Source organism: Bradyrhizobium sp. CCBAU 53415, from assembly GCF_028128735.1.
GTDB lineage: Bacteria > Pseudomonadota > Alphaproteobacteria > Rhizobiales > Xanthobacteraceae > Bradyrhizobium.
In genome coordinates this window covers 55792-281604 of the sequence record NZ_LBJF01000024.1, presented here as the reverse complement: position 1 = coordinate 281604, position 225813 = coordinate 55792, and the positions used below count along the sequence as shown (strand labels likewise).

Genomic DNA, 225813 nt, shown 5'->3' with positions numbered 1-225813 from the left:
TTGGTCTGGCCGACGGCGGCGCCGATGATATAGGCGCGCTGCGCCGAGCGGACCACTGCATTGGCGATCTTGGGATCGGCGACCAGCACGTCCTTGATGTCGCGCGGCAGGTCGATCACGATCGACTTGCCGATGCCGAGCGAGAGGAAGCGCGCGTTGATCTGGCCATCCGCCGCGGCCGGCGCCAAGGGGCGGTAATCGGCAGCGACCACCGGGGTCGTCATCACCGGGTTGAGCGCCAGCGCGAAGGCGGCCGAAAATGACAGGGCGCGGACCAGTGAAGTTCTCATCGTCGCCGAATCTGCCTTGCACTTCATGTCGACTGTCTTCATCGTGCCTTAGCCGTCTGACTTGGAATGCCGTAGCGAATGATCGAAACACCGTCTCGCTTCTGAGCGGAGTCATCGAGCGTGATCTCGCTCATCTTGACGTCGGCGATACTGCGCAGCGCCAGCGACAGCGTGCCGCTCTGCCGCGCCGCGGAGAGCGTCGCGGTCTGCGCGGGATTGAGCTCGAGGGTGACCGTCTTGCCGATCACCGCGTTCTGGCCGTCCTTCTCCTTGGGCGCCTGGTCGATGGCCAGGACGCGGATATTGGCCAGGATGATCTCGGACGTGATGAGGTCGGGGGCGCCGCTGCTCTGGTCCGGGTTCTTCAACCGGCGGGTGAGAAGGACGTCGACGCGATCGTTGGGCAGGATGAAGCCGCCTGCGCCGGTCTCCGGCGAGATCTCGGTCGAGATCGCCCGCATGCCGGTGGGCAGGATTGCCGCCATGAAGCCGGAGCCTTCGGCCTTGACCAGCTTCTGGTCGCGGATCGGCTCACCCTGAATGAACGGTGCGCGCGCGATCGAACCGGCCACCTGGGTCGCCCCCTCGGGTCGCTCGTTGCGGCGAATGAAGGCGGTGCTGGCGGTCGCGGCCGGCCAGGTCTGCCATTGCACGTCTTCCGGCTTCACGGTCTGGCCGAGACCGATGTCGTTCTTGGCCACGAGGACGTCGACGGTCGGCAGTTGCGCGACCGGAAGCGGAGGCGGCGCAGAGTTGTCGGTGCCGCTCGCCAGGTACGCGGCGACGCCGCCGGCGCAGATGGCGACCGTCAGGACGACAATGCGTGCCCTATTCATACGCTTCACTTTCCAACAATACGCCGCGACGCTGCCGCCGCCGTCATCGGCAGTTGACCAGCTATTCGTCAAAGCATGGTTAATGAGGCGTATCTAAATCGCCTTAACGCCGGGTTTACCCGGCGCGTTCAGCGCAGTGCGAGGTGAGCGAGGTCGATCGCCTTCACCCACTCGGTCTCCGGATAGACCATCAACGCGCTCAGCGCGAGCGCGATGCCGTAGGGAATGCCGCTCTCCTTGGCGTGCAGCCGTGCGAGCCAGGCTTGGCCCGCCAGCCCGTAAGGCAGCGGCCATTGCCGGAACTGGATCAGGAGCAGCGTCAGCGCACCGCCGAACAGCGAGGCGTAGAGCAGGAAGTTCATCAGTTGCGCGAAGCCGAACCAGAGCGCGACGGACGCTGCGACCTTGGCGTCGCCGCCGCCCACCCAGCCCATCGCAAAGCAGGTGAAGGCCACGGCCAGGAGAAGCGCGCCGGCGCCGACGTGACTCAGAATCTCGTAAGGTGCCATGCCACCGGCGAGGGCGAGCACGAAGAAGCCTGCCACCAGCGCCATCGACACGCGGTTCGAGATCGTCATCGTGAAGAGATCGCTCGCGGCGGCGAACGCCATCAGGGCCGGGAAGAGCAGAAGGCGCGCAAGGTCGAGGATCATGGGCTGCGTCTTGAGGCCTGGGTTTGCCGCGGGAGCCGGCGTCGCCGGACGCTAGCGCGTAGTGTTAAACGAACCGACAACGTCGGCAGGGGCGTGAGGCCGTGGCCGACGAATGCGCCTTCACCAGAAGCTGGCAATGCGCGCGGCGAGTGCGACCGTCGCAAGCAGCAGCGCAAGGCAGATCCAATAGGCCGGCGAGGCGGCCTGCGCCGCCCCCGCCTCGTTCGCCGCGACCGCGGCATCGGTTCTGAATTTGTGCAACGCCACTGGAACTCGCCGTCTTCAGAAAAACAAAGGCCCCGGAAGCCCGGGGCTTTTGCCGTCGTTCGTCGGTCGGCTACTTCAGCGACGTGCTGATCGAGGTGAACTTTTCGTTCAGCGTAGTGCCGAGACCGTTGACGATGGTGATGATGGCCAGCGCGATGCCGGCAGCGATCAGACCGTATTCGATGGCGGTGGCGCCGGACTCATCCTTCGCGAAACGCGCGATCAAGTTCTTCATGAACAAAACTCCCTATGGGTGAGTTCGCCTCGTTCGGCGCTGTCTTGACGCAACGACCATGAGATCCGAGCCCTTTCGGCGGAGTTAATTCGATCGGGTAAACTCAACTCCGGCGCGGTGCCTTTGCCCAGGGTGAATTTCGCCTTAAGGCGGCCGCTGCGATACGTTCCGGTTCCGGATGCATCGGCAGCGCGGCGCTTGCTTCACCCTCCCTTAAATTTCGCGGAGTAGGCGTAGGCGGGACTGGAATTCGCAAGAGAGGCGACGATGTCGAGCCTGCCCATGCAAGTCGCCCTGATGCTTGGAGAGACCATCGTGAAGGTGATCCCCGTCACCTTCGTGCTCGCGGCCGTCTTCACCGTGCTGGAGCATTTCTGGGCCTGCAATCCCGGCGCGCCGTGGTGGCGCAAGCGGGAGATCATCACCGACATCTGCTACTGGTTCTTCGTTCCGGTATTCGCCCGCACCATGCGGATCGGACTTTTGATCGTCGGCGCCGGCGTCGTCTTCAACATCCACGACGCCGACGGACTCATCGCCTTCTATGACAACGGCCATGGTCCGCTGTCGCAGCTGCCTCTGTCGGTGCAGGCCCTGCTATTCCTGGTGCTGTCCGATTTCATGCTGTACTGGCTGCACCGGCTTTTCCACGACGGCGGCTTCTGGAAGTACCACGCCGTCCATCATTCGTCGGAGGAAATCGGGTGGATCTCCGCGGCCCGATTCCATCCCGTCAATCTCTTGCTCGGGACGATCAGCGTCGACGTCGTGCTGCTGATGGCCGGCATCTCCCCGAACGTCATGATCTGGGTCGGCCCGTTCACCACCTTCCATTCGGCCTTCGTGCACGCCAACCTGAACTGGACCTTCGGACCGTTCAAATACGTGCTGGCGACACCGGTATTCCACCGCTGGCACCATACCTCGCTCGAAGAGGGCGGCGACACCAATTTCGCCGGGACGTTTCCGGTCTGGGACGTGCTGTTCGGCACTTTCCGCATGCCGGAAGGGACGCTGCCGCAGGATTACGGCAAGGATGAAGCGACCATGCCGAAGGGGATCGGGGGCCAGCTCGCCTATCCGTTCCGTCGTTAGTCTAGAAGGGACGGCGGGGGCCCGCAGGTCCCAGTCCGTTCAAACAATAGTTGGCGAGTTTGCGGAACGTTCACGAATTGAAGGCAGGTTAGCGGGGTCGGGCACCGGCTCCGCTGTTGTCGCTTCTGCCGGTTAGTGACGTCCCGGGGGTAAGAGTATGCGTAGAGAATTGCTGCGCCGTCGTGCGCGCGTCTGTCTTCTGGTTGCCGCGGCGGTGCTGGCATGGCCGGCCGCCGGTCTAGCCGAGCCCACCGCCGATACCATCGCCGTCAATGTCGACCAGGCCAAGCTGGTACGACTGCCCGGCAAGGTGGCAACCATCGTGGTCGGCAATCCCCTGATCGCCGATGTTACGCTCCAGCCGGGCGGTATGATCGTCGTGACCGGGAAGGGCTATGGTGCCACCAACTTCATCGCGCTCGATCGGGGCGGCGAGATTCTGGTCGATCGCCAGATCCAGGTTGAAGGTCCGAGCGATCGGCTCGTCACCGTCTATCGCGGGATCGAGCGCGAGTCCTACAGCTGCGTACCGCTTTGCCAGCGTCGCGTGACGCTCGGCGACAGCGACACCTACTTCAACAACACGATGAGCCAGGCCGGTTCGCTGAGCAGCAGTGCCAGCGGCAACGCCGGCGGGGGCGCCAAGTCGAACTAAAGCGCGATGACGCTTCATCCTCATCGCATCGCGCTTGAGAACGAAAGGCCGTGCGTCGTGCACGGCCTTCTTCTTTCCTCTGACTGGTTCGAGCCGATCGGGCCAAGAGCCCGGCGGGCTCAGCCCGCCGCGCGGAGATTGTCCGCCGCCGACTTGCCGGAGCGGCGGTCGGCCACGATCTCGTAGGAGATCTTCTGGCCTTCGCGCAGCGAGCCGAGGCCAGCGCGCTCCACGGCGCTGATGTGAACGAACACGTCCTGGCCGCCGTCGTCGGGCTGAATGAAGCCGAAGCCTTTGGTCGCGTTAAACCACTTCACGGTTCCCATGCTCATGGGGATAGTCCCTTCTCAGATAGTACAATGTCAGAGCCCGCAGGCGCGGGCAGGTTAGATCGAATTTCTGGAAGGGTCGTCAGCGTGTCTGAACCGGCTGTACCGGTGGATGCCAATGTCGTCCGGCCGAAAATCGATTAATTCATTTTATCGGAAACAGGGGTCCGAAACAATCCGGACGTGCACGATTTTTTGATCCGCCGTGACCTCAACGGCGGATCAATATCAGTCGGAATTTTTGTCTCGCGCGTGCGCGCCGCAGCCGGACTAGCGGCGACGGAACTGGCCGCCGCGCTGTCCGGGACGCGGAGGTCCGCCCACCCCGCTGGGACGTTCGTCCTTGTGGCGGAAAATCAGTCGGCCCTTCTCGAGGTCATAGGGCGACATCTCCACCGTCACGCGGTCGCCCGCGAGCGTCTTGATGCGGTTCTTCTTCATCTTGCCGGCGGTATAGGCGACGATCTCGTGTCCGGCGTCGAGCTGCACGCGGTAGCGGGCGTCGGGGAGGATTTCGGTGACCAGTCCTTCGAACTGGATCAGCTCTTCCTTAGCCATGTGGGTGTCTCCAGTCGTGGACTGCTAGTTCGAATGAGGATTGCGGTTCGGTCGGCCGTTGGGGCGACTCTCGCGACGCAAAAAGGCAACGCCTTGTATTCCATCAGGCTTGCCGGCGCCATGCGCGGGACGCTGTTCCGACCGATCGGCTGGTGAGGAGTTCATCTTACCACCGGAACCACGGCGGCGGCGAGACCCCTTGGAGGCCTTGTGGCCTTCACCGGGCCGGCCATCAACAGGTCTGCCCTCGGCGTGACGTCCTTCGTGGCGCCCTTCGCCGGGCCGTCCGTCACCAGGCCTGCCGGCGCTGTGGTGGCGCCCGTCGGCGTGCCTGTCGTCGCGACGTCCGTCACCACCATGCCGTGCGCCCTGCGGACGCTGGCCCGGGCGGCCGCCCGGCCTGCCCTGCCGCTGCTGTTGCGGGGGAGAACCCGCATCGCGGCGACCTGCGTCGGTGCGAAGATCCTCGCGCGGCAGTGCCACCTTGATCAGCCGTTCGATGTCGCGGAGATAGCTGAGCTCCTCGCCGCCTGCGACCAGCGAGATCGCGGTGCCGTCGGCGCCGGCGCGCGCGGTGCGGCCGATGCGGTGGACGTAGGTTTCCGGCACGTTCGGCAGGTCGAAATTGATGACGTGGCTGATGCCGTCGACGTCGATGCCGCGGGCGGCGATGTCGGTGGCGACCAGGGTGCGGATCTCGCCCGAGCGGAACTGGGCGAGCGTGCGCTCGCGATGGTTCTGAGACTTGTTGCCGTGGATGGCGCTGGCAGGGATGCCGGCCTTCTCGAGCGACTTCACCACCTTGTCGGCGCCGTGCTTGGTGCGGGTGAAGACCAGTGCGCGGTTGACCGGCTCGTCTTTCAGAAGCTTGGTCAGGAAGGCGGGCTTGGCGGAGAAATCGACCTGGACGATGCGCTGGTTGATCCGCTCGGCGGTCGAGGAGACCGGGGTCACCGCGACGCGGGCGGGGTCACGCAGCATGGCGTCGGCGAGCTCGGCGATGTCCTTCGGCATGGTGGCCGAGAAGAACAGCGTCTGCCGCTTGATCGGGAGTTTCGCGACGATTTTGCGGATGTCGTTGATGAAGCCCATGTCGAGCATGCGGTCGGCCTCGTCGAGCACGAGGAATTCGACGCTGCCAAGCTTCAGCCCGTTGCTCTGCACGAGGTCGAGCAGGCGGCCGGGTGTTGCGACCAGCACCTCGACGCCCTGCATCAGGGCGCGGACCTGGCGACCCATCGGCACGCCGCCGATCGCGAGCGTGGAGGACAGGCGGACATGGCGGCCATAGGCGTTGAAGCTGTCGAGGATCTGGCCCGACAGTTCGCGGGTCGGAGAGAGCACCAGCACGCGGCAGGTCTTGGGCTGCGGCTTGATGCGGTTCTCGAGCAGGCGGTGCAGGATCGGCAGCGCGAAGGACGCGGTCTTGCCGGTTCCGGTCTGGGCGATGCCGACGACGTCGCGGCCGGTCAGCGCCAGCGGGATGGTCTGAGCCTGGATCGGGGTTGGGGTGACGTAATTCTCTTCACGAAGAGCGCGCGCGATGGGTTCGGCGAGGCCGAAGTCCTGAAACGAAGTCAAAAGGGTTCTTTCCATGTCAAAAGCGGGCGCCAGGCGCATTCGGCGCGGCGCGCGCAAAAGGGTGTCGAGAGGACACCTGCGTGTTTGGGGTGTCGGATGGCTTGGGAGATATATGGGGCAAGCCAGAGGCCCGTACGGGCTTAAGAACACGCGGCTTGCTACGACCTCTTGATTCGCAAGAGGTTTCGCAGGTTCATATGGAACATCGAGGGGGCACTTTCAAGGCAATCTCGCCCGAAACAGCGATTGCGGTGCAGAAATAGTGATGCCGGAAATTTAGCCAGAACTGACGATTTGCTCACAAAATAGACTGCCTGCCACTTTCGCATACATTTCAGTTGCCTAGAATTCAGGCGGACCGATCGCGGCGGAGCTTTGATTTAAGCCGATTATCTTAGTGAAATCAAGTGGTTGATGAGTGTCTAGTCCATGGCATGGTTCTTGCGATTCCGTTAATCGCAGGCGGCCGTGGGGCCGTTTCGCAGCGTTTTCACGTCTGCGTCAGGGAGATGAGACACTCATGTTTAGCAAATCCACTCACGATATAGCGGCGTCATTTAGCCGCCGCGGCGTGCTCGCCGCGACCGCCGGACTGGTGCTTGGTCTGGCTTCATTGACTGGCGCGAAGGCCGCGGACGACACCATCAAGGTCGGCGTGCTCCACTCCCTGTCCGGCACCATGGCGATCAGCGAAACCACGCTGAAGGACACCATCCTCTTCCTGATCGACGAGCAGAACAAGAAGGGCGGCCTGCTGGGCAAGAAGCTGGAAGCCGTCGTGGTCGACCCCGCTTCGAACTGGCCGCTGTTCGCCGAAAAGGCGCGCGAGCTGATCACCAAGGACAAGGTCTCGGTCGTGTTCGGCTGCTGGACCTCGGTGTCGCGCAAGTCGGTGCTCCCGGTCTTCAAGGAGCTGAACAACATCCTATTCTACCCCGTGCAGTACGAGGGCGAGGAGAGCGAGCGCAACGTGTTCTACACCGGTGCGGCGCCGAACCAGCAGGCGATCCCCGCCGTCGACTATCTGATGAAGGAAGAGAAGGTGAAGCGCTGGGTGCTCGCGGGCACCGACTACGTCTATCCGCGCACCACCAACAAGATCCTGGAGGCCTATCTGAAGTCCAAGGGTGTCGCCCAGGAAGACATCATGATCAACTACACGCCGTTCGGTCACTCCGACTGGCAGACGATCGTGGCCGACATCAAGAAGTTCGGCTCGGCCGGCAAGAAGACCGCGGTGGTCTCGACCATCAATGGCGACGCCAACGTTCCCTTCTACAAGGAGCTCGGCAACCAGGGCATCAAGGCCAAGGACATCCCCGTGGTCGCGTTCTCGGTGGGTGAGGAAGAACTCGCCGGCATCGACACCAAGCCGCTGGTCGGCCATCTCGCCGCCTGGAACTACTTCGAGTCGATCAAGACCAAGGACGGGTCGAACGAGAAGTTCATCAAGGACTGGCAGGCCTACACCAAGAACCCGAAGCGCGTGACCAACGATCCGATGGAAGCGCACGTGATCGGCTTCAACATGTGGGTGAAGGCGGTCGAGAAGGTGAAGTCTACCGATCCGGACAAGGTGATCGACGCGCTTCCCGGCATCGAGGCGCCGAACCTGACCGGCGGCGTGTCGAAGATGCTGCCGAACCACCACATCACCAAGCCCGTGTTCATCGGCGAGATCAAGGCGAACGGCCAGTTCGACGTGGTCTGGAAGACGCCGGGCCTCGTCGCGGGCGATGCCTGGTCGAAGGAGCTGGAAGGCTCCAAGGACCTGATCGGCGACTGGGTCGGCAAGAAGTGCGGCAACTTCAACACCAAGACCAACAAGTGCCTCGGTTCTGGCTCCTGATCCGGATCTGACGCTCCATTGCACGATCGGAGAGGGCGGCGATCCCGCCGCCTTCTCCACCCATTCTGCCGGGGTCATTCACAGTGCCAGCCCATTTGTCCGCGCGCCTCTGCTCGCTTGTGCTCTCCTTGTTCCTGATCGCGTTCGCGCTGCCGGCCTTCGCCGGTCCGTTCGAGGACGCGGTCGCCAAATTCGCCAATGATGATTTCTCCGACACGGAAGAGGCGATCGGCGTAGTCGCCGGGAGCGGCAACAAGCTGGCATTTCCCATCATCAGCGCGCTCCAGGACGGCCGGTTGATGGCCGATCCGGACAGCAAGAAGGTTTACGTCACCGGCGCCGACGGCAAGTCGATCGACGCCGCGACCGGTGAGGCCGTCGCCAGCGTTCCCGACAGCGCGAGCGCGGTCCGCCTCAACAACCGCCTGCGCCGCAGCGTCGATGCCGCGCTCGGCAGCCTGACGCTGCAGTCGCCGGATGTCGAAACGCGTCTCCAGGCCGCGCAGTCCGTCTTCAAGTCGCACGAGGAGACCGCGCTCGAGGCGGTCGATGCCGCGCTTGCCAAGGAAACCAACAGATCCGTCAAGACCGCGCTCGGTGAGGCCCGGGCCGCGATCCTGCTGTTCAAATCCGACGCCACCGAAGTCGAAAAGCTCGAGGCGGTCGCTACGCTCAAGGCGCGCGGCGATCAGGAGGTGCTGGCGCTGCTCACCGGCATGGGCGACCAGCCGGCGTCGGTGACCAAGGCCGCCGCGAGCGCGATCGGCTCGATCCAGAATTCGCTCGCGGTCTGGTCCATGGTGCAGAATGCCTGGTACGGCCTCTCGCTCGGCTCGGTGTTGCTGCTCGCCGCGATCGGGCTCGCCATCACTTTCGGCGTGATGGGCGTCATCAACATGGCGCATGGCGAGATGGTGATGATCGGGGCCTACACCACCTTCGTGGTGCAGGAGGTGATCCGCACCCGCTATCCCGGCCTGTTCGACTATTCTCTGCTGATCGCCGTGCCGCTCGCCTTCGTCGTCGCCGGCGCGATCGGCGTCTTGATCGAGCGCAGCATCATCCGCTTCCTCTACGGCCGTCCGCTGGAGACGCTGCTGGCGACCTGGGGCCTTTCCTTGGTGCTGCAGCAGGCGGTGCGCACCATGTTCGGCCCGACCAACCGCGAGGTCGGCAATCCCTCCTGGATGAGCGGTGCCTTCGAGCTCGGTCAGATCACCATCACCTATAACCGGCTCTGGATCCTCTGCTTCACGCTCGCTGTGTTCGCGATCCTGCTTGCGATGCTGCGCTACACCGCGCTCGGGCTCGAGATGCGCGCGGTGACGCAGAACCGCCGCATGGCGGCCTCGATGGGCATCGCTACCTCGCGCGTCGATGCGCTGACCTTCGGGCTCGGCTCGGGCATTGCCGGCATCGCCGGCGTGGCGTTGTCGCAGATCGACAATGTCAGCCCCAATCTCGGCCAGAGCTATATCATCGACAGTTTCATGGTCGTGGTGTTCGGCGGCGTCGGCAATCTCTGGGGCACGCTGGTCGGCGCCTTCACGCTGGGCATCGCCAACAAGTTCCTGGAGCCGGTCGCCGGCGCCGTGCTCGGCAAGATCGCGATCCTGGTCCTCATCATCCTGTTCATTCAAAAGCGCCCGCGCGGCCTGTTCGCGCTCAAGGGCCGTGCGGTGGAGGCATGACCCCTCACATGCTGACGCGATCGCTGGACCGCGGCGCGACGGTCTTCCTTGCCGTCGTCGCCGCCTGTGGCATCCTCATCCCGCTCTCCAACCTGCTGCTGCCCGCGGACTCGTTCCTGCAAGTGCCGACCTACCTCGTCGCGCTCTGGGGCAAATATGTCTGCTATGCCATCCTGGCGCTCTCCATCGACCTGATCTGGGGCTATTGCGGCATCCTCTCGCTCGGCCACGGCGCGTTCTTCGCGCTCGGCGGCTATGCCATGGGCATGTACCTGATGCGGCAGATCGGCACCCGCGGCGTCTACGGCAATCCGATCCTGCCCGACTTCATGGTGTTCCTGAATTATTCGAAGCTGCCCTGGTACTGGTACGGTTTCGACATGTTCTGGTTTGCCGCGCTGATGGTGCTGGTCGTGCCCGGCCTGCTCGCCTTCTGCTTCGGCTGGCTCGCGTTCCGCTCCCGCGTCACCGGCGTCTATCTGTCGATCATCACGCAGGCGATGACCTATGCGCTGCTGCTGGCCTTCTTCCGCAACGATTTCGGCTTCGGCGGCAACAACGGCCTGACCGACTTCAAGGACATCCTCGGCTTCAACGTCCAGGCGGAGGGCACCCGCGCGGCGCTGTTCGCGCTGAGCTGCCTGGCGTTGATCGGAGGTTTCCTGATCTGCCGGTCCATCGTCTCCTCCAAGCTCGGCAAGGTGCTGATCGCGGTGCGTGACGCGGAATCGCGTACCCGCTTCCTCGGCTACCGCGTCGAATCCTACAAGCTGTTCGTGTTCACGGTGTCGGCCTGCATGGCCGGCGTTGCCGGCGCGCTTTACGTGCCGCAGGTCGGCATCATCAACCCATCCGAATTCGCGCCGGGCAATTCGATCGAGGCGGTGATCTGGGTCGCGGTCGGCGGCCGCGGCACCCTGGTCGGCGCTGCACTCGGCGCCGTCGTCGTCAACTACGCCAAGACGTTCTTCACCTCCGGCGTGCTGGCGCCTTACTGGCTGTTCATGCTGGGCGCGCTGTTCATCCTGGTGACGCTGCTGCTGCCCAAGGGCATCGTCGGCACCTTCAACGCCTGGTGGGACCAGTCGAAGGAAAAGCGCAACGCCGCGACCATGGCGAGCGCCGCGGCCGAGGACGGCGTCGCCGAACCCAAGATGGCGGAGTAGGCGCACATGAACGTCATGGACAGCCGCGCTACCTCCGCAATGCTCTATCTCGACGGCGTGCACGTCTCGTTCGACGGCTTCCACGCCATCAACAATCTGTCGCTGACGCTCGAGCCCGGCGAGATGCGCGCCATCATCGGCCCGAACGGGGCCGGCAAGACCACGATGATGGACATCATCACCGGCAAGACCAAGCCCGACGAGGGCACGGTTCTGTTCGACGGCGTCACCGATTTGACACGGCTGGACGAGACCCGCATCGCCGAGCTCGGCATCGGCCGGAAATTCCAGAAGCCGACCGTGTTCGAGAGCCAGAGCGTGCAGGACAACCTGCTGCTCGCGCTCAATGTCGATCACAGCGTCAAGGGCACGCTGTTCTGGCGCGGCAGCAAGGCCGAGTCCGAGCGCATCGACAAGGTGCTGGAGACGATCCGCCTCACCGACGCCCGCAACCGCCTCGCCGGCAGCCTCAGCCACGGCCAGAAGCAGTGGCTCGAAATCGGCATGCTGCTGGCGCAGGACCCGAAGCTGCTCCTCGTCGATGAGCCCGTCGCCGGGATGACCGACGTCGAGACGCATCTCACCGCCGAGCTGCTCAAGGAGATCAACAAGACCCATACCGTGATGGTCGTCGAGCACGACATGACGTTCGTGCGCGAACTCGGCGTCAAGGTGACCTGCCTGCACGAGGGCACCGTGCTCGCGGAAGGAACCATCGACCAGGTCTCGTCCAACGAGCGGGTCATCGAGGTGTATTTGGGTAGATAGCTGAGGAGCGCGAATGGCGAGTGGGGAGTAGCGAATAGGGAAGGATGGTTCAGCCATCTCCATTCGCCACTCGCAATTCGCTACTCGCCGAGAGGCACCGAAAATGTTGGAAGTGAAAGATATCAATCTCTTCTATGGCGCCGCGCAGGCGCTGCGCGGCGTCTCAATCTCGGCCGAGCCGGGCAAGGTGACCTGCGTGCTCGGCCGCAACGGCGTCGGCAAGACCTCGCTGCTGCGCGCGATGGTCGGGCAATATCCGATCGCCTCGGGCGCGATCGTGCTCGACGGCAGCGACATCACGGGCCTCAAGCCCTACGAGCGCGCCCGCAAGGGCATCGGTATCGTGCCGCAGGGCCGCGAGATCTTTCCGCTCTTGACGGTCGAGGAGAATCTCAAAACCGGTTTCGGTCCGCTCAAGCGCGAGGACAAGCACATTCCGGACGACGTATTCTCCCTGTTTCCGGTGCTGCAATCCATGCTCGGCCGGCGCGGCGGCGATTTGTCCGGCGGCCAGCAACAGCAGCTCGCGATCGGCCGCGCGCTGGTGATGCGGCCGAAGCTGCTGCTGCTCGATGAGCCGACCGAGGGGATTCAGCCGTCGATCATCAAGGACATTGGTCGCGCGATCTCTTATCTGCGCAACCTCGGCAACATCGCCATCGTGCTGGTCGAACAATATCTCGACTTTGCCTGCGAACTCGGCGACAGTTTCGCGGTGATGGATCGTGGCGCGGTGAAATTCACCTGCGATCGCGCCAACCTGGACCCCGGCGAAATCAGCCGCCAGATGGCGCTGTAGGCATTCTACCGCGACCGGCTGGGGAGGCGGATGCGCAGCGACGTTTCAGCGACATCGACAGTTTTCGAGGCGAACCGCGCCCGCGGCGCGGTGCGCTTCGACGTCCATGTGCGCGATGGCGTGACACGGCGCGGGACCTTGCATGAATCCGGCTCGCTGCGCGTGCGCTTTCCCTCGCCCGAAGGCGAAGGGCTCTCCGGCGTGTTCGTCAACACGGCCGGTGGGGTCGCTGGCGGCGATCGCTTCGACATTGAGATCACGGCCGCTGCTGCTGCGCGGTTGACACTGACGACTGCGGCCGCAGAGAAGGTTTATCGCGCGCCGGGGCAGGCGGCCGAGCTCAATATTGCCCTGAAGGTCGACGCAGGCGCACATCTCGCCTGGCTGCCGCAGGAGACGATCCTGTTCGACCGGGCCCGGGTCCATCGCCGCTTCGACATCGCGCTCGACGAGAATGCCTCGCTCCTGCTGTGCGAGATCGTGGTGTTCGGCCGCACCGCCATGGGCGAGCGGATGGAGCAGGGCGAGTTCATCGATCGCTGGCGGCTCTCCCGCGGCGGCAAGCTGGTGTTCGCCGAAACCATCAGGCTGGATGGCAATATCGGCGCAAAGCTCACCCGATCCGCCGTTGCCAAAGGCGGTGCCGCAATTGGCACAGCGCTGATCGTCCCCGGCGACGAGGCTCTGGTCGAGAGAATCCGCGAAGCCTCGGACACTTTCGCCGGCGAGGTCGGGATATCCGCCTGGAACGGCTTTGCAATGGCGCGGTTCTGTGCCCAAGATGCGGCGCGTTTGCGCGCCGACATGATGGCAGTGCTGGCGCGCAGCGGCGCCGCGCTGCCACGGCTATGGTTGAATTGATGCGTTGAACGGAAGAGATGTCGCATGAATCTGTCTCCCCGCGAAAAGGACAAGCTTCTGATCTCGATGGCGGCCATTGTCGCCCGCCGCCGGCTGGACCGCGGCGTCAAGCTCAACCATCCCGAGGCGATCGCGATCATCTCCGATTTCATCCTCGAAGGCGCGCGCGACGGCCGCACCGTCGCCGAGCTGATGCAATCCGGCGCGCAGGTGCTGACCCGGGAACAGGTGATGCCGGGCATTCCCGAGATGATCCACGACATCCAGGTCGAGGCGACCTTTCCTGACGGTACCAAGCTCGTCACCGTGCACGAGCCGATCAGGTAAACACGCGCGTCATTCCGGGGCCCGCAGGGCGAACCCGGAATCCAGAGGTTTTGGTTTCGAGATTCCGGGTTCTCGCTGCGCGAGCCCCGGAATGACGAGGAGGATAGAATGATCCCCGGCGAACTCTTCATCCAGGACGGCGAGATCGAGCTCAATGCCGGACGCAAGACGGTGACACTGACGGTCGCCAACACCGGCGACCGGCCGATCCAGGTCGGCTCGCACTACCATTTCTTCGAGACCAACCCGGCCCTGAAATTCGATCGCAAGAAGTCCCGCGGCATGCGCCTCGATATCGCCGCCGGCACCGCCGTCCGCTTCGAGCCGGGCCAGACCCGCGATGTGCAACTCGTCGCCATGGCGGGCAAGAAGACCATCTACGGCTTCCGCGGCGACGTCATGGGGAAGCTGTGACGTAAGTCGAGATGAGTGCCGTGATCGACAGTGAGGTGAGCGCAGCTGTCTCGCTCCCTCCCCCCTTGCGGGGGAGGGTCGGGGAGGGGGGTATGCCACACGACGAGGTCTCTCAGTTTCAAAGAACTCGCGCTCGGCAATTGCGGCGCGTGATGACGCGCGCAGAAGCGCTGCTCTGGCGTCATCTCAAAGCGCATCGGTTGGCTCGCCTCGGGTTTCGCCGGCAAGCTCCTATGGGCAGCTACATCGCCGATTTTGTAGCTCATTCCTGCAAGCTCGTTATCGAGGTTGATGGTGAAAGTCACGATTTCGCGGAGCGCATCCGTCACGACGAGATTCGTGACGAGTGGTTCGCTTCCCGCGGCTATCGGGTGTTGCGCTTCACCAATGACGACGTGATGAGGAACCTGGATGGTGTGGTCCTTGCCATCCTTCAGGCAGCGGAGCCAGGAGCACCCCCTTCCCTGACCCTCCCCCGCAAGGGGGGAGGGAACGGAGAGAGCGATGCCTCTGACGACTCGGAGGAGGCATAACCATGCTGTCACCAATCCGCCTCGTCTCAGAAGCTGCCGAGCTGGCCGCACACCGCCACAACGGCTTGGCGCGGAAAGGGCGCAGCAGCGATCCTTACATCAATCACCTCGCCGAGGTCGCGAACCTGCTTGCGACCGCGACTGACGGCGCCGATGCCGAACTGGTCGCAGCCGGCTGGTTGCATGACACTATCGAGGACACCGACACCACGCGCGAGGAGCTAGCGCAGAGATTTTCGGAGCGTGTCGCCTCGCTCGTTGTCGAATGCACCGACGATATGAGTTTGCCGAAGGCCGAGCGGCGACGGCTTCAGGTGCTCGAAGCGCCGAAGAAATCCCCCGGCGCCAAGCTGATCAAGATCGCAGACAAGATCAGCAATACAGGCGCGCGCATTCAAACCGATCCGAGTGCCGAGGAGCGCGAGGATCTCGCCGATTACGTTGAATGGGCCACTCAGGTCGTTGCGGGCTGCCGCGGCGGCAATGCGTGGCTCGACGAGAAATTCGACGACGCCGTCAAGGCGGCGAGAGCCGTGCTGTGACCGACCAAACATTCAAACGCAAACGGGGCTTGTGATGTCCGTCAAGATGAAGCGTTCCGTCTATGCCGACATGTTCGGCCCGACCACCGGCGACAAGGTGCGGCTAGCCGACACCGACCTCATCATCGAGGTCGAGAAGGATTTCACCACCTATGGCGAGGAGGTGAAGTTCGGCGGCGGCAAGGTGATTCGCGACGGCATGGGGCAGTCGCAGGTCACCAACAGGCAGGGTGCGGCCGACACCGTCATCACCAACGCGCTGATCGTCGATCACTGGGGCATCGTCAAGGCCGACGTCGCCATCAAGGACGGCATGATCTCCGCGATCGGCAAGGCCGGCAATCCCGACATCCAGCCTGGCGTCACCATCATCATCGGCCCGGGCACCGACGTGATCGCGGGCGAAGGAAAGATCCTCACCGCCGGCGGCTTCGACAGCCACATCCATTTCATCTGCCCGCAGCAGATCGAGCACGCGCTGATGTCCGGCGTGACCTCGATGCTCGGCGGCGGCACCGGCCCCTCGCACGGCACCTTCGCCACCACCTGCACGCCGGGGCCGTGGCACATCGGGCGGATGATCCAGTCGTTCGACGCCTTCCCGGTCAACCTCGGCATCTCCGGCAAGGGCAATGCCTCGCGGCCCGCGGCGCTGGTCGAGATGATCAAGGCCGGCGCCTGCGCGCTGAAGCTGCACGAGGACTGGGGCACCACGCCGGCGGCTATCGACAACTGCCTGTCGGTCGCCGACGCGCACGACATCCAGGTGATGATCCACACCGACACGCTGAACGAATCCGGCTTCGTGGAGGACACGATCAAGGCGTTCAAGGGCCGCACCATCCATGCTTTCCACACCGAAGGTGCCGGCGGCGGCCACGCCCCCGATATCATCAAGGTCGCCGGCCTGAAGAACGTGCTGCCGTCCTCGACCAACCCGACGCGGCCCTTCACCCGCAACACCATCGACGAGCATCTGGACATGCTGATGGTGTGCCACCACCTCGATCCCTCGATCGCCGAAGACCTGGCCTTTGCGGAGAGCCGCATCCGCAAGGAGACCATCGCGGCCGAAGACATCCTGCACGACCTCGGCGCGCTCTCGATGATGTCCTCGGACTCGCAGGCCATGGGCCGCCTCGGCGAGGTGATCATCCGGACCTGGCAGACCGCCGACAAGATGAAGAAGCAGCGCGGATCGCTGCCGCAGGACAAGGGCAAGGACAACGACAATTTCCGCGTCAAGCGCTACATCGCCAAATACACCATCAATCCGGCGATTGCGCATGGCGTGTCGAAGCTGATCGGATCGGTCGAAAGGGGCAAGCTCGCCGATCTCGTGCTGTGGTCGCCGGCCTTCTTCGGCGTCAAGCCGGACTGCATCGTCAAGGGCGGCACCATCGTCGCTGCGCCCATGGGCGATCCCAACGCCTCGATCCCGACGCCGCAGCCGGTGCACTACCAGCCGATGTTCGGCGCGTTCGGCAAGGCGCGCACGGCGTCATCCGTGGTGTTCACCTCGAAAGCCGCGATCACGGGCGGGCTGGCGCGCAAGCTCGGCATCGAGAAGAAGCTCTATGCGGTCCAGAACACCCGCGGCAGGATCTCGAAGAAGAGCATGATCCACAACGACGCCACGCCCGATATCGAGGTCGATCCCGAGACCTACGAGGTCCGCGCCGACGGCGAACTGCTCACCTGCGCGCCCGCCGAGGTGCTGCCGATGGCGCAGCGATATTTCATGTACTGAAATAGCGCCTCAACACAGGCCCCGGAACGCATCCCCCGGGGTCGTTTTCCGGTTTTGCGTTCGGTCCGGCCTGGTCTAATGTCCCGCCCGGTATTGAACCCTCAGAAGAAAAGCCGGGAGGATTTCTCGTGATCTACGTCGTTGCCACCTTGACCATCAAGCCCGAGACGCGCGCCGAATTCATTGCAGCCGCCACCGCCTGCATCAAGGAGACCCGGAAAGAGCCCGGCAATATCGCCTATGATCTGCACGAAAGCGTCACGGACCCTGCCAAGATGGTGTTCGTCGAGCAGTGGGAGAACGCCGAAGCGCTGGTGCCGCATCGGGGCATGGAGCACATGAAGACGTTCGGCCGCGTCGCGGTGAAGTGCTTCACGGCGCCGCCGAAGATCGAGGTGATCACGCCCGAGAAGGTCGAGACTCGGTAACAGGGTAAAAGCAAATGATCCGGGCGACGCAGGTCAGGGGACAGCACCGCTTCACGGAAGCGCCAGCGGATACGGTCGTGCTCGATTTCGACGATCGGCACCGCCGCCGCATGGCCATGACTGGGACGCGCGGCCTCGAATTTCTGCTCGACCTGGAGAATGCCGTCGCGCTGCGCGGCGGTGATGCGCTGGTGCTGGAGGACGGCCGGCTGGTCGAAGTGGTGGCGGCGCCCGAGCCGCTGCTCGAGATCCGCGGCCGTGATCCGCACCACCTCATCCGCGTCGGCTGGCATCTCGGCAACCGTCATCTACCGACGCAGATCATGGCCAAAGCCTTGCGTATCCGCCGCGACCACGTCATCGAGGCCATGGTGAAGGGTCTCGGCGCCCGCGTGATCGAGATCGAGGCGCCGTTCGATCCCGAGGGTGGGGCCTACGCCGATGCCGGCCACGCGCATCACGACCACGGCCATTATCACAATGATCACCACCCTCATGATCATGCCGCGCATGATCATGGCCACGGTCACCATCATCACCACGATGAGCATTGCGATCATCCCGACCATCATCACGGCCACAAGCATGCTCATGACCACAAATGAGCCGGTCGGCACCGGAGGCCTCGCCGAGGGCGAGGCGGCGGCGCTGTACCGGCTGATGACCTGGCTATCACCGACGTTCCCGGTCGGCGGTTTCTCCTATTCCAGTGGTCTCGAATGGGCGGTCGAGGCGGGCGACATCACCGACACGGCGACGCTGGCGGATTGGCTCGATGCGATGCTCGGCGACGGCTCCGGCTTTTGTGACGCAACGTTTCTGGTCCATGCCTACCGCGCCACGGAAGCGGTCGAGACCGTCGCTTTGAACGAGATCGCCGAGCTCGCCGCCGCCTTCGTACCGTCGCGCGAACGGCAGCTGGAGACGACCTCGCAGGGCCGCGCCTTCATCGACATTGCCCGCGCCGCGTGGAATGCCGACGGGCTGGATGCCACGGTCGCGGAATGCAGCAAGCCGCTGGTCTATCCGGTCGCGGTCGGTGTTGTCGCCGCGATGCATGCCGTGCCGCTGGCGCCGACGCTGCACGCCTTCCTGCATGCGCTGGTCTCGAACTGGATTTCTGCGGCCAGCCGGCTGATTCCGCTCGGCCAGACTGATAGCCAGCGTGTGCTGGTGAGGCTGGAAGCCGCCGTCGCCGCGACCGCCAATCGCGCGCTGAACGCGACATTGGACGATCTCGGCAGCGCCACGTTTCGGGCCGATCTCGCCAGCCTGCGGCACGAGACGCAATATACGCGGCTGTTTCGGTCGTGATCCGTGCGGCCTTCCACCAATCGAGAGAGAGCGTACGACATGTCGAAATCTCACGGCCCCCTGCGTGTCGGCGTCGGCGGTCCGGTCGGATCGGGCAAGACCGCGCTGATGGACCTGCTCTGCAAGACCATGCGCGAGCGCTATGACATTGCGGCGATCACCAACGACATCTACACCAAATGGGATGCGGAGTTCCTCGTACGTTCAGGATCGCTGACGCCGGATCGCATCGCCGGCGTCGAGACCGGCGGCTGCCCGCACACCGCGATCCGCGAGGATGCCTCGATGAATCTCGCCGCGGTCGCGGACATGCGCGCCAAGTTTCCCGAACTTGATCTCGTGCTGATAGAATCCGGTGGCGACAATCTCGCTGCCACTTTTTCCCCGGAGCTGGCCGACCTCACCATCTACGTCATCGACGTCGCCGCCGGCGACAAGATCCCGTCCAAGGGTGGCCCCGGCATCACCCGGTCCGACCTCCTGGTCATCAACAAGACCGACCTCGCGCCCCATGTCGGCGCCTCCCTGGAGAAGATGGAGACGGACGCCAGGCGCATGCGCGGGGAACGTCCCTTCGTCATGACCAACCTGAAGAAGAGCGAGGGGCTCGACCGAATCGTCGGCTTCATCGAGGCCAAGGGCGGCCTGAAACGGCCGGGCTGACAGGACGCGACCACTTGGCGCAGGCGTTTTTCGCCGTTAACGCCTGGGCAGCGCCGCAACTGCGGAACAAATTTCGGACACGGCGATTAACTACCTCTGGCGCCGGGGCAAATTCATCCCGGCCAGACCATCGGCCGGGCGGAATTAAGCTTTTCAGGCGACCCAAGTTGCGTACTGATGCCTCCTCCTCCATTATCTCCGCCGCTAGGGTCTACCCTGTTTCGGCAGATGGCCGTTCGAGCGGCGCTCATATGCTCCCTGTTTATTGCCGACCTCCTGCGTTCGCCTGAGTAGTCGCGTGGTCAGGCTGGGTTTCATCATCGGCTTCATCGCTCTGCTGGGGGCCTTGCTCTCCGGGCTTGCGGCCTATCGCGTCCACGACCAGGAGCTGGCTCTGGACCGGATCGCGCTGGCGCGTGCGATCGACGTTCATGCGAGTCTGGTGCAGGACCGCCTCACCGAGCGGGAGCTACTCGCGCGTGTCGCCTCGGGCCTGTTCCGCGCGCCATCCGTGATCAAGCCGAACATGCTGGAGCCGCTGCGCTCGGCGATCTACGCCTTCAAGACCGACTTCGTGGTGGCCGGCTGGATCGCCCGGCTGAAGCCGAACGAGCTTGCGGCGGCGCAGGGCGCCATCGCCGGCGCCGGCTTCCCAAATCCGCAGATTCGCTCCTATGACGACAAGCCGATCAATCCGGCCGACGTCACTCAGCCCATCGACGTGCTGATGGACCTCGAGCCACGCAGCAAAGAGACCAAGACGCTGCCCGGCCGCAGCTACGATCAGGATCCGGTGCGCAGCGCCATGCTGACGCGAGCGCGCGCCGAGAAGAGGTCGGTTGCCTCGGACCCGGTGCCGTTGATCAGCGGGAACGGCGCGATCGGCATCATCGTTGCTGCTCCGGTCATTCCCGAGGGAGCAACGGAGCCGGCCGGGTTCGTCACATTTTCCTACGAGCTCGCTTCGCTGATGCTGACCAATGACGACATGTCGTTGTTCGCGGTCGCGCTCAGGGATCCGCGCAAGGAGGGCGGCGAGCTGATCGCCAACGACCAGGGCGTGGTCTCGACGCGCAGTATTGCAGCGGACGGGCCGGCGCCGTCGGCGACGCGCACGGTGAGCTTCGGTGGCCGCGATTGGCAGCTCAGCTATTACGCGAAAACCAACTCGGCGCGTCGGGCCGAGCAGACCGCGATCATCGTGGCGGCGATCGGTCTTGCGATCACGGCGATGGTGTGCGGCCTGTTCGGCTATGTCGCCTACAACAATCTGCGACTCAGCCGGGAGATTCAGGTCAGAATCGGGTTCGAGCGCCGGCTGACCGCCGTCATCGACGAGCTCAACCATCGCGTCAAGAACATCCTGGCGGTGATCCAGTCGATCGTGACGCGCACCTTGCGCCACGGCTCGGACATCGACATCGCGCGCGAGCTCCTGATCGGGCGCATCCACGCCATGTCCAACGTGGTCTCGCTGCTCAGCGAGAGTCAGTGGCAAGGGGTCAAGCTGAAGGGCCTGTTCGAGGCGCGCGCCATCCCGCATGCCGACCGCATCGCCGTTACCGGTCCTGATATCGCGGTCAGCGCGCGCGCGGCGCAGAGCCTGTCGCTCCTGTTCTTCGAGCTTGCCTCGCATTCCGACGAGGGCCTGTCGCTGGTTGGAAAGCATCCGCACATTACCGCCAACTGGACGGTGACGGGCGAGGATGGCAGCGAGGTCTTCCATTTCCGCTGGGAGGAGTTCAACACCAGCGAGGCGACGCGCCGGCCCGATTCCGATTTCGGCCTGATCCTGCTCGACCGTGTCGCGCCCGAGGCGCTGGGGGGCACCGCCAAGCGCTTCTTCACCGACGTCTCCTACGTCTATGAATTGACCGCACCGATGGAGACGGTGGTCGACATGACCGAGCGCGACCGCACCGACAAGATCTCGGCGCCGGTCAGGCCCGTGCGCAGCTAACCCTTCGGCCGCAACACGAGATCGACGAGGTTGCGCGCGTAAGCCGGCGTGGCCGGCGCGATGCCGAAGACGTAGCGGTAGAACAGGCCGCCATAGATCGCATCGTAGAGATCCTCAGGAAGCCCCTCGGCCAGGATGCTGCCATCCTTCTGGCCTGCGGCGATCATCTCGACCAGCGCGTCGCGGCGGAATTGCAGATAGCGCGCGTAGAACAGCTCCGCCGAACCGGTCTTCGAGATGCATTCGGAGATGACGGCGAGCTGCACCCTGCCGAACTCGCCCTGGAGCGCCTCGGCATAGGCCGCCGCATGGCGGCGTGCGCGCGCCGCGGCGTTGCCGGAGCTCGCCGGCGGCAGCGGCAGCATCTGCGCGGCGCGGTGAAGAAAGGCGTCGATCAAAAGCGCCTCGCGGGACGGCCACCATTTGTAGATCGTCATCTTGGAGACGCTGGAGTGGCGGGCGACTGCGTCGATGGTGGTGGCGGCGAGGCCGGTGGAGGCCATCAGCGCATAGGCGCTCTCGAGAATGGCGTTGCTGGTCTCGATTGACCTCGGCCGTCCGCGTCGGGGCGCGCCGTCAGCCTCGTCATCCCCGCCTTTCCCCGTCGTCACGCCCGGTCTCCTCACGCAGAGTCCCGGCATAGCGCAGCCACAGTCTTCGGCCTAGCAGAATCGCACGATTTTGTGACTAGGCCTGCTGCCGCAGGGCGGCAGGCAGGTCCTGCCGCTTCGACCAGGCGACGTAGTAGGCGACCGCGGCCATCGCGGCGAAGCCAATGATGCTCACCATGATCTGCATCGCCACCAGATTGGGGCCGGTGATCAGGATGAGATGGCCGGCAAAGGACAGGAACACGCCGACGCAGAACACGGCGAGCCATTCCTCGCCGCATCGGATGACCGCCTGAAGCGGCTTCAATCGCAGGCCGGGATGATCGGCGGGAATGAGATGGGTCGCGAGCAAGGCGAGCGCGAGGAAGTGGACCACGCGATAGGGCGCGAGGCTCTCCTTGTCGGTCGGCGCGATGCTGTCGAGCAGAAGGTTCGGCAGATGGACGGACAGCGCCGGCGAATGGCGCGACAGGGTGACCGCCATCGCGAAGACGAGATAGCTCCCTGCGAGTATCCGCAGCCAGGGGAGGTCGCGCAGCGCCTGCCCGGGCGCGCCTGTGACGGCGAACCAGCCGCCCAGCACCATCAGCATCTGCCAGCAGAGCGGATTGAAGGTCCACTCCTGGTCCGGAGAGACCCGAAAGTTCCACTCGAACCAGCGTGCGGCAAGATACAGCGCGACCGATGCCGCAAGCGTCACGTTCGGCCGTCGCAACAGACCCCACAGCGCGAACGGAAAGAAGGCCATCAGCGGAATCATCAGCTGCAGAAGGTCGAGGTTCAGCGGCTCCTCCTGGAGCACGAGGCCGCGGATCAGGATGCGCAGCGGGTGCTCGAGAATCCCCGAGATGTTGTATTCGTGGATGATCTCCGGCGCCATCGATTGCGAGGCGACATAGGCGATGGCGTCGATATAGATCACGAACAGAACGACATAGGCGGCGTAGAGCCGCCATACACGGCGAAAGATTCGCGTCGCGGCGACGACGTAGCCGCGCTCCAGTGCCATCCTGCCGTGGATGATGGCGACGCCATAGCCGACCACGAAGACGAACAGGTCCGCCGCGCCGCTGAAGCCGAAGTTGCGCAGCGTCAGCAGGTTGACGACGTTGTTCGGTATGTGGTCGACGAAAACCGACCAATTGGCAATGCCGAGCGTCAAATACAGCCTGGCGTCGTGATGGAATGCGGCGAGGTTCGCCTTGACGGACGGTTTCATTGAGTAAAATAGCTTTGGGAATCAGGATGATGCTTTTACCGGCAACCGCCTGCATGTCCGAGTAGCGTTTGCGTGAGGTAACGCCCGGAGGCTCAAAATTGCGGAAAACCGGCCAATAATGCCCACGCGTGGGCTCGCCCGTCTTTTGACGAAATTTTCTTAACGCGGTCCCGTCCTTACTCGGCCGGTTCGGCCGAGACCTCTTCGGACACACCGGTGCGGCTCGCCAGGATGCCGAGGGCGACGCCGCCGATCGCCAGGATCGGCAACAGCCGTTTGATCCCGATGGCGCGAACGATCTGGAGTCCGGTGGCGAGAAGCATCGGATCTGCAAGCATGCTCTGCGCGGCCGACTTCGTGGCGCGCTCGGCCGCGATCCGGGCGCGCCTCTGCACCTCGCGCTTGTAGCCCCAATAGGAGCCTGCCGCGGCCAGGGTCAGCAGGAAGAAGATGCCTGCGCCGGCAAGGCAGGCCTGCACCGGACCATATTTTTCCAGGACCGAGATGAAGGCGGCGGCACAAAGGAAGCATGTCGTCACCAGCAGCGCGAAGGCCGCGCCTGCGGCAAGGGAGGTCAGCCGAACAGTCGCGCCGGTGGATGCGCTGATCCCGTCTATGATGCGCTGAAGCATGACCTTACTCCTCAATCCCCACCGGCCGAATCGGCGCGGGCCAGCAGCGGCGGCGCGCCGCCGCCGTTTCGATGCGCGTTGGCGACCTTACCGACGCCAGGCGGCGCCGATCAGGAAGCCGATGCCGAGCGCCAGTCCGACGGTCGCGAGCGGCCGCTGCGTGATCGCCTCTTCCAGCGTCTCCTCGATCGAACCGTAGGCGTCCTGTGCTGCCTCCATCATGGCGCTGCCGCGCTCCGACATGTCGTCCATCGCGGTATCCACGTTCTCGCGCGCCTGGCGATAGCCGCGGCGAGCCTGCCTGCTGGTGGAATTGGCAAAGGTGTTGAGCGCGTCGGTGATCTGGTCGGTGAGGGCGGCGATATCGCTTTTCACGGCTGCTACATCCTTCTCGAGGCGTTCTCTGGTGGCTTTGTCGGTCCAGTCTCTCATCCCGGCTTCGGCATTGGTCGTGGACATCGGGAGCTCCGAACTGTTGACGGCTGAGATGGGCGGAGAACGTTTCGTCGCCGGGTAAGTTCCGTTTACGGAAACGGGTCAGTCCTGCGGAAGCTGCGGCGCATCCGGCGGCAACAGATGCTCCTTGAGGATCAGCGCGACGATCAGGAGCGGCGACGACAGGAAGGCGCCCATCGGCCCCCAGAGCCAGGTCCAGAATGCGAGCGCGAGCAGCACCGCGAGTGCGTTCAGTGCCAGCCGCCGCCCGATGATGGTCGGCGTGACGAAATGTCCCTCCAGGAAGGTGATGCCGCCGAAGGCGAGCGCCGCCATCAGTCCGCCGCCGATGGTCGGGAAGGTGACCAGCCCCACCACGATCAGCACGGCGAACATCGCGATCGGCCCGATGATCGGGATGAAGTTGAGGGTCGCCGCAAGCGCGCCGAGCCCGGCCGGATTGGGCATGCCGGTGACAGCACAGACGATGCCGGTGGCGATGCCGACGCCGACATTGATGACCGTGACGGTCAGGAGGTAGTTGCCGAGATGGACCTCGATCTCGTTGAGGATCCGAAGCGTGCGTAGCCGGGCGTCGCGGTCGCTGAAAGTCATGATCAGCGCCCGGCGCAGGTCGCGCCAGCTCGCAATGAACAGAATCAGGGTCACGAAGAACAACAGGAATTCGGTGAAGGTCGGCGATAGGAATTCCAGCGTCGGCTGTACCCAATCGAATTTCGGCATCTGGAAATTCGGCAGTCCTTCCGAGCCGCCGACCATGGTTTGCAGCTCGCGCCACAGTGCCAGTGGCCGGTCGAACACGTGCAGCTTGTCCCTCAATTGCGCGCCGAGCTCCGGCAGGCGCGTACTCCATTCCATTGCGGGGGAGGCGATCAGCGCCACGACGAAGGCGACGACCGTGGTCACGGCGACCACGATCAGGACGGCACCGAGCCCGCGCGGAACCTTGCTCCGTTCGAGGAAGCTCGCCGCCGGAGACAGCATGGTGCCGGTGACGAATGCCATCACCACCGGCAGGAAGAACGCCTTGCCGACATAGAGCACGGCGACGATCGCAATCAGCAAGAGGCCGGCCAGCGCGAACGCGACGAATTCGGTGCGACGGATCACCGGCGGCAGCTCGGCATGGCTGTCGGGAAGCGGTTGGCCTTCGCTGTTGCCGGAAATCAGACGTTCGCTGGGAAGGACGCGCACAATATCTCTCCCGCACGGAAACCGCGATCCGCGCGCCCATTGACGACCTGCCAACGCGCGAACCCGCGTGCCGGTTCCGTCGCGGCTTCGTGAATAGCTGCTCGCTTGACTGTGACGTCGCCGCCGCATGCTGCGCCGGAACTTCGATCCAGCCGGCGGAGTTTGTTCGGCAGCGCATCACCCTGATGCACGTATCCAACGGGGCAGCACATGACAAAGTTCTCTGCAGTCCGTCGCAGCTTCTCGCCGCGCATCGTCACCGCATTCGCGTTCGCAACCGCTCTGTTCGCATTGCCCTTGGGCAGCGCGAGCGCGCAAACCTTCGGCTATGCGCCGATGCAGCTGCAGCCGTATCCACAGGATCAGGGCTACTCGCAGGGCTATGTGAACGAGGCGCCGCAGGCGGCCGACGACGAGGACGCCCAGCTCCCCGACCGGCTGCGCAAGCAGATCGTCAGTTTCGACAGGAGCGAGCCGGCCGGCACGATCGTGATCGATACCAACAACACCTATCTCTACTACGTGCTCGGCAACGGCCGCGCGATCCGCTACGGCGTCGGCGTCGGTCGCGAAGGCTTTACCTGGTCGGGAGTGCAGAACGTCAGCCGCAAGGCGGAATGGCCGGACTGGCATCCGCCGGCCGCGATGATCGCGCGCCAGCCCTACCTGCCGCGCTTCGTCGCCGGCGGTCCCGGCAACCCGCTCGGTGCGCGTGCGATGTATCTCGGCTCGAGCGAATACCGCATCCATGGCACCAACGATCCCTCCACCATCGGCAAATTCGTCTCGTCCGGCTGCATCCGCATGACCAACGAGGACGTCATCGACCTGTTCAATCGGGTCAATGTCGGCGCCAAGGTCGTGGTGCTTCCAAAGAACGCGCCGCTGATGGCCAAAGGCGTAGATCCAGCGCGAAAGCGCCCGGCCGCGAGCACGCCGCCGTCAGGCCGGCAGGCGTTGAACGTCACGACGTCGGCCGTGAACTGAGAGTGAGCGAGGTCATATGAACAGACGCCTGGTTGGCAAAGTGGTTTGCGGTGCGGCGATCTTGGCCTCGGCCGGTCTGGTGTCGGCACCGTCGGCGCATGCGGAGGATTTCTTCTCGGCATTGTTCGGTAGCTTTCAAATGCGGCCGCCACCGGAGATTCGGATGCCGTTCCCGCATGACGACATGCCGCGCTACGACGCGCCACGGCAGCGGGCCTCCTCTGGCGGCGGCATGGCCTATTGCGTGCGCGGCTGTGACGGCCGCTACTTCCCGGCGCAAGGCACCGATGCCGAGAGCAAGGCGCAATCCTGCAAGAGCTTCTGTCCGGCGTCGGAGACCTCGCTGGTCTATGGCGGCAACATCGATGATGCCACGACGGACAAGGGAAAATCCTATTCCGATCTGCCCAACGCGTACCGCTATCGCAACGAGATCGTCGCGGGCTGCACCTGCAACGGCAAGGATCCGGTCGGGCTCGCATCAGTCAAGATCGAGGACGATCCCACCCTCCGCAAAGGCGACATCGTCGCCGGCGCTGAGGGCCTCGTGGTCGCCAGCCGCAATGCCAACGACCGCCGCGGCGTCGCGATGAATTTTTCGCCGCTGCCGCAGTCGGTGCGCGCCAAATTCCGCCAGGTCCCGGTGGTGGCGAAGGAGTAGGGGCGCTGTAACGAAGCAGATCGTCGCCGACAAGCAGTCGTCTCCAGACAGGCTCGCCGCGAGCGCACGCAGATCCGGACCAGCGATGGCAGTCGCAACCCCGTCGGAAGAATGAAATCACAGGTGGCTCGGCCGATCGTAGGATGACGGATTCGCGAGGGGTTGCAGCAGGTTGCCGAAATGGAACCGGCCAGAGCGCAGCGCGTTGAGAACAGCGTTTGCAATTAGCCTGAAGGGGGTTCTGCAATGCTGGTGGGCGTATTGGTTACCTTTCTCGTCGTCATTCTCGTGCTTTATCTCATCAACATGCTGCCGATGGACGGCCGCGCCAAGCAGATCGCGCGCGTGATTGCCATCATTATCGGCATCGTGTCGCTGCTGAAATATCTCGCGGTGTTCTAGCGAAGATACGGGCTACACCTCAAAAGCCCCGGCGTGAGCCGGGGCTTCGTTCGTGCAGCGCTAAAGCATGATCCGGAAAAGTGCGAAGCGGTTTTCCGGAAAGATCATGCATAAACAGCAACCTAAAGCGCGATGATGATTCATCCAAATCTCATCGCGCTTTAGTGCAGCGACTTCAGCCAGTCGTCGACATCCTGACGAATCTGGTCCTTGGCCTTGCCGTAGCGCTCCTGGAGCCGGCCCTCGAGCTGCTCGCGGCGGCCCTCGATCAATTGAAGGTCATCGTCGGTGAGCTTGCTCCACTTCTCCTTGGCCGAGCCCTTGAACTGCTTCCAGTTTCCTTCGATCCGATTCCAGTCCATGACCATCTCCCGTTGGTTTATGGCTGGACAACGTCAAGCGCGCGCAGCCGTTCCGCCTCGCGACGTTTCATCCGCGCTACGGGTGCACAACGAAAAGCCCCGGCGCTGGCCGGGGCTTTTGACATTCAACAGATCAGCTCGGCCAAGTGCTTTGTCGGCCAGGTGCCTTCGGCCAAGCGCCTTTTCAGCCGAGCGCCTTGGCCTCGCGGCGGCGCGCGGTGAGGATGTATTCGGTGTAGCCGTTCGGCTGCGCGCGGCCCTTGAAGATCAGGTCGCAGGCCGCCTTGAAGGCGACGCCGTCGAAGGCGGGCGCCATCGGCTTGTAGATGGGATCGCCCGCGTTCTGCTGGTCGACGACGACGGCCATGCGCTGCAGCGATTCCGTCACCTGCGCCTCGGTGATCACGCCCTGGTGCAGCCAGTTGGCGAGATGCTGGCTGGAAATGCGCAAGGTGGCGCGGTCTTCCATCAGGCCGACATCGTGGATGTCGGGCACCTTGGAGCAGCCGACGCCCTGGTCGATCCAGCGCACGACATAGCCAAGAATGCCCTGGCAATTGTTGTCGATCTCCTGCTTGACGTCGTCAGGCGCCCAGTTCGACTTCGACACCGGAATGGTGAGGATGTCCGAGAGCTTTGCGCGCGGTCCGCCCTTGGTGAGTTCCTCCTGTCGCGCGACGACGTTGATCTGGTGATAGTGCAGCGCGTGCAGCGTCGCGGCGGTCGGCGAGGGGACCCAGGCGGTGGTGGCGCCGGCCTGCGGATGGCCGAGCTTCTGCGCCAGCATGTCCGCCATCTTGTCCGGCGCGGCCCACATGCCCTTGCCGATCTGGGCATGGCCGGGCAGGCCACAGGTCAGGCCCATGTCGACGTTCCAGTCCTCATAGGCCTTGATCCAGGCCTGCGCCTTCATCTCGTTCTTGCGGATCATCGGGCCCGCTTCCATCGAGGTGTGGATCTCGTCGCCGGTGCGGTCGAGGAAGCCGGTGTTGATGAACATGATGCGCTTGGAGGCACGCTGGATGCAGGCCTTGAGGTTGACGGTGGTACGCCGCTCCTCGTCCATGATGCCGACCTTGAGCGTGTTTTCCGGCAAGCCCAGCATCTTCTCGACGCGGTCGAAGAGCTCACAGGTCAGCGACACCTCGTCGGGGCCATGCATCTTCGGCTTGACGATATAGGCAGATCCGGTGCGGCTGTTCTTGACCTTGGAGTTGCCCTTGAGGTCGTGAATGGCGAGCAGTCCGGAGACGGCGGCATCGAGCAGGCCTTCCGGAATCTCCTCGCCCTTCTCGTCCAGCACCGCGTCGGTGAACATGTGGTGACCGCAATTGCGCATCAGGAGCAGGCTGCGGCCGTGGAGCTTGAGCTCGCCCTTGCCATCGGGCGTCTTGTAGCTGCGGTCGGCGTTGAGCGAGCGCGTCAGCGTCTTGCCGCCCTTCTCGAAATCGGCCGACAGCGTGCCGTTCATCAGGCCGAGCGTGTTGCGGTAGACCAGCACCTTGTCCTCGGCATCGACAGCGGCCACCGAGTCCTCCATGTCGAGAATGGTGGAGACCGCGGCTTCCATGATCATGTCGGCGACGCCGGCCGGATCGTCCTGGCCGATGGCGCTGCTGCGGTCGATCTTGACTTCGACATGCAGGCCGTTGTTGACGAGCAGCACCGCGCTCGGTGCGGCCGCATCGCCCTGGAAGCCGGCGAATTGTGCCGCGTTCTTCAGCGCGGTGGCGTTGCCGCTCTTCAGCTTCACCGCGAGCTGGCCCGCAACCACGCTGTAGGCAGTGACGTCGGTGTGGCTCCCGGTCGCGAGCGGCGCGGCGGTATCGAGGAACGCCTTCGCCTTGGCGATCACCTTGTCGCCGCGCGCCTTGTTGTAGCCCTTGCCGGTCTCCGAGGGATCGTGGGGGATCGCGTCGGTGCCGTAGAAGGCGTCGTAGAGCGAACCCCAGCGCGCATTCGCCGCGTTCAGCGCGTAGCGCGCATTGGTGAGGGGCACGACGAGCTGCGGACCGCAGATCTTGCCGATTTCCTCGTCCACATTGGCGGTCTCGACCTTCTGCGTCGCCGGCTCCGGGACGAGGTAGCCGATCTCCTTCAGGAAGGCGGTATAGGCGTCGAGGTCGAACGCCTTGCCTTTGTTGGCGCGGTGCCAGTCGTCGATCCTGGCCTGCAGCGCGTCGCGGAAAGCGAGCAGCGACCGGTTCTTCGGCCCCAGCTCCTTGATGATGGCGGCAAGCCCGGCCCAGAACGCATCCGGCGCGATTCCCGTTTTCGGGGCCGCTTCCTTGGCGATGAAGTCAAACAGAACAGGGGCGATCTTCAATCCGTGGGCGTCGACGCGTTTCATGATGGGCTTTCTTGTTGGAAATGGCTGTTTTTGGCTGCTTTTGACCCGACAGCAGCAAAATGCACCCACAGGGGGCGGCTTTCGGAGGCCTATTAGCCCCAAAATCGGGGCGGTGAGAAGACCCCCAGGGGTTTGTCAAAATGTCAAGGTGAGGTGGGGGAGGCAAACGCCGCTGTCATTCCCCGCGAAAGCGGGGAATCCAGTACGCCGCGGCTTCTCCGTACCCAACGCCGTCTCTGGAATACTGGGTCGCCCGGTCGAGCCGGGCGACGACAGCGGAGGATTAGGACGGACTCAAATATTCGCCGCTAGATCCACCACCTCGTCGAACAGCACGCCTGATGTCTTCAGCATCCTCTCGATCTCGTCCGCCGCTTCGGCCACTGTGCGCTTCGACGTGTCGATCACGAGCTCGGCGGCTTCCGGCTTCTCGTAGTCATTGGCGATGCCGGTGAACGAAGCCAGAGCGCCGGCGCGCGCCTTCCTGTAGTGGCCCTTGGGATCGCGCTCTTCGCACACGCCGGCCGGCGTCGCGACGTGGATCTCGCGGAACGCGCTGTCGGCGATGCGGCGCGCGGCGGCGCGGTCCTCGCGCGCGGGCGAGACGGCGGCGACGATCGCGATATGGCCGTTGCGGGCGAGATGGGTCGCGACCTCGGCGAGGCGGCGGATGTTCTCGCTGCGGTCCGCAGCGGAGAAGCCGAGATCGCTGTTGAGCCCGGCGCGCAGCGTGTCGCCGTCGAGCAGGATCGGCGAGCCGCCATTGGCGAAGAGCCGTCGCTCCAGCGCTCTTGCCAGCGTCGACTTGCCGGAGGCCGGTAGGCCGGTGAGCCAGACCACGGCACCGTTGTGGCGGTAGCGCGCCGAGCGCTCGTCAGGGCGCAGGGCCGATTCCACCGGCACGATATCGACGGGCACGGCGCGCTGGCCGGCATCGACCGACAGCACCAGGCCGCCGCCGGCGATGCGTCCGGATACTTCGATGACGAGACGGCCGGTGCGCGGGTTCTCGGTGTAGGGATCGGTGGCGATCGGGTTCGACAGCGAAATGTCGATCTCGCCGACATGGTTGCGGCCGATCACCTTGTTCTCGGTGCTCGAGAGCTCACCGGGATCGACCGCCTTCTCGATCGCGACGACGGTGGCGCGGCTTTCCTTCGGCCCGCAGCGCACCAGGAGCTGGTCGCCCTTGGCGAGCGGCTTGTCGTGCAGCCAGAAGATCCGCGCGCGCAGCCGCCGCGTCTCGCGCGGCGCGCTGCCAGCATGTGCGATGATGTCGCCGCGTTCGACGAACAATTCTCGGTCGAGCGTGATGCCGACCGAGCGGCCGGCGCCCTGGCGGATGGTGACCGGCGTCATCGGCCAGCTTTCGACCGTCTTGATCCTGGCGATCTTGCCGGCCGGCATGATCACGATCTCGTCGCCGGCAATGAGGCTGCCGGACTCGATGCGGCCCGCCACGATGCGGCGGTCATCGAACTTGTAGATCGCCTGCACCGGCAGCCGCAGCGCCAGCGCTTCCAGCGGCCGCGCCGGCTCGAGCCGGTCCAGCGCCTCGACCACCGTCGGTCCCTTGTACCAGCCGATCCGGTCGGTACGCTCAGCGACGCCGTCGCCGTCGCGGGCGGAAATCGGGATCACGGCCGTGGGCTTCACGCCGAGGCCGCTCAGATGCGCGGAAATCTCGTCGCTGATCGCGTTGAAGCGCTCGGCGGAAAAATCGACGCGGTCCATCTTGTTGACGACGACGGCGACCTGCTTCACGCCGAGAAGATGCAGGAGATAGCCGTGCCGCCGTGTCTGGTCGCGCACGCCTTCGAGCGCGTCGATGATCAGCACCGCGCCGTCGGCTTGCGAAGCACCGGTGATCATGTTGCGCAGGAATTCGGCGTGACCGGGTGCATCGATCAGCACGATGTCGCGCGAGTTGGTGCGGAAGCGGATCTGCGTGGTGTCGATGGTGATGCCCTGATCGCGCTCGGTCTGCAGCGCGTCGAGCAGGAACGACCATTCGAACGGCATGCCACGTCGGGCGCTGACAGCCTTCAGCATGTCGAGCTTGCCCTCTGGCAGGCTGCCGGTCTCGTGCAGGAGGCGGCCGACCAGCGTCGACTTGCCGTGGTCGACATGCCCGACGATGACGATGCGCACTTGCGGACGCGTGGTGCCGTTCGGCGTGGCGGGTGAAGCCGTGGTGACGATCATGTTCATGCGACGCTCGCGTCCTTGATCAGAGATAGCCGGCGACGCGCAGGCGCTCGAAAGCGTCCTCGGTCTCATGGTCGAGCGCACGTCCGGCGCGCTCCGGCACCTTGGTCTGCTCGAGCTCGATCAGGATCTCGTCGATGGTCGACGCCGTCGAATTCACGGGATTGGTGATGTCCTGATCGCCCAGCGAGCGATAGCGCTTACCGTTCTTGGCGAGATACAAAGGGATGATCGGAATGTTCTCGCGCTTGGTGTAGGCCCAGATGTCGGCCTCGGTCCAATGCAGGATCGGATGGATGCGCAAATGCGCGCCTTGCGGCGGCGAGGCGTTGAAATGGTCCCAGAATTCCGGCGGCTGGTCGCGCACGTCCCAATTGCCCTCCAATCCGCGCGGCGAGAACACGCGCTCCTTGGCGCGGGTCGCTTCCTCGTCGCGGCGGATGCCGGCGATCAGGCCGTCGAAGCCGTATTTGGCGAGCGCCATCTTGAGGCCTTCGGTCTTGCGCGCGGCGGAACGGGCGGCCGGCGGCAGCGTCGGATCGACGGCATCGATCGGCGGGCAAGGCTCGACGCGCAGATCGAGCTCCCACTCCTTCCCGTAATGATCGCGGAAGCGATACATCTCCGGAAACTTCTTGCCGGTATCGACGTGAAGGGCGGGAAACGGCATCTTGCCGAAGAAGGCCTTCCGCGCCAGCCAGATCATGACGTTGGAATCCTTGCCGAGCGACCACAGCAGGGCGATCTTCTTCAGCCGGGCGAAAGCCTCGCGGAAGATGTAGATGCTCTGCGCCTCGAGCTGGTCGAGATGGTCCATGCTCGGGGCAAATTCGGCGGAAAACTCTTGCTGGCCCAAGCGCTCGATGAGGGCCGGGCTGCTCACTCCGACAGCAGCGGAATCGTCCTTGAGAAGATGCATCTCTGGCACTTTGCGTTTGGAGGCGAAAATTCTATAGTTGCAGCGCGGAATAGAAGAAAAAAATTTCTCTTTGCGCGCTCGAAACGAGACATATATAGAAAATAATTCCAGTCAACCCCGTTTGTGGGGAAGCGAGTATCATATGCGGTTCTTGCCGGTGTTTCTCGATCTGAAGGCCGGCCCGGTGGTCCTCATCGGTGCAGGGGAGCTTTTGCGCGCCAAGATGCGCGTGCTCGCCGCTGCCGGAGCGCGCATCCGCGTGCATGCGATCGACGGCAATCCGGATTTTGGCCCCAACTCCGAAGAAGCGGCGCGTGTTGAAATCGCGAGCAGCGATCCGCTCACCGCTGATCTCTCAGGTGTCATCGCCATTGTCTGTGCGGGTGCTGGCGACGTTGGCGTTGCGATGTCCATGCGGGCGAAGGCGCTCGGCCTGCCCGTCAACGTCATGGATGATCTCGAACATTCCAGCTTCATCTTTCCGGCGATCGTCGACCGCGGCGACGTCGTGGTCGCGGTCGGCACCGGCGGTACCTCGCCTGTGGTGGCGCGGCGCGTGCGAGAGAAGATCGAGGCGCTGCTGCCGGCCCGCATCGGCGAGCTTGCCGAGTTCATCGGCGGATTCCGCAAATCGATCAATGAGCGCATCGCCGAGTTTCCGTTGCGCCGCCGCTTCTGGGAGCGCGTCATCGACGGTCCGATCGGCGCGGCCGTGCTCGCTGGCCGCAAGGCGGACGCAGACGCGGCGCTCAAGGACATTTCAGATCCCACCGACTTCGCGCGCGCGGGCAAGCCGGAAGGCTCAGTCGCGCTGGTCGGCGCCGGCCCCGGCGATCCCGATCTTCTCACCATCAAGGCGTTGCGCGCCTTGCAGGATGCGGACATCGTCTTCCATGACGAACTGGTCTCGCCCGAGATTCTCGACCGCATCCGCCGCGACACCACGCGCGTGCCGGTCGGCCGCCGCGTCGGCAGGCCCGGCATCGGCCAGGACGCCATCAACAAGCGCATGATCGAAGCCGCGCAAGCCGGCCAGCGTGTGGTGCGGCTGAAGGGCGGCGATCCCTTCGTGTTCGGCCGCGGCGGCGAAGAGGTCGAGGCGCTGCGCGCCGCCGGTGTCGCCTACTCGATCATTCCCGGCATCACCGCAGGGCTCGGCGGTGCCGCCGATTTCGAGGTGCCGCTCACCTACCGCCATGAAGCGACCCGCATCACCTTCCTCACCGCGCACAAGGCGCGCGATGCGGAAGCCGTGGATTGGTCGACGCTGACCGACGCGAAGATGACCATCGTGATCTACATGGGCATGACGGCGGCGCCGGCCGTGCGCGCCGGCCTGTTCGCGGCCGGCCGCTCGCCGGAAACGCCGGTCGGCGTGTTTGCCCGTGTCACGCGGCCCGATGCGCAAGGCGCGATCGGCACGCTGCGCGAGCTGCCCGAACTGGTGCGGCGGACCCAAGGCGGTCCCGCCATCCTCATCATCGGCGACGTGGTCCGGCATGCCGGCTCGTTTGGCCGTCAAACCTCCAAGAAAACCAAGAAAACCCCCAAGCAAATCATCTCTGACCTCCTGGATGCTGCCGAATGACCTCCCCTCTGCAACAGAAAATCAAGATCGCCGGCCCCTCCGTCGTCACCGCCAACCGCACCTGGGACGGCATTGTCGTCTACCGCACCGCCGACAAGGGCTGGTCGGCGGAACTGGCTGATGCCGCGATCGTGCGCAACTCCGACGAGGCCAAGGCGCTGCTTGCCGAGGCCGTTGCCGATGACGTCGGCGCCATCGGTCCCTATATCGCGCCGGTGCAGGTCGGCGAGGACGGCAGGATCGAACCCGGCAATCTGCGCGAACAGATCCGCCGCACCGGTGTGACCATCGGGCAGCCGGCCCAGGTTTAAGGCGTTCTCCTATGTATGCTTACGACGAAATCGACCGCACGCTCGTCAACGAGCGCGTTTCGGAATTCCGCGACCAGGTGCAGCGCCGCCTCTCCGGCGAGCTCACCGAGGACGAATTCAAGATGCTGCGTCTGCAGAACGGCGTCTATCTGCAACTGCATGCCTACATGTTTCGCGTCGCGATCCCCTACGGAACGCTGGCGACGAACCAGTTGCGGGCACTCGCTCATGTCGCGCGCAAATACGACCGCGGCTACGGCCATTTCACCACGCGGCAGAACATCCAGTTCAACTGGATCAAGCTGTCGGACCTGCCGGACGCGCTGGCCGATCTCGCCGAGGTCGGCATCCACGCGATGCAGACCTCCGGCAACAACATGCGCAACGTCACCTCGGACCAGTGGGCCGGCGTCGCGCCGGGCGAGATCGAGGACCCCCGCATCTGGTCGGAGCTGATCCGCCAGCACACCACGCTGCATCCGGAATTCTCGTTCCTGCCGCGCAAGTTCAAGATCGCGATCACCGCCTCGGACCATGATCGCGCCGCGATCAAGGTCCACGACATCGGTCTGCGCCTCGTCAAGAACGAGAAGGGCGAGACCGGCTTCGAGGTGCTGGTTGGCGGCGGTCTCGGCCGCACGCCGTTCATCGCCAAGACCATCAAGCATTTCGTGCACGGCCGCGACATCCTCAGCTACATCGAGGCCATCCTGCGCGTCTACAACCAGTATGGCCGCCGCGACAACATCTACAAGGCGCGGATCAAGATCCTGGTGCACGAGCTCGGCATCGAGAAGTTCTCGCGCGAGGTCGAGGAGGAGTGGCAGCATATCCGCAACTCCTCGCTCCAGATTGACGACGAGGTCATCGAGGACATTCGCGCGCGCTTCACTTATCCCGTCTACGAGAAACTGCCGTACATGCCGGACGAGCTGCGTCAAGCCGCGGCCGATCCCGATTTCGAGGCGTGGCGCAAGAATTCGGTGGCCCCGCACAAGGTCCAGGGCTATTCCATCGTCACGATCTCGCTGAAGCCGACCGGCGGGCCTCCAGGCGATGCCACCGCGGAGCAGATGGACGCGCTCGCCGATCTCGCCGACAGATATTCCTTCGGCGAAATCCGCGTCGGCCATGAGCAGAACCTGGCGCTGCCGCACGTCGCCAAGCGCGACCTGCCGGCGCTGTGGAAGGCGCTCGACAAGCTCGGGCTGGCGACGCCCAACGTCAATCTGATCACCGACATCATCGCCTGCCCCGGGCTCGATTATTGCTCGCTGGCGAATGCGCGCTCGATCCCGATCGCGCAGGAATTGACGCGGCGCTTCGCCAATCACGAGCTCGCCAATCTCATTGGCCGGCTCCACATCAACATCTCCGGCTGCATCAATGCCTGTGGCCATCACCATGTCGGCCATATCGGCATCCTCGGCGTCGAGAAGAACGGCGAGGAGGTCTATCAGATCACCATCGGCGGCCGTGCCGACGAGAATGCCGCGCTCGGCACCCTGATCGGGCCGGGCGTCAAGTTCGACGAGGTCGCCGACGTCGTCGAGGACATCGTGGAAGCCTATCTGGCGCTGCGCGAGCGGCCCGAAGAGCTGTTCATGGACACGGTGAAGCGCCTCGGCGTCGAACCCTTCAAGGAGCGCGTCTATGCCACTCGTTAAGGGCGGAAAGATCACGGGCGACAGCTTCGTCAAGCTCGCCGTCGACACGCCGCAGCCCGAGGGCGGCGACATCCTGGTGCCGGCCGAGCGTTTCCTTGGCGACGCCGAGGGCTTGCTCGAGGGCGCCGGCAAGGTCGGCGTCATCTGGCCGAACAATCGCGACATTGCCGAGCTCGTACCGTATCTCGACAGGATCGCCGCCGTCGCGCTGGTGTTCCCGACGTTCCGGGACGGACGCGCCTATAGCCAGGCGCGGCTGCTGCGAGAACGTTACAATTACCGTGGCGAGTTGCGCGCGACCGGCCAGGTGCTGCGGGACCAGTTCGTGTTCATGCTGCGCGCCGGCTTCGATGCCTTCGAGGTCAAGAAGCAGGCGGACGCAGAAGCCTTCATGCAGACCGCGAAGCGCTATTCGGTGTTCTACCAGCCGACCGGCGACGGCCGGATCACGGCGCTGCACCGGCGCATGCAGCTGCGCCACTCGGAGGGTGTCGGCACGTGAACGCGATCACGCCTCAGGTCTCGTCCGCCTCCGCGTTGCCCCCCGCGTTGCCCCCGGCCGAGGAACTCGATCGCGCGTTGCGCGATGCCTCGCCTGCGGAGATCATCGCGGCGGCGCTGAGGACGGTCGGGCGCGACAAGCTCGCGCTGGTGTCGTCCTTCGGCACGGAATCGGCCACACTCTTGAAGGTCATGGCGGACGTCGATCCGGCAATTCCGGTGATCTTTCTCGATACGGGGTGGTTGTTCGAGGAGACGCTGGCCTATCGCGATGAGCTGGTTGCGACGCTGGGCCTGAAGGACGTCCGGTCGATCAAGCCCGCCGAGGAGGCCCTCTCGCGCGAGGATCCCGATCGCGACCTCTGGTTCTCCGATCCCGACGCCTGCTGCCGCATCCGCAAGGTCGAGCCGCTGGCGCGTGCGCTCAAGCCGTTCTCAGCCTGGATCAACGGCCGCAAGCGCTTCCAGGGCAGTGCGCGCGCCGACATCCCCGTCGTCGAGGACGATGGCGCGCGGTTGAAGTTCAATCCCTTCGCCAACGTCTCGCGCGAGGAGATCGAGGCGATCTTCACCCGCGCCAGACTGCCGCGGCACCCGCTGGCTGCGTCAGGATTCCTGTCGGTTGGCTGCATGCCTTGCACGAGCAGAACGACCGAGGGCGAGGATGCGCGCGCCGGCCGATGGCGTGGCCGGACGAAGACGGAATGCGGCATTCACACGATGAAGATTTCGTAGCACAGTCCGGCTGTCGCGCTGCGAACAAGAAAATCGGGTTCCGTTGACTTGAGAGCGTTTCGCCGCGAGTTTCGCCTGCATGCCTTCGCTGACACCGATGTCGGCGAAGTGAATGGAGATGGACATGATGCGCCGTATCGTTCCGCTCGCTGCAGGACTGCTCGCAACGGGATTCTTGGCAAGCTCGACTCTCGCCGCCGACATTAACCTGTTGAACGTGTCGTACGACCCGACACGTGAGCTCTACGTCGAGTTCAATAGGGCGTTCGCGAACGCCTATCGGAAGGAAACCGGCAAGAGCGTCGAGATCAAGCAGTCGCATGGCGGCAGCGGGTCGCAAGCGCGCGCGGTGATCGACGGCCTGCAGGCCGACGTGGTGACGCTCGCGCTCGCCTATGACATCGACGCGATCGCCGGCAGGGGCCTTACTGCTGCCGACTGGCAGAAGCGGTTGCCGCAGAATTCGTCGCCCTACACGTCGACCATCGTGTTCCTGGTACGCAAGGGCAATCCGAAGGGCGTCAAGGACTGGGACGATTTGATCAAGCCGGGTGTCGCCGTGATCACGCCGAACCCAAAGACATCGGGTGGCGCGCGCTGGAACTATCTTGCAGCCTGGGGCTTCGCGCAGAAGAAATACGGATCGGTCGACAAGGCCAGGGATTTCATCGGCAAGCTGTATCAGCAGGTCCCGGTGCTCGATACCGGCGCGCGTGGCGCGACCGTGACCTTCGTCGAGCGCGGCGTGGGCGACGTGCTGCTCGCCTGGGAGAACGAGGCGTTCCTTGCCCTGAAGGAGTTCGGCGCGAACAAGTTCGAGATCGTGGCGCCGCCACAATCGATCCTCGCCGAACCGCCGGTCGCCATCGTCGACAAGGTTGCCGACAGGAAGGGCACCCGCAACGCCGCGGATGCCTATCTGCAATATTGGTACACCAAGGAAGGGCAGGAGATCGCCGCGCGCAACTTCTACCGTCCGCGCGATGCCGACATCGCCAAGAAGTATGAAAATGCCTTCGCCAAGGTCGAGCTGTTCACGATCGACGGCGTTTTCGGCGGCTGGACCAAGGCCCAGAGGGAACATTTTGCCGACGGCGGCGTCTTTGATCAGATCTACAAGAACTGATCGGGCGCTGTCCTAAGGGGTTTTTGCAGGGGGCCTCGTGAGCGCAGTTGCAGCACGACGCCGGACATTGCCGGGCTTCGGTCTCACCATGGGGCTGACGCTGACCTGGCTGTCCGTGATCATCCTGATCCCGCTCGCCGGCCTGTTCCTGAAATCGCTCGAGCTCAGCCCCGAGCAGTTCTGGAACATCCTTTCCAGCCGCCGCACCCTGAACGCGCTCCGCGTTTCCTTCGGCCTCGCCTTTGCGGCGGCCTGCGTCAATCTCGTCATGGGCAGCATCATCGTCTGGGCGCTGGTGCGCTACCGCTTCCCGGGCCGGCGGCTGTTCGACGCCATCGTCGACGTGCCTTTCGCGCTGCCGACCGCGGTTGCCGGCGTTGCGCTGACCGCGTTGTTCGCCGAGAAGGGCTGGCTGGGCGCGCCGCTCGCCGCGCTCGGCATCAAGGTGGCGTTCACGCCGCTCGGCATCTTCGTCGCCATGATCTTCATCGGTATTCCCTTCGTGGTGCGCACGGTGCAGCCCGTGCTCCAGGATCTCGATCCCGGGATCGAGGAAGCCGCGGGCAGCCTTGGTGCCAGCCGCTGGCAGACCATCATCCGCGTGATCCTGCCTTCGCTCGCACCGGCGCTGCTCACCGGCCTCGCGCTCGCCTTCGCCCGCGCGGTCGGCGAATACGGCTCGGTGATCTTCATCGCCGGCAACCTGCCGAACGTGTCCGAGATCGCGCCGCTGCTGATCGTGATCCGGCTCTCCGAATTCCGCTACGCCGACGCGACCGCGATCGCGGTCGTCATGCTCGTCGTCTCCTTCGTCATCATCTTGGCCGTCAACCGGCTTCAGCGCTGGGCGCAGAGCAGAATTCCGGCGCGCTGAGGGCGGACCATGACGATGCAGATCGCCCATTCAGGCCCGGTCACCTCGTCCGACGAGAAGGCCCGTGCACGTGAAGCCCTCGCGCGGAACAATCTTCGCACCGAGCCGAAGGCAGTGCGCATTGTTGTCATCGCGATCGCGGTCGCGTTTCTCACCATCTTCGTCGTGTTGCCGCTGGTGGTGGTGTTCGCACATGCGTTCTCGAAAGGAATCGCCGCCTATCTCGCTGCGCTGGCCGAGCCCGAGGCGCTGGCAGCGATCAGGCTGACGTTGCTGGTCGCCGCGATATCAGTGGGCCTCAACCTGGTGTTCGGCCTTGTCGCCGCCTGGGCGATTGCAAAATTCGATTTCCCGGGCAAGACGTTCCTGATCACGCTGATCGACCTGCCATTCTCGGTGAGTCCAGTGATCTCGGGCCTCGTCTTCGTGCTGCTATTTGGCGCGCAGGGCTATCTCGGCGGCTGGCTGCGCGATCATGACATCCAGATCCTGTTCGCGGTGCCCGGCATCGCGCTTGCCACCACCTTCGTAACCTTTCCGTTCGTGGCGCGCGCGCTGATCCCCCTGATGCAGGAGCAGGGCACGCAGGAGGAGGAGGCCGCGATCTCGCTCGGCGCCTCGGGCCTGCAGACGTTCTTCCGCGTCACGCTGCCGAACATCAAATGGGGCGTGCTCTACGGCGTCCTGCTCTGCAACGCGCGCGCGATGGGCGAGTTCGGTGCGGTCTCCGTCGTCTCCGGCCATATCCGCGGCGAGACCAACACGATGCCGCTCCTCGTCGAGATTCTCTACGACGAGTACCAGTTCGTCGCCGCCTTTGCGATCGCCTCGCTGCTGGCGATGCTGGCGCTGATCACGCTGATCGCCAAGACCGTTCTCGAACGCCATCTGGACGAAGGACAGGATCCAAGTGACCATTGAAGTCAGGAATCTCGTCAAGACGTTCGGCAGCTTCAAAGCCCTCGACGGTGTCGATCTCAAGGTCGACAGCGGCGAGTTGGTCGCGCTGCTCGGTCCGTCCGGCTCCGGCAAGACCACGCTGCTGCGGATCGTCGCCGGGCTCGACTGGCCCGATTCCGGCGAGGTCTTCATCAATGGCGAGGACGCGCTGGCGCAGGGCGCACGGGAACGGCATGTCGGCTTCGTGTTCCAGCACTACGCGCTGTTCCGCCACATGACGGTGTTCGAAAACGTCGCCTTCGGCCTGCGCGTGCAGCCACGCGCGGTCCGGAAGGACGAAGCCGCAATCCGTGCGCGCGTCAAGGAGCTGCTCGATCTCGTGCAGCTCGACTGGCTCGCCGACCGCTATCCGGGCCAGCTCTCCGGCGGCCAGCGCCAGCGGATCGCGCTCGCCCGCGCGCTCGCGATCGAGCCGCGCATCCTGCTGCTCGACGAGCCGTTCGGCGCGCTCGATGCCAAGGTGCGGAAAGAGCTGCGCAAATGGCTGCGCGCGCTGCATCGCGAGATCAGCGTGACCTCGATCTTCGTCACCCATGACCAGGAGGAGGCGCTCGAGGTCGCCAACCGTGTCGTGGTGATGGACAAGGGCAGGATCGAGCAGATCGGCTCGCCCGATGACGTCTACGACAATCCGGCCACTGCCTTCGTGCACGGTTTCATCGGCGAATCCATTGTGCTGCCGGTCGAGGTCGCCAATGGTACGGTCCGGCTCGGTGACCGGCCGCTGGATCTCGCCGCCGGCGAGCTTGCGCCTGGCGCGTCAAGGCTGTTCGTGCGGCGACATGACATGCTGGTTGGCCCGCCCGGCAGCGGCGCCTTCGAGGGCGCGATCCGGCATGTCCGCAATTTCGGCCCCGTACAGCGCGCCGAGGTCGCGCTCTCGGGCGGCCAGACTATCGAGATCGACGCCCCCCGCGACAGGGAACTGCGCGCCGGCGACACCATCGGCCTTGAGCCTCGCCGCTACCGGATATTTGCGGGCTAGCACAGGCTAGCACAGTCATTCCGGGGCGATGCGGAGCATCGAACCCGGAATCCCGGGATTGTGGCGCGAGATTCTCAGGTGCGCGATTGCGCACCGTAGTTCGCGCTGACGCGCGCCCCGGAATGACGGCTCAGATTTTCCTCAATATTCACCTTTCAGCCACGGTTGGTATGCAACAACGGCCCCTCATTTGGGGGCCTCGATTCATGCGCGCTGCGGCCGCGATTCTCGTCACTTTGCTGCTCGCCGGCTGTGCCGGCAACGAAGCACCGGTCCAGCAGCCATCCATGTACACCGACATGGCGGTCCCGGGCTCCAAGCTCGATGCGCAGGCGGCGGCGGTGATGATCTCGCAATACCGCCAGAACAACGGGCTCGGCACCGTCATGATCGATCCCGACTTGATGCGGCTCGCCGAGTCCCAGTCGGGCGCGATGGCGGCGGCCAACAAGATGGACCACGACGTCCGCGCGCCGCTGGCCAAGCGTCTGGCCGCCGGCGGTTATCCCGCGACCGTGGCGGTCGAGAACATCTCGGCCGGCTATCATACGCTGGCGGAAGCGTTTTCCGGCTGGCGCGACTCGCCTCCTCACCGCGCCAACATGCTCAAGGGCGGTGTCACAAAATTGGGCATCGCGGCGAGCTATGCTCCCGGCACCAAATACAAGGTGTTCTGGACCATGATCCTGGCCTCGACGGAGCCCCGATAAGCCAGACTTGATCCCGGGATGCATTGACGCCGCGGCGGAGTGTCGCCACGGTGGCGCGCCATTTGCTATTGTTCTCCCATGACCGATCATAGCCCGGAATCCGCCAGCGTCCCCGCGAATGCGCAACGCGTCCTGGTCCTCCAGGGCGGCGGCGCGCTCGGCTCCTACCAGGCCGGCGCCTTTCAGGCGCTGTGCGGCTATGGCTTCGAGCCGGAATGGGTGGCCGGCATCTCGATCGGCGCGGTCAACGCCGCCATTATCGCCGGCAATGAGGGGCAGACGCGCGTCAAGCGGCTGAAGGAGTTCTGGGAGATGGTGTCCGCGCCGGTGCCGTGGAAGCCGGTCGGCAAGAGCGACCACAGCCGCGAGCTGTTCAATTCGACCAGCGCTGCGCTGATTGCGACCTTCGGCGTGCCCGGCTTCTTCACGCCGCGCATTCCGCCGGCGCCGCTCTGGCCGCCCGGGCATCCCGAAGCGGAAAGCTATTACGACACTTCGCCGCTCAAGAAGACGCTGGAGCGTCTCGTCGATTTCGACCGCATCAACGATCTGAGGACGCGCCTGTCCGTCGGCGCGGTCGGCGTCACTTCGGGCAACTTCAAATATTTCGACAATTACGAGTTCAAGAAGCTCGGCAAGACGATCGGCCCCGAGCACATCATGGCCTCCGGCGCGCTGCCGCCCGGCTTTCCCTCCGTGATGATCGACGGCGAGCACTATTGGGACGGCGGCATCGCCTCCAACACCCCGCTCGACTACGTGCTCGATGCCGAGGTCGAACGCGACATGCTGATCTTCCAGGTCGATTTGTTTTCCGCGCGCGGCGACCTGCCGAATTCGCTGCTTGAGGCCGCCGAGCGCGAGAAGGACATCCGCTATTCCAGCCGCACGCGGATGAACACCGACAAGAACAAGCAGCTGCACAACGCCCGCAGGGCCGTGCGCGACCTGATCGGCAAATTGCCGGACTATCTGAGGAACGATCCTTCCGTCGAATTCCTGGCAAAGGTGTCGCGCGAAAGCACCGTCACCGTGGTGCATCTGATCTACCGCAGCAAGAACTACGAATCCTCGTCCAAGGACTACGACTTCTCGCACGTCGCCATGGTCGAGCATTGGGAAGCCGGCGTGCGCGACGTGCATCTGTCGATGCGCCACAAGGACTGGCTCGAGCGGCCGCAGTCCGGCGAGACCATGGTGACCTACGATCTCACGGGGGACGTCACCGCGCCCCCGGCAAAAAGGAGCGAATAGAATGGGTAGTCTGTCAGGAAAGAACGCCGTCGTGACCGGGTCGACCAGCGGCATCGGGCTCGCCTATGCGCGCGCCTTCGCCGGCGCCGGTGCCAATGTCGTCATCAACGGTTTCGGCTCGCCGGAGGACATCGAGAAGGAGCGCGCCAAGATCGAGTCCGAGTTTGGCGTGAAGGCGATCTACTCGCCTGCCGACATGACCAAGCCCGCCGAGATCGCCGGGATGATCGCGCTCGGCGAGAAGACGTTCGGCTCGGTCGACATCCTGGTCAACAATGCCGGCATCCAGTTCGTGTCGCCGATCGAGGAATTCCCGCTCGAGAAGTGGGACCAGATCATCGCGATCAACCTGTCCTCGGCCTTCCATGCCATCCGCGCCGCCGTCCCCGGCATGAAGAAGAAGGGCTGGGGCCGCATCATCAACACGGCGTCCGCACATTCGCTGGTCGCCTCACCCTTCAAATCGGCCTACGTCTCGGCCAAGCACGGCATCGCCGGTCTCACCAAGACCGTGGCATTGGAAGTCGCGACCCACAAGATCACCTGCAACTGCATCAGCCCCGGCTACGTCTGGACGCCGCTCGTCGAGAAGCAGATCCCCGACACCATGAAGGCGCGCAACCTGACACGCGAGCAGGTCATCAACGATGTGCTGCTCGATGCGCAGCCGACCAAGGAGTTCGTCACCTCCGAGCAGGTCGCCGCGCTGGCCCTGTTCCTGTGCGGCGACGATGCCGCGCAAATCACCGGCACCAATCTCTCGATCGACGGCGGCTGGACTGCGGAGTAGTTCGCGTCAATTGAGCCACTCTGTCATGCCCCGGCTTGACCGGGGCATCCAGTACGCCGCGGCGTCTCGGCTTAATTGCAACCGACTCTGGAATACCGGATCGCCCGGTCAAGCCGGCCGATGACAGCGGGAGTGGAGCGGCAGCTTCTTGCTCAATGCGTCCAGGCCAGCGCCGTGACGATGGCCGACGACAAATTCAGTTCCGCGAACATGATTTTGCCGGCGACCACGAACAGCACGCTGGCAAGCACGAGGCGCAGCACTGTTTCAGGCACGCGCGTCGCGCTGAAGCTGCCGACGATGATGCCGGGCAGCGAGCCCAGCAGCAGCACACCCATCAGCGCCCAATCGACGTCACCGAGCGCCCAGTGTCCGATGCCCGCGACCAGCGTCAGCGGCACCGCATGGGCGATGTCGGAGCCGACGATGGTCGCCATCGGCAGGCGCGGGTAGAGCAGCAGCAGCACGGTGACGCCGACCGCACCGGCACCGACGGATGAAATCGACACCAGCACGCCGAGCACGATGCCGGTGACGACGGTTGCGATCCCTGTGGTTCGCTCGCTGACCTGCGCGAGGCGTTTCCGATAGCGCTCCATGATCGACTTGCGGAAGATCAGCGAGGTCGCGGTCAGCAGCAGCGCGAAGCACAGCACGAGGCTGACGAGGTTACGCTCGGACTCGCTTCGGAGATCGAGCTTCCACAGCACGAACAGCGTCAGCGCGCTCGCCGGGATGCTGCCGCAGGCAAGCCGCAGCACGGCCGGCCAGTGCACGCTGCGCGCCCAGCCATGCACCACGCTGCCGCCGGTCTTGGTCGCTGCGGCATAGAGCAGGTCGGTTCCGACCGCGGTGGAGGGATGGACGCCGAACAGCAGGATCAGCAGCGGCGTCATCAACGAGCCGCCGCCCACGCCGGTCATCCCGACAAGCAGGCCGACGCCGAATCCGGAGGCGACGTAGAGTGGATCGAACATGGTCTGGAGAATCTTAAGTTTATCTCGTCAGTTGGGCAATACGACGTAGAATAAACTTTCGCCAAGGCGCAACCGCTTGGATAGAATAAGAAAAATTGTGCTGCCGACCGAGGCTGGGCAGTCATTTTGCTTCGTTCCCGGGCCTGTCACGCAACAGGCGTTCCTCAACGGCAGCGCAGGCCGCGGCGGCCTATTTGCCGAACGCCAGCACGTGCAGTCCGAGGCGCTGCCGCACGATCCAGAACAGCAGCACCGTCTCGAAGGTCAGCGAGATCGAGGTCGCGGCCGCGGCGCCGTGGCCGCCGTAGCGCGGTACCAGCGCAAAGCAGAGCACGACGTTCATCACGAAGGCCAGCGCATAGGCCAGTGCGCAGATCTTCTGCTGGCCGAGCATGTTGAGCAGGCGCTCAACCGGGCCGATCGCGGAGCGTACCACGAGGCCGATCGCAGCAATGAACATGATGTCGTAGCCGACAGTGAACTGCGGTCCGAACAGCCATAGCAACGGCTTGCCGGCTGCGAGCAGCACGATGGTCGCCGCCAGCGACGGCCAGAACGTCCAGTTGATGGCATGCGCGACATAGGCCGACAGCCGCGCCTTGTCGCCGAGCGCATTGTATTCGGCGAAACGATGCGCCGTCGTCGCCGACATCGCGTAGTGGATGAACGAGACCAGCGCCAGTGTCTTCACCACCGCAAAATAGACGCCGACCTCGTCGGAGGAGCGGAATTGCTGCAGCACCAGCACATCGGTGTAGGAGAGCAGCAGGTAAAAACTCTCGACCAGCAGAATCGGCAATGAAACGGCGAGCCAGCCCCTGACGTCGTGGGCCTTGGGGCCCGGCTCGATGTGATCGGCGAGCTTGCGGTTCAGCACCACCATCTGCCCGGCCATCGCGATCCACACCGCGCCCAGGCTCGCGATCATCGCGGCGACCGCGCCGAGATGATAGCCGAGCAGGAAGGCAGCGGCTGTGATGCCGATGATCAGCGCCTGGCGGATGATGAATTGCGGCATCAAGCCGAGTTGCATCCAGTCATGCGAGCGCGCGATGCCGTCCTGGGTGTTGGCGACGACGAAGGCCGGCAGCGTCATGCAGCCGATATAGAGCGGCAGCACCTCGGCCGGATCGATCCAGGGCGACAGCAGTCTTACGATGCCGGCAAGCCCAAGCGAGACCACCGTGGAAACGGCAAAGGTCAGCCAGCGGCTGCCGGAGAGGAAGCCGCGCAGCAGCTCATGATCGCCCCTGGTGCGGTACTCCGGGATGATTTTCTGCGCGGAGGCGGAGATGCCGAAATCCATCATGCTGCCGAGCAGCAGCACCCAGGTCCAGACATAGACATAGATGCCGTAGTCGGACGTGCCCATCCAGCGCGCAAGCAGAACCTGCGAGACATAGGCGAGCCCCGCGCTGATCACGCGGATGATGAAGATGGTGCCTGCGAGCCGCCGCGTCAGCGACGCTTCGCTCGATCCGCCCGTCAGCTTGGCCCGCAGCCGCGCGATCAGCCCGGCCGGTCCGGTCGTTGCAGGTTGTGCATCCATCACGGCCAATTCGAACAGTCCCGAGGCATCCCGCATGCTGCGGCAGGCCGGGACTTAGCAACCATTCGTTAAGATTCGGTTGGGTGGGCGTCCGATCCCTGGTGTCGTCCCGGATCGGCGCGCGCTTAATGCGCGCTTGTCCGGGACGACGGCCGAGGGCGGAATTCCCGCAGTGCAACTCGCTCGCCATCGTCCCGACAGTCGCCATGAACGACAGCTCGGACTTACTCCAAATTCGTATTGAACTCGTACGCCTTCTCCGGCCCGACCAGCGTGAACTTCAGCGCCGCACCGTCCGGCTTGGCGCCCGGCGGCAGCCCGTCGAGTTCGAAAGAAAATCGCATCACCCCGGGCGGGCCGGGCTGCACCGGCGCCGGAATCGGCAGCGCCCAATCGGGCGTCGGCCCTTCCACGAACAGATTGACGTTGCGGCCGTCCGGGGCCACCACGTCGACCACCACATTCTTGGGCCCGTCACGCTTGACGTCACGGATGGTGAGCGGATTGGGGTCGCCGATATTGGCCGGCTTGGGGACGGTGTCGAGCGCAGCGCGCAAGTTCGCATCCTCGGTCGAGGCGACGCTGTTGAGGCCGAGCTCGGCGCTGGCCTCGACTGGAATGCAGAGCTTCTCGCACACTGCGTAATTGATCTCGGCACGCAAGGTCACCGGCTTGTCGGCCGCCTTGGCGACGATGCGCAACGGCAGCACGATCTGGTCGTGATAGCCGATCGAATGGCCGCCCGCGCCGTCGTCGAATTTCAGCGGCGCCGGCCACATGATCGTCACCGCCTCGACATTGTCCGACTTCGAAAAGTCGAACCGCGGTGGAACGCCGGAATCGCCGGGCGAGCGCCAATAGGTCTTCCATCCCGGCTCGAGCTGGAACGCGATACCGCCGAGCAGGACCGCGCCGCTGCGCGATCCCGCCAACAGCCGCACCGCGGAATGTCCGTCGCGCTGCCACGGCGAAGCGTCGTCGGCACGGGCCGCGATGGCCAACGACGACGCAAGCAGGGTTGTCGCGACGCCAATCGCCGCACGCAGGGGAACTCTTGTGAGCATGGCACGTCTTTACAGGGTCATCCCCGGCCAAACCATTGAATTGCTTGTGATGGATGCACTTGAATCAGTCACCGCAAGCCTTGATTTGACAGCCGCCCGGCCCGACATCAGGATAGGAATTGAAACCGGAGTGCTTCACCGATGGCTCCCACAGGCAAGAGGACGGGCGAAAGCACCCGCAGCTCAGGCCCCGCGCTGCCCAATCCGGCCGGTTATCTCGACGGCCGGCTCCTGATTGCGATGCCCGTGATGGGCGATTCCCGCTTCGAGCGCTCGGTGATCTATCTCTGCGCCCATTCCGCCGAGGGAGCGATGGGCATCATCGTGAACCATCCGGCCGGCAGCATCGACTTCCCCGAGCTCTTGCAGCAGCTCGGCATCATCAAGAAGGGCGAGCACATCAAGCTGCCGGAGAATGCCGAAAGCATGAAGGTGCTGCGGGGCGGCCCGGTCGACACCGGCCGCGGCTTCGTGCTGCATTCCAGCGACTTCTACATTGAGAACGCGACGCTGCGGATCGATGAGGGCGTCTGTCTCACGGCGACCGTCGACATCCTCCGCGCGATCGCCAACGGCTCCGGCCCCAAGCACGCCATTCTCGCGCTCGGCTATGCCGGCTGGGCGCCGGGCCAGCTCGAGACCGAGATCCAGAGCAACGGCTGGCTGCATTGCGACGCGGATGCGGATTTGATTTTCGGCGACGATGTCGACGACAAATACAACCGCGCTTTGCAGAAGATCGGCATCGATCCCGGCATGCTCTCGAACGAGGCCGGGCACGCGTAAAAAAATAGAGATATCAAGTAGTTAAAGTTGCTTGCTCGGATTGGCGATCTGTTAGCTCGCCGAGCAAATGGCGGTGGATTTCTCCCGTGAGTTGTACGAACGGGGCATAGACAACTGTGCCCGATCTGTGCAGAAGCTTCCCCGTATATAAGGGCTACTAGCTTCTCGATTCGCAATGACGTTCGCTAATTCATCACCATTGCTGCGAGCAGTAATCTCGCGAAAACACCTTCACGTGCAGCCATTGCCGTCTTTGGCAGACGCTGCTGTGGACGTGGAAGGATTACTCCGCGGCTTTGGTCTTCAACTTATAAGGCGCTACGCTGGACAGATTCACTGGGAACAAGAGTCTCAGGAAGCAAGCTTCGCTGATCGCGCTGAACCCGGACTAAAGCTTGAAAATGTTGCGGCCCACAGTTGGCATGTAGCGGATACGGTGCTCTTAGTTGCACCACACTTTCCTTTCCTTGATCTTGCTCGCGCGTTGAAGCTGGCACTCATTCACGACAAGCTGGAATTGATAACAGGCGATTTTGATCCAGTCGGCTCTGATGGTCGCGGCACTCACTCGCATGCCTTCCACCCAGAGAAGCGAAAGAGCAAAGTGGAAGCTGAGTTGCGCGCCCTTGATATGTATTTGGCAGGAGTACGGGAGGCTGTTCGCGATAACCAGCGGGACATCTTTCTCGATGCAATACATGGCCGAAGTGCTGAAGCGCGCTTCGTCAAGGCGATCGATAAACTTCAAGCCCTCGCATATGTCTTGGTCAAGAAGGGCGGAAACTTAACCGATTCTCATCTCGCCTTCTCTTTGCGGTTTAGTCGGATGGCGATCGATTATTTTCCGGGAATACAGAGCCACTACGCAGTGCTGTTCAATCAGTTGCTCGATAGCGTCGCGGCTTTCAGGAATCTCCCCCGCGAGAGGATTGAATCCGAAATATATGGTCAGCTTGAATTTGACTTACGCGTTCTTTGATATGGATATGTGGCATGCGCATCGCCCTTGTCGGGAAAAGCGGCTCCGGAAAATCGGAGGCGGCTGAATTTCTTCGCGAAAGTGAAGGATAGGCGCCCCTCACTCCATCCGGGCCCTCTAACTAGCGTCGACGAAGTCGTGTCAGACTCAGAATGGAGAAAAAAACTTCTTGCTGTAAACGACAAATTGCTTGGCGTGGAAATGGAGGCTGGCGGAGTTTGTGCGGCGGCCGAAAAATTCGGAGTGAAGGTGGCAATGCTTCGCGCAGTCTCCGACAATGCAGACCCGTCAAAAGCCGATGACCAGTGGCGCCCAATCGGCATGAAGGCTCTAGCTCGGCTGCTGGCAAGATTGCCTTACGAGGCGGTCCGAGCGGCCCTAGCTACCTAGTCTGCGTTGCCAATCTTCTCGGGAATAGCTCCCTAAGCAGGGCGCCTTCGATGATGTACTTCGACCACCGGTCGAATCTTTGGAGGTCGTTGAAACCGGTTGGCTGGGCATGCCACTCAAGCGAATGTAAGGAGGGCAATAGCTGATCGAACCGTTCGTCCGCAGGATATCCGAATACAACGACGGCCACGATGGTATTTCCGATGTCAATGTTATCGATGTCGACGAGGCACTTTGTGTCGGCAAGATCAAAGACCAGCGAAAGCTCTTTAATCATTTCGTAGGGCATATAGAGCTGTTCCGACAGCGTTCGTTCGGCCGCCTCTTGAATGCCGAAACTATCGGTGGCGAACAGCGTTCGATCCTCTCGTTTCACATAACCAATCAATCCAATTGAAAGCTTGCCATCTAATGGATTTTCAAGTCTCGAGGCCATCCGATGCAAAAGCAACTCGTCCCCGCGCGTAACGATCACAAACACTCTGAGGAAACAAATCTCTTTCGAGTCCTCGATCCGCGCAAGAAGACGATACGACACAGGAGCATCGCATAAATCGCGAAGGCTGATCAAATGCCCCCGGGAAGATTGGATCTGCTGAACGGTATCTCTTGCGAAGCACGTAACGTGGAATCTCTTGAGTTGGTCAGCTCGTAGGGGTGCAAGATACTCACCCTTCAAGCGGCGTCGGATGTTCGGGTCAGAGAATAGAGAGCGTAGGAAAAAACGTCCGCGCTCGGTCCGCACGAAATCGCTTCGTCCCCGATTGCGCAAAATATCGACAGCAATCCGGGCTTGCAGGGTCTTGTGTTGCGTCTTGCCATATAGGTTTCGAGGAACAATCTGGAGATCGTACGCGGCGCGAAGAATCTGGACCGCGCTGAGCGGTTGTCGCGCTTCGGATAGAACTCTGCGTGCGATCGCTAAGTAGCTGTCCATTTGGTTTCAAGCGTTCGACCTGCCGTTTAGCTCAGAAGAGCCCGGTCTATACTGGGCACCCGTCCAAGTACTATCAATATCAGAATAGTTAAGATGCCGACGGCTGAATTCTCTGGTCCGCCGCCATAATACCCGATATCCCCCGCAGATGTTGGGACCTTCTACTCCGCTGCCTGCTGCTGCACCGTCGGCTCGGTTCCTGCCACCGTCGCCCGGCGCATGTCGCGGGGCTGGGACTGGTCGTAGCGGCGGACGCGGTGCATGGTCTGGCGGTTGTCCCACATCACGAGGTCATGCAGCTTCCATTTGTGGACGTAGACGAATTCTGCTTGCGTCGCGTGCTCGTTCAGATCGCGCAGCAGCAGCCGCCCCTCGGGCACGCTCATGCTGACGATCTTGCCGGCATGCGACGAAAGATACAGCGACTTGCGGCGATGCACGGGATGGGTCCGCACCAGCCGTTGCAGCACCGGCTTGAACATCTCCTTCTCTTCGTCGGTGTATTCGGTGAAGCCGAGCGATCCCCGCGAATACATCAGCGAGTGCTCGCAGACGAGGTCCTCGATCTCCGCCTTGGTCTCGTCGTCGAGTGCATCATAAGCCGCGCGCATGTCGGCGAATTCGGTGTTGCCGCCCTTCGGGTTCACCACGCGCGCCGACAAAAGCGAGAATTTTGCCGGGATGGGACGGAACGAACTGTCGGAGTGCCACAGGCAGTTACCGAGATTGAACAGATGCGTGCGGCTGTCCTTCGCAAGCGGCTTGCCGTCCTTGCCGAGATTGGAGACGTCGTTCAGGCCGGATTGCAGCCGGTAGTCCTTCTCCTTGGTTACGGTGCCACCGCGCGCGTCCTCGCGCCGGCCGAAATTCAGCGCGAAGGCCATCTGCTGCTCGTCGGTGATATCCTGGTCGTGGAAAACCAGCACCGCATATTTGTCCATGGCGGCCTCGACCTGGCGCGCTTCATCCGGTGTGAGAGGCTTTCGCAAGTCGAGGCCGGAAACCTCGCCGACAAAATGCTTCTGAAGCTGCCGGATGGCGATCGTCATGACGTTCTCTCCCACGGGTCGCGAGCGGTTGCTCCCGCTCTGTCGTCAAAAAAGCTACTCCCGCGTCAGTCGTTGTCAACGCTTCGAGCGCATGGCTCTCACGCATTCCGCGCCATCAGTCCGCCATCGACCGGGATCACCGCGCCGGTGAGGAACGACGCCGCCGGCAGGCACAGACTCAAGGTCATGTGCGCGACCTCCTCGGGGTCGCCGTAGCGGCCGAGTGCGGTGCGGCGCTTGGCGTAGATGGTCTTGTGCTCCTCGGAGATGCGGTCGGTGATGGCGGTGCGGATCGGCCCGGGACAGATGCAGTTGACGGTGATGCCCTCGCGGCCGAGCTCCACCGCCAGCGAGCGGGTGAGGCTGGCGACGCCGCCCTTCGCTGCCGAATATGGGCTGTGCAATGCGGTCGCCCCGAGCGCCTCGGTCGAGGCGATGTTGACGATGCGCGGGCTCTTCGACTTGCGCAAATGGGGCAGCGCAGCGCGGATGACGCGCGGATGCGCCGTCAGCATCACGGCGATGCCCCTGGCCCAGGCGTCCTCATAGGCCTCATCGTCGATCGCGACACGCACGGAGATGCCGGCATTGTTGACGATGATGTCGAGCCCGCCGAAATGTGCGGCGACATCGCCGACCACGCGCTTGATCTCGCCGCTGTCGGCGACGTCGAGCTTCCACGCCCTTGCTGCGCCACCGTTCGCCGCAATCTCCCCGGTGACCGCATGCGCGCCTTGCTCGTCGAAATCCGTGACGGCCACGTTCGCGCCCTCGGCGGCGAACACGCGCGCGGTCGCGCGTCCCATGCCGCTGGCCGCGCCGGTGACGAGAACGGTCAGGCCCTTCACGGACCGGCTGAGCTCCCTAGAGTCGGACATGCTGTTTCCTCGCGGCTGCGCTTGTTCTTGTTATGATTGACAAGGCTGGCATCGATCCGCAGACAGGTCAAACAAGCAAGACAAAGGGGAGGCCGCAATGGCGAACGAGCTCGATTTCTCAGGCAGGCAGGTGCTGGTGGTCGGCGGTTCCAGCGGCATCGGCAACGGCATCGCGCAGGCTTTCCGCACGAGAGGCGCGCACGTCGCGGTTTGCGGCACGCGTGCTCGGCCTGCGGAATATTCCATCGAGGAAGGCTCCGATCTCACGGGCCTCGCCTATGCCCAGCTCGACGTCGGCAATGCCGGAGCGATCGAGGCGTTCAAGCCCTCCTTCGACAGGCTCGACGTACTCGTGCTCGCGCAGGGCGCGGTGCTCTATCGCCGCGGCGAGTTCGAGATGGCTGGCTTTCGCAAGGTGGTCGAGGTCAATCTGATGAGCCTGATGGCCTGCGCCACGCGGTTTCATTCCATGTTGCGGGATTCGAAGGGCGCGCTGATCATCGTGTCCTCGACCGCGGCCTATCATTCCACCATGGGCAATCCCGCCTACAATGCGTCGAAGACCGGTGCGGTCGGATTGACGCGGACGCTGGGCGAGGCCTGGGCCGAGGACGGCATTCGCGTCAACGGCATCGCGCCCGGGCTCGTCGACACCAAGATGACGAAGGTGACGACCGACAATCCGAAGCGACTCGAAGGCGCGCTCGCGCGCATCCCGCTGCGGCGATTGGGCACGCCGGCCGACATGGCGGGCGCGGCGCTGTTCCTGGCTTCGCCGCTGTCGTCCTACATCATCGGCCAGACGCTGGTCGTCGATGGCGGTCTCATTCTCTGATCACGTGGAACTGCACTGCTTCTGATCGGTTACTTGGGCTGACCCCCGAGGAGGACCATCATGGATACGGATCGGATTGTTGGATCGGCCAAGGAATATGCCGGACGCGCGGAAGGCGCGATCGGAGACATGGCAGGCGATGCGAAGACGCAGGCGTCAGGCAAGGCGCGGGAGGCCGCGGGCACGGTGCAGAATCTCTACGGCCAGGCCAAGGATGCGGTGCGTGACGCCACGGATACCGCCGCAAGCTATGCCAAGGACGCCTACGAGAACAGTGGCGACACTTTCCGCGACGGCTCGAAGGCAATCGCGCAGAAAGTGCAGGACAACCCGCTCGGCGCGCTGCTGGTCGCCGGCGGCATCGGTTTTGCGCTGGCGCTCCTGATGTCCCGACCCGCGCGCCGCCCGCCGCCGCGTTGGCGTTATTAATTTAGGGCCGAGCGGATACCACGTCATTCCGGGGCTCGCGCTGCGCGTGTCCCGGAATGACAGCTCAAATCAACAAGACAGATTACCGGAACATCTCCGCCGATCGCCCGACATTGGCAGGCGGGCGCGGAATCCCTGGATTGGAATTCGGATTGCGCGGCCCTGGGGCCGGCGTCCATTGCCGCGGCTGCGGAGAGCCGAAGCCGAAGAAATCCCGGACTGCGGGCGTTGCCTGGGCCGGCTGCTGCGGCGGGACCTGCGGCTTCTTCGGCGCGAGCTTCGGCGGCGCGATCACGGCGGCCGCTCCCGGCGAACGCTGCGCCGCGCCGTCGGGCGTCGTCGTGGCCATCGGCGTATCGCCCTTGGCCTGCTCGCGGCCGACTTCCCGGCGCGGCCAGGCATAATCGTCGGCGCGGCCGGCCGGAGCCGCCAGCGGTTCACCCTTCACCATGGTCTTCGCAGCGAGCGCATCGACGGCGGCGGGACGCGTGCCTGGCCCGCCCAGCAATTGATCGGTCGAAATCGAGGCTGCAACCAGCGGCACGATCGGCCCTGCCAGCGGCCGCGGCGCGGGCTTGCCCGGCTCGGCGCTGGTATCGGGGGTAGCAGGCTCGCTCGGCAGCGCGATCGGGCCGGAGCGTCCCGCAAGCAGGCGTGTGATCTCGCGCTCGACAAAGTGCGCGAGCTTGCGCGCGCCGGCCTTGGTGAAATAGACGCCGTCGGAGCTGCGGAGCTGACGAATCTGGCCTTCGAAGTCCGGGCCCTTCTGGAGGAAGCGGCCGGCTTCGTCGACAAAGCCGTCCCACACGTCGACATAGGTGATGCCGGCCTTGGCCGCGCCCTCCCGGTACAGCGAATCAAGGAACAGCGTGTCCGCGGTGCCCTTCGGTCCGCGAACTGCTGGCAGGCCAACCCAGAGCACCGGCACGCCCTTGGCCTTGAGCACGTTGGCGAGCTCTTCGATCTTCTTGCCGTAGAGCTCGACCCAGCGGTCGTCGCGGAATTCGTACAGGCCGTTCGGGTTGCGCGCGGTCTTCTCCGGCGCGGCCGCAGGCGTGTCGGCATTTTCGGCGTCGTCCTGCGGCAGCTCGGCATCGGCAGCCTTGTCGTCAGGCTTGGCGGCGGTATCGGTGCCGTGGGGTTTGGCGTCGCCGGGCTTGGCGTCACCCGGCTTTGCTTGCTGCGGCTTGGCGCGCGCACCCTTGTCGTTCTTCTTGTCCTTGTCGGAGGCCTTGTCCGACTTCTCGGCGGCGGGCTCGCGGATCGCGATGCGGTCGTTGAGGCCGAGCATGACGACGATCACGTCGGGCTTTTCGGTCTCGAGAATGCCCCTGGCGGCCGCCGCCCAGTCCGCGGGCTCACCCCTCGGCTGATACTTGATGAGGCCGGACGTGGTCTTGTGCTTGCGGATCACGCCCATGTCGGGCTGTTCGGCGTAGGCGTCTTCCAGGCCGTAGGCGAGCCAGTCGGCCATGGCGTCGCCGATCACCAAGACATTCTTCTCGGGAATCGTGTCGCGTTTCGCCGGCCCCGGTGCGCGCGAAAAATCCTGGCGCGGCGCCTGCGGCTGTTGCTGCGGGTACGGTGCGAAGAAGTCGCCGCCGAACCATCCGCCACCTCCGCCGCCGTGGCGTGGTGGTGGGGCCGCGCGCTGCGGCGGACCGCCGAAACCGGGGAAGTTGAAGAACTGCGCCGAGGCAGGTCCTGCGACCGAGACCAAAATCGCAAGCGCCGTCCCCAGCGCGATCAACGGGCCGGTCTCGGTCAGCGCCTTGAACAGGGACTTCTTCGACATGCGATCTCGGGTACGCGCAAGGGGATTGGAAGTGGCCCGATATAATAACGGAATCCGGCGCCAAACGGGCAGATTCTCTTTGCAGATTCTTCTCCCATACACCGGGGAACAGCCGCCGGCGTCAAGGCTGCCTGCCAAAATCCCGCCTCAGGGCTACTTTCGGCGCGATCTTACCGCCCGCGCAGCCGGTCCAGCACGTCCGATGAGGCAAATCCGTCGGCGGGCACCCCGATCGAGGCCTGGAAGTGGCGCAGGGCTTCCCTTGTCTGGCCGCCGAACTGGCCGTCCGGGGTGCCCTTGTAGAAGCCGCGCTGGGCCAGCAGCTGCTGCAGTTCCAGCCGCTCGGTGCGCGCCAGCTCCCGCTCCTGTCGCGGCCAGGGCTGCACGAACGGCTGCCCCCCGCGCAGGCGGTCGGCGAAATGGCCGATCGCCAGCGCATAGGCCTCGGCCGGGTTGTACTTCATGATGACGCGGTAATTCTGCAGCATCAGGAAGCCCGGTCCCTGCGCGCCGGCCGGTGCGAGCAGATAGGCTTTCTCCGCCGGATGCGGGAACGGCTGCCCCGTCGCCCGCTTCAGCCCGAGCTTCTCCCATTGCGCGATCGGCATCGCCTTGGCGCGATCGGCCAGCATGTAGTTGAATCCCTGGGGCACCACGACCTCGTAGCCCCAGGTCTGGCCCGCCTGCCAGCCGTCCTTCTTCAGATTGTTGGCGGTGGAGGCGATCAGGTCGGCGGGATTGTCGACGACGTCGCGCCGTCCGTCGCCGTCAGCATCGACGGCAAAGCGCTTGAACGCGGTCGGCATGAACTGGGTCGGGCCGAAGGCGCCGGCCCAGGAGCCGCGCAGTTGTTCAGGCCTGAGATCGCCGCGGTTGAGAATCTCCAGCGCGGAGAGGAACTCGTCCTTGAAATAGGCCTGGCGGCGGCCGATGCAGGCGAGCGTCGCGGTCGATTGCAACACGCTGCGGTCGCCCATCTGCGTCGAATAGTTGGACTCGATACCCCAGATCGAGGCGATGATATAGCGGTCGACGCCGGTGGCCCTTTCGGTGGCGTCGAACTGCGCCTTGTACTTGGCGAGGATCTCGCGACCCCTGGCGAGGCGGTTGTCGTTCACCAGGATGTCGAGATAGTCCCAGATCGACTTGGTGAACTCCGGCTGCGAGTCCATGAGGTCCATGATGCGCAGGTCGGGTGAGAGCCCCGCTGTGAAGCGCTGGAAATTCTCCTGCGTGATGTTGCGCCGTGCGGCATCGGGCCACATCGCGGCGACGCAATTGTTGAAGTTGCCGGCGGCCTCGCGGATCGCGGCGGCCGTCATCAACGGATGGCCGGAGGCGCCGTCCTCGCCGCTCCAAGGCAATGCTCCCGTCGGTGTGCCGCCGGGGCCGGGCGTTGCTTGCGAAGGCGCGGGATTGGGTCCGGAGAAGATGCCGCCGAACAGGTTGGACAGGCCGTTCTGCGCCTGAGCGCGGGCGCAGGCCGGCAGCAGCAAAGCGGCGGCAACCATCGCTGCGCCGGTCATAAATCCCGCCCGTTTTGCCAGCCCTGCCATCGTTTGCATCATGTCCCACCCGTCGGCCTGAAAAAATCCGCCACAGGAGGCCCGGTTAGCGTTGCCAATAGCTTAACAAAGGTGAAATTTTGGTGGCGGCCTTTTTCTTAACTCCGTCCGGGCGAGGCCCCACATCCGCCTTTGTTGGCGGCTGCAAACAGGCTAGCAAGATGCCATTGCTCCCGTCCCATGTGCCCCAGGTATTCGATCGATCACATGAAAATTCGCAAAGCTGTATTCCCCGTCGCCGGCCTCGGCACCCGCGTCCTGCCCGCCACCAAGGCGATGCCGAAGGAAATGCTGACCATCGTCGACAAGCCGCTGATCCAGTACGTCTACGACGAGGCGAGGGAAGCCGGCATCGAGCATTTCATCTTCGTCACCGGCCGTAACAAGAGTGTCATCGAGGATCATTTCGACCGCATGTTCGAGCTCGATACGACGCTGGCCGCGCGCGGCAAGAAGGCCGAGCAGGACATCCTGGCGCAGAACCAGCCGGAAGCCGGCGCCGTCAGCTTCACCCGCCAGCAGGCGCCGCTCGGCCTCGGCCACGCCGTCTGGTGTGCGCGCGACATCGTCGGCAACGAGCCGTTCGCCGTGGTGCTGCCGGACGAACTCGTGCTCAATACGCCCGGCTGCCTGAAGCAGATGATCGAGACGGCATCCTCGCTTGGGGAGAAATCCAATCTGATCGCGGTCGAGGCGGTGCCCGATCACCTGACCCATCAATACGGCATCTGCGGCGTCGGCAAGCGCAATGGCAAGATGTTCGAGGTCGACGGCATGGTTGAAAAGCCGGCCAAGGGTACGGCGCCCTCGAACCTCTCGATCACCGGCCGCTACATCCTCCAGCCCGAGATCTTCAAGATTTTGGAGACCCAGGAGCGCGGCGCGGGCGGCGAGATCCAGCTCACCGATGCCATGATCGGGCTTGCCAAGACGCAGAAATTCTACGGCGTCGAGTTCGAGGGCGAGCGCCACGATTGCGGCTCCAAGCCCGGCTTCCTGCGCGCCAACATCGCCTACGGCATGAAGCGTCCGGAATTGCGCGATGGGCTGATCGCGGAGATGAAGAAGTATCTGGGGCAGCAGTAGCTACAAACTCCGCTGTCGTCCCTGCGAATGCAGCGACCCATACCGCGTGATCCATCGATCGTGTTCGGTAGCAGTACCGAGCGACACGTCTTCGCCAAACCACTAGGTGGTTATGGGTCCTTGCGTTCGCAGGGACGACATCGAGTATTTGGTGGATCGCGTCGCGCGTAACGACGGCGAGGAGCAGCCTCACGCCACCATCGGCAGCTTCGGCAGGCTCGCCACCACCGACTGGTTGCGGCCGCCGGCTTTCGCGGCATAGAGCGCCTTGTCGGCGGCGGCGACCAGGATCGACCAGTCCATGCCGGCGGCGGGGACGAGGCTGGCGATGCCGCAGGAGACCGTCGACATCGCCTGATCGTCGGACCAGCCCTGTACCTTGAGGCGGATCGTCTCGGCGACCTTGAACGCGTCGGTGGCCGAGGTGTTGGGCAGCAGCACGGCGAATTCCTCGCCGCCATAGCGCGCGGCGCAGTCGCCGGCGCGGCTCGCCGAATCGGAAATGCAGATGGCAATGCCGACCAGGACCTGGTCGCCGGCCTGATGGCCGAACGTATCGTTGTAGGCCTTGAAGTGATCGGCATCGATCATCAGCAGCGCGACCGGAGCCTTCTGGCGCATGGCGCGTCGCCATTCGACGTCGATGACGGAATCGAACTTGCGGCGGTTCCGCAGGCCTGTGAGGGCGTCCGTCGTCGCCATCTCCTCGAGCCTGCGTTCGGCCTCGGCGCGCCGGCCGATCTCGCGCGCGAGCACGAGCGCCGATGCGAGCATGAACAGGATGAGCGCCACCACCACGGCGCCGATTCGATAGGCCTCCTTCCGCCACAGTTCGAACACTGCGCTCAGGGGTTTGCCAGCGACAACGAACAGCGGACTTGTGCCGCTGCTGCGAACGTACAGCCGCGGAGTCGTGTCTACGGGGCCTTGACCGGCATATGAGCCGCCGGCGCGCAAATTGTCCGCCTTCCAGTCCTGGCGCGTGCCGAGGTTCTTGCCGATCACGTCGAGATCGAATGGCCGCCGCATCATGATGGTGCGGTCGCGCTTGAGCACGGTGATGGTATCTTCGGGGCCGAGGTTCAGCCGCTCGAACAATTCGTGAAAATAGCTGAATCGGATCGAACCGGCGACGACGCCAATGAAGCCGCCGTCGGTGTCGCTGACGCGCCGGCTCAGCACGATCGAGTACGCGCCGCGGAACAGCATGGGACGGCTGACGAAGAGCTCCGCTCCGGGATTGTCGCGATGGATCTTGAAATAGTCCTCCTCGCTCCGGTTCTCCGGTGCCGGATCGAGCGTGGAGGCGTCGATCGTCAGCCTGCCCTCGGAATCGAACACCTGGATAGCGCCGAAATGCTTGGCGGTCATGGCATGGTCGAACAGGATCAGGTGACGGATCGGCTTCGAGACGGTTGCCAGCTCGGGCAGCAGCATGTTGCTCGCGACCGCCTTCAGCGACAGATCGTAGATCTCGAGGTTGCGACTGATGTCGGATTCGATGGTGGTCGCGAGGTTCTCCAGCGTCTGGCGGGCGAGTGCCTCCTCGCCGCGGCGCATGTCCAGCATCACATTGACGCAAATGGCCGAGAACCCGATCACCGTCACCACGGACGAGATGATCAGCAGCTTCGCCGAAATCCGCCACGGCCGGCGGGCCGTGATTTCGCGCCATCCAGACAGCATCGCTCGCTCCCGACACCAGTCGTGCGCCCGAAATCTTGAGTAGTGTTTAAACCGCGACGGCGCTGCCGCAATGAGTTAAGAATCGGTTTATGCGGCTCCCGGTTTTAGGCAGCCTGATGCGAGCAGACTCATTTGGGCAGGTCTGGCTTCGAACGAGAGGACGATTGTGAACGACTATGACGCGTTGCGCGACTATCTGATGCGGCAGAAGCAGGAGGAGTTCGTGCTGAGCTTCGAGCAGATCGAGGAGATCATCGGTGCGGCGCTGCCGCGCGCGGCGCATCGTGCCTCCTGGTGGGACAGCCTGCGCAGCCCCGACATCCAGATGCCGCAACGCGAAGCCTGCCTCGCCGCCGGCTTCGTGGCGACGCGGATGCCGGACGGTGCGAGCGTGCGGTTCAGGAAGCAGAGGAACGAGCGGCGGCGATAGCACGGCTGGCGACGCTGCCCACCCTCCCCTGGAGGGGGAGGGTCGGCTCACATTGAGTGTAGCGAAATGTGAGCCGGGGTGGGGTGACAGTCTTTCCACGTCCAACGGTGCCCGAGTGGAGCGATCACCCCACCCCGCTCGCGCTGCGCGCGATCGACCCTCCCCCTCAAGGGAAGGGTAAGAGAGCAGTCAGCTCGCCGCTTCCAGCCGCACTTCCGTCAAGAGGCGCATCGCCGCGTCGGCGTCCATCGGCTCGCCGAAGGCGAAGCCCTGCGCGTACTCGCAGCCCATCTGGTAGAGCTCGACCGCGTCCGAATCGGTCTCGGCGCCTTCGGCCACGACGTCCATGCCGAGATCATGTGCGAGCGCGATGATCGACTTCAGGATCACCGGGCGCGTGCCGCGGTTGGTGGTGCGCACGAAGGACTGGTCGATCTTGATGGTGTCGAACGGGAAACGCTGGAGATAGGCCAGCGAGGAGTGGCCGGTGCCGAAATCGTCGAGCGAGAGCCCGGTGCCGAGCTCGCGGATCCGCGTCAGCATCTGCGCCGCGTGCTCCGGGTTCTCCATCACCAGCGATTCCGTCAATTCGAGCTTGAGCGTGCCGCGCGCCACTGAGGAGCGCGACAGCACGGTGCGGATGTCGTGGATCAGGTCGTGGCGCAGCAATTGCCGTGACGACACGTTGACGGAGGCGAAGATCGGCTCGCGCGAGCGCATCGCGCGTTGCCACACCGAGAGCTGCTTTGCGGTCTGGTCGAGCACGAACATGCCGAGGTCGACGATCAGCCCGGTTTCTTCCGCGATGGTGATGAATTCCGAGGGCGCCATGCGCCCGAGCTTCGGATGATCCCAGCGCGCCAGCGCCTCGAAGCCGGCGATGGAGCGATCCTCCAGCCGCACGATCGGCTGATAGAGAATCGTGATCTCCTGCCGCTCGATGGCGCGGCGCAACTCGCTTTCGAGCGTCAGCCGGTCGGTCTTTCGCGCGCGCATGGCGGGCTTGTAGACGTCGATGCGGTCGCCGCCGATGCGCTTGGAGTGATACATCGCCAGCTCGGCGTCCTTGATGATCTCGTCCGTGAGCTGGGTCTGCGGGTCGGACAGCGCGAGGCCGATCGAGGCCGTCAGGAAGATTTCGCGGTCGTTGAAGGCGATCGGCGCGCGGATGGTCTTGCGGATGGTCTCGGCGAAGGCGGTGATGCGGGCCGGGTCCTGCTCCGAGAGCAGGATCAGGCCGAACTGGTCGCCGGCGATCCGGGCCAGCGTGTCCTGCGGCTTCAGGATGCGGGTGAGGCGGCGCGCCAGCGTCAGCAGAATGGAATCGCCGACCGCAATGCCGACGGAATCGTTGACCTGCTTGAAGCGGTCGAGGTCGATCACCATCAGCGTCGGCCGCAGCGTCGGCACGGTCTTGGCAAGATTGGCGACCGCGCCCAGCCGGTCCATGAACAGTTTGCGGTTGGGCAGGCCGGTGAGGTTGTCATGCACGGAATCGTGCAGCAGGCGTTCCTCGGCGTTGCGCAGCTCGGTGACGTCGGTCAGCGTGCCCACGACGCGCGAGACCTCGCCGTCGGAGCCGACCACCGGGCGGGCCTTCAGCGCGAACCACATGAAATGGCCGTCCGGCGTGCGCAGGCGGAAATCCTGGACCAGGCGGCCGCGGCGCTGGTCGAGCACGCTGTCGAGCGCGGCGCGGAAGCGGTCCTGGTCGAGCGGATGCAGCACCTCGAGCCAGGAGGCTGCGGGCCCTTCGAGCGTGCCGCGCTTGAGGCCCAGCAAAGCTTCCGTCTCGGGACTCGTGAAAACCTTGTCGGCGGACACGTCCCAGTCCCAGATCAGATCGCCGGAGCCGGCCAGTGCCAGCGCCCGCCGCTCGATATCGGAGACGACGCCCGTGGTGGCGCCGCCGCCGGCAAAGGCGTGCTGCATCACCGTGAAGCCGATCAGCATCACGATCAGCACGAGGCCGCCGAGCAGGGCAGGGCCGACGATGTCGTTGGTGACGGAGCCGGCGACCGTCATGCCGGCCGCGACCACCCAGACCACCAGAAGGAACCAGGTCGGGATCAAGAGCACGGCGCGGTCGAAGCCGTGGGTGGAGAGATAGACGATCAGCGCGAAACCGGCGAAGGCGATCAGCACCAGCGAAATGCGCGCGATGCCGGAAGCCACCGCCGGATCGAACAGCGCGAGCGCCACCAGGGAGCCGAGAAAGGCAAGCCAGCCGACCGTGATGTGAGAATAGCGCACATGCCAGCGGCTGAGATTGAGATAGGCGAACAGGAACACCAGCAGCGTTGCCGCCAGAATCGCCTCACCCGCCGCGCGCCAGATGCGCTCGGCGTTGTTCGACATGTCGAGCACCTTGCCCCAGAAGCCGAAATCGACGCCGATATAGACCAGCACCGCCCAGGCCAGCGCCGCGGCGGCCGGGAACATGATGCTGCCCTTCACGACGAACAGAATGGTGAGGACGAGCGCCAGGAGCCCCGAGATGCCGATCACGATGCCCTGGTAGAGCGTGAAGGAGTTGACCTTATCCTTGTAGGCCTCCGGCTCCCACAGATAGAGCTGCGGCAGCTTGTCGGTGCGCAGCTCCGCAACGAAGGTGACGACGGCGCCGGGGTCGAGCGTGATGCGGAACACGTCGGCCGTGGCGCTTTCCTGACGTTCCGGCCGGTCGCCGATCGAGGGCGTGATGGTCGCGATGCGCGACAGGCCGAGGTCGGGCCACAGCAGCCCCGAGGAGACGATGCGGTAATGCGGGGCGACGATCAGGCGGTCGAGCTGGTCGTCGGTGTTGTTGGCGAGCGCGAACACCACCCAGTTCTGCCCGCCTTCGCGGGCGCGCACCTCGATGCGGCGGACGATACCGTCGGTGCCGGGCGCGGTTGAGACCTGGATGCGATCGGCATCGCTGCGCTGATGCTCGAGCACGCCAGTGAGATCGATCGCGGGCGCGTCGCTGCGGACGCTGACGGCATCGAGCGCGCGCGCAGGGTACGCGGCGACGAGAATCATGAGGCCCAGCGCGATGGGCGCGAGGCACCTGATCAGACGCAAGGTCAGTTCTCCGCGTTCGACGCAAACTCTTCAGTGGAAGACGATTTCACACCGGACGGGATGGGTCCGGTGCGTCGCGATAGATGCCACGAAAGCGAGGAAAATCAAAGGGTTTCCGGCGTCTCCTGTGGGCCAGCAGCCTAGGCCTCCAACACAATTTTGCCAATATGTGCTGAGGTCTCCATGCGCCGGTGCGCGTCAGCGGCCTTTTCCAGCGGGAAAGTGCTGTCCATCACCGGTTTGATGCGGCCTTCGCGCAGAAGCGGCATCACTTTCGCCTCGATCGCGGCCACCATTGCCGCCTTGTCCGCATTACTACGGGGGCGCAGCGTCGAGCCGGTATGCGTCAGGCGCTTGACCATGACCTTGGCGATGTTGACGCTGACCTTGGGGCCGTTGAGGGTCGCGATCTGGACGATACGGCCGTCGACCGCGGCAGCATCATAGTTGCGGTCGACATAGTCGCCGGCGACCATGTCGAGGATCAGGTTGACGCCAAGATTGTCGGTCTCCGCCTTGACCACGGCGACGAAGTCTTCGGTCTTGTAGTTGATGGCGCGGTCGGCGCCCAATTTGAGGCAGGCGTCGATTTTGTCCTGCGATCCCACGGTAACGAACACCCTTGCGCCGAACGCCTTGGCGAGCTGGATCGCCATGGTGCCGATGCCGGAGGAGCCGCCATGGATCAGCAGCGTCTCGCCGGCTTTCAGGCCGCCGCGCTCGAACACGTTGTGCCAGACCGTCATCAGGGTTTCCGGCAGGGCACCGGCTTCCTTGATCGACAGCGCCGGCGGCACGCTCATGGCCTGGGCGTCCTGGGCGATGCAGTACTGGGCGTATCCGCCGCCGGCGACCAGCGACATCACCTTGTCGCCGATCTTGTGCCGCTTGGCGTTGCTGCCGACGGCGACCACTTCACCGGCAATCTCAAGGCCCGGCAGGTCGCTGGCGCCGGGCGGCGGCGGATAGGCGCCGGAGCGCTGCGCCACGTCGGGCCGGTTGACGCCCGCGGCCTCAACCTTGACCAGGATCTCGTCGGGGCCGGGCTGCGGAACGGCCCGCTGTTCCGGCACCAGCACCTCCGGTCCGCCGGGCTTGGAGATGGCGACCACGGTCATTTGCGCGGGCAGCTTGTCCATGATGTGTCCTTGAGCAAAGGTGCGGTAGGAAACGAGGTCTTTGCTTAGCCAGCGCGGCCCGGGCTGGCAACCGCCTCACGCAGGAGGAATGACGATGCCGACGGAAGACGACGACCGCCCGCGCAAGAAGATCACACATGAAATCGGACAGGATCTCTCACTCTTGTCCGTGGAGGAACTGACCGAGCGTGTCGCGCTGCTCAAGACCGAGATCGTCAGGCTGGAAGAAGCCGCCACCAGGAAGCGCGCCTCGCGCGATGCGGCCAACAGCTTTTTCAAGAAGTAGTGGTCGCCACACGATTGCTGTCGTTCCGGACCCGTGCACCGAACTTTCTCCGCTCGTCATTCCGGGGCGGCGCGTCAGTGCCGAGCTACGATGCGCAATTGCGCATCGTAGCTCGCGACTTCGTCGCGCCCCGGAATGGCGGCGGAGAGTTTTGTTCCGCCTCCATACTCGGCCGCTGGCCGACATGGCTAACGAACCGTCAAAATATTCGTTCGTTTACGGTCGATTAAGCTTTCGGGTTTATGACTGGCGCTGTCCTCGTTTGGACACCGAGTGGCTCCTGTCCACTCTGTTTGACGCCTCCCTGTTATCAACTTTCAAAGCCGCCGGTCTCCGGCGGCTCTTTTTTTGTCCACTCCCGCCTGCTCGCGTCTCCTTCCGGTTGAATTCCGAGGAAGGACCCGCGGAAACCATATCCGCGCTTGTCACTGGACTCGGCGCCCGCAGCGCGCAATGATTTGTTCATCATAAGCCGGCGCCAAAGCCGGACCGGTAAACAGTTGCGTAAGGGGCGTTAACCATGGAACGTTTGCAAGCCGAAGGTGCTCTCGTTCAGCTCAGTGAACGGTTCACCAATTCTGCGGCGTTCGGTGCCCTGTTCCGCGAGGGCATGGACCTCGTCGAGGAAACCGCCGCCTATCTCGACGGCGCCGGCCGCGTCGAGGCCAAGGCGCTCGACCGCGCCGTCAGCCTCACCTATGCGACCGAAAGCATGCGCCTCACCACCCGCCTGATGCAGCTCGCCTCGTGGCTGCTGCTGCACCGCGCGGTGAAGGAAGGCGAGATGACGCTGAGCCAGGCCAACCGCGAGAAGACCAAGGTCAAGCTCAGCGCCGCCGATCCCGGCCCCGCCGACACCATCGAGAAGCTGCCGGAGCAGCTCCAGGACCTGATCCATCGCTCGATGAGCCTGCAGACCCGCGTGCGCCGCCTCGACAGCACGATCCACACCCCGCCGGCCGAGCACGTCGCCATCGGCAACCCGCTGGTGCCGCACCTCAACGCGCTGAAAGCTGCGTTCGAAAGGTAAGCCTCCGCTGTCATTCCGGGGCGGCTCGTAGAGCCGAACCCGGAATCTCGAGGTTCCGGGTTCGATGCTGCGCATCGCCGCGGAATGACAGCGGCCCAAAACAAAACGCCCCCGGTTCTCCGGGGGCGTTTTCGTCTCCAGCCTTGCGGGCCGGATCAATCCTTTTTGAGAAAGCCCGAAAACTTCTTCTGGAAGCGCGAGACACGGCCGCCGCGGTCCATGATCTGCGCGGAACCGCCGGTCCAGGCCGGGTGCGACTTCGGGTCGATGTCGAGGTTCAGCGTGTCGCCTTCCTTGCCCCAGGTCGAACGGGTCTGGTACTCGGTTCCGTCGGTCATGACGACCTTAATCGTATGATAATCCGGATGAATTTCGGCTTTCATGGCAATTCCTCGGCGCTCCGGCGCCTTCTTGTGTGGCTAGCGAATGACGGATTTGGGCGGCTCTATACCCCACGAAACCCAGTAAAACAAGCCATGCCGGGCTGTTGAACCGGGTTTGCCCCTAAGGGACTTCCCGGATTTGCCACTACTGTTGCACCAGCCTATTGGGAGCAAATCAATGCAATGGGTCGGATCTTATGAGCGCAGTGGAACGGCTTGATGACCAGTATGCCGATCAGCCCGGAATGAACGCCGCGGACACCCCCTCCATCGAAGCCGAGCTGATCGAAGAGCCGGCCAAGGGCCGCGCCAAGCTGCGGCCGCTGCTTGCGCTCGCGCCCTATGTGGGACGCTATCGCGGCCGGGCGGCGCTGGCCTTCGTCGCGCTCACGATCGCCGCACTGACGACGCTGCTGGTGCCGGTCGCGGTGCGCAGGATGATCGATTTCGGCCTGACGCCAGAGGGCATCGAGCTGATCAACAGCTACTTCTCGGTGATGCTCGCGGTGGTCGGCGTGCTCGCGCTCGCGAGCGCTGCGCGGTACTATCTGGTGATGACGATCGGCGAGCGCATCGTCGCCGATCTCAGGCGCGACGTCTTCGCCCATCTGCTGTCGCTCTCCCCCGCCTTCTTCGATTCGGCGCGCAGCGGCGAATTGATCTCGCGGCTCACCGCCGACACAACCCAGCTCAAATCGGCCGTCGGCGCCTCGGTCTCGATCGCGTTGCGCAATTTGATGATGTTTCTGGGCGCCACGGCAATGATGGTGATCACGAGCCCGAAATTGTCCGGCTTCGTGCTGCTGGCCATCCCCTTGATCGTGCTGCCGCTGGTCGCCTTCGGGCGCTGGGTGCGGCGTCTGTCGCGCAATGCGCAGGACACGCTCGCCGACGCCTCCGCCTATGCGGGCGAGTTGGTCGGCGCGATCCGCACCGTGCAGGCCTATACCAGCGAGCCATTCGCCGAGAAGCGTTTCGGCGGCGAGGTCGAACATGCCTATGAGGCAGCGCGCACCTCGACCCAGGCCCGCGCCGTGCTCACGGCCATCATCATCTTCATCGTGTTCGCAAGCGTGGTCGCCATCCTCTGGATCGGCTCGCATGACGTGCTCTCCGGCGCGATTACGCCCGGCCGCCTCGGCCAGTTCGTGCTTTATGCCGTGTTCGCCGCGGCGGGCCTCGGCCAGCTCAGCGAGGTCTGGGGCGAGGTCTCGGCGGCATCAGGCGCGGCCGAGCGCCTGTTCGAGATCCTGCACGTGAGGCCCGAGATCGCCGCACCCGCGGCGCCGCGGGCGCTGCCGGTGCCGGCCCGCGGCGAGGTCGGCTTCGATCAGGTCAGCTTCGCCTATCCGGCGCGGTCCGACGTCAAGGTGCTCGACGCCGTGTCGTTCGCCGTCCGCCCCGGCGAGAAGGTCGCGATCGTCGGTCCCTCCGGCGCCGGCAAGAGCACGATCTTTCACCTGCTGCTGCGCTTCTATGATCCGCGCAGCGGGACGATTGCGCTCGACGGCGTGCCGGTCAAATCCGCCGACCCGCACGATTTCCGCGCCCGCATCGCGCTGGTGCCGCAGGAATCGGTGGTGTTCGCGGCGACCGCCCGCGAGAACATCCGCTTCGGCCGGCCCGATGCGACCGATGCCGAGGTCGAGCGCGCCGCAGAGCTGGCGCATGCCGCCGAGTTCATTCGCCGCCTGCCCGAAGGTTTCGAGACGGCGCTCGGCGAGCGCGGCGTGACGCTCTCCGGCGGCCAGCGCCAGCGCATCGCGATCGCGCGCGCCATCCTGCGCGACGCACCGCTGCTGCTGCTGGATGAAGCGACCTCCGCGCTCGACGCCGAAAGCGAGACGCTGGTCCAGACCGCGCTGGAAGAGCTGATGCGCCACCGCACCACGCTGGTGATCGCGCATCGCCTCGCTACCGTGCTGTCCTGCGACCGCATCCTGGTGATGGACCAGGGCCGGATCGTCGAGCAGGGCACACATGCCGAGCTGGTGGCGGCGAACGGACTCTATGCGAGGCTCGCGAGGTTGCAGTTCGAGGGGGCGTAGACGCCGCATACTGCGTCATTGCTTCACTGCGCGCGCAATGACGGCGGAGAGTGCCGGGGGCCTCACGCCCGCCAGGCCATCTTCAGCACCGGCCGGCCCGAGGTCGGGTTCACGTCGTCACCGGCATGGGCAAAGCCGTTGCGCTCGTAGAAGCGGATGGCGCGGGCGTTGTCCTTGTTGACGAGCAGCGTGACTCCCGAAGGCGACAGCCGCTTGGCCTCATCGACCAGCAACCGCGCGGCGTCCGAGCCCCAATGCGCGGGATCGACCACGAGCTGGTCGAGATAGCCTTCGCCATCGATCGTGACGAAACCGATCAGCGCGCCGTCCTGCTCCGCCACCATGATCGAGGCCTTCGGCACCAGGTCCTTGCGCCAGCGCTCGCGCCACCATTCCAGCCGCGCAGCGAAGTCGATCTGCGGATAGGCCTGCTGCCAGGTGCGATGCCAGAGGTCGATCGCGGCGGCTTCGTCCTCGGGGCGGTAGGGGCGGAGGTGGAGCGCGCTCACTACCGCTCCGTCAGCTTCAGCTCGATACGGCGGTTGCGCTTGTAGGCCTCCTCGGTGTTGCCGGGATCGAGCGGCTGGAATTCGCCGAAGCCGGCCGCGACGAGGCGCTGGGCGGGCACGCCGAGCGAGATCAGATATTGCACCACCGAGATCGAGCGGGCGGCGGACAGGTCCCAGTTCGACTTGAAGTTCGGGCCGTTGACCGGGCGCACGTCGGTATGGCCGTCGACGCGCAGCACCCAGGGAATCTCGCTCGGGATCTTCTTGTCGAGCTCGATCAGCGCGGTCGCGAGCGTGTCGAGCTCGGTGCGGCCCTCGGGCAGCAAGGTCGCCTGGCCGGTGTCGAAGAATACTTCGGACTGGAACACGAAGCGGTCGCCGACGATGCGGATATCGGGCCGGTTGCCGAGGATGGCGCGCAGGCGGCCGAAGAATTCCGAACGGTAGCGCGACAATTCCTGCACCCGCTGCGCCAGGGCCACGTTGAGGCGCGAGCCGAGATCGGCAATGCGGTTCTGCGATTCCTTGTCGCGCTTCTCGCTGGCATCGAGTGCCTCTTCCAGCGCCGCCAATTGCCGGCGCAGCGCGCTGATCTGCTGGTTCAGCACCTCGATCTGCGCCAGCGCCCGCGCCGAGACCGCCTTCTCGGAGTCCAGCGCCTTGCCGAGCTCGGCGGTCTTGCCCTGTGCGTCGTTGCCGGCGGCGGCAAGGCCGTCATAGAGGCCCTTGATGCGGTCGCGCTCGCTTTCGGCCGAAGCGAGGCCCGCCTTCAATTGCGAGACCTGGTCGTCGAGCGAAAGCTTGCCGAGCTTTTCCAGCGACAGCAGCTCGTTGAGCTGGGCGATCTTGGCGTTGAGCAGCTCCAGCGCCTTGTCCTTGCCAGTCACCTCCTGCGAGAGGAAGAACTGCACCACCAGAAACACCGACAGCAGGAACACGATCGACAGCACCAGCGTCGACAGCGCGTCGACGAAGCCGGGCCAGTAGTTGAAGGCGCCGTCGCTGCGGCGGCCGCGCGCTAGGGCCATGTTGTCAGTCTCCACTTTTGCGTCCCGGACGCGACGCAGCGTGCAACGCTGCTTCGCAGAGCCGGGACCCATATTGTCCCTGATGCTGGGCTCCGGCTCTGCAGCGCATCACCATAGCGTGTCGAAGACGCGCGTAAACGCGCTTCTGGTGCTGCGCCGCGTCCGGGGCACGATAGTCCAGCGTATCCTCAGCTCTTCTCGGGCTGGCGCGCGATCCGCTCCAGCAGGCGCCGGATCTCGCGGTTCTGCTCGCCCTGGCCGTCGGCCCATTCGCGGATCATCTGCTGCTCGGTGCGCATGTGCGAGACCAGCGCCTGGATCGCCTCGGCAAGGCTCGCCATCGCCGCCGTGGTGCCGCGGCTGGCGCTGCCTTCCTCGAACACGGAGCGCAGCCGTTCGACCGCGGCCTGGAGCTCGCCGCCGGCGACGCCGCCGCCCGCCGCAACGGGCGCTTCGCCGCTGCCATATTCGCGCACAGTGGTGGCGAGCCAGTCTTCGAGGTCGGTATAGAACCGGTTCTGTGCCTGGCTCGATTGCAGGTCGAGGAAGCCGAGGATCAGCGAGCCGGCGAGGCCGAACAGCGAGCTGGAGAACGAAATGCCCATGCCGCCGAGCGGGGCGGCGAGGCCCTCCTTGAGCGTGTCGAACAGCGAGCCGGCATCGCCGCCGACCTTGAGCCCGTCGATCACCTTGCCGACCGAGCCGACCGTTTCGATCAGGCCCCAGAAGGTGCCGAGCAGGCCGAGGAAGACCAGGAGGCCGGTCATATAGCGCGAGATGTCGCGGGCTTCGTCCAGCCGGGTCGCGATCGAATCGAGCAGGTGCCGCATCGTGGTCTGGGTGATGGTCATTCGCCCGGAGCGCTCGCCGCCGAGGATCGCCGCCATCGGCGCCAGCAGTCTTGGATGCCGGGCCGGCGCAAGGCCCGGATCGGCAATGCGGAAATTGTTGACCCAGGAGACTTCGGGATAGAGCCGGATGACCTGGCGGAAGGCCAGCACGATACCGATGAACAGCACTGCCCCGATCAGGGCATTGAGCCCGGGATTGGCGAAGAAGGCCTGGATGATCTGCTTGTAGAGCACCACCCCCACCAGCGTGCACAGCACCAGGAAGACCAGCATCCGCACCAGGAAGACGCTGGGCGAGGACAGTTTGGTGTACTCGATATCCATGGTGGAGCGGGAAGTGCCAGACGGCATGGCCGGAATCATCCGTTACGTAAGCTTGTTTGCGGTGCGCACTATGGCACAGCGCCAGCCCAAAAAAAGCGCCGGATACGCCGATTCGGGGGACAGCTCGGGGAACCCGGACCGGAAGCGACGCTTTGTACGCAGCTATCTGCAGAAGTTCGCCATTCGGGGGGAGGGGCGGAGGAGGAGGCACTGCGCCGGACGGTCGAGCATGCCGGTCTTGCCGATGGCCAGACCATCCTCGAGTTGGCTGGGGCTCGCTGTCGCTGTGGATGGCCCGACAGTTTCCGCACGCAAGGGTGAGGGTGGTGTCGAACTCGCAAGCGCAGCGCAACCATGTCGAGGACGAGGCGTGGCTGCGCGACTCCCGAACCTGCGCGCGGTCACCTCGGACATGAACGTTTTTTCGCCCGAAGGCCAGTTCGACCGCATCGTCTCGGTCGGGACGTCCGGGCAGAAGACGAACTGGCGCAAGCTGGTGACGCGCATCCGGACATGGCTGGCGCCACCGAGGCGCCCTTGCGCAGGGTCCATGGCGAGAACTGCTCTTTGGATGCGTCGCTGGCGCTGGTTCCTCCTCGCGAAATCCGGCTGTTCGGCTACGCCGGGAGGACCGAATGGGGAATCAGCCATTGCCGGATGCAAGCAGCCGACTGATTGCGATGTTCCGCCGCAGCACGCGGCGGTGGAACTCGACTCACAATCGAGTGAATCTTTAAAATGGAAGTTTTTTCACAGCGTTAGATCGTGTGACAATGAGCCGCCCACGCTCTCATTGCGTCGCAGCAAGCAACGATTATTTTGCATTTCGGTATCACACTGTCCGGAACTTCTCCGGAAGTCCGAAACCATGAGTGATTGAACGGGGCGACTACCCTTATGCCAGCGCTAAATGTGCGATCCGCCTGCATAGCAATTGTGCTCGCGGTCGCAGCGCCGCTGCTTGCGGGCTGCGATGAATCAAACTCTGCGATCGTCCAGGCACAACCGACCGAACCCGAGGTCAGCATCGTCACGGTCCGGCCGCAGCCCCGCGCCATCGTGCGGGAACTCCCTGGCCGCATCGCGCCGACGCGGGTCTCCGACGTTCGGCCCCGCGTTTCCGGCATCGTGGTCGAGCGCCTATTCCACCAGGGCAGCGAAGTGAAGGCGGGCGATCCGCTCTACCGTATCGATCCGCGTCCGTTCGAGGTCGAGGTATCGGCCAACGAGGCCGCGCTTGCCAAAGCGGAGGCGGCGCTGATGCAGGCCAAACAGCAGGCGCATCGCATCGCCACGCTCACCAGCCAGCGCGCCGCGCCCGAAGCGGAGAACGAAAAGGCAATCGCGTCCGAGCGCCAGGCTCATGCCGAGGTCGAGGGCCGCAAGGCCGATCTTGCGCGGGCAAAGCTCCACCTCGACTACGCCACGGTGCGGGCGCCGATCGACGGCGTCGTCGGCGCGGCGCTGGTCAGCGAGGGCGCGCTCGTGGTGCAAAATGAGACCAATCTCGCCACCATTCAGCAGCTTGATCCGATCTACGCCGACTTCACCCAGTCCGTGAACGAGCTCAACCAGCTGCGCCGTGCCTTCGAGAGCGGCGACCTCGAGCGCATTGCGCCCGATGCGGCCAAGGTGCGTCTCGTGCTCGACGACGACACGATCTATCCGCCGAACGGCAAGCTGTTGTTCTCAGATGCCAAGGTTGACGCCAATACCGGACAAGTGACGCTGCGCGGCGAGTTCCCCAATGCGAAGCGTGAACTGCTGCCCGGCATGTACGTTCGCGTGCGGCTCGAGCAGGGCATCGACAGCGACGCAATCGCGGTGCCGCAGCAGGCGATCCAGCGTAACGGCGGCGGTGGCAGCGAAGTCTTCGTCGTCAAGGACGATCACCGCGTCGCGGTGCAGCCCGTGCGCATCGGGTCGGCACAAGACGGCTTCTGGTTCGTCACCGACGGCCTCAAGGCCGGTGACAAGGTCGTCGTGGAAGGCTTCCAGAAGTTCGCGGCCGGCGACAAGGTCAAGCCGCAATCCTGGGCCGAGGCGGAAGTCATCATGGAAAGTCAACGCGCCCAGATGATGCAGTAAGGCATCATGCCGAGTTTCTTCATCGACAGGCCGATCTTCGCCTGGGTGGTCGCGCTGTTCATCTGCTTGATCGGCGCGATTGCCGTGCCGTTGCTGCCGATCGCGCAATATCCGATCATCGCCCCGCCTTCGATCTCGATCTCGACCAGCTATCCCGGCGCTTCGCCGGAAAACCTCTACAACAGCGTCACGCGGCTGATCGAGGAGGAGCTCAACGGCGCTTCGGGCATCCTCAATTTCGAATCGACCAGCGACTCGCTCGGCCAAGTCGAGATCATCGCCAACTTCCAGCCGGGCACCAATACCAACGACGCCTCGGTCGAGGTCCAGAACCGCATCAAGCGCGTCGAGGCGCGCCTGCCGCGCGCGGTGATGCAGCAGGGCATTCTGGTCGAGGAAGCCTCCAGCGCGGTGCTGCAGATCATCACGCTGAGCTCGACCGACGGCAGCCTGGACGAGGTCGGTCTCGGCGATTTCATGATCCGCAACGTGCTGGGCGAGATCCGCCGCATTCCTGGCGTCGGCCGCGCCACGCTCTATTCGACCGAGCGCTCGCTTCGCATCTGGGTCGATCCGGCCAAGCTGGTCGGCTACGGACTCACCGCCGACGACGTCAACAAGGCGATTGCGGCTCAGAACGCACAGGTCGCCTCGGGCAGCATCGGTGCCGAGCCGTCGACCTCGAGCCAGCGCACCTCCGCGCTGGTGCTGGTCAAGGGCCAGCTCTCCTCGCCGGACGAATTCGGCGCCATCATCCTGCGCGCCAATGCCGACGGCTCGACCGTGCGCCTGCGCGACGTCGCGCGCATCGAGGTCGGTGGTCTCAGCTACCAGTTCAATACGCGATTGAACGGCAAGCCGACCGCCGGCCTTTCGGTGCTGATGTCGCCGACCGGCAACGCGCTGGCGACCGCGAGCGCGGTCGAAGAGAAGATGAAGGAGCTGTCGCGCTTCTTCCCGGCCAACATCACCTACGAGATTCCCTACAACATCACGCCCGTGGTCGAAGCCTCGATCGAGAAGGTGCTGTCGACGCTGGTCGAAGCCGTGGTGCTGGTGTTCGTCGTGATGTTCCTGTTCCTCCAGAATCTCCGCTACACCATCATCCCGACCATCGTGGTGCCGGTGGCGCTTCTGGGCGCCTGCACGGTGCTGCTGCTCGCCGGCTATTCGATCAACATGCTTTCGATGTTCGGCATGGTGCTCGCGGTCGGCATCCTCGTCGACGACGCCATCGTCGTGGTCGAGAACGTCGAACGCATCATGGCCGAGGAAGGCCTGCCGCCGAAGGAAGCGACGCGCAAGGCGATGTCGCAGATATCTGGCGCCATCATCGGCATCACGCTGGTGCTGATGGCGGTGTTCGTGCCGATGGCGTTCTTTCCCGGCTCGGTCGGCATCATCTATCGCCAGTTCTCGGTGACCATGGTCGCCGCGATCGGCTTCTCCGCCTTCCTGGCGCTGTCGCTGACGCCAGCGCTGTGCGCGACCCTGCTCAAGCCGATCGCCAAGGGGCACGGCCATTCGACCAATTTCGTGTTCAGCCGGTTCAATCATTTCCTCGAGGCCTGCCGGTTTCGCTACGCGCGCACCGTCGGCTTCTCGCTGAAGCGCACCGGCCGCCTGATGCTGGTCTATGCCGCGCTGCTGGTCGGTCTGTCCTGGGCCTTCGTCAACCTGCCCGGCGGCTTCCTGCCCGTCGACGATCAGGGCTTCGTCACCACCGACGTGCAGACCCCGTCGGATTCGTCCTACGCCCGCACCGAATCCGTGATCGAGAAGGTCGAAAAATATCTTGCCGCACGGCCGGGCGTCGACAACGTCACCTTCCTCACGGGCTTCAGCTTCTCCGGCCAGGGCATGAACACCGCGCAGGCCTTCATCACCTTGAAGGACTGGTCCGAGCGCGGGCCCAAGGATTCCGCCGCGGCGATCGTCAACGACATCAACCGGGATCTGTCATCGATCCGCGACGCCAAGATTTCGGCGCTGCAGCCGCCGCCGATCGACAATCTCGGCAACTCCTCCGGCTTCTCGTTCCGCCTTCAGGACCGCGGCCAGAAGGGCTATCAGGCCTTGATGCGCGCCGCCGACCAGCTGATCGCGGAGGCCAATGCGAGCCCGGTGCTCCAGAAGGTCTATATCGAAGGCCTGCCCGAGGCCGGCGTGGTCAACCTCGTGATCGACCGCGAGAAGGCCGGCGCCTTCGGCGTCACCTTCGAGGACATCAACAACACCATCTCGACCAATCTCGGCTCGAACTACATCAACGACTTCCCGAACCGCGGCCGCATGCAGCGCGTCGTGGTGCAGGCCGACGCCCGCGACCGCATGCGGACCGAGGACATCCTCAACTACAACGTCAAGAACAGAAGCGGCCAGCTGGTGCCGTTCTCGTCCTTTGCCACCGTGGAATGGGCGCGCGGTCCGACGCAGATCGCCGGCTTCAACTATTATCCGGCGGTGCGCATCTCCGGCGAAGCCAGGCCCGGCTTCACCTCGGGCGATGCGATTGCCGAGATGGAGCGGCTTGCCAACAGATTGCCGCGGGGCTTCGGCTATGAATGGACCGGACAGTCGCTCCAGGAAAAACTGTCGGGCTCGCAGGCGCCGTTCCTGCTGGCGCTGTCGGTGTTCGTGGTGTTCCTGTGTCTCGCCGCGCTGTACGAGAGCTGGACCATTCCGCTCGCGGTGCTGCTGACCGTGCCGCTGGGTATCGTCGGCGCGGTCGCCGCAGCGACGCTGCGGAGCCTGCCCAACGACGTCTACTTCACCGTCGGCCTGATCACCATCATCGGCCTCGCGGCGAAGGACGCGATCCTGATCATCGAGTTCGCGAAGGATCTGCGGAAAGAAGGCAAGCCGCTGGTCGAAGCCACCATCGAGGCCTGCCGCCTGCGCTTCCGTCCGATCCTGATGACCGGCCTCGCCTTCATCTGCGGCGTGCTGCCGATGGCCATCGCCCACGGCGCCGGCGGCGCCAGCCAGCAGGCGCTGGGCAGCGTCGTGATGGGCGGCATGATCGCGGTGGTGATCCTGGCGCTGTTGATGGTGCCGGTGTTCTTCGTCTCGGTGCAGCGCGTGCTGGCGGGGGACCGGGAGCCGGCGGCGGTGAGGGAAGATGAGGCGTACGGGCCGCCGGCGCCGGTGAAACCCTAAGGCAAACTGTCATGCCCGCGCAGGCGGGCATCCAGTACGCCGCGGCCTTTCTGTATCCGACTGATGTCTCTGGAATGCTGGATCACCCGCTTTCACGGGTGATGACGGCGGAGTGATTGGCTAGCAGCTTCTACTGCTACGCCGGCTTCCGCAGAATCTTCACCAGCTCCCCGTGCACGAACTCATTGCCGCACACCACGTCCCCGGTCACCAGCGCATCGCCCGGCGTGTTGATGTCGCTCACCGTGCCACCGGCCTCGCGTACCATCAGCATGCCGGCGGCGATGTCCCAGGATTGCAGATTGCGCTCCCAATAGCCGTCGAGGCGGCCGGCGGCGACGAAGGCGAGATCGAGCGAGGCGGCGCCGAAGCGGCGGAGGCCTGCGACGCGGTTCTGGATCGCGGTCATCTCGCGGCGGAATTCCTCGTGGTCACCGCGTCCGATATGGGGCAGGCCGCAGGCCACCACGCATTCGCTCAGCTGGCGGCGGCCGGCCACGCGCAGGCGCTGGTCGTTGAGGAAGGCGCCCTTGCCGCGCTCGGCGATGTAGAGCTCGTCATTGGCGGGATTGTAGATCACGCCGGCGATCACGGTGCCTTCGCGCGCGAGGCCGATCGAGATGGCGAATTGCGGGATGCCGTGCAGGAAGTTGGTGGTGCCGTCCAAGGGATCGACGATCCAGGTGTGACTCTTGTCGGTGCCCTCGCGCGTGCCGCCCTCTTCGCCGATGAAGCCGTAGCCGGGCCGGGCCTTGGCGAGGTCCTGGTAGAGGATCTCCTCGGCGCGCTTGTCGGCGAGCGAGACGAAATTCGCCGGCCCCTTCAGCGAAACCTGGAGATGCTCGATCTCGCCGAGATCGCGCTTGAGGCTGCGGCCGGCGCGGCGGGCAGCCTTGACCATGACGTTGATAGTGGCGGAATACAGCATGAGCTCTGGACTGGATCGGGGCAAGGATCGGGGGCAAGGCGAGACATCGCGCCCGTTTGAGGGATTGGGTGCCCTGCGGGGGCGCTTGCGTCAAGTCATTGCGTCAGGTCATTTGGTCCCGAGCCATTTCTTGGCGGCGGCCTCCGCCTTGGCCCGCTCCTCGGCCGGCAGATCGGATAATTCCTTGTCGAGCTCGGGGTCGCCCTTGCCGCCGGTCTTGGCCACCAGGTGCCATTTGAAGCCCTCGACCTTGTCCATGGGTGTGCCCGCGCCGTTGATCAGCACCCATGCCAGCCGGTTCTGCGCGATCGCGCTGCCCTGGCGGGACGCCTTGCGGAGCAGGGCTACGGCCGCCGGCTGGTTCTTCGGCGTGCCGGTGCCGTTGAACATCGCGATCGCATATTCGACCTCGGCATCGACGTTGTCGGCGAGCGAGGCGGCCTGGAGCAGCCGCACCGCGCGTTCCGGGTCCTTCGGCACACCGGTGCCTTCCTTGTAGAAGGTCGCGAGCGCGTATTGCGCCTCGGGCAGGCCTGCATCGGCGGCCTGGCGCAGCAGTTCGGCGGAGCGCCTGACGTCCTGCGGCAGGGTCTGGCCGTCCAGATAGAGCAGGGCAAGGTTATAGGCCGCCTTGGGCTCGCCGAGCTTGGCGGCGGATGCCATCAGCTTGACTGCCTCGCTCTTGTCGACCGGGCCACCTCGACCCGAAATGCGCAGCATGGCGAGCGCGAACATCGCTTCACGATCGCCGGAATCGGCGGCGCGCTTGTACCATTCGGCTGCCTTGGCGTAGTCGCGCCGGATGCCCATGGCGTTGGAATAGAGCTCGCCGAGCATGGTCATCGCCTTGGGATCGCCGGCCTGTGCGCGCACCGTGGCGAGCTCGAAGGCAGTCTTGTATTGGCCGCGCTGATAGGCGCCGAATACCAGGTCGACATTGGGATCGTCGGTCGGTGGCGCAGGGATCACGGTGGCGGCGGGCTTGGGCGAGGGGGACGGCTTGGGGGAGGCCGAAGGTTTCGGCGCGGGCGCCGCCTCCTTCTTTTTGGTGATCGTGTGCGGCCTGGGTTTGTGTTTTTCGGCGGGTGCGCTCGGCGTCGTGGCCGGCGGCGTGATCTGGAGCTGCGCGGCTGCGGGCGCCGTGAGCAGCAGCGTGGCCAGCATGGTGATGCATGAGAGCTTCATCTCAGGGCTAGCCATGCTCCTGGCGAGCCGGCGCCGTCGCGTGGGCCTTCTTGATCGCGGCATCGACTTCGATCAGCGCGGCCTTGGGCCCGCGAGGATCGGCCCAGATGAAGTCGCCGACCAGCACGAAATCGGCGCCGCTGGCGGCGAAATCGTGAGCCTCGTCCAGCGAGGTGGCAAAGCCGACGCAGGGCGGCTCGAACAGCTCGGCCCACCAGTCCAGCCGTTCGGCGATGGCCTGGGATGACGGCCGCTGGCCTTTCGCATCGGGCTCGCCGAACAGCACATAGTCGGCGCCCATCTCGCCCGCGCTCATGGAATCGTGGCGCGTGGCAAGTCCCCCGACGCCGGCGATGCGATCGGGCTTGAGCGAGGGCGCCGCCTCTTCCAGCGCGGCAAGGCCGGTGAGGTGCGCGCCGTCGGCGCCGCCGCGCGCGACGATTTCAGGATGGCCGTCGACGAGGAGCGCCGCGCCTGCCGTCTGCACCGGCGGCGCCAGCGCCTTGATGCGCGAGATCATGGTGCGCTGATCGGTCTCGTTCAGTCGCAGCAGCACGGCGGCGACGTCGGCGGAGGCGAGCAGGCCCGGCAGCTCGGCGACGAGCATCGCGGGATCATCGACAACAGGCGTCGCGAGATAGAGGCGCGGCGCCGGGCGCGGCGGAGGCGGTTTGTTCGACAAGATCTAGGCTGCCTTCTGTTCCAGGCTGCTCTGCCATTCGCCCTTGGAGGCGAGGCCGTTCATCCGCGCGCGATGGCTGAAGGCGCGCTGTCCGGCCGCGATGTTCTCGGCCATGCCGGACCAGGCCTTCTGCGGCGCGGCCTGCAGCGCGCGGCCGTAGGAGAAGGTCAGGCCCCAGGGCAACGCGCCGAGCCTGTGCATGGCGTTGAGATGGGCGGTGGCCTCCTCGTCCGACTGGCCGCCGGAGAGGAAAGCGATGCCGGGCACGGCTGCGGGCACGCAGGCCTTGAGCAGCCGTATCGTCTTCTCCGCGACTTCCTCCACGGACGCCTGCTTCGCGCACTTCTTGCCTGATATCGCCATGTTCGGCTTCAGCACCATGCCTTCGAGCGCAACGCGCTGCACGCGCAGCTCCTCGAACGTCTTGTTGAGCACGCGGCTCGTTACCTCGTAGCAGCGGTCGATGTCGTGATCGCCGTCCATCAGAACTTCCGGCTCGACGATCGGCACGATCTGCGCGGCCTGGCACAGCGCGGCATAGCGCGCCAGCGCGTGGGCGTTGACGCTGATCGCCGTCGTGGAGGGAATGCCGCTGCCGATGTCGATCACCGCGCGCCATTTGGCAAAGCGCGCTCCGCGTTCATGGTATTTCTTCAGCCGCTCGGCGAGCTTGTCGAGCCCGATGGTCACGAGCTCGCCCGGACACATCGGCAGGGCCTGCGTGCCCTCGTCGACCTTGATGCCGGGAATGGCGCCGCTCTGCTCGATCAGCCTGATCAGCGGCGTGCCGTCCCTGGCATCCTGCCAGATGGTTTCGTCATAGAGGATGACGCCGGAGATGTACTGGCTCATGGCGTCCTTGGAGCGAAACAGCATCTCGCGATAGTCGCGGCGGTTCTCCTCCGTGGATTCCACGCCGATGGCGTCAAAGCGCTTCTTGATGGTGCCGGAGGATTCGTCGGCGGCAAGGATGCCCTTGCCTGATACGACCATGGCGGTCGCGATCCTGTTGAGCTCAGTCAGATCCATCGAGAGGTCCTCCCAAAACGATTCTGCCCTTGCCCGTGAAAATAGACCGTTCTCGGGCAATTGCCGAGTTAACGTTCGTCGCAGGGTAGGGGATCGGCTGGGGTAAGCATTGGGCCGGCCGGGCGGCTCTTCACCTCGCCCCACTTGCGGGGAGAGGTCGGATTTTACGCGTAGCGTAAAATCCGGGTGAGGGGGGCTCTCCGCGAGTCGAACTGCCACCGCCCCAGTGGAGACTCCCCCTCGCCCCAACCCTCTCCCCGCAAGCGGGGAGAGGGGGAGGACAGGGCGGTGTCCAGTCCTACGCCACCGCGATCGCTACGCGACGCGGGGATCCAGCTCGCCCTTGGCGTAGCGCTTGGCCATCTCGGCGGTGGTCAGCACCTTCTTGATCTTGGAGGCCTGGCCTGCGGTGTTGAATTCCTGCAGCCGCTGCTTGCACAGCTTGGTCATCGCTTCCATCGCCGGCTTCAGGTACTTGCGCGGATCGAACTCTTCCGGACTGTCCTTGAGCACCTTGCGGATCTGGCCGGTCATCGCCATGCGGTTGTCGGTGTCGATGTTGATCTTGCGCACGCCGTTCTTGATGCCGCGCTGGATCTCGGCGACAGGCACGCCCCAGGTCGGCTTCATCTTGCCGCCATAGGCGTTGATGATGTCCTGGAGCTCCTGCGGCACCGAGGACGAGCCGTGCATGACGAGATGCGTGTTCGGCAGCTTGCGGTGGATCTCCTCGATCACGTTCATGGCGAGGATGTCGCCGTCCGGCTTGCGGGTAAATTTGTAGGCACCGTGAGACGTCCCCATCGCGATCGCGAGCGCGTCGACCTTGGTCTCCTTCACGAACTTCACGGCCTCGTCCGGATTGGTCAGGAGCTGGTCGTGGCTGAGCTTGCCTTCGGCGCCGTGGCCGTCTTCCTTGTCGCCCATGCCGGTTTCGAGCGAGCCGAGCACCCCTAACTCGCCCTCGACCGAGATGCCGCCGAGATGGGCCATGTCGGTCACGGTCCTGGTGACGCCGACATTGTAGCCCCAGTCGCCGGGCGTCTTGCCGTCGGCCTTGAGCGAGCCGTCCATCATCACCGAGGTGAAGCCGGCCTGGATCGCGGTCATGCAGGTCGCCGGCTCGTTGCCGTGGTCGAGATGCACGCAGACCGGAATATGCGGATAGATCTCGGTCACCGCGTCCATCATGTGCTTGAGCATGACGTCGTTGGCGTAGGAACGCGCGCCGCGCGAGGCCTGGATGATGACGGGCGCATCGACCTGGTTGGCCGCGTCCATGATCGCCAGCGCCTGCTCCATGTTGTTGATGTTGAAGGCCGGTACGCCGTAATCGTTCTCCGCCGCGTGGTCGAGCAGTTGACGTAACGTGATCCGAGCCATCTGTGTTTATCTCCCGTTGGGGCCTGCAAGGCCGCTTGCTTACTTGGTACGCAGAACCTCGACGCCGGGCAGCGGCTTGCCTTCCATCCATTCGAGGAACGCGCCACCGGCGGTCGACACATAGGTGAAGTTACCGGCCACATGGGCCTGGTTGAGCGCCGCGACGGTGTCGCCGCCGCCCGCGATCGAGATCAGCTTTTTCGCCTTGGTGCGCTCGGCGGCGTGCCTGGCGGCCGCGACGGTTCCGCGGTCGAACGGCTGCATCTCGAAGGCTCCGAGCGGGCCGTTCCAGACCAGGGTTGCCGCGTCGTCGATCGCAGCGTGGACGCGGGCGACCGATTGCGGGCCGACGTCGAGGATCATGCCGTCGGCCGGGATCGCATCGAGGCCGTAGGCATGCGAGGGCGCATTGGCCGCGAAATGGTAGGCGACGGTGGCGTCCACGGGCAGGATGATGGCGCAGTTGGCGGCGTCCGCCTTCTCCATGATGCGCAGCGCGGTCGGGGCGAGATCCTTCTCGGCCAGCGACTTGCCGATCGCGACGCCCTGAGCGTGCAGGAAGGTGTTGGCCATGCCGCCGCCGATCACCAGCGCGTCGACCTTGGTCACGAGATTCTCGAGCAGGTCGATCTTGGTCGAGACTTTTGCGCCGCCGATGATGGCGATGACGGGCTTGGTCGGCGAGCCCAGCGCCTTCTCCAGCGCGTCGAGCTCGGCCTGCATGGTGCGGCCGGCATAGGCCGGCAGCTTGTGGCCGAGGCCTTCGGTCGAGGCATGGGCGCGGTGCGCGGCCGAGAAGGCGTCGTTGACCCAGATGTCGCCGAGCTTTGCGAGCTCCGCGACGAACGTGGGATCGTTCTTTTCCTCTTCCTTGTGGAAGCGGGTGTTTTCCAGGCACAGGATGTCGCCGTCGTTCAGAGCCGCCACGGCTTTGGCCGCAGGCTCGCCGATGCAGTCGTCGGCGAAGGCGACCGGCTTCTTCACGACCTTCGCGAGCGCTTCCGCCACGGGCTTGAGCGACTCCTTGGCATCGCGCCCCTTCGGCCGGCCGAAATGCGCGAGCAGGATCACCTTGCCGCCCTTGTCCGAGATCTCGGTGATGGTCGGCGCGACGCGCTCGAGCCGCGTCGCGTCGGTGACGCGCCCGTTCTCCATGGGCACGTTGAGATCGACGCGCAGCAGCACGCGCTTGCCCTTCACGTCGACGTCATCGAGGGTGCGGAATTTGTTGGTCATCGGACGCTCCTTGTCCCGGGCGCATTGCGGCGCAAAGCGCCGCTGTGCAGAACCGGGACCCACGTTGCGGCGAGTCCCGCGGTTAAGATGGGTCCCGGCTCTGCGACGCAGCGCTTCGCGCTGCATCGCGTCCGGGACACGAGAGCGGAGTCAGATCACCTTCGCCATCGCGACGGCGGTATCGGCCATGCGGTTCGAGAAGCCCCACTCGTTGTCGTACCAGGACATCACGCGCACCAGCGTGCCGTTCTGCACCTTGGTCTGGTCCTCGTGGAAGGTCGAGGAGTGAGGATCGTGGTTGAAGTCGATCGAGACGTTCGGCGCGCTGGTGTAGCCGAGGATGCCCTTGAGCTGCTGCTCGCTGGCGCGCTTCATCGCAGCGTTGATTTCCTTGGCGTCGGTGGCGCGCTTGGCGACGATCTTGAGGTCGACCACCGAGACGTTCGGGGTCGGCACGCGGATCGCGACGCCGTCGAGCTTGCCCTTCAGCTCGGGCAGCACGAGGCCGATCGCCTTCGCAGCACCGGTCGAGGTCGGGATCATCGACATCGCCGCAGCGCGACCGCGGTAGAGATCCTTGTGCAGCGTGTCCAGCGTCGGCTGATCGCCGGTATAGGCGTGGATCGTGGTCATGAAGCCGGTCTCGATGCCGACGAGATCGTTCAGCACCTTGGCGACCGGCGCGAGACAGTTGGTGGTGCAGGAGCCGTTGGAGACGACCAGATGATCCGTGGTCAGGGTGTCGTGGTTGACGCCGTAGACGATGGTGGCATCGGCGCCGTCGGCGGGCGCGGAGACCAGCACGCGCTTGGCGCCGGCGGTCAGATGCGCGGAAGCCTTGTCCTTCGAGGTGAAGATGCCGGTGCATTCCAGCGCGATGTCGACGCCGAGATCCTTCCACGGCAGCTTCGAGGGATCGCGCTCGGCGGTCACCTTGATCTTGCCGTTGCCGAGGCTGATGGAGTCGCCATCGACGGTGACGGTGCCGGGGAAGCGGCCATGGACGCTGTCGAAACGGAGCAGATGGGCATTGGTCTCGACCGGGCCGAGATCGTTGATGCCCACGACCTCGATGTCCTTGCGGCCTGACTCGGCGATAGCCCGCAGGACGTTGCGGCCGATGCGGCCAAAACCGTTGATTCCGACGCGGACTGCCATGTTTCGTCTCCTTCAATGACCGTTGTCATCCCGCACAACGCGCTTTCGTGCGCCTGCGAGGGTTTTTTTAGGGGCGGGCGCCCGGTTCGGCCGGGCGGTGCTTGATCATATGAGAGATTACGTAGTCCTTTTTTGGGGCAAGCTCAACTCTCAGGAAATGCGCTTCAGCACAGCGTTAACCGCGGCCTCGGCGGTAATGCCGAAATGCTTGTAAAGCTCCTTGGCAGGACCGCTTTCGCCGAAGGAATGCATGCCGATGAATTCGCCGTCCTGGCCGATTACGGCATCCCAGCCCCAGCGCACTGCGGCCTCGATGGCGATCTTGACCGGCGCGTTGCCGATGATTGCGGCACGCTTGGCCTCTGGTTGCGCTAACAACAGTTCGAGCGAGGGAACGGAGACAACGCGTGACGCGATGCCGCGTTCCGCGAGCTGCTTCTGGGCCGCGACCGCGATCTCGACTTCGGAGCCGGAGGCGAACAGCGTCGCCTTGGCTTCGCCCTGGGCCGCGACCAGCTCATAGGCGCCGATCGCGCAGGGATTGTCGTTCGGTGCGGTGGTGCGCAGCTGCGGCAGGTTCTGCCGCGTCAGCGCCAGCACGGTCGGACCGTCGACGCGGTTGAGCGCGAGCTCCCAGCACTCAGCGACCTCGATGGAATCGCAGGGGCGGAACACGCGCATGTTGGGAATGGCGCGAAGCGCGGCGAGATGCTCGACCGGCTGATGCGTCGGCCCGTCTTCGCCGAGGCCGATGGAGTCGTGCGTCATCACATAGACGACACCGGTGCCCATCAGTGCGGCGAGGCGCATCGCGGGTCGTGCGTAGTCGGTGAACACCAGGAAGGTCGCGCCGTTCGGCGCGAAGCCGCCGTGCAGGAAGATGCCGTTCATCGCGGCGCACATGCCGTGCTCGCGGATGCCGTAATGGATGAAGCGGCCTTTCGGCGTCTTGGCCGAGAACGCGGTCGCCGACTTCGCCTTGTTGTTGTTGGAGCCGGTGAGATCGGCCGAGCCGGCCAGGAATTCCATCGGCATTGCAGCCGCGATCGCCTCGATCGCCGCTTCCGACGATTTGCGCGTCGCCGCCGTCAATGGTTTCTCCAGCAGCTCCTTCTTGTGCGCCTTCAGCGCCTTTGCGAGCGACGCCGGACGCTCATGGCGCAGACGCCGCTCGAACTCGGCACGCTTGCGGCTGCCGAGCTCACTGATCCGTGCTTCCCATTCCTGGCGCACTGATGCGCCGCGGCTGCCGGCCGCGCGCCACGCCTTCAGCACCTCCTCGGGCACCGAGAACGGCTCGAGCGAGATGCCGAGATTTTCCTTGGCGGCCTTGAGCTCGTCGGCCCCTAACGCCTCTCCATGCACCTTCGAGGTGCCGGCCTTGTGCGGCGCGCCGAATCCGATCGTGGTGCGGCAGGCGATCAGCGTCGGCTTGTTCGATTTTTGCGCGCGGGTGATGGCGGCGGCGATCGCCGCCTGGTCCTGGCCGTCGATCTTCTCGGCGGCCCAGCCCGCCGACTTGAAGCGCTTCACCTGGTCGACGGAATCGGAGATCGAGGTCGGTCCGTCGATCGAGATGCCGTTGTCGTCATAGAGCACGATCAGCTTGCCGAGCTTCCAGTGCCCGGCCATCGCGATCGCTTCCTGCGACACGCCCTCCATCAGGTCGCCGTCGGAGGCGAGCACATAGGTGTGGTGATCGACGATCTTCTTGCCGAACTCGGCGGCGAGCATCTTCTCGGCGAGCGCCATGCCGACCGCGGTCGAGATGCCCTGGCCGAGCGGCCCCGTGGTGGTCTCGATGCCCTTGGTGCGGAAGTTCTCGGGGTGGCCGGGGGTGAGCGAGTCGACCTGGCGGAACTGCTTGATCTGATCCAGCGTCATCTCGGAATTGCCGGTGAGATACAGCAGCGAATAGAGCAGCATCGAGCCGTGGCCGGCCGAGAGCACGAAGCGGTCGCGGTCCGGCCAGGCCGGCGCGGCGGCGTCGAATTTCAGGAACTGCGTGAACAGCACCGTGGCGATGTCGGCGGCGCCCATCGGCAGGCCGGGATGGCCCGATTTCGCCTTCTCGACAGCGTCCATCGAAAGGCCGCGGATCGCGTTGGCCATACGGGTGTGATCGACCTGCGTCATGTCTGAAATCCGTCTGAAATGAGGCGCTTGGAGGCGATATGCCCGCGCGGGAGGAGCCTGGCGGCGACTGGAGGTTGGGGCTGGGATAGCACCTCAGTTCCGGGAGTCCAAGGCGGTCAAACGCCGGTTTGGCCGCAAAAGTTGCCAGTAGAGATCAGTTTTCCGCCGGGATCGTGCCGGAAGGAATCGATCGATCGCAACCGCGTCCCGATTGATCGGTGCATAGTTTTGCGGCGGCGTTGCGCTGGGCTAGCTTGCTTTGTAAATTTCTGCTTCTAACCGCTTGCCGAACCGAGTCTTTTGCCGGACGGCAAGCTCCAGGGAAAGGCCACTGGGCAAAGGCCGCCAGGTTCCGCCGCTGACTGCATGAACGATCGCGTGTCCAATAGCTCTGCCATGACGGAATCATCCGCCGTCGAGATCGAGATTGCGACGCGCAGGCTCACGGCCGCGCTCGACGCGCTCGAAAGCGCGGTGGAGCGGCGGCGCGATGCCGATCGCGACGAGAACGAGCTCGCAGCGCGGATTCAGGCGCTCGGCGCGGACCGCTCGCGGCTCGCCGACGAACTCGACGGCGCGCTGGTGAAAGCGCGCAAGCTCGAGCGCACCAATCGCGAGATTTCCGACCGGCTGGATTCCGCGATCGTCACGATACGTTCGGTGCTCGATACCGGAGAGGACGGATGAGCCACATCAACGTCACCATCAATGGCCGGCAATACCGCATGGCCTGCGAGGAGGGCCAGGAGGTGCGGCTGCTCAAGCTCGCCGAGAGCCTGGAGACGCGCATCCAGTCGCTGCGCGGAAAATTCGGCGAGATCGGCGATGCGCGCCTCACCGTGATGGCGGCGCTGACCGTGTGCGACGAGTTGATCGACGCCGGCAACCGCATCCGCTCCATGGAGCAGGAGTTGGTCGAGCTTCGGGATTTTCGCAACGCCGCCGTCGAACGCGCCAGGATGACGCAAACCGCCGTGGTGAACGCGCTCAACGCCGCGGCCGAACGCATCGAGAAGTCGACCCAGGTCCTGAACCGCACCGTCGGAGGCGGGATCGCGATCGGGTAGGGCCACCCTCCCCTGGAGGGAGGGTCGATCGCGCGCAGCGCGAGCGGGGTGGGGTGATCTCTCCACTCGGGCAGTGTGCAAGGTGGAGAGACCGTCACCCCACCCCGTCTCACATTTCGCTGCGCTCAATGTGAGCCGACCCTCCCCCTCCAGGGCCCCTCCAGGGGAGGGTAAGAAGCAGCACACTCGCCGCACTGGCGATTTGTCAGTACAGTTGTTACATTGCCCAAGCGAGGCTGCGACGTGCGTCAGGAGCCATATATCCCCGGGGCCTTATCGATCCTTTAGGGAACTGTCCCTGGCCGGGCCCGTGGGCCCGGACATATGGTGCCCACCTACTTTCGTAGGGAACTCCGGGATCGAGTGCTTCAACGGCGTTCGCGGCTTCGTACTGTTTTCTTCGTGTCTGTCGAATTGCGTCCCCGACACGCTTGCGGTTCAGCTCAAGGTTCGGTGTCATGCCCCGGCTTGCCGTCTTCGCTGAAGCTTCGCCGGCCGAGCGCCGTTGTGGGCCCGGCGTAGCCTTGGCGGAGACGGGACCGGGGCATCCAGTACGCCGCGGCGTCGAGGTTCTGGAATTGGCGTCTCTGGAATACTGGATCACCCGCATTCGCGGGCGATGACGTGGGGACCAAAGCGCATGTCCGCTTCCAAAGCCGAGCTCCGTGCCAAAGCCCTCGCCAAGCGCGACGCGCTGAGCGACAAGAAGCGCATCGCTGCGGCTGCAAAGCTCGCCAAGCGCGGGTTGCCGTTCGAGCTGCTGCCCGGCAGCATCGTCTCCGGCTATTCGCCGATCCGCAACGAGATCGATCCGATGCCGTTGATGCGGAAGCTCGCCGAGCAGGGCGCGAAGCTGGCGCTGCCCTGCGTCACCGCGCGCGGCCAGTCGCTGATCTTCCGCATCTTCCATCCGAGCGACCGCCTGATGCTCGGCCCGCTCGGCATTCCCGAGCCGTCGCCGGCGGCGGCCGAGGTCATCCCCGACATCATGCTGACGCCGCTGGCTGCCTTCGATCGTCTCGGCCATCGCATCGGCTATGGCGCAGGGCATTACGATTTCACCTTCGCGCATTTGCGCAAAGCCAAGCACATCATCGGCATCGGGCTTGCCTTTGCGGCGCAGGAGATCGAGGCGGTTCCGGCACTATCTCACGACGTCGCGCTGGATTATGTGCTAACGGAATCGGACGTGTTCGATTTCCGGAGTTCTGAAGTTGCGCATTCTCTTCGTGGGTGACGTCGTCGGCCGTAGCGGGCGCGAGGCCGTCGCCGAATATCTGCCCGGCATGGTCAAGGACTGGTCGCTCGATTTCGTCGTGGTCAACGGCGAGAATTCGGCCGGCGGCTTCGGCATCACGGAAGCGATCTACCAGGAGTTTCTCGAGGCCGGCGCCGACGCGGTGACGCTCGGCAATCACTCCTGGGACCAGCGCGAGGCGCTGGTGTTCATCGAGCGCGCCGACCGCCTGGTGCGCCCGGCGAACTATCCCCGCGGCACGCCCGGCCGCGGCGCCGCCCTGGTCGAGACCAAGAACGGCAGGCATGCCCTCGTCGTCAATGCTCTCGGCCGCGTCTTCATGACCCCGTTCGACGATCCCTTCGCCGCGCTCGAGCGCGAACTCGGCGCCTGCCCGCTCGGCGTCGCCGCCGACGCCATCGTCGTCGATTTCCATTGCGAGGCGTCGAGCGAGAAGCAGGGCATCGGCTTCTTCTGCGACGGCCGCGCCAGCCTCGTCGTCGGCACGCACACCCATGTGCCGACCGCCGACCACCAGATCCTCAACGGCGGCACCGCCTACATGACCGACGCCGGCATGACCGGCGATTACGATTCCATCATCGGCATGCAGAAGGAAGAACCGCTGCGGCGGTTCACCACGGGGATTCCGTCAGGGCGTTTCGAGCCGGCCGCGGGCGCGGCCACGCTCAGCGGCGTTGCCGTCGAGACGGATGATGCGACGGGGTTAGCGCTGCGCATCGCGCCGGTGCGCGTCGGCGGAAGGCTGGAGCCGGCGACGCCAAGATTCTGGTTGAGCTGAAGGTCTCGCGGCAAACGGCGCTGCCACCCTCCCCTGGAGGGGGAGGGTCGATCGCGCGTAGCGCGAGCGGGGTGGGGTGATCTCTCCCCACGGGCAGTGTTCAATGCGGAGAGACCGTCACCCCACCCCGTCTCACATCTTCGCTGCGCTCAATGTGAGCCGACCCACGGGCGAGCTACCCTCGTCCCGGACCCCTCCAGGGGAGGGTAAGAGAAGCGCTACTCCGCCGTCTGCTCCCTCAATTCCGCCACGTCCTTCGCCGTCAGCTTCGAGCCCTTCGTGCCGAACCGTGCCGTGACATAGTTCGCCACCGCCGCGATCTCGTCGTCCGTATAGGCCTTGCCGAACGCGGGCATCGACAGCGCACCATCCGGCGTGTGGCGCTTGGTGCCTGAGATCACGATCTGCGCGACGTTGGTGGCGGCGGGGTCGTTGACGGCCCAGGTGCCGGTCAGCGTCGCCATCGGCGAGACCGGGCTCTCGCCGCTCCAGCCGTGGCAGCTGGCGCAGGCGCTGGCGAACACCTGCTTGCCACGGGCATCCGCTGTGATGCCGTCGCGGTGCGATGCAGGCGCGACGGGTGCCGTGGTGGCCGGCAGGTCGGGCGAAGCCTGTGGCGGCACGCTGCGCAGGTAGGCAACGATGGCGCGGATGTCTTCGGGGGCGAAATGGCTGAAGCTGTTGTCGACCGCCTCACCCATCGGACCTGAGGCCGAGCCATGGCCCGGCGCATGGCCGAGCGACAGATACGAGATCAGATCCTGGTCGCTCCAGTTGCCGAGACCGGTCGCCTTGTCGGAGGAGATGTTGAAGGCGCGCCATCCGGCGGTGATCGCGCCGGCGAACTTCCTGCGGTTGTTCAGCGCGAAGCCGAGATTGCGCGGCGTGTGACACTCGCCGCAATGCGCCAAGGCCTCAGCAAGATACGCGCCTCTGTTCCACTCCGGGCTCTTCGAGGTGTCAGGCGCAAAGCGCGTGTCCGGGTTGAACACCGCCGACCAGAACGTCATCGCCCAGCGCTGGTTGAACGGAAACGACAGCGTGTTGTCGGGCGCCTTGGCGCGTACGGCCGGCCGGCTGAACAGATAGGCCTTCACCGCCAGCACGTCCTCATCCGTCATGAACGTGTAGGACGTGTACGGCATCGCCGGATAGAGCCGCGCGCCGTCACGGCGCTTGCCGTGCTGGACCGCGTTCAGAAAGTCCTGGTCGCTGTAATTGCCGATGCCGGTATCCTTGTCCGGCGTGATGTTGGTGGAATAGAGCGTGCCGAACGGCAGCTTGAAGGCGAGACCGCCGGAATACTGCTTCTCGCCCGGCTTGGTGTGGCAGACCATGCAGTCTGCGGCCTTTGTGAGATATTCGCCGCGCTCGACGATGCCGGCCTTCTCCAGCTTCGCCGGCACGCCGGTCGGCTTGCCGGCGCGGTAGTCCGCCAGCGCCACCTTCGTGCCGCCCGCGAAGTCGAGCGGGCCGGGCCCGCGGATGATGAAGACGCCGAGCGCCGCCGCGACGATGGCGATGACGACGATACCTGCGAGGATACGCATCTTGCCGCTCATGCCTTCTTCCCCGCAGCCAGCAGTTTCCGATCGATCGGCAGGCGCCGCAGCGCCACGCCGGTTGCGGCGTAAATCGCGTTGCGCAGCGCCGGCGGTCCGGCATTGACGCCGGCCTCGCCGATGCCGCCGGGCGCTTCGCCGCTCTTGACGACGATGACCTCGATCTTAGGCGTCTCGTTGATGCGCATCATGCGGTAGTTGTGGAAGTTCGACTGCTGCACGCGGCCCTTGTCGATGGTGATCTCGCCATACAGCGCCGCGGTCAGGCCGAAGATCAGCCCGCCCTCGATCTGCGCCTTCACGGTGTCGGGGTTGACCGCGATGCCGGTGTCGACCACCGAGGTGATGCGGCGGAGCGCGATCTCGCCGAAATCGTCGATCTCGGCCTCCACCACCGTTGCGATGAAGCTCGCGAATGACGGCTGCACGCAGACGCCGCGGCCGACGCGCGGAGGCAGCTTCTGACCCCAGCCGGATTTCTCCGCGACCTGGTCGAGCACCGCGAGCATGCGCGGGTTCTTGGTCAGCATCGACTTTCGGAACGCGATCGGGTCCTTGCCGGCCTTGCGCGCGAGCTCGTCCATGGCGCACTCGACCGCGAACACGTTGTTGTTGGGACCGACGCCGCGCCAGAAGCCGGTCGGCACCGACAGCGGCTCGGCACGGACATATTCGACGTGGAAATTGGCGAAGTCGTAAGGCGCGTCCACCGCGGCGTCGATCGCGTCGATGTCGATGCCCTTCTGGAACGCCGGCGGCAGCCAGCGCGCCAGCACGGCGGAGCCGGCGACCTTGTACTTCCAGCCCGCGATCTTGCCGTCGACCAGCGACGCCGTGATCTGGTCGCGATAGACCGGGCGGTAGACGTCGTGCTGGATGTCCTCCTCGCGAGTCCACACCACCTTCACGGGGTAGTCGACCTGTTTTGCGATCTTCACCGCCGCCACCACCATGTCGGGCTCGAGCTTGCGGCCAAAGCCGCCGCCGAGCAGGTGATTGTTGACGATGACCTTGTCGATCGGCAGGCCCGCGGCCTTCGCGGCCTCAGACCGCACGCGCGTCATGATCTGCGTGCCGGTCCAGATCTCGCAGGAGTCGGGCTTCACGTGCACCGTGGCGTTGATCGGCTCCATCGAGGCGTGCGCCAGGAAGGGCAGCTCGTAGGCCGCCTCGAACTTGTCGCCGCTCGCGAGCGCCTTGGCGATATCGCCGTCGGATTTTGCGACTGCGCCGTCCTCCTGGCTGGCCTTGCGCAGGTCGTCCCAGATGTCCTTGGTGGTGATTTGTGCGTTCGGCCCCTCGTCCCACTCGATCCCAAGCGCTTCGAGCCCCTTCTTGGCCGCCCACATGTGATCGCCGATCACAGCAACCATATCGTCGAGCACGACGACCTTGCGCACGCCGGGAAGCTTCACCGCGGCGCTGTCGTCGACCTTGCCGACCTTGCCGCCGAACACCGGGCAGGCGGCGACGGTCGCGAACTTCATGCCGGGCAGGATGGCGTCGATGCCGTAGATGGCCTTGCCGTTGACCTTGTCCGGCGTGTCGAGCCGCTTCAAGGGCTGGCCGATGAGGACGAAATCCCGGGGATCCTTGACTGCGACGTCCTTCGGCGGCGTCTGGCCCTGCGCGGCCAGCGCCAGTTCGCCGTAGCCGAGCTTGCGGCCGCTTGCGGCATGGGCAACCTCACCCTTCGACGCCGTGCAGCTTGCCGGCTCGACGCCCCACTGGCTGGCCGCGGCCTGCACCAGCATCGCGCGCGCGGTGGCGCCGGCCTTGCGCAGCGGCAGCCACCAGGCGCGGATCGAATTGGAATTGCCGGTGACTTGCAGGCCGAAGGTCGGGTTGCCGTACAGCTTGTCGTCGGGCGGGGCGTGCTGGACCTCGACCTTGCTCCAGTCGGCGTCGAGCTCTTCGGCGAGCACGGCGGAGATCGAGGTATAGGTGCCCTGGCCCATCTCGACCTGCGGCATGATCAGCACGGTGCGGCCGGTCTCGTCGATGCGGATGAAGGCGTTGGGCGCAAACCTGCCGTCGGTCGTATCGCGCGGCTGCACCGGCTCGTTGACGGCGGCGCGCAGCGGCAGGTGGAAGGCGAGCAGGAAGCCGGTGGCGAGACCGCCGGTCAGAGCTGCGCGGCGGGAGATGCTGTGATGTGCATTCATGGCGAACCTCAGGACTGGCGGCCGTTGGCGGCCTGCTTGATGGCCTCGCGGATGCGCACATAGGTGCCGCAGCGGCAGATGTTGCCGGCCATCGCGGCGTCGATGTCGGAATCGTCGGGATTTGGCGTGGTCGCCAGCAACGCAGCTGCAGACATGATCTGGCCGGACTGGCAGTAGCCGCACTGGATCACTTCGGCCTCGAGCCAGGCCTTCTGCACCTTCGCGCCCGCAGGCGTGTTGCCGACGGCTTCGATCGTGGTGACGGTGCGGTTCTCGACCGCGCTGACCGGCAGCACGCAGGAACGCACCGCCTTGCCGTCGACATGCACCGTGCAGGCGCCGCATTGCGCGATGCCGCAGCCGAATTTGGTGCCGGTCATGCCGAGGATGTCGCGCAGCACCCACAGCAGCGGCATGTCAGGTGGCGCGTCGAAGGATTTCGTTTCGCCATTGATGGTGAGAACAGTTGCCATATGCATTCCCTTGCTGGGCGATCGCTTGCGGCGATCACTCGACGAATTTTGCGTGACCATAATCATATCGACGCGAAACGATGAAGCGTCGAAATTTCCGGCAATGCATATTTGCGCGAACGAGGCGTGAGGCCATGACGTTCACGAATTTGTGCGGCGATCGCTGCAAAGGTTCTGGGCTGATTGATATGATAATCGTCATGTTTTGACCCATTTTCGTCGCGTGCGACATCGGCCGCCGCAGATGATCGTGCAAATCCGCAAAATCATGCGATGACGAAATTCGTGCGATTGGGAAAGTCGGGGACGGCGGCACGTCCTTGCTTGCGGCCATCCTTCGAGACGCCCGCCGTTGGCGGGCCCTCAGGATGAGGACCGAGTGTGCGGCCGTAGGTTTTGATGAGCCTCGATGCGGCTTAGCCTCATCCTGAGGAGACCGCGAAGCGGTCGTCTCGAAGGACGAGGCGCGCGCTCAGAGCCCGCCGGCTCAAATGCGTAATTTCGGAATAATAGCATTATGCCCCTGTTTTGCCCGACGAGTCAACGCGCGCCATGGCCTGCCGGCATAAGCCATTGATTTCGCGCACCCCGGCTACTGTGCATGGGGTTGTTTTTCAGGTTTTTGATTCAAGGGCCGCAGGAGCGGCCGTCAGCTCTGCCGAAACCCCATCCGGAAGGCGCCCCAGTGCTTGCCGCGAATCATGATCGGCGAGGACAGGTCCTTCATCAGCACGAACTGCCCGCCGCCCATGTCGCGGCGGTAGGTCTGGAGCAGGAACGGCTTCGTGTTGGCCGCAACCTTCTTCACCGTGCGATCGGTGAACAGGCGGCGGTTGCGGCAATTGGCGTTATTCCAGACCGGGTCCTTGCCCTGCGGCAGGCGGTAGTTCGGATTGTGGGTCGGCAGAAAGCCGCCCTTGGCCCAGGCGACGCAGAACACGATGCGGGGATCGGATTTCTGGATCGGGTCCTGGATCGCGGGCAGCAAGCGGTCGGTGAACGCGACGTAGTCGGTGAGGTACTGTTTCGGATCGGTGCCTGATATCTCGCGGTAGTTCTCGTCCATGAGCTGGTCGAGCGTGATCTCGCCGCGGTCGATCGCAGCCTCGAACTCCGCCGAAATCCGTTTCGCGGTGTCGACGACGGCGCGGACCAGCGGCGCGTCCGACGTCTCCACGCCGCTGTCGGCGATCAGCGCGATCAGGCCTTCGGAGGTGTCGAGCAGCTTCGCCACCCGCTCGTCGGCGTTCTTGAGATCGCTGGAGGAGAGCTCGACGCCTTTTGCGAGCTCGTTGAGCTCGCTGATGACGGTGTCGCAATGCCCGAGATTGGAGGTCGCCGCGCGCGCGACGCTGTCGATCTCCGCTTCCACCGAGGCAAAGCCCTGCTGGACGCGCGAGATGATGCCCGAGATCTGCCGGGCGCCTTCGCCGGCGGTCTTTGCGCGCTGCGAAGCATCACTGCTTTCGCCGATCAGGCCTTCGATCTGGCCGTCGAGATCGCGCACGGTGTCGGAGATCTCATGCGTGGCCTGGCGGGTGGCCTCCGCGAGGTTCTTGACCTCGCTCGCGACCACCGCGAAGCCGCGGCCGGCGTTGCCGGCGCGTGCCGCTTCGATGGTCGCGTTCAGCGCCAGCAGATTGGTCTGCTTCGCGATCGCCTCGATCGAGCCGGATACCTTCGCCACCTGCGCCAGTGCCGAGCCGACGGCGCTGAGGCGCGCCTCGATCCGCTCCACGGCTGCGACGAGCTCGGAAATATGGCTGACCGCTGTGTCGACGGCGCTGCGCGATTGCACGATCTCGCCGACCGCCGCGGACGTCGTCGTCTGCACCGCCTGCGATGCGTTGGCGATGGCGTGGTTGGCCGAGACCATCGTCTCGGCCGTTTTCTGCAGGTGGTGGAAGCGTTCCGACTGGCTCGCGACGCGGCTCGCGACCTCCTGGACGTTGCCGGCGATGTCGGCGAGTTCCACGCCGAGCCCGCCGATGCGGTCGGCGAGCTGATCAATCAGCCGCTCGGCGAGGGTGCGGTTGGAGCCGGTGTCCATGACGGCAAGTTGTGCGACGGACATGTTCGATGAGTCCTCCAGTCAGAGCCGTTCACCGGCTCACGGCGGCATTCCCATTCCAAATTCGACCTTAAAGGATGATTCGCCGCCGCCGTCTTGCCTGAGCGCGCACTACAGCTTGTAGGCAGTGCGAAATCCGCCCCAGTGCCGGCCCTGCACGCGGATCGGGACGTCGATCTCGCGCATCATCACCGTGTTCCCGTTGCCCATGTCGCGCGCATAGCTCTGGACCAGGTACGAGCGCAGGTTGCGCGCGGCGGCAAGCCCCGCCGGATCGTTGAACATCCGCCGGTTGCGGCTGTTGGCCGTGTTCCAGGCGACGTCGCCCGGCCGCTGCGGATGCGAATAGATCTTGTTGTGCACCGGCAGGAAGCCGTTGCGGTCGACCATGGCGCAGAACGCCATGCGCGGCTCCCTCGCCAGAAAAGGTTCCTGGAACGGCGGCAGGGCGCGGTCGGCCCAGTCGAGATATTTCGTGCGGTATTGCTGCGGATTGGTGCCCGCGATTTCCAAATAGTCCGTATCGAACAGGTCCTCCGTCCTGACCTCGCCGCGCGCAACTGCCTGCTCGAATATCTTCGTCAGCGCATTGCCCGCCTCCATGGCACGGGTGACGAACTCCGTGTTCTCCTCATGGATCGACCAGAGCTTGTCCTCGATCTTCTCGCTGAGTGCGGCGTTGGGACCAACGAACTGCGCGCGGGCGCCGGCCTTGGATTGCTCGACCACGCGCAGGCGGCAGGCGCCGATGTCTTCGATGGTGCCTTCGACCATCGCTTGCGGTGCGAGCCTTCCCGCATCCGCGCCGCCGATCAGCACCCCTTCCATCGCGATTTCATAGACCGGCATCACCCCGCGCGTCGTCTCGAACTTGAGATGGCAGGGCAGCCGCTCGGTCTTGCGGCGGTCGTCGTGCTCTCTATGGCCGAGCAGCACGGCGCAGCGCGATTTCAGCTTTTGGGCAAAGGTGGTGACGGCCTTGCCGGCACTTGCGACGCTCTCGCCATGGGTCTCGGCCGCCTTGGTCGCGGCATCGATCTCGGCCGCGCTCTCGCCGACCGAGATGATGAACTCCGAGGCGCTGGCGGCATTGCCGGAGACTTCGCTGGTCGTGGCGTTCTGCTCGGCGACCGCGCCGTTGACGGTGTCGAAGACAGGGCGGATCGCCTCGATCGCCTGCGAAATGCGGTGCACGGCATCAGCGGAGCCGGCGGCGTCGCGCTGGAGCGCGTCGATCTTCCTGGTGATTTCTTCCGTGGCTCCTTGCGTCTGCACGGCGAGCGCCTTGACCTCGGTGGCGACGACCGCAAAGCCTCTGCCCGCATCGCCGGCGCGCGCGGCCTCGATGGTCGAGTTGAGCGCGAGCAGCGTCGTCTGCCGCGCGATCTGCGCGATCAGGTTGACGACATTGCCGATCGCGGCCGAGGATTCGCGCAGGCGGTCGACATTGGCGCGGGCTTCCTGCGCCGCGGCGCTGGCCTCGTCGGCGAGTTTGCCGGCATTGCGGACCTGCGCGCCGATGCCTTGCGCGGACTGGGTGAACTTGTCGGCGGCATGGGCGAAGGTGGAGGCGGTCGACTGCGCCGCGTTGGTCCGGCCGGTCAGCGCATCGGTGCGGTCGCGAATGGCGGCCAGCGTCGCGGCGGTCGCCTCGGCGCCGCCGGCGACGGAATTGGCGGCGCGCTCGAGCTGGCGTATCATCGCGCCGAGCTCGAGTTCCAGCAGTTCCAGGATTTCCCGGGCCGAATCACCTTCGGCGGTCGGGGCGGGCGCGGATCGGGCCGCCGGCTGCGCACCCTCTGGGGCTGCCGCAGGCGCAGCCCGGTCCGGCAGACGCTTCCGAAATAGTCCGAACGCCATAGGCTCTCTCTTGTCGGGGGACGATCGGGCGCTATTTTCGCAGCCCGGAATGAAATCAGGGTTAACGGTGCCTGACCTCTAGGCAGGGGCCACTACGGTGTTACCTTAAAGTCGCAGAGCCTCTTTCATTCCGGTGGGTTGGCGGCCTATAAGGCCGCGCTTCCCACGCTCACCTTGGCGCACGATTCCTTAACGAGACCACGCATGGCCGGACATTCCCAATTCAAGAACATCATGCACCGCAAGGGGCGGCAGGATGCCCAGAAGTCGAAACTGTTCGGCAAGCTGGCGCGGGAAATCACCGTCGCCGCCAAGCTGGGGACCCCCGACCCCGCCATGAATCCGCGCCTGCGCGCCGCCGTGATCGCCGCGCGCCAGGAGAACATGCCGAAGGACAATATCGAGCGCGCCATCAAGAAGGCTCTCGGTAGCGACGGCGAGAATTATGACGAGATCCGCTACGAGGGCTATGGCCCCGGCGGCGTCGCCGTCATCGTCGAGGCGCTGACCGACAACCGCAACCGCGCCGCCTCCGACATCCGCTCCTTCTTCACCAAGTCCGGCGGCAATCTCGGTGAAACCGGCTCGGTGTCCTTCATGTTCGACCGCACCGGCATCATCGAATACGACCGCAGCGTCGCCTCCGACGATGCGGTGCTGGATGCCGCAATCGAAGCCGGCGCCGACGACGTCGTTTCCGGCGAAGGTGGCCATGAGATCTACGCCTCGACCGAAAGCTATCGCGACGTCGCCAAGGCGCTGGAAGCCAGGTTCGGCGAGCCGCGCAAGGCCGCGCTGATCTGGAAGCCGCAGAACACGGTCGCGGTCGACGACGAGACCGGCGAGAAGCTGCTCAAGCTGATGGACCTGCTCAACGAGCATGACGACGTTCAGAACGTCTACGCCAATTTCGAGGTGTCGGACGCGCTGATGGCGAAGATGGGCGGCTGACGCCGTTCTCGTGTCCCGGACGCGCTGCAGCGTGAAGCGCTGCTGCGCTGAGCCGGGCCCCATCGTTCTCTGGACAACGCTGGCAACATGGGCCCCGGTTCAGCAGGGCAGCATGCGTGCTGCGCTGCGCCCGGGGTACGAGACCGCCTTTCCCCTGTTACTTCCGTTCTGTTTCTGTTTCCCCCGCGGCAGCCAGCCGCTATCACTGGCCCATGACTGCGCTCCCGATTCGTGGCCCCGTCCGCATCATCGGCATCGACCCCGGCCTGCGCCGCACCGGCTGGGGCGTGATCGAGGCCGAGGGCAATCGGCTGATCTACGTCGCCTGCGGTTCGGTGGAGCCGCCGGACGATCTGCCGCTGTCGAGGCGCCTGCTCGCGATCCATGAAGGGCTCGCGGCCGTGCTCTCGAGCCACCAGCCGGTCGAGGCCGCCGTCGAGCAGACCTTCGTCAACAAGGACGGCGTCGCGACGCTGAAGCTCGGCCAGGCCCGCGGCGTCGCCATGCTGGCGCCCGCAATGTTCGGCATCAGTGTCGCCGAATATGCGCCGAACCAGGTCAAGAAGACGGTGGTCGGCGCCGGCCACGCCGACAAGCAACAGATCGCGATGATGCTGAAGATATTGCTGCCCAAGGCAGAACCGCCGTCGGCGGACGCCGCCGACGCGCTCGCCATCGCCATTACCCACGCCCATCATCGCCAGAGCACGGCGCTGCGGCTGAAGGTGGTGGGGATATGATCGATCGTCGTCCATCGCCGCCGTCATGCCCGGACTTGTTCCGGGCATCCACGTTCTTTGTTGCCGGGGTCAAAGACGTGGATGGCCGGGTCAAGCCCGGCCATGACGAAAGAGAAGTGTCTGCCGCGACCGGGGACCGGAGATGATCGGCAAGCTCAAGGGCCTGATCGATTCCTACGGCGAGGATTTCGTCATCCTCGACGTCGGCGGCGTCGGCTACCAGGTGCACTGCTCCTCGCGCACCTTGCAGCACCTGCCCTCGCCGGGCGAGGCCGCCGTGCTGTCGATCGAGACCTATGTCCGCGAGGACCAGATCAAGCTGTTCGGCTTCCGCACCGACCAGGAGCGCGAATGGTTTCGGCTGCTCCAGACCGTGCAGGGCGTCGGCGCCAAGGTCGCGCTCGCCGTGCTCGGCACGCTACAGCCTTCCGATCTCGCCAACGCCATTGCGCTGCGCGACAAGGCCGCGGTGGCGCGCACGCCCGGCGTCGGCCCCAAGGTCGCCGAGCGCATCGTCACCGAATTGAAGGACAAGGCGCCGGCCTTTGCCAATGTCGATCCCGCCGTGGTGCATCTCGCCGGCGCCGTCGACGACCAGCGCGCGCCGCGCCCGGTGGCGGACGCAATCTCCGCACTCGTCAATCTCGGCTACGGCCAGCCGCAGGCGGCCGCGGCGATTGCGTCGGCCTCGCGTAATGCGGGCGAGAATGCCGAGACGGCCCAGCTCATCCGCCTTGGCCTGAAGGAGCTCGCCAAGTGAGCGATCCCAAGGCCAGCCGCATGGTGTCGCCCGAGCGCCGCAGCGACGATGTCGGCGACACCGCGCTGCGCCCGCAATCGCTGACCGACTTCGTCGGCCAGCAGCAGGCGCGCAAGAACCTCTCCATTTTCATCGAGGCGGCGCGCAAGCGCGGCGAGGCGCTGGATCACGTGCTGTTCGTAGGTCCCCCCGGCCTCGGCAAGACCACGCTGGCGCAGATCGTGGCCAAGGAGCTCGGCGTCGGCTTTCGCGCCACGTCGGGACCGGTGATCGCCAAGGCCGGCGATCTCGCCGCGCTGCTGACCAATCTCGAAGAGCGCGACGTGCTCTTCATCGACGAGATCCATCGCCTCAGCCCAGCGGTGGAAGAAGTGCTCTATCCCGCGATGGAGGATTTCCAGCTCGACCTCATCATCGGCGAAGGCCCGGCGGCGCGCTCGGTGAAGATCGAGCTGTCGAAATTCACCCTGGTCGGCGCCACCACGCGCGCAGGCCTGCTCACCAATCCCTTGCGCGACCGCTTCGGCATCCCGGTGCGGCTGAATTTCTACACGATCGAGGAATTGGAGAGCATTGTCACCCGCGGCGCGCGCGTGCTCAATGTCGGTATGAGCGCCGACGGCGCCAACGAGATCGCACGCCGCGCCCGCGGCACGCCGCGCATCGCCGGCCGCCTGCTCAGGCGTGTGCGCGATTTCGCCTCGGCGGCCGATGCCGACAAGATCGACCGTGAGATCGCCGACCACGCGCTGAGTGCGCTCGAGGTCGATGCCGCAGGGCTCGACGCGATGGACCGCCGCTATCTCACGACCATCGCGACGAATTATGGCGGCGGCCCGGTGGGCGTCGAGACCATGGCCGCAGCGCTGTCCGAGCCGCGCGACGCGATCGAGGACATCATCGAGCCATATCTCATTCAGTGCGGCTATCTGCAGCGAACCCCGCGCGGCCGGCTGCTGACGTCGCACGCCTTCCGCCATCTCGGTATTGCCGAACCTACGCGCGACCCGGCCCAGTTTGGCCTGTTCGGCACGGATCAGTCCGAGGACGACTGACTGCCGCAAGCGGTGAACCCGCTGCTTCAATCCCATCACTAATCCGAAAGTGTGGCGAACGGCATCGCCGCTCACGCACACGGATTGGAGTGAGAAGAATGGGGCTGACGGACGACACTGGACTGCTCGAGGTCATCGAGGCCGCGCCGCAGTTGCGCACACCTGATGAGACCGAGGCGTTCCTGGACCCGATGCCGCCCGATGAGCTGGCGTCGATGTGGTGCGCGCTTCAACGCGCCAGCCGGCGCGACCAATGCAGACGATCTGCACGCGCATCCCAATTCCGCTTCAATCGCATCGCATCGAGAAGCTGCACTAGAAGCGAGCTTCCATGATCACGCGCCGCCATCTCATCCGTTCCATCGGCGGCCTGTCCGCCCTCGGCGTCTCGACCGCCGCCTATGGCGTCGGCGTCGAGCCGGTGCTGCGGCTCCGCGTCACGCGCTATCGTCCGACGCCGCGGCAGTGGCCGGCGGATCTTCCGTTGAAGATTGCCGTCATCGCCGACATCCATGCCTGCGATCCCTGGATGCCGCTGGACCGGGTCGCGGCCATCGTCGACCACACTAACGCGCTGAACGCCGACCTCATCGTGCTGCTTGGCGACTATGTCGCCGGTCTTCATCAGGTCACGCGCATCATTCCGTGCCGTGAATGGGCTCGCGTGCTGGCCGGCCTCAAGGCGCCGCTCGGCGTCCACGCCGTCATGGGCAACCACGATTATTGGGATGACAGGACGGTGCAGCGGGCCGGGCAGGGGACGACCGTCGCGCATCGCGCGCTGGAAGCGGCCGGCATCCCCGTCTACGAGAACGATGTCGTGCGTCTCACCAAGGACGGCCGTCCGTTCTGGCTCGCCGGTCTCGGCGATCAGCTCGCCTTCCTGCCGGCGCGACGCTTCCGGAGCATGGTGCGCTTCGGTGCCGACGATCTCAATGCGACGCTCGCGAAGGTCACGGACGATGCGCCCATCATCCTGCTCGCGCATGAGCCTCACATCGCGCCGCGCGTGCCCGCGCGCGTCGCGTTGCAACTGTCCGGCCACACCCATGGCGGCCAGGTCCGTCTGCTCGGCTGGTCCCCCGCAGTGCCGCCGCAGCATGGCGTCCGCCTTGCCTATGGTCATGTCAGGCTGAAATGCGACGTCATCATCTCCGGCGGCCTCGGTTGCAGCATCATGCCGCTCCGCGTCGGCGTGCCGCCGGAGATCGTCGAGGTGACGCTGGGGCGAGGGCCTCTGGTGGTGTAACCTGCGCTTGCGTGGCCCGCCGTTTTTGCGCAAAACGGGCCGGTACCGACAAGCGAAGAGGCTCGCGACGTGACAGCTCATCTCGACGGCGAGATCCGCGACGGCCGCCACCACATGCAGGTCCGCGTCTACTACGAGGACACGGATTTTTCCGGGCCGACAAAATCGGTACAGCCAAACCCTTGTTCTCGCATGATTTCCTCAGTGCTGCGCACCTTCGGGAATAGCTCGACCCCCATGATCGCACTGAGCCGAGCGTATGGCGTGATCTCGTAAGGCATCCGCTTGCCGGTCGGATGCACCACAATCCGGTCGAACACGTTGCGGAAGGCGGAACGGAAGGGCGCGAGGGCAACGGGGTCACCGCCTCGTGTCAGGGCAGCGTGAAGCGCGTCGATGCTCGTGGCAAACTTGCCGATGCTTGCTGGATGCAGGCTGACAACCTTGGCTCCGCCGTCGCTCTCGATGAGCCGGAGCTTCTCCTCCAAACCGGCGCGCTCAGTCTCCAGCCTCTTGAGCTTCTCTGTCAGGGCCTTAACAGGCTCGTCGCTCTCTGTGATCGCGGTGACAACCCTATCAATTGCGACAGTAGCACGATTGAGAGCCCGTTGCGTGTTATCGCGATCTGAGCGCATCTCTCGTTGCCGCTCAGCCCATCCAGCGTGATAGCCCTTGGTGAATTCCTTCAAAACCTCTGGGCTGGTTAAGTGGGCCTTTATGCCGGCAAGCACTGTCTCCTCTAACACCTTCATGTCATATGACTTGCGATGTTGGCAGGTGCCGAGCTGATGCGCAGCCGCACAAGCGACGCGCGGTCCGCCATCACGGGAGACTTGCGCAATCCTCATATGGCCGCCGCATGAGCCACAAGACAGCATCCCAGCGAGAAGGTGCTCGCGACTGTATGGCCGATACCCGACCCGTTGAGGGCGCTTCCCTCCGGCTCCAAACTTGGCCTCAGCGCGGCTCGTGCAAACACCGTTGGCCGCATCCCAAAGCTCTTGCGGCACGATCCGCAGATGCGGCACTTCAACCGCGATCACGTCCTCCGGCTTGCCCCGACGCTTGAGCTTCTTACCGCTATCGGGGTCCAGCACAGAACGGTTCGCGTTCCAGATCAACCGCCCGATGTAAATCTGATTGCCGATCATGCCCCGCTTGCCACCGCGACCGCCCGTGAATGTCTGATGGTTCCAGTGCTTCCCGCCGCTCGGCGTGGGGATGCCGTCTCTGGTCAGCCCGGCCGCGATCTCGCGCGTAGTCTTGCCGCTCGCGTATTCGGTGAACACGCGGAGCACCACCTTTGAAGTTTCCGGGTCGATCTCGCGCACGCCCGGTTTTCCGAGCACGCGACGATAGCCGTAGGTCACAGCTCCCGGAAACTTGCCTTCACGCACTCGGCCGTTGTGACCGCGCTTTACCTTGTTGCCGAGATCAGTGAGAAACATCGAGCCGACGATGCCTCGCACGCCGACGCTGACATCGTTGGCCTCGCCATCGCTCGTGATGAGTTTGATCTCGCGGAATTTGAACCGCTTGAAGATACCGGCCAAGTCCTCCTGATCGCGCGAGATGCGGTCAAGGCTCTCGCAGATCACAGCATCGAACTTCGCAGCCTTAGTGTCCTTCATCAGATCGAGCAGGCCATCGCGCTCGAACATCGTCGCGGCTGACTTGGCGCGGTCATGGTAGACCTTCGCCACGCGATAACCATGCTGCTTGGCGATGGACTCGCAGAGAGCAACTTGGTCGTCGATCGAACGGTCTTTTTGAAGATCGCTTGAGAACCGCGCATAAGCGACTGCCGTTTTCATCCTAGTCATTGGAATGCGTTCCATTCGGCTTGATCAAAGATCATAGCCCGCGTCGGCCGACGAGATCGACGTATCAGGGAGAGTCGCAGCCCCACGACGCACGTTGTCGTTGGTCGTCACGGCGGTGTCGGGAATAGCACTCGGATAACACAGAGCGGCGGCAGACGCATCACTGGAGTCGTGGACGCAAAAACCTCGCTATGTACCTGCTCTCGCAGAGCATTTCCCCATCTCGATATTTAACACCCTGCGCGGTCTGTGTGGCGATCGAGCCGAACCGCGACTACGTGTCGTCAACTCAACCACCATCATCCAGACAAAAAGAGCCGCCCGCATTGCCAGATGCGGACGGCTCACGACGATACCAGTCGGGTCAATCGCTATCATTCTTATGTCTGCTTTGCGGGCAAGGGGGTAATCCTCTGGCCGAGCAAAAACCGTCCGTTCGGCTCGGCGCTCCGTGCGTTCCCGGCGCTGTGAGGGAGCTGCCAATCGGGACCTTTCAACAGTATGGCGGGGTTGCGCGACGGCGCGGCACGCCTATGTCGGTCGTGAACAAGGGGCTACCCCAATCCAATGAACGCCTTCACTCATCTAACCGATCACTTCCGACTGCCCGTGCCGGACATAAGGGCCGCTCTCGGCGGTCACGCCCTGCGGGCTCTACTCCGTTTCACGCACATCACTCCCAATGCGCTCCAGCGCGGAAGGATCGTCTCGGACCGACAAGCCGATCTGCAAGCGCAACTCGCGGATGCCAATCAGGAGAACTTGGCGCTTCGGCGCGAAGTGGCGAGCCTCAAGCGACAGGTTGCCGAAGCTGAGAAACGCGCTGGCGACTCCACCAATGCAGCCATAGCGCGGCTCAGAGCTGGGAATGCCACTGAGCCGAGCTGGGTGCCGTTCGCAACGATGATGAAAAGCGTTCCTCGCGGCTTAGCCTCCGAGAACACGCTCCGGGCCGCGTGCGAACGTGGCGAGATTGTCTCCCGACAGCTCAGAGGTTTCAACACTCCTCACGAGGTATGTCCGGTGAGCTGGCGCAGTTGGCTCGAACAATACGCATGGATCAAAGGCAAGCAACATCTCCTTGCCCGGTGATCGCACGCCCAGCGATGAGTTCCATTTCTGCGAGCTTCTGCGAGCCTCATGCGAACAAGAGGTGTGCCGACTATTATGCACGGTGTCATCGTGGAAGGATGACCCGTTTGCGGCGGTGATTGTCGCACCAAGTCGAGATTGTCCTCCGGTTGGATGAAGGGCTCGATATGCAACTCAGCGTAACGGCGCGACACCCGCGCTGAGGCATTCAGGGGGCTCTCGCGATCAAGGTCGCGAGCTGGCTAAATCCCGGCAAGGAGCTGGGGGCTTTATCAGCGGAAGCTGACCTCGTTAGGGCGACGACACAGTTCGATCGACCCGCGAATTCCTAACTCAACCGGAATTCCCATTTCAGGACCGCAGCACGGTCCACTCAACTCACAAAGACACCACAAGAGGACCATACATGGCACTCTCTTTGCCTCTCCGAAAAGAGCCCGCTGCACGGCTGCGGGCTGATCGCGACAAACTCACAACTCGTCGCCCTGATCTTGTCTCTCAGCTCGATGCTGAGAAAGCGACGGCTTCGTCGCTCACCGACGATCTACACACTGCACTCATCAGTGGCAACGTGTCACGCAGCGAGATCGCGGCGAAGGAAGCGCGGCTTGCCGATGCTGAACGTCGTGTCTCCGGTCTGACTTCTGCGCTGGCCGCGCTGGATATCAAGATTGTCGAAGCCCAGTCCGCCCTTGATGAACTTCTAGCCTCCGAAGCGGCGGAGCAAGCAGTTGCCGATCTCAGTCGGGGCCGTCAGGAGTACGCTGCTAAGCTGAATGCCTTCCTCGACGCCGCCGCCGAGTTCCTCCCGGCCGTTGCCAAACTCGGCGAGCATGCGTTCGTCGCGCGGGAGCTTGCGGGCTTGGCTCGCAGCATCGGCGTCGAAGTGCCAATCGCAGCGCGTCGGCTCGAAGGTGAGCTGGACTACATCGCCGACATGATTAAGCGCGAAAGGCCCGCACAGTTCGTCAAGGTCGATCGCGCCGCTTGATCGGCGCAGCAACGATCAAGGGCCGATGCACAATCGGCCGATAGGAACTCTCCAAAATGAAAATTCGTGAATTGCAAGGCGGCAAGCGCTTTGCAGAAAGCATCGCCGCGCCCAAGAGCTACGACGCCAAGGCGCGCACCGTCGATGCTGTGATCTCCATGGGCTCGGCAGTGCAGCGCTCATACGGCACCGAGAAGCTGCGCATCTCGCCCGATGCGGTCGATCTTAGCCGCATGGCGAAAGCCGGCATCCCGCTCCTAGACAGCCATAACCAGAGAGGTATTGAAAACCACCTTGGACGCTTCACTGAGACGTGGTTCAAGGGTGGCGCTCTCTGGGGCCGTCTCCAGTTCAACGACACCGAACGCGGTCGCGTCGCTGAGGGCATGGTTGCCCGTGGCGAGATCGCTGGAATTTCGGCCGGGTACATCGTTCGCGATTGGGAGATCACCGACAGCAAGGGAAAAAGGCTTGATCCTGACAAGGATCGTATTCCCTTCGATGCTGATTTGACCTTCACGGCTATCCGCTGGGAACTGCTTGAAGCGTCGCTCGTGACCGTACCAGCGGATGCGAGTGCGATGATCCGTTCTCTCGATGCTGCATCATCACCGCATGCCAGCGCCGCACGTGCCCGCATGCAGGCGCGTCAGCGGATGCTCGACCTTCAATCGTCCTTCGCCGCCATTCCGCGCCAACCGGCGCAATCGCAATTCAACTCCGCTGCGCGAGCCGAGAGCCCGCAGCCGACTCATCTGGAGAACACTGAAATGAACGTTCGCATCTCGCGCTCAGAACACGATGGAGTGGCAGACGCCATGTCGATCGCGCTGACCACGCGCATTCTCGAAAGCTCCGGCTTCCGCTATGAGGGGCCGAAAGACCCGGCTGGCAAGGCGCACTTCGAGAAGTACAAGGATCAGGCTCGCCAGTATATGAGCCTCAGCCTTGTCGAGCTGGCGGCGCAAGCAATCGGCTGGCGCGGTCGCGGCACTTTCGCCATGACGACCGTTGATCGTTTGACGATCTTCGAGCGTGCCTTCCAGAGCACGTCGGATTTTCCCAACATCTTCCAGAACGCGCTCAATAAGAGCCTGCTCGCGCGCTACACGCTCGTGACCCCGACTTACCGCGAACTCGCGGTCGAACGTCCGTTCAAGGATTTCCGTCCGCATCCGCAGGTTCGCGCGGGCGAATTCCCGATGATCCAGCCCGTTCAGGAGAACGGTGAGCTGCGCTCCGGCACGACCGGCGACGCTGGCGAGAATGTTTCGATCACGCCCTACGGCGTCGTATTCACCATCTCCCGGCAGATGCTCGTGAACGATGATCTCGGTGCGATCGACCAAATCCTTGGCTCGGCTGGCGATACCGTTCTCATCTTCGAGAACGATACATTCTTCCAAATGTTCTCGTCCAATCCGACGCTCAAGACCGACAGCACCGCTGTGTTCCACTCCAACCATGGCAACCTCGCTGACACTGGCGCGGTGCCTTCGGTCTCGACCATCTCCGACGCTCGCAAGGCGCTGCGTGGCATGAAGTCGCTCTCGGGCAACTTCATCAACGTGCCGCCTGCGATTATCCTCGCTGGCCCGGATCAGGAAACTGTCATCGATCAGCTCGTGGCGACGATCACTCCCACGCAGTATGGTTCGGTCAACCCGTTCTCCGGCAAGCTTCGTGCGGTCTCCGACGCGAATATCATGGATACGAGTTGGTATGTTTTCAGCGATCCGAAACGCATCCCCTGCTTCATCTACGGCTTCCTTAACGGGTCCGCTGGCCCGCGCACGAACGTGCATGAGCCGTTCGGCATGCAGGGCGTTCGCGTTTCGCTGGAGCACGATTTTGCGGTCGGGGCCATCGACTTCCGTGGCGCTTTCCGCAACCCCGGCGCTTAATCGATCGGCGGTGAGCATCTGGCTCGCCGCTTCGCTCCAGAGGAAATCTGCAAGTGAAAAATCAATATCAGGTCCACTGTGACCATATCGATGTGGCTCTGCCGTATGCTCGCAACTCCGGCGACGGCGCTCTCATCGGTTCGATGTTTGGCGTGTGCGCCAACGGCGGCGCTAACGGCGCTGACGACGTTCTCGTCGTGAAGGGCGTTTTCACGCTCACCAAGAACAGCGCGGAAGCATGGACGGTCGGCGAGAAGGTCTATTGGGATAACGTCGCCAAGAACGTCACCACGACCGCAACCTCCAACACGCTGATCGGCGTCGCCATTCTCGATGCAGCGAACCCGTCATCGACGGGAGTGGTGCGCCTTAACGGTTCATTCTCTTAAATCCCAGCGGTCCTATCAATCGTCGGGTTTCTTCGATCTTTACCGACGACAAACTAGCTGGGTCGCGAGGCGGCGACCAAACGGCGCTAGCCTCGCGCCTTTTATCCCGCAGCTCATCGGTGGTGAGGGGTCGGTTCCTGCCTTGGACAACAGCCGCGAGCTGCGGCACTTGCGGGAGTCGTGAAGGTTCGCCTTCGCGCCTCCCGTTTCTTTGTCATCAAATCGCTTTGCGATCGGCGTCATGCCTCGAACCAGCAAGCACCGAAAGATAGATAAGGAGCAAACAAACATGGGAGCAAGAGTCGAAGGCGTTGGAGTGAAGCCCGACGGTCTGTTTTGGGTAGTCCCCATCGCCATCCGTGCCGACGACGGCCAGATCGTCGCCGATGAGACAGCGGCATTCGAACTGCCATCGGCGGAAGCCGCCATCGCGGCGGCCGAAGCGGTCGCATCCTGTTCGGCGTACTGCGGGGCGGTGGCGTTCACTCGTGCGTTTGATCAATCTCGCGGCTGCTATGAGCCGGTCGAAGTTCTGACACGCTGCGGCAGCATCCATTGGTCACCGCAGCGCGGCACTTGGGTCTGTTGATGCTGCGGACATGGGTGCGTTTCACGGGGTATTCAGCGCGTAGTTGAGTTTTAACCAATGGCGTAGTAAGCTGATTGCTGGGGCTGGGCGACACATTGGGGGTCGCCATGAAATGGGAAGCGCGTTACTGGCGCGTGTTAGCGCCGGTACTATTTGTTGCCGTCACCCTTGCGGGGTGTGTGGGGTGGATCAGGTACGGAGACGGTATCCTAAAAGGTCGCGTTGTCGTTCAGTGGACACGCGAGGATAAGTTCATCTATCTAAAAACGGGCAATCCGTTGAGCTTTCAGCCATCGTTCCTGAATACTCCTATCGTGCCGGAAACGATGTACACGGATGGCGGCTCCATCCCACGCATATTTTGGAGCATTCCGGGTCTCTCACCTTGGGGTCTTGGGCCAGCGTATGTGATCCACGATTGGCTTTTTGAAGTTCATCGCTGCCATCGCCCCGCTCCGCCCGAAGTGGCAGCGATTACCTTCGAGCAGTCGGCTCAAGTGCTTGCGGAGGTCGGCAAGTCGCTTGTTGAGGCTGGTCTCGTGGACAACAACAAGTTAGACGAGATCGTTTGGGCTATTCAAACCAGATATGCCCGCAACATCTGGGATAGCGCTCCAGCTCCCGGTGAATGCGCCATTCCTATATTAACTAAAGCACGGCCGCGGACGGTTGTCGATTTTACAGTTCCCGTTCCGAACAGGTCGATCGGTAGACCTGCGCTCTAGTCCTGACTAGAGCCCAAAGATGTACTCGCCCCTGGCATAGATTATTGCTGGGGGGACCTTATCCTGTGCGGCTACGGAGCCGAACATAGGTCCCTGACTCGTGAAGCTCTAGCATCTCACGCTCATAGGCGAGCATGATGCCAGCGCTAAACTCCTCACCGTTAACGCCGCTCTTGAGAAACGGCAGGTTGACCAGCTCAATAAAGATATGACCGTCCTGCACCGCCTCGATGCCTCTGGCGATCTCGATGATCTTCGTGGCTGCGGCTTCCTTGTCGGCGAAGGGACGATCGGCGGCGTACCTCATCGCGCCTCGCTATCCTGAGTCGGCCCACTCACCAATCATCAGGGATGCGCGTTGGCATCGTCCGAACACTTGCCCGGCTTGCCCCCCGCCCGAATGCAGGCTCGGTACAGCCATGGCGCAACGTAGCTGCCCGCCCATATACCGCGCTCGGCACGTGACGCCTCCCGCTGGGCAGCATTGTAGCGGCCACCGGAATAGCGACGCCAGTCGAGCGCGTAACCGTTGCGCACGAGCCAATCTGCGAGATCAGCCCCCGAGACTGAGCACGTCGCTACCGCCCGACCGTATTGGTCTTGCGATACCGGCACGCAACTCACCGGCCGCCTCGCGACGAACGCATCTAGATCGTTCGCCGCCTTGGCACCGCAACGATAAGGCAGGCTGTCATCGCCCCGGCAAAGCTGGGAGCTTTCCGGCGCATCAATACCGGCGAGACGGATGCGCGTACCGTGGATTTGGAGCGTGTCGCCGTCGATGATGCTGGCTTGGCCGGTCAGGCCCGCCGCAGCGGCGGGAACGAAGGACAAGGCGAGCATCGCGAGGGCCAGCGCTCCACGTTGCCGCCTCACAGCTCACGCTCCATCGCGGGATGGTTGCGGTTCTTGATCTTGATCCAATGGCGGCACCGGCCTCCAACGTAGGCCCGCTCTCGATGCTTTGAGACTATACCCTCAAGGCCCATCCGGCACGCGGCACGAAACAGTTCCGGGCCAATCTCGCCTCGCTCGAATGGGTTCACGAATAGGCCCTCAGGCCGCCTCGCGAGGAGACGATCGAGATTTGCCTTGCGGAGATGTAGCGGCAGCTTGCGGAGATCGTCACCACCCTCAGAGAGCAGATCGAAGGCACAGAGCTGCACCTCATGGTCGTGCTTACGTGAGTGCAGCGCATTAAAGTCGGAAACGCCATCGAGACCCAATACCACCGCCTCACCGTCAAGGACGAACTGTTTCTGGCGCACCTTGCGGGCGGCTTCCACGATCCATGGGAAGCGGGTCGTCCAGTTGTGCCCGTTGCGCGTGATCAGCCGCACACGATCACCGTCCCGCTCAACGCGGAGGCGGTATCCATCGTATTTGACTTCGTGGAGCCAATCCGGGCCGGCCGGGACAGTGGCCGCTTTGGTAGGGAGGCAGAATTCAAAGGTGCTCGGCATAATCGGCACATAAGACACGCACGTGGAACCGCTAGTCCCTTCTTTTGTTTTTGGGTGCAAGGGATGATCGTACGCTGACCCATCTCCAGCAATGCGGAACCAGACCACGAACGGATTGAAAGAGCGGGAGCTGATGGACAGTCTGACGGCCGGATGGTGTCCAGCGTCAGCTCTGGCAGATCGGTTTGGATGGCAACGCCATACCCTGCGTGGAGCAGTAAGCAAGCTCGCCAAGAAGCACGGATTGAAGATCGAGCGCCGCCGCGAGAACGGAACCAACGAATATCGTATCGCCCGCGATGAGAATTAGAGCCTTGTCTATTTCTGCTTGCGCGGCTTGCTGATCTTCCGAGGCGGTGCGCCCACTAGCGGTGTCCACGCCGCAGGGCTCCTCAGCTTCGGCGTAATACCGAACGCAAGCACCGGGCATCCGCCGCTTCTCCCCGCGCTCATTCGGGGTAGCAGCTTGTTCATGTGAGCGGTTGAGCCGTACTCAAAACCATACTTCGCAACTGTTAGCTTATTGATCTCGCTCCCATCCTTATCGAGCGCCTTACCGAGATGGATGAAGTAGGGTACGAGGGAAGGGTCGCGAGTGACAAGAATGCCGACGCTGATCCTTCCGTAGTCAAAGAATGCACGAAAGGCAGCCAAGTCACGGTCAAAGGTCTGATCCTTGGCATTCCACTCAAGATCGAATGCGACCTTCCCCCCTTTACATAGTCAATCTTGTGAGTGTCGATGGAGACCGCTTGTTTATCGACCATCTGGGTGGCATGCAGGTTTGACTCAAGCCAACTCAGCGGCCGAAGTTGATCCGAGATTGTCTTGGGTATCTCGCTTTCGTTGCCACCCGGCATGCGTATTTGAGTGTCTATGAACCGGAAGGCCAATAGGGCGTCGCAGATTTCCTTGAACTCGTCTGGAAACTCGTTGGCCAGGATCGAGGCAGCGTGACGATATACGCCCCTCTCAGGCGTTCTTCTCCGACTTGCGACGATGCCACGGCGCGCTATTTGGTCACCTGGATACAAAAGCAATGGAGGCCAAGATACCATCAATACCGATCGATGAAGCTGAGCTAGTCGTTCGCATGCTCGAAGCGGCCACGGGAGTGAAGCGCCCGAAAGGCAAGACACACAAGGAAGCGATCCACACGGTGACACCACTGATCCGCGAGCAAGTCTTGAGAATGTCTCGCGCTGCCATGCTGTACTTCTTAGAGCAGGCAGCGTGTTCATCTGGAGGCGGGGGGACGATACATTGAGAAACCTTCGCTCAACCCCGCTCCACGGGGGCTTTGCCTTTCCGAAAGGCCGCCGCCACCCATCGGCCAAGCCAAAGAACGATGTATGCAGCGAGCCACGCTACAAGGAGCGGGCCGAATGTATAGATCGCGTTTCCGACGTTTATGTCGGTGTTTGTTACGTCGCGGTTCCAATCCGCGTCAAACTGCCGATTGCATTGAGTCCAATCGGTGTCCTTGGGCATCGTCCCATCATCTTGAATGGAGTGCATCTCAAGGCAGAGCTGATGTTTTGAAATCGCGAAGTGGCCCAGCTCTTTTATGACAATGCTGCGCGTCCAAAGGCCGCCAACAACGACCCATAATACGCTTGCGATAATCCCGAGCCGTTTGACGCTCTTGTTCATCACCCTGCCCCCTTGTGCAAGCCGCTATTGTTAGCGCACAAGCGCGCGTCGCCGAGAAACATAGGGTCATCCAGACCGGTTATCGCATTGAGATACTCGCGCGTTACTTCATTCTGTGCGCGTTTGGATGCCGCGTCCGACAGACCTCGCACAAGCTCCCAATGCTTCACGTCGTCACGGGCTATGCGCAGTCGATCTTCGGCCTGATGCAGGGCGTCGCTTCCGGCTGGAAGGTTGCTCACAACAATGCCCCAGACAACAGCGCACCGCCGCGCGACAAATAGTGCGTTCCCCGGCTCGCAATATCTTCGGCTGTAAGTGGCGCTCGCTGAGACGCCCGAAGTTGGCTCGTGAGATCGTCGTCCGCCTCTGCGGCCGTTACGCTGATTGCAAGCGCGGCTGTTCCTACGGTCATAGCGCTTAGGACTGCGACCGTCGCGTACCGTCTCGACATCGTGTTGATCATACCCCCGTCAATTCTATCTCGCCGCAAACAGCGCAAAACCTTTGTTCCTGCAATAGGAACTGCGGGCTTGCGTTGGGGCATCGGTCTTTTGGAGATGGGTAGGCCGGAAGAAAGCAACAGGCGAGTCAGCGCGGCTCCCTGATGAGCTGAAGCGATCATCCCGGCAGTTTGCACGGCTACCACTTCCGCTTCCCCACGGCGCTCTCAGAGTCAGGGAAACACCTTCTCGCCCCGCGCCCACGCCGCGCACTTTCGAGAGGTCCAATCCCGATCTTCCCGCCAAGCATCGAAATCGGCTTCCGTCCGCTTGGACAGGAACACCGCCCATGCTTGGAGGAAGTCGTGGCGAGCCTGATCGAAGCTCCCGGCACTGCCGGTGCTGCATTCGCCCGGTCGGCTGCCGGGATAGAAGCCGCAATTCCACTGCCATTGGGGTCCGGCGTTCGGATTGCCAACGCCTGGGCGATCGTGCCGACATGTACGTCGCCGTACATGATACGCCAGCATTCCTCCCGGTGCGGGTCAGGTCGTCGTGTCAAGATGTGCATAGCGCTGATTACAGCGCTGGAGACCCCCGATCGCAATCCGCGAGGGGTGGACGATCAGCACGGTCGGACCACATGCTGTTGGTCAAGTCTCCTGCAAGCGAGCAACTACTCCTCTTGTGATCTGGACTTGAGCTTGCGTTGTATCTGGGACAGCGGGTCTTTCAGGCTGCTTTCCAGACGCATCATGGCATCCACCATGAATGAGATCATCGCCGGTCGCTGAGCTTCGTCGAAGAAGTCACCGTCTATTTCCGACTTTATGCGAGACGCACGTTTGTCCTCTAACCGCTCCCAAGTAAGGGATGCGCCGAAGGCCTGTTCTATAGTCGCCCTTTGTGAGAACAGTTCGTCGAAGATCGACTTGTTCTCATCTTTGTCACCCCGGTCGATATAGAGTTCAACCCGCCCATAAGACTTGCTTGCAACAAAATTATAGGGGACGCCGCGAACGCCCGATCCCGCCGAAACATAGTGGAAGTGATTTGGGGAAATGTTTGCGAAGCGCGGTATCTTTGGTCCCGCTGCTCGGAGCAATTCAGCCCAGAATTGTCGTCTAACTTTATGCCGGTTCTTTTCTTCCGCTGCGGCTTCGACTTCATCCAAAGATTTTGAGGCTAGGCCGATCATGAACTCCTCGACATCTTTCGTGGGAATTATCTGGTCCACACCTAAAAAGATATCGTCGCCAGCGCGCCATGGCCGAACTCGAAAGCACTGAATGCGCAGCTTGAAATTTAGCAGCCACAGGATGGTTGAAGTGACTTCCTTGCGGAAGTTGGCCGCAATCAGGATAATCCGCTGAGTTGATCCCTTATTCAGAGTGATTTCGTCATAGTCCTCAGCATCGAGAAATTCGACGAGGGCTTCCTTAGCATCTCCACCGGCACCACCCCTATCGAGATACTCTTGAAAGATGCTCCGAATGTTGTCCTTTGACAGGCTGGAACAGTATGAAGCGTACTTTAGCGCTTGCCATGTCACGTCTCGTCCAGTGTCATCCAGCTTGTTCTCGATTAAGACTAGCGATCCTTGCTTATCCAAGGCGAGCAGATCGAGGCGCTCCTGCGTATCAGCAAAGCCGGAAAATTCCTTTTGGATGATAAGAAGGTCCTCACCGAGGCAGGATGGAGTCTTCGCAATCCACTCTTGCAGATGTTGACGCTCTCTGAACCCGAGGTCGGCGAAGGTATGAGACCTAAGAGGCTCTATCGAATTTGCATCTTTGTTGATCTTGAACATCGGAGATTTGCGCTCACTGGTTGAAATTTCTGCGGGCAAAACTGCCGAAGCGCCGCCACGACCGAAATTGAACTATGGTTGCAGACACGTTCTGTTCTTATACAACCGAAGAGGCACATTCAGGTTGTGGAGCTGCAAGAACAAAAGCGGACCACCGCAAGGGTGACACAGCAGGCGGCTCACGGTATCAACCCGAACCTCCTGACCGCTCCAACAAAACGACAGGACATTCCGCTTTGAGCCCATCGAATTTAGACGGCGTCATCCGCCACGGCTCACACCACATGCAAGTCAGGGTCTACTTTGAGGACACTGATTTCAGCCAGATCGTGTATCACGCCAATTATCTGCGCTTCATGGAGCGGGGCCGGACTAACTATCTTCGCCTTCTGGGGACAGATCATCGCCAACTGTTCGAGAGTGCCGACAACGACCGTAGTGGTTTCGCCTTTGTGGTTCGCTCGATGAAAATTGACTATTTCAAACCTGCGTACATGGATGACGTAATCGACGTGATCACGGCTCCCCATGAGATAAAGGGTGCGTCGATTACCCTGCTTCAACAATGTAAGCGCGGAGCCGACCTATTGGTGGAGGCCAGCGTCAGGGTGGCATTCGTCTCGGCTGGCAAAGCTCAGCGGATACCCAAGAGCCTGAGGGATGCCATGGAAGCAGGCGTTAGAGGGGCTTCTCAGGTTCGCTGAAAATTGGCTTTGGAAGAGGCCGCCGGCTGAGGCGGCCTTAACTTTGGGATGACCAACGGCTTTAGCAAGAAGCTGGACAACCACGTTGCAGCCTTCGCGCGGTAACGTTGCGCATTACATTCTGTCCGTGTTCACGAAGCCCTGCGCACGACGCCTGCGAAGGCGCTGGGCGTGGCTGACAGGCGTGGACCATTGCGCAGCTTGTGGACGCCGCGCTCTTGCTCTCAAGGCCCCCCCGCTGCGTCGCGGATCGCCATGCGGTATGGGTGAAAGCCATCCGTGCTGACCTCTGGCTGTCCAATGACGCGACTGCGGAGGTCGTGCATGAAGTCCATGGTGCTCTCGGCATTCCGCTTGCCGACACCCCAGCTAATGATTGCCTTCGGCGTCCCGGCCATGCCGATGAAAACGTACTGATCGCCTTTGGCGTTGATCTCATGGCGCTGCACGTTCTTCTGCTTCTTGCCGACGAAACTCCACAAGCTCGAGGCGCTCGGTACGCGCACGCCGACCATGATGCGGTCGTGCAATTCCATGCAGCCCACTACAGGCACACCTTTTTTGAGGCCGCACCGTCCAACCGGGTGCGGCTTTTTGTTTGTAGGTTTCAGATCCCAACAAATCAAGCAATGTTTGGTTTTGTGAGGGGATTTGCGACTAGAATGGGAGTTCTAATTTTGGTGGAGAAATTTCCACACAGTCAGCCTGTGGACAGAATAGTAGCGCTTGATTGAAGTTTGGTATCGTGCAATAAAAAGGGCGCGCAGGATTCACGGTCCGAGCGCGCCCTATGTCCTCACCCGGTCAAGAGCAGAGGAGGTTGCGAAGAAGATGACGGTCCAACAAGCGAGTGGGGGTCCGTGACCCCTTATGACCCGCCCACAAGGGCGTCTTTGCTTGTGCCGCTTCGCAACGGCACTCTTAATCCTATAGCACATAGGTGCGTTGGGAGCAACAAATGTCTGACGAATCTAAGGGAATCGACCCTTACGAGACGGTCTTGGCTGATCTGTACGCGAAGCGCGATCAGATAGCGCAAGCTATTGCCGCCATTGAAGGGCTGCGCGGCGGCGCCATGGGCGGCGGTTCTAATGCTGGTGGCGCTGCTCCGTCGGGAACTGCTTCAAAGCCGAATAATGGCTCTCTGGATCACCCCGGGGCTCTCCTCGGCATGTCTATCGTTGACGCGGCGAAAGCCCTACTCGCACACAAGCGAACTCCACTAAAGAATCCAGATTTCGCCGCGATGTTCAAGGCTGGCGGCCTTCACATGAACTCTAAAGAGCCCGCGAACACCATTGGGTCGGTGCTGACCCGTCGCATGACTGAGGTTGGCGACGTGGTGAGAGTGGGGCGCGGGACTTGGGGCCTGAAAGAATGGTACCCGAACCGCAGCTTCAAAGTGAAGGACGACGAAAAGAAAGACGACAAGAAGCCCCAACAAGAGCCCGGAAAGGCCGGGCTTGATGCCGCGTTGGAATAAGAAAGAAGCCGCCAACTGAGGCAGCCGGAAATTGCAGGTACCTGCAAACACAAAGGCCGCCAATTCTGGCGGCCTTTGGAGATACTAAGCCCGGCGCTTTAAGCGCGCTGCTTGCCGAGCGCGCAGCTTCTCAACTGCCGCCAGCGCACTCTGACGGTATTGCTCGCTCGCTTCAGGCGAGTGCTGGCGCGTACCCTTGTAGGTCTCGCGGCTCAGGAATGTATCGGCAATAGTCGTCGTGCCGATGGTTCCTTTGAGTAAAAGCTTCAGCGTGGTCATGACCAATTCCCCGAAGTTTCATCCTCTGCCACAATTTCCGTTACGTCAAACCCATTTCTGACCATAAGCCAGAAAGGCCGTCCTTCCGGATCAAAATCGTTCACGAGTACGGAATAACCTTCACTTTCGATCACGTCGGTTAAGAAGTGATACTTTCCAAGAGCCTCTTCCGTAAGATTTCTTTCATTGGTAACGCGATATACCAGGGACGGTTCAAAGTTGCGAATTATGTAGGAATAACAACGCGATACAACGTCGAGGACGGCGCTGCCACTATGCGGCGGCAGCCATTCCGCCGCGATATCACGATTCATCGTTGATTCGGGCAGGAACTCTCCAAAGGTATCTAGGAGGGTGATTTCATAAGTGAACTGCCAGAAATTGCATGACTTGAGCACGAGAGATGGCCTCTCGGCATAATGTTCATGCCATCCAGCGTCCACCATGGTCTGCCATCGGCCGTCTTCGCTGACGGCAAATGGCACACTAAAAAATACGCAGCCGCGCTGGTGCTGAAGCTCATGGTCCTCAGGGTCAAAATCGTCAGGCGACTCTAACAAGTGAAGAAATGCCAATGGAGGGTCCGCAGAATCAGGCCGAGAGATCAACCCCACATTGAATCGGCAGTGAACTCAAGTCTCCCTAACGAAGTTCTCAATCTGCCCAACAATTAATCACATAACTTATACCTGACATCTGCTGCCATCTCAGCAAATTAGGCCACTCCAAAAATCAAACTAGGCCGCTGCGCTCGGAAACAGGCCAGCGCCCATGGCCTCATAGGAACAACCGGAACCGAGAACATCTGCCGCCATTCTGGGCGGCCTGCATTCGGATTTGAGCCTCGTGCTAGGCAGCTTGCCTCCACCGGCCAAGGGCGATCAGTCCTTCCCCCATGTTACGATTTGGCGTGACAGTGTTTTCAGGTGTTGTGTATCCCGAGCACGCTGCGTGCGGCGATGGCGCAGGGTTTGTAATGAAAAAAGGCCGCCAACTGAGGCGGCCTCTTTATTTATCGACCGTCTTATTTCGGCACGCTGAAAATTGCCAAGCGATATTTCCCGACGTTGATAGTATCGACCAGCGATCCGACGAACACTTTTTTATTGTCCTTATTTAAGAGACGCCAAGCGCCCTTGGTTATTCGATCACCGCGAGTAAAAGTCTCTCCCTGATAGGTCACGGTCGCCGTTTTAGCCTTTTTCGCCATCTGCAAATCTCTCCCTCATCAATGAGGCGAGCTTCCTAGCACGTAGAGCGTGTGCCGGGAACAAACAACCAATTAGAACAGTGCGAAAATCAGCTTAGGACGCTAGGTTTAAATACGGACGGCATCAGCCACGGCATGGGAGCAAAGAGAGACAAGTACGTATGGCGAACGGCGAATAGGCCAGCTTAGGGTCAGAGCGGCCCTAGTCTAGGTCTAGGCGGCTTGCCTCCACGGCCCAAGCGCAACCAGCCCTTCCCGTCTGTTACGATTTGGCGGATCAGAGTTCTCCGGCATCGTCTATCACGCCAATTATCTGCGCTACATGGAGCGCGGACGCACCAATCATCTCAGGCTGATGGGCGCCGAGCAGCAGGTGCTGTTCGAGCAGACCGAGACGGAAGGCGCCGGCTTCGCCTTCGTGGTGCGCTCGATGCATCTCGATTTCCTCAAGCCCGCGCGAATGGACGACGTGCTCGATGTCGTGACCTGGCCGATTGCGGTGAAGGGCGCCTCCATCATGCTGGCGCAGGAGGTGCGGCGCGGCCACGACGTGCTGGTGAAGGCCGAGGTCCGTGTTGCCTTCATCAGCGGCGGTCGCGCGCAGCCTATCCCGAAGTCGATCCGCACGCTGATGAAAGCCGATCTGATTTCGTGATCGCCCGATAAGTGATCGCCCGATTTGCGATGGCCTATCGACTCCGCCAACTGCGGCGATAAATTCGCGGCCCCGATCAACCGATGAGGCCATCATGTCGCGCCCACCGCTTCCACCCTTCACCCGCGAGACCGCCGCGCAAAAGGCCCGCATGGCCGAGGACGCCTGGAATTCACGCGATCCGGTGCGGGTGTCGCTCGCCTATACCGAGGACAGCCGCTGGCGCAATCGTTCGGAAGTTTTCCAGGGCCGCGAAGCCATCGTCGCCTTCCTCACCCGCAAATGGGAGAAAGAGCTGGACTACCGGCTGATCAAGGACCTCTGGGCTTTCGACGGCAACCGCATCGCGGTGCGCTTCCAATACGAATGGCACGATGCCGGCGGCCAGTGGTATCGCTCCTACGGCAACGAGCAGTGGGAGTTCGACGAACACGGCCTGATGAAGCGGCGCGAGGCCTCGATCAACGACATCGCAATCGCGGAGAAGGATCGCCGGTTTTACTGGGCCGCGCCGGGACCGCGGCCGGCGGATGTGCCGGGGCTGGGGACCGAGCCGTTCTGAGGCGAGAAGTGAAGCCGCGAGTGCGCTTTTACCTCTCCCCTTGTGCCGTGCGCCTCGCCAGGAACCTCGTGATCGCTCCACCCAGCTTCGCGTTGTCCATCGGCTCCGCCAGCGACGCCCGTGCGGTCGCAACGACGTCCTTCGGCGCGTTGCCATCGCGGAGTTCGCAGCATACCTCCGCGAAGCCTGTGTCGAACTCCGGATGCGGCTGAACGGTCAGCGTCGCGCCGTTGGCGTAGAGCAGGCCGGCATGCGGGGTGAATTCGGAGGAGAGGATCGTTAGCGCGTCGCTTGGCGGCTCAATCACCTGATCCTGATGCGATGCCGCGATCGCGACTGCTTCGCCCTCGATGACGCCGTTCTCCGGCAGCACCTGATAGACGTGCCGGCCGATGCCCCAGCCCTTCGCCGACTTCTGCACGGTGCCGCCGAGTGCTTGCGCGATCAGCTGATGACCGAAGCAGATGCCGACCATCGGTGTCTTGTTGGCGTAGGCCGTGCGCACGAAATTCTCCAGCGGCGCGATCCAGTCGAGTCCATCATAGACGCCGGCGGCAGCTCCAGTGATCAGCACGGCCTCGATCTGGCCGGGATCGGGAAGCGCGTCGCCCTTCGGGATGCTGACGACCTCGATCGTGGCCGTCGGATCCTCGGCGCGGAGCATGCGCGCGAACATGTCGGGGAACGAGCCATGCTGCTCGCGGTACTTTTGCGGAACCTGTCCCGTCTCGATGATGGTGATGCGTGCCATGTGCCCCCGGGTGGAAAGGTCGCGAAGCCTAACTGCTTTCTGCCCCATGTTGCTGGTGTGGCGCTGGGCGCTCGAGCCGAGCGCTTTCCTGACGGACCTCGTTGAGAAAGGCCTTTGCCAGACGCGACAGCGGCTCGGCTTCCGACCATAGCATATACGCGACCGCCTGGGTCGTCGGACTGAACGGACGGACGATGAGGCCGCTGCCACCGTTCTGCCGCGGCGAGAAGGGATCGACCACCGCAGCGCCGACGCCTGCGGCCGCGAGCACGCAGGCCGTGTTGCAGTAGCGTACCTCGACGGTCGGCCGGAACGCCGCGCCGGCGCGGGCAAAGCTGTCGCGCACGGCTTCGCCGAGCCGCGTGCCGCGCTCGAGCCCGATGAAGGGCAGGCCGGAAAGATCGGAAGCGGATATCACGGGCCTGTCGGCGAGCGGATGCTGCGGCGGCAGCACGCACACCATCTCGCCGGTATGCACCACCTCATGCGCGATGCCGGGATGATGCGTCAGCCCGAGCGCGAAGCCGAGCTCGGCGACGCGGCTCAGCACGCCCTCGATGATGCCCTCGTAGCGGCGGACGTCGAAGAACACGCGCGTCTCCGGGCGGCGGCGCAGGAAGCCTGACAGTGCGGACGGAATGATGCTGTAGGCGAGCGGCGGGGTCGCGACGATGGCGAGATGCCCGGAGCGGTTCTCGCGCAGATCGCGCACGCGGTTCTCGAGCTTTGCATGCAGCGCGAAGATCGCCTCGCTCTCCTTGTAGAGCGCCATCGCTTCCGCGGTCGGAAACAGCCGGTTGTTGACGCGTTCGAACAGCGCGAAGCCGGCCTGCGCCTCCATCGTCTTCAGCGCATTGCTGATTGCGGGCTGCGACAGCCCGAGCTCGTCCGCCGCCGCAACCGTGGTGCGGTGGCGGATGACGGCACGCAGGATCTCGAGCTGTCGCAGGTTCATATCACTGCCGATTATACTCAGGGCCAAAACATCATAGCAAAGCGAATTGATTTTGCAGCCCCGCTCGCCCGTAATGGCAGCGGATTTGCGCGTCGCATCAATGGGTTCATTCGCCCATTGAGGCAGCACTGCGCACAGATTGGAGGCAATCTTGGTTCGTGTCCTTCGCGCCGCCGCCGCTCAGATGGGCCCGACGCAAAAAGCCGATACGCGCGAGCATACGCTGTCGCGGATGCTCGACATGCTGGAGGAGGCGGCCGGCCGCGGCGCGAGCCTTGTGGTGTTTCCCGAGCTTGCCTTCACCACCTTCTTTCCGCGCTGGCTGCTCGAAGGCGGAGCCCTGGACCGGTATTTCGAGCGCAGCATGCCGAACCCGGCGGTCGCAAAGCTGTTCGATCGGGCACGTGCGCTGCGCGTCGGCTTCTATGTCGGCTATGCCGAGCTGACGCCGGAGGGCCGGCGCTACAATTGCTCTGTCCTGGTCGATCGCGACGGCGAGATTCTCGGCCGCTATCGCAAGGTGCACCTTCCGGGCTCTGTCGAGCCGCGCCCGGGCGCGCGATACCAGCAGCTCGAAAAGCGCTATTTCGAATATGGCGACCTCGGCTTTCCCGCCTTCCGCGCCGGCTCGTCCTGGGCCCACGCCATCATGGGCATGATGATCTGCAACGATCGGCGCTGGCCGGAATCCTGGCGCGTGCTCGGCCTGCAAGGCGTCGAGCTCGTCTGCATCGGCTACAATTCGGCGGCCTACGATCCCAACGGTGGCGCCACCGAAGACGGAGCCTTGCGCACCTTCCACTCGACGCTGGTGACGCAGGCCAACGCCTACATGAACGCGACCTGGGCGATCTCGGTGGCCAAGGCGGGCGAGGAGGACGGCTCCGGGCTGATCGGCGGCTCCTGCATCGTCGATCCCAACGGCCGCATCGTCGCGCAGGCGCAGACGCTCACCGATGAGGTGATCGTGGCCGATATCGACCTCGACCTCTGCCGCCAGGGCAAGGACAAGATGTTCAATTTCGCCGCCCACCGGCGGCCCGACCAATACAGGGTGATCACCGAACGCGCCGGCGTGATCGAGCCGGCCGTTCTCGACGCGGATTGATTCCGAACGGCCGATTGCGGCGTTGGCAAAGGAGCTGACATGACACGCCTCTCGCATTTGCTTGCCTTCGCAGCGTTGGCTGCCGTGACGCCGGCGCAGGCGGCGGAGCTTCCGGCGGAAATCAGGCAGGCGGGCACGCTGAAGCTGACGGTCAACTCCACCTACGCGCCGATGGAATATCGCGATCCCGCGACGGGCGAGCTGGTTGGGCTCGACATCGATCTGGCCAAGGAGTTCGCCAAGCGGCTCGGCGGGCTGAAGATCGTCTGGAGCGAGACGCCGTTCGCAGAGCTGATCCCCTCACTGCAGACCAGGCGCGCCGATTTCATCATCTCCGGCATCTCCGATCGGGCCTCGCGGCGCGAGACCGCCGATTTCGTCGACTACCTCGCAACCGGGCCGCAGTTCTTCGTGATGGCGGACAGCGCGGCCAAGGACGCGACCGATCTCTGCGGCAGGAAGGTCGGCACCACCCGCAGTACCAGCTTCCCGGTCGAGATCGAGAAGTGGAGCAAGCAGAATTGCGAGCCGGCCGGCAAGCCGGCGATCCAGTATGTACCTGGCGAGAACTCGATCGACGTCCGCAATCAGCTCAAGCAGGGCCGCATCGATGCCGCTGTGCAGGGCAGCGAGACGCTGCCTTATGCGCAGACGCAGGAGCCCGGCAAATTCCGCATCGTCGGCGAACCCTTTGCAAGGGGCTATCAGGGCATCATGTTCCGCAAGGACGATGCGGCCCTGCGCGAGGTGGTGACGGAGAAGCTCGCTGCCATGATCGCCGACGGCGCCTACAAGGCCATTCTCGACAAATGGGGCCTTGGCGCCAACGCGGTGGCCGAGCCCATGCTGAACGCGGCGCCGCAATGAAGCCGGCGCCGGCACTCGCGGAGGGTTTCCCCGATCTGTCGGGTCTGCGGATCGCGCGCGAGCCGCACTGGTTTCGCTGGCTCAGCGCGGCCCTGATCGTCCTGGTGCTCGCGGCGATTGCGCGCGCATTTGCGAACGGTCAGATCGAATGGTCCTATGTCAGCCGCTTCCTGACCGCAAAGGTCATCCTCGAAGGCATCGTCAACACCATGGTGATGGCGGTGCTGGCGATGGCGCTCGGCATCGTCCTCGGCATCGTCGTCGCGATCATGCGGCTGTCGCCCAATCCGGTGCTGAAGATGGTGGCCGCCGGCTACACCTGGCTGTTCCGCGGCACCCCGCTGATCCTGCAATTGCTGCTGTGGTTCAATCTCGCGCTGGTGTTTCCGACCATCGGCATCCCCGGCCTGTGGTCCGCGCGCGCCGTCGACGTCATGACGCCATTCCTCGCCGCGCTGCTCGGGCTCGGCATCAACCAGGGCGCCTACACCTCCGAAGTGATGCGTGCGGGCATGCTCTCGGTCGACATCGGACAATATGAGGCGGCGCAGGCGATCGGCATGGGGCGGCTGCGCGCGCTGCGCCGGATCGTGCTGCCGCAGGCGATGCGCGTGGTGATCCCACCGCTCGGCAACGAGTTCATCAGCATGGTGAAGGCGACCTCGCTTGCCAGCGTGATCCAGTACCCGGAACTGCTGCACAACGCCGAAAACATCTACTATGCCAATTCGCGCGTGATCGAGCTCCTGATCGTCGCCGGGCTCTGGTACCTGCTCGTTGTCTCGATCCTGACCCCGCTTCAGATGCTGCTCGAACGCCGCTTTGCACGCGGCACATTGCGGCTGGCACGATGACAAGGCCCCTCGTCGCGATCCGATCCGTCAGCAAGAACTTTGGAGAGTTCCAGGCTCTCGAGAACGTCTCGCTCGACGTCTGGCCCGGCGAGGTGATGTGCCTGATCGGCGCCTCCGGCTCCGGCAAGACCACGCTGCTCCGCTGTATCAACCAGCTCGCCGCGATCGACAGTGGTGGCATCTGGCTCGACGGCGAGCTGCTTGGCGTGCGCGAGCAGGGCGGACGGCTCCATCGGCTCAGCGAGCGCGAGATCGGACGGCAGCGGCTGAAGACCGGCATGGTGTTCCAGCGCTTCAACCTGTTTCCGCACAAGACGGCGCTGGAGAACATCACCGAAGGCCCGACCCAGGTGCAGGGGCGAAAGTCGGATGAGGTGCGCGCCGAAGCGCTCGAGCTGCTCCGCCGCGTCGGGTTGTCGGCGAAGGCGGACTGGTATCCCGCCCAGCTCTCCGGTGGTCAGCAGCAGCGCGTCGCGATCGCGCGGGCGCTCGCGATGAAGCCGATGCTGATGCTGTTCGACGAGCCGACCAGCGCGCTCGATCCCGAGCTCGTCGGCGAGGTGCTCGCCGTCATGAAGGAATTGGCGAAGAGCGGCATGACCATGATGGTGGTGACGCACGAGCTCGGCTTCGCCCGCGAAGTCGCGGATCGCGTCGTCTACATGGACCAGGGCGCAATCGTCGAGCAGGGCCGCGCCTCGGACGTGTTGGGCGCCCCGCGCGAGGAACGCACCAGGGCATTTCTTTCGGCAGTAATCTGACATTGGGGGTGTTGTGATGAAGAGATTCCTGGTTGCGACGGCGCTGTTCGGCGCCATGACTTTTTCAGCCGCGGCGGCGGAGCTCCCGGCGGAGATCGCCAAGCGCGGCAGCATCAAGATGGCGGTGGTGCCGAATTATCCGCCGATGGAGTTCCGCGATCCCGCCACCAACGCGCTGTCGGGATTCGACATCGAGTTCGGCGAGGCGCTCGCCCGCAAGCTCGGCACCAAGATCGAATGGCAGGAAACCGGCTTTGCCGAGTTCCTGCCATCGATCCAGACGGGCCGGGTTGATGCCGTCCTTTCGGGCTTTACCGACTATGCGAGCCGTCACGAGATTGCGACGTTCGTCGATTATCTCCAGACCGGCCCGCGCTTTTTCGTGCAGCAGTCACGAGCGGCGGAATTCAAGGACATGACTGCGCTCTGCGGCAAGAAGGTCGGCGCCAGCCGGCGCACGAAATACCCGGAGCAGATTGCGGCCTGGAGCGAGAAGCACTGCGGCGGCACCCCCGTCGTCTTCGTTGGCACCGATGGCTCTGGCGATGCCCGTACCCAGCTCAAGCAGGGTCGCATCGACGCCGCCGTGCAAGGCAACGAGACGCTGCCTTACATCATGGATCTTGAGCCAAGCGCCTATGCGCCTGTCGGCGAGGCCATCGCGCAGCAGTTCGTCGGCATTGCACTGCCGGTCAAGGAGAAGGGTCTTCAGCAGGCGATGCTGGAGGCCGTCGATGCGCTGATCGCCGCCGGCACCTACCGTACGCTGCTGGCGAAGTGGAAATTGAGCGATAACGCAGTAGAGAAAGCGACCATCAATGCTGGACAGTAAGGCACTCCAGAGCATCCCGCTCGTTGCGGCCAACACCGCGGATCCGGCGCCGGACTATCCCTGGCCGAAGCCGTACAAGTCGGCGATGTTCCTCTCCTTCGACGTCGATGCCGAGAGCGCGTGGACCAGCAAGGATGCGGTGCATGCGCAGCGGCTCATCACCATGAGCTATGGCGGCTATGAGGCTCGCGTCGGCACGCCGAAGCTTCTGGAGCTGCTCGACCAGCTCGATCTCAAGGCCACCTTCTTCGTCACGGGATGGTCAGTCGATGCGCATCCAGCGATGGCCGAATCGATCCTCAAGGCCGGGCACGAGATCGGCCATCACGGCTATCATCATCTGCTGCCAGACCCCGGCGATCCCTGGATCGAGGAGGAGCTGGAGCGCGGCTTCGAGGCGCTGAAGCGCCGGCTCGGCGTCAAGCCGAACGGCTATCGCGCGCCCTACGGCGAGTTCACCGAGGAGCTGCGGATCGCGCTGGTGCGCCACGGCATCGTCTACACCTCCTCGTTCCGCGATGACGTGCGGCCCTATCGTCACCGCCTTGCCGACGGCAAGCCCGGCACGATCGAGCTGCCGGTGACCGCGAGCTATGACGACTGGATGCACGGCCTGTCCGCCCGTTTCAGTCCGCGCTCGATCTTTCCCAAGGAGCACGTGCTCTCGCTATGGAAGGACGAGCTCGACGAAGTCCGCGACTGGGGCGCTATGGTTACGACGGTGCTGCATCCGCAATGCAGCGGCCGTCCGATGCGGCTGCGCCTGCTGCGCGAGTTCCTCACCTACGCGAAGTCGTGTCCGGATGTCTGGATCACCACAGGCGAGAAGATCGCGGAAAACTTCCTTCGGCATGAAGTCGGCGACCGCCGAGCAGTCTCATGACACGTCGCTGCATCCTCGTCATCAACCCCAACTCCTCGGCGTCGGTGACGGCGGCGATCGACGACGCGGTGGCGCCGCTGCGGATCGCCGGCGGGCCTGTCATCGAGGTGGTGGGTCTTGCCGAAGGGCCGCCGGGCATCAGCTCGCAGCGCGACGCCGACAGCGTCGTCATGCCGCTGGTGAACCGCGTGTCGCGCGACGACGCCGATGCCTTCGTGCTCGCCTGTTTCAGCGATCCCGGCCTGCATGCGGTACGCGAGGCTGCCGGCGGACGCCCGGTGCTTGGCATCGCCGAATGTGGCATTTTTCGCGCGCTGATGCTGGGTGAACGTTTTGGCGTGATCGCGCTGTCGCCCTCCAGCATCCGCCGCCAGCAGCGCATGGCGCGGGTGATGGGCGTCGACAGCCGCTATGCCGGAAGTTGGTCGGTCGGTGCCAGTGCAGCAGAGACGGCGGGTGCGGATATCCGTGGACGGTTGATCGAGGCAGGCCGCGCGCTGGTCGCGCAGTGCCGTGCCGATGTCGTCGTGATGGGCTGCGCCGGCATGGCCTCGCACCGTGCGGCGATTGCCGATGCGATCGGCGTGCCCGTCATTGAACCCGCACAGCAGGCGGTCGCCGCCGCGATCGGCGCGGTCTTGTTGAACACCTAAGATACTTCTGGAGCTTTCTTTGATGCCTATCTCCCGCCGCTCACTCCTCAAGGCCGCCGCCGCAGTGCCGGCAATCTCGCTGCCAGCCATCGCTCGTGCTGAATCTCAATCCACGCTGCGCTTCATCCCCGTCATCGATCTCGCCTTCGTCGATCCCATCTATTCGACCGCGCAGGTGTCGCGAAACCACGGTTTCATGGTCTACGACACGCTCTACGGGATGAGCTCGTCGCTCCAGGTCTCGCCACAGATGCTGTCGGGCCACGCCATTTCCGGCGACCAGCTCCAGTGGGACCTCACGCTTCGCGACGGCCTGTTCTGGCACGACGGCGAGCGCGTGCTCGCGCGCGATTGCGTCGCCAGCATCCGCCGTTGGGCCGCGCGCGACGGCTTTGGCGGCGAACTTATGGAAGCGACCCATGAGCTCTCTGCCGCCGACGACCGCACCATCCGTTTTCGTCTCAAGCGTCCGTTCCCGCTGCTGCCGCAGGCGCTGGGCAAGGCCGCGATCAATGCCTGCTTCATGATGCCGGAGCGGTTGGCGAGCCAGGATCCGTTCAAGCCGCTGACCGAAGTGATCGGCAGCGGCCCGTTCCGCTATCTCGCCGACGAGCGCGTGCAGGGCGCCCGCAACGCCTATGCCAGGTTCGAGCGCTACCAGCCGCGCACCGACGGCAAGCCGGATTGGACCGCCGGACCGAAGATCGTGCACTACGACCGCGTGGTTTGGACCACCACGCCCGATGCCGGCACCGGCGTCGCCGCGCTCCAGACCGGCGAACAGGACTGGCAGGAGACCACTCCGCACGATCTGCTGCCGGTGATCAAGGCCGCCGGCGACATCGAGACGCGCATCCTCGACCCCAGAGGCTACGCCTGCATGCTGCGGCTCAATCATCTGCAGCCGCCGTTCGACAATCCCGCGATCCGCCGCGCGCTCTTGGGTGCGATCGATCAGTCCGCGTTCATGACCGCGGTCGCCGGCGTCGATCCCGCCTTTCAGGTCTCGCCGATCGGTTATTTCGCGCCTGGGACGCCGATGGCGAGCGACGTCGGCCTCGACGTGTTCCGTGGCCCGCGCGACTATGCCAAGGTCAAGGCCGATCTGAAGGCCGCCGGCTATAATGGCGAGAAGATCGTGGTGCTTGTCCCCACCAACTCGCTGGCGCAGAAGCCGCTCGGCGAGATCGCGGTCGACAGCTTGCGCAAGGCCGGCATGAACGTCGAATATGCCGGGTTCGATTTTGCCGTCGTTCTGCAGCGACAGCTGAAGAAGGACCCGATCGGGCAGGGCGGCTGGAGCGCGGCCGTCGGCAACTGGCAGGGCATCGACTGGCTCAATCCTGCCGGCAACACCAACATCCGCGGCGAAGGCAAGGTCGCCGGCTGGTATGCGAGCGAGAAGATGGGGCCCTTGCGCAGCCAGTGGCTGGCGGCCTCCGAGCTCGCCGAGCAGCAGCGCATCTGCCGCGAAATCCAGGCAGTGGCGTTCGAGGAAATCCCCTATATTCCGATCGGCCTCTACAAGCAGCCGACCGCCTATCGCAAAGCCATCACCGGCATTCTCGACGGCACCGCCGTGTTCTGGAACGTGCGCCCCGCATGAGCACCACAGCAATCTTCGGCAGCTATGTGCTGTCACGGAAGGACGGCGCGCAGGATGTGCTGCGCGATCATTGGATCCTGGTCGAAGGCAAGAAGATCGCCGCAATCACGCGCGACAAGCCGAGCGCGGATCAGGTCTACGACCGTCCCGGCCGCTTCGTGCTGCCGGGCTTGCTCAATTTGCACAATCACTGCTTCTCGGAGGCGGTGGCGCGCAGCCACACCGAGGACGGCAACGGCCGCAAGAACAACCAGAGCATCGTCTATACGGTGCTGTTGCCGCTGACCAAGCGCGGTGCCGATATCCTGTCGGCGGAGGAACGCCTGGCGGTCGCACGGCTCGGCGTCCTCCAGCTGCTCAAGGGTGGCGCCACCACGGTGATGGAGCCGTTCCGTAACTCGATCCCAGAAATGTTCGACGCTGCGGAAGAGATGGGGATCCGTTTCTACGGCGCGCCCTATCTGTTCTCGACGTCTGACGCAAAGGCCGGCCCGGACGGCGCGGTTCGCTATTCCGGCGATGACGGCGCCGCCGACATGGCGACGTGGGATGCGCTCTATCAGCGCTGGAACGATCGCGGCGACGGCCGCATCAGCCTTGCGATGAGCCCGCACGCCACCGACACCTGTGGTCCCGATCTGCTGAGGGCCTGCGCAGTGCGGGCGCGCGAGCTCGGTGTGCCCATCACGACGCACATGGCGCAGAGCCGCGCCGAGGTCGAGACCATCGGCAGGCGCTACGGCGGCCGTACGCCAGCGCAATATCTCGACTGGCTCGGCCTGCTCGCGCCCGACCTGATGGCGGCGCACTGCATGTTCAGCTCGGACGACGATCTCAAGCTGATGGCCGCGCGCGGCATGACCGTGCTGAACTGCCCGCGCGTGTTCGCGCGCGCCGGCATCACGGCGGCGTTCGGCCGCTTCGCCGAGCACGGCGTCCGCACCGTGGTCGGCACCGACGGCTACAACATGGACCTGCTCGGGGAGCTCAATGCCGCCTCGCTGATCTCCAAGGTCACCTCGGCGCGTCCCGACGTCGCGAACTCGCCCGAGCTGATCGAGGCCAACACGGCGGTCGCGGCCGACGTCATCAAGCGGCCCGATCTCGGCCGGATCGAGCCCGGCGCCACCGCCGACCTCACCGTCGTCGATCTCACCCATCCGCATTTGCAGCCGCTGTTCGACCCACGCCGTGCGCTGATCGCGCTCGCCAACCGCGCCAATATCGATCAGGTGATGGTCGATGGCCGCGTGCTGGTCGATGAGGGACGCTATCTCGGCGCCGACGAAGCGGCGATCGCTGCGGCAGGAACTGCCGCGATCGGCAAGATCTGGGATCTGCCGGAAGCGCAGGCGGCATTCAACGGCTGATTGTAACCGCGAAGGAAGTGCGCTCTCCCGCGGAGCGGTTGCAGCGAGCCCGCGGGAAGATCGTTCGACCCAAAGGCACTCGGCTTAGTCCTCGAACTCCACCAGCGCCTTCCGCATGGTCTCGACGAGATCCAGCGCCACCGGCGACGGCCTGCGCTGTGCGGGAAAGACCGCGGAGAACTCGAAGTCGATGCGCGGCAGGAAGCGACGCACGATGACGCCGCGCGTTGCAAACTCCTGCGCGGTGAAGGGATCGCAGATCGCGACGCCAAGTCCTGACGACACCATGCCGCACATGATCTCCGACAACGTGGTCTCGACCCTGAGCACGCGGCGGACATCGTGGCGGTGGAAGACCTGGTCGACGAGATGCCGGCTCGACGATCCCGCCGATAGCGAGATGAAGGTCTCGCCCTCGAAATCGCGCGGTTCCAGCACCTCCTTCTCTGCCAGACGATGACCGGTCGGCAATACCGCGACGCGCGCGGGCGCCGGCAGCCGCTGGCTCGGCAGGCCGGAATGCGCGATCGGCACCTCGGCAAAGCCGATGTCGCATTGGTTGTTCAGCACCCAGTCGACCACGATCGGCGAGATCACGCCGAAGAAAGCGAGGTTGAGATTTGGCCGCTCCTGCAGGAAGTGTCCGGCCAGGCGGGGCAAATAGCCGTTTGCAAGCGCCGGCAGCGCGGCGATGCGCAGCGAGCCGGTGCGGCGGCCGCGGATTTCCTCGGCCGCCGCAGTGATGCGTTCGAGGCCGACGAAGGAGCGCTCGACCTCGGTATAGAGCGCCATCGCCGCCGCGGTCGGCACCAGGCCGGTGCCGCGCCGCTCGAACAGCTCCATCTTGAGCAGAGCCTGGAAGTCGCGCAGCAGCCGGCTGACCGCGGGCTGCGTCACCACCATCAGTTTCGCCGCCTCGGTGACGCTGCCGGTCAGCATCATCGCCCGGAAGGCTTCCACCTGCCGCGAATTGATCCGCGCCATTCCATTTCCAATTCATAACATTTTGGCATGCAGAGGGTGCCATTATTCATTGGACGATGGAAGTATAGGTTGCGATCTTTTTCATCAGAGCTGAAGACAGCCCGCTTTTTCGGCAGATTGGAGGGGTTCAAACCTCCAGATCGCGCCAAAACCTGCCGAACAGGGGCCGGAGACCTGATCGGACAGGGATCTGCGCGGAAGGAAATGCGGAAGGCGCTTCGGCCGGAGATTTGTCGGCACGTCACCTCATTCCGGTATGGAGATCGGACTACATGAAGACTCTTCGCCTTCTGACAGCGGTCAGCATCGCGGCGCTCATTGCCGTCCCGTCGGCCGCTTCGGCCCAGCAAAAGACCCTCTACGTCGCCGGCTACGGCGGCTCGTTCGAGAAGACGATCCGCGACGAGGTGATCCCGGCCTTCGAGAAGGAGAACGGCGTCAAGGTCGAGTATGTCGCCGGCAACTCCACCGACACGCTGGCCAAGCTGCAGGCACAGAAGGGCAACCAGCAGATCGACGTCGCCATCGTCGATGATGGCCCGATGTACCAGGCGATCCAGCTCGGCTTCTGCGGAAAGCTCGACGGGCTGCCGGCCGATCTCTACGACACCGCCCGCTTCAAGGACGATCGCGCGGTCGCGATCGGTATCGTCGCGACCGGCCTGATGTACAACACCAAGGTGTTCAAGGAGAAACGCTGGGCGCCGCCGACCTCCTGGAATGACCTCAAGGACACGAAATACGCCAAGCAACTCGTGATTCCGCCGATCAACAACACTTACGGTCTCGAAGCGCTGGTGATGCTGTCGAAGATGAACGGCGGCGGTGAGACCAACGTCGATTCCGGCTTCAAGATCTTCAAGGAACAGATCAATCCGAACGTGCTCGCCTATGAGCCGTCGCCGGGCAAGATGACCGAGCTGTTCCAGTCCGGCCAGGCCGTGATCGCTGTGTGGGGCACCGGCCGCGTGCAGAGCTTCGCCAATACCGGCTTCCCCGTCGACTTCGTCTATCCGAAGGAAGGTGCGGCGACACTGCTGACGACGGCGTGTCCGATCGTCAAGCCGAACGCCTCGCCGCTTGCATCGAGCTTCGTCAAGATGCTGCTCGATCCAAAAATCCAGCTCGTGATGCTGAAGGATTACGGCTACGGCCCGGTGCTGAAATCGATGGCGATCCCGCCGGAGTTCGGCAAGATGGCCCCGATCGGCGAGCGCGCGGCCAAGCTCTACAATCCGGACTGGACCGTCATCAACGAGAAGCGCGAGGAGTGGACCAAGCGCTGGAACCGCGAGGTCGAACGCTGATCGGATCGTCGGTAGCGGAGACAGCGCATGGCCTATCTCGAGCTCGATCGGGTCGCCAAGCAATTCGGCGCGCAGACTGTGGTCGACGACTTCAGCCTGTCGGTGGGGAAGGGGGAGTTCATCTCCTTCCTCGGCCCGTCGGGCTGTGGCAAGACCACGACGCTGCAGATGATCGCGGGCTTCCTCGATCCCACGCGCGGCGCGATCCGCCTCGAGGGCAAGGACCTGACCGCGATCCATCCGGCCAAGCGTGGCCTCGGCATCGTGTTCCAGAGTTACGCGCTGTTTCCGCACATGACCGCGGCGGAGAACGTCGCCTTTGGCCTCGAGATGCGCAATGTGCCGCGCAACGAGCGGGCCGAGCGCGTCCGCGCCGCGCTGGCGATGGTCGGCCTTGCCGGCTTTGAGGACCGCCATCCCCGCCGCATGTCCGGCGGCCAGCAGCAGCGCGTGGCGCTGGCGCGCGCGCTGGTGATCAAGCCGAGCGTGCTGCTGCTCGACGAGCCGCTGTCCAACCTCGACGCCAAGCTCCGCGAGGAGATGCAGATCGAGCTGCGCCAGATCCAGCGCACCATCGGCACCACCACGATCCTCGTCACCCACGACCAGAACGAGGCGATGTCGCTGTCAGACCGCATCGTGGTGATGAGCCAGGGCAAGATCGAGCAGATCGACACGCCGCAGGAGACGTATGAAAGGCCGGCCTCCGCCTTCGTCTCGCAGTTTCTCGGCAAGACCAACGATTTTGCCGGCACGATCGACCGGACCGTCGCGCCGACGCAACTGGTGGCGGGCTCCTGGCGCGCACCGGCGCCGGCCGGGCTCGGCGGTCCTGTCACCGTCAGCGTTCGCCCTGAAAGAATCGGCTTTGGCGATGTCGGCCTCGGCGCAAAGATCATCACGCGCATCTTCCAGGGCAATCACTGGCTGTTCCAGTGCGAGAGCGAATGCGGCCCGGCGATCGTGATCCGCCAGAACGACGGGCAGACGCAGCCGGCCGAAGGCGACGCGGTTCGCCTCACCTGGCGGCCCGAGGATATGAGCGTGCGCGCGAGGGCCGGCGCATGAGCGCGGCCGCCGGGGAGAGCAGTGCGCGTACGCCGTGGGCGCTGACGGCGCCCGCCTTGATGCTGTTCGTCGGTGTGCTGCTGATTCCGCTGGCGATGACCGTGATGCTGTCGTTCCACGATTGGGGCCAGTACAAGGGCATCGAGCCGGTCTTCATCCTCAAGAACTGGCACGAGATCGCGACCGATCCCTATTACGCCGAGATGTTCTGGCGGACGTTTCGCATCGCGATCCTGACCACGCTGCTCACCGCGCTGCTCGGTGCGCCCGAAGCCTATATCCTCAACCGCATGAGCGGCCGCTGGAAGAGCTTCTTCCTGTTGGTCATTCTCGGGCCGCTCTTGATCTCCGTGGTGGCGCGCACGCTCGGCTGGGCGCTGCTGTTCGGCGGCAACAACGGCCTCGTCAACAAGCTCCTGATGTCGCTCGGGGTGATGCGCTCCCCCATCCCCTTCATGTTCACCGAAACCGGCGTGGTCGTTGCGCTCGCGCACGTCATGATGCCGTTCATGGTGCTGTCGGTCTGGGCCGCGCTGCAGCGGCTCGATCCGCAGATCGAGAACGCCGCGATGTCGCTCGGCGCCGGTCCCGTCACCATCATTCGCCGCATCATCATGCCGCAGATCATGCCGGGCGTGCTGTCGGGCGCCATCATCGTGTTCTCGCTCTCGGCAAGCGCCTTTGCGACGCCCGCGATCATCGGCGGCCGCCGGCTCAAGGTCGCGGCGACGCTGGCGTACGACGAATTCCTCAACACCTTGAACTGGCCGCTCGGCGCAGCCGTGGCGACGCTGCTGCTGGTCGCGCTGGTGCTGATCGTGGTCGGCAGCAACGCGCTGATCGAGCGGCGCTATGCGGAGGTGTTCCGATGAGACGGAACGGCCCGCTCGCGCTGATCTTCCACACCGTCTTCGTCATCGTCATGGTGGCGCCGATCCTGGTGGTCTGCCTCGTCGCCTTCACGCCGGAAGGCTTCCTGTCGCTACCGACCAACGGCTTCTCGCTGCGCTGGTTCAGGACGATCGCGAACTACCCTGAATTCATCCACGCCTTCTGGGTCAGCCTCGGGCTCGGCGCGCTCTCGTCCTTCGTCGCGCTGCTGTTCGCGGTGCCGGCGGCATTGGCGATCGCGCGTTATCGTTTTCGCGGCCGTGATGCGCTGGCGGCTCTGTTCCTGTCGCCGTTGATGATCCCGCATGTCGTGCTCGGGATCGCCTTCCTGCGTTTCTTCACCTCGGCCGGCCTCGGCGGCAGCTTTGCCGCGCTGATCATCGCGCATGTCATCATCGTGTTTCCGTTCGCGCTGCGGCTGACGCTGGCCGCCGCAACCGGCATGGACCGCACCGTCGAGATGGCGGCGGTCTCGCTCGGCGCCGGCGGCTGGACGCTGTTCCGACGCGTGACGCTGCCGCTGATCCTGCCCGGCGTCATCAGCGGCTGGGCGCTCGCCTTCATCCAGTCGTTCGACGATCTCACCATGACTGTCTTCCTTGCGGCGCCCGGCACCGAGACGTTGCCGGTGCGCATGTTCCTATACATCCAGGACAACATCGATCCGCTGGTGACGTCGGTCTCGGCCTGCGTGATCGCGATCACCATGACCGCCCTCGTTCTGCTCGATCGCTTCTACGGGCTCGACCGCGTGCTCGCCGGCAAGGGCGATACGGGACGATAGGAGAACTCATGTCCAGGGATTATGACGTCGCCGTGGTCGGCGGCGGACTGCTCGGCTCCGCCATTGCCTGGGGCCTAGGCCGGCTCGGCAAGAGCGTGGCCGTGCTCGACGAAGGCGACATCACCAAGCGCGCCTCGCGCGCGAACTTTGCGCTGGTCTGGGTCCAGAGCAAAGGGCTCGGCATGCCGGCCTATACGGTGTGGACCGTGCAGGCATCGCAGGCGTGGGGCCGGCTTGCTTCGGAGTTGAAGCAACAAACCGGGCTCGACGTTTCGCTCCAGCAGAACGGCGGTTTTCATCTCACCCTCGGCGAAGAGGAATTCGGTCAACGCACCGAGCTCGTCAAGCGCATGCACAATCAGGTCGGCGCGGCCGACTACAAGATGGAGATGCTCTCTGCATCCGAAGTGAAGAAGTCATTGCCGCTGATTGGGCCGGAGGTCTCGGGCGGCAGCTATTGTCCGCTCGACGGCCACGTCAATTCGCTGCGCACTTTCCGGGCATTCCACACCGGCTTCAAGGCGTTCGGCATCGACTATCTTCCGGAGCGCCCGGTCTCCGCGATCGGCAAGAGCGGCGGCGAATTCCATCTGACGACGCCGAAGGGCGAGCTGCGCGCCGCCAAGATCGTGCTTGCTGCGGGCAACGCCAACCAGACGCTGGCGCCGATGGTCGGTCTTTACGCGCCGATGGGACCGACCCGTGGCCAGATCGTGGTGACCGAGCGCACCATGCCGTTCCTGCCGCATCCGCTGACGACGATCCGCCAGACCGACGAGGGCACCGTGATGATCGGCGACAGCAAGGAGGACGAGCTCGATGACCGCGCGCTGAAGCATTCGATCAGCGCGGTCATGACCGATCGCGCCCAGCGCATGTTCCCGCATCTGTCGCGGCTCAACGTGGTCAGGAGCTGGGCCGGCATCCGTGTGATGCCGCAGGACGGTTTTCCGATCTACGACCAGTCGGAGACGCATCCCGGCGCTTTCGTCGCCTGCTGCCATTCGGGCGTGACGCTCGCCTCCAACCATGCCTTCGAGATCGCGCGCATGGTGGCGCAGGGCGTGCTCGAGCCGGAGCTGGTCGGCGCGTTCTCGGCCAGCCGCTTTGGCGGCGCGGGCGCGGCCAACAGCAGCGGCTATTAGAAATTATCAGGAAGGAGCCAAGGGGCATCCCCATGTTCAGGCGATCCGAACAGGACAAGCGTCCGCAAGTGCAGATCTTCATCGACGGCGTTGCCGTCGCCGCGCGCCAGGGCGACACCGTCTCGGCTGCGCTGCTGGCCTCCGGCGTTGATGTGCGGAGGTCGACCGCGGTCAGCGGCGCGCCGCGCCTGCCTTATTGCATGATGGGCGTGTGCTTCGACTGCCTCGTCACCATCGACGGCGTCGGCAATCGGCAGGGTTGCCTCGTACCTGTCGCCGAGGGCATGCAGATCGAAATCCAGAAGGGCAAGCGGGAGATCGGACAATGACTGTGGCTCCCAGGCGCGAAGACTACGACGTCGTCGTGATCGGCGCCGGGCCTGCGGGCCTTGCCGCCGCGGCGACCTCCGCCGAAGCTGGTCTCACGACACTGCTGCTCGACGAGAACATCGGCCCCGGCGGCCAGGTGTTTCGTGCGATCTCCTCGACGCCGGTGACCGAGCCCGGCCAGCTCGGCGCGGATTATTGGGTCGGCGCCGATCTCGTGCAATCGCTGCGTGCGAGCGGCGCCGAGGTCATCCATCGTGCCACGGTCTGGAGTCTCGATCGCAATCTCGAGATCGCCGTCTCGATCGGCGGCGCGTCCGCCTTCGTCAAGGCCAAGCGCGTGATCCTCGCGACCGGCGCGCTGGAACGGCCATTCCCGATTCCCGGCTGGACGCTACCGGGCGTGATGACTGCGGGCGCTGCGCAGACGATGCTGAAATCGTCAGCACTGGTGCCTGACGGAAGCACGGTGATCGCGGGGCAGGGGCCGCTGCTCTGGCTGCTCGCCGCGCAGATCCTGCGCCTCGGCGGCCGTATCGACCGCATCCTCGACACCACCGAGCGCGGCAACTACTTTGCCGCGCTCCCGCACGCCTTCGCCTTCCTGACCTCGCCCTATTTCGGCAAGGGCCTGTCGATGATGCGTGAGGTCAAGGCGAAGGTGCAGGTCGTCTCCGGCGTCACTGAGCTCTCTGCGTCGGGCGACGGCCAGCTCGCCGGCGTGAGCTATGTCGCGGGCGGCAAGCGCGAGTCCATTCCCGCCGATCTCTTGCTCCTGCATCAGGGTGTCGTGCCCAATGTCAATTTGGCGATGGCGGCGGGCATCGAGCATCGCTGGGACGAGCTGCAATTGTGCTGGTCGCCGGTGCTGGATGCGAACGGTGCGTCGTCGGTCGCCGGCATTGCAATCGCGGGCGATGGCGCCGGCATCGGCGGCGCGAATGCAGCCGTGGTCCGCGGCCGCATCGCGGCGCGCGCGACAGTGGAAGCACTGACGCCCGCGGCCGCTGCGAAGCTTCCCGCAATGGCAACGCTTCGTTCCGACCTCGCCAAGGCCGAGCGCGGCCGCGTCTTCCTCGACACGCTGTTCCGCCCCGCGCCGCAGTTCCGCATTCCCTCGGGCGACACCATCGTCTGCCGCTGCGAGGAAGTCACCGCGAAGGACGTTCTCGACTCCGTCGCCATCGGCGCGACCGGCCCGAACCAGCTCAAGGCCTACCGCCGCACCGGCATGGGCCCGTGCCAGGGCCGGCTCTGCGGCCTCACCGTCACCGAGCTGATGGCGCAGGCGCGCGGCAAGAGCCCGCAAGAGATCGGCTACTACCGGCTCCGCGCGCCGGTGAAGCCGATCACGCTCGCCGAACTCGCAGCCGTTCCCAAGAGCGAAGCCGACGTCAAGGCCGTGGTGCGCGGATGACCAAAAACGTGGATGCGATCGTCGTTGGCGGCGGCATCCACGGATGTTCGACCGCGCTGCATCTGTGCCTCGCCGGCCTGAAGCCGGTGCTGATCGAGAAGGACTATGCCGGCCGGCACGCGTCCGGCGTCAACGCCGGCGGCGTGCGTCAGCTCGCGCGGCACGTTCCGGAAATCCCGCTCTCGATCCGTTCGATGGGGATCTGGGAGAAGATCAACGATCTCCTCGACGACGATTGCAGCTTCGAGAGCCATGGCCAGGTGCTGGTGGCGGAGAACGAGGAGGAGCTCGCCGTCTGCCGCATGCGCGTCGCCGAGCTGAACGCCCTCGGCTTCACCCATGAAGAGTTGATCGACGCGGCCGAGTTGCGCAGGCTGGTGCCGGCGGTCGCCGAGACTTGTCCCGGTGGCGTGGTCTCACGCCGGGATGGGGCCGCCAATCCGGCGCAGACGACGACGGCATTCCGTCGCAAGGCCGAGCAGCTCGGCGCGACCGTGCGCGAGGGCGTGGCAGCCGGCAACATCCGCTACAGCGACGGTCTCTGGCACGTCGACGTCGGCTCCGATGCCTACGCCGCGCCAGTGCTGGTCAATGCCGCCGGCGCCTGGGCCGGCAAGATCGCGGCTGATCTCGGCGAGCCCGTTCCGGTCGAGACCGTGGCGCCGATGCTGATGATCACCTCGCGCGTGCCGCACTTCATCGATCCCGTCGTGATCCTGCGCGGGCGCAAGCTCTCCTTCAAGCAATTCAAGAACGGCACGGTGCTGATCGGCGGCGGCCATCTGGCCAGGCCCTATCAGGACCGCAACGAGACGGTGCTGGACTGGAAGAGTCTCGCCACCAGTGCGCAGACCGTGTTCGAGCTGTTTCCGGTGATGCGCAGCGCGACCATCGTCCGCGCCTGGGCCGGCATCGAGGCCAAGATGAAGGACGATATTCCCGTGTTCGGCCCGAGCAGCCGCCACAAGGGCCTCTACCACCAATTCGGCTTCTCCCTGCATGGCTTCCAGCTCGGCCCCGGCGCCGGTGCCGTGATGGCGGAGCTGATCGTCGATGGCGGCAGCCAGACCCGAATCAGCGATCTCGGCATCGACCGCTTCCATCCCATCACGCTCTAGCAACAAGAGGACATCATGAGCATCACCCGCAGCATCCGCACGCCCATCATGCACCGCGCCGTGGAGGCTAACGGCTTCGTCTTCCTCGGCGGCACCATCGCCGACGATACGAGCGTCTCCATGGGCGAGCAGACCCGCAACATCCTCGGCAAGATCGCCGGCTATCTGAAGGAGGCCGGCACCGACAAGTCTCGCGTCGTCAGCGCCTCGATCTTCGTCACGGACCTGTCCAAGAAGAAGGAGATGGATGCTGCCTGGACCGAGTTCTTCGGCGACAATCTCCCCACCCGAGCCACCGTCGGCGTCGCCGATCTCGGCGGCGGCGCGCTGATCGAGGTGGTGGTCACCGCCCTGAAGGGTTGACCGCGCAAGGTAGCGAAGGACGGCGGCGCCTCCCGCGTTGTCGTCTCCTCGCGCCGCGCCTTGATCTCGCCCTTCGATGGGACTATTTGGAGAGTTCCTCAATCAGGATACTCGCAGCCATGGATATGACCCCGATCGCAAAGCCCACCTGCCTTGCCCACGGGGAATTCCATGCCTGCTTCGATCATTCTGTCCGACCTGTCGCTGTCTGCACCTGACGGCCGTCCTCTTCTCTCCAGCATCGATCTGACATTCGCAGCCGAGCGGACCGGTCTCGTCGGCCGCAACGGCGTCGGGAAAACGACGCTGCTTGCGGCGATCCTGGGGGAGCATGTGCCCCAATCAGGGCGCATTCTGATCAGCGGCACCATCGGCTTGTTGCGCCAGGATGTGCAGGTTTTTGCCGGCGCGACCGTAGCCGACCTGTTCGGCGTGCGGCGGGCGCTCGACCTGCTTCGCCGTGCGGAGCGAGGCGATGCGTCGGCGGACGACATCGCGGCGATCGACTGGACACTGGAAACGCGGCTCGAGGCCGCGCTGGCGCGCCTCGGGTTCGATCCGTCTCCCGATACGGAGCTGTCTTGCTTGTCGGGCGGCCAGATCACGCGCGTTCGACTCGCCGCACTGGTCTTCGCCGAGCCCGACTTCCTGCTGCTGGACGAACCCACCAACAATCTCGACCAGGACGGACGCAAGGCGGTGACCGCTCTCCTCGCCGCCTGGCGCGGCGGCGCGATCGTCGTCAGCCACGACCGAAGCCTGCTTGAGACCATGGATGCGATCGTCGAGCTGACGTCGCTCGGAGCCACGCGATACGGCGGCAATTGGAGCCGGTACCGCGAGCAGAAGGCCGTCGAACTCGACGCTATCAGGCATGACCTCGCTCATGCCGAAAGGCGCCTGTCCGAGATCGACGGCAAGGCACAAGAGGCTGCGGAAAGGAAAGCGCGCAAGGACCGCGGCGGCAGCAAGAAGCGCGCCAAGGGCGACATGCCGCGGATCCTGGCCGGGGCACGCAAGGATCGCAGCGAGGACAGCGGCGGCAAGACCGCGCAAATCGCCGAGCGGCGGCGCGCAGACGCAATCGATGCCGTGGACGCGGCGCGCCGGCGCATCGAGATTCTTCAGCCCCTCTCCGTCAGGTTGCCCGTGACTGGCCTGCCGGCGGGCAGGGAGGTGCTTTGGCTCGACGGCGTCAGTGCAGGCTATCGGCCGGAGCAGCCTGTCCTGCGCGATCTTTCATTTGCGGTCGTCGGGCCGGAGCGGGTCGCACTGGTCGGGCCCAATGGCTCCGGCAAGACGACGCTGCTGAAACTCATCGCCGGCGAACTGCGTCCGCTCGCGGGCATCGTGCGGGTCAGGCCGGATTTCGCACTGTTCGACCAGAAGGTCAGTCTGCTCGATCCGGCGCTCTCCATCCTGGACAATTTTCGGCGTCTCAATCCGAGCGCGGGTGCGAATGAGTGCCATGCCGCGCTCGCCCGGTTCATGTTTCGCGCCGATGCCGCCTTGCAAGCAGCCGGAAGCCTGAGTGGCGGGCAAATGTTTCGTGCGGGTCTTGCCTGTGTGCTCGGCGGGCGGACGCCGCCGTCGCTGCTGATCCTGGACGAGCCGACCAATCATCTCGACGTCGAATCCATCGAAGCCGTCGAGGCCGGCTTGCAGGCCTATGATGGCGCGCTGCTCGTCGTCAGCCATGACGAAGCGTTCTTGCGGGCGATCGGGATTACGCGGCGGATCGACGTTGTCGCCGAGATGACGCGCATCGATGGCGGGATCGTCTGATCCCACCCCGGTGGTTCGATATGGCGGTGATTTTCAAAAACCCGACGCCCTGCCCCTAGCGCGTCGGGTGGAAAAAATGAGTATCAATCCGTGATCCCAACCAGATCGTTGTGACCCGTGCCGCATCAATTTTCTACTCCGGGAAACTACCGCGTTGGAACCAGGATGTGTCTTGCCGTGTGCGGGCCTATGAGGCCGCGCCCCCGCCCGGTTCCAATGCCTCACCGATCTCCAGCGGGTGCGCCATGGTCTCGTGCAGCGCGTCGCGATCGAGTTCGTCTTCGGAGATGCTGATGACGACGCAGGCAACGCCGTTGCCGATCAGATTGGTCAGCGCACGGCATTCGCTCATGAATTTGTCGATGCCGACCAGGATCGCGATCGACTGGATCGGGATGTCGGGCACGATCGAGAGCGTTGCTGCGAGCGTGATGAATCCGGCGCCGGTCACGCCTGAAGCGCCCTTCGAGGTAATCATGGCGATGCCCAAAATGCCGAGCTCCTGCCAGATGGTGAGATGGGTGTTGGTTGCCTGTGCCAGAAACAGCGTCGCCAGTGTCATGTAGATGTTGGTGCCGTCGAGGTTGAAGCTGTAGCCGGTGGGAATGACGAGGCCGACCACCGAACGCGAGGCACCGAGATGCTCCATCTTCTGGATCATCTGCGGCAACACCGTCTCGGAGGACGAGGTGCCAAGCACGATCAGCAGCTCGTCCTTGATGTAGGCGATGAAGCGCAGGATCGAGAAGCCGGCGAGGCGAGCGATCGCACCTAGCACGATCAGTACGAACAGGATGCTGGTGAGATAGAACGTTCCGATCAGCGCGGCGAGGTTGAGCAGCGAGCCGAGACCATAGGCGCCAACGGTGAACGCCATCGCGCCGAACGCGCCGATCGGGGCGACGCGGACGATGATGCGGATGATGCCGAAGAACATCTTCGCGGCCTTGTCGATCGCCTCCGCGATGGGTTCGCCGGCCTTGCCGAGGAAGGCGATAGCGAAGCCCGACAGGATCGAGATCAACAGCACCTGCAAGAGGTCGCCCCGCGCGATCGCGCCCAGATAGCTGTCCGGGATGATCGCCATCAGATGGGCGACGATGCCTTCTTCCTTGGCCTTGGTGACGTAGGTCGCCACAGATTTCGGATCGATCGTGGCGGGATCGATGTTGAAGCCGTGCCCGGGCTGGAGAATCTCGCCGACGAGCAGGCCGACCGCGAGCGCGACGGTCGAGACCGTCTCGAAATAGATCAGCGACTTCAGCCCGACCCGGCCGACACGCTTGAGGTCACCCATCGAGGAGATGCCGTGCACCACGGTGCAAAAGATCACCGGCGCGATCATCATCTTGATCAGCGCGATGAAGCCGTCGCCGAGCGGCTTCAATGCCTTGCCAAGATCGGGATAGAAATAGCCGATGAGCACGCCGAGCGCGATCGCGATCAGGACCTGGACGTAGAGGATCTTGTACCAGGGCTGATGCCGGCGGACGATGGCTGGCTGGATCGCGACTTGTGTCATAGAGTTAGCCCCGGAACGCATTGATCTTGCAGGATTTGGATCTTGCATGAGCTTCATCATGTGATGGCCGCCGCAGAAGCGACAATCACATTTTTGTCTGTTAGCACGAAGATCGATTGCCGCGCCGCACGTGGGAGGAACATGTCGACTGCAACAGACTCGCGCCAGCAAGGCTATTTTCCGCGTTGGACGTTGAAAACCTCGGGCGTGATCATGCCGGAGGAGCGGCTGTCCTGGGGCCAGACCGTCGTCTCCGGTCTCCAGCATTGCGTCGCGATGTCGGGCTCGACGATCATCGCCCCGCTGCTGATGGGGTTCGATCCCAATGTTGCGGTCCTGTTCTCCGGCGTTGGCACGCTGATCTTCTTCGTCATCGTCGCGGGGCGCGTGCCGAGCTATCTCGGCTCGAGCTTCGCATTCATCGCCGTCGTCATTGCGGCGACCGGTTATGCCGGGCAGGGACCGAACCCGAACCTGTCGGTTGCGCTCGGCGGCATCGTCGGCGCCGGTGTGCTATACGGCCTGATTGCCCTGATCGTGATGTGGTCCGGCGTCGGCTGGGTCGAGCGCTTGATGCCGCCGGCCGTCACCGGCGCTGTAGTCGCCGCGATCGGCCTCAACCTCGCGCCCGTGGCGGTCAAGGCGGTGAGTACAAACGCGTTCGACACTTGGATCGGCCTTGCGACCGTTCTGATCATCGGCCTGGTTGCCGTTGCCGCTCCCGGCCTGTGGCGACGGCTGCCGATCATCCTCGGCGCGATCGGCGGCTATCTGTTGTATTTGCTGTTCGCGAACGGTCTCGGCTTCGGCAAGCCGGTCGACTTTGCGCAACTCTCGGCCGCGCCGTGGTTCGGCCTGCCGAGCTTCACCGCGCCCAGCTTCCAAGCCGACGCAATCTTCCTGATCGCGCCGGTCGCGGTCATCCTCGTCGCCGAGAACCTCGGCCACATCAAGGCCGTCGGCGCCATGACGGGGCGCAGTCTCGACGCCTATCTCGGCCGCGCCCTGTTCGCGGACAGCCTCGCGACCATCGTGGCCGCCTGCGGCGGCGGCACCGGCGTCACCACCTATGCCGAGAACATCGGCGTCATGGCGGCGACGAAGGTCTATTCGACTTTGCTGTTCGCCTTCGCGGCCACGGTGTCGATCCTGCTCGGATTCTCGCCAAAGTTCGGCGCGCTCATCCTGTCGATCCCCGGTCCCGTCATCGGCGGCCTCTCGATCGTGCTGTTTGGGTTGATCGCGGCGATGGCGGGACGGATCTGGGTCGAGAACAAGGTCGACTTCGCAAATCCGGCGAACCTGATCACCGTCGCGGTGGCGCTCACCGCAGGCGCCGGCGATCTCACGCTCAAATTCGGTGCGTTCACGATCGGCGGGATCGGTACTGCAACCTTGATGCGCCGAAGGGATGGAACAAAAGGCGCTTTCCGTCGATGATGAGGCACCCTGGAGAGAACCCATGCCGCAACCCGATCGCTCGACCACCTTTCCCTCGCGCCTTGTCGGCCAATACGCCCTGGTGACCGGCGCCTCGCAAGGCATCGGTCGGGCGGTCGCCGTCCGGCTCGCCCAGGAAGGCGCAACCGTCGCCATCAATTATTTCGAGAACGTGGAGCGGGCCGAGGAGACGCTCGCGCTCGCGCGGGCAGCTTCGGGCGATCGCGGCCACGGCGAGCCCGATCATTGCATCGTCAAGGCCAATGTCGGCAATGAGCAGGACATTGCCGCGATGTTCGAGGCGATCCTCTCTCGCTGGAAACGTCTCGACTGTCTCGTCAACAATGCCGGCTTCCAGAAGGAGTCGCCGAGCGAGGCGCTCGATGTCGAAACCTATCGCCGCATCATCGACGTCAATCTCAACGGGGCCGTGCTCTGCGCGCAGAAGGCGCTCGCGCATTTCATCGCACGCGGCGGAGGCGGCAGCATCATCAACTGCTCCAGCGTCCACCAGATCATTCCAAAGCCCGGCTATCTCGCTTATTCGATCAGCAAGGGCGGCATGGCCAATCTGACGCGCACGCTGGCGCTCGAATTTGCCGGCCGGGGCATCCGCGTCAACGCGGTGGGGCCAGGCGCGATCGACACGCCGATCAACGCGGCATGGACCGGCGATCGCGAAAAGCGCGGCGTCGTCACCAGCCACATTCCGTTGGGCCGCGTCGGCACGCCGGAGGAGATCGCCGCCGTGTTCGCCTTCCTCGCCTCGGAGGACGCGAGCTACATCACTGGACAGACCCTCTATGCCTGCGGAGGCCTGACGCTGTTCCCTGAATTCCGGGAGAATTGGGCGAGCTGAACGCCAGCTCGGACCATCCGCATCGGCGGCCGCCAGTGCCCGCGCGGAGAAAACAGCGCGGGTTTGGGGGCTGCGGCGCCGTGTGCTATCGACCGCGGACGACGCTGCCGCTATTGGCAAGCGCCGACACATGACGGGCTCGTGACCACGACCATCAACATCAATGCCTACAGTGACGCGCTCGTGGTTCTCGCTACCGCCGGCGTGGTGGTGCCGATCGTCCGTCACTGGGGTATCAATCCGGTGCTGGGCTATCTCGGTGCCGGCGCCATTCTCGGTCCGCTCGGGCTCGGCTCGCTCATTCGAGAAATCCCGTTCCTGTACTGGTTCACGGTGACGGACGCGCAGAACGTCGAGGGTATCGCCAATCTTGGCATCGTCTTCCTGCTGTTTCTGATCGGGCTCGAGCTGTCTTTCAGGCGGCTCGTCACGATGCGACGGCTGGTGTTCGGGCTTGGCGGCCTGCAGGTGGCGGCAACGTCCGCCTCGATATTCGGCGTGGCGGTTCTATCCGGGCAAAACTCCGATACCGCCGTTATCATCGGTGCGAGCCTCGCGCTGTCCTCGACGGCTATCGTGCTCGAGCTTCTCTCCGCCGAGAGGCGGCTTGCGACCACGGCCGGGCGCGCCAGCTTCTCGGTGTTGCTGGCCCAGGACCTCGCCGTGGTCCCCATTCTCGTCTTCGTCTCGGTGCTCGGCGCAGGCAGCGGTGGCTCGGTCGTGACGCACATCTCCACGGCGATCCTGAAGGCGGTCGTGGCGGTCGCCTTTCTCATTCTGATCGGACGGCTGTTGATGCGTCCGCTGTTCCAGATGGTTGCAGGCACCCATTCGACGGAGTTGTTCGTCGCCGCAACCTTGTTCGTCATCGTCGGCGCCGGGCTTGCGGCGCACCAGGCCGGCCTGTCGATGGCGCTCGGGGCATTCGTTGCAGGACTGATGCTGGCGGAAACGGAGTATGGAAAGGCGATCGAGGCCACCGTCGAGCCGTTCAAGGGCCTGTTGCTCGGCATCTTCTTCTTCACCGTCGGCATGGCCATCGACTTCCGCGTGTTCGTGCGCGAGCCCGGTTGGCTGCTGGCTGCCGTTATCGGCATTCTCGCCGGCAAGGTGATCGTGCTCATCATTCTGGGCCGCCTCTTCAGGCTCTCGTGGCCGGCGGCGATCGAGATCGGCTTCCTGCTCGGTCCCGTCGGCGAATTCGCCTTCGTCAGCATCGGAATGGCGGCGGCCGGAGGCCTGATCGAGCCTCGCGTGTCGAGCTTTGCCGTCGCCATCACCGCCGTGACGATGGCATTGACGCCGCTTCTGGGCGCGCTCGGACGACGACTGTCCGCCAAGCTGGCCGACGGGCGCATCGTCGATCCCGAACTGACGGTTCAGCCGCCAGGTGACCGAACGCAGGCCATCGTGGTCGGCTACGGTCGTGTTGGAAAAGTGGTCTGTTCGCTGCTTACCACCCATGGCGTGGACTACATCGCGGTCGATCACGATCCGATCGCCGTGGCGCGCGATCGCCGCGACGGCCATAAGGTCTTCTTTGGCGACGCGACAGAGCCGGGCTTTCTCGAAGCTTGCGGCCTGATGCAGACGACCGGCGTGATCATTACGATTCAGTCGCGAACGGCGATCGATGCAGTCGTCGAGCGGAGCCGTGCGGTGCGGCCGGATGTGTTGATCGTTTCCCGCGCGCGCGACGCCGATCATGCCCGTCACCTCTATGCAATCGGTGCAACTGACGCGGTGCCGGAAACCATCGAGGCGAGCTTGCAGCTTTCAGAAGCCGCGCTCGTCGGCCTCGGGGTTGCGGTCGGGCATGCGATAGCCTCGGTGCACGAAAAGCGTGATGAGTTTCGGCGGACGTTGCAGCAAGCCGCCCACACGGCGGACCAGGAGAAATCTCACCCATCGTCCATCGCAGGGCGTCCGTCCCGCCGACGGTAATCTGGAAAAGCCCGCCCTCGCGACCTACATCTGGTGCCATGTCAAACCCTCCGCTCCAGGATTTCGTCGGCCGGCACGAACGTTTGTTCGTGCTGACCGGTGCCGGCTGCAGCACCAATTCAGGCATTCCCGACTACCGCGACAGCCAAGGTAACTGGAAGCGGACCCAGCCGGTCAATTTCCAGGCCTTCATGTCGGACGAGCACACGCGCCGGCGCTATTGGGCGCGCAGCCTGATCGGCTGGCGGCGGTTCGGCCAGGCGAAGCCGAACGATGCGCATCATGCGCTGGCCCGGCTCGAGGCGAACGGCCGGTGCGGGATGCTGCTGACTCAGAACGTCGATCGGCTGCATCAGTCGGCCGGCCACCGGCAGGTCATCGACCTGCACGGCCGGCTCGATCTCGTCCGCTGCATGGGCTGCGGCCGCAAGACGCCACGCGACGAGTTTCAGCACGACCTTGGCCGCGCCAATGCGGCGTGGCTGACGCTCGATGCCGCGGATGCGCCTGATGGCGACGCCGATCTGGAGCACGAGGATTTTTCGTCCTTCCGAGTGCCGGCCTGCGAAGCCTGCGGCGGCATCCTCAAGCCCGACGTCGTGTTCTTCGGCGAGAACGTCCCGCGCGACATCGTCGCCACCGCGCAGGATCATCTGGCGCAAGCCGACGCCATGCTGATCGTCGGCTCCTCGCTGATGGTTTATTCGGGTTTCCGCTTCGTCCAGGCCGCCGCGCGCCGCGATATTCCGATTGCGGCGGTCAACCTCGGCCGCACCCGCGCCGACGATCTCCTGACGCTCAAGGTCGAGGAGCGCTGCGAGACAGCGCTTGCATTCCTGCTCTGATCGAGCAGGCGGCGAACGCGCCTTGCCTATTGCATAGGTGCCAAGCAGAATAGCCGGGCGCGGCACTCTTCCGCTCGTCCATGGCATGGAAATTGCTGCGCTTTTGACCCCAGTCTTGACGACCAGCACGGAGATTTTGGAATGCTTGAGGGAGCCGAGGTGCGGCTTGCCGTTGATATCGGTGGCACGTTCACCGACATCGTGCTGGACGTGGGGCAGGATCGCAAAACCCGGAAGGTGCTGACCACTCCGCAGCGCCCCGAGCAGGCTGTGCTTGACGGCATGCGCCTCATCCTTGCCGATGCACGCGCGCACATCAGCGACATCGACGTCTTCATTCATGGCACGACGCTCGCGACCAATGCCATCATCGAGCGCCGCGGGGCCAAGACCGCGCTGATCGCAACCGAGGGCTTCCGCGACGTGCTCGATATCGGCACCGAAAGCCGCTACGACCAATATGATCTCGGCATCGACAAGCCGAAGCCGCTGGCGCCGCGCAGCCTGCGCTTCACCGTGGCCGAGCGCATCGACGCCCACGGAGCCGTTCGTCTCGCGCTCGACGAGACGGCGGTGCGCGCGCTCGCGCAGAGATTGCGTGAGCTCGAGGTCGAGAGCGTCGCGATCGCGTTCTTGCATTCTTATGCCAATCCTGAGCATGAGCGCCGCGCGGCTGCGATCATCAGTGATGAAATGCCCGGCATCTCCGTGACCGTATCGTCGGCAGTGTGTCCCGAGATCCGCGAGTATGAGCGCACATCGACTGCGGTTGCGAATGCCTATGTGCAACCGCTGATCGACGGCTATCTCGCCCGCATGGCCGACGCCTTGCAGGTCGAGCAGTTCCGCGGTGCCATCTATCTCGTCACCTCCGGCGGCGGCGTCACCTCGATCGATACGGCGCGGCGTTTTCCGGTGCGCCTCGTCGAATCCGGTCCGGCGGGCGGGGCGATTTTCGCGGCGCAGATCGCGGCGCGTCTGGGCGAGAGCAAGGTTCTCTCCTTCGACATGGGCGGCACCACGGCAAAGATCTGCCTGATCGAAAGGTACCAGCCCGAGACCTCACGCGTGTTCGAGGTCGATCGCGCCGCGCGCTTCCTCAAGGGCTCCGGTCTGCCCGTACGCATTCCCGTGATCGAGATGGTCGAGATCGGCGCCGGCGGCGGCTCGATCGCGCATGTCGACGCCATGAAGCGCGTCACTGTCGGCCCCGAGAGCGCCTCATCGGAGCCGGGCCCCGCCTGCTACGGTCGCGGCGGCCAGCGTCCCGCGGTGACGGATGCCGACGTTGCGCTCGGCATGATCGATCCCGATGCGTTTGCGGCGGGCACCATCAAGCTCGATCCGGAGCTTTCAAAACAGGCGCTGCTGCGCGATGTCGGCGCGCCGCTCGGCCTGTCCGCGGAGACCGCGGCTTATGCCGTGCACGAGGTCGTCTGCGAGAACATGGCTAGCGCGGCGCGTGTGCATGCGGTCGAGCGCGGGGAGATTGTCGGCCAGCACACGCTGATCGCCTTCGGCGGCGCTGCGCCGCTGCATGCGGCGCGCGTTGCCGAGAAGATCGGCGTCTCCCGCGTGATCGTGCCATCGAATGCCGGCGTCGGTTCGGCCGTCGGCTTTCTGGCTGCGCCCATCGCCTATGAGCTGGTGCGCAGTCGTCATGTCCGGCTCGATGACTTCGACACCGAGGCGGTCTCGGACCTCCTGCAGGAGATGGCGACCGAGGCGCGTGCGCTGGTGGAGCCTGGCGCGGCCGGCGCGCCGGTGCGCGAGCGCCGCGCCGCCTTCATGCGCTATGTCGGCCAGGGCCACGAGATCTCGGTCGAACTGCCGAACCGGGCGCTGACGTCAGCCGATCTCGCCGGCCTGCGCCAGAAGTTCGAGGCGGATTATGCCGCGATGTTCGAGCGGCCGATCCCGGGGGCCGCCATCGAGGTGTTGAGCTGGTCGGTGCTCGCCACCACCGAGGCGCGCAATCCGCCCGCCGTTGCTTCCGTCGCACGCGAGCCTGCGGCCAAGGCGTCCGGCAGCCGCAAATTCTTCGACGGCCGCGCGGGAGAAGTGATCGAGATCCCGCTCTATCGCCGCGAGGACATGGTGCCGGGCGCGACGATCGCGGGTCCCGCCGTGATCGCGGAAGACGAGACCTCGACCTTCGTCTCCACCAGTTTTGACGCCCATATCGACGGTGCGGGCAGCATCGTCATGGAACGAAAGGCGGCCTGATCATGAGCAAGGCAAGCGGCGCGAGCCTGATCGACCTTCAGATCATGTGGCACCGGCTGATCGCCGTGGTCGAGGAGCAGGCGCAGGTGCTGCTTCGCACCGCGTTCAGCCCGATCGTGCGCGAATGTGGCGACCTGTCGGCCGGCGTGTTTGACCTCAAGGGGCGCATGCTGGCGCAGGCGGTGACCGGCACGCCCGGCCACGTCAACTCGATGGCGGAATCGGTCAAGCATTTCATTGCCCACTTTCCGATCGAGACGATGAAGGAAGGCGATGCCTACATCACCAACGATCCCTGGATGGGCACCGGCCACCTCAACGACTTCGTCGTCACCACGCCCTGCTTCAAGAACGGCAAGGTCGTCGCGCTGTTCTCCTGCACCAGCCATCTGATGGACATCGGCGGCATCGGCTTCGGGCCCGACGCCACCGACGTGTTCATGGAGGGGCTCTACATCCCCATGCTGAAGCTGATCGACCAGGGCGTCGTCAACGAGACGCTGATGGCGATGATCCGCACCAACACGCGGCTGCCGATCGACACCGAGGGCGACACCTATTCGCTCGCTGGCTGCAACGACGTCGGCTGCGAGCGGCTGGTCGAGATGATGAACGAGTTCGGCATCGACACGCTCGACGAGCTCGGCGACTACATCTGCGACCGCTCGCGCGAGGCCGTGCTCGCCGAGATCGCGAAGCTGCCGAAGGGCAGCTGGCGCAACACCATGGCGGTCGACGGCTATGACGCGCCGGTGACGCTGGCGGCGACGCTGACGATCTCGGACGACGGCATACACGTCGATTTCGACGGCACGTCCGCCGCCTCGAAGTTCGGCATCAACGTGCCCTTGTCCTACACCACGGCCTACACCGTGTTCGGCCTCGGCTGCGTCGTCGCCTCGCAGATCCCGAACAATGCCGGCTCGCTCTCGCCGCTGACGGTGTCGGCGCCCGCGGGCGCAATCCTCAACGCGCCGAAGCCGGCACCGGTCGCCTCGCGCCACATCATCGGCCAGATGCTGCCCGACGTCGTGTTCGGCTGCCTGCGTCAGATCATTCCCGAGCGCGTGCCTGCGGAAGGCACCTCGTGCCTGTGGAATCTCAACGTGCGCGGGCAGACCCGAAGCGGCGTTGGCGGCAATTACGGGTTCTCCATGGCGGTGACCTCCAATGGCGGCACCGGCGCGCGCTTCGGCAAGGATGGGCTGTCGGCGACCGCCTATCCCAGCGGTGTGCGCGGCACGCCGGTCGAGATCGCAGAGACGCAGACGCCTCTGATCTTCTGGCGCAAGGAGCTGCGTCCGGATTCCGGCGGGGCAGGGCGCACCCGTGGCGGCCTCGGTCAGATCATCGAAGTCGGCAGCGGTGTCGATGCGCCCTTCGACATTCTCGCCGCGTTCGACCGCATTGATCATCCGCCGCGCGGCCGCGATGGCGGCCGGGACGGCGAGGCCGGCTATGTCGGCCTCAAGTCCGGAAAGAAGCTGCGAGGGAAAGGCTTTCAGCAGGTGCCGCCGGACGACCGGTTGGTGGTGCTGACGCCGGGCGGCGCTGGCATCGGCGATCCCGCCAAGCGCGAGCGCGCGGCGGTCAATGACGACGTCGAAAGCGGACTCGTGTCCGTCGACAAGGCGGTCGCAATCTATGGGTACTCGCGGTGACGCCTCAGGCGTCGTGCGCGTAGCAAACGGAGGGGTGCAATGATCACGCGACGGAACTTCACCGCGGGTGCAGCGACGCTACTCGCCGCCGGCCACATCTCCACCCGCGCGCGGGCGGCGACGGTAAGCTGGGACATGTCGACGGTGTGGCCTGACGGCAATTTCCACACCCGGAACGCCTTTGCCTTCGCCGAGGAGGTGAAGAAGCAAAGCGGCGGCACGGTCAACATCACCGTGAAGCCCGGTGGTCAGCTCGGCTTCAAGGGCCCCGAGCACCTGCGCGCCGTGCGCGACGGCCTCGTTCCGCTCGCCGACGTCCTCAACATCCAGCAGGTCGGCGACGAGCCGTTCATGGGCGTCGAGAGCATTCCCTTCCTCTGCGGCTCGGTGGACGAGCTCAAGGTACTGCACAAATATGTGCGGCCCGAATACGAGAAGATCGCTGCGCGCAACAACCAGAAGATTCTCTACGTCGTGCCGTGGCCGACGCAGTATCTACACCTCAAGGTCAAGGTCTCCGACGTCGCAGGCCTGAAGAACATCAAGATCCGCGTGCCCGACAAGGGCGCGGTCGAAATGCTCGATGCGATCGGCATGGCCGCTGTCATGATTCCCTGGGGCGAGACGATTCCTGCGCTCGCCTCCGGCGCGGTCGCCGGCGTCTCGACGTCGGCCGTGTCCGGCGTCGACGGCAAGTTCTGGGAATTCCTGAAATACGTCTACCCGACCAACCACGTCTGGTCGTCGCAGATGCTCACCGTCAATCTCGATTCCTGGAAGGCTCTCTCCGGCGATCAGCAGAAGCTGGTTGCGGATATCGCGGCGAAGATGGAGCCGGGCTTCTGGGCCAATTCGCTCAAGGCCGATGTCGACAGCCTCAACCGCCTGAAGGAAGGCGGCATGGAGGTGGTGCCGGTCTCGCAAGCCATGATGACGGACATCCGTGCCAAGACTGCGCCGCAGTTAGATGCCTTCCTCAAGCGTGTGCCGGCGGCCGACAAGCCGGTGCGGGCCTATCTCGCCGAAATGAAGCGTGGCTGAGGATGACGTCGTGGTGAGCATCTCGCCCGAAGCTCCGCAGAGTCTGAATGCAGCGGCACCGGTGCCGCTGCGCATTCTGCTCGACGGCATCGACCGACTCGGTCGGCTCGACGGCTGGATCGGCGGCTTCTGTCTCTTGATGCTGACGCTGCTGATGCTGTGCGAGGTCGCAACCCGCTTCCTGTCGAACTTCCTGCCGTTCTTCCCGCCGAGCATTTCGATCGCCTGGGAGTACTCGTCCTATCTGATGGCGGCGTCCTTCACTTTCGGCGCCGCCATGACGCTTCGTGTCGGCGGCCACATCCGCGTCGTGCTGCTCCTCAACAACGCGCCGGCGCCGGTGCAGCGCGCGCTCGAAATTCTCTCGGCGGCGGCCGGCTTTGCCTTCATGGCGTTCCTGACCTCGGCCATGGCGAAATTCGCCTGGGGCGCGTTCGTGCGCGGCCAGGTCTCCACCTCGAGCGACACGCCGCTGTGGTTTCCGGAAGCCGTCGTCACCTTCGGCATGCTGCTGCTCACGCTCCAGTTCCTGGCGCGCGCGATCCAGGCCGCGCTCGGCCTGCCGCTCGAGGATCATCGCATGAAGGCCTCGCCCGTCGAATGACCGCTTTGCTCGCTTCCGGATCCGAGATCGCATGACCATCGAAGTCGTCGCCCTGTTCGCGATCCTGTTTGCGCTGCTCGCCTGCGGCGTCTGGATCGGCCTGACGCTCGCGCTCACTGCGACGCTGCTGCTCGCGATGTTCCGCTCGATCCCGCTCGACAAGCTGCTGCCCCAGTACGCCTGGAACATCCTGACCACGCAGGAACTGCTCGCGCTGCCGCTGTTCGTCCTGATGGGCGAGCTGTTGTTTCGCACCCGCCTTTCGCGCTCCCTGTTCCAGGGACTGGCCCCCTGGGCCGGTCTGCTGCCCGGCCGCCTGCTGCATGTGAACGTGATCGGCTGCACCATCTTCGCGGCGATCTCGGGCTCGTCGGCCGCGACCACGCAGGTGATCGGCCGCATGTCGCTCAGCGAACTCACGCGCCGCGGCTATTCCCGCGACATCGCGATCGGTTCGCTCGCCGGCGCCGGCACGCTCGGCTTCCTGATCCCGCCGTCAAACATCATGATCATCTATGGCGTGCTCGGCGATGTCTCGATCCTGAAGCTGTTCACGGCCGGCGTGCTGCCGGGATTCCTGCTGGCCGCGACCTTCATGGCCTGGGTGATGCTGCACACGAGCCTCGATCGCACGATGGTGCCGGAGACGGAAGCGAAACTCTCGCAAGTGCCGTGGAGCGAGCGCTTTGCCGCGCTGAGGGATCTTGCGCCCGCGCTGTTCCTGATCGCCTGCGTGCTCGGCTCGATGTATGGCGGGCTCGCGACGCCGTCGGAGGCCGCCGCCGTCGGCGTGCTCGGCGCGGCCCTGGTCGCCTGGGCGCAAGGCGCGATGTCGCAACAGGTCATGCGCGACGTCCTGATCGGCTCAGTCGTGACCTGCTCGATGATCGCGCTGATCGTGCTCGGCGCCTCGATCCTCGGCAATGCCGCGGCCTTCCTCGGCATCCCGCAGGCAGTAGCCGCCTTCGTCAAGGGCCTCGGCCTGTCGCCGTTCATGCTGATCGTGACGCTGATCCTCTTCTATCTCGTTCTCGGCTGCTTCCTCGACGGCTTCTCGATGATCGTGATGACGCTGCCGATCGTGCTGCCGATCGTGAAGGGCGCGGGCTTCGACGAGGTCTGGTTCGGCGTCTTCCTGGTGCTCGCCGTCGAGATGGCGCAGATCACCCCGCCGGTCGGCTTCAACCTGTTCGTGATTCAGGGCCTGACGGACGACGGCCTCGGCTACATCGCGCGCGTCACGATGCCTTATCTGATGATCATGGTCGGCTTCGTGCTGCTGCTGACGCTGTGGCCGGGCATCGTCACGATCCTGCCGCGGATGCTGTACGGGTGAATTCCACCTCTCCCCAGCGGGGGAGGGGTCTGCGTGTCGCGCCGCGTGGGGCGCGGCAAGCTCGCCAGGCCCTGTACCCATAACCCCAGCGGCAGGACGCAACGAACGCAATGTCTGCTTCGCCCCTGAAGCGGCTGAATTCGTGCGGCGGCGCAATATGTCGCTATGGGCCATGAGCCGACCTCCGACTTGAGAGTGATGGACGGATTTTGCTCGAATTTTTAATCTGATAGACGAAGATTTGTGCACCAATCTTCTCTATCGATGGAAGTCGATTGGAGGATGTTGTCTCTCTATGCTTTCACTTGGCATCCTATGGACGGTCCTTGCCTCCACGGCCGCATGGGGGTCATTTCACTTCGCCCGGCGTGATCCACGCTCAACATCTTGGATGAAAATCGCCGTTGCCGGGTCTCTGTTGCTCCTGACCGCAGCGGCACCTCTTTGGTTACGAGGTGACGTCATAGGAGAAGGTTTGGCAGCTCACCTCCTGCTAGTCGCATTCTGGGCAATGATCGGCGTTGGTGCGCCTCTGTGCCTTGGGTCGGTAGCCGGTACACTGGGTGGAATGTACAGGAACCGGCGACAATAATCGTTGAGTGGGGTCCTCCGTAGTCCGGCGCGCCGCTAAGTCCGCGATGGGTCATTTTCGACCGTTTCAACAGGGATTGTCGGAGGGCCGATATCCGCTTCTATCTGTAAGCGCCCCCGCGGGCCAATCGATGGTATGGGCACGCGGTGGGCCAACGAACAAAATTCATGCGGCCGTTCATACACGCGTGGGATGGGCCGAGCCCTTTGCGAAACCCATCGTGCGTTCGTCAGCGGCGAACGGATTGATGGGTTTCGTGGCGCTCCACCCTTCCTGTGGTCTGCCGCAGGTGCTTTACGGGAAAACACCTTCTCCACGGGGAAGAGGTGGCCCCCGACGCCACGGCGCTGACGCTTGGCTCCACACCATCTGTTGTGCTGCCCGACGGGCAAAACACCCCAGCGCTGGGTCGATAGCGAACCGCAAAAATATTCGAATTTACAGAAGTTCGGTTTTGCCGTACAAGCCTGCTCATCCCGCCCGCCACAAGGGGCGTTTCGCGATCGTCACGAAGCGCGGGCCGGGATGCGGTGGCCGCGACGGCGTCGGCGCGCATGGCAGCTGCAGGGCGGGAGACCGTGAGCAGCGACAAGGCGCGATACGACACGGCGCTGACAGCGTCTTCGAATGGCCTTTGTGGTGAGCGCACGCCAGCCGCGGAGGACCCAGCGAGGATGTGCGCGGACGGAGAAGTCGTGTGGTCCTGACGCCCGGGGTTCTGGCGCCAAGGCTTGCGGTGATGCGGCGGCCCGACCGGGCACGTGCATCAGCCATCCGCAAGGCGACGGGGGCAATAGTGCAGCGCTCCCCGAGGAGAGCACGAAGGACACCGTGAAAACCATCGCGCAGGGAGGGCCGGGCGACCGGCACACCTGTCGTCCACCCCGTGCGCTTTTTTTGCCCACGCGGGACTTCGGGTGCCAGCCGGCGCCCGGCCTTCCCTGCGCCCTTGCTTGAGATGAGGGCGGAAGAGATCAGCAAAGCTCGGGCAAAACAAGCCGCGAGAACGTGAAGGTGTGTCCGCAGATGAAGCGCGCGTTTCTAGAGCGACGTCAGTCCTCCACACTCCGTCATTGCGAGCCAAAGCGAAGCAATCCAGAATCTTTCCGCGGAAAGACTCTGGATTGCTTCGTCGCATCAGCGCAAAATTGCTTCGCAATTCTGTCTCGGGCTCCTCGCAATGACGAGGGCGCGGAAGCGTCGCGGTCACACTTCCCCACGCCTTTTTCCTCACAACCTCTTTCAAGCGCAAACGTCGTCCCAGCCTTGTCGGCAGGGACGACGTCTTGAGCGAGGAGGGGCGAAGCGGTGTTCGGCCCGGCCTACGCCGCCGCCTTCTTGCGCGCGAGCTCGGCCTTGTACAGTTCGAACTCTTCTGCAATCGCCTTCGCGACCGAGGGCCGCTGGCGCAAACGCTCGTAATAGGCCTTCACGTTCGGCCATTTCGCAAGCTCGATCGGCGGCGTCGCCATGGTCCAGTTGATGACCGTGACGAGATAGGCATCGGCGACGCTGAAATGGTCGAGCACGAACTCGCGCCCCTTGAGGTAATTGTCGAGATAGTCGAGCCGCGACAGGTTCTTCTCCAGCACATAGGCCTTGGCCTCCTGTGGCGCCTTGCGGTCGAGCACAGGCACGAACAGGCCTTTGTGCAGCTCGGTGCCAATGAAGCAGAGCCATTGGTGCAGTCGGGTGCGATCGATGCCCGCTGCGGCACCGAGGCCGGATTGCGGGAAGCGGTCGGCGACATATTGCAGGATCGCCGCGTTCTCGGTCAGCACCACGCCCTCGTCGGTGCGCAGCGTCGGCACCAGACCGATCGGATTCACGTTCCGGAAATCGGAGCCGTCGTTCAGAACCTTCTTGGTCGGCGGATCGACTTCGAGATAATTCGCCTCGGCACCGGCTTCGTACAGCGCGACGCGGGTCGCCATGGAGCAGGCGAGCGGCGAGAAATAGAGATCCATCAGTAGCCTCCTTGGGCAATTCCTCAGTGTGACTTTGGCGTGTCGCTCAACCTGGCCAGATTGATTTTTGTACTGTCTTGCATAATATATCGGCGGTCAAGGATTAATTTGCGAAATGGTACAAAAATCGAAGCCGCCAATTGCTGCCGATGAGCCTGGGCGCCGCGGTGAACCCAAGCGCCGCGGCCGCCCACGCGCCTACGAGCCCGATGTCGCGCTCGGCAAGGCGCTCGACCTGTTCCGCAGGCAGGGTTTTGCCGCGACCTCGCTCGACGATCTCAGCGAGGCCACCGGCATGAATCGTCCGAGCCTCTATGGCGCCTTCGGGGACAAGCGGGAGCTCTACATCAAGAGCTACCAGCGCTACCGTGAGGAAGCGCGAGCATCCATGGCCGCGATCTTTCGCGAGGAGATGCCGCTGCGCCAGCGGCTGGAGCGCATCTTCGCCTCCGCGCTGAACATCTATCTCTCCGGCGAGACCGGCCCGCGCGGCTGCTTCACGGTGGTGACGGCGGCGTCCGAGGCGGTGAGCGATCCCGAGATCCGCGCCATGGTGCTCGACGGCCTCACCGAGCTCGACAAGGCTTTTGCCAGTTGCTTCCGCCGCGCCAAGGAGAAGGGCGAGTTGCCGGAGAGCGCCGATCCGGCCGTGCTGGCGCAGATCGCATCAGCCACCGTGCACTCCATCGCTGTTCGTTCGCGCGCCCGCGTTCCGCGCAAGGAGCTGGAGGCGATCGTGAAGGGCGCGATCGATATGATGGTCGGCGTCAAAGGCTAGCCTGGAAGCGAAGCCTCAATACCCCCTTGCGCGATCCACCACATTCTCCAGCGCTCCGCCCGCCTCGAACCGCGCGATCTGCTCGGCGACATAGGCCGAGATCGCGTCCGCGTCGGTGTCGGCTGCGTTGTGCGGCGTCAGCACCACCTTGGGGTGGGTCCAGAAGCGGCTGTCCGCCGGCTGCGGTTCCTGCACGAAGACGTCGAGCGAGGCGGCGCCCAATGTGCCGTCGTCGAGGCAGGCCAGGATGTCGGCTTCGTTCTGAAGGCCGCCGCGGCCGGCATTGATCAGCACGGGCGCGCCGAGCGGGCTGTTGCGGTTGAGCTTTGTGAAGACGTCGCGATTGAGGATGCCATTCGTGTCGGGCGTCAGCGGCAGCAGGCAGACCAGGATGTCGGTCGTGCGCAGGAACGCGTCGATCTGCGCAGCGCCGTGGAAGCATTCGACGCCGTCGATCGTCCGCGGGCTGCGGCTCCAGCCGGCGACGCGGAATCCGAGCCGCCGCAGCACATTGGCCGCATCGGCCCCCAGCGTGCCCAATCCCATGACCCCGACGGTGATCGCGCTCGCCGGCCATTGATATTTCGGCTCCCAGCGCTTCTCGCGCTGCGATTGCCTTAGGTAAAGCTCCTGGCGATGGTGCATCAGAACGTGCAGCACGACATATTCGGTCATGCGATTGGTGAGATCGGGCACGGCGACGCGCACCAGCGGCACGTCGGGCAGGCTCTTGTCCGCCATCAGTGCGTCGACGCCGGCGCCGAGATTGAAAATCGCGCGCAGATTGGGGAACGCACCGAGATCGCCCGGCACCGGTTTCCACACCGCGGCATAGTGTACCTTCGCCGGGTCGAGCCCGGCATCCGGCAGCAGGACCACGCGGCGGTCCCCGCAGACCGCTTCGAAGCGGGCCTTCCAGCGCTCCGGCAGCCAGTTCTGCTGCGTGCTGTTGATCAGAACGGCCAGTGTGCCCAGGGTCATTCGAAGTGCCTCGTCGGTTCCGCTTGAGAAGGCCCTCCTTGGCACGATCTGCCGGATTTTTCCTGCAATTTTTTTCCGCAGCCCTGTCGGCGCGGGGCATATTGGCGCGTCTTCAGAACAGACGAGGAAAGTGTCGCCCATGCTGTACGCCATTCTTTGCTATCACGACGAGGATTTCGTCGGCTCCTGGAGCAAGGAGCAGGATGAGGCCGTGATGACGAAGCTCGCCGTGGTGCAGGAAAAGCTCACCAAGCAGGGCCGGCTCGGACCGGTGGCGCGGCTGCTGCCGACGACCGCGGCGGCGACGCTGCGCAAGGAGGACCCACCTCTGGTGCTCGACGGCCCCTATGCCGAGACCAAGGAGCAGCTGCTCGGGTTCTACATCGTCGACTGCAAGAACCTCGACGACGCGCTCGACGTCGCTCGCGAGCTTGGAGCCGCCAATCCCGGCGGTGCCTATGAGGTGCGTCCCGTCGGCGTGTTCCGGCCCGGAGGAAACCTGACGTGAGCGATGCCGATACCGCCTGGATCGAGACTGCGCTGACCTCGGCGCGACCCCAGGCGGTGGGCGCGCTGCTGCGCTATTTCCGCGATCTCGACACCGCTGAGGAGGCTTTTCAGAACGCCTGCCTGCGCGCGCTCAAGTCCTGGCCGCAGAACGGGCCGCCGCGCGATCCCGCAGCCTGGCTGATCATGGTCGGCCGCAACGTCGCGATCGACGAGGTGCGCCGCGCGCGCAAGCAGCAGCCGCTGCCGGAGGATGACCAGGCCATCTCGGATCTCGATGATGCCGAGGGCGCGCTGGCCGAGCGGCTCGACGGCTCGCACTATCGCGACGACATCTTGCGTTTGATGTTCATCTGCTGTCATCCGCAATTGCCGGCGACGCAGCAGATTGCGCTCGCGTTGCGCATCGTCTCAGGCCTCACCGTGAAGCAGATCGCACGCGCCTTCCTGGTCTCGGAAGCCGCGATGGAGCAGCGCATCACGCGGGCCAAGGCAAAGGTCGCCGAGGCGGGCGCCCCCTTCGAAGCGCCCGGCGCGGTCGAGCGCTCCGAGCGCCTCACCGGTGTCGCGGCGATGATCTACCTGATCTTCAACGAGGGCTATTCGGCAAGTGGCGACACCGCGGAGATCAGAAAGCCGCTGTGCGAAGAGGCAATCCGGCTGGCGCGCCTGCTGCTTCGGCTGTTTCCGAGCGAGCCGGAGATCATGGGCCTGACCGCGCTGATCCTGTTGCAGCACGCGCGCAGCGCCGCGCGCTTTGCCGAGGACGGATCGCTGATCCTGCTGGACGATCAGGATCGCTCGCTGTGGAACGGCACCATGATCGCGGAAGGTCTCGCGCTGATCGACAAGGCGATGCGCCATCGCCGCAGCGGGCCGTACCAGATCCAGGCCGCGATCGCCGCGCTGCATGCGCGCGCATCGACGCCGGAGGAGACCGACTGGACGCAGATCGATCTGCTCTATGGCGCTCTGGAAGTGGTGCAGCCGTCTCCGGTGGTGACCCTCAATCGCGCGGTCGCCGTCTCCAAGGTGCGCGGGCCGCAGGCTGCGCTCGAGCTGATCGAGCCGCTGGCGCCGAAGCTCGCCAGCTATTTCCATTTCTACGGCGTGCGCGGCGCCTTCCTGATGCAGCTCGGCCGCAACGACGAAGCCCGCGTCGCCTTCGACCGCGCCATCGCGCTCGCCAACACCTCGGCCGAAGCCGCCCACATCCGCATGCATCTCGATCGCCTGATCCGCGACAGCCAGCCGAAGCAAGCTAACGGCGGCGCCAGGCGGGGTGCGAAGGCGACGTGATGGTTCGCCGTCATTCCGGGGCGGTCCGCAGGACCGAACCCGGAATCTCGAGATTCCGGGTTCACCCTTCGGGTGCCCCGGAATGACGGCAGAATAATTTCGCCTTCGAATTGTCGGGGCCGGCCATCCCCCTTCGTCCTTAGCCCGTATCCAGGGAGCCCATCATGCTGAAAGCCATTGCCGTCATCGTCATCCTGCTCGCAGCCGGGCTTGCTGGCATCCTCGTCTTTGCCCTGACGAAGCCCGACACGTTCCGCGTCGAGCGCAGTCTCGCCGTCAAAGCTCCGGCCGATGCGATCTATCCGCTGGTTGCTGATTTCCATCGCTGGACCAGCTGGTCACCCTATGAGAGTCGCGATCCCGCCATGAAGCGCATGTTCGGCGGAACCTCGGTGGGACAGGGCGCGACCTATGCCTGGGACGGCAACAACAATGTCGGTGCCGGCCACATGGAGATCCTGGAGGCCAACGGGCCGTCAAAGCTCCGCATCAAGCTCGATTTCGAGCGGCCGTTCGAAGGCCACAACACCGCCGAGTTCACCTTTGTGCCGCAAGGCGATGCCACACTCGTCACATGGGCGATGTACGGTCCGGCGCCGTTCCTGTCCAAGATCATGCAGGTGTTCATCAACATGGACAGCATGATCGGCAAGGATTTCGAGGCAGGTCTCGCCGGCCTGAAGAAGCTCACCGAGAAGCAATGAGCCTCACCGCAAACGAAGAGGAGAAAAACGATGCTCAATCCCTATCTGTTCTATCAGGACAATTGCGAAGCGGCGTTCACCTACTACGCCAAGGTTCTCGGCGGCAAGATCGAAGCAATGATGCGGTCCTCGGACGCGCCGCCGGATGTGCCGGCCGCGCCCGGCCGCGAGAAGATGATCATGCACGCACGGATGTCGCTGCCCGACGGCAGCGTGCTGATGGCTTCAGACGCGCCGGCCGAGCACTTTCACAAGCCGCAGGGTTTTTCGATTTCGCTCACTGTCAAGGATCCCGCAGACGGCGAGCGCAAGTTCAACGCGCTCGCCGACGGCGGCTCGGTCACCATGCCCTTCAGCAAGACCTTCTGGGCCAGGGGCTTTGGCATGTGCGTCGACAAGTTCGGCATTCCCTGGATGGTGAACTGCCCGGCGGAGGGAATATGACGGGCGCGACCGCGCGCACGGTCCACTGAGCTGCGGCCCCTCTCTCCGATGCTGCGGGAGAGGGGGCACGCATGGACTCATTGCGTCACACGCCGATCCGCCGTTTGTCCTCTCACCGGATCGATCCGGTGACGTCCTCGCGCGGCGGCGACGGCTCCATGCAGCGAGGGCAGATCATGAGCTTGCTGCCGAGCTGCTTGTCGTTCTCCGCCTGTATTTCGTCGTGGACCGCCCACCATGCCTCGGAATATGGGCGCAAAGTGCCGAGCACCCGTTCCCGCTCCTGATTCGGATCACTTGCCGCGGGGGCGCGATTCGTGACGTGTCGCTTCGCGACATGAGGACGGTTTGGATCCTTGCCGAGACCGTCCCACGCGATGGGGCGACGTTCCTGCGCTGAAGCGCCTGCGCACTCTATCAGCGCTGTACAAAAAGTGAGCAAGATGAAGCCGTGTCGAATCATGCCGGGCCTCTGCTGCGTGTGCGATGCGCAGAATCCGCGTGAGACACGCGCATCGCGACGGCTCAATGGAACTCAAGGCAAAACCAACCATGGCCGAATATCAACCATGGCCGAATATGAGGTCATGCTTTCGCATCACTTTGCGGGCGCAGTGAGGCCGCTTCATGAAACCAAATGCATCGCACAACAATTGGCGCAATATTGGGCTGTGATCTGCACGCCGGAATCGCTATTGGTGATTCATAAAAGTTACAAACTGGGATGGACGTCACTTGGAAGGGGAGCGACCGATGGCGGCGGCGCTACAGATCAATTTTGCTCTTTGGGGAATGCTCATCTGCGCCAGCGCAAAGCTGGTACCGGTGATACAGACTCTCTTTTGAAGGCAGACAGCGCCTGACGGCGCAGATCCCCCGGCGCGCGCTGCATGCGAGCGCAGGGAACATGGTGTTTGGCCTCGGACCAGCCAAGCAAAATCGTCTTCAATGTGATGCGGTTCATTCAGATCATTCACGTCGCACTCGTGGCAGCTGCCAGCTTCATCAGCGACATCGCGGATAGATCGCGGCGAGATCACGTCCCTTCAGCAGCAGCAACCGCGAGGTAAGGCCGCCCCGGCGGCTGATCCAGTCGCGCACCGGGCCGGGATAGGCGGCAAGCACCGCGACCGATGCCTCCGGCTCGGCATAGAAGCGCCCGCGCCGGTCCACCGAACGCGCGGCGTGGAAGCCGAGCACGGCGCGCTTGGTGACGCAGATGCGCTCGCCCGGGACGATGCTCAGCACCAGCGTGCAGGCGGACAGGCAGGGACCATCGATCACGACGCGCTCGCCGCTCTCGCGCACTTTCTCGAACAGATCGAGGAACGGCCCGACCTGTCCGCCTGGAGACTGGATGATGCGGATTTCGGCCGCGGCGGGCCTGACGGCGAGCAGCGCGGATGCAAGCATCAAGGCTTTGAGCAATGAGATGCGTCGCATGAAGTCTCCACGAGCTCGATTTTGTCAGGTGGGCTGGCGTAGCCCACCATCCTTGGCGCCGCGTGACAAGAGGTGGGTTACGCCCGGCGGCCCGCGCTTCACGCGGCCCGCAGCTCTAACCCACCGTACAGGTTCTACCCGTTGCGCCTTTGCCCGCGCAGCGTCGGCAGACCGATACCGGCCGCATCGAAGCCGCCATCAACGGCCAAAATTTGACCGGTGATGTAGCTCGCGCTTGCCGAGCACAGGAAATAAATCGCTTCCGCGAGTTCCTCTTCCAGGCCGTAGCGGTTGAGCGGAATGGCGTCATGATAGTCTGCGCGGATCTCCCTGGTGTGCACCTGCTTCGCCATCGCGGTGTCGACCGGTCCCGGCGCGACCGCATTGACACGGATGTTGAGGGAGGCGAGCTCGACCGCGAGCTGCTTGGTGAGGTGCGCAAGGCCCGCCTTGCTGGTGCCGTACGCCGAGCGCAGCGTCGAGGCGCGCACCGCCGAGATCGAGGTGATGTTGACGATGGCGCCGCCATTGCCGTCGCGCATCAAGGGCACTGCCGCCTTGGTGCAGAGAAACGGTCCGGTGAGGTTGACCTCGAGCACGCGACGCCAGTCAGCCTCGGACGTCTCCATCAGCGGCGCGAACACCGCGATGCCGGCATTGTTGACCAGCGCATCCAGCCGGCCGAACCGCCGCTCGATCGTCGTCATTGCGGCGGTGACTGCGGACGCGTCCGATACGTCGCAGGTCAGCGCCAGCGTCGCCTCGCCTAGGCCGATTTCGGCGACCGTTCGCCCGAGCAACTCGCCCTCGATGTCGAGCAGCGCCACACGCCAGCCCTCGGCCAGGAATTTTTTCGCGGTCGCAAGCCCGATGCCGCGCGCGGCTCCGGTGACGAGGGCGACTTTTTGCGGGGTTTGCGGCATCGGCTGATCTGTCCTGTGTCCGGGAGGGGCGCGCGAACGCCGGCCCCTTTTACTTCGCTTCGGTTCCGGCATGAAAGGCCCCGCGCCATGCCTGTCGAGCCGATTCGGCCCCGAATGCGCCTGCCGCAGTCGCTCTGGCACGGCCTCTAAGAAAGTTTCCGCCCCGCTGTCGGCTCGGCAGAAGGTCGTTCGTCTTAGAGGGGAACGCGGGCCGGCTGTTTCAGTCCGCAAGACATATCACGGAGCAGGTCGATGCGTTTCATGGTGATCGTCAAGGCAAACCAGGACACCGAGGCCGGCAAGATGCCGACCACGGAGATGCTGGCGGCGATGGGCAAGTTCAACGAGGAAATGGCCAAGGCCGGCGTCATCGAAGCCGGCGAGGGCCTGCATCCGACCGTGAAGGGCGCGCGGGTCAGATATTCGGCGTCCGAGGCGGGCGTCACCCGCGGTCCATTCACTCTTTCGCCCGACCTGATCTCGGGCTTCTGGCTGATCAAGGCTGCCTCGCTGGACGAGGCCATTGCCTGGATGAAGCGTGCGCCGTTCGAGCCAGGCTCGGAGATCGAGATCCGCCAGGTTTTTTCGGCCGAGGATTTCGGCGAAGCCTTCACCCCCGAGCTGCGCGAGCAGGAAGAGCGCATCCGCGCGTACGCGGCGAGGGAATAATGGATGAATGGATTCGGGTTCGCGACTTTATCGCGCCCCGGAATGACAGCGAGTGACGAGGAAGTCCCATGCGATTCATGATGCTGATGATCCCGCTCGGATACGAGGCCGCACCACCGAACGTTCAACTCGATCCCGAACGTGTCGCGGCGATGATGCGTTACAACGAGGCGCTGAAGGATGCCGGCGTACTGATCACGCTCGACGGCCTGCATCCGCCCTCAATGGGGGCGCGCGTCTCGTTCGCGACCGGCGAACCCATCGTCACCGACGGCCCTTTTGCCGAGGCCAAGGAAGTGCTGGGCGGCTATTGGATGATCGAGGTCGCCTCGCGCGCGGAGGCGATCGCCTGGGCGAAGAAGTGCCCGGCCTCGCCGAACGAAATCATCGAGGTCCGGCAGGTGCAGGAGATCACCGACTACTCGCCCGAAGTGCAGGAAGTGGTGGCCGAGTTCGGAGACCTGAAGAGGTAGACGAGACAGCCGCTATCCGATTTTCCGATCAATCAAGCAGAGGAGATATCCATGAGCGCCGAACACAAATTTCTCGCCGTCTATCTCGGCAGCACGTCCGGTACGAAGATGGCGGCCTGGCGCGCCCTGCCGGAGGCCGAACGGAAGGCCAGGGAGCAGGAGGGCATGGCTGCCTGGCACGGCTGGGTCGAGAAGCACAAGTCCGTCATCGTCGAGATCGGCGGCCCGCTCGGCAAGACCCGCAGGATCGACGCGAATGGCATCACCGAGGTCAGCAATGCGCTGACCGGCTTCACGGTGGTGCATGCCGCCTCGCAGGAGGAAGCTGCCAAACTGTTCGAGAACCATCCGCATTTTGCGATCTTTCCGGGCGAGGCGATCGAAGTGATGCCCATTCTGCCCATTCCGCAGATGTAGCCTCCAGTGGACCGTCATTCCGGGCGATGCGGAGCATCGAACTATGGTGCGCAATTCGCACCTGAGAATCTCGAGATTCCGGGTTCGGCTCTTTGAGCCGCCCCGGAATGACTGCGGAGAATGCGGGGTTAATCACGCGCGATTCCCGCTAGTGACCTTCACGCCCGGCTCATGTAAAGGTCGTTCACATGAGCTGGCGCAAGGAGCAGCGCCGCGCCGAGCGCGGCTATCACCACGGCAATCTGAAGGAAGCCTTGTTGCAGGCCGCTCTCGGGCTGATCGCCGAGAAGGGGGCGGCCGGCTTCACCTTCGCCGATGCCGCGCGCATGGCCGGTGTCAGCGCGGCGGCGCCCTATCGGCATTTCCGCGACCGCGACGAGCTCTTGTCCTCGATCGCCCAGCGCGGTTTCGAGCAGTTCGAGGCGCGCCTGGCCGCGGCCTGGGACGACGGGCGCCCCGATACGGTCACCGCGTTCGAGCGCGTCGGCAGGGCCTATCTCGCCTTCGCCCGCGAGGAGCCGGCCTTCTACAACGCAATGTTCGAATCGGGCCTGCCGGTCGATGCCAATCCTGCCTTGATGGCAGCGGGAGAGCGCGCATTCGGCGTCATCCGTGCCGCGGCCGAGCGCCTCGCCGCGCTGACGCCGCCCGGCACACCCCGTCCGCCGGCGATGATGATGGCGTTGCACATCTGGTCGATGTCGCACGGCGTCGCCTCGCTGTTCTCCCGCGGCGATGCCGCCCGTCGCAAATTGCCGATGTCGCCGGACGATCTGCTAGAGGCCGAGGTGCTGATCTATCTGCGCGGGCTCGGCTTCCCCATCGACCGCCGTCCGGCCGGCAAGAGTGCCGAGCCGCCGCCGGTGCCGCCGGAGGCTCCCTCCGGTTCGGGCGTGCCGCCGGGCGGCCCCTGGGGCAAGCCGAAATAAAGTTGCGCAAATAATTCCGCGGGCCTGTCAGGCGGCCGGCTTGACAAAATCGCGGGATGGTCTAGCTATGTAAATGTTATTTACATTCACAACGGCGCAGGTGCCGTGATGGAGATGGGAAATGGCCTACACCGCTGATGTCAATCGATGGCGCGGCCCTTCGGACCGATACCAACAGTACGAGCGCCCCCGCATGCTCGATACGCCCTGGCATCCCGGCTGGATCGCCGTGACCATTCTCGGCTTCATCATCTGGTGGCCGATCGGACTTGCCCTTCTCTTTTTCACACTCGGGAGCAGAAGAATGTCGTGCTGGAGCCACCAGGATCGCTGGCAGAACAAGATGGAGCGGATGCAGTACAGGATGGATCGCATGCGCGACCGCATGGAGCGCCGTGGCTTCGGCTTTGGCTTCGGCCCGCCGTCCTCCGGCAACCGCGCCTTCGACGAATATCGCGCCGAGACGCTCCAGCGCCTCGAGGAAGAGCAGCGCGAGTTCAAGGATTTCCTGACCCGTCTGCGTCACGCCAAGGACAAGGAAGAGTTCGACCAGTTCATGGCGCAGCACAAGACGCGTCCAACCCCGCCGCCGACCGACCAGCAGCAGGGCTGACGCCTCTCAAAGCCTTCAGGCGCATGCCCCCAAAGTCCTGATGGCCCCGAGCCGCCCGCCTGCGCGACCCGCAGGCGGGCGGTTTGGCTTTTGCCGTGCTTACCTCTGCCGCTCGCAGGTCGGTGCGAAGCGCCGGGCCCTCTCCTCTCACGGAATTCTTCGATGCGCATCCCGCCGTCGCCGACCTGCTGCCGCCACGTTTTCGGGGCGCGCGGCTCTCGCACGTCAGGCCGCACGGCAAGATGTTTCAAGCCCGGCACGCATCATCGACGTATCTCCGCGCCTTTTGACGTGAATCAAGCCAAGCGCATCGCGGGCGCGATGTAGTTCGTCAGGCGGAGGCGAGGAGCATGACGATGGCCAACGCAAGAATTCTCGTAGTCTATTATTCCCGGACCGGCGCGACGCGCAAAGTTGCTCAATCGCTGTCGGATGCGTTGTCCTGCGACAGCGAAGAAATCACCGAGGCTGGTAGCCGCAATGGGATATTCGGCTATCTGCGCTCGGTCATGGAAGCGCGACGGCAGATCCCATCGTGCATCGCCGCCACCGTCAGAGATCCATCTCTCTACGATGTCGTTGTGATCGGAACACCGGTCTGGGCCTGGTCGCTATCTTCGCCCGTCCGTGCCTACTTGCTCGCAAACAGGTCGAGCCTCCCTGCCGTGGCGTTCTTCTGTACGCTTGGCGGGGCCGGCAGCGATCAGGTCTTCGGCCAGATGCGGGAACTCGTCGGCAAGCGACCCCTTGATTGTCTTTTCGTCGCTGCGCGCGACGTGGCATCGGCGAACTACGGACCGCGGCTCGCCACGTTCGTCGAGGCAATACAGCGCGAAATTGAGAACGGGCGCAGCCGTGCAGCGACGAGCGCGGCCTGAGGGTTTGCTCGTCCAGCGGTTTGGAAGGTTTCGCTGCACGAGGAGGCGGTCTCTGGGCCCGCGCCCAGCGTTGATCACGCGGAACTCGAAACCGGTTCCGGGAACGCGGGCTTGGGCTCGACTTCCGCGGCTAGATGCCGCCGCCCAAGGGGGGAGCGGACCAAGTAAATGTCCCGCCTGCCTTTCCGGAAGCCAAATTCGTCGCCGGTAACCCCGCATTAACCAACGCCGGGCTCTGGTAAGAACGAACAAGTCGCGCCCGAAAGCCGTGTCGAGGCCCATAGTTTTGACATCTTGGCGGGGAATGCAGGCGGCCGGCTTTGGAGCAGCCCTGCACCCCAGAAAGACAAGGCTTTGAGCGGGCTTGCCGGCCGCGCCGGTTCTAGCGCGGCTGCTGGGGAACACCGGCAGCGATTTGCTGGCCGAAGGACATTGGGTAACGATCGCCTTGAGAGGATACTGCTTATGAATCCGGCCGACGTGGCTCAGTCAGCCCTTCCGGTTGCTGCCTCCGCCGACGTGTCGCTGATTGCGCTGTTCTGGCAGGCTCACTGGATCGTGAAGGCGGTGATGCTGGGACTTCTGTCCTGCTCGGTCTGGGTCTGGGCGATCGCGATCGACAAGATCTTTCTTTACGCGCGCACCCGGCGCTCGATGGACCGGTTCGAGCAGGCGTTCTGGTCCGGCGAGTCGATCGAGGAACTCTATCGCACGCTTTCAGCCAAGCCGACGCATTCGATGGCGGCCTGCTTCGTGGCGGCGATGCGCGAATGGAAGCGTTCTTTCGAAAGCCATGCGCGCTCGGTCGCGGGCCTGCAGATGCGCATCGACAAGGTGATGAACGTCTCGATCGCGCGCGAGGTCGAGCGCCTGGAACGGCGCCTGCTGGTGCTGGCGACCGTCGGCTCTGCCGGCCCCTTCGTCGGCCTGTTCGGCACGGTCTGGGGCATCATGTCGAGCTTCCAGTCGATCGCGGCGTCGAAAAATACCTCTCTGGCGGTGGTTGCCCCCGGTATCGCGGAGGCGCTGTTTGCGACCGCGGTCGGCCTTATCGCCGCCATTCCTGCCACTATTTTCTACAATAAGTTCACGTCCGAGGTGAACCGTCAGGCCCAGCGGCTGGAGGGCTTCGCCGATGAATTTTCAGCCATTCTGTCGCGTCAGATCGACGAGCGGGGCTGATGGACGGCATGTATGGAGCGTTTTCGAGCGAAGTGGATACCGGTTCGCGTAAAGAAAACGCGTCAGGACAAGAATCTAGAGCCCCGTTCCGATTTCATCGGAACGGAATTGGCTCTACTGTGAAGGGCAAGTTGGGCACTCGATCATGGCGATGAACGTTGCGAGCTCATCCGGAGGCGGCGGGCGCCGCGGCCGGCGCAAGCCCGTGGTGGCCGAAATCAACGTCACGCCGATGGTCGACGTGATGCTGGTGCTGCTCATCATCTTCATGGTGTCGGCGCCGATGCTGACGGTCGGCGTGCCGCTCGACCTGCCTCAGACCCAGGCCAAGAGCCTCGAAAACAACGACCAGAAGCCGATCCAGATGTCGGTCGACATCAAGGGCAAGGTGTTCATCAACGATGCCGAGATCGCGATCAACGAACTGATACCCAAGCTGAAGGCGATCACGGATGCGCGGGGCGGGCTCGAGGAACGCATCTATTTGCGTGCCGACAAGAAGGCGGATTACGGCACGGTGGCCAAGGTCATGGGCCTGCTGTCGGGTGCCGGATTCAAGAAGCTCGCCCTCGTCACGGAAGCGGATCAGGGGTAAGCCGTGAAGGTGAAGGTCGACAAGACACTCGTTGCGTCGATTGCCCTCCATGTCCTCGTGCTTGGATGGGGGCTGGTCACCTTTAGCAGCAAGGCCTTCATCGCGCCGGAGGAGTCGCTTCCGGTCGACATCATCTCCACCGATCAGCTCGCGCAAATGATGTCGGGGCAGAAGACCGGCGACAAGAAGGAGCCGAAGCCCAAGGTCGAGAAGATCGCGGAAGCGAAGCCCGAGGAAGACGCCGTCGGCAAGGTCACCGAGAAGAAAGAGCTGATCAAGACCAATTCGCAGCCGGAGCCGCCGCCGAAGCCCGTTGAGAAGCCGGTCGAGAAGAAGCCCGAGCCGCAGAAGCCGGTTGCCGAGGCCAAGCCAAAGGAAGAGCCGAAGCCGCAGGAAAAGAAGCCTGATCCGGCCAAGGAAGATCCTATCGCCGAGCTCCAGAAGAAGCTGGAGACCAAGAAGCCGCCGCCCAAGCCCGTGGAGCAGAAGGTCGCGGCTGTGCAGCCTCAGCATCAGCCCAAGCCGAAGGAGCGCACCTTTGACCCCGCACAGATCCAGCGCGACCTCGACAAGCGCGCAGCGACCCGGCACGAGCTCGCCGGCTCGGCGCTGAACGCGTCGGCCTCGCTGGGATCGACGAGCGGAACGGCCGCCAACAACGTCGCGACCTGGCAAGGCGCGTTCATGTCGGCGGTCAGGCGCTGTTTTACGCCAACCTATAACGGGCAGGACGCTGATCAATACGAAGTCGACATCGATATCTACATGAAGATCGATGGAACGCTGGCATCCGAGCCGGTTGTCGTTGCGGCAAGAGGACCGTCGCGGTCGATTGCTCAGGCTGTGGCGGAGAGTGGCAAGCGAGCCATCGTGCAATGTCAGGTCTATTCGTTCCTGCCAAAGCAACAGTATGACACCTGGAAAACCATTCCGATGCGCTTCGGCCTGAAGGATATGTTGTGATATCCGAACCAAAGAAATTTGCGATGAATGACATCCGATCGATGAATCGCCGCCGCTTCATGACCCTGACAGGCGCGGGGCTCGCCGCGCTTGGGGGTGGACGCGCCTTCGCCCAGGCCCAGCAAGGGCGGCTTCAAATCAATCCAACCGAATTCCAGCCGATCCCGATCGCGATCTCCAGTTTCGTGCCGGGCTCGCCCTCCGACGGCGATGTCGGCAGCGGCGTCACACAAGTCATCACCAACAACCTGAAGCGCTCGGGCCTGTTCGCGCCGATCGACCAGGCCGCCTTCATCGAGCGCATCAGCAACATCGACGTCGCGCCGCAATTCCAGAACTGGAAGACCATCAACGCGCAGGCTCTCGTCACCGGCCGGATGACGCGGCAGCCGGATGGCAGGCTCAAGGCCGAATTCCGCCTGTGGGACGTGGTCACCGGCCAGCAGCTCACGGGACAGCAATATTTCACCTCGCCGGAATATTGGCGCCGCATCGCCCACATCATCTCCGACCAGATCTACGAGCGCATGACCGGCGAGAAAGGCTATTTCGACAGCCGCGTGGTGTTCGTGGATGAAAGCGGGCCGAAGGAGCGCCGCGTCAAGCGGCTCGCGATGATGGATCAGGATGGTGCCAATGTGCGCTATCTGACCCGCGGCTCCGACCTCGTTCTGACGCCGCGCTTCTCGCCGAACTCGCAAGAGATCACCTACATGGAGTTCGGCCAGGGCGATCCGAAGGTCTATCTCTTCAACATCGAGACCGGCCAGCGCGAGATCGTCGGCAACTTCCCCGGCATGACCTTTGCGCCGCGCTTCTCGCCGGACGGCCAGCGCGTCATCATGAGCCTGCAGCAGGGCGGCAATTCCAACCTGTTCGTGATGGATCTGCGCTCGCGCTCGACCACGCGCCTCACCGACACGCCGGCGATCGACACGTCTCCATCTTACTCGCCGGACGGCACCCGCATCTGCTTCGAGTCCGATCGTGGCGGCAGGTCGCAGATCTACGTGATGGCGGCTGGCGGCGGCCAGGCGCAGCGCATCTCCTTCTCCAAGGACGACACCAACGCCAGCTATTCGACGCCGGTGTGGTCGCCGAAGGGCGATTACATCGCCTTCACGAGGCAGGGCGGCGGCCAGTTCTCGATCGGCGTCATGAAGCCGGACGGCAGCGGCGAGCGGCTGCTTACCTCCGGCTTCCACAATGAGGGTCCGACCTTCTCGCCGAACGGCCGCGTCCTGATGTTCTTCCGCGATCCCGGTGGCAATGGGGGACCGTCGCTGTATTCCGTCGACATCTCCGGCCGCAACGAGCTGAAGGTGCCGACGCCGGGCTTCGCCTCCGACCCGGCATGGTCGCCGCTATTGTCCTCGACGTCGGGCTGACAAGATCGCAGCTGAAACATCGTGCGTTCAGACGTGCGATGTTTTCGAAAAAGCGCGCCGATTTTTTCGCGTTTGCTTCTCAAGGCAGGACTTCCTTCACCTTGTGCCCGGCAAGACTTGCCTAGTTGCTTGATATTTCAGCGAAAATCGGTTCGCTATTGCCGAAAAACAACCCGACTTTAACGATGTTCCCTCAGAAAGGCTTCATCTCGGTTGGGTAAAACTACGCGCCAAACAGGACGCGCGTACAAACCAAGATGCAGTTCGCAAGCCACAGCGCAGAGCAGGGACAGCCGCCGCCGGTCAACCCGGCAGCGCAGATCGATTCGCTCTTTGAAGCGCCGGGACCGCTGCTTGCCGGTCTCATCTTCGTGTCGATCGGAGCTGCACTGACTGCCCTGAAGACGGGCGAACCCCTCATTTGGGCGTGCGTGGCGCTTCTCGTCTTGGCCGGGACGGTGCGTGCGATCGATTTGCGTCGCTATCAGGCGCGCAAGTCGAGCGTGACCGCCGAGGCGGCCAAACGCTGGCAGACGCGGTACCAGATCGGTGCGAAGATTCAGGCCGCTGCGATCGGCACCTGGTGCGGCACGGTCCTGCTCGCCACCGATGACGCGGTCGCGCACATGATTGCTCTGTCGGTCACCACAGGCATTGCCGCAGGAGGGGCGGGAAGGGCGTACGGACGACCATCAATCTTCCATCTTCAGGCCCTGCTCATTTTCGCCCCGGCGGTCTTGGCATTGGCGTGGCGCGGCACGCCCTACTACGTCGCGATGGCGGTTGTGAGCGCTGCCTTCCTGCTGGCGATCATGCAGCTCTCGGTCAACCTGCACCGGATATTCATGGGAGCGGTGGTGGCGCGTGAACGCGAAGCGGCGCTCGCGGGCCAGTTCGATACCGCCCTGAACAACATGCCGCACGGGCTTTGCATGTTCCACCTCGATGGGCAGCTTGCGGTGATGAATCACCGTTTCGCGGCGATGATGAGCCTGCCCGACAATCTGCCGCGGAGCGGCGCCAGCGCGCGCGATATCATCGCGGCGTGTGTCCAGGCAGGATCCGTCTCGGCTGCGAGCGGCGAGCAGATCATCGCTGGCATCGAGAGTTCGCGGGAGAAGGAGATCATCACCGCCGATACGAACATGGAGCGAAACCGGTCGCTGTCCTGGACCGTTCAGCCGATGGCGGACGGAGGGGCGGTGGTGCTGCTCGAGGATATTACGGAGCGTCGCAACGCCGAAGCCAAGATCAGCCATCTTGCGAGATACGACGACCTCACGGCGCTGCCGAACAGGGTCAATTTCCGCGACGAAATCGAGCACCTGCTGGCTGTCTCCCACGACGCTAAGCAACTCTCCGCACTGCTGTTCATCGACCTCGACCAGTTCAAGCAGGTCAACGATACGCTGGGCCATCCCTGCGGCGATCAGCTTCTGTGCGCGGTCGCCAACCGCCTGCGCGAGATGCTGCGCCCGGAGGATTTCGTCGCCCGGTTCGGCGGCGACGAGTTCGTCGTGTTCCAGCAGAACCTCAATGCGCCCGAAGACGCCGCAGCGCTCGCCCGCCGCATCGTCGAGCGGTTGAGCGAGCGCTATCGCATCGACAATCATCTGGTCGAGATCGGCGCCAGCGTCGGCATCGCACTGACCTCGCCGGACGGCACCAGCGCCGATACGCTGCTCAAGAACGCCGACATGGCGCTGTACCGCGCCAAGGCCGATGGCCGCGGCACCTTCTGTTTCTTCCGCGACGAGATGGCGGCGACCGTGGAAGCGCGCCGCATCCTCGAACTCGACCTGCGCAAGGCGCTCGCCAATGAGGAATTCGAACTGTTCTTTCAGCCGCTGGTCAATCTGAAGTCCGGCAAGATCACCACCTGCGAGGCGCTGCTGCGCTGGAATCATCCCGTGCGCGGCACGGTTTCGCCGATCGATATCATCCCGGTCGCCGAGGACATGGGCCTGATCGTCGATCTGGGCCGCTGGATCCTGCGTCGCGCCTGCATGGAATGCATGAAGTGGCCGGATGGTGTCAGCGTCGCCGTCAACTTCTCGCCGCAACAATTCCACCAGCGCGATGTCCTGAGCGAAATCCGCTACGCGCTCGAAGTGTCGGGCCTGCCGGCGCATCGACTGGAGATCGAGATCACCGAGTCCTCGCTGCTGCGCAATACCCAGCTCACCCACGACATCCTGTCGCAATTGCGCGCGCTCGGCGTACGCATCTCGCTCGACGATTTCGGTACCGGCTATTCCAGCCTCAGCTACCTGCACAATTTCCCGATGCAGAAAGTGAAGATCGACCGCTCTTTCCTCGAAGGCATCGATGCCGACCGGCCGCTGACGCTGCTGCGCGGCGTCGCGCGGCTGTCCGCCGACCTCGGCATGGCCGTCGTGGTCGAAGGTATCGAAACCAACGAGCAGCTTGAGCGGATCAGCGCCGACGGCACCGTGACCGAAGGGCAGGGTTACCTGTTCAGCCGGCCCGTTCCGGCGGTGCGAATCCGCCAATTGCTCAACGCCTCGCATGGCCGTCGTATGCCTGACGACCAGCTCACCGTCGTGTCGTCGCGATCGGCCTGATCCTTTTCCTGGCAGCTCCTTCATCGCAATTTCACCGCAATCGGCTCTCGCGAGATCCGTAATCTTGCGGGCCGCAAAGGTTAACCCTAACAGTTCTAAGGCTTTGCAATTTCGTTAAGGAACCATTAATCTGCTGCTACTCGCGGAAGTTGCTTGGAGTCCAGAGGTAGCAGATGAAGTCCGGAGCCGAACCGAATCCGGCGCTCCTTCCACGAGGCGCCGCGTTGTTTGACCGCATCGATTACCGACTCATCGAGACTCCCGAGGAAAAGGACAACCTGTATTTGATGCGCTACCGCGCCTATCTCCAGGCCGGTCTGATCGAGCCGTCAGCCTCGCTGCGCGTCAGTGATCGCTTCGACGAAACGCCCAACACCTGGAATTTCGGGATCTATGTCGATGGAGAGCTTTGCAGCTCCGTCCGCATCCACCTTCTGACGTCGGAATGGCGGATGTCCTATACTACCGAAGTGTTCGGCGACATCCTGCATCCCCGCCTCGATCGCGGCGAGGTCTTTGTCGATCCGTGTCGGTTTGTTGCGGATCCCGACAAGCACCAGCGCTTTCCCGAACTGCCCTACCTGACCGTCCGCCTGGCCTTTGTCGCATGCGATCATTTCAATGCCGACACCGGGCTTGCCATGATCCGGACCGATCATCAGGCGTTTTACCGCCGCATCTTCCTGCACGAGACCATTTCACCTGAGCCGCGGGGGTTTCCGGGGTGGCCCACCAAGAAGGCGGTGCTGATGGCCACTGACGTCCGGCGGCAGCGGGACAAGGTTCTGGCACGCTTTCCGATCATGCGCTCCAGCGCGTTTGAGCGGCGCATGCTGTTTGAACGCAGCACTCCGCGCCAGGCTGCCACGCGGCCGGCGTTGCTGACCACGCCGCGGAACCTGGATGTGGCGGCTCCAGCACTCGGTTCCGTCTACTAGGGCGTTCCATCTGCTCGATCAGGCCTAAAATTCCGGCAGAAGCCGGCGCTTTTGCCGTCGACTCGGCTTGCCTTCACCCTTGCGCCACATTTACAAATCATTAACCATGGCGGTTGCTTTTCGCTGATTGGGGGCATTTGAGCGGCTGAGGCAAGGTTCCGTCAAGGTTGACGGAACGTTCGCTTAACCAACCCCCTGTAGACCGGACAGCAGTGGACTAACGTGAGCGTGGAGGCTCCGGAATGAAACATCCTATGCGTATCCTCCAGGGATTGAAGCTGGTCGCGGTGCTTGCCGTCGCGCTGTCGATGGGCGCCTGCGCCAACAAGAATGCTGCGACGGATGCGATGGCCAATGCGGCGACGCCGGGCAGCCAGCAGGACTTCGTGGTCAACGTCGGCGACCGCGTGTTCTTCGAAAGTGACCAGACCGATCTGACCCCGCAGGCGATCGTGACCCTGGAGAAGCAGGCGCAATGGCTCCAGACCTATCCGCGCTACAGCTTCACCATCGAAGGTCATGCCGACGAGCGCGGCACCCGCGAATACAACATCGCGCTCGGCGCCCGCCGTGCCCAGTCGGTGCGCTCGTTCCTCGCTTCGCGTGGCATCGACCCGAACCGTATGCGCACGATCTCCTACGGCAAGGAACGGCCGGTCGCCGTCTGTAACGATATCTCCTGCTGGTCGCAGAACCGCCGCGCCGTCACGGTGCTGAACGCGAGTTCCTGACGTTCAGTCAGGTCCCTGACGATCAGTCAGGCGCTGTTCAGCTTCGGAAATGGACTATGCCGGCGCCCTCTCGGGCGCCGGTTTCGTTTCAGCATTCTGTGACAGAAACCCCTTGGTACCAGTCACATTTTTGGCGTACTCCACTTCAATGTGTGGCGCGTCGAATGTTCCGTCGCAGGCCATTTCGCTTTTGTCGTCAGGGCAAGATGTCATCCAGATTGAAGGTCTTCACCGGCACCGCGGCGACCGCCGCGCTGCTCTCTTTGTGCTCGCCCGCACTTGCGCAACCGGTCTTCGCGCAGTCGGATGATGTCGACCCGGAGATGCGGATCGAGCGGCTGGAGAACCAGCTCCGCCAGCTCACCGGCCAGAACGAAGAGCTGCAATATCGCAACCGCCAGCTCGAGGAGCGGCTGCGGGCGCTCGAAGGCGGCGCGCAAGGCGCGCCCGGGCAGGCGCCCAACGTTGCGGCGATGCCGCCCGCCCAGATCGCGCCAACTCAGATCACGCCGGGCTATCGCCAGCAGCAGCAGGCCGTGCAGCCGAACTACGAGCAGCCGCAGATCGCCGCTCCTGCGCCGATCGTTCAGGAGCAGCCGGCGCCCGGCGCCCCTGGCTCGCGCCGCCGCGGCGATGCGTTCGATCCGAACCAGAATCCAAACGCGCCTGGCGCGCCCCGCGCGCTCGGCGGCGGCCAGCAGCCGATGCCGTCGGGAGCACCCGGCGGCCGCGGTGCCGGCGAGCCGCTCGATCTCGCCAACGCCGGCCCTCGTTATCAGCCGCAGGCCGCGCAGCCCGGCTACCCGCCGGCCCAATCCGGCAATCCCGCGCCGGCCGGCGGCGCTGGCCTGACCACCCTGCCGCCCTCGGCAACGCCGCGCGACGAGTTCGACCTCGGCATCGGCTACATGCAGCGCAAGGACTATGCGCTCGCCGAGCAGACCATGAAGAACTTTGCGCAGAAATTTCCGAGCGACCCGCTCGTGGGTGACGCGCAATACTGGCTCGGCGAGAGCTACTTCCAGCGCCGGCAATATCGCGACTCCGCGGAAGCCTTCCTCGCCGTCACCACCAAATACGAGAAATCGGCCAAGGCGCCGGATGCGCTGCTGCGGCTCGGCCAGTCGCTCGCCGCGCTGAAGGAGAAGGAGGCCGCCTGCGCCGCCTTCGGCGAGGTCGGCCGCAAATATCCGCGCGCCTCCGCCGGCGTCAAAGCGGCGGTCGACCGCGAGCAGAAGCGGGCGAAGTGCTGACGTCTTGGGTCCTGACAACGCGGATGGTGCTGCGCTAAACATCGCACCCATCCACTGGCGAGTGTCAGGGCCGCGTCATGTCAGACGACGACAATTCTCCCATCTCGGCGCGCGTGGCGAGGCGGCTCTTCGCCGGCCTGAAGGCTGCGCCGGCGCTGGTGCTCGCGGTCTCCGGCGGGCCCGACTCGGTCGCGCTGATGTGGCTTGCGGCACGCTGGCAGCGCAGCCTTGTGCGCGGCCCGCAACTCATCGTCGTCACCGTCGATCACGGCCTGCGCCCCGAGGCAGCCAGCGAGGCACGCCAGGTCAAGCGGCTCGCCGCCGAGCTCGGATTGCCGCACCGGACCCTGCGCTGGCGCGGCGCAAAACCGAAGACAGGGGTGCCTGCGGCGGCGCGCGAGGCCCGTTACCGGCTGCTGGCAGCGGCCGCGCGTGCCGCCGGTGCGAGCCATGTGCTGACTGCCCACACCCGCGACGACCAGGCCGAGACCCTGTTGATGCGCCTGTTCCGAGGCAGCGGACTTGCCGGGCTGTCGGCCATGGCTCCTCTCAGCGAGCGCGACGGCATCGTGCTGGCGCGTCCGCTGCTCGATGTTCCGAAGTCGCAGCTGATCGCGACCTTGAGGCGGGCGAAGCTCGGCTTTGCCGAGGACCCCACCAACCGGGACACCGCCTTCACCCGGCCGCGGCTGCGGGCGCTGCTGCCGCTTCTCGCGGCCGAGGGCGGCGATGCCCGCAACCTGGCGCGGCTCGCGGCAAGGCTGGCGCGGGCCAACGCGGCGGTCGAGGTGCTGGCCGACGGCGCCGAGCGCTTCCTCCGCTTGCGGGATCGCGGCCTTGCGCCGCAGGCGGGCGTCCGAAGCTTCGAGGCCTCGGCCTTTGCCGCCCTGCCGGAGGAGGTCCGGCTGCGGCTCCTGCTGCGGGCCATCAACGCGCTCGGACACGAAGGGCCGGCGGAACTCGGCAAGGTTGAAGCCCTGATGTTCGCATTGGACCAGGCCGTGGCCGCGAGTCTCCGCGCCCGCGCGACGGGCCGGCCGGTCCTGAAGCAGACCCTCGCGGGAGCCTTGATCAGCCTTGCCGGCGGGCGTATCCACATCGCGCCGGCACCGGCCCGGCGGCGCACCGGGAGATGAGCACGAAGCAGGGCGGATCATGGCACCGGCCGGTTCGCCTCCGCGCCGTCAGGCCACCTTAACCAGGCCGGAAAAACCCCCGATCGGACGCCATTATTTCCGCGGGAATCGCTCTAAGATGGGATAAATAGTCCCATCTCGTTCCCTTGGCAGCGACCGGGGCGGCACCTAAATTGTATCCGTCTAACGATGAGGATTCCTTGGGATTTCCTCGCATTGACCAAAGCCACTGCCCAAGGATCAGGGTCGCGATCCGCGCGACCACGAAGGAAGATCGATGAACGCCAATCTGCGCAATTTCGCCCTCTGGGTCATCATTGTTTTGCTGCTGTTGGCGTTGTTCACGCTGTTTCAGAATCCGGGTCAGCGGGCCTCCTCGCAGGACATCGCCTTCTCCCAGCTCCTGAGCGAAGTTGACCGCGGCAATGTGCGCGACGTCGTGATCCAGGGACCCGACATCCACGGCACCTTCACCAACGGCTCGAGCTTCCAGACCTACGCGCCGAACGATCCGACGCTGGTGAAGCGCCTCTACGACAGCAAGGTGCAGATCACCGCGAAGCCGCCGGGCGACAACGTACCCTGGTTCGTCTCGCTGCTGGTCTCCTGGCTGCCCTTCATCGCGCTGATCGGCGTCTGGATCTTCCTGTCGCGGCAGATGCAGGGCGGCGCCGGCAAGGCGATGGGCTTCGGCAAGTCGCGCGCCAAGATGCTGACCGAGGCGCATGGCCGCGTCACCTTCGAGGACGTCGCCGGCGTCGACGAAGCCAAGCAGGACCTCCAGGAGATCGTCGAGTTCCTGCGCGATCCCGGCAAGTTCCAGCGCCTCGGCGGCCGCATTCCGCGCGGGGTGCTGCTGGTCGGCCCTCCCGGCACCGGCAAGACCCTGATCGCGCGCGCGGTCGCGGGCGAAGCCAACGTGCCGTTCTTCACCATCTCCGGTTCTGACTTCGTCGAGATGTTCGTCGGCGTCGGCGCGAGCCGCGTCCGCGACATGTTCGAGCAGGCCAAGAAGAATGCGCCCTGCATCATCTTCATCGACGAAATCGACGCCGTCGGTCGTCACCGTGGCGCCGGCCTCGGCGGCGGCAATGACGAGCGCGAGCAGACGCTGAACCAGCTGCTGGTCGAGATGGACGGCTTCGAGGCCAACGAGGGCGTGATCCTGATTGCCGCGACCAACCGGCCCGACGTGCTCGATCCCGCGCTGCTGCGCCCGGGCCGCTTCGACCGCCAGGTCGTGGTGCCCAATCCCGACGTCGTCGGTCGCGAGCAGATCCTCAAGGTTCACGTCCGCAAGGTGCCCCTGGCGCCGGATATCAACCTCAAGACCATCGCGCGCGGCACGCCGGGCTTCTCCGGCGCCGACCTGATGAACCTCGTCAACGAGGCTGCGCTCACCGCCGCCCGCCGCAACAAGCGGATGGTGACGCAGGCCGAGTTCGAGGAGGCCAAGGACAAGGTGATGATGGGCGCCGAGCGCAAGTCGCTCGTCATGACCGAGGAAGAGAAGCTGCTGACGGCCTATCACGAGGGCGGCCATGCCATCGTCGGCCTCAACGTGCCGGCGACCGATCCGATCCACAAGGCGACCATCATCCCGCGCGGCCGTGCGCTCGGCATGGTCATGCAGCTGCCGGAGCGCGACAAGCTGTCGATGTCCCTGGAGCAGATGACCTCGCGCCTCGCCATCATGATGGGCGGCCGCGTCGCCGAAGAGCTGATCTTCGGTCGCGAGAAGGTGACCTCGGGCGCCGCCTCAGACATCGAGCAGGCCACGCGCCTGGCCCGCATGATGGTGACGCGCTGGGGCCTCTCGGAAGAGCTCGGCACCGTCTCCTATGGCGAGAACCAGGACGAGGTCTTCCTCGGCATGTCGGTGTCGCGCACGCAGAACGCGTCCGAAGCGACCGTCCAGAAGATCGATTCCGAGATCAAGCGCCTGGTCGAGGAGGGCTATCAGGAAGCGACCCGCATCCTCACCGAGAAGCGCGCCGACCTCGAAGCGCTCGCCAAGGGCTTGCTCGAGTTCGAAACGCTGACCGGCGACGAGATCGTCGATCTCTTGAAGGGCAAGAAGCCGAACCGCGAATCCGTGCTCGAGCCGACCACCCCGCGCGCCTCCGCCGTGCCCCCGGCCGGCAAGTCGCCGCGTCCGCGGCCCGATGCGGATCCCGGCCTGGAGCCGCAGCCGCAGGCGTGATCGAGAGGCGGCAGATGATATCGAAAAGCGCGGCGGCAACGCCGCGTTTTTTTTTGGTGGCTGGTTCAGGGCATCCCCGGCGCGAGCGAAACGCGCGACGCTTGACGCGGCGCTCCTGACCCCGCCTTGGCGCGAATGCGAGAAACATTAAAGAAGAACTTAACGCTTGCGTTCTACTTTGGCCCGTCATGTCCGACCAGGTCGTCCACAGCGCGGTTCAACCGTTTTCGGCACGTGCAGCGCTCCCTTGGACAGTGGGCCTCGGCGTCTATGCCCTGCTGCTCATCGTTGGACCGCGGCTGCTCGGTGATCCCGACAGCTATTCTCATATCGAGCTCGGGCGCTGGATCATGGCGCATGGCACCCTGCCGGTGAATGATCCTTTCTCCTTTTCCAAGCACGGCGCGCCCTGGATCACGTTCGAATGGCTCTCGGAGGTGATCTATGCCGCAGCCTACGCGCTTTCCGGCTGGCCAGGCGTCGTCATTGTCGCCGCGGCGGCGATAGCGCTCGCCTTTGGCCTGTTGACCTTCTTCCTGCTGCGCGAGCTTTCGCCGACCCAGACGCTGCTCATGGTGATCGCGGCCGTCATCTTGTTGGCGCCGCACATGCTGGCACGGCCACACGTGCTCGTGCTGCCGATTATGGTGACCTGGGCCGCGGCCCTGGTGCGCTGCATGGATCGTGGCGGGCCGCCGCCATATTGGGCGCTGCCGCTGCTGGTCGTGTGGGCCAATCTGCACGGCAGCGGAGTGTTGGCGCTTGGGCTGATTGGCCCCGCGGTGCTCGAGGCGCTGCTGCGCGAGGAGCGAAGCGAGTGGCCGCACGTGCTGGTTCGGTGGCTGCCGTTCACGGCACTCGCGGTCGCGGCGTCCTGCGTGACACCCCATGGGCCGGAACCGCTGCTGATGCCGCTGACGACACTCGGCCTCGGTCCGGCGCTTGCTTGGATCTCGGAATGGCGGCCGCAGGATTTCGGTCACATAGGCGGCTTCGAGCTGCTGCTGCTGGCTGGCATCTTTGCTCTCTCGCGCGGCGTCACGCTGCCGGTCGTGCGGGTGCTGGTGATGATAGGCTTGCTCCATTTCGCGCTGGCGCAGATGCGCAATGCGGATCTGCTGGCCATGCTTGCGCCGCTCTATCTGGCGGCCCCGCTGGGTCGCAAGTTCGGCGAACCTGCCGGCGACGATGCGGCCGGCTCGTCGCGCGGCCTCAATCTGGCCGCGCTCGGTGTATTGATCGCGATGAGTGGGGCGGGCCTGGTGCGTGACGTACGTCCGGCCGCGGCCATCACGCCCCAGGCTGCCATTGCTCACGCCGACCTTGCCAAGACCGGGCACGTGCTGAACGATTACTCCTTCGGCGGCTATTTGATCTTTGCCGGCATTCCCACCTTTGTTGATGGTCGCGCCGAACTGTTCGGGGGACCGTTCATCGATCGCTACAATCGTGCCCTCGCGCTGGTCGATCTCGGAGAGTTTCTCAAGCTGCTCGACGAATACAAGATCAAGGCGACGCTGCTCGCACCGAACACACCCGCGATAGCGATGCTTGACCGGCTGCCCGGGTGGCAGCGCGTGTACAGCGACGACGTGGCGGTCGTCCACAAGCGGCGAGATACGCCGCAATGATAAATCAGGCGTGCTGAAGACGACGTAGTTGGCCTCATGCCCCCGAGCGGCTCGAGAAGACGTGACGCGGCAAGCCTGAGAAAGTCGATAACAGGTTGGACCAAGTCGCGGGAGTCGTTCTGGTCGTCGTCAGGAGCCCGGTCCTTGTGCCGGATCACTCGTTGACGGCGTGGACCGCGGGTGCTGCCCCCGCCTCGTCGTGATCGAAGCCGGCGCGTGTCTGCACCACGTAGAGCGGGCGACGCTTCACCTCGGCATGGATGCGGCCGACATAGAGCCCCACGATGCCCGTCATCAGCATGTTGATTCCACACAGCAGGGACACGAGGACGATCGTCGAGGACCAGCCGGTCACGAGATGACTGTCGTTGCCGAGCCACATCAGGATCACCCAGCCTCCGTAGAGCAGAGCGAATCCGGAGACCGTCAGGCCGCACCAGATCGCGAGCCGCAGCGGCAGATCGGAAAAGCCGAGCGCGGCGTTCATCGCGAGCCGCACCATCTTGAACAGCGGGTATTTGGTTTCGCCCGCCGCACGCTCGAGGCGGTGGAAGGCGACTTCGGTCTGCCGGAAGCCGAGCCAGGCGATCATGCCGCGTACGAAGCGATCCCGCTCCGGCATCTGCCGAAGGGCGTCGAGCACCTTGCGATCGATCAGGCGGAAGTCGCCGACGTCGGCGGGGATGCCGACGGAGGACATTCTGCCCAGAAGCCGGTAGAACAGATGTGCGGTCGCGCGCTTGAATGGGCTCTCGCCCTCGCGCGACAGGCGGCGGGCGTGGACGATGTCGTTGCCTTCCTGCCATTTTGCGATCAATTGCTCGATCACTTCGGGCGGATCCTGCAGATCGGCATCCATGACGATGATCGCGTCACCTACGGCGGCGTCCATGCCGGCGGTGATGGCGACCTGATGGCCGAAATTTCGCGACAGGCCGACATAGCGAAAGCGCGGATCGCGCGTGGCGAGTGCCCGCAGCACGATCGAGCTGGAATCGCTGCTGCCGTCGTCGACGAAGATCGCTTCTGCCGGCCCGTCGAGCCGGGACAATACCAGTTCGAGCCGGCGCAGCAGGACCGGCAACACGGCCTCCTCGTTGAACACGGGAATAACGAGGCTGTAGCGGATCGATCTGGAATTGGCCGCCATGGAAGAGATTCCGACTGGGAGGGTGCAGCCGGGAGCCTACATCATTGACGGTTAAGGTGGCCTTGCCGCAACCGTTAGGGATCGAGGGCATTGGGGCGAGGCGGGGGGCTCGACGGGGCTAAGGGGAGCTGAGGCCAGGTGTGGAGTGGGACGGTGATAGCCGAACGACCACTCTGTGCAGCCGCGGCTTCGGTCCAGGACTTGCGGCGGATCTTGTAGAGAACAAATCGCTCCGAGGCGTCCAGCACATCCAGCAGGTCTGGCAGCGGGTTTGCGGCCCTTGGTCCAAGCACATACAGGTAGTCGTAGTCCCGGGCCCAGGTCCGTACGAACGGCGGCACCTCCGCCAGCGGCTGGCTCGTCGCAATCGCGGTGAGTAGGCTCGCTGGCAACACTCCTCCGTCGGGGGTGGCAAGACCACGCACGGTCTCGCGTGCCCGCACCGGTTGCTTGCCCGTTTCCGTGAACAGGTTGGGCACGAACGCGTTGGCGTAATGCACGGCCAGCGTCGGCGCGTAATACATCGGATACGAGGTGAGGTCGGCGAAGGGCGGGTCGCCAGCGTCGCCCGTGCTGCCCACCAGAACGCGCGAGCCGCGTTCGATCTTGTGGAACGAGGCGATGATCGCCGCGTAGTCGGCACGGTAAGGCAGCCACACCGCGAACACGACGGCGAGGTTGATCAGTGTGATGCCACTGATCCCGGCGAGCGCGGTCATCCTCCACGCCCGGCTCGGGAGCGACAGCGAGCAGAAGGCCGGCAGGATCAGCGCCGCGGCGGGAATCACGCGGAGGTCGGCAAACGAAGTTCCGAACAGCCTGGAGGGAATGACCACGTACAGGAGCACAAAGCCGATCGCGAGCCAGCTTCCGGCCGACTCGAGCTTGAGGACGCCGCGCCTTGCGGCGAAGAGCAACGAGATCATCAGCGCCAGCCCGGTGATCGCGGCGACCGTCGGATTGTAGCCGTTCATGATGCGGAGCGGCCAGATCGGCTTGTATCCGAGGAACCAGCTCGTGCCTTCGCTTCCGATCGAGCCCGCGTTCATGTGCATGACTGCAAAGAGCACCAGCGGTGGGACGGCCAACGCGCCAAACCGCGCGGCTGCGACGGGATAGGCAATCTGCCGTTGGTGGATGCGCGATAGTTCGAAAAGGCCAAGAGTCGCGCCGTAGATGCCGAGCGAAAAGAAATGCGCCACATACAGCGCCGCGACGAAGATCAAATTGGCGGCGAAACGCAGCGGCCATGGGCTTTCTGCCAGCATCAGATAGACGGCGACGCCCCAGAGCGCGAGGCCCATTCCGAACTCGAAGTTCACGAAGCCCCAGCTGAACGGCAGACAGTAAAGGAAGGCCAGCGCCGCAAAGCCGGCGAAATGGACATGTCCTTTCCGGACCCGTTCGAGAAAAAGCGCGCCTCCGACGATCAGCCATTGGCTCAGCAGCAGAAACAGCCGTGTGGCGTTCTCGACGCTCATCAGTCGCGCCATCTGCGGGACCAGCAGATCCATTGCAAGGTTTGGATAGAAAGCCCAGGCCACCTCGTAATGCGGATTGGCATGGGGGGTGCCGTTCCCGCTCAGAATAGACATGCGGGCAAGGTGATTAGGATAGTCGACCATCGCGGGAATGGGCGTCAGCAGCACCGGAAGAAGCGACACGGCCGCCAGCATTGCAAAAGCGGCGATCGCAACCGGCCGCTCCGGGCAGAGACGAGCCGGGATTGTCAAGGTCGGCCTGTTGGAAGGATCCATGTCATGGGATCGCTGAGTTTGAGCGCGGTGTGCCGTGTCTGCGTCGCATTTGGAAGGACCGGCCGCCGCCCGGATCCGGACGCCTGCCTTGAGCCCCAGCCGCGGGCCTAGTCGCAAGCTGTCGATCGAATTGAGGAAAGCGGCGGAATTCCCGACTCGCGCGACCTCGCCCGGCCATGCACCCTTCCGAAGACGAGGCCGATGAGCGCGATGGTGAGGAGCGGTGATAGACGTCCCGCAGGTACATAAACCGCCGGGCTGAGCAGCGGGACCATCCAGATGCCGAGCCCGATCAGCCAGTCGAGAAGGCGCGGAGTATCGATCGATGCCGCAAGCCACAGCACCATGGCGACCGCCAGCAGCGTCGCATCATAGGGGCCCGAATGCGGGGCCGCCAGCACGGTTGCCGCAAGCAACACGATCAACTTGCTGTCGGTATTGAGCGAGGAGCGAAACGCCACGAAGGTCGCCGCCGCGCTCGAGAGGATCGCGCCCAATTGCAGTATCGAGGCCAGCCGTTCCGGCATGCCCAGCAGTACCGCGCAGGCCCACACGCTGTGACCCCAGATGCGGCCATAGGCCAGCCATTTCTCATCGGGGCTGACCAGATTGTTGAACGCCTGCGGTATCCATCGAATCCACAACTCGATGCCAAAAATCATGGCGCTCGCGAGCGCCAATGCGAATGCCGAGCATGCAGCCGCGCACAGGCCGCGATATTGGCGCAAACCCAGCAGCGCGAACGGAACGAGCAGAAAGAATTGCGGCTTGAAGCTCAGGAGTCCGAGGATCGCGCCACCAAGGAGCGGCCGCGGTCGGAGCAGCCTCACGCCCGCCACCAGCAGTGCGGCGACGAGGAAGGCGCATTGTCCATCGGCCAGATTGAGCGATGCGGATGGCGAGACCAGCACGGCCGCGATGATGTAGGGCGTCAGTTGCGGCAACTCGGCGCGGTTGCGAAGCGCCCAGGCCAAGAGGCCTGCGGTCGCAGCCTGGAATGCAACGTAGGAGCCGACAAATCCGAGCGGAGCGAACGGCAGCAGCAGAACGAGAAAGCTGGGCGGATAGAACCATGGGCGGAACTCCAGGGGCACCGTGAGCCATGATGCGAACGACTGGTTGAGGTGCGCGGTGAATGCCTCGCCATCGATGACCAGCGCAAGGTTGCCGGCAAGCATCGATCTGACGGCGGCGTAGAACACCATCCAATCAGTGCCGGGGGCGATGTGGTTCAGTCCGATCCAACCGGGATGGACGAGGGTGGAGATCAGGATGCCCCAGCCGAACAGCACTGCGATCGACAAGGCGGGCAGGAACATGAGGGGGATTTGGATCCAGCGACGCGCTGGAGCCGGCATCGGCGGTTGAAGGGACATGCTCATTTGAAAGCATCCTTCGGGGTTTCCGCTTCCGGCGCCCCGCCGGCCTGCGCGCCGGTTCGCACATGGATCACTGCGATGTCATCCGAATAGATTCGCTTCCATCCCTTGAGCTGATCGAGGATCTGCGGGCCCGGTGCATCGGCGACCAACAGCGTTGCGTCGATCCTGTATTCGTCGAGCAGGCGCGGCAGCAGCTCGGGCTGCTTGCCTTCGGTCGCCTTGAAGAAGTCCATGACGAATTTCTCGCCATAGAGCTCGGCGCGGCCGTCGACGAAAACAGGGATATCGCGCGAGATCAGGTAGCCGCCGAACTGGTAGGCGTTGAAGATGCGCTGCGCCTTGCGTTGCTCGAGCACGTCGACTGCCGCGACCGGCGTCTGCGTCATCGTGAAGGCGAAGCGGTGGTGCCCCATGTAGAGCGACGTCGAGGTCCAGCCCGCCGCCACGATCATCAGCGCGCCTGCTACGGTGACATAGCGGGCCGGCCGGCGGTTGGCACCGGCGGCGTCGGGCGCCGCGCGCGGGAACATCTCGCCGAGCGGCTTGGCCAACACCAGCGGCACCAGGAACGCGAATGCCTCGATGCTTCTGACGTGGGTCAGCGCGCTCCAGGTCAGGAACAGGATCAGGAAGATCCGGGGCGCCGACAGCACCAGGCCGCGATAATAGCCGAATGCGATCAGGCCGAGCAGGGCGCCTTCGAACGAGGTGAACGTGGCGAAGTTCGCCGGCATCCATTCGAAGATCAGCGACAGCAGCTCGCCGAGGCTGAGGATGTTGGCCGCGCCCAGCAGCGTCCGCCAGCCGTACGGCGTGCAGCAGCTCGCGATCAGCGCGCCGATTCCGAACAGCACCCAGCGCATGAACAAGGCAAGCCGCCGTCCCTTCTCGGCGTGCTCGACCGCCTCGAGCGAGATCGGACCGATCAGCGCGAGGCCCAGCACGAAGCCGCCATGCAGGTTCGCCCAGAGCGCCATCAGCGGCAGCAAATGCCAGGAGGGTGCGCTCCTGCGGTCGGCGGACGCCATCAGCAGGCCGACCCACGCCACCATGACGGGCAGCGCCAGAATATGCGGACGCGCCAGCACGTGATGGACCGACAGCAGCAGCGCCAGCATCGCGAACAACACGGCGCGCGGTGCCTCGATCTGCGCCTCGAGCAGATAGACGAAGATTGCGACGGCGAGCGCGACGGCGACCGCGGTGAGGATGACGGGACCTGCCCAGCCCCATTGCGCATGGGAGAAGGCGAACGCTACCTGCGACAGCCACGACGTCGAAATCCACGGCGCGCCCGCTCGCGTGAAGGAATAGAAGTCGGTGGTGGGCATGGCGCGGTGATCGAGGATCCATTGCCCGATCTTGATCTGCCAGAACGAGTCTGAATCCTGAAGCAGCGTGTCGCCGAGATAGAGGAAGAACAGATAGGCGCCGGCACCGACGCACAGTGGCACCAGAGCCCGCGCGCGGCTCTGCACGGCGATGCTGCTGGCAAAGGAAAGGGACATGCCGCCTCGTCGTCCTGTTGTTCTTGTCGGTCCGCGCATGATCCGGACCCGGAAAGTCGCGCCTGCGCAAAATGTGCTGCGATCTTCCGGAAGGATCATGCGCGAACGATAACCTGACACGCGATGAACGATTCATCTCATCGCGCGTCGGTTCGAGCGGGCGGCATTGGACCACGACGGTCATAACTTCCGGTAAACCGTCCGCGGCAGGCCGGCTTCATGTCCTGACAATTTAACGGACTGTTTTGGATTTCGATTTACCATCAGCGAATACAAGCAAACCGCCCGATGTTTACGCAGTCGAATTAACTGCGGCGCAATTCTTTGCCTCTACGTTCGGTTCCATGGTCGGGCGGCGCTGGGAAGCCGAAAAGACCAGATCAGTTGTAAGCCTCGTGTACCCATTTGGAGCACTCTATGAAGAACCTCGTTGCGCGTTTCGTGAAGGATGAATCCGGCGCCACCGCCATTGAATACGGCCTGATCGCTGCCGGCATCGCGCTGGCGATCATCACCGTCGTCAATAACCTCGGCAGCGCGCTGAACACCAAGTTCACGTCGATCTCGACCAGCCTCAAGTAAGGCCGGGACGACCTCTAGAATTTTCGAGAGCCCCGCCCCTGGCGGGGCTCTTTTTCGTAGGAGCGCCAGCAGCCGGACGAGCGGTCAAGGTGCATGGTTCAACGCGCCCGCTTTGGCAGGCGCCTTGTGATGAACCTCGGATACCCGCCGCAAAAGCGACCTGAAGGCCTGCCGCAGCCGGATGCCGCGAAGGATGGCCGAAAGCGAGCTTTCCGCTCGCATGCGAAGGACCGCGAGAGCTAACGGCCTTGTCCTGGCTCACCGGAAGGCAGCTGCGCCGGCGCGTCGTCGCGGACGTGCACCACGGCGATGTCATCAGCATAGAGCCGCTTCCACCCCGGCAAATGGTCCATGATTCTGGCGGCGGGAACGGTGGTGTTCAGCAACGTCGCGTCGATCCGGTAGGTCTCGAGCAGGCGCAGCAGGGTGTCCACGTTCTTGCCCTCGACGGCATCGAAGTAGTCGAGCACGAACTGCTCTCCATACAGCTCGGCGCGGCCATCGATGAAGCTCTTGATGTTGCGGGTGATCAGATAGCCGCCGATCGGAGCGGTGCTGAAGATCCGTTGCGCGTGCCGTCTTTCGAGCAGGTCGACTGCAGCCGCAGGACTCTGATTGCCGATGAAGGCATACCGGTACGGCGTCGCATAGGTGCGTGTGATGCTCCAGCCGGCAACAACGATCACGAGTGCCGCCATTGCGGTCATTGCAAGGGAGAGCCGCGGCTGTTGTGGCACAGCTCTCGTCGATCCCAGCTGCTCGGCGAACGGCTTGGCAAGCACGAGCGGGGTCAGGAGGGCAAAGACCTCGATGTTTCTGACGTGGGTGAGTGCCGCCCAGATCAGGCCGAGCAGCAGGAGGATGCGGGTCCACCGCAGCGTCAGCCCGCCATAGTAGCCGAAGGCGATCAAGCCGAGCAGGGCGGCTTCAAACAGGCTGAACGAGCTGAAGTCGGCCGGCATCCACTCCCAGATCAGCGAGAGCAGCTTGCCGAGGCTGAGGATCTTCGTGGCTCCGAGAAGCGTGTCCCAGCCATAGGGCGTGCAACAGCTCGCGGCGAGCGCAGCGAGTCCGAACAGGGCCCAGCGCGCCGCCAGTGCAAACCGGTCGCTGCGACCGGCGGCTGCGATCGCATCGAGGCCAATGGGTCCAATCAGGGCCAGTCCCATGACGAAGCCGCCGTGAAGATTGGCCCACACAGCCATCAAAGGCAGCAACAGCCAGGAGGGCGCCGCGCGCCGATCGGCCGCCGCCAGCAGCCCGCCGACGAAGGCCAGCATGACGGGCAGGGCCAGCATGTGCGGGCGGGCGAGAACGTGGCCGACCGACATCGCGAGCAGCGGGGTCAGGAGCAGAAAGGCGCGCGCTGGCTCCAGATAGGGCGCGAGCAGGTGCACGAAAATCGCCGCAGTCGCACCGATCGCGAGCGATGTCAGGATGACGGGGCCGGACCAGTTCGATGGCTCGTAGACAAGCGCGAACAGGACCTGCGACAGCCATGAACTCGAGATCCAGGCCTCGCCGGCTCGCGTAAACGAGTAAATATCGTTGTAGGGCAGCGCGCGGTGTTCGAGGATCCACTGCCCGATCTTGATCTGCCACAGCGTATCGGAGTCGCGCAGCATGATGTCGCCGATGCCCAGAAAGAACACGTAGACGATGGCACCGATACAGAGCGGCATGAGCCAGCGCGCAACGCTGCGGACCGGAACGCTGCTGGTGACGGAAATCGACATTGCACTCTCGGAGTTGAACCACCACGCACAACAGCGCATCAGAACCTGAGCATGATCGCCTTTAAGTTGGGGTAAACTGCACTGGTTTTCCGCATCAGCCGGTGCAAGGATGCGTTTACTATCTGCTCCCACGCAGCTCGGAGTTGCGTGACGCCCATATGCTCATTTGCATCCTTGTCATTCACTCTGAATGGTTGTTCAGTCCTTGCGGGACGATTTGCATCTATTCAAGTATATCCCCAAGGACCTTCTGTGCGATCCTGTCCGATACGCTTTGGATAAGATTTGCAGGTGGAGTCTCTCCAAATCGAGTCCCATACTGAGCGGCAGTAAATTGCCGCACAAAGGCCGCAGCACTTCCGACGTTCTCATTTATATCTGCGGCCCCCCGCATCCATTGTATCGATGCCTGAGACACTCCTTCGCCGCCATCCGCGAAACTAGCAGCGAGCCGGTAGGCCGCTGGAAAATTACCGGCCGTCACAAGGGCCTGAATTTGGGAGAGTTGATCCCCATTATATGTGAACATATGTAGCCCCCTTTGTTCTATCGGCCGCCAACGGTCATGGACGAAATGAACGCCTCAACCTGCTGTAACATGCGCGGCCAGACACGCATCGGCTTCTCGGAGTCGAGTACGCCTAGGCTAATGCCCGAGCCGTCGGGCAGCCGCCCCCGAATCGTGCACCGTGCACTTGGTTGCTGGGTTGCAGCGGGTCCGCATTCTGCATTGACTATCGAGCCGAAGAAGATCGGCTCTGTCGAAGTGATCTCAACTAGTTGGCCCCGAGTGATTGTTCGAAACAAACCGTCCGGCGTTGTTTGGCCACCTTCAGCAACAGGCTTAATTGCGCGAAACGATCTATGGATACCCAGAGGGAAAATGCCCACGAGTTCTGCGCGGTTGGCATCCTGGCGCGCCCAGGCGGAGAGATGTTTGGCTGGAAAGGCAATACGATCAACGACCGCGGGTGGGTCTTGCGAATGTTGACAATATTGCTTAGCGCGGACGCCGTTCGGAAAATAATCCCGAGTGGGTAACGCCTCTTGTGGCGAATAATCTGGTTGGAGCGCAGCGGGAATACGATATTCAATCCCGTTCAACTGCAGTCTAACTGGATCAGCACGTTCGCAAGTAGCTTGCCCAAATGCGTGCGCCACCTCGAGAGATAAGCCAAGTACGACAAGAATAATGCAGGTGGACAGGCCCATGAGCCGCTTCATGTCGCACGCTCCGTTCGCGCATGAGAGCGACGTTCGCAGCTTGTCGGCCGCGAAGGGCAGTTGGAACTCCCAGCATTGCTAAGTGATGAATCGGCAGGATGGCCTGGGTAAGCGCGCGACGAGCGTACACTGCGACAACTGACACCGATCGTATTGCTAATTCCAGCCACTCTACCAAAGTCCCCGGAAGCGTTGACGGCCGCCACACTGCATGGCAATTAAAATCAACGCTCGGTTGCAGAGCCTACAGAATAACTTATGGATGTAAAGTACTGTCGCACAACTAGTTTGGTTTCACGCTGCGGCATGGGTGCTCAGGAAAACGCCGAAGAATAGAATCAAATCTTGAGCTTGAGATCGAAGTGCTTGAAAGCTGTGGAGTTCGATCTGCTCTTCGAGAGAACGGTAAGTGCGTCGATGACCGCAATGAGCAGCAAATAGCATTGATGCGCCTTCTTGCGGCATTTTGCCGCCAACTTTGATTCCTTCGCGAGTCTCTCGCTAACTCGGAGACTATTGGATGCCCAAGGGCGCTGAACGATTCGGAACACGGCGAGGTCGACAACTTGGCCGGACGCGCAAATGTCGGGCAATGCTAAGGATCTGGCGGCACCGACATGAATGGTGACGCGAACGAAGCGGGCTCCTTTCGATTGTCTTCTGCGGTGACCTGCTCTCCAAGACTAAGAGTCAAACACTCAGGGCGGCCCCAGTGAAGATCAAATTGCACGTACCAAGGCCGCTCGTCGGCGCCTTCATAGCGATTATCATGGGAGTGCATGCGGTCGATCAGCTGAGCCAGTGGTACTCTGCTGGAACGCTCTGGGCGAATTTTCGTAGCAGAGGCGAGCGCAGTAACTATCAGTTGATCACGTTTAGCGACCATCCATTCAACTTCGCTGGCTTGTTTGGGCTTCATCTGCTGTTCATCCTTGTAGGCTGCTTGGGATGCGTTTTCTTCGCACGAGAGATACGGCCTTGGCTGAAACAGCACAAACCCGGCAGATAGGATCGATCGTCGCCTTCGCGGGCTGATCCTCACCGGTCCAGGTGGCTTCACAGTGTGCTGATGTTGGCGATGGTTCTTGGGACATCAGTAATGAACCTCGCGCTTCCGGACTACGCTTTGTCGCGCACCCCTTCATCAGAACGGACAGATCGGATGAGAAGGTTTGTGTCTGCCTCGGCGCTTTGCGCGGCCATGACTTGCGCGACCGCATCCCGCAGCTCCGAGCCGCAACTGTTTGCGTGGCCGGTTGCCTGCAACCTGGGAACGACGTGCTTCATCCAAAACTACGTTGACCATGATCCCACGGAAAAGACCTTGGACTTTCGATGCGGGCACCGAACATATGATGGTCACGATGGCACCGACATCCGGCTACCGATTTGGATGTTCAGAGAAAAGGCGTCGAGGTCGTGGCTGCCGCTTCGGGGCGCGTTGCTCACACGCGCGACGGCATGGATGACGTATCGGTCAAAGCCGTCGGCAAAGCCGCAATAGCCGGCAAGGAATGTGGCAACGGCGCAGTCATCGAACATGGAAATGGCTGGAGCACGCAATACTGCCACATGGCCAAGGGCAGTCTCAGAGTAAGGCCCGGTGACAGCGTGAGCTCCGGGCAGGCACTTGGGCTGGTGGGTCTGTCCGGAATCACCGAGTTTCCACACCTGCATTTTACGGTGAGGCATGACAGAACTGTGGTGGATCCCTTTGCTGAGGCGGCCGCGAAAGGCGAATGCAACGTCGGTCGTTCGCTGTGGCAGTCCACGCTAGACCCCGTTTCGAACTATCGGCCGACCGAGATCATCAATGCCGGCTTTGCTGACCGAGCGGTCACCATGGACGAGATCGAGACCGGAGAGATCAAGCAATCTCCGCCTAGCTCTCACTCTGCCGCTTTAGTTGCATATGTTCGCGCAATCGGGCTTCAGGCGGAAGACGAGCAAGCTATTGAGCTGAGATCGCCTCAGGGACAAGTCATCGCTGAGTACCGAGCACCAAAGCTGCCGCGAGACCAAGCCCAGTATTTTATCGCGGCCGGAAGGAAGCGGGTAGGCTCCGTCTGGCCGCTTGGCACGTACACGGCAACTTTCATTCTTCGCCGAAATGCTGCCGAGATCGAGCGGAGATCCTTCCAGGTGGAAATCGCGCAGTAGCAGTTCTTCTCCCCGGTCCCAGCCATCTCTCCAATCCGCCTGTCGACAAGTTCCCGCCAATGGTGGGCTCGATGCTCTCACGGGCGGCATTTTCGCTCTTCAGCAAGCTCGGTCGCGAGATGGGGCGAGCAAGCCCTCGTCGGCCTTCGCGATCGGAGTGGCGCTCCAGCCCGCTCGCGATGACGCTTCACGCATTTCCCATCTTGTCATTCACCCTGAATAGTTGTTCAGTCCTTGCGGGGCGATTTGCATCTATTGAAGAGACGACGCATTCGGCCGCGGGGCGTGCGGCCGGCGTGTGGGACAGGAAGCGCGCCATGGTTTATCGGCGGACGCATCAAGTGGTTAAGCGCCTTGCGGCGCGGCGCAGCGCGATTTTGGCGGCGGCGCGGGAAGCGGCGGCGGAAGGCGGGATGGCGGCGGTGCAGATCGCGCCTGTCGCGGTCCGGGCCAATGTCGCGGCTGGCACCGTCTACCGCTACTTCCCCTCCAAGGCCGAGCTGATCTCCGAGCTCATTGCCGAGGTCTCCCGCGACGAGCTTGCGGCGATCCGCCGGGCAGCTGATGCCGCGCCGGGCCCGTCCTCGGCGCTGGCGGCGGCCGTGACCACCGTGGCGGTCCATACCCTGTCGCAGCGCAGGCTGGCCTGGGGCATCCGGGCCGAGCCTGTCGACGTCGATGTCAGTGCCTCCAGGCTTTCCAGCCGACGCGAGATCGCTGGCGAGATCGCCTCGCGGATCGACGCTGCCGTGCGCGCAGGCCATCTGCCGGCGCAGGACACCGCGCTCGCCGCCACTGCGCTGCTCGGCGCGCTGCACGAGGCCCTGGTCGGGCCGCTCGCGCCCGACAATCTCGATGATCCCGTCAAGATGCGCGACGCGGTGCAGACCGTGACGCTGCTGGCGCTGCGCGCCGTCGGCGTCCTGGACGCCCGCGCCCGTGGCCTCGTGGTGCAGCAGACGCTGCTGCCGACGACGAAGGCGCTGGTTGGGGCGTAAAAATCGGGCACGCGGTCGAGGTGGAGACCTGATCGCGCTCAGGCCGTTGTTCGAGCTGGCCTTTTCGAGAAACCCCGGCAACTCCGCCAAGCCGGCCGGCTACTGTGCATGGGGTTGTTTTTCGACTTTTTGTTTTGCCAGCGCGCTGGCGGCCTACATGTTCGCCTCGCCCTCGGGGCCGACCGAGGCGATGCGCACCATGTTGGTGGTGCCGGGGATGCCGAGCGGCACGCCGGCGACGATGATCACACGCTGGCCGGCGCGGACGAAGCCGTCCCGGAACGCGATCTGGCCGGCGCGGCTCACCATGTCGTCCTGGTCGCGCGCGTCCTCCGCCACCACGCAATGCACGCCCCAGGCCACGGCGAGCCGGCGGCCGGCACTGATGTTCGGCGTGATTGCCACGATCGGCGGCTTCGGCCGCTCGCGCGCCACGCGCACGGCGGTCGAGCCCGATGAGGTCCAGCAGATCAAGGCGGGCAGATCGAGCGTCTCGGCGATCTGCCGGGCGGCGTCTGCGATGGCATCGCCCGCAGTGGATTCCGGGGCAGGGCGCTGGGCCATGATCACCGAGCGGTATGTGGGGTCGCGCTCGACCTCCTCGCCGATGCGGTTCATGGTCGAGACCGCCTCGACCGGGAATTTGCCGGCCGCCGATTCCGCCGACAGCATGATGGCGTCGGCACCTTCGTAGACGGCGGTGGCGACGTCGGAGACCTCGGCGCGGGTCGGCACCGGCGACTGGATCATCGATTCCAGCATCTGGGTTGCGATCACCACCGGCTTGCCGGCGCGGCGCGCCATCCGCGTCATCTGCTTCTGCAGACTCGGCACGCGCTCGAGCGGCAGCTCGACGCCAAGATCGCCGCGCGCCACCATCAGCGCGTCGGAGGCCTCGATGATGTCGGCGAGGCGGTCGATCGCCTGCGGCTTCTCGATCTTGGCCATCACGGCGGCGCGGCCGCGGATCATCTTCTTGGCCTCGATGACGTCGTCGGCGCGCTGCACGAACGATAGCGCGATCCAGTCGACGCCGGTGACGAGGGCCGCCTCGAGGTCGGCGCGGTCCTTCGGCGTCATGGCGGAGACAGGCAGGTCGGTGTCGGGCAGGCTGACGCCCTTGCGGTCGCTCATCTTGCCGCCGACAACGACACGCGTCACCGCATGCTCCTTCGAGGTCTCCTCCGCGATCAGCCGCACCTTGCCGTCGTCGAGCAGCAACGCATGGCCCGGCCGCAGCGCAGCCAGGATCTCCGGATGCGGGAGATGGACGCGCGTGGCATCGCCCGGCGTCTTGTCGGAATCCAGCGTGAAGGTCTGCCCGTTCTGGAGCTGGACCGCCCCTTCGGCAAAGGAGCCGAGCCTCAGCTTCGGACCCTGAAGGTCGACCAGGATGCCGATCGGCCGGCCATAGCTGCTCTCGACGTTGCGGATCGTCGCCACCAGCTCCCGCATCTTGTCGTGCGGGGTGTGGCTCATGTTGATGCGGAACAGGTCGGCGCCGGCCTCGAACAGGCGGCGGATCATCGCGAGGTCCGAAGAGGCCGGTCCCAGGGTCGCGAGAATCTTGATACGGCGAAGACGCCTCATGGCTTATTTCCAGACGGGGGCGAGGCAGCTGGCGGGAGGCCAGGCGCGGGGGGCGTACCACCGGGCGGACTATTGGGCAAACCCGGAACGCCGCCCGGGCCAACCGGACCGGGCAGGCCAGGTACGCGTTGCTGCGTCGGCTGTTCGTTGGCGTCGGTCAGCTGCACCGTCCACGCCCGCTGCTCACCGGTGTCGACCTCGAAATAGCCGGTCCGGTCATAGCCGCGCGCCAGGCAATCCTCGGTGCCGCGGATGGTGAACTCCTTGTCGCGCGAGCACATGAAGGCCTGGCCCGACCATTCGCCGCCGCGGTCATAGTCGATGGCATAGATGTAGTAGTAGCGGGCGATCAGCGTGCCCCGGAGTAGCGTTTCACAGGAACGCGACGAAATGTTCCACCAGCCCTCGGTGGTCCAGCCCTCGGCATCCTTGTAGCCGAGCGCAATGCCGACCCGGCTCGCGGTGTTGTTACAGAGGCGGAAGTCGGCCGCCGCCGGGCTGGCGCAAAGGCAAAGCAGGGCGACCACCAGCACCGGGACCAACCGGGCGAGCAGGCGAAGCGGGAAGCGGGGAGATTCGGCAATCATTGTCGCGGAAGCTATACCAGATCATTGACGATTTGGCGTTGGGCCGGGGTGCGCCCTGAAACCGGGCTTTGGCCCGTTTGCACCGCGATATGGCAAAATCTGTGACAGGACCCCACCTGATCCCGTAAGGGTGACCACCATCGGGGCGGGCCTTAAGGAAGACAGTCATGGCAATCGACGACAAAACCAGAATGGAGCTTGAGGCGGCGGCTTTTCGGCGCCTGGTCGACCATCTGCGGAGCCGGACGGACGTCCAGAACATCGATCTGATGAATCTGGCGGGCTTCTGCCGCAATTGCCTGTCGAACTGGCTCAAGGACGCCGCAGACGCCCAGGGCGTCGCCTTGAGCAAGGACGAGAGCCGGGAGGCCGTCTACGGCATGCCCTACGAGACCTGGAAATCGAAATACCAGGGCACGGCCACGCCCGAGCAGATCGAGGCGATGAACAAGGTCCATCCCCACGGGCATGGGCACTGACGAGCTGGTTCGCGCCCCCTGCCGTTCAGGCCCCCTGAGTCGCACCACACAACAGCTTTCATTGCCTCGGCGCAGGAAGGTGTGGGCGCGCTGTGGACGAGCGCGATGCCGGCTTGAACGCAAGCGGCGCCAACCCTAAGGGTCAACCCAGCACGCGCGGTGAGGGATGCCGGCGTCACCTCGTTTTGCCAGTTCCATTGGGAGTACAAGATGGCCACCTCCGCCGCCGTCCGCGACGACGAGCCCGCGACGAAATTTGCCAAGGACCAGCTCAAATCCATCATCGAGCGCATCGAGCGGCTGGAGGAAGAGAAGAAGGCGATCGCCGACGACATCCGCGACGTCTATGCCGAGAGCAAGGGCAACGGCTACGACGTCAAGGCGCTGCGCACCATCGTGCGGCTGCGCAAGCAGGACCCCAACGAGCGCGCCGAGGCCGAGACCATTCTCGAAACCTACATGCAGGCGTTGGGCATGCTCTGAGGCGTATCGCCCGGGCGTTGCCGTTCATCACGCTTGGGCAGAACCTCTGCGTCTGCTAGAATGCTCGGTGAAGAGACCGAGCAATGGATGTGCCGGGACCAGAGCGCAGGCTCGCCGCGGTCCTCGCCGCCGACATGGTCGGTTTTAGCCGGCTCATGGAGGTCGACGAGGCCGGCACCCTCGCGCGCCTCAAGACCCATCGGGTCGAACTCATCGATCCAGCCATTGCCAAGAATCGCGGCCGTATCATCAAGACGACCGGCGACGGCATGCTCGTCGAATTCTACAGCGTCGTCGACGCCGTGCTTTGCGCCGCCGAGGTTCAGCGCCGCATGGCGCGGCGCAATGCCGACGTCCCGCCGCCGCGGTGGATACAATTCCGCATCGGCATCAATCTGGGCGACATCATCCTCGATCAGAACGACATTTTCGGTGACGGCGTCAACGTCGCGGCGCGACTGGAGGCGCTGGCCGAGCCTGGAGGGGTCTGCGTTTCAGGCGCGGTGCGCGATCAGGTTGGCGACCGGCTGGACGGAGTTCAGTTCGACGATCTCGGTGAGCAGAGCGTCAAGAACATCGCGCGCCCGATCCGCGTCTTCCGCATTCGGCTGGCGGAGGGGCCTGCAAGCCTGCCCGACGGGGCGAACGCTGCTCCGACGCCACCGGGTGTCTCGAAGAAGCCCTCCATCGCCGTGCTGCCGTTCGCCAATATGAGCGGCGATCCGGAGCAGGAGTTCTTCGCGGACGGTCTCACCGAGGACATCATCACCGAGCTTTCGCGCTTTCACGACCTGCTTGTCATCTCCCGCAACTCGACATTCGTCTACAAGGGCAAGGCCGTGAAGGTCCAGGACGTCGGCCGGGAGTTCGGAGTTGACTATGTCATCGAGGGCAGCGTGCGGAAGGCCGGAGGGCGCGTCCGCGTCACAGTGCAGCTGATCGATGCGGAGACCGACCGCCACATCTGGGCCGAACGCTACGACCGCGAGCTCCAGGACATCTTCGCCATTCAGGACGAGATGACCCGCGCGATCGTGGCGACGTTGCCGGGACGGGTAGAAGCCGCAACGCACGACCGCACCAAGCGCAAGCAGACCGACAACATGCCCGCCTACGAATGCGTGCTGGCTGCCAAGCTCCTGCATCACCGGTCGACCCGCGACGACAACGCTCAGGCGCAGACGCTGCTCAACCGTGCGCTGGCGATGGATCCGAACTATGCCCACGCCCATGCCTGGAAGGCCTGCGTGCTCGGCCAGTGCTGGATTTATGGCTGGTGCGTCGACCGCGAGGCGACCTTCGAACAGGTCGCTTCGGAACTCGAGATTGCGCTGGCTCTCGACGACAACGACGCGGACGTGCACCGGATTCTCGCCGCGCTCAATCTGACGCATCACGATTACGAAAAGGCCGCCTATCATCAGGAGCGTGCGCTCGCCCTCAACCCGAATTATGACCTGGTGGTCGTGCAACAGGGAGAGCTCCTGACCTGGCTGGGCCTGCCGGAGGAAGGCATCGACTGGATCAGGAAGGCGATGCGCCTCAATCCCTATCATCCCGAGCGCTTCTGGAGCCATCTGGGCCGCGCTTACTATTGCGCGGAGAAATACGCCGAGGCCGCGGAGGCATTTTCAAGGATCACGCGCGCCGACTATACCCACCATGCGTTCCTGGCGGCGACATTCGCGCAGATGAAGAATGCGATCGCTGCCGGCGCTCACGCCGCCGAGGTCTTGAAGCGCGAACCGGGGTTCTCGGTGGCAGCCTATCTTGCGACGCTGCACTACAAGCGCGAACTCGACCGGCGGCGCCACGAGTCTGGCCTCCTCGCAGCTGGCCTGCCGGCTTGATAAATCCGAACGAGGGAAAGCAGAAAGAACCTTGCTGGACCCGGGACTCAGCGCAGCGAGGCGGTGCGCACGACGAAGGACGTCGTCTCGAGCTTTGCAGTCGCGCTTCCCGAGAAGCTGTCGCAGGACAGGCCCTGCATCGGATCGTCGACAAAACCCATCGCGACGACTACTCGCGGCTTGACGAAATAGGCACGCAGCGCGACCGTGTCGAGCTCGCCCATCAGCGTCACCGACATCGCGCGACTGGCGCTCGGCGACAGCATCACGATCTTGAGCCAGATGCTCTCGCCCTTGGCCGCGGAGATGCGGGTGGCAGTTGCGATCCTGCCGTCGATGCTCTTGCCGACCACCGTGTTGATCTCCGTGGCCTGAGCCATGCTGCGGGAAGCCGCGGGGCGGGCGGTGCGCGGGATCGGTGCGGAGGCGGCGACGACATTGGCGCGGTCAACCGGGGAGGCGGCCGGCGCGTAAGCCAGTGCCTGGAAGGCTGCGTTGGACACGCTCGCAGTTGGTTGCGGATCGGTGGCGGCGGAGGCCAGCGCCTGGCGCGCCTTCAGCGCTGCGACCTGCGCCGGCGTCGCCTGCTGCGGCGCGGCCGGGACATCATCCCAGAAGCCGCGGGCATTGATGATGTCGGCCGGGGTCTCCAGCTTGCCCTCGACAGACTTGCCCTCAACAGACTTGCCCTCAACTGGCTTGCCGGTCGCCGGCTTGTCGGCCACGGGCTTCGGCTTGGGCGGCGCAACGATCTGGGCATCGGCCGAAGCGAGCTGCAGGGTTGCGGCGATTTGCGGCTTGGCGCGCGGCGTCGGCACCGGCTCGGCGGGCTTGGCGGCGGCCGCGACCACGGTCGGCGTGGACGGCTTCGCGGCCGTTGCGGGCGCGCCCTCGTCGTCCTCGTCGCTGCTCGCGGCGGTGGGAGTTGGCTTGCTCCTGAACAAGGCGGCAAAGAAATTCGGCTTGCTGCCGGCATCGTCGCCGCTGCCGCGCCGCTCGATCTCGGCCTTGGCCAGCTCATAGCCCTTCAGCGGCACGCCGTCGGTCGGCAGATGCACCGTTTTGCCGTCCGGGAAGACGCGGGCGAGCTGGTCATGCGTCATGCGCGGCCAGTGCCGGATGCTGCCGGTGTCCAGATGCACGAAGGGCGAGCCGGAGGTCGGATAGAAGCCGACGCCGCCACGCTGGAGGCGCAGGCCGGCGAAGCGGATCTGCTCCAGCGGCACGCCCGGAATGTAGAAGTCCATCGCATGTCCGAGCATATGCTGGCTGAAGCGCGCCACACCGGAGGAACGGCGGCGGAGCATGGCGTTGGTGGCGGGGGAGCGATAGGAGGAAATGATCTGGATCGGCTGCTTGCCGTCGACGTCGCGATAGACTTCCCAGAGGATGTCGAACAGGCGACGGTCCATGACCGTCTCGTCCTGGGTGCGCCAGTCGCGCAGGAAATGGTTGAGCTGCTTCAGCGCGGCTTCGTCATAGCGGCCGTCGCGCTTGAAGGTGACGGTGAGGTCTTCGCCGGAATGGGTGTGGTGGAAGGAGAGCGTCTTGGTCTCGTTCAGCGCCGCGGCGTCATGGACCGAGCCGGCGGCGGCGAGCAGCAACACGGAGGCGAGGCCGATCCGGGATCCGGCCTTCACTCCCGCATGGGACAACGACAGCACAGCGAATTGGCGTGCGAGACCAGTCAGCACGTATGAGCCCACCCAGTCGACGAGCGTTCAAAATGGACTCTCCCGCCAACCCCGTAGCAGCGCGAAGAGGATGAACGCTTTCTTAAAGCAAGAAGGTTAATTCGAGGTTGACCTTCCCGCCCCCAAACCAAGTCAGAACACGATCCTAAGCGGTTGACTGTGGCAAAAAAACGCCCGCTGGCCGGGGCCCGGACCGCGAATGGTTAACGCTAAGCGGCCCCATCCAGAGGGCGGGGCCGCTGTTTTATTGCAGAATTCTTGTAAATTAGGCGCTGAGCCGGGCTCAGCGGGTAAACACCCGCTGGGGACGACGGCCGACCGGCGCCGGCGGCTGGGCCGGGGTCGGCGCTCCGAACAGCCGCTCGAAGAAGTTTAGTCCGGACGAGCCGCCGCCATTGTTGGCGATCGCCACGCCGGGGGGCAACGTCGTCGCCGGCCGCGAATAGCTCGGTTGGGAATGAGCCACGACGGCCTCGAGGTCCTTGCCCCGGTTGTTCTTCAGGATGTTGATCATGGTCGCGTCGCGGCCATAGACGTCCTTCCGGAATTGCAGCTTGCCGGCGTCGTCCACGAACGCGGTCTGATAGGTGATGTTGACGGGGATCGGGGTCGGGAATTTCAGATCGATCTCGCTCTTGCCGTACATGCTGCGCACGCGCTCCGGCGTGTACTTCTCGTTCGGCATGGTGATGTTGAGCAGCACGGAGGCGTACTGATCCGGATTCTGCACGCGCATGCAGCCATGGCTGAAGGCGCGCTCGTCCCTGGCGAACAGGTTCTTGTCCGGCGTGTCGTGCTGATAGACCAGGAACTTGTTCGGGAAATTGAAGCGGATGCGGCCGAGCGCATTGGCTTCGCCGGGCGGCTGCGAGATGTGCACCGAGCCGTCGCGGTTCTGCTCGAGCTTGAGGCCCATGCGCTGAAGCACGGTCGGGTCCTGCTGCAGCGCCGGCAGGTATTCGTTGTAGACGATCGACGGCGGCACGTTCCAGGTCGGATTGACCGTGATGTACTTCATCGTCTCCGTGAGCAGCGGGGTCGCATGCGTGCCCGGCTTGCCGGTGACGACGCGGGTGGTCCAGACCTGCTGGCCGCGCTGCATCACCTTGAGCGTGTAGTCGGGAATGTTGAGGATGACATAGGCATCGCCCAGCGAAGGCGCGCCGAGGTCGCGCGGCAGCCAGCGCCAGCGCTCCATGTTGACCACCACCGTGTCGATCTGCTTGTCGCGCTTGGGGGTGTTGAGCGCCTTGACCGTTCTGTCGTCGAGGATGCCGGTCGGCTTCATCTCGGCGTTGCGCTGGAACTTGCGGACGGCTTCGGCGACGGCGGCGTCGTAGCGGATGTCGCCGGCGTTCTCGGCAAGGCCGAGCTTGGCGCGGAGTTGCGGCACGCGCGGATCTTCCACGACGATTTCTGCGCGCTTCTTGCTGGCCGCGGTGTACTTCAGCGTCGGGCCGTCGGCGATCTCGATCACCGGGCCGTTGCCCTGGCCGCGCAGCTCGGCGAGCTTGGCCTTCAGCTCCTTGTAGAGCTTGTGCGGCGGGTTGTAGCTGTCGAGCGCCGCGGAGGCGTCGGCCGCGGTCGTGACCTTGGCGAGCACCTCGTTGGGGTCGACCGGATGTTCGGGATAGAGAATGTCGCCGCTGACCTGCGACCAGTGCATGCGGCCGCTCTGGGCATGGCGTGCATAGTCGAACATGCTGGCGGTGAGCTTCAGCTCGGCATCGGCCAGCGCATCGGGCGTGGTGGCGCTGGCGAAATCCGGCACCGGATAGTCGGCGGGGTTGAGGCCGTCGGAGGCCGCGTCCTTCAGCCGTGCGATGACGCCCTTGGCCGCAGGGGTCAGGTTGCCGGCTTGGGTCCAGACCGGCGCGAAATCGCGCGCGCCGTAAAACTTCTCGATCGCCGCGCGCTCGTTCTTGCGGTCGAAATGGCGCGAGGTCTTGGCGCCGATGATGTCCCTGAGCTTGTCCGCGACCGGCTGGTCGGCGGCGGGCACGTTGCTTGCGGCCTTCACCGGCTCGGCGGCGGGAGTTGCGGCAGCAGGTGCAGCGGGAGCTGCCGGCGTGGCGGTCGCGGTGTCAGCCTTGGCAGGCTCGGTCGTGGCAGGCTCGGTCGTGGCGGGCTCGGTCTTCGCGGACTCGCTCTTCGATGCTTCGGGCGCAGGTGTGGTGGTGACGTCGGACGGTTTGGTCTCGACCTTGTCCGGCGCCGGCGCGCCGTCCGCCTTGACGGACTCCTTCGCGATTTCCTTGGTCGGATCCTGCACCGTGGCGGTGGTGTCGAGCTTGATGTCGGCTGCAGTGGGGGGTGGGACGTTTGCCGGCTCGGGGCGCGGGATCGCAGCTTCGATCGCGAGCTCGGCGGCGCTGCTGCGCGCCTGATCCTGAGCAAGGGCCGAGCTGGCGGACACCGCGAGGAAGGTCGCCGCAACCGTCATCAAGACACGGTCAAAGCCCGCACGGTGGTTCAAACAGTCACGCATTGTGTCGCACCCCTCGGGTGAACTGTCCCTCGTGGAACAGCTTCGTTATCGCCTATTGGTGAGTTTCGGCTAACCGCGCCGGCCTCTCGAAAGTTGCACGCCTGCACGCAACGATTCCCTACGCAGACGATATACAGGCCCCGATTTTGCGGCCAGCGCTACCCGGGACAACTCACGACAAACTGACTTCAAGGGAGCCTCTTGGCAACGGATTGTGCGCTTCTGCCACGCGCTTTTCCCTCTGTCTGTCACTTCCAGGTCACGGTTCAAGTCGCAGTCGATTTTGTCGTCATGCGAATGGCTTAGAGCTGTCTCGCACCGTCGCGCGAACCCCCGTTCGCACTGGGCTCAGTGCGTCTCCTCATCGCTTTTGCCGCCATGTCCGGGAACCCCGGCCTCGTCGAGTTTCCGGTAGAGCGTCGACCGGCCGATCTTGAGGCGGCGAGCCACTTCGGACATCTGGCCGCGATAGTGCGAGATTGCGAAGCGGATGATCTCGTTCTCCATGTCTTCCAGCGAGCGGACGTCACCGGTCGCGGTGAGCATGGCGAGAGTTCCCACGGCCGGGAGCGGCGCGATAGGTATTTCATTACCTGATATCACGGAAGGTATCGCCGCCGGCTCAAGCATCAGCGGGGCGGTTGGAAACTCCGTGACGGGATGCGGCTGCGAGGTGAGCAGGGGAAAATCGCCAAGGCCGAGCTGGTCGCCGTCGCTCATCACCACGGCGCGGTAAACCGCGTTCTCGAGCTGACGGATGTTGCCGGGCCAGTCGAGCTGGGCAAGCTGCGCCATCGCCTCGCCGCTGATGCCGGTGATCGGGCGGTTCTCCTCGGCGGCAAAGCGCGCCAGGAAATGCCTGAGCAGATGCGGGATGTCCTCGCGCCGGGCGCGCAGCGAGGGGATCGTCAGCGGCAGCACGTGCAGGCGATAGAACAGGTCTTCCCGGAAATGTCCCTGCTTCACCCGCTCCAGCAGCTTGCGGTTGGTTGCCGAGATGATGCGGACGTCGACCTTGACCGGCTTGCGGCCGCCGACGGCCTCCACGGCGCCTTCCTGGAGCGCGCGCAGCAGCTTCACCTGTGCGGTCAGCGGCAGCTCACTGACCTCGTCCAGAAACAGCGTGCCGCCATGGGCCTCGACAAACTTGCCCGTGTGCCGCTCGGTGGCGCCGGTGAACGAGCCCTTCTCGTGGCCGAACAGGATGGACTCGACGAGGTTGTCGGGAATGGCGCCGCAATTGACCGCGACGAACGGCTTGGCCTTACGTTCGCCGCTGCCATGGATGGCGCGCGCGAACATCTCCTTGCCGACGCCGGACTCGCCCTCGATCAGCACGGGGATCGCGGAGTTTGCCGCCTTCTGTGCGGCCCGCATCACCGGGGTCATTGCCTCAGCGCGCGTGATGATGTCCGAGAAGGTCAGCCGGCCCTCGCGGCTGTGGCGGATGCGCTGCAATTCGCCCTTGAGCGCAGACGCGTTGAGCGCGTTGCGCAAGGAGACCTGGAGCCGCTCCACGCCCACCGGCTTGACGACGAAATCGGCCGCGCCCGCGCGCATCGCCGAGATCACATTGTCGATGCCGCCATGGGCGGTCTGCACGATGACGGGGATGCTCAGGCCGGCTTCGCGAATCTTCGCCAATACGCCCATGCCGTCGAGGCCGGGCATCACGAGATCGAGGATGACGCCGTCGATGACAGGTCCGTCGGGGGCGGTGAGGGCGGCGATCGCGGCGTCGCCGGAGTCCACGACGACTGTCTCATAGCCGCATTTCTGCACCATGTTCTCGACCAGCCGGCGGGCTACAGCGTCGTCGTCGGCGATCAAAATACTGGCAGCCATGGTGTTCCCCGCACGCTACTACTATCTGTCTCGAATCGGGGCACTCTGGCCGAAGCCGATTAACGCACTCTTAAACCTTGATGCCCCCGCCCGCCGCCGCGACTGTTGAACACAGGTTTCCCACACAATGAATTCGCGCTCCAAGTCCGCTCTGACAAAGTCTGCTCTCCGCAAGCAAGCCACCAAGACATCCGCTGCCAAGAGATCCGTCGCCAAGAAATCCGTCGCCAAGAAACCCGTCGCCAAGACCCGACCCTCCAAGCCTGCGAGCAAGACCGGCAAGCTTCCGGAGTGGAACCTCGCCGATCTCTATTCCGGGATCGACGCGCCGGAAGTGGCGCGCGATCTCGAGAAGCTGGATGCCGACTGCGTCGCCTTCGAGACGGACTACAAGGGCAAGCTGGCGACAGGGACAGCAAACGAAGATGGCGGAAAATGGCTCGCCGAAGCCGTGCGACGCTATGAGGCGATCGACGATCTCGCCGGCCGTCTCGGCTCCTATGCCGGCCTCGTCCATGCCGGCGACAGCGTGGACCCTGCGATTTCAAAGTTTTACGGCGACGTGTCCGAGCGCCTGACGGCCGCGTCGACGCATCTTCTGTTCTTCGCGCTCGAGCTCAATCGGATCGATGACGATATTTTGAACCGCGCGATGCAAGCCGCCGGGCTCGCGCACTACCGTCCCTGGATCGAGGATCTGCGCAAGGAGAAGCCGTACCAGCTCGACGACAAGCTCGAGCAGCTCTTCCTGGAGAAGGCGCAGACCGGCTATTCCGCCTTCAACCGGCTGTTCGACCAGACCATCTCCGGCCTGCGCTTCAAGGTCGGATCCAGGGAGCTCGCGATCGAGCCGACGCTCAATCTGCTGCAGGACCGTGACGGCGCCAAGCGCAAGAGCGCGGCCGAAGCGCTGGCGAAGACCTTCAAGGCCAATGAGCGCACCTTTGCGCTGATCACCAACACGCTCGCCAAGGACAAGGACATCTCCGACCGCTGGCGCGGCTTCAAGGACGTGGCGGATTCCCGCCATCTGAACAACCGGGTCGAGCGCGAAGTGGTGGATGCGCTGGTCGCCTCGGTGCGCGCCGCCTATCCGAAGCTGTCGCATCGCTATTATGCGCTGAAGGCGAAGTGGTTCGGCAAGAAGCGGCTGGCCTATTGGGACCGCAACGCGCCGCTGCCGTTTGCGGCGACCGACGTCATTGGCTGGCCGGAGGCGCGAAGCATGGTGCTGACGGCCTATCGCGGCTTCTCGCCAGAGATGGCCGACATCGCCGAGCGCTTCTTCGCCGACCGCTGGATCGACGCGCCGGTGCGGCCGGGCAAGGTGCCTGGGGCGTTCTCGCATCCGACCACGCCGTCTGCGCATCCTTACGTGCTGATGAACTACCAGGGCAAGCCGCGCGACGTGATGACGCTCGCGCACGAGCTCGGTCACGGCGTCCATCAGGTGCTCGCCGCGAAGAACGGCGCGCTGATGGCCCCGACGCCGCTGACACTGGCGGAGACCGCGAGCGTGTTCGGCGAGATGCTCACGTTCAAGCGGCTCCTCGCCCAGACCAGGAATGCGAAACAGCGCCAGGCGCTGCTCGCCGGCAAGGTCGAGGACATGATCAACACCGTGGTGCGACAGATCGCATTCTATTCGTTCGAGCGCGCCGTCCACACCGAGCGCAAGAACGGCGAGCTGACCGCGACGCGGCTCGGTGAGATCTGGCTGTCGGTGCAGGGCGAGAGCCTCGGGCCCGCGATCGAGATCAAGGCGGGCTACGAGAACTACTGGATGTACATCCCGCACTTCATCCATTCGCCGTTCTACGTCTACGCCTATGCCTTCGGCGACTGCCTCGTGAACTCGCTCTACGCCGTGTACGAGCATGCGGCCGAAGGCTTTGCGGGGCGCTATCTCGACATGCTCGCTGCCGGCGGCACCAAGCACTATTCCGAACTGCTGCGGCCGTTCGGGCTCGACGCCAAGGATCCCAAATTCTGGGACGGCGGTCTTTCGGTCATCGCCGGCATGATCGACGAGCTGGAGGCGATGGGCTGACGCGCGCGGGGGAGGCCTGACGCGCGGCTTTGCGGCTCAGATTGGCGGCTCAGACGTTGATTGCCAGATGCGGCGCCGGCGCCGGTTCCAGCCGGCGCCGTACCAGCTTCGCGGTGGCTCTCACGAGCTTGCGACGAGGGATTGAACGTTCGCATCGCCGATGAGACTAATCTCCATAAGGCTATCGTTCGCTAATTTTACAACTGTTGATTGCCGCTGCTGCGCCGTCTTGGGGAGGCACGCATGCTCGATCAGGTCCAGCCGACGCAGCCTAGCGAAGCCCGGGCGCCCCGGTTAGACGAGGAACGGCCCTGGTGCGAAAAGCATCAGCAGATCGTTCGCGACGAGATCGCGGCGATCAACACGCGCCGCGGCGAGACCCGGCAGCTCGACCCCAAGGGCATAGACGCCTGCCAGATGCTCGATGTCGTCGGGCTCGCCCTGTCCGGCGGCGGCATCCGCTCCTCGGCCATGTGCCTTGGCGTGCTCCAGGCGCTGAACCATCACGGTTTGATCGAACGGATCGATTATCTCTCCACCGTGTCGGGCGGCGGCTACATCGGCACCTCCCTCAGTACGACCATGACTGTAACCGGCCGTTTCGTGTTCGGCGAGCGACCGGCCGGGGCAACGGTGACCGCCAGCGAGATCAGCGACACGCCGTCGGTCGGTCACATCAGGAATTACTCCAACTACCTGGTCCCGGCCGGCTTCCGCGATCTCCTGACCGGGATTGCGATCGTGGCGCGCGGCCTGATCGCCAATATCGGGCTGACGCTCCCGGTCGTGCTCCTGCTCGCAGCGGTCACCATCTGGTCGACGCCGCTGCGAAGCTGCCTGACGGTCGCGAACTTCTTCGGTGTCGATCTCGCCGATGGCGCTTTGCCGCAATGTGAACTGCACCATTTCGGCTGGATCGCGGATCGCATCGGCTTCGCGGCCATCGGCGCGATCGTCGCGCTGGCGCTGCTTGCCTGTGGCGGAATTGCCTATCGGGTCTCGCGCGCGGAGCGGGGCATCGGCCCGACCGTCTTCTTCACCTATGCCGCGGGCATTGCGTTCCTGCTCGGTTTTGCCTGTGACTTCGCCCGCGTCCTTCAGATCAGGCATTTCGCGCTGACACTGGCAACGGCCATCATCGGCGTCGGCCTGTTCTTCGGCTGGGCGCTCAAGCAGTCATTGGCGAGCCCCGAGAGGCGCCAGGAGTTTCGCTCGCACTGGCCGACCGCCGGAGCCACTTTCCTGGTGCTGCTTGGCGTGATCGCGTTCTTCGAGTTCCAGCCCTTCATGCTGTCGCAGATGTTCGATGTCGTCGACAGCAACGCGATCGGCGGGCCGGTTGGCGGTATCGCGGTCACCTGGATCAAGTCGCTCGCCGCGATTGCCGCCCCGATCGGCGTCTTCGTCGCCGCTTTCAGGCAGCAATTCGCCGAGCTCCTGAAGGGCAACAGCGTGTCCTCGCAATGGGGCTCGCTGGTGCTCTCGATCGTCGCCAAAGTCGCGCTGTGGATCGCCGGCTTGGCGCTGCCGCTGATCATCTGGGTCGCCTATCTCTATCTGTCCTATTGGGGCATCGCCAACGACCCGATCGAAAGATGTCAGGCGCCCCTGACGGTCGTTGCGCAGAGGGAGTGCCTCGCCGCCACCAGATCGACAGCGCCCGCATCGGGAAATCTGTCGGGCAAGATCGCGTTCGATGCGGGCGCCGGCACCTTCTCGGCCGAGATCACGCCAAAGCCCGCCGCAACGACGGCGATGTTGGACTGGTTGACGCCGGTATCGCACGTTCCGGCCTGGCTCCGGTTTGCCGCGGGCCATATCGCAAGACAATCCGACTGGCTGGGTCTGGGCTCCGGCTATGCACACAGCCTGCCCGTGGTGATCCTGTACACGCTCACCGGTCTTTTGCTGTTCGCGATCTCCTGGTCTCTGGCGCCCAACGCGAATTCGTTGCACCGCCTGTACCGCGACCGGCTGAGCAAGGCCTTTCTGTTCGACCCCGGCCGTTCGGCAGACGGCAATATCGCGCGCGCCGAGGCGAGCCTCGACCAGGGGCGCGATTTCAAGCCGCTCGATCGCATGAAGTTGAGCGAGCTCTTCGCGGTCGCGGGCGACGATGCGGCGGCGAACGATCGGCCGGCCGCGCCAAAGCTGCGGGCGCCATATCATCTCATCAACACGGCGCTCAACATCCAGGGTTCGGACTTCGCCAACCGGCGCGGCCGCAACGCGGACTTCTTCGTCTTCTCGCCGCTCTATGTCGGCAGCGAGGCGACGCGCTACGCCAAGACCCCGGCGATCGAGCGTCTGGAGCAGAGCCTCGACCTGGCCACCGCAATGGCGATCTCGGGTGCGGCGGCATCGTCGAACATGGGCTCCAACTCGATCAAGGCGCTGACGCCGACGCTCGCGCTGTTGAACGTGCGGCTGGGCTACTGGCTGAGCAACCCGCGCTATGTCCAGGCCAATGCGCGGCCGCAGCGCCTCTCCACGCCGCTGTTCCTGTGGTCGGAAATCTCGGGTCGCCTCTACGAGAACAGCGATGGCGTCTATCTCACCGACGGCGGTCACATCGAAAATCTCGGCGTCTACGAGCTGCTCCGCCGGCGCTGCAGGGTGATCATCGCGGTCGACGCGGAAGCCGACGTGCCGATGAATTTCTCCTCGCTGATGAAGCTCCAGCGCTATGCCCGCATCGATCTCGGCGTCCGGATCGACCTGCCGTGGACGCCGATCCGCGACCGCACGCGCGCCATCATGGCGGAGAATGCCGACAGGACGTCCGCGCGCGCATCTGCCGCCACGTCGGACGATGCCCCGAAGGACCATGTGCATGTCGCGATCGGCGTCATCAACTATGGTGGCGATGACAAGGGCTATCTCGTCTACGTCAAGTCCTCGCTGACCAGCGACGAGAACGACTACATCCGTGACTATGCGCGGCGCAACGATACGTTTCCCCATGAGACCACCGGCGATCAGTTCTTCTCCGAGGAGCAATTCGAGGTCTATCGCGCGTTGGGGTTCCACATGACCCACGGCTTCCTGGCCGGCGACCACCCGGTGTCGGTCGGTCCCGGCACCGATCCGCGCACCGCGCGATTCACCGGGGCAGGCGAGGAGGCGATCGACGCGGTCCGCGAGGCGCTCGGTCTTACAGTGCTGCGGCGGCCCACTGCGAGCGCCGCCGCCACGATGATCGATCAGGGTTGAGCCACGCGAGAACCGGATTCCCGGCAATCGCAATTCCAAATGACCCGATTTGCGGGAAAACCGCGTCTGCCTGCCGTTGCCCTGCCCGAAAGTTTGCGGTATCCCAGCCCGAGAATTCGACTTTCGACTGGGGACATCCATGGCTGACCATAGTGAAGTGGCGTACACCACCGCCGACGGCAACGACTATATTGCCCACGAGCAGACCTATGAGGGCTTCATCAAACTGGTGAAGTACGGCACGGCCTCGGTCGCGCTCATCGTGATCCTGATGGCGATCTTCCTCACCTGATTCATCCCTGCCGCACCGCCAGCGTCGTCGGTGCCCATAAAATTTGCATTCAAGCCGGTCCCAAAACCGGTATCCAACGTTGCGGGAGTAACGCTAAGTTCGCGTGCGCGCTTTTTCCCGCGTCGCCGGAGGCCTCATGAAGATTGCCGTTGCCAAGGAAATCGATCCGTCGGAGCCGCGCGTCGCCGCTTCGCCTGACACGGTGAAGAAGTTCAAAGCGCTGGGGGCCGAGGTTGCCGTCGAGCCGGGTGCCGGTATCAAGTCGGGCCTGCCGGATTCCGAGTTCACCGCGGCTGGCGCCACCGTCAGTGCCGACGCGCTCAAGGACGCGGACATCATCATCAAGGTGAAGCGCCCCGAGGCGTCCGAGCTCGCGCAATACAAGCGCGGCGCGCTCGTCATCGCGATCATGGATCCCTACGGCAACGATGCGGCGCTCAAAGCGATGGCCGATGCCGGCATTTCCGCATTCGCCATGGAGCTGATGCCGCGCATCACCCGCGCGCAGGTGATGGACGTGCTGTCCTCGCAGGCGAACCTCGCCGGCTATCGCGCCGTGATCGAGGGCGCCGAGGCCTTCGGCCGCGCCTTCCCGATGATGATGACGGCGGCCGGCACCGTGCCTGCGGCCAAGGTGTTCGTGATGGGTGTCGGCGTTGCCGGCCTCCAGGCGATCGCGACCGCGCGCCGTCTCGGCGCCGTCGTCACGGCCACTGACGTTCGTCCGGCCACCAAGGAGCAGGTGGAGTCGCTCGGCGCAAAATTCCTCGCCGTCGAGGACGAAGAGTTCAAGAACGCGCAGACCGCCGGCGGCTACGCCAAGGAAATGTCCAGGGAGTACCAGGCGAAGCAGGCCGCGCTAACCGCCGAGCACATCAAGAAGCAGGACATCGTGATCACGACCGCGCTGATTCCGGGCCGGCCGGCGCCGAAGCTCGTCAGCGCCGACATGGTCAAGTCGATGAAGCCGGGTTCCGTGCTGGTCGATCTCGCCGTCGAGCGCGGCGGCAATGTCGATGGTGCGAGGCCGGGCGAGGTCGTCGATCTCGATGGCATCAAGATCGTCGGTTACACCAACGTCGCCGGCCGCGTCGCGGCCTCGGCCTCCAGCCTCTACGCGCGCAATCTGTTCTCCTTCATTGAGACCATGGTCGACAAGAAGGAGAAGAAGCTCGCCGTGAACTGGGACGACGAACTGATCAAGGCCACCGCGCTGACCAAGGATGGTGCCGTCATCCACCCGAACTTCCAGCCCAAGTCGGCTTAATTGGGCCCAAGGAGAGAAGCCATGGAGCACGTTGCACAGGTCGTCGACCCCTTCATCTTCCGGCTGTCCATCTTCGTTCTCGCCGTCTTCGTCGGCTATTTCGTGGTGTGGTCGGTCACGCCCGCGCTGCACACGCCGTTGATGAGCGTCACCAACGCGATCTCCTCGGTGATCGTCGTCGGTGCGCTGCTCGCAGGCGGAGTGGCGAACGTATCGAGCGGCTCGGGTTGGGCGCGCGCCTTCGGCTTCGTGGCGCTGATCTTTGCCTGCATCAACATCTTCGGCGGCTTCCTTGTCACCCAGCGCATGCTGGCGATGTACAAGAAGAAGTCGAAGTAAGCGGCCACCTCGGGCTGAAGGGATCAATGGGGACCTGAGATGAGCGCCAATCTCTCTGCATTCTTGTATCTCGTGGCGGGAGTGCTGTTCATCCTGTCGCTGCGCGGGCTGTCGAGCCCGGCTTCGTCGCGCCAGGGCAATTTGTTCGGCATGATCGGTATGGCGATCGCGGTCGCCACGACGCTCGCCAACCATCCGCCGGCGGACGGTCTCGCCTGGCTGCTCGTCATCGTCGGCATCGCCATCGGCGGCGCGATTGGCGCCGTCATCGCGCGCCGCGTTCCCATGACCTCGATGCCGGAACTGGTCGCCGCCTTCCACTCGCTGGTCGGCATGGCCGCGGTGCTGGTCGCGGCCGGCGCGTTCTATGCGCCCGAGGCTTTCGACATCGGCACGCCCGGCAATATCCATGCGCAGAGCCTCGTTGAAATGTCGCTCGGCGTCGCCATCGGCGCGCTGACCTTCACCGGCTCCGTGATCGCGTTCCTGAAATTGTCGGCCCGGATGAGCGGCGCGCCGATCATCCTGCCGTTCCGCCACGTCATCAACATCGTGCTCGGCATCCTCCTCGTCGTCTTCATCGTCGGGCTGGTGATGACGGGGAGCGCGCTCGACTTCTGGCTGATCGTCATCCTCGCGCTGGCGCTCGGCGTGCTCATGATCATCCCGATCGGCGGCGCCGACATGCCGGTCGTGATCTCGATGCTGAACTCCTACTCCGGCTGGGCGGCTGCCGGCATCGGCTTCACGCTCGGCAACTCCGCGCTGATCATCACCGGTGCGCTGGTCGGCTCATCCGGTGCGATCCTGTCCTACATCATGTGCCACGCGATGAACCGGTCCTTCATCTCGGTCATCCTCGGCGGTTTCGGGGGCGAGACGGCCGCCGCGGGCGGCGGCTCCGGCGAGCAGAAGCCGGCCAAGCTCGGCTCGGCCGACGATGCGGCCTTCATCATGAAGAACGCCTCCAAGGTCATCATCGTGCCCGGCTACGGCATGGCGGTGGCGCAGGCCCAGCACGCGCTGCGCGAAATGGCCGACATCCTGAAGAAGGAAGGCGTCGAGGTGAAATACGCCATTCACCCGGTCGCCGGCCGCATGCCCGGTCACATGAACGTGCTGCTCGCCGAGGCCAACGTGCCCTATGACGAGGTGTTCGAGCTCGAGGACATCAACTCTGAATTCGCCCAGGCCGACATCGCCTTCGTGATCGGCGCCAACGACGTCACCAACCCGGCGGCCGAAGAGGACAAGACCTCGCCGATCTATGGCATGCCCGTGCTGCAGGTCTGGAAGGCCGGCACCGTGATGTTCATCAAGCGCTCGCTCGCATCCGGCTATGCCGGCATCGACAATCCGCTGTTCTACCGCGACAACACCATGATGCTGCTCGGCGACGCCAAGAAGGTCACCGAGAACATCGTCAAGGCGATGTAGCGCGGAAAGAAACGGACCGCGGCCATCAACGGAGACTGGCACCGGTCCCATCTCCTGCCGTCTGGAGCCACGCGCGAGCAGCGTGTCAAGTGACACGCCGCCCACAAGGTGGCGTGCGGCAGGCTCGACGTTCCGGCAAGGCTCCGGCCCGACGTCATGAAATTGCTGCGGAGCCGTCGCAAGCCCTGGTCTCAATCGAGGAGCGGCGGCGCAATGATGACCATCGTCAAGTGGATCGCCATTCTGCTCGTGACCGTCTATTGCGCCGGTCTCCTCGTGCTGTATGTCCGGCAGCGCGAGATGCTGTTTCCGATCCCGCCGGTCGGCCGCACCGCACCCGATGCCGCGGGCCTGCCCGAGGCTGAGGAGCACGTTCTGACCACGTCGGACGGCGAAAGGGTCATCGTCTGGCATGTGCCGGCGAAGCCCGGCCGTTCCGTGATCCTGTACTTTCCCGGCAACGGCGATTTTCTGGCCGGCCTCGTCGGCCGCTTCAAGGCAATCACGGCCGACGGCATCGGCCTCGTTGCGCTGTCCTATCGCGGCTATGCCGGCTCGAGCGGGGCGCCGAGCGAACAGGGCCTGCTGCGCGATGCTGCAGCCGCCTACGCCTTCACGACCGCGCGCTATGAAGAGGAACGGATCGTCGTCTGGGGCTTTTCGCTCGGGACGGGCGCGGCGGTTGCGCTCGCATCCGAACGCCCAATCGGCAGGCTGATCCTGGAGGCGCCCTATACCTCGACGGTCGACATCGCCGCACTGGCATTCCCGTTCGTGCCGGTGCGCCTTCTGATGCGCGACCAGTTTCGCTCCGACGAACGGATCGCGCGCGTCACGGTGCCGCTGCTGGTGATGCATGGCACCGATGACCTTGCAATTTCGATCGTGTTCGGAGAGCGTCTGTTCGCGCTCGCGCACGAACCGAAGCAGTTCGTTCGCTTTGCGGGCGGCGGACACGACAATCTCGACGCCTTCGGTGCGGTCGAAAAGGCAAGGCAATTCATTGGATCCTAAACGGCTCGTCACGCGGCTCTGGAGCCCAACCCTAGCCGCCATCCTCATGTTGTTGCCGCATCAGGCGTGGGCCGCAACCGGGCTCGACGGCGCGGCGATGCGCTGGCCCTATGCACTGCCCTTTGCCGGATTGTTGCTGTCGATCGCGCTGGGGCCGCTGCTGTTCCAGAAGATCTGGCACCATCACTACGGCAAGATCGCCGCGGCCTGGTCGCTGCTCGCGCTTGGTTCGCTCGTCATGTTTGCCGGGAGCATGGCGGCGCTCGCGGCGCTCGTTCATGCCATGCTCGCCGAATATCTCGGCTTCATCGTGCTGCTGTTCTCGCTCTATGTCGTGGCCGGCGGCGTCCTTATCACCGGGGACATCAAGGCGACGCCGGCGACCAACGTCGTCATCCTCGCGCTCGGCACGTTCGGGGCGAGCCTCGTCGGCACCACGGGCGCCGCGATGATCCTGATCCGCCCCTTGATCCGCGCCAACCGGCTGCGCCGTCACAACACCCATGTCGTAGTCTTCTTCATCATCCTGGTTGCCAATGTCGGCGGCGCGCTGAGCCCGCTCGGCGATCCGCCGCTCTTCGTCGGATTCCTGCACGGCGTCGACTTCTTCTGGACCACGCGAACCATCTGGTTGCAGACCGCGATCGTGGCAGGACTGCTGCTCGCGATCTTCATCGCCGTCGACGTCTGGCATTTCCGCAGCGAGCCGCCGCCCGAGGACGCCGGCCCTGCGCAGCCGGTTCGCATCCGCGGCCTCGTCAATCTGGTGCTGATCGCGGCCATCGTTGCGAGCCTGCTGGCCTCGGCGATGTGGAAGCCCGGCGTAGCCTTCGACATTCTCGGCACCAGGCTGGACCTGGAGGACGTCGTCCGCAATCTGGCGCTGCTGGCCATTGCGGCGCTGTCGGTGTGGCTCACGCCCGACGAGCACAGGCAGGCCAACGGCTTCACCTGGGAGCCCATCCGCGAGGTCGCGAAGCTGTTCGCCGGCATCTTCGTCGCCATCATCCCGGTCATTGCCATGCTCAATGCCGGCCATGACGGTGCGTTCGCATGGCTGCTCTCCGCCGTGACGGGGCCGAACGGCGCGCCGCGTGAGGTCGTCTATTTCTGGTTCACCGGCCTGATGTCCGCGTTCCTCGACAATGCTCCGACCTATCTGTTGTTCTTCGAGCTAGCCGGCGGCGACCCGCAGGTGCTGATGCACGAACTCTCGGGCACGCTCGCCTCGATCTCCATGGGGGCGGTCTACATGGGAGCGCTCACCTATATCGGCAACGCGCCGAACTTCATGGTCAGCAGCATCGCCAGCGAGAATGGCATCGAGATGCCCAGCTTCTTCGGATATTTCCTGCGCGCCGGCGCCGTGCTGATCCCGCTGTTCCTGCTGCTGACGTTGCTGCCGGTCGCTCCGATCCTGCACTGGCATTGAATCTGCCGGCCGATTTGCTACTGCTCGGCCGAGTTGCGGTGAATTTTCATCGCAGCTCGGGTTTTCGATTATGCATGATCTTGTCGGAAAACAGCACCATGCTTTTCCGGATCATGCCGAGACTGGAGCCGTGGATGAGCGCGCATAATCCGATGCCCCGTTCGGCCTGGATCTTCCCGGCGCTGGCCGTGCTGTTGTTCGCGGCCGTCAGCGCGACGGACTATGTGTTCACGCTGTCGTTTGGCGGGCTCGTCTTTGCTACCGTCCTTCTGGCTATCCTGTTCGGGACGGTATTCGCTGCGGTTCATCATGCCGAAGTGATCGCGGAGCGGGTCGGCGAACCCTATGGCACGCTGGTGCTGACGCTCTCGGTGACCATCATCGAGGTGGCGCTGATCACCACGATCATGCTGGGCGACAAGCCCGCGCCGGCACTGGCGCGCGACACCGTGTTCGCCGTGGTCATGATCGTCTGCAACGGCCTCGTCGGCCTCTGCATCTTCATCGGCGGCCTGCGCTATCGCGAGCAGGGTTTTCAGCTCTCCGGCGCCAACGTCTATCTCAGCGTGCTGTTCGCGCTCGCGACCATCACGCTGATCATGCCGAACTACACGACCACGGCGCCGGGGCCGATCTATTCGGCGGTTCAGCTCGGCTTCGTCGATGTGGTCACGCTCGCGCTCTATGCGGTGTTTCTCTACACCCAGACCGTTCTGCACAAGGACTACTTCGTTCATGAACGGGCGGAGGGCGAGGGCGGGGAGGTCCACCTTTCGATCGGGGCGCTCGCGCTCACCGTGGTGCTGCTCCTGGTGTCGCTTCTGGCGGTCGTGCTGCTGGCCAAGAAGTTCTCGCTGGTGGTCGATGCCGTCGGCGCCACGATCGGCGCGCCGCCGGCCTTCGCCGGCCTTCTGGTCGCGCTGCTGATCCTGATGCCCGAGGGCGTCGCGGCCATTGCGGCGGCGCGCAGGAACGATCTCCAGAAGAGCATCAATCTGGCCCTCGGGTCCTCGCTGGCGACCATCGGCCTGACCATCCCCGCCGTCGGCGTCGCCACCTACGCGCTCGACAAGGAGCTCGAGCTCGGCCTCAGCGCCCAGGGCAGCGTACTTCTGCTCCTGACCTTCTTCCTGAGCATGCTCACCTTCGGCACGGGCAGGACCAATGTCCTGTTCGGACTGGTGCATATGGTGGTATTTGCCGTCTACGTGTTCATGGTTTTCGTGCCCTGAGGCGCAAAAGGAGAGTTCCGATGCTTGCCGCCAAGTCCGAGGTTCAGATCGACAATGAGGAGGTCCGGGTGACCGAATGGCGGCTCGCCCCGGGCAGCGCGACCGGGCATCACACCCACGGGATGGATTATGTGATTGTTCCCGTCGTCGCCGGCGAGATGACCATCGTGGCGCCCAATGGCGAGCGCTCCAAGGCGCAGCTCGCCGCCGGAAAATCCTACTTCCGCAAGGCCGGCGTCCAACACGACGTACTTAACGAAACCTCAACCGAGATCGTGTTCCTTGAGATCGAGCTGAAGCCGTAAGTCCGGCGTTACCGTTTGCCATTGATCCGTCGCAGTTGATCCCTCACAATGCCCTAAAGTTCCCGCATCAGATCGCGCGGGGAGTGGCCGGAATGCTGAAATACCTCGCTAAAATTTCGATGGATATTTTCCCCTCGGTGCTCGCGACGATCATCGGGGCGTACATCGTCAATCATTACATTAACGCCAGGCCGGCGGCCGATGCCCCCGCTGCCGTGGTTGCGCCGGCCGACGCCGGCCAGAACGGAAAGCCGGCAGATGTAGCCAACCTCCCCGCGCCCGGCGTCAAGGCCAAGGGGATCTCCGAGAAGAGCGTGACGGACAAGCCGGCGGCCGACAAGGCGGCCGATCATCGGCCCGCTGGGGAGCCCAAGACTGGGGAGCCTAAGGCTGCTGAGAAGGCTGCGGATGTGACGCCGGTCGAGACCGGCCCGCGTGCCAAGCCGTCCATCCGTGAAAAGGCGGTCGCCAAATCCACGCCGGCGACCACACCGGCCGTCGCCGCATCTGCTCCCGCTGCCCCGGTGGTCGAGGCCAATTCGGCGTCAGCAGCCGCTCCGGCCGCAACCCCTGATGCCAACGATCTCGTCCGTGCTGCGATCGAGCGCCTGCGCAAGTCGCCTGAGGGCAGGTCTGCTGCCGAGGCCAGATCTTCCGAAACCAAGCCTGTCGAGGTCAGATCGTCCGAGGCCAAGCCAGCGGAGAAGTCCGCGGAGCCTGCGGTGCGGGAAGGCGCCCGCGCGCCGGAGGCCCCTCGGGTCGTTAGTATAGAGCCGTCCACGGTCCGACCGCTGCCGCCGCCGATCACGGTATCGACGCCCTCGTCCGAGGCCTATGGCAATGGTGGCTCCAATCCGCCCTACACGGCCTCGGTCAGCAGCGACGATCCGAATCGGTTGACACCACCAGCTGACATTCCCGTGCCGGCAATCGCGCCCCCGCTCGACCTGCGTGCCGATGCTGGTGCCTCCATGCCGCGGCCGAAGAAGGCCAATGTCGCCGACGAGATGCTCTCGGGCATGAAGTCGATGTTCAACTCCGTTCTGCCGAAAAGCACCACCCCCGACTAGGACTGCGGCCGCGCTGCGGCCGAACCGTCAGCCGCCGACGCGGGCGAGGCCGCTGCGGGCGGCGTCATCGCGTGGACGAAGCGCGACGGCCCTAGTGTAGGACGCTGCCGCCTTGGCCCTGTCGCCGAGCCGCTCATAGGCCTGTCCGCGCGTGGTCCAGACCTGGACGTTTTGCGGATCGGCCTCGGAGGCTTCATCGAGATCGGCTGCGGCCTCCTTGACCTTGCCGAGCGCGAGATAGCTGGTGGCGCGGCCGAGCAGCGGCTCGACCTTCTGCGGGTTGAGCCCGCTTGCGGCGCTGAAATCGGCGATCGCGAATTCGTGCTGGTTCTTGCCCTGGTAGATCAGGGCGCGGCCGTAAAGTGCCTGCGCATTGTAGGGATCGAGCCCGACCGCGCGATTGAACTCGTCGAGCGCCGCCGCGGTCTCGCCTGACTTCGCCAGGGACTGGGCCTTGGCGGTGAGAGCCTGAGCTTCGGTGACGTTGCCGGCGCTCACCGCGCTCTCGGCGGGCGCGGCCGCCTTGGGCGCTTCCTGCGGCTTGTCCTTCTCCGGGATCAGCGACCCCAGATCAAAGGAGCAGCCGCACAGTGCGATCCCCATCAAGGCCAGCGCGAGCGGCTGCTGCCAGATCCGGCGTCCTGGCGCCAAGCTGGGCTGAGGGAAAGGGGAAGCCATCTACGGTTCGCTCGCGCTAGAGCATGATCCGGAAGAGTGTGCCGCGGTTTTCCCTCGCGACAAACGCGGAACGCGCTTGCGCGGAGATCACGCTCAAACAACAGCCTAAAGCGCGACGACCATTTCTCCAATCTCATCGCACTTTGGCGCCGCGTCGACAGTGCCCCGTCCCAGAAAGGCACCGCTCTCAAACAATAACGCGGGCCAAGGGCCCGCGTTATCGAAAGCCGAGGCCTTTACAGCTTCGGCAAATCAGCGCGGTCCGCGCGGACCTGCACCGGGGCCGCCACGACCGCCGCGATCACCACCCGGGCCTGCGCCGAACACCGGCTTCGGCTTCATCGGCAGCAGGCCTTCGCGCTGCAGCTTCTTGCGGGCCAGCTTGCGCGCGCGGCGCACGGCTTCGGCCTTTTCGCGGGCCTTCTTCTCGGAGGGCTTCTCGTAATGACCGCGGAGCTTCATCTCGCGGAAAATTCCCTCGCGCTGCATCTTCTTCTTCAGCGCCTTGAGGGCTTGATCGACATTGTTATCGCGAACGAGAACCTGCACGCGGCATCCTCTTCAGGTGGATCGGATTTGAATTCTGGTAAGTCAAAGGGGATGGCAAAACGCGCAAGCCCTTAACCTTGAGCGCGCGGATGTACCAGACAAAACCCGAGATGTCCACCGGCCAAGCGGCTTTTCGGGCCAAGTTCGGCCATTAAATGCGGCGAAAATACCTCTGTGCGGCCCCGATTTGGGCGATTCGACGCCGAGGGCGAGGCCGCGACCGGAGCATTGTTCCGGAATCCTTGAAATCAGGGGACCACAATGGACATGAAAAAATATGCTGCCGAAGCCATCGGCACCTTCTGGCTCACATTCGCTGGCTGCGGAAGTGCAGTGATCGCTGCCGGCTTTCCCCAGGTCGGCATCGGCCTGGTCGGCGTCTCCCTCGCCTTCGGACTGAGCGTGGTCACCATGGCCTATGCGATCGGCCACATCTCGGGCTGCCATCTCAACCCGGCCGTCACGGTTGGTCTCGCGGCCGGTGGCCGCTTTCCGGCGGGTCAGGTCCTGCCTTACGTGATCGCCCAGGTGGCGGGCGCGATCGTTGCCGCATCGCTCCTCTATGTCATCGCGAGCGGGGCACCGGGATTCGACGTCGGCAAGGGCTTTGCTTCCAACGGCTATGACGCGCATTCGCCTGGCCAGTACAGCATGATCGTGTGCTTCCTCACCGAGGTGGTGATGACCATGATGTTCCTGTTCATCATCATGGGTGCAACCCATGGCCGCGCGCCGGCGGGCTTCGCACCGCTCGCGATCGGGCTCGCGCTGGTGATGATCCATCTCGTCAGCATCCCCGTCACCAACACCTCGGTGAACCCGGCGCGCAGCACGGGCCCGGCACTGTTCGTCGGCGGCTGGGCGCTGTCGCAGCTCTGGCTGTTCTGGGTTGCTCCGCTGATTGGCGGCGCGCTGGGCGGGGTGATCTATCGCTGGCTCAGCGAGGAGCCCACCGGCGTCGTCGCGGGCGTGAAGGCGGCATGATCGCAAGGCGGGATCGCAGGTCGAAGCTGCGGTCCCGCTACTTGCCTGTGGTGGGGTGCACCTGGGTGACGTGGCCCATCTTGCGGCCGGGGCGCGGCGTGCCCTTGCCGTAGATGTGCACGGTCGCGCCCGGCACGCTCAGCCAGTTTTCGTAGTCGTTGATCTCGTCGCCGATCAGGTTGGTCATGGTGACGACCTCGCCGTGGCGCAGGGGCTTGCCGAGCGGCCAGCCGGCGATGGCGCGGATGTGCTGCTCGAACTGCGAGACGGAGGCGCCATCGAGCGTCCAGTGTCCGGAATTGTGCACGCGCGGAGCGATCTCGTTGACCAGCACCTTCGGTCCGGTGCCATTGGAGAGCACGAACATCTCGACAGCGAGCACGCCGACATAGTCGAGCGCGCCCGCGATCTTGCCGCCGATGCTGCGCGCCTCCTCGGCGAGCGCATCCGGGATCGGCGCGGGCGCGCGGGATATCTTCAGAATGTGGTCGCGGTGCTCGTTCTCGGTGACGTCGAAGCATTCGACCTCGCCTGCGGCCGAGCGCGCGGCAATCACGGAGATCTCGCGCTCGAACGGCACAAAGGCCTCCAGGATCGCCGATTTGGTGGCGAGGCTGGTCCACACCTTCGCGATGTCATCGCCCTCGCGGATGATGGCCTGGCCCTTGCCGTCATAACCGAAGCGGCGGGTTTTCAGCACGGCCGGAAGCCCGATCCTGGCGATCGCCTCGCGCAGCGAGGAGACGGAGGTGACGTCGGCATAGGCTGCGGTGCCGATGCCGAGCCGCGTGACGAAATCCTTCTCGGCAAGCCGGTCCTGGGTGGTCTCGAGGATCCTGCGGTTGGGCAGCACCGGGCGGCGGGCATCCAGCACCATCGCGGCCGCTGCGGGCACGTTCTCGAATTCGTAGGTGATGACGTCGACGTCGCTCGCGAACAGCTCGAGCGCTTCGACATCGGCATATTCGGCGCAGGTTGCGTTCAGCACAACGTCGAAGGCCGGCGAGTCCGGATCGGGCGAGAACACCTGGCAGCGCAGGCCGAGCCGGGCCGCAGCCATGGCCAGCATTCGGCCCAATTGTCCGCCGCCGAGGATTCCGATGGTGTCGCCGGGCTTCAGCTTCACGTGCCTGGTGTCGGTCACGCCTTGTCCTCCGGGCGCTCGGCGACCGCCTCAGTCTGCGCCTTGCGCCAGGCGGCGAGGCGATCGGACAAGGCCGGGTCGGACAATGCCAGCACGGCGGCTGCAAGCAGCGCGGCGTTGATCGCTCCGGCCTTGCCGATGGCGAGGGTGCCGACCGGAATGCCCGCTGGCATCTGGACGATCGAATAGAGCGAATCGACGCCTTTGAGCGTCTTGGATTCGACGGGAACGCCGAATACGGGGAGTTCCGTCAACGCCGCCGCCATGCCGGGCAGGTGTGCAGCGCCACCGGCGCCGGCAATGATGACCTTGTAACCCGCAGCCTTGGCGCCCTTGGCGAAAGAAAACAGCCGGTCGGGGGTGCGGTGTGCCGAGACGACGCGGCTGTCGGCGGCAATTCCGAGCGCTTCGAGCGTGTCGGCGGCATGCCGCATCGTGTCCCAGTCCGACTGGCTTCCCATGATGATGGCGATCGGCGCGGTCATGACGTCAATTGTGTCCGGAAAAACAGAATGATGGGCCAGATTAACGGTTCCGGCCGGCGGCTCGCAAGGCGGTGGCAAGGAGAAGGGAATCCACTATCCTGTCTTGGTGAATCCCCGCAAGCCTTCATTGAGCAGGTGCCCATGAAGAAACCAAGAAGGGCGAGTGCTGCGAAGGCCAAAACGGGCCGGAAGACCAGCACCGACCGATCCAAAGCCGCCCTCAAGCGGCTGACCGGGCGTCCGGCGAGGCCGCCGCGGCGTGCCGCGTCGGGCGATGATGGAGCCAGGGACGTCAGGGCGACAATCCGGGGCTTGCGGACCAAGCTCAAGGAGGCGCAGCGCCGGGTCGCGGAACTGGAAGCTG

General features: G+C 64.2%; 217 protein-coding genes, 1 other RNA gene and 4 pseudogenes (2 of these 222 cut by a window edge). 140 read left to right on the top strand and 82 right to left on the bottom strand.

Going from position 1 to position 225813, the window contains the following annotated elements; translation table 11 throughout:
* From XH87_RS19625 to XH87_RS19605, 5 genes are all read right to left on the bottom strand, one after another.
* Positions 1-317 carry the 5' end (the start) of a type II and III secretion system protein family protein gene (locus XH87_RS19625; protein ID WP_271588705.1) on the bottom strand. Its footprint begins 1162 nt before the window's first position, so the window shows 317 of its 1479 coding nt (coding positions 1-317); the start codon lies at positions 315-317; the stop codon falls past the left edge of the window.
* A gap of 11 nt (positions 318-328) precedes the next feature.
* Entirely contained in the window at positions 329-1126 is a 798-nt protein-coding gene (cpaB, locus tag XH87_RS19620) for a Flp pilus assembly protein CpaB (protein WP_199762799.1), read from the bottom strand.
* A gap of 128 nt (positions 1127-1254) precedes the next feature.
* A complete protein-coding gene (locus XH87_RS19615) occupies positions 1255-1779 on the bottom strand; it encodes an A24 family peptidase (protein ID WP_271588522.1) in 525 nt (174 codons plus the stop codon).
* Positions 1780-1899: 120 nt separating this feature from the next.
* Complete coding sequence (locus XH87_RS19610; RefSeq protein WP_271588521.1) at positions 1900-2046, bottom strand: hypothetical protein; 147 nt, start codon at positions 2044-2046, stop codon at positions 1900-1902.
* A 70-nt stretch (positions 2047-2116) separates the two neighbouring features.
* The gene (locus XH87_RS19605; protein ID WP_271588520.1) at positions 2117-2281 is read right to left on the bottom strand and encodes a Flp family type IVb pilin; all 165 of its coding nucleotides are present in this window, start codon (positions 2279-2281) and stop codon (positions 2117-2119) included.
* Positions 2282-2548: 267 nt separating this feature from the next.
* Between XH87_RS19605 and XH87_RS19600 the strand changes: the two genes are divergently transcribed.
* Both XH87_RS19600 and XH87_RS19595 read left to right on the top strand, forming a co-directional pair.
* Positions 2549-3376 carry a sterol desaturase family protein gene (locus XH87_RS19600; protein ID WP_271588519.1) on the top strand — a complete coding sequence of 276 codons (828 nt, stop codon included), beginning with the start codon at positions 2549-2551 and terminating at the stop codon, positions 3374-3376.
* 157 nt (positions 3377-3533) lie between these two features.
* On the top strand, positions 3534-4031 hold the full coding sequence (locus XH87_RS19595) for a pilus assembly protein N-terminal domain-containing protein (RefSeq protein ID WP_158667527.1): 498 nt from the start codon (positions 3534-3536) through the stop codon (positions 4029-4031).
* A 119-nt stretch (positions 4032-4150) separates the two neighbouring features.
* On the opposite strand, the gene XH87_RS19590 is transcribed toward XH87_RS19595, so the two are convergent.
* From XH87_RS19590 to XH87_RS19580, 3 genes are all read right to left on the bottom strand, one after another.
* Positions 4151-4363, bottom strand: coding sequence for a cold-shock protein (locus XH87_RS19590; protein WP_014439634.1), 213 nt, complete (start codon positions 4361-4363; stop codon positions 4151-4153).
* A 267-nt stretch (positions 4364-4630) separates the two neighbouring features.
* On the bottom strand, positions 4631-4918 hold the full coding sequence (gene infA / locus XH87_RS19585) for a translation initiation factor IF-1 (RefSeq protein WP_008131890.1): 288 nt from the start codon (positions 4916-4918) through the stop codon (positions 4631-4633).
* A 24-nt stretch (positions 4919-4942) separates the two neighbouring features.
* A complete protein-coding gene (locus XH87_RS19580) occupies positions 4943-6538 on the bottom strand; it encodes a DEAD/DEAH box helicase (protein ID WP_271588518.1) in 1596 nt (531 codons plus the stop codon).
* A gap of 481 nt (positions 6539-7019) precedes the next feature.
* Here XH87_RS19580 and urtA point away from each other — a divergent pair, with 481 nt between their 5' ends.
* The 16 genes from urtA to XH87_RS19500 all read left to right on the top strand — a co-directional run bounded on the left by urtA (position 7020) and on the right by XH87_RS19500 (position 21564).
* Positions 7020-8348, top strand: a complete 1329-nt coding sequence (gene urtA / locus XH87_RS19575; protein ID WP_271588517.1) for an urea ABC transporter substrate-binding protein — start codon at positions 7020-7022, stop codon at positions 8346-8348.
* Between the two features lie 83 nt (positions 8349-8431).
* Entirely contained in the window at positions 8432-10039 is a 1608-nt protein-coding gene (gene urtB / locus XH87_RS19570; RefSeq protein ID WP_158667524.1) for an urea ABC transporter permease subunit UrtB, read from the top strand.
* Positions 10036-11205, top strand: a complete 1170-nt coding sequence (gene urtC, locus XH87_RS19565) for an urea ABC transporter permease subunit UrtC (protein ID WP_035708673.1) — start codon at positions 10036-10038, stop codon at positions 11203-11205. The genes urtB and urtC overlap by 4 nt, the downstream gene beginning before the upstream one ends.
* Positions 11206-11211: 6 nt before the next feature.
* Positions 11212-11973 carry an urea ABC transporter ATP-binding protein UrtD gene (gene urtD / locus XH87_RS19560; protein ID WP_271588516.1) on the top strand — a complete coding sequence of 254 codons (762 nt, stop codon included), beginning with the start codon at positions 11212-11214 and terminating at the stop codon, positions 11971-11973.
* A gap of 103 nt (positions 11974-12076) precedes the next feature.
* A complete protein-coding gene (gene urtE / locus XH87_RS19555) occupies positions 12077-12772 on the top strand; it encodes an urea ABC transporter ATP-binding subunit UrtE (protein WP_271588515.1) in 696 nt (231 codons plus the stop codon).
* Positions 12773-12802: 30 nt separating this feature from the next.
* Positions 12803-13633 carry an urease accessory protein UreD gene (locus XH87_RS19550; RefSeq protein ID WP_271588514.1) on the top strand — a complete coding sequence of 277 codons (831 nt, stop codon included), beginning with the start codon at positions 12803-12805 and terminating at the stop codon, positions 13631-13633.
* A gap of 24 nt (positions 13634-13657) precedes the next feature.
* Positions 13658-13960: an urease subunit gamma gene (locus tag XH87_RS19545; RefSeq protein ID WP_128964081.1), complete on the top strand. Its 303-nt coding sequence runs from the start codon at positions 13658-13660 to the stop codon at positions 13958-13960.
* A 108-nt stretch (positions 13961-14068) separates the two neighbouring features.
* Complete coding sequence (locus tag XH87_RS19540) at positions 14069-14374, top strand: urease subunit beta (protein ID WP_035708642.1); 306 nt, start codon at positions 14069-14071, stop codon at positions 14372-14374.
* Positions 14375-14466: 92 nt separating this feature from the next.
* A complete protein-coding gene (locus tag XH87_RS19535) occupies positions 14467-14907 on the top strand; it encodes an endonuclease domain-containing protein (RefSeq protein WP_271588513.1) in 441 nt (146 codons plus the stop codon).
* 2 nt (positions 14908-14909) lie between these two features.
* Positions 14910-15449, top strand: coding sequence for an HD domain-containing protein (locus XH87_RS19530; protein ID WP_271588512.1), 540 nt, complete (start codon positions 14910-14912; stop codon positions 15447-15449).
* Positions 15450-15483: 34 nt separating this feature from the next.
* Positions 15484-17199, top strand: a complete 1716-nt coding sequence (gene ureC, locus XH87_RS19525) for an urease subunit alpha (RefSeq protein ID WP_271588511.1) — start codon at positions 15484-15486, stop codon at positions 17197-17199.
* Positions 17200-17327: 128 nt separating this feature from the next.
* Positions 17328-17627 (top strand): putative quinol monooxygenase, encoded by a 300-nt coding sequence (locus tag XH87_RS19520; RefSeq protein WP_018318764.1) that lies wholly within the window; start codon positions 17328-17330, stop codon positions 17625-17627.
* Positions 17628-17641: 14 nt separating this feature from the next.
* Positions 17642-18232: an urease accessory protein UreE gene (ureE, locus tag XH87_RS19515; RefSeq protein ID WP_271588510.1), complete on the top strand. Its 591-nt coding sequence runs from the start codon at positions 17642-17644 to the stop codon at positions 18230-18232.
* Entirely contained in the window at positions 18213-18941 is a 729-nt protein-coding gene (locus XH87_RS19510) for an urease accessory protein UreF (protein WP_271588704.1), read from the top strand. Before ureE ends, XH87_RS19510 begins: the two co-directional genes overlap by 20 nt.
* A gap of 39 nt (positions 18942-18980) precedes the next feature.
* The gene (gene ureG, locus XH87_RS19505; RefSeq protein WP_271588509.1) at positions 18981-19604 is read left to right on the top strand and encodes an urease accessory protein UreG; all 624 of its coding nucleotides are present in this window, start codon (positions 18981-18983) and stop codon (positions 19602-19604) included.
* Positions 19605-19902: 298 nt separating this feature from the next.
* The gene (locus tag XH87_RS19500; RefSeq protein ID WP_271588508.1) at positions 19903-21564 is read left to right on the top strand and encodes a CHASE domain-containing protein; all 1662 of its coding nucleotides are present in this window, start codon (positions 19903-19905) and stop codon (positions 21562-21564) included.
* Here XH87_RS19500 and XH87_RS19495 read toward each other — a convergent pair.
* The 5 genes from XH87_RS19495 to XH87_RS19475 form a co-directional block, all read right to left on the bottom strand.
* Positions 21561-22205: a TetR/AcrR family transcriptional regulator gene (locus XH87_RS19495; protein ID WP_271588507.1), complete on the bottom strand. Its 645-nt coding sequence runs from the start codon at positions 22203-22205 to the stop codon at positions 21561-21563. The two genes, XH87_RS19500 and XH87_RS19495, sit on opposite strands and share 4 nt — an antisense overlap.
* Positions 22206-22251: 46 nt before the next feature.
* On the bottom strand, positions 22252-23394 hold the full coding sequence (locus XH87_RS19490) for an OpgC domain-containing protein (RefSeq protein WP_271588506.1): 1143 nt from the start codon (positions 23392-23394) through the stop codon (positions 22252-22254).
* Between the two features lie 176 nt (positions 23395-23570).
* Positions 23571-24026: a hypothetical protein gene (locus XH87_RS19485; RefSeq protein ID WP_271588505.1), complete on the bottom strand. Its 456-nt coding sequence runs from the start codon at positions 24024-24026 to the stop codon at positions 23571-23573.
* An 87-nt stretch (positions 24027-24113) separates the two neighbouring features.
* A complete protein-coding gene (locus XH87_RS19480) occupies positions 24114-24485 on the bottom strand; it encodes a DUF883 family protein (RefSeq protein ID WP_035708602.1) in 372 nt (123 codons plus the stop codon).
* 78 nt (positions 24486-24563) lie between these two features.
* Entirely contained in the window at positions 24564-25676 is a 1113-nt protein-coding gene (locus XH87_RS19475) for an AI-2E family transporter (protein ID WP_271588504.1), read from the bottom strand.
* Positions 25677-25886: 210 nt separating this feature from the next.
* On the opposite strand from XH87_RS19475, the gene XH87_RS19470 reads away from it, so the two are divergent.
* From XH87_RS19470 to XH87_RS19460, 3 genes are all read left to right on the top strand, one after another.
* Positions 25887-26663, top strand: coding sequence for a L,D-transpeptidase (locus tag XH87_RS19470; protein WP_271588503.1), 777 nt, complete (start codon positions 25887-25889; stop codon positions 26661-26663).
* Between the two features lie 16 nt (positions 26664-26679).
* Positions 26680-27324 (top strand): DUF2865 domain-containing protein, encoded by a 645-nt coding sequence (locus XH87_RS19465; RefSeq protein WP_271588502.1) that lies wholly within the window; start codon positions 26680-26682, stop codon positions 27322-27324.
* A 246-nt stretch (positions 27325-27570) separates the two neighbouring features.
* Positions 27571-27726, top strand: a complete 156-nt coding sequence (locus XH87_RS19460; RefSeq protein ID WP_271588501.1) for a Thivi_2564 family membrane protein — start codon at positions 27571-27573, stop codon at positions 27724-27726.
* 161 nt (positions 27727-27887) lie between these two features.
* Here the strand turns inward: XH87_RS19460 and XH87_RS19455 are convergent, their stop codons facing one another.
* The 4 genes from XH87_RS19455 to cysD form a co-directional block, all read right to left on the bottom strand.
* Entirely contained in the window at positions 27888-28088 is a 201-nt protein-coding gene (locus XH87_RS19455; RefSeq protein ID WP_271588500.1) for a CsbD family protein, read from the bottom strand.
* A gap of 184 nt (positions 28089-28272) precedes the next feature.
* The gene (locus XH87_RS19450; protein ID WP_271588499.1) at positions 28273-30438 is read right to left on the bottom strand and encodes a malate synthase G; all 2166 of its coding nucleotides are present in this window, start codon (positions 30436-30438) and stop codon (positions 28273-28275) included.
* A gap of 294 nt (positions 30439-30732) precedes the next feature.
* Positions 30733-32649 carry an adenylyl-sulfate kinase gene (gene cysC, locus XH87_RS19445; protein ID WP_271588498.1) on the bottom strand — a complete coding sequence of 639 codons (1917 nt, stop codon included), beginning with the start codon at positions 32647-32649 and terminating at the stop codon, positions 30733-30735.
* Positions 32650-32668: 19 nt separating this feature from the next.
* Positions 32669-33463 carry a sulfate adenylyltransferase subunit CysD gene (gene cysD / locus XH87_RS19440; protein WP_271588497.1) on the bottom strand — a complete coding sequence of 265 codons (795 nt, stop codon included), beginning with the start codon at positions 33461-33463 and terminating at the stop codon, positions 32669-32671.
* A gap of 244 nt (positions 33464-33707) precedes the next feature.
* Between cysD and cysG the strand changes: the two genes are divergently transcribed.
* From cysG to XH87_RS19380, 12 genes are all read left to right on the top strand, one after another.
* Positions 33708-35153: a siroheme synthase CysG gene (cysG, locus tag XH87_RS19435; RefSeq protein WP_271588496.1), complete on the top strand. Its 1446-nt coding sequence runs from the start codon at positions 33708-33710 to the stop codon at positions 35151-35153.
* On the top strand, positions 35150-35464 hold the full coding sequence (locus XH87_RS19430; protein ID WP_158669145.1) for a DUF2849 domain-containing protein: 315 nt from the start codon (positions 35150-35152) through the stop codon (positions 35462-35464). The genes cysG and XH87_RS19430 overlap by 4 nt, the downstream gene beginning before the upstream one ends.
* A gap of 11 nt (positions 35465-35475) precedes the next feature.
* Positions 35476-37131, top strand: coding sequence for a nitrite/sulfite reductase (locus XH87_RS19425; protein WP_271588495.1), 1656 nt, complete (start codon positions 35476-35478; stop codon positions 37129-37131).
* On the top strand, positions 37118-37633 hold the full coding sequence (locus XH87_RS19420) for a DUF934 domain-containing protein (protein ID WP_158669147.1): 516 nt from the start codon (positions 37118-37120) through the stop codon (positions 37631-37633). Before XH87_RS19425 ends, XH87_RS19420 begins: the two co-directional genes overlap by 14 nt.
* Positions 37630-38367 carry a phosphoadenylyl-sulfate reductase gene (locus XH87_RS19415; RefSeq protein WP_271588494.1) on the top strand — a complete coding sequence of 246 codons (738 nt, stop codon included), beginning with the start codon at positions 37630-37632 and terminating at the stop codon, positions 38365-38367. Before XH87_RS19420 ends, XH87_RS19415 begins: the two co-directional genes overlap by 4 nt.
* Before the next feature lie 112 nt (positions 38368-38479).
* Positions 38480-39493, top strand: a complete 1014-nt coding sequence (locus XH87_RS19410) for a sulfate ABC transporter substrate-binding protein (protein WP_271588493.1) — start codon at positions 38480-38482, stop codon at positions 39491-39493.
* 37 nt (positions 39494-39530) lie between these two features.
* Positions 39531-40367 carry a sulfate ABC transporter permease subunit CysT gene (gene cysT / locus XH87_RS19405; protein WP_271588492.1) on the top strand — a complete coding sequence of 279 codons (837 nt, stop codon included), beginning with the start codon at positions 39531-39533 and terminating at the stop codon, positions 40365-40367.
* Between the two features lie 9 nt (positions 40368-40376).
* A complete protein-coding gene (gene cysW / locus XH87_RS19400; protein ID WP_271588491.1) occupies positions 40377-41288 on the top strand; it encodes a sulfate ABC transporter permease subunit CysW in 912 nt (303 codons plus the stop codon).
* A complete protein-coding gene (locus tag XH87_RS19395; protein WP_271588490.1) occupies positions 41278-42312 on the top strand; it encodes a sulfate/molybdate ABC transporter ATP-binding protein in 1035 nt (344 codons plus the stop codon). The genes cysW and XH87_RS19395 overlap by 11 nt, the downstream gene beginning before the upstream one ends.
* 206 nt (positions 42313-42518) lie before the next feature.
* Entirely contained in the window at positions 42519-43022 is a 504-nt protein-coding gene (locus XH87_RS19390; RefSeq protein ID WP_158668362.1) for a CAP domain-containing protein, read from the top strand.
* 78 nt (positions 43023-43100) lie between these two features.
* Positions 43101-44276 carry a DUF3734 domain-containing protein gene (locus XH87_RS19385; RefSeq protein WP_158668361.1) on the top strand — a complete coding sequence of 392 codons (1176 nt, stop codon included), beginning with the start codon at positions 43101-43103 and terminating at the stop codon, positions 44274-44276.
* Position 44277: 1 nt separating this feature from the next.
* Complete coding sequence (locus tag XH87_RS19380) at positions 44278-45066, top strand: 3-hydroxybutyrate dehydrogenase (protein WP_271588489.1); 789 nt, start codon at positions 44278-44280, stop codon at positions 45064-45066.
* A gap of 152 nt (positions 45067-45218) precedes the next feature.
* On the opposite strand, the gene XH87_RS19375 is transcribed toward XH87_RS19380, so the two are convergent.
* From XH87_RS19375 to XH87_RS19365, 3 genes are all read right to left on the bottom strand, one after another.
* Positions 45219-46043 carry a sulfite exporter TauE/SafE family protein gene (locus XH87_RS19375; protein ID WP_271588488.1) on the bottom strand — a complete coding sequence of 275 codons (825 nt, stop codon included), beginning with the start codon at positions 46041-46043 and terminating at the stop codon, positions 45219-45221.
* Positions 46044-46233: 190 nt separating this feature from the next.
* Positions 46234-47601: a flippase gene (locus XH87_RS19370; RefSeq protein WP_271588703.1), complete on the bottom strand. Its 1368-nt coding sequence runs from the start codon at positions 47599-47601 to the stop codon at positions 46234-46236.
* A gap of 215 nt (positions 47602-47816) precedes the next feature.
* Positions 47817-48656: a protein-disulfide reductase DsbD domain-containing protein gene (locus tag XH87_RS19365; protein WP_271588487.1), complete on the bottom strand. Its 840-nt coding sequence runs from the start codon at positions 48654-48656 to the stop codon at positions 47817-47819.
* 141 nt (positions 48657-48797) lie between these two features.
* Between XH87_RS19365 and XH87_RS19360 the strand changes: the two genes are divergently transcribed.
* The 3 genes from XH87_RS19360 to XH87_RS36820 all read left to right on the top strand — a co-directional run bounded on the left by XH87_RS19360 (position 48798) and on the right by XH87_RS36820 (position 50811).
* Entirely contained in the window at positions 48798-49442 is a 645-nt protein-coding gene (locus XH87_RS19360; protein WP_271588486.1) for a YqgE/AlgH family protein, read from the top strand.
* Positions 49443-49617: 175 nt separating this feature from the next.
* Positions 49618-50421 (top strand): HD domain-containing protein, encoded by an 804-nt coding sequence (locus XH87_RS19355; protein ID WP_271588485.1) that lies wholly within the window; start codon positions 49618-49620, stop codon positions 50419-50421.
* 9 nt (positions 50422-50430) lie between these two features.
* Complete coding sequence (locus XH87_RS36820; protein ID WP_442868286.1) at positions 50431-50811, top strand: 5'-methylthioadenosine/S-adenosylhomocysteine nucleosidase family protein; 381 nt, start codon at positions 50431-50433, stop codon at positions 50809-50811.
* Here XH87_RS36820 and XH87_RS19350 read toward each other — a convergent pair.
* The 3 genes from XH87_RS19350 to XH87_RS19340 all read right to left on the bottom strand — a co-directional run bounded on the left by XH87_RS19350 (position 50804) and on the right by XH87_RS19340 (position 53675).
* Positions 50804-51748: a winged helix-turn-helix domain-containing protein gene (locus XH87_RS19350; RefSeq protein ID WP_271588484.1), complete on the bottom strand. Its 945-nt coding sequence runs from the start codon at positions 51746-51748 to the stop codon at positions 50804-50806. The genes XH87_RS36820 and XH87_RS19350 overlap by 8 nt on opposite strands.
* A 161-nt stretch (positions 51749-51909) precedes the next feature.
* A complete protein-coding gene (locus XH87_RS19345; RefSeq protein ID WP_158668353.1) occupies positions 51910-52797 on the bottom strand; it encodes a TauD/TfdA dioxygenase family protein in 888 nt (295 codons plus the stop codon).
* Positions 52798-52895: 98 nt separating this feature from the next.
* Positions 52896-53675, bottom strand: a complete 780-nt coding sequence (locus XH87_RS19340; protein WP_271588483.1) for an SDR family NAD(P)-dependent oxidoreductase — start codon at positions 53673-53675, stop codon at positions 52896-52898.
* Between the two features lie 97 nt (positions 53676-53772).
* Here XH87_RS19340 and XH87_RS19335 point away from each other — a divergent pair, with 97 nt between their 5' ends.
* Together XH87_RS19335 and XH87_RS19330 are read left to right on the top strand one after the other, a co-directional pair.
* Positions 53773-54510: an SDR family NAD(P)-dependent oxidoreductase gene (locus XH87_RS19335; protein WP_035708512.1), complete on the top strand. Its 738-nt coding sequence runs from the start codon at positions 53773-53775 to the stop codon at positions 54508-54510.
* Positions 54511-54570: 60 nt separating this feature from the next.
* Complete coding sequence (locus tag XH87_RS19330) at positions 54571-54939, top strand: CsbD family protein (protein ID WP_035708510.1); 369 nt, start codon at positions 54571-54573, stop codon at positions 54937-54939.
* Positions 54940-55021: 82 nt separating this feature from the next.
* Here XH87_RS19330 and XH87_RS19325 read toward each other — a convergent pair whose 3' ends face one another.
* A complete protein-coding gene (locus tag XH87_RS19325) occupies positions 55022-56734 on the bottom strand; it encodes an SGNH/GDSL hydrolase family protein (RefSeq protein ID WP_271588482.1) in 1713 nt (570 codons plus the stop codon).
* 170 nt (positions 56735-56904) lie between these two features.
* Positions 56905-58260: a lytic murein transglycosylase gene (locus tag XH87_RS19320; protein WP_271588481.1), complete on the bottom strand. Its 1356-nt coding sequence runs from the start codon at positions 58258-58260 to the stop codon at positions 56905-56907.
* Between the two features lie 246 nt (positions 58261-58506).
* On the opposite strand from XH87_RS19320, the gene XH87_RS19315 reads away from it, so the two are divergent.
* Positions 58507-59385, top strand: coding sequence for a UTP--glucose-1-phosphate uridylyltransferase (locus XH87_RS19315; protein WP_035708522.1), 879 nt, complete (start codon positions 58507-58509; stop codon positions 59383-59385).
* A 189-nt stretch (positions 59386-59574) separates the two neighbouring features.
* Here XH87_RS19315 and XH87_RS19310 read toward each other — a convergent pair whose 3' ends face one another.
* Complete coding sequence (locus XH87_RS19310) at positions 59575-61071, bottom strand: sensor domain-containing diguanylate cyclase (RefSeq protein WP_271588480.1); 1497 nt, start codon at positions 61069-61071, stop codon at positions 59575-59577.
* 166 nt (positions 61072-61237) lie between these two features.
* On the opposite strand from XH87_RS19310, the gene XH87_RS19305 reads away from it, so the two are divergent.
* On the top strand, positions 61238-61501 hold the full coding sequence (locus tag XH87_RS19305; protein ID WP_035708505.1) for a DUF7662 domain-containing protein: 264 nt from the start codon (positions 61238-61240) through the stop codon (positions 61499-61501).
* 189 nt (positions 61502-61690) lie between these two features.
* On the opposite strand, the gene XH87_RS19300 is transcribed toward XH87_RS19305, so the two are convergent.
* Positions 61691-64567 carry an EAL domain-containing protein gene (locus XH87_RS19300; protein ID WP_271588479.1) on the bottom strand — a complete coding sequence of 959 codons (2877 nt, stop codon included), beginning with the start codon at positions 64565-64567 and terminating at the stop codon, positions 61691-61693.
* Between the two features lie 140 nt (positions 64568-64707).
* Positions 64708-65706, bottom strand: a complete 999-nt coding sequence (locus XH87_RS19295; protein WP_158667623.1) for an NAD(P)H-quinone oxidoreductase — start codon at positions 65704-65706, stop codon at positions 64708-64710.
* 94 nt (positions 65707-65800) lie between these two features.
* On the opposite strand from XH87_RS19295, the gene XH87_RS19290 reads away from it, so the two are divergent.
* Both XH87_RS19290 and rcdA read left to right on the top strand, forming a co-directional pair.
* Positions 65801-65992: a DUF1192 domain-containing protein gene (locus XH87_RS19290; RefSeq protein WP_035708500.1), complete on the top strand. Its 192-nt coding sequence runs from the start codon at positions 65801-65803 to the stop codon at positions 65990-65992.
* Positions 65993-66512: 520 nt separating this feature from the next.
* Positions 66513-67022 (top strand): protease adaptor protein RcdA, encoded by a 510-nt coding sequence (gene rcdA, locus XH87_RS19285; protein ID WP_035708498.1) that lies wholly within the window; start codon positions 66513-66515, stop codon positions 67020-67022.
* A gap of 155 nt (positions 67023-67177) precedes the next feature.
* On the opposite strand, the gene rpmE is transcribed toward rcdA, so the two are convergent.
* Entirely contained in the window at positions 67178-67405 is a 228-nt protein-coding gene (rpmE, locus tag XH87_RS19280) for a 50S ribosomal protein L31 (protein ID WP_271588478.1), read from the bottom strand.
* 197 nt (positions 67406-67602) lie between these two features.
* Here rpmE and XH87_RS19275 point away from each other — a divergent pair, with 197 nt between their 5' ends.
* Entirely contained in the window at positions 67603-69453 is a 1851-nt protein-coding gene (locus tag XH87_RS19275) for an ABC transporter ATP-binding protein/permease (RefSeq protein WP_271588477.1), read from the top strand.
* A gap of 62 nt (positions 69454-69515) precedes the next feature.
* Here the strand turns inward: XH87_RS19275 and XH87_RS19270 are convergent, their stop codons facing one another.
* The 3 genes from XH87_RS19270 to XH87_RS19260 all read right to left on the bottom strand — a co-directional run bounded on the left by XH87_RS19270 (position 69516) and on the right by XH87_RS19260 (position 72192).
* A complete protein-coding gene (locus XH87_RS19270; RefSeq protein WP_271588476.1) occupies positions 69516-69962 on the bottom strand; it encodes a GNAT family N-acetyltransferase in 447 nt (148 codons plus the stop codon).
* Positions 69962-70990, bottom strand: coding sequence for a peptidoglycan -binding protein (locus tag XH87_RS19265; RefSeq protein WP_035708520.1), 1029 nt, complete (start codon positions 70988-70990; stop codon positions 69962-69964). The genes XH87_RS19270 and XH87_RS19265 overlap by 1 nt, the downstream gene beginning before the upstream one ends.
* 188 nt (positions 70991-71178) lie before the next feature.
* Positions 71179-72192, bottom strand: coding sequence for a flagellar motor protein MotA (locus XH87_RS19260; protein WP_271588475.1), 1014 nt, complete (start codon positions 72190-72192; stop codon positions 71179-71181).
* A gap of 486 nt (positions 72193-72678) precedes the next feature.
* On the opposite strand from XH87_RS19260, the gene XH87_RS36815 reads away from it, so the two are divergent.
* The 3 genes from XH87_RS36815 to XH87_RS19245 all read left to right on the top strand — a co-directional run bounded on the left by XH87_RS36815 (position 72679) and on the right by XH87_RS19245 (position 77412).
* On the top strand, positions 72679-72840 hold the full coding sequence (locus tag XH87_RS36815; RefSeq protein WP_442868285.1) for a hypothetical protein: 162 nt from the start codon (positions 72679-72681) through the stop codon (positions 72838-72840).
* 222 nt (positions 72841-73062) lie between these two features.
* On the top strand, positions 73063-74253 hold the full coding sequence (locus XH87_RS19250; RefSeq protein ID WP_271588474.1) for an efflux RND transporter periplasmic adaptor subunit: 1191 nt from the start codon (positions 73063-73065) through the stop codon (positions 74251-74253).
* A gap of 6 nt (positions 74254-74259) precedes the next feature.
* Positions 74260-77412, top strand: coding sequence for a multidrug efflux RND transporter permease subunit (locus XH87_RS19245; protein ID WP_271588473.1), 3153 nt, complete (start codon positions 74260-74262; stop codon positions 77410-77412).
* Positions 77413-77548: 136 nt separating this feature from the next.
* Here the strand turns inward: XH87_RS19245 and XH87_RS19240 are convergent, their stop codons facing one another.
* From XH87_RS19240 to tkt, 8 genes are all read right to left on the bottom strand, one after another.
* On the bottom strand, positions 77549-78340 hold the full coding sequence (locus tag XH87_RS19240; RefSeq protein ID WP_035708483.1) for an inositol monophosphatase family protein: 792 nt from the start codon (positions 78338-78340) through the stop codon (positions 77549-77551).
* 108 nt (positions 78341-78448) lie between these two features.
* Positions 78449-79525, bottom strand: coding sequence for a tetratricopeptide repeat protein (locus XH87_RS19235; RefSeq protein ID WP_158667505.1), 1077 nt, complete (start codon positions 79523-79525; stop codon positions 78449-78451).
* A gap of 7 nt (positions 79526-79532) precedes the next feature.
* On the bottom strand, positions 79533-80207 hold the full coding sequence (locus tag XH87_RS19230; protein WP_271588472.1) for a thiamine phosphate synthase: 675 nt from the start codon (positions 80205-80207) through the stop codon (positions 79533-79535).
* A 3-nt stretch (positions 80208-80210) separates the two neighbouring features.
* A complete protein-coding gene (locus tag XH87_RS19225; RefSeq protein WP_271588471.1) occupies positions 80211-81236 on the bottom strand; it encodes a class I fructose-bisphosphate aldolase in 1026 nt (341 codons plus the stop codon).
* Between the two features lie 315 nt (positions 81237-81551).
* Positions 81552-82619 carry a class II fructose-bisphosphate aldolase gene (gene fba / locus XH87_RS19220; protein ID WP_271588470.1) on the bottom strand — a complete coding sequence of 356 codons (1068 nt, stop codon included), beginning with the start codon at positions 82617-82619 and terminating at the stop codon, positions 81552-81554.
* A gap of 39 nt (positions 82620-82658) precedes the next feature.
* Positions 82659-83855, bottom strand: coding sequence for a phosphoglycerate kinase (locus XH87_RS19215; RefSeq protein ID WP_271588469.1), 1197 nt, complete (start codon positions 83853-83855; stop codon positions 82659-82661).
* Between the two features lie 150 nt (positions 83856-84005).
* Positions 84006-85013 (bottom strand): type I glyceraldehyde-3-phosphate dehydrogenase, encoded by a 1008-nt coding sequence (gene gap / locus XH87_RS19210; protein ID WP_271588468.1) that lies wholly within the window; start codon positions 85011-85013, stop codon positions 84006-84008.
* Positions 85014-85163: 150 nt separating this feature from the next.
* Positions 85164-87149: a transketolase gene (gene tkt / locus XH87_RS19205; protein WP_271588467.1), complete on the bottom strand. Its 1986-nt coding sequence runs from the start codon at positions 87147-87149 to the stop codon at positions 85164-85166.
* Between the two features lie 366 nt (positions 87150-87515).
* On the opposite strand from tkt, the gene XH87_RS19200 reads away from it, so the two are divergent.
* The 5 genes from XH87_RS19200 to XH87_RS19180 all read left to right on the top strand — a co-directional run bounded on the left by XH87_RS19200 (position 87516) and on the right by XH87_RS19180 (position 90255).
* On the top strand, positions 87516-87836 hold the full coding sequence (locus tag XH87_RS19200; protein ID WP_014439722.1) for a DUF4164 domain-containing protein: 321 nt from the start codon (positions 87516-87518) through the stop codon (positions 87834-87836).
* A complete protein-coding gene (locus tag XH87_RS19195) occupies positions 87833-88216 on the top strand; it encodes a cell division protein ZapA (RefSeq protein WP_035708465.1) in 384 nt (127 codons plus the stop codon). Before XH87_RS19200 ends, XH87_RS19195 begins: the two co-directional genes overlap by 4 nt.
* 230 nt (positions 88217-88446) lie before the next feature.
* Positions 88447-88607: non-coding RNA, 6S RNA (ssrS, locus tag XH87_RS19190), on the top strand.
* A 249-nt stretch (positions 88608-88856) separates the two neighbouring features.
* Positions 88857-89453 (top strand): 5-formyltetrahydrofolate cyclo-ligase, encoded by a 597-nt coding sequence (locus tag XH87_RS19185; RefSeq protein ID WP_158667499.1) that lies wholly within the window; start codon positions 88857-88859, stop codon positions 89451-89453.
* On the top strand, positions 89431-90255 hold the full coding sequence (locus tag XH87_RS19180) for a TIGR00282 family metallophosphoesterase (protein ID WP_271588466.1): 825 nt from the start codon (positions 89431-89433) through the stop codon (positions 90253-90255). The genes XH87_RS19185 and XH87_RS19180 overlap by 23 nt, the downstream gene beginning before the upstream one ends.
* Positions 90256-90473: 218 nt before the next feature.
* Here the strand turns inward: XH87_RS19180 and XH87_RS19175 are convergent, their stop codons facing one another.
* From XH87_RS19175 to XH87_RS19155, 5 genes are all read right to left on the bottom strand, one after another.
* A complete protein-coding gene (locus XH87_RS19175) occupies positions 90474-91817 on the bottom strand; it encodes a c-type cytochrome (protein ID WP_271588465.1) in 1344 nt (447 codons plus the stop codon).
* Entirely contained in the window at positions 91814-93982 is a 2169-nt protein-coding gene (locus XH87_RS19170) for a xanthine dehydrogenase family protein molybdopterin-binding subunit (RefSeq protein ID WP_271588464.1), read from the bottom strand. The genes XH87_RS19175 and XH87_RS19170 overlap by 4 nt, the downstream gene beginning before the upstream one ends.
* 8 nt (positions 93983-93990) lie before the next feature.
* Positions 93991-94455 carry a (2Fe-2S)-binding protein gene (locus XH87_RS19165; protein WP_271588463.1) on the bottom strand — a complete coding sequence of 155 codons (465 nt, stop codon included), beginning with the start codon at positions 94453-94455 and terminating at the stop codon, positions 93991-93993.
* A gap of 649 nt (positions 94456-95104) precedes the next feature.
* On the bottom strand, positions 95105-96529 hold the full coding sequence (locus tag XH87_RS19160) for a methyl-accepting chemotaxis protein (RefSeq protein WP_271588462.1): 1425 nt from the start codon (positions 96527-96529) through the stop codon (positions 95105-95107).
* 108 nt (positions 96530-96637) lie between these two features.
* A complete protein-coding gene (locus XH87_RS19155) occupies positions 96638-98386 on the bottom strand; it encodes a methyl-accepting chemotaxis protein (RefSeq protein WP_271588461.1) in 1749 nt (582 codons plus the stop codon).
* 204 nt (positions 98387-98590) lie between these two features.
* On the opposite strand from XH87_RS19155, the gene XH87_RS19150 reads away from it, so the two are divergent.
* The 7 genes and pseudogenes from XH87_RS19150 to XH87_RS19120 form a co-directional block, all read left to right on the top strand.
* Positions 98591-99337, top strand: a complete 747-nt coding sequence (locus tag XH87_RS19150; RefSeq protein WP_271588460.1) for a YebC/PmpR family DNA-binding transcriptional regulator — start codon at positions 98591-98593, stop codon at positions 99335-99337.
* A 212-nt stretch (positions 99338-99549) separates the two neighbouring features.
* The gene (ruvC, locus tag XH87_RS19145; RefSeq protein ID WP_035708445.1) at positions 99550-100077 is read left to right on the top strand and encodes a crossover junction endodeoxyribonuclease RuvC; all 528 of its coding nucleotides are present in this window, start codon (positions 99550-99552) and stop codon (positions 100075-100077) included.
* Positions 100078-100219: 142 nt separating this feature from the next.
* Complete coding sequence (gene ruvA, locus XH87_RS19140) at positions 100220-100837, top strand: Holliday junction branch migration protein RuvA (protein WP_035708442.1); 618 nt, start codon at positions 100220-100222, stop codon at positions 100835-100837.
* A gap of 20 nt (positions 100838-100857) precedes the next feature.
* On the top strand, positions 100858-101892 hold the full coding sequence (ruvB, locus tag XH87_RS19135; RefSeq protein WP_271588702.1) for a Holliday junction branch migration DNA helicase RuvB: 1035 nt from the start codon (positions 100858-100860) through the stop codon (positions 101890-101892).
* A gap of 98 nt (positions 101893-101990) precedes the next feature.
* Positions 101991-102227, top strand: coding sequence for a hypothetical protein (locus XH87_RS19130; RefSeq protein ID WP_271588459.1), 237 nt, complete (start codon positions 101991-101993; stop codon positions 102225-102227).
* Positions 102224-103141, top strand: coding sequence for a metallophosphoesterase (locus XH87_RS19125; protein ID WP_271588458.1), 918 nt, complete (start codon positions 102224-102226; stop codon positions 103139-103141). The genes XH87_RS19130 and XH87_RS19125 overlap by 4 nt, the downstream gene beginning before the upstream one ends.
* A 72-nt stretch (positions 103142-103213) precedes the next feature.
* Positions 103214-103297, top strand: a pseudogene (locus XH87_RS19120) (acyl-CoA thioester hydrolase); the annotation flags it as partial.
* Here the strand turns inward: XH87_RS19120 and XH87_RS19115 are convergent.
* Positions 103273-104955, bottom strand: coding sequence for a recombinase family protein (locus tag XH87_RS19115; RefSeq protein ID WP_271588457.1), 1683 nt, complete (start codon positions 104953-104955; stop codon positions 103273-103275). The pseudogene XH87_RS19120 and the gene XH87_RS19115 sit on opposite strands and share 25 nt — an antisense overlap.
* A gap of 576 nt (positions 104956-105531) precedes the next feature.
* On the opposite strand from XH87_RS19115, the gene XH87_RS19110 reads away from it, so the two are divergent.
* The 6 genes from XH87_RS19110 (at position 105532) to XH87_RS19085 (ending at position 110654) form a co-directional block, all read left to right on the top strand.
* Positions 105532-106056, top strand: a complete 525-nt coding sequence (locus tag XH87_RS19110; RefSeq protein ID WP_271588456.1) for a hypothetical protein — start codon at positions 105532-105534, stop codon at positions 106054-106056.
* 406 nt (positions 106057-106462) lie between these two features.
* A complete protein-coding gene (locus XH87_RS19105) occupies positions 106463-107047 on the top strand; it encodes a hypothetical protein (protein WP_271588455.1) in 585 nt (194 codons plus the stop codon).
* A gap of 56 nt (positions 107048-107103) precedes the next feature.
* Positions 107104-108951 carry a phage major capsid protein gene (locus XH87_RS19100; protein ID WP_271588454.1) on the top strand — a complete coding sequence of 616 codons (1848 nt, stop codon included), beginning with the start codon at positions 107104-107106 and terminating at the stop codon, positions 108949-108951.
* Positions 108952-109004: 53 nt separating this feature from the next.
* Positions 109005-109340: a DUF2190 family protein gene (locus XH87_RS19095; RefSeq protein WP_271588453.1), complete on the top strand. Its 336-nt coding sequence runs from the start codon at positions 109005-109007 to the stop codon at positions 109338-109340.
* A 289-nt stretch (positions 109341-109629) separates the two neighbouring features.
* Positions 109630-109929 carry a hypothetical protein gene (locus XH87_RS19090; RefSeq protein ID WP_271588452.1) on the top strand — a complete coding sequence of 100 codons (300 nt, stop codon included), beginning with the start codon at positions 109630-109632 and terminating at the stop codon, positions 109927-109929.
* 107 nt (positions 109930-110036) lie between these two features.
* Positions 110037-110654: a DUF1353 domain-containing protein gene (locus XH87_RS19085; RefSeq protein WP_271588451.1), complete on the top strand. Its 618-nt coding sequence runs from the start codon at positions 110037-110039 to the stop codon at positions 110652-110654.
* Between the two features lie 58 nt (positions 110655-110712).
* On the opposite strand, the gene XH87_RS19080 is transcribed toward XH87_RS19085, so the two are convergent.
* Genes XH87_RS19080 through XH87_RS19070 form a run of 3 tightly spaced genes read right to left on the bottom strand, consistent with a single transcriptional unit; the run spans position 110713 to position 112117 of the window.
* A complete protein-coding gene (locus XH87_RS19080; RefSeq protein ID WP_271588450.1) occupies positions 110713-110961 on the bottom strand; it encodes a hypothetical protein in 249 nt (82 codons plus the stop codon).
* A gap of 38 nt (positions 110962-110999) precedes the next feature.
* On the bottom strand, positions 111000-111497 hold the full coding sequence (locus XH87_RS19075; protein ID WP_271588449.1) for a thermonuclease family protein: 498 nt from the start codon (positions 111495-111497) through the stop codon (positions 111000-111002).
* A 29-nt stretch (positions 111498-111526) separates the two neighbouring features.
* Positions 111527-112117 carry an ATP-dependent DNA ligase gene (locus XH87_RS19070; RefSeq protein ID WP_271588448.1) on the bottom strand — a complete coding sequence of 197 codons (591 nt, stop codon included), beginning with the start codon at positions 112115-112117 and terminating at the stop codon, positions 111527-111529.
* Between the two features lie 91 nt (positions 112118-112208).
* Between XH87_RS19070 and XH87_RS36810 the strand changes: the two genes are divergently transcribed.
* Positions 112209-112427 (top strand): DUF3489 domain-containing protein, encoded by a 219-nt coding sequence (locus XH87_RS36810; RefSeq protein WP_442868284.1) that lies wholly within the window; start codon positions 112209-112211, stop codon positions 112425-112427.
* Positions 112428-112435: 8 nt separating this feature from the next.
* Here the strand turns inward: XH87_RS36810 and XH87_RS36805 are convergent.
* From XH87_RS36805 to XH87_RS19060, 3 genes and pseudogenes are all read right to left on the bottom strand, one after another.
* Positions 112436-112813 (bottom strand): annotated as a pseudogene (locus XH87_RS36805) (BglII/BstYI family type II restriction endonuclease); the annotation flags it as partial.
* Between the two features lie 26 nt (positions 112814-112839).
* A pseudogene (locus XH87_RS36800) lies at positions 112840-113175 on the bottom strand (BglII/BstYI family type II restriction endonuclease); the annotation flags it as partial.
* Positions 113176-113395: 220 nt separating this feature from the next.
* Positions 113396-113770, bottom strand: a complete 375-nt coding sequence (locus XH87_RS19060; RefSeq protein ID WP_271588446.1) for a hypothetical protein — start codon at positions 113768-113770, stop codon at positions 113396-113398.
* Between the two features lie 161 nt (positions 113771-113931).
* On the opposite strand from XH87_RS19060, the gene XH87_RS19055 reads away from it, so the two are divergent.
* Complete coding sequence (locus XH87_RS19055) at positions 113932-114054, top strand: hypothetical protein (RefSeq protein ID WP_271588445.1); 123 nt, start codon at positions 113932-113934, stop codon at positions 114052-114054.
* Between the two features lie 835 nt (positions 114055-114889).
* Here XH87_RS19055 and XH87_RS19050 read toward each other — a convergent pair.
* Positions 114890-116023 (bottom strand): DUF4268 domain-containing protein, encoded by a 1134-nt coding sequence (locus tag XH87_RS19050; RefSeq protein ID WP_271588444.1) that lies wholly within the window; start codon positions 116021-116023, stop codon positions 114890-114892.
* A gap of 284 nt (positions 116024-116307) precedes the next feature.
* Between XH87_RS19050 and ybgC the strand changes: the two genes are divergently transcribed.
* Positions 116308-116727 (top strand): tol-pal system-associated acyl-CoA thioesterase, encoded by a 420-nt coding sequence (gene ybgC / locus XH87_RS19045; RefSeq protein WP_271588701.1) that lies wholly within the window; start codon positions 116308-116310, stop codon positions 116725-116727.
* A 224-nt stretch (positions 116728-116951) separates the two neighbouring features.
* Here the strand turns inward: ybgC and XH87_RS19040 are convergent, their stop codons facing one another.
* Positions 116952-117263, bottom strand: coding sequence for a hypothetical protein (locus XH87_RS19040; RefSeq protein ID WP_271588443.1), 312 nt, complete (start codon positions 117261-117263; stop codon positions 116952-116954).
* A 422-nt stretch (positions 117264-117685) separates the two neighbouring features.
* Here XH87_RS19040 and XH87_RS19035 point away from each other — a divergent pair, with 422 nt between their 5' ends.
* Positions 117686-118210: a winged helix-turn-helix domain-containing protein gene (locus XH87_RS19035; RefSeq protein ID WP_271588442.1), complete on the top strand. Its 525-nt coding sequence runs from the start codon at positions 117686-117688 to the stop codon at positions 118208-118210.
* Positions 118211-118294: 84 nt separating this feature from the next.
* Here XH87_RS19035 and XH87_RS19030 read toward each other — a convergent pair whose 3' ends face one another.
* The 3 genes from XH87_RS19030 to XH87_RS19020 all read right to left on the bottom strand — a co-directional run bounded on the left by XH87_RS19030 (position 118295) and on the right by XH87_RS19020 (position 119699).
* A complete protein-coding gene (locus tag XH87_RS19030) occupies positions 118295-118489 on the bottom strand; it encodes a hypothetical protein (RefSeq protein ID WP_271588441.1) in 195 nt (64 codons plus the stop codon).
* Positions 118486-119064 carry a hypothetical protein gene (locus XH87_RS19025; protein ID WP_271588440.1) on the bottom strand — a complete coding sequence of 193 codons (579 nt, stop codon included), beginning with the start codon at positions 119062-119064 and terminating at the stop codon, positions 118486-118488. Before XH87_RS19025 ends, XH87_RS19030 begins: the two co-directional genes overlap by 4 nt.
* Before the next feature lie 449 nt (positions 119065-119513).
* Positions 119514-119699: a hypothetical protein gene (locus XH87_RS19020; protein ID WP_271588439.1), complete on the bottom strand. Its 186-nt coding sequence runs from the start codon at positions 119697-119699 to the stop codon at positions 119514-119516.
* Positions 119700-119958: 259 nt separating this feature from the next.
* On the opposite strand from XH87_RS19020, the gene XH87_RS19015 reads away from it, so the two are divergent.
* Positions 119959-120354 carry a YbgC/FadM family acyl-CoA thioesterase gene (locus tag XH87_RS19015; protein ID WP_271588700.1) on the top strand — a complete coding sequence of 132 codons (396 nt, stop codon included), beginning with the start codon at positions 119959-119961 and terminating at the stop codon, positions 120352-120354.
* A gap of 94 nt (positions 120355-120448) precedes the next feature.
* On the top strand, positions 120449-120916 hold the full coding sequence (locus tag XH87_RS19010) for a nuclear transport factor 2 family protein (RefSeq protein WP_271588438.1): 468 nt from the start codon (positions 120449-120451) through the stop codon (positions 120914-120916).
* A 28-nt stretch (positions 120917-120944) separates the two neighbouring features.
* On the opposite strand, the gene XH87_RS19005 is transcribed toward XH87_RS19010, so the two are convergent.
* On the bottom strand, positions 120945-121667 hold the full coding sequence (locus tag XH87_RS19005) for a type 1 glutamine amidotransferase (RefSeq protein WP_271588437.1): 723 nt from the start codon (positions 121665-121667) through the stop codon (positions 120945-120947).
* Positions 121668-121695: 28 nt separating this feature from the next.
* On the bottom strand, positions 121696-122622 hold the full coding sequence (locus XH87_RS19000; protein WP_271588436.1) for a LysR family transcriptional regulator: 927 nt from the start codon (positions 122620-122622) through the stop codon (positions 121696-121698).
* Between the two features lie 151 nt (positions 122623-122773).
* Between XH87_RS19000 and XH87_RS18995 the strand changes: the two genes are divergently transcribed.
* From XH87_RS18995 to XH87_RS18955, 9 genes are read left to right on the top strand one after another with little or no spacing between them, the layout of a single operon-like run.
* On the top strand, positions 122774-123730 hold the full coding sequence (locus XH87_RS18995; protein WP_081492425.1) for an N-carbamoyl-D-amino-acid hydrolase: 957 nt from the start codon (positions 122774-122776) through the stop codon (positions 123728-123730).
* Between the two features lie 39 nt (positions 123731-123769).
* Positions 123770-124597 (top strand): ABC transporter substrate-binding protein, encoded by an 828-nt coding sequence (locus XH87_RS18990; RefSeq protein ID WP_271588435.1) that lies wholly within the window; start codon positions 123770-123772, stop codon positions 124595-124597.
* On the top strand, positions 124594-125451 hold the full coding sequence (locus tag XH87_RS18985) for an amino acid ABC transporter permease (RefSeq protein ID WP_035704558.1): 858 nt from the start codon (positions 124594-124596) through the stop codon (positions 125449-125451). The genes XH87_RS18990 and XH87_RS18985 overlap by 4 nt, the downstream gene beginning before the upstream one ends.
* The gene (locus XH87_RS18980; protein ID WP_158670411.1) at positions 125448-126212 is read left to right on the top strand and encodes an amino acid ABC transporter ATP-binding protein; all 765 of its coding nucleotides are present in this window, start codon (positions 125448-125450) and stop codon (positions 126210-126212) included. The genes XH87_RS18985 and XH87_RS18980 overlap by 4 nt, the downstream gene beginning before the upstream one ends.
* A gap of 16 nt (positions 126213-126228) precedes the next feature.
* The gene (locus tag XH87_RS18975) at positions 126229-127044 is read left to right on the top strand and encodes an ABC transporter substrate-binding protein (RefSeq protein WP_271588434.1); all 816 of its coding nucleotides are present in this window, start codon (positions 126229-126231) and stop codon (positions 127042-127044) included.
* Positions 127031-127927: a polysaccharide deacetylase family protein gene (locus XH87_RS18970; RefSeq protein ID WP_271588433.1), complete on the top strand. Its 897-nt coding sequence runs from the start codon at positions 127031-127033 to the stop codon at positions 127925-127927. The genes XH87_RS18975 and XH87_RS18970 overlap by 14 nt, the downstream gene beginning before the upstream one ends.
* Positions 127924-128580, top strand: a complete 657-nt coding sequence (locus XH87_RS18965) for an aspartate/glutamate racemase family protein (RefSeq protein WP_271588432.1) — start codon at positions 127924-127926, stop codon at positions 128578-128580. Before XH87_RS18970 ends, XH87_RS18965 begins: the two co-directional genes overlap by 4 nt.
* 22 nt (positions 128581-128602) lie before the next feature.
* Positions 128603-130186, top strand: a complete 1584-nt coding sequence (locus XH87_RS18960; protein WP_271588431.1) for an ABC transporter substrate-binding protein — start codon at positions 128603-128605, stop codon at positions 130184-130186.
* Positions 130183-131556, top strand: a complete 1374-nt coding sequence (locus XH87_RS18955; RefSeq protein ID WP_271588430.1) for an amidohydrolase family protein — start codon at positions 130183-130185, stop codon at positions 131554-131556. Before XH87_RS18960 ends, XH87_RS18955 begins: the two co-directional genes overlap by 4 nt.
* A gap of 84 nt (positions 131557-131640) precedes the next feature.
* Here XH87_RS18955 and XH87_RS18950 read toward each other — a convergent pair whose 3' ends face one another.
* A complete protein-coding gene (locus tag XH87_RS18950) occupies positions 131641-132540 on the bottom strand; it encodes a LysR substrate-binding domain-containing protein (RefSeq protein ID WP_271588429.1) in 900 nt (299 codons plus the stop codon).
* A 272-nt stretch (positions 132541-132812) separates the two neighbouring features.
* Here XH87_RS18950 and XH87_RS18945 point away from each other — a divergent pair, with 272 nt between their 5' ends.
* The 10 genes from XH87_RS18945 (at position 132813) to XH87_RS18900 (ending at position 142745) form a co-directional block, all read left to right on the top strand.
* Complete coding sequence (locus XH87_RS18945; RefSeq protein WP_271588428.1) at positions 132813-133847, top strand: ABC transporter substrate-binding protein; 1035 nt, start codon at positions 132813-132815, stop codon at positions 133845-133847.
* 27 nt (positions 133848-133874) lie between these two features.
* Complete coding sequence (locus XH87_RS18940) at positions 133875-134915, top strand: ABC transporter ATP-binding protein (protein WP_271588427.1); 1041 nt, start codon at positions 133875-133877, stop codon at positions 134913-134915.
* Complete coding sequence (locus XH87_RS18935; protein ID WP_271588426.1) at positions 134912-135787, top strand: ABC transporter permease; 876 nt, start codon at positions 134912-134914, stop codon at positions 135785-135787. The genes XH87_RS18940 and XH87_RS18935 overlap by 4 nt, the downstream gene beginning before the upstream one ends.
* Complete coding sequence (locus tag XH87_RS18930; RefSeq protein ID WP_271588425.1) at positions 135784-136590, top strand: ABC transporter permease; 807 nt, start codon at positions 135784-135786, stop codon at positions 136588-136590. The genes XH87_RS18935 and XH87_RS18930 overlap by 4 nt, the downstream gene beginning before the upstream one ends.
* A gap of 8 nt (positions 136591-136598) precedes the next feature.
* Positions 136599-137735, top strand: coding sequence for an NAD(P)/FAD-dependent oxidoreductase (locus tag XH87_RS18925; RefSeq protein ID WP_271588424.1), 1137 nt, complete (start codon positions 136599-136601; stop codon positions 137733-137735).
* Between the two features lie 32 nt (positions 137736-137767).
* Complete coding sequence (locus XH87_RS18920; protein WP_158670421.1) at positions 137768-138064, top strand: (2Fe-2S)-binding protein; 297 nt, start codon at positions 137768-137770, stop codon at positions 138062-138064.
* Positions 138061-139479, top strand: a complete 1419-nt coding sequence (locus tag XH87_RS18915) for an FAD-dependent oxidoreductase (protein WP_271588423.1) — start codon at positions 138061-138063, stop codon at positions 139477-139479. Before XH87_RS18920 ends, XH87_RS18915 begins: the two co-directional genes overlap by 4 nt.
* Positions 139476-140597: an NAD(P)/FAD-dependent oxidoreductase gene (locus tag XH87_RS18910; RefSeq protein ID WP_271588422.1), complete on the top strand. Its 1122-nt coding sequence runs from the start codon at positions 139476-139478 to the stop codon at positions 140595-140597. Before XH87_RS18915 ends, XH87_RS18910 begins: the two co-directional genes overlap by 4 nt.
* A 15-nt stretch (positions 140598-140612) precedes the next feature.
* Positions 140613-140960: a RidA family protein gene (locus XH87_RS18905; RefSeq protein ID WP_028138431.1), complete on the top strand. Its 348-nt coding sequence runs from the start codon at positions 140613-140615 to the stop codon at positions 140958-140960.
* Positions 140961-141131: 171 nt separating this feature from the next.
* On the top strand, positions 141132-142745 hold the full coding sequence (locus XH87_RS18900) for an ABC-F family ATP-binding cassette domain-containing protein (protein ID WP_271588421.1): 1614 nt from the start codon (positions 141132-141134) through the stop codon (positions 142743-142745).
* Positions 142746-142932: 187 nt separating this feature from the next.
* Here XH87_RS18900 and XH87_RS18895 read toward each other — a convergent pair whose 3' ends face one another.
* Complete coding sequence (locus XH87_RS18895; protein WP_271588420.1) at positions 142933-144267, bottom strand: dicarboxylate/amino acid:cation symporter; 1335 nt, start codon at positions 144265-144267, stop codon at positions 142933-142935.
* Positions 144268-144408: 141 nt separating this feature from the next.
* On the opposite strand from XH87_RS18895, the gene XH87_RS18890 reads away from it, so the two are divergent.
* The 9 genes from XH87_RS18890 to XH87_RS18850 all read left to right on the top strand — a co-directional run bounded on the left by XH87_RS18890 (position 144409) and on the right by XH87_RS18850 (position 156223).
* Complete coding sequence (locus XH87_RS18890; RefSeq protein WP_271588419.1) at positions 144409-145707, top strand: solute carrier family 23 protein; 1299 nt, start codon at positions 144409-144411, stop codon at positions 145705-145707.
* A 22-nt stretch (positions 145708-145729) separates the two neighbouring features.
* Positions 145730-146566, top strand: a complete 837-nt coding sequence (locus XH87_RS18885) for an SDR family oxidoreductase (protein ID WP_035704600.1) — start codon at positions 145730-145732, stop codon at positions 146564-146566.
* Positions 146567-146707: 141 nt separating this feature from the next.
* Positions 146708-148510 (top strand): cation:proton antiporter domain-containing protein, encoded by a 1803-nt coding sequence (locus XH87_RS18880; RefSeq protein ID WP_271588418.1) that lies wholly within the window; start codon positions 146708-146710, stop codon positions 148508-148510.
* Between the two features lie 38 nt (positions 148511-148548).
* Positions 148549-149355 (top strand): NAD-dependent protein deacetylase, encoded by an 807-nt coding sequence (locus XH87_RS18875; protein ID WP_035704609.1) that lies wholly within the window; start codon positions 148549-148551, stop codon positions 149353-149355.
* 141 nt (positions 149356-149496) lie between these two features.
* Complete coding sequence (locus XH87_RS18870; RefSeq protein WP_271588417.1) at positions 149497-151581, top strand: hydantoinase/oxoprolinase family protein; 2085 nt, start codon at positions 149497-149499, stop codon at positions 151579-151581.
* Between the two features lie 2 nt (positions 151582-151583).
* The gene (locus XH87_RS18865; RefSeq protein WP_271588416.1) at positions 151584-153242 is read left to right on the top strand and encodes a hydantoinase B/oxoprolinase family protein; all 1659 of its coding nucleotides are present in this window, start codon (positions 151584-151586) and stop codon (positions 153240-153242) included.
* A gap of 39 nt (positions 153243-153281) precedes the next feature.
* Positions 153282-154283 (top strand): TRAP transporter substrate-binding protein, encoded by a 1002-nt coding sequence (locus tag XH87_RS18860; RefSeq protein WP_271588415.1) that lies wholly within the window; start codon positions 153282-153284, stop codon positions 154281-154283.
* A 10-nt stretch (positions 154284-154293) separates the two neighbouring features.
* Positions 154294-154887: a TRAP transporter small permease subunit gene (locus XH87_RS18855; RefSeq protein ID WP_035704655.1), complete on the top strand. Its 594-nt coding sequence runs from the start codon at positions 154294-154296 to the stop codon at positions 154885-154887.
* Positions 154888-154918: 31 nt separating this feature from the next.
* Positions 154919-156223 carry a TRAP transporter large permease gene (locus XH87_RS18850; RefSeq protein ID WP_271588414.1) on the top strand — a complete coding sequence of 435 codons (1305 nt, stop codon included), beginning with the start codon at positions 154919-154921 and terminating at the stop codon, positions 156221-156223.
* 1914 nt (positions 156224-158137) lie between these two features.
* On the opposite strand, the gene XH87_RS18845 is transcribed toward XH87_RS18850, so the two are convergent.
* The gene (locus XH87_RS18845) at positions 158138-158782 is read right to left on the bottom strand and encodes a glutathione binding-like protein (RefSeq protein ID WP_271588413.1); all 645 of its coding nucleotides are present in this window, start codon (positions 158780-158782) and stop codon (positions 158138-158140) included.
* Between the two features lie 115 nt (positions 158783-158897).
* On the opposite strand from XH87_RS18845, the gene XH87_RS18840 reads away from it, so the two are divergent.
* Complete coding sequence (locus XH87_RS18840; protein WP_271588412.1) at positions 158898-159560, top strand: TetR/AcrR family transcriptional regulator; 663 nt, start codon at positions 158898-158900, stop codon at positions 159558-159560.
* Between the two features lie 15 nt (positions 159561-159575).
* Here XH87_RS18840 and XH87_RS18835 read toward each other — a convergent pair whose 3' ends face one another.
* On the bottom strand, positions 159576-160541 hold the full coding sequence (locus tag XH87_RS18835; protein ID WP_271588411.1) for a 2-hydroxyacid dehydrogenase: 966 nt from the start codon (positions 160539-160541) through the stop codon (positions 159576-159578).
* A gap of 139 nt (positions 160542-160680) precedes the next feature.
* Here XH87_RS18835 and XH87_RS18830 point away from each other — a divergent pair, with 139 nt between their 5' ends.
* The 4 genes from XH87_RS18830 (at position 160681) to XH87_RS18815 (ending at position 163495) form a co-directional block, all read left to right on the top strand.
* A complete protein-coding gene (locus XH87_RS18830) occupies positions 160681-161049 on the top strand; it encodes a YciI family protein (protein ID WP_035704626.1) in 369 nt (122 codons plus the stop codon).
* Positions 161046-162347 (top strand): RNA polymerase sigma factor, encoded by a 1302-nt coding sequence (locus tag XH87_RS18825; protein WP_271588410.1) that lies wholly within the window; start codon positions 161046-161048, stop codon positions 162345-162347. Before XH87_RS18830 ends, XH87_RS18825 begins: the two co-directional genes overlap by 4 nt.
* A 164-nt stretch (positions 162348-162511) precedes the next feature.
* Complete coding sequence (locus XH87_RS18820; protein WP_158668614.1) at positions 162512-163051, top strand: SRPBCC family protein; 540 nt, start codon at positions 162512-162514, stop codon at positions 163049-163051.
* A 30-nt stretch (positions 163052-163081) separates the two neighbouring features.
* The gene (locus XH87_RS18815) at positions 163082-163495 is read left to right on the top strand and encodes a VOC family protein (protein ID WP_035704629.1); all 414 of its coding nucleotides are present in this window, start codon (positions 163082-163084) and stop codon (positions 163493-163495) included.
* A 112-nt stretch (positions 163496-163607) separates the two neighbouring features.
* Here XH87_RS18815 and XH87_RS18810 read toward each other — a convergent pair whose 3' ends face one another.
* A complete protein-coding gene (locus tag XH87_RS18810) occupies positions 163608-163958 on the bottom strand; it encodes a hypothetical protein (protein ID WP_271588409.1) in 351 nt (116 codons plus the stop codon).
* Between the two features lie 106 nt (positions 163959-164064).
* On the opposite strand from XH87_RS18810, the gene XH87_RS18805 reads away from it, so the two are divergent.
* The gene (locus XH87_RS18805; RefSeq protein WP_271588408.1) at positions 164065-164358 is read left to right on the top strand and encodes a hypothetical protein; all 294 of its coding nucleotides are present in this window, start codon (positions 164065-164067) and stop codon (positions 164356-164358) included.
* 142 nt (positions 164359-164500) lie between these two features.
* On the opposite strand, the gene XH87_RS18800 is transcribed toward XH87_RS18805, so the two are convergent.
* Positions 164501-164938, bottom strand: a complete 438-nt coding sequence (locus tag XH87_RS18800) for a hypothetical protein (protein WP_035704630.1) — start codon at positions 164936-164938, stop codon at positions 164501-164503.
* 134 nt (positions 164939-165072) lie between these two features.
* Positions 165073-165861, bottom strand: a complete 789-nt coding sequence (locus tag XH87_RS18795; protein ID WP_035704631.1) for an SDR family NAD(P)-dependent oxidoreductase — start codon at positions 165859-165861, stop codon at positions 165073-165075.
* Between the two features lie 252 nt (positions 165862-166113).
* Here XH87_RS18795 and XH87_RS18790 point away from each other — a divergent pair, with 252 nt between their 5' ends.
* From XH87_RS18790 to XH87_RS18710, 17 genes are all read left to right on the top strand, one after another.
* Positions 166114-166530, top strand: a complete 417-nt coding sequence (locus tag XH87_RS18790) for a YciI family protein (protein ID WP_271588407.1) — start codon at positions 166114-166116, stop codon at positions 166528-166530.
* A gap of 68 nt (positions 166531-166598) precedes the next feature.
* Positions 166599-167003, top strand: a complete 405-nt coding sequence (locus XH87_RS18785) for a YciI family protein (protein ID WP_271588406.1) — start codon at positions 166599-166601, stop codon at positions 167001-167003.
* 51 nt (positions 167004-167054) lie between these two features.
* Positions 167055-167420 carry a YciI family protein gene (locus tag XH87_RS18780; protein WP_035704636.1) on the top strand — a complete coding sequence of 122 codons (366 nt, stop codon included), beginning with the start codon at positions 167055-167057 and terminating at the stop codon, positions 167418-167420.
* A 188-nt stretch (positions 167421-167608) separates the two neighbouring features.
* Positions 167609-168349 (top strand): TetR/AcrR family transcriptional regulator, encoded by a 741-nt coding sequence (locus tag XH87_RS18775; RefSeq protein WP_271588405.1) that lies wholly within the window; start codon positions 167609-167611, stop codon positions 168347-168349.
* 121 nt (positions 168350-168470) lie between these two features.
* Positions 168471-168962, top strand: coding sequence for a DUF2852 domain-containing protein (locus XH87_RS18770; RefSeq protein ID WP_271588404.1), 492 nt, complete (start codon positions 168471-168473; stop codon positions 168960-168962).
* A 350-nt stretch (positions 168963-169312) separates the two neighbouring features.
* Positions 169313-169840 carry a flavodoxin family protein gene (locus XH87_RS18765; RefSeq protein ID WP_271588403.1) on the top strand — a complete coding sequence of 176 codons (528 nt, stop codon included), beginning with the start codon at positions 169313-169315 and terminating at the stop codon, positions 169838-169840.
* Positions 169841-170305: 465 nt separating this feature from the next.
* Positions 170306-171022, top strand: coding sequence for a protein TolQ (tolQ, locus tag XH87_RS18760; protein ID WP_028180156.1), 717 nt, complete (start codon positions 170306-170308; stop codon positions 171020-171022).
* Between the two features lie 145 nt (positions 171023-171167).
* On the top strand, positions 171168-171617 hold the full coding sequence (gene tolR / locus XH87_RS18755; protein WP_028152217.1) for a protein TolR: 450 nt from the start codon (positions 171168-171170) through the stop codon (positions 171615-171617).
* A gap of 3 nt (positions 171618-171620) precedes the next feature.
* Positions 171621-172580, top strand: a complete 960-nt coding sequence (locus XH87_RS18750) for a protein TolA (protein ID WP_271588402.1) — start codon at positions 171621-171623, stop codon at positions 172578-172580.
* A gap of 41 nt (positions 172581-172621) precedes the next feature.
* Positions 172622-173968: a Tol-Pal system beta propeller repeat protein TolB gene (gene tolB, locus XH87_RS18745; protein WP_271588699.1), complete on the top strand. Its 1347-nt coding sequence runs from the start codon at positions 172622-172624 to the stop codon at positions 173966-173968.
* Positions 173969-174225: 257 nt separating this feature from the next.
* Entirely contained in the window at positions 174226-176553 is a 2328-nt protein-coding gene (locus XH87_RS18740) for a putative bifunctional diguanylate cyclase/phosphodiesterase (RefSeq protein ID WP_035704644.1), read from the top strand.
* A gap of 173 nt (positions 176554-176726) precedes the next feature.
* A complete protein-coding gene (locus XH87_RS18735) occupies positions 176727-177491 on the top strand; it encodes an N-acyl amino acid synthase FeeM domain-containing protein (RefSeq protein ID WP_035704647.1) in 765 nt (254 codons plus the stop codon).
* 242 nt (positions 177492-177733) lie between these two features.
* Positions 177734-178222, top strand: coding sequence for a peptidoglycan-associated lipoprotein Pal (pal, locus tag XH87_RS18730; protein WP_035704649.1), 489 nt, complete (start codon positions 177734-177736; stop codon positions 178220-178222).
* Between the two features lie 206 nt (positions 178223-178428).
* Positions 178429-179475 (top strand): tol-pal system protein YbgF, encoded by a 1047-nt coding sequence (ybgF, locus tag XH87_RS18725; protein WP_271588401.1) that lies wholly within the window; start codon positions 178429-178431, stop codon positions 179473-179475.
* A gap of 77 nt (positions 179476-179552) precedes the next feature.
* Positions 179553-180611: a tRNA lysidine(34) synthetase TilS gene (tilS, locus tag XH87_RS18720; RefSeq protein WP_271588400.1), complete on the top strand. Its 1059-nt coding sequence runs from the start codon at positions 179553-179555 to the stop codon at positions 180609-180611.
* A gap of 277 nt (positions 180612-180888) precedes the next feature.
* Positions 180889-182814, top strand: a complete 1926-nt coding sequence (ftsH, locus tag XH87_RS18715; RefSeq protein ID WP_035704662.1) for an ATP-dependent zinc metalloprotease FtsH — start codon at positions 180889-180891, stop codon at positions 182812-182814.
* 188 nt (positions 182815-183002) lie between these two features.
* Complete coding sequence (locus XH87_RS18710; protein WP_271588399.1) at positions 183003-184445, top strand: hypothetical protein; 1443 nt, start codon at positions 183003-183005, stop codon at positions 184443-184445.
* Positions 184446-184599: 154 nt separating this feature from the next.
* Here the strand turns inward: XH87_RS18710 and XH87_RS18705 are convergent, their stop codons facing one another.
* From XH87_RS18705 to XH87_RS18690, 4 genes are all read right to left on the bottom strand, one after another.
* Complete coding sequence (locus XH87_RS18705; protein ID WP_271588398.1) at positions 184600-185595, bottom strand: glycosyltransferase family 2 protein; 996 nt, start codon at positions 185593-185595, stop codon at positions 184600-184602.
* Between the two features lie 74 nt (positions 185596-185669).
* A complete protein-coding gene (locus tag XH87_RS18700) occupies positions 185670-187352 on the bottom strand; it encodes a hypothetical protein (RefSeq protein ID WP_271588698.1) in 1683 nt (560 codons plus the stop codon).
* 107 nt (positions 187353-187459) lie between these two features.
* Positions 187460-188671 (bottom strand): glycosyltransferase family 87 protein, encoded by a 1212-nt coding sequence (locus XH87_RS18695; RefSeq protein ID WP_271588397.1) that lies wholly within the window; start codon positions 188669-188671, stop codon positions 187460-187462.
* Between the two features lie 59 nt (positions 188672-188730).
* Positions 188731-190242: a hypothetical protein gene (locus XH87_RS18690; protein WP_271588396.1), complete on the bottom strand. Its 1512-nt coding sequence runs from the start codon at positions 190240-190242 to the stop codon at positions 188731-188733.
* A gap of 417 nt (positions 190243-190659) precedes the next feature.
* On the opposite strand from XH87_RS18690, the gene XH87_RS18685 reads away from it, so the two are divergent.
* Positions 190660-190824, top strand: coding sequence for a Flp family type IVb pilin (locus tag XH87_RS18685; RefSeq protein WP_035704673.1), 165 nt, complete (start codon positions 190660-190662; stop codon positions 190822-190824).
* Between the two features lie 239 nt (positions 190825-191063).
* On the opposite strand, the gene XH87_RS18680 is transcribed toward XH87_RS18685, so the two are convergent.
* From XH87_RS18680 to XH87_RS18670, 3 genes are all read right to left on the bottom strand, one after another.
* The gene (locus XH87_RS18680; protein ID WP_271588395.1) at positions 191064-192560 is read right to left on the bottom strand and encodes a hypothetical protein; all 1497 of its coding nucleotides are present in this window, start codon (positions 192558-192560) and stop codon (positions 191064-191066) included.
* A gap of 546 nt (positions 192561-193106) precedes the next feature.
* A complete protein-coding gene (locus tag XH87_RS18675) occupies positions 193107-193784 on the bottom strand; it encodes a hypothetical protein (protein ID WP_271588394.1) in 678 nt (225 codons plus the stop codon).
* Between the two features lie 595 nt (positions 193785-194379).
* Positions 194380-194703, bottom strand: a complete 324-nt coding sequence (locus XH87_RS18670; RefSeq protein ID WP_271588393.1) for a hypothetical protein — start codon at positions 194701-194703, stop codon at positions 194380-194382.
* 467 nt (positions 194704-195170) lie between these two features.
* On the opposite strand from XH87_RS18670, the pseudogene XH87_RS18665 reads away from it, so the two are divergent.
* Together XH87_RS18665 and XH87_RS18660 are read left to right on the top strand one after the other, a co-directional pair.
* Positions 195171-195944 (top strand): annotated as a pseudogene (locus tag XH87_RS18665) (M23 family metallopeptidase); the annotation flags it as partial.
* A 317-nt stretch (positions 195945-196261) separates the two neighbouring features.
* On the top strand, positions 196262-196942 hold the full coding sequence (locus tag XH87_RS18660) for a helix-turn-helix domain-containing protein (RefSeq protein ID WP_035704676.1): 681 nt from the start codon (positions 196262-196264) through the stop codon (positions 196940-196942).
* Positions 196943-197095: 153 nt separating this feature from the next.
* Here the strand turns inward: XH87_RS18660 and pyk are convergent, their stop codons facing one another.
* On the bottom strand, positions 197096-198532 hold the full coding sequence (pyk, locus tag XH87_RS18655) for a pyruvate kinase (protein ID WP_271524342.1): 1437 nt from the start codon (positions 198530-198532) through the stop codon (positions 197096-197098).
* Positions 198529-199119, bottom strand: a complete 591-nt coding sequence (locus XH87_RS18650; protein ID WP_271588392.1) for a DUF1036 domain-containing protein — start codon at positions 199117-199119, stop codon at positions 198529-198531. The genes pyk and XH87_RS18650 overlap by 4 nt, the downstream gene beginning before the upstream one ends.
* Before the next feature lie 167 nt (positions 199120-199286).
* On the opposite strand from XH87_RS18650, the gene XH87_RS18645 reads away from it, so the two are divergent.
* The 3 genes from XH87_RS18645 to XH87_RS18635 all read left to right on the top strand — a co-directional run bounded on the left by XH87_RS18645 (position 199287) and on the right by XH87_RS18635 (position 201931).
* The gene (locus XH87_RS18645; RefSeq protein WP_035704682.1) at positions 199287-199598 is read left to right on the top strand and encodes a DUF1244 domain-containing protein; all 312 of its coding nucleotides are present in this window, start codon (positions 199287-199289) and stop codon (positions 199596-199598) included.
* Positions 199599-199808: 210 nt separating this feature from the next.
* Positions 199809-200081, top strand: coding sequence for a DUF2312 domain-containing protein (locus XH87_RS18640; protein WP_035704684.1), 273 nt, complete (start codon positions 199809-199811; stop codon positions 200079-200081).
* Positions 200082-200164: 83 nt separating this feature from the next.
* The gene (locus XH87_RS18635; RefSeq protein ID WP_271588391.1) at positions 200165-201931 is read left to right on the top strand and encodes an adenylate/guanylate cyclase domain-containing protein; all 1767 of its coding nucleotides are present in this window, start codon (positions 200165-200167) and stop codon (positions 201929-201931) included.
* Between the two features lie 47 nt (positions 201932-201978).
* On the opposite strand, the gene XH87_RS18630 is transcribed toward XH87_RS18635, so the two are convergent.
* From XH87_RS18630 to XH87_RS18620, 3 genes are all read right to left on the bottom strand, one after another.
* Positions 201979-203637 carry a DUF882 domain-containing protein gene (locus XH87_RS18630; protein WP_271588390.1) on the bottom strand — a complete coding sequence of 553 codons (1659 nt, stop codon included), beginning with the start codon at positions 203635-203637 and terminating at the stop codon, positions 201979-201981.
* Between the two features lie 271 nt (positions 203638-203908).
* A complete protein-coding gene (locus XH87_RS18625; RefSeq protein WP_271588389.1) occupies positions 203909-206113 on the bottom strand; it encodes a L,D-transpeptidase family protein in 2205 nt (734 codons plus the stop codon).
* A gap of 348 nt (positions 206114-206461) precedes the next feature.
* Complete coding sequence (locus tag XH87_RS18620) at positions 206462-207958, bottom strand: sigma-54-dependent transcriptional regulator (protein WP_271588388.1); 1497 nt, start codon at positions 207956-207958, stop codon at positions 206462-206464.
* A 127-nt stretch (positions 207959-208085) separates the two neighbouring features.
* Between XH87_RS18620 and XH87_RS18615 the strand changes: the two genes are divergently transcribed.
* From XH87_RS18615 to XH87_RS18565, 11 genes are all read left to right on the top strand, one after another.
* A complete protein-coding gene (locus tag XH87_RS18615; protein WP_271588387.1) occupies positions 208086-210008 on the top strand; it encodes a M3 family oligoendopeptidase in 1923 nt (640 codons plus the stop codon).
* A 243-nt stretch (positions 210009-210251) separates the two neighbouring features.
* Entirely contained in the window at positions 210252-213221 is a 2970-nt protein-coding gene (locus XH87_RS18610) for a patatin-like phospholipase family protein (RefSeq protein ID WP_271588386.1), read from the top strand.
* 139 nt (positions 213222-213360) lie between these two features.
* The gene (locus XH87_RS18605) at positions 213361-213513 is read left to right on the top strand and encodes an aa3-type cytochrome c oxidase subunit IV (RefSeq protein ID WP_035704696.1); all 153 of its coding nucleotides are present in this window, start codon (positions 213361-213363) and stop codon (positions 213511-213513) included.
* 136 nt (positions 213514-213649) lie between these two features.
* Entirely contained in the window at positions 213650-214780 is a 1131-nt protein-coding gene (locus XH87_RS18600) for a Re/Si-specific NAD(P)(+) transhydrogenase subunit alpha (protein ID WP_271588385.1), read from the top strand.
* Positions 214781-214801: 21 nt separating this feature from the next.
* Positions 214802-215119 (top strand): proton-translocating transhydrogenase family protein, encoded by a 318-nt coding sequence (locus tag XH87_RS18595; protein WP_035704698.1) that lies wholly within the window; start codon positions 214802-214804, stop codon positions 215117-215119.
* Between the two features lie 39 nt (positions 215120-215158).
* Positions 215159-216556 (top strand): NAD(P)(+) transhydrogenase (Re/Si-specific) subunit beta, encoded by a 1398-nt coding sequence (locus XH87_RS18590; RefSeq protein ID WP_035704699.1) that lies wholly within the window; start codon positions 215159-215161, stop codon positions 216554-216556.
* A 216-nt stretch (positions 216557-216772) separates the two neighbouring features.
* Positions 216773-217570, top strand: a complete 798-nt coding sequence (locus XH87_RS18585) for an alpha/beta hydrolase (RefSeq protein ID WP_035704733.1) — start codon at positions 216773-216775, stop codon at positions 217568-217570.
* 46 nt (positions 217571-217616) lie between these two features.
* Positions 217617-219002 (top strand): sodium:proton antiporter, encoded by a 1386-nt coding sequence (locus XH87_RS18580; protein ID WP_081492426.1) that lies wholly within the window; start codon positions 217617-217619, stop codon positions 219000-219002.
* A gap of 134 nt (positions 219003-219136) precedes the next feature.
* The gene (locus XH87_RS18575) at positions 219137-220234 is read left to right on the top strand and encodes a calcium:proton antiporter (protein ID WP_035704737.1); all 1098 of its coding nucleotides are present in this window, start codon (positions 219137-219139) and stop codon (positions 220232-220234) included.
* Between the two features lie 20 nt (positions 220235-220254).
* Entirely contained in the window at positions 220255-220539 is a 285-nt protein-coding gene (locus XH87_RS18570) for a cupin domain-containing protein (RefSeq protein WP_145632647.1), read from the top strand.
* Between the two features lie 92 nt (positions 220540-220631).
* The gene (locus tag XH87_RS18565) at positions 220632-221609 is read left to right on the top strand and encodes a hypothetical protein (protein WP_271588384.1); all 978 of its coding nucleotides are present in this window, start codon (positions 220632-220634) and stop codon (positions 221607-221609) included.
* A gap of 27 nt (positions 221610-221636) precedes the next feature.
* Here XH87_RS18565 and XH87_RS18560 read toward each other — a convergent pair whose 3' ends face one another.
* Both XH87_RS18560 and rpsU read right to left on the bottom strand, forming a co-directional pair.
* Positions 221637-222287, bottom strand: a complete 651-nt coding sequence (locus tag XH87_RS18560) for a tetratricopeptide repeat protein (RefSeq protein ID WP_271588383.1) — start codon at positions 222285-222287, stop codon at positions 221637-221639.
* A 252-nt stretch (positions 222288-222539) separates the two neighbouring features.
* Entirely contained in the window at positions 222540-222836 is a 297-nt protein-coding gene (gene rpsU, locus XH87_RS18555) for a 30S ribosomal protein S21 (RefSeq protein ID WP_008546194.1), read from the bottom strand.
* 261 nt (positions 222837-223097) lie between these two features.
* Between rpsU and aqpZ the strand changes: the two genes are divergently transcribed.
* The gene (aqpZ, locus tag XH87_RS18550; RefSeq protein ID WP_271588382.1) at positions 223098-223820 is read left to right on the top strand and encodes an aquaporin Z; all 723 of its coding nucleotides are present in this window, start codon (positions 223098-223100) and stop codon (positions 223818-223820) included.
* Between the two features lie 37 nt (positions 223821-223857).
* Here aqpZ and XH87_RS18545 read toward each other — a convergent pair whose 3' ends face one another.
* Both XH87_RS18545 and purE read right to left on the bottom strand, forming a co-directional pair.
* A complete protein-coding gene (locus XH87_RS18545) occupies positions 223858-224964 on the bottom strand; it encodes a 5-(carboxyamino)imidazole ribonucleotide synthase (RefSeq protein ID WP_271588381.1) in 1107 nt (368 codons plus the stop codon).
* Positions 224961-225449 carry a 5-(carboxyamino)imidazole ribonucleotide mutase gene (purE, locus tag XH87_RS18540; RefSeq protein WP_035704706.1) on the bottom strand — a complete coding sequence of 163 codons (489 nt, stop codon included), beginning with the start codon at positions 225447-225449 and terminating at the stop codon, positions 224961-224963. Before purE ends, XH87_RS18545 begins: the two co-directional genes overlap by 4 nt.
* Before the next feature lie 141 nt (positions 225450-225590).
* On the opposite strand from purE, the gene XH87_RS18535 reads away from it, so the two are divergent.
* On the top strand, positions 225591-225813 hold the 5' portion of the coding sequence (locus XH87_RS18535; RefSeq protein WP_158669186.1) for a GGDEF domain-containing protein. The gene runs 500 nt beyond the window's last position; 223 of the gene's 723 nt are visible here — the first part of the coding sequence; the start codon lies at positions 225591-225593; its stop codon lies off the right edge, out of view.

Bases quoted from the DNA above. Each gene is read 5' to 3' on its own strand.
- cpaB (WP_199762799.1), bottom strand. From the start codon at position 1,126: ATGAATAGGGCACGCATTGTCGTCCTGACGGTCGCCATCTGCGCCGGC.
- XH87_RS19615 (WP_271588522.1), bottom strand. From the start codon at position 1,779: ATGATCCTCGACCTTGCGCGCCTTCTGCTCTTCCCGGCCCTGATGGCG.
- XH87_RS19605 (WP_271588520.1), bottom strand. From the start codon at position 2,281: ATGAAGAACTTGATCGCGCGTTTCGCGAAGGATGAGTCCGGCGCCACC.
- XH87_RS19600 (WP_271588519.1), top strand. From the start codon at position 2,549: ATGTCGAGCCTGCCCATGCAAGTCGCCCTGATGCTTGGAGAGACCATC.
- XH87_RS19595 (WP_158667527.1), top strand. From the start codon at position 3,534: ATGCGTAGAGAATTGCTGCGCCGTCGTGCGCGCGTCTGTCTTCTGGTT.
- XH87_RS19590 (WP_014439634.1), bottom strand. From the start codon at position 4,363: ATGAGCATGGGAACCGTGAAGTGGTTTAACGCGACCAAAGGCTTCGGC.
- infA (WP_008131890.1), bottom strand. From the start codon at position 4,918: ATGGCTAAGGAAGAGCTGATCCAGTTCGAAGGACTGGTCACCGAAATC.
- XH87_RS19580 (WP_271588518.1), bottom strand. From the start codon at position 6,538: ATGCGCCTGGCGCCCGCTTTTGACATGGAAAGAACCCTTTTGACTTCG.
- urtA (WP_271588517.1), top strand. From the start codon at position 7,020: ATGTTTAGCAAATCCACTCACGATATAGCGGCGTCATTTAGCCGCCGC.
- urtC (WP_035708673.1), top strand. From the start codon at position 10,036: ATGACCCCTCACATGCTGACGCGATCGCTGGACCGCGGCGCGACGGTC.
- urtD (WP_271588516.1), top strand. From the start codon at position 11,212: ATGAACGTCATGGACAGCCGCGCTACCTCCGCAATGCTCTATCTCGAC.
- urtE (WP_271588515.1), top strand. From the start codon at position 12,077: ATGTTGGAAGTGAAAGATATCAATCTCTTCTATGGCGCCGCGCAGGCG.
- XH87_RS19550 (WP_271588514.1), top strand. From the start codon at position 12,803: ATGCGCAGCGACGTTTCAGCGACATCGACAGTTTTCGAGGCGAACCGC.
- XH87_RS19545 (WP_128964081.1), top strand. From the start codon at position 13,658: ATGAATCTGTCTCCCCGCGAAAAGGACAAGCTTCTGATCTCGATGGCG.
- XH87_RS19540 (WP_035708642.1), top strand. From the start codon at position 14,069: ATGATCCCCGGCGAACTCTTCATCCAGGACGGCGAGATCGAGCTCAAT.
- XH87_RS19535 (WP_271588513.1), top strand. From the start codon at position 14,467: ATGCCACACGACGAGGTCTCTCAGTTTCAAAGAACTCGCGCTCGGCAA.
- XH87_RS19530 (WP_271588512.1), top strand. From the start codon at position 14,910: ATGCTGTCACCAATCCGCCTCGTCTCAGAAGCTGCCGAGCTGGCCGCA.
- ureC (WP_271588511.1), top strand. From the start codon at position 15,484: ATGTCCGTCAAGATGAAGCGTTCCGTCTATGCCGACATGTTCGGCCCG.
- ureE (WP_271588510.1), top strand. From the start codon at position 17,642: ATGATCCGGGCGACGCAGGTCAGGGGACAGCACCGCTTCACGGAAGCG.
- XH87_RS19510 (WP_271588704.1), top strand. From the start codon at position 18,213: ATGCTCATGACCACAAATGAGCCGGTCGGCACCGGAGGCCTCGCCGAG.
- ureG (WP_271588509.1), top strand. From the start codon at position 18,981: ATGTCGAAATCTCACGGCCCCCTGCGTGTCGGCGTCGGCGGTCCGGTC.
- XH87_RS19495 (WP_271588507.1), bottom strand. From the start codon at position 22,205: ATGCCGGGACTCTGCGTGAGGAGACCGGGCGTGACGACGGGGAAAGGC.
- XH87_RS19490 (WP_271588506.1), bottom strand. From the start codon at position 23,394: ATGAAACCGTCCGTCAAGGCGAACCTCGCCGCATTCCATCACGACGCC.
- XH87_RS19485 (WP_271588505.1), bottom strand. From the start codon at position 24,026: ATGCTTCAGCGCATCATAGACGGGATCAGCGCATCCACCGGCGCGACT.
- XH87_RS19480 (WP_035708602.1), bottom strand. From the start codon at position 24,485: ATGTCCACGACCAATGCCGAAGCCGGGATGAGAGACTGGACCGACAAA.
- XH87_RS19470 (WP_271588503.1), top strand. From the start codon at position 25,887: ATGACAAAGTTCTCTGCAGTCCGTCGCAGCTTCTCGCCGCGCATCGTC.
- XH87_RS19465 (WP_271588502.1), top strand. From the start codon at position 26,680: ATGAACAGACGCCTGGTTGGCAAAGTGGTTTGCGGTGCGGCGATCTTG.
- XH87_RS19460 (WP_271588501.1), top strand. From the start codon at position 27,571: ATGCTGGTGGGCGTATTGGTTACCTTTCTCGTCGTCATTCTCGTGCTT.
- XH87_RS19455 (WP_271588500.1), bottom strand. From the start codon at position 28,088: ATGGACTGGAATCGGATCGAAGGAAACTGGAAGCAGTTCAAGGGCTCG.
- XH87_RS19450 (WP_271588499.1), bottom strand. From the start codon at position 30,438: ATGAAACGCGTCGACGCCCACGGATTGAAGATCGCCCCTGTTCTGTTT.
- cysC (WP_271588498.1), bottom strand. From the start codon at position 32,649: ATGAACATGATCGTCACCACGGCTTCACCCGCCACGCCGAACGGCACC.
- cysD (WP_271588497.1), bottom strand. From the start codon at position 33,463: ATGGACCATCTCGACCAGCTCGAGGCGCAGAGCATCTACATCTTCCGC.
- cysG (WP_271588496.1), top strand. From the start codon at position 33,708: ATGCGGTTCTTGCCGGTGTTTCTCGATCTGAAGGCCGGCCCGGTGGTC.
- XH87_RS19430 (WP_158669145.1), top strand. From the start codon at position 35,150: ATGACCTCCCCTCTGCAACAGAAAATCAAGATCGCCGGCCCCTCCGTC.
- XH87_RS19425 (WP_271588495.1), top strand. From the start codon at position 35,476: ATGTATGCTTACGACGAAATCGACCGCACGCTCGTCAACGAGCGCGTT.
- XH87_RS19420 (WP_158669147.1), top strand. From the start codon at position 37,118: ATGCCACTCGTTAAGGGCGGAAAGATCACGGGCGACAGCTTCGTCAAG.
- XH87_RS19410 (WP_271588493.1), top strand. From the start codon at position 38,480: ATGGAGATGGACATGATGCGCCGTATCGTTCCGCTCGCTGCAGGACTG.
- cysW (WP_271588491.1), top strand. From the start codon at position 40,377: ATGACGATGCAGATCGCCCATTCAGGCCCGGTCACCTCGTCCGACGAG.
- XH87_RS19390 (WP_158668362.1), top strand. From the start codon at position 42,519: ATGCGCGCTGCGGCCGCGATTCTCGTCACTTTGCTGCTCGCCGGCTGT.
- XH87_RS19385 (WP_158668361.1), top strand. From the start codon at position 43,101: ATGACCGATCATAGCCCGGAATCCGCCAGCGTCCCCGCGAATGCGCAA.
- XH87_RS19380 (WP_271588489.1), top strand. From the start codon at position 44,278: ATGGGTAGTCTGTCAGGAAAGAACGCCGTCGTGACCGGGTCGACCAGC.
- XH87_RS19375 (WP_271588488.1), bottom strand. From the start codon at position 46,043: ATGTTCGATCCACTCTACGTCGCCTCCGGATTCGGCGTCGGCCTGCTT.
- XH87_RS19365 (WP_271588487.1), bottom strand. From the start codon at position 48,656: ATGCTCACAAGAGTTCCCCTGCGTGCGGCGATTGGCGTCGCGACAACC.
- XH87_RS19360 (WP_271588486.1), top strand. From the start codon at position 48,798: ATGGCTCCCACAGGCAAGAGGACGGGCGAAAGCACCCGCAGCTCAGGC.
- XH87_RS19355 (WP_271588485.1), top strand. From the start codon at position 49,618: ATGACGTTCGCTAATTCATCACCATTGCTGCGAGCAGTAATCTCGCGA.
- XH87_RS19350 (WP_271588484.1), bottom strand. From the start codon at position 51,748: ATGGACAGCTACTTAGCGATCGCACGCAGAGTTCTATCCGAAGCGCGA.
- XH87_RS19345 (WP_158668353.1), bottom strand. From the start codon at position 52,797: ATGACGATCGCCATCCGGCAGCTTCAGAAGCATTTTGTCGGCGAGGTT.
- XH87_RS19340 (WP_271588483.1), bottom strand. From the start codon at position 53,675: ATGTCCGACTCTAGGGAGCTCAGCCGGTCCGTGAAGGGCCTGACCGTT.
- XH87_RS19335 (WP_035708512.1), top strand. From the start codon at position 53,773: ATGGCGAACGAGCTCGATTTCTCAGGCAGGCAGGTGCTGGTGGTCGGC.
- XH87_RS19330 (WP_035708510.1), top strand. From the start codon at position 54,571: ATGGATACGGATCGGATTGTTGGATCGGCCAAGGAATATGCCGGACGC.
- XH87_RS19325 (WP_271588482.1), bottom strand. From the start codon at position 56,734: ATGTCGAAGAAGTCCCTGTTCAAGGCGCTGACCGAGACCGGCCCGTTG.
- XH87_RS19320 (WP_271588481.1), bottom strand. From the start codon at position 58,260: ATGACCGGCGCAGCGATGGTTGCCGCCGCTTTGCTGCTGCCGGCCTGC.
- XH87_RS19315 (WP_035708522.1), top strand. From the start codon at position 58,507: ATGAAAATTCGCAAAGCTGTATTCCCCGTCGCCGGCCTCGGCACCCGC.
- XH87_RS19310 (WP_271588480.1), bottom strand. From the start codon at position 61,071: ATGCTGTCTGGATGGCGCGAAATCACGGCCCGCCGGCCGTGGCGGATT.
- XH87_RS19295 (WP_158667623.1), bottom strand. From the start codon at position 65,706: ATGGACAAGCTGCCCGCGCAAATGACCGTGGTCGCCATCTCCAAGCCC.
- XH87_RS19290 (WP_035708500.1), top strand. From the start codon at position 65,801: ATGCCGACGGAAGACGACGACCGCCCGCGCAAGAAGATCACACATGAA.
- rcdA (WP_035708498.1), top strand. From the start codon at position 66,513: ATGGAACGTTTGCAAGCCGAAGGTGCTCTCGTTCAGCTCAGTGAACGG.
- rpmE (WP_271588478.1), bottom strand. From the start codon at position 67,405: ATGAAAGCCGAAATTCATCCGGATTATCATACGATTAAGGTCGTCATG.
- XH87_RS19275 (WP_271588477.1), top strand. From the start codon at position 67,603: ATGAGCGCAGTGGAACGGCTTGATGACCAGTATGCCGATCAGCCCGGA.
- XH87_RS19265 (WP_035708520.1), bottom strand. From the start codon at position 70,990: ATGGCCCTAGCGCGCGGCCGCCGCAGCGACGGCGCCTTCAACTACTGG.
- XH87_RS19260 (WP_271588475.1), bottom strand. From the start codon at position 72,192: ATGCCGTCTGGCACTTCCCGCTCCACCATGGATATCGAGTACACCAAA.
- XH87_RS36815 (WP_442868285.1), top strand. From the start codon at position 72,679: ATGGCTGGCGCCACCGAGGCGCCCTTGCGCAGGGTCCATGGCGAGAAC.
- XH87_RS19250 (WP_271588474.1), top strand. From the start codon at position 73,063: ATGCCAGCGCTAAATGTGCGATCCGCCTGCATAGCAATTGTGCTCGCG.
- XH87_RS19245 (WP_271588473.1), top strand. From the start codon at position 74,260: ATGCCGAGTTTCTTCATCGACAGGCCGATCTTCGCCTGGGTGGTCGCG.
- XH87_RS19240 (WP_035708483.1), bottom strand. From the start codon at position 78,340: ATGCTGTATTCCGCCACTATCAACGTCATGGTCAAGGCTGCCCGCCGC.
- XH87_RS19235 (WP_158667505.1), bottom strand. From the start codon at position 79,525: ATGAAGCTCTCATGCATCACCATGCTGGCCACGCTGCTGCTCACGGCG.
- XH87_RS19225 (WP_271588471.1), bottom strand. From the start codon at position 81,236: ATGGATCTGACTGAGCTCAACAGGATCGCGACCGCCATGGTCGTATCA.
- fba (WP_271588470.1), bottom strand. From the start codon at position 82,619: ATGGCTCGGATCACGTTACGTCAACTGCTCGACCACGCGGCGGAGAAC.
- XH87_RS19215 (WP_271588469.1), bottom strand. From the start codon at position 83,855: ATGACCAACAAATTCCGCACCCTCGATGACGTCGACGTGAAGGGCAAG.
- gap (WP_271588468.1), bottom strand. From the start codon at position 85,013: ATGGCAGTCCGCGTCGGAATCAACGGTTTTGGCCGCATCGGCCGCAAC.
- tkt (WP_271588467.1), bottom strand. From the start codon at position 87,149: ATGACGCAGGTCGATCACACCCGTATGGCCAACGCGATCCGCGGCCTT.
- XH87_RS19200 (WP_014439722.1), top strand. From the start codon at position 87,516: ATGAACGATCGCGTGTCCAATAGCTCTGCCATGACGGAATCATCCGCC.
- XH87_RS19195 (WP_035708465.1), top strand. From the start codon at position 87,833: ATGAGCCACATCAACGTCACCATCAATGGCCGGCAATACCGCATGGCC.
- XH87_RS19185 (WP_158667499.1), top strand. From the start codon at position 88,857: ATGTCCGCTTCCAAAGCCGAGCTCCGTGCCAAAGCCCTCGCCAAGCGC.
- XH87_RS19175 (WP_271588465.1), bottom strand. From the start codon at position 91,817: ATGAGCGGCAAGATGCGTATCCTCGCAGGTATCGTCGTCATCGCCATC.
- XH87_RS19170 (WP_271588464.1), bottom strand. From the start codon at position 93,982: ATGAATGCACATCACAGCATCTCCCGCCGCGCAGCTCTGACCGGCGGT.
- XH87_RS19165 (WP_271588463.1), bottom strand. From the start codon at position 94,455: ATGGCAACTGTTCTCACCATCAATGGCGAAACGAAATCCTTCGACGCG.
- XH87_RS19160 (WP_271588462.1), bottom strand. From the start codon at position 96,529: ATGTCCGTCGCACAACTTGCCGTCATGGACACCGGCTCCAACCGCACC.
- XH87_RS19155 (WP_271588461.1), bottom strand. From the start codon at position 98,386: ATGGCGTTCGGACTATTTCGGAAGCGTCTGCCGGACCGGGCTGCGCCT.
- XH87_RS19150 (WP_271588460.1), top strand. From the start codon at position 98,591: ATGGCCGGACATTCCCAATTCAAGAACATCATGCACCGCAAGGGGCGG.
- ruvC (WP_035708445.1), top strand. From the start codon at position 99,550: ATGACTGCGCTCCCGATTCGTGGCCCCGTCCGCATCATCGGCATCGAC.
- ruvA (WP_035708442.1), top strand. From the start codon at position 100,220: ATGATCGGCAAGCTCAAGGGCCTGATCGATTCCTACGGCGAGGATTTC.
- ruvB (WP_271588702.1), top strand. From the start codon at position 100,858: ATGGTGTCGCCCGAGCGCCGCAGCGACGATGTCGGCGACACCGCGCTG.
- XH87_RS19130 (WP_271588459.1), top strand. From the start codon at position 101,991: ATGGGGCTGACGGACGACACTGGACTGCTCGAGGTCATCGAGGCCGCG.
- XH87_RS19125 (WP_271588458.1), top strand. From the start codon at position 102,224: ATGATCACGCGCCGCCATCTCATCCGTTCCATCGGCGGCCTGTCCGCC.
- XH87_RS19115 (WP_271588457.1), bottom strand. From the start codon at position 104,955: ATGAAAACGGCAGTCGCTTATGCGCGGTTCTCAAGCGATCTTCAAAAA.
- XH87_RS19110 (WP_271588456.1), top strand. From the start codon at position 105,532: ATGAACGCCTTCACTCATCTAACCGATCACTTCCGACTGCCCGTGCCG.
- XH87_RS19105 (WP_271588455.1), top strand. From the start codon at position 106,463: ATGGCACTCTCTTTGCCTCTCCGAAAAGAGCCCGCTGCACGGCTGCGG.
- XH87_RS19100 (WP_271588454.1), top strand. From the start codon at position 107,104: ATGAAAATTCGTGAATTGCAAGGCGGCAAGCGCTTTGCAGAAAGCATC.
- XH87_RS19090 (WP_271588452.1), top strand. From the start codon at position 109,630: ATGGGAGCAAGAGTCGAAGGCGTTGGAGTGAAGCCCGACGGTCTGTTT.
- XH87_RS19085 (WP_271588451.1), top strand. From the start codon at position 110,037: ATGAAATGGGAAGCGCGTTACTGGCGCGTGTTAGCGCCGGTACTATTT.
- XH87_RS19080 (WP_271588450.1), bottom strand. From the start codon at position 110,961: ATGAGGTACGCCGCCGATCGTCCCTTCGCCGACAAGGAAGCCGCAGCC.
- XH87_RS19075 (WP_271588449.1), bottom strand. From the start codon at position 111,497: ATGCTCGCCTTGTCCTTCGTTCCCGCCGCTGCGGCGGGCCTGACCGGC.
- XH87_RS19070 (WP_271588448.1), bottom strand. From the start codon at position 112,117: ATGCCGAGCACCTTTGAATTCTGCCTCCCTACCAAAGCGGCCACTGTC.
- XH87_RS36810 (WP_442868284.1), top strand. From the start codon at position 112,209: ATGCGGAACCAGACCACGAACGGATTGAAAGAGCGGGAGCTGATGGAC.
- XH87_RS19060 (WP_271588446.1), bottom strand. From the start codon at position 113,770: ATGAACAAGAGCGTCAAACGGCTCGGGATTATCGCAAGCGTATTATGG.
- XH87_RS19055 (WP_271588445.1), top strand. From the start codon at position 113,932: ATGCTTCACGTCGTCACGGGCTATGCGCAGTCGATCTTCGGCCTGATG.
- XH87_RS19050 (WP_271588444.1), bottom strand. From the start codon at position 116,023: ATGTTCAAGATCAACAAAGATGCAAATTCGATAGAGCCTCTTAGGTCT.
- ybgC (WP_271588701.1), top strand. From the start codon at position 116,308: ATGCAAGTCAGGGTCTACTTTGAGGACACTGATTTCAGCCAGATCGTG.
- XH87_RS19040 (WP_271588443.1), bottom strand. From the start codon at position 117,263: ATGGAATTGCACGACCGCATCATGGTCGGCGTGCGCGTACCGAGCGCC.
- XH87_RS19035 (WP_271588442.1), top strand. From the start codon at position 117,686: ATGTCTGACGAATCTAAGGGAATCGACCCTTACGAGACGGTCTTGGCT.
- XH87_RS19030 (WP_271588441.1), bottom strand. From the start codon at position 118,489: ATGACCACGCTGAAGCTTTTACTCAAAGGAACCATCGGCACGACGACT.
- XH87_RS19020 (WP_271588439.1), bottom strand. From the start codon at position 119,699: ATGGCGAAAAAGGCTAAAACGGCGACCGTGACCTATCAGGGAGAGACT.
- XH87_RS19010 (WP_271588438.1), top strand. From the start codon at position 120,449: ATGTCGCGCCCACCGCTTCCACCCTTCACCCGCGAGACCGCCGCGCAA.
- XH87_RS19005 (WP_271588437.1), bottom strand. From the start codon at position 121,667: ATGGCACGCATCACCATCATCGAGACGGGACAGGTTCCGCAAAAGTAC.
- XH87_RS19000 (WP_271588436.1), bottom strand. From the start codon at position 122,622: ATGAACCTGCGACAGCTCGAGATCCTGCGTGCCGTCATCCGCCACCGC.
- XH87_RS18990 (WP_271588435.1), top strand. From the start codon at position 123,770: ATGACACGCCTCTCGCATTTGCTTGCCTTCGCAGCGTTGGCTGCCGTG.
- XH87_RS18985 (WP_035704558.1), top strand. From the start codon at position 124,594: ATGAAGCCGGCGCCGGCACTCGCGGAGGGTTTCCCCGATCTGTCGGGT.
- XH87_RS18980 (WP_158670411.1), top strand. From the start codon at position 125,448: ATGACAAGGCCCCTCGTCGCGATCCGATCCGTCAGCAAGAACTTTGGA.
- XH87_RS18975 (WP_271588434.1), top strand. From the start codon at position 126,229: ATGAAGAGATTCCTGGTTGCGACGGCGCTGTTCGGCGCCATGACTTTT.
- XH87_RS18970 (WP_271588433.1), top strand. From the start codon at position 127,031: ATGCTGGACAGTAAGGCACTCCAGAGCATCCCGCTCGTTGCGGCCAAC.
- XH87_RS18965 (WP_271588432.1), top strand. From the start codon at position 127,924: ATGACACGTCGCTGCATCCTCGTCATCAACCCCAACTCCTCGGCGTCG.
- XH87_RS18960 (WP_271588431.1), top strand. From the start codon at position 128,603: ATGCCTATCTCCCGCCGCTCACTCCTCAAGGCCGCCGCCGCAGTGCCG.
- XH87_RS18955 (WP_271588430.1), top strand. From the start codon at position 130,183: ATGAGCACCACAGCAATCTTCGGCAGCTATGTGCTGTCACGGAAGGAC.
- XH87_RS18950 (WP_271588429.1), bottom strand. From the start codon at position 132,540: ATGGCGCGGATCAATTCGCGGCAGGTGGAAGCCTTCCGGGCGATGATG.
- XH87_RS18945 (WP_271588428.1), top strand. From the start codon at position 132,813: ATGAAGACTCTTCGCCTTCTGACAGCGGTCAGCATCGCGGCGCTCATT.
- XH87_RS18940 (WP_271588427.1), top strand. From the start codon at position 133,875: ATGGCCTATCTCGAGCTCGATCGGGTCGCCAAGCAATTCGGCGCGCAG.
- XH87_RS18935 (WP_271588426.1), top strand. From the start codon at position 134,912: ATGAGCGCGGCCGCCGGGGAGAGCAGTGCGCGTACGCCGTGGGCGCTG.
- XH87_RS18930 (WP_271588425.1), top strand. From the start codon at position 135,784: ATGAGACGGAACGGCCCGCTCGCGCTGATCTTCCACACCGTCTTCGTC.
- XH87_RS18925 (WP_271588424.1), top strand. From the start codon at position 136,599: ATGTCCAGGGATTATGACGTCGCCGTGGTCGGCGGCGGACTGCTCGGC.
- XH87_RS18920 (WP_158670421.1), top strand. From the start codon at position 137,768: ATGTTCAGGCGATCCGAACAGGACAAGCGTCCGCAAGTGCAGATCTTC.
- XH87_RS18915 (WP_271588423.1), top strand. From the start codon at position 138,061: ATGACTGTGGCTCCCAGGCGCGAAGACTACGACGTCGTCGTGATCGGC.
- XH87_RS18910 (WP_271588422.1), top strand. From the start codon at position 139,476: ATGACCAAAAACGTGGATGCGATCGTCGTTGGCGGCGGCATCCACGGA.
- XH87_RS18905 (WP_028138431.1), top strand. From the start codon at position 140,613: ATGAGCATCACCCGCAGCATCCGCACGCCCATCATGCACCGCGCCGTG.
- XH87_RS18900 (WP_271588421.1), top strand. From the start codon at position 141,132: ATGCCTGCTTCGATCATTCTGTCCGACCTGTCGCTGTCTGCACCTGAC.
- XH87_RS18895 (WP_271588420.1), bottom strand. From the start codon at position 144,267: ATGACACAAGTCGCGATCCAGCCAGCCATCGTCCGCCGGCATCAGCCC.
- XH87_RS18890 (WP_271588419.1), top strand. From the start codon at position 144,409: ATGTCGACTGCAACAGACTCGCGCCAGCAAGGCTATTTTCCGCGTTGG.
- XH87_RS18885 (WP_035704600.1), top strand. From the start codon at position 145,730: ATGCCGCAACCCGATCGCTCGACCACCTTTCCCTCGCGCCTTGTCGGC.
- XH87_RS18875 (WP_035704609.1), top strand. From the start codon at position 148,549: ATGTCAAACCCTCCGCTCCAGGATTTCGTCGGCCGGCACGAACGTTTG.
- XH87_RS18870 (WP_271588417.1), top strand. From the start codon at position 149,497: ATGCTTGAGGGAGCCGAGGTGCGGCTTGCCGTTGATATCGGTGGCACG.
- XH87_RS18865 (WP_271588416.1), top strand. From the start codon at position 151,584: ATGAGCAAGGCAAGCGGCGCGAGCCTGATCGACCTTCAGATCATGTGG.
- XH87_RS18860 (WP_271588415.1), top strand. From the start codon at position 153,282: ATGATCACGCGACGGAACTTCACCGCGGGTGCAGCGACGCTACTCGCC.
- XH87_RS18850 (WP_271588414.1), top strand. From the start codon at position 154,919: ATGACCATCGAAGTCGTCGCCCTGTTCGCGATCCTGTTTGCGCTGCTC.
- XH87_RS18845 (WP_271588413.1), bottom strand. From the start codon at position 158,782: ATGGATCTCTATTTCTCGCCGCTCGCCTGCTCCATGGCGACCCGCGTC.
- XH87_RS18840 (WP_271588412.1), top strand. From the start codon at position 158,898: ATGGTACAAAAATCGAAGCCGCCAATTGCTGCCGATGAGCCTGGGCGC.
- XH87_RS18835 (WP_271588411.1), bottom strand. From the start codon at position 160,541: ATGACCCTGGGCACACTGGCCGTTCTGATCAACAGCACGCAGCAGAAC.
- XH87_RS18830 (WP_035704626.1), top strand. From the start codon at position 160,681: ATGCTGTACGCCATTCTTTGCTATCACGACGAGGATTTCGTCGGCTCC.
- XH87_RS18820 (WP_158668614.1), top strand. From the start codon at position 162,512: ATGCTGAAAGCCATTGCCGTCATCGTCATCCTGCTCGCAGCCGGGCTT.
- XH87_RS18815 (WP_035704629.1), top strand. From the start codon at position 163,082: ATGCTCAATCCCTATCTGTTCTATCAGGACAATTGCGAAGCGGCGTTC.
- XH87_RS18810 (WP_271588409.1), bottom strand. From the start codon at position 163,958: ATGATTCGACACGGCTTCATCTTGCTCACTTTTTGTACAGCGCTGATA.
- XH87_RS18805 (WP_271588408.1), top strand. From the start codon at position 164,065: ATGGCCGAATATGAGGTCATGCTTTCGCATCACTTTGCGGGCGCAGTG.
- XH87_RS18800 (WP_035704630.1), bottom strand. From the start codon at position 164,938: ATGCGACGCATCTCATTGCTCAAAGCCTTGATGCTTGCATCCGCGCTG.
- XH87_RS18795 (WP_035704631.1), bottom strand. From the start codon at position 165,861: ATGCCGCAAACCCCGCAAAAAGTCGCCCTCGTCACCGGAGCCGCGCGC.
- XH87_RS18790 (WP_271588407.1), top strand. From the start codon at position 166,114: ATGCGTTTCATGGTGATCGTCAAGGCAAACCAGGACACCGAGGCCGGC.
- XH87_RS18785 (WP_271588406.1), top strand. From the start codon at position 166,599: ATGCGATTCATGATGCTGATGATCCCGCTCGGATACGAGGCCGCACCA.
- XH87_RS18780 (WP_035704636.1), top strand. From the start codon at position 167,055: ATGAGCGCCGAACACAAATTTCTCGCCGTCTATCTCGGCAGCACGTCC.
- XH87_RS18775 (WP_271588405.1), top strand. From the start codon at position 167,609: ATGAGCTGGCGCAAGGAGCAGCGCCGCGCCGAGCGCGGCTATCACCAC.
- XH87_RS18770 (WP_271588404.1), top strand. From the start codon at position 168,471: ATGGCCTACACCGCTGATGTCAATCGATGGCGCGGCCCTTCGGACCGA.
- XH87_RS18765 (WP_271588403.1), top strand. From the start codon at position 169,313: ATGACGATGGCCAACGCAAGAATTCTCGTAGTCTATTATTCCCGGACC.
- tolQ (WP_028180156.1), top strand. From the start codon at position 170,306: ATGAATCCGGCCGACGTGGCTCAGTCAGCCCTTCCGGTTGCTGCCTCC.
- tolR (WP_028152217.1), top strand. From the start codon at position 171,168: ATGGCGATGAACGTTGCGAGCTCATCCGGAGGCGGCGGGCGCCGCGGC.
- tolB (WP_271588699.1), top strand. From the start codon at position 172,622: ATGAATCGCCGCCGCTTCATGACCCTGACAGGCGCGGGGCTCGCCGCG.
- XH87_RS18740 (WP_035704644.1), top strand. From the start codon at position 174,226: ATGCAGTTCGCAAGCCACAGCGCAGAGCAGGGACAGCCGCCGCCGGTC.
- XH87_RS18735 (WP_035704647.1), top strand. From the start codon at position 176,727: ATGAAGTCCGGAGCCGAACCGAATCCGGCGCTCCTTCCACGAGGCGCC.
- pal (WP_035704649.1), top strand. From the start codon at position 177,734: ATGAAACATCCTATGCGTATCCTCCAGGGATTGAAGCTGGTCGCGGTG.
- ybgF (WP_271588401.1), top strand. From the start codon at position 178,429: ATGTCATCCAGATTGAAGGTCTTCACCGGCACCGCGGCGACCGCCGCG.
- tilS (WP_271588400.1), top strand. From the start codon at position 179,553: ATGTCAGACGACGACAATTCTCCCATCTCGGCGCGCGTGGCGAGGCGG.
- ftsH (WP_035704662.1), top strand. From the start codon at position 180,889: ATGAACGCCAATCTGCGCAATTTCGCCCTCTGGGTCATCATTGTTTTG.
- XH87_RS18710 (WP_271588399.1), top strand. From the start codon at position 183,003: ATGTCCGACCAGGTCGTCCACAGCGCGGTTCAACCGTTTTCGGCACGT.
- XH87_RS18705 (WP_271588398.1), bottom strand. From the start codon at position 185,595: ATGGCGGCCAATTCCAGATCGATCCGCTACAGCCTCGTTATTCCCGTG.
- XH87_RS18700 (WP_271588698.1), bottom strand. From the start codon at position 187,352: ATGGATCCTTCCAACAGGCCGACCTTGACAATCCCGGCTCGTCTCTGC.
- XH87_RS18695 (WP_271588397.1), bottom strand. From the start codon at position 188,671: ATGTTCCTGCCCGCCTTGTCGATCGCAGTGCTGTTCGGCTGGGGCATC.
- XH87_RS18690 (WP_271588396.1), bottom strand. From the start codon at position 190,242: ATGTCCCTTTCCTTTGCCAGCAGCATCGCCGTGCAGAGCCGCGCGCGG.
- XH87_RS18685 (WP_035704673.1), top strand. From the start codon at position 190,660: ATGAAGAACCTCGTTGCGCGTTTCGTGAAGGATGAATCCGGCGCCACC.
- XH87_RS18680 (WP_271588395.1), bottom strand. From the start codon at position 192,560: ATGTCGATTTCCGTCACCAGCAGCGTTCCGGTCCGCAGCGTTGCGCGC.
- XH87_RS18675 (WP_271588394.1), bottom strand. From the start codon at position 193,784: ATGAAGCGGCTCATGGGCCTGTCCACCTGCATTATTCTTGTCGTACTT.
- XH87_RS18670 (WP_271588393.1), bottom strand. From the start codon at position 194,703: ATGAAGCCCAAACAAGCCAGCGAAGTTGAATGGATGGTCGCTAAACGT.
- XH87_RS18660 (WP_035704676.1), top strand. From the start codon at position 196,262: ATGGTTTATCGGCGGACGCATCAAGTGGTTAAGCGCCTTGCGGCGCGG.
- pyk (WP_271524342.1), bottom strand. From the start codon at position 198,532: ATGAGGCGTCTTCGCCGTATCAAGATTCTCGCGACCCTGGGACCGGCC.
- XH87_RS18650 (WP_271588392.1), bottom strand. From the start codon at position 199,119: ATGATTGCCGAATCTCCCCGCTTCCCGCTTCGCCTGCTCGCCCGGTTG.
- XH87_RS18645 (WP_035704682.1), top strand. From the start codon at position 199,287: ATGGCAATCGACGACAAAACCAGAATGGAGCTTGAGGCGGCGGCTTTT.
- XH87_RS18640 (WP_035704684.1), top strand. From the start codon at position 199,809: ATGGCCACCTCCGCCGCCGTCCGCGACGACGAGCCCGCGACGAAATTT.
- XH87_RS18635 (WP_271588391.1), top strand. From the start codon at position 200,165: ATGGATGTGCCGGGACCAGAGCGCAGGCTCGCCGCGGTCCTCGCCGCC.
- XH87_RS18625 (WP_271588389.1), bottom strand. From the start codon at position 206,113: ATGCGTGACTGTTTGAACCACCGTGCGGGCTTTGACCGTGTCTTGATG.
- XH87_RS18620 (WP_271588388.1), bottom strand. From the start codon at position 207,958: ATGGCTGCCAGTATTTTGATCGCCGACGACGACGCTGTAGCCCGCCGG.
- XH87_RS18615 (WP_271588387.1), top strand. From the start codon at position 208,086: ATGAATTCGCGCTCCAAGTCCGCTCTGACAAAGTCTGCTCTCCGCAAG.
- XH87_RS18610 (WP_271588386.1), top strand. From the start codon at position 210,252: ATGCTCGATCAGGTCCAGCCGACGCAGCCTAGCGAAGCCCGGGCGCCC.
- XH87_RS18605 (WP_035704696.1), top strand. From the start codon at position 213,361: ATGGCTGACCATAGTGAAGTGGCGTACACCACCGCCGACGGCAACGAC.
- XH87_RS18600 (WP_271588385.1), top strand. From the start codon at position 213,650: ATGAAGATTGCCGTTGCCAAGGAAATCGATCCGTCGGAGCCGCGCGTC.
- XH87_RS18595 (WP_035704698.1), top strand. From the start codon at position 214,802: ATGGAGCACGTTGCACAGGTCGTCGACCCCTTCATCTTCCGGCTGTCC.
- XH87_RS18590 (WP_035704699.1), top strand. From the start codon at position 215,159: ATGAGCGCCAATCTCTCTGCATTCTTGTATCTCGTGGCGGGAGTGCTG.
- XH87_RS18585 (WP_035704733.1), top strand. From the start codon at position 216,773: ATGACCATCGTCAAGTGGATCGCCATTCTGCTCGTGACCGTCTATTGC.
- XH87_RS18580 (WP_081492426.1), top strand. From the start codon at position 217,617: ATGTTGTTGCCGCATCAGGCGTGGGCCGCAACCGGGCTCGACGGCGCG.
- XH87_RS18575 (WP_035704737.1), top strand. From the start codon at position 219,137: ATGAGCGCGCATAATCCGATGCCCCGTTCGGCCTGGATCTTCCCGGCG.
- XH87_RS18570 (WP_145632647.1), top strand. From the start codon at position 220,255: ATGCTTGCCGCCAAGTCCGAGGTTCAGATCGACAATGAGGAGGTCCGG.
- XH87_RS18565 (WP_271588384.1), top strand. From the start codon at position 220,632: ATGCTGAAATACCTCGCTAAAATTTCGATGGATATTTTCCCCTCGGTG.
- XH87_RS18560 (WP_271588383.1), bottom strand. From the start codon at position 222,287: ATGGCTTCCCCTTTCCCTCAGCCCAGCTTGGCGCCAGGACGCCGGATC.
- aqpZ (WP_271588382.1), top strand. From the start codon at position 223,098: ATGGACATGAAAAAATATGCTGCCGAAGCCATCGGCACCTTCTGGCTC.
- purE (WP_035704706.1), bottom strand. From the start codon at position 225,449: ATGACCGCGCCGATCGCCATCATCATGGGAAGCCAGTCGGACTGGGAC.